Source organism: Aquincola tertiaricarbonis (assembly GCF_000969605.1).
Taxonomy (GTDB): domain Bacteria; phylum Pseudomonadota; class Gammaproteobacteria; order Burkholderiales; family Burkholderiaceae_C; genus Aquincola; species Aquincola tertiaricarbonis.
In genome coordinates this window covers 110,900-330,841 of the sequence record NZ_JZUE01000004.1, presented here as the reverse complement: position 1 = coordinate 330,841, position 219,942 = coordinate 110,900, and the positions used below count along the sequence as shown (strand labels likewise).

The following is a 219,942-nucleotide window of genomic DNA, read 5'->3' as shown; positions in this document are numbered from 1 at the left end:
GGCGCCATCACGCCGGCCGGCGCCCCGGCCGGCAGCCTGCGGAGGGCAGCTTGATGCAGGCGGTCGACCGGGCCGGCGCCCGGCCCGTGCAGGCGGAACCCAACGGCGGCCTTCCCGCGGCCGTGCGCCGCCAGGCTCGTGCCGCCGCGGCCCTGGCCCTGGCCGGCACGCCGCGGCGGGCGCAGCTGGGCTGGGACGACCTGGCCGCCTGGCCGGCCTGGGCCGGCTGGCCCGCCGACCGGCGCGACCGGCTGCTGTCGGCCGCGGGCGCCTGGTACCTGGCACCCGTGCTGCGCCAGTGCATCGACGGCCGCGTGCTGCAAGCCCTGGCCGGCATGCTCGGCCAGGCCGAGGCCGATCGGCTGCTGCAGTCCGACGGGGGCGGGGAGCCGGACGGCCCATGGCCGGACCTGTCGCCCGCCATGCTGGCCGACCGGCTGGCACACACCGGCCGCGAGGTGCTGCTGGCGGCCGTCGCATCGCCCGCCCTGCGGCTGGTGCTGCGCGAAGCGTTCTGGCCTGACACGCGGGCCCCGCTGCCGGCGCTGGACACGGCCGCCGCCGCCGCTGCGCTGCAGGCAGCGGCCCGCGCGGAGGCCCGCTTATGACACCCGCCTTCATCGCGGTGCACCGCAGCCAGCTCGGCAGCCTGGCGGTGGGTCGGCCCTGGCTGTCCGCCGACGAGCTCACCGCCTGCGGCAGCGCAGCGGCGCTGCTGGCGCGGCTGCAGGCACTGGTGCTGGCACGGGAGGCCGACCTGGCGCAGGCGCGCGAGGCCGCCCGCCAGGCCGGGCAGGCCGAAGGCCTGGCCGAGGCGCTGCACCGTGCCGGCCCGGCGCTGGCGCAGTCGTGGCGACAGGCCGCCGACGACGCGGCGCTGCAGGCAGAGGAATTGCGCGAAGCCGCCATCGCGCTGGCGTTGCAGATCGTCGAGCGCATCGCGGCCGAGCTGGCGCCGGCCGACGTGGTGGCGGCGCTGGTGCGCCGCGCCGCGGAATCCCTGGCGCCGGGTCAGCCGGCGGTGCTGCGGCTGCATCCGGAAGTGGCGGCCGCCCTGCAGCACCTGCCCGAGGTGGCCGCCGGCGGCCCGCTGCAGTTGCGCGCCGATCCTGCGCTGGCGCTGCTGGACTGCGTGTTCGACACGCCGGCCGGCCAGCTGATCGCCGGCCTGCCGGCGCAACTGCGCCGCGTGGGCGACCGGCTGCAGGCCGCCGCGGCGGCGGAGCAGGTGCGATGAACACGCTGCTCACGCCCGCCGTGCGCCAGGCGCTGCAGCACGGCCGCACGCTGGGCGAGCGCGGCCGGGTGGTTCAGGCCTTCGGCACCACGCTGCGCGTCAGTGGGTTGCAGGCGCGCATCGGGCAGCAGTGCCTGGTGTGGGACGCCCGCGGCGCCCGGCTGCCGGCCGAGGTGGTGGGGCTGTCGCGCGGCGAAGCCATCCTGGTGCCGCTGGGCGGGTTGGCCGACGTGGCCGCCGATGCCTGGGTGGAGGTGGTGTCGGAAGCCCCGGCAGTGCCCTGCGGCACCGGCCTGCTGGGCCGCGTGCTCGATGCCTTCGGCCAGCCGCTGGACGGCCGGCCGCTGCCGCCGGACGGCCTGGCCTGGCGGCCGGTGCAGCAGCCGGCGCCCAATCCGCTGTCGCGCCTGCCGGTGCAGCAGGTGTTCGCCACCGGCGTCAAGGCCATCGATGCCGCGCTGTCGATCGGCGAGGGCCAGCGCGTGGGCGTGTTCGCCACCGCGGGCGGCGGCAAGAGCACGCTGCTGGGCATGCTGGCGCGGCAGGCCGAGAGCGACGTCAACGTGGTGGGCCTGGTCGGCGAGCGTGGGCGCGAGGTGCGCGAGTTCCTCGACGACAGCCTGGGCGCGGCCGGGCTGGCGCGCTCGGTGGTGGTGGTGGCCACTTCGGAACGGCCGGCGATGGAGCGGCTGCGCGCGGCGCAGGCGGCCACCGCCATCGCCGAGGGCTTCCGCGCCCAGGGCGCGCGGGTGATGCTGCTGGTGGACTCGGTCACCCGCTATGCCCGCGCGCTGCGCGAGATCGGCCTGTCGGTGGGCGAGCCACCGGTGCGCCGCGGCTTCCCGCCTTCGGTGTTCGCCGAACTGCCGCGGCTGTTCGAGCGGGCGGGCAACGATGCCCACGGCTCGATGACCGCCTTCTACACCGTGCTGGCCGAGGACGAGGACGGCAGCGACCCGGTGGCCGAGGAAGTGCGGTCCATCCTCGACGGCCACATCGTGCTGTCGCGCGAGCTGGCGCAGGCCGGCCACTATCCCGCCATCGACGTGCCGGCCAGTGCCAGCCGGGTGTTCCACCGCGTGGTGCCGCCGGCGCACCGGGCGGCCGCATTGCGGCTGCGGGCGCTGATGGCCAAGCATGCCGAGATCCGCCTGCTGCTGCAGGTCGGCGAGTACCAGCGCGGTGCCGATGCGCTGGCCGACGAGGCCATCGCCCGCTGGCCCGCCATCCAGGCCCTGCTGCGCCAGCAGCCCGACGAGTCCAGCGGCTGGCACGACACCTGGCAGCAGCTGCAGGAGGCGGTGCAATGACACCCGCGGCCCGTCAACGGTCCGACCTGGCCCAGCTGCAGCGCGTGCGCGCGCTGCGCGAGGAGGCGGCGCGCCGGCTGTGCGAGGTGCAGCGGCTGGCCTGCGATGCGGCGCGCGTGGCCATCGGCCGGCGCCAGCAGGCCATCCACGCGCTGCGGCGCGACATCGCCGCGCTGGCGCGCCACCAGGCCGGCGAGGGCGCGGCCCAGGCGCCGCAGCTCGGCCGCATCGCCGCCGCGCACCGGGAGATGCTGGACGACCGGCTGGAGCGGGCCGAATACGGCCTGATCGACGACGAGGAGGCGCTGGAGGCCGCCGAGGCGCGCCTGGCCGAGGCCCAGGCCGCGCTGCGCCGCTGCCGCACGCAGACGCAGGCGCTGGACGACCTGCAGGACCAGCTCCGCCGCGACGACGCCCGGCTGCGCGCCCAGCGGCTGGAACGCGAGGCCGAACCGGTGCGCCGGCACCCGGTCAGCGGGAGCTGGGTATGAAGCCGGTGGCCGACCGCATCCTGCCGACGCAGCGCCCGTCGCAGGCCGACGAGGCGCCGCGCTCGCAGCCGCAGCAGCAGCAGCAGCGCTTCGACCGGGCGCTGCAGCGCGCCGCCCAGCGCGTGCTGGGCGAGGTGGAGGACGACGCCGCAGCGGGCGAGGGCGCCAGTGCCTTGCCGGGACCGGCCGCGCCGTGGCCAACGGCGGTGCCGGCGCCGCGGCCCTTGCCGCCATCGGACGTCCGCATCGACGAGCCCGCCGCGCCAGCGGTGGAGGCGGGTGCCTGGCAGGCGCCGGCCTGGCCCGCTGCGCCTGCGCTGCGCAACGTCGTGATCCTTGCCGCGCCGGTGGCATCGCCGCCGGCGCTGCCGCCCACGGCCACGGTGCAGGCGCTGCAGCGATCGGCCCTGGCGGCCGGCGCGCCCACCGGCCACTGGCAGCTGCTGCTGCCCGGGCAGGCCCTGCCGCTGCGCGCCGTCGCGCTGCAGCAGCAGCCGGGCGGCGCGCCCGTGCTGCAGCTGCATCCGGCGCCCGGTGCTGCCGCGCCCGGCGGCAGCGCCGCGCTCGACCGGCTGCGCAGCCGGCTCTCGCGCCACGCGCTGCGCATGGAGTTCGGCAGCGCAACCAACCCTGCACCACGAGACGACGACTTCCTGCCATGAGCCCCGACACCGCTTCCTCCCCCGACACCCCTGCCCGCGCCACGGCGCTGGCCGAGCGGCTGGCCGCCACCTTTGGCGAGCTGCTGATGGGCGGCCCCGCCGACGCTGCCGACGACGTGGCCCCGCTGACGGTGATGCCGGCCGCGCAGTCCACTGCGCCGCAGCAGCTGGCCGCCGCCCATCCCGGCGGCCCGGCCGCGCGCAAGGAGGCGCTGGCGCTCTACCGCCGCTGCCTGGCGCACTACCGGCAGCGCATGCAGGCCGGCCAGCCCGAGGACGACGTGGGCGCGGCGGCCGCCTATTTCGTGCTGGCCTGCGTCGCGGCGCTGCAGCAGATCGACGTCAGCCCGGCGCAGCTCGCGCTGGTCGAGCGCCAGATGCGGCGCCTGCTCGGCCAGCACCCGGCCTGGCTGCAGGCCGACGCGGCCGAGCGGCAGGCGCTGTTCGAGCAGTTCGCGGTGCTGGGCGTGCTGGTGGGTGAAAGCCAGCACGAGGCGCGGCGCCAGGGGCCGGCCGCCCGCGCCAATGTGCAGCGGGCCGCGCGCGGCTACCTGCGCCAGCTGCTCGGGCTGCAGCCCGACCATCTCCAGCTCGGCGACCACGGCCTGGTGCTGCGCCTGCCGGTGCAGCCGCTGGCCGACGCATTGAAGGACGCGGGCGCCGCATGAATCCGTTGACGCCGGTGTCGGGCGGGGAGGCGGGCGGTGCCGGCCTGGCCGCGCTGTGGCAGCAGGTGGCCGCGGCCACGGCGCAGCCGATGGCCGGCGGCGAGTCGGGGCAGGGCCTGTCGCTGCCCACGGGTGCCGCGGCTGCGGCAGGTCCGGCGGCGCCCGCCGTGCCGGCTGCCACCGCGTCGCCGGCGGCCGACGCCACCGCGACCGCGGCGGTGCTGGCCGCGCCGTCACCGGCCGTGTCGCTGCGCGACCGGCTGTCGCCCGCGCCCCATGCCAGTGCAGCCGCCCTGCCGCGCGCCGAGGCACACGACGGCCCGAACGTCGGCGCGCAGGCAATGGCGCCGGGGCTGGCTGCGCCGTCCAGCGCCGCCTCGGCACCGGTACCCGCCACGGCCGCGCCCTTGCAGGCGCCGGTGGTGGTGTCGACCCTGTTCACCCTGCCGCCGGACCTGCCGCGCCGCCAGCCGCTGCCGCAGGACGAAGCCGCGGCACCACGCCGCCGCGGCGGCCACCGACCGGCCAGCGACCCGGCCGACGACGGCCCGGCGGACGAGGGCGACAACCCCGGGGCCCCGAAGGCGTTGGTGCCACCGCCCGACCCGGACGATGGCTCCCCGGAGGGCGATGCGGTCGGCGACATGCCGGCGTCCGGCAGCGTGCCGACGCTGGCCGCCTGCCGCGCACTGCTCGCCCGCGCCGGCCGCGAGGAAGCGGTGCGGGAACTGGCGCTGCAGCGTCACGTCCTGCTCGTGTGCGCGCCGCCTGCCGCAGGCCCGGCGGAAGCGGTCGACCTGGCCGCCTGGCTGATCGGCGGCCCGCGCAACGGCGTCGCCACCTTCCCGGCCCGCTGGTGGCCGCCGGCCGGCCTGGGCCTGCCCGCGCAGTGGCGCCTGCACCGGCAGGACGGTGCCGCCGAGGGCCTGCGCAGCCGCAGCGCCGCGCCCGGCGGCGCCGCCACGCCCGCCGCCGGCTGTCGCCTGCTGCTGGGCACCTGGCCGCGCCTGGCCGACCCAGGCTGCGCGCTGCTGGGCCTGTCGCAGCCCCGGCGCTTCGGCCGCAGCCTGGGGGCGCAGTGGAGCTTGCTGCTGGTGGTGCTGCCCACGGACCTGGCCGCATGACCGAGGCCGACCGCAGCCCCGTCCGCGCCGCGCAGCGGCCTGCGCGCAGCCGCGCCGCCGCGCTGGAGCAGATCCGCCGCCGCGAGCATGACGCGATGCGGCTGGCCCTGGATGCCTTCGACTGCGGCCTGGCGCTGGTGGACCTGACCCACCGCCGCCTTCAGTGGTGCAGCCCGGCCTTCAGCACCCACTGCTGCGTGCAGGCCGACGATGCGCTGGCGGCGCTGGAGCCGCGGCTGCCGGGCGTCACCGCGGCGCTGGTGCGGCTGGTGCGCGGTGCGCAGGCGCGCCTGGCGTGGCCGGCCGCGCTGGCCGGCGGGCTGCAGGCACAGGCCACGCTGGTGCGGCCCGGCCTGGCCGCCCTGCGGCTGATGGCGCCGGAGGAGCCCGGCGCGCCGGCCGCCGGGGCGGGCGAAGCGGTCCAGGCGCCCGTCGCCGCGCCCACCCATCGCGCCACCCCGTCGGCCGAGGACGAGCAGGCCGAGGCCGCACGCCGCCATCTGGAGGACCGCGAAAGGCTGCTCTTCACCTCGCGCGCGCTGTCGGTGGGCGAGATGGCCTCCACGCTGGCGCATGAACTCAACCAGCCGATCGGCACCGTGGCCAATGTGCTGCGCGGGCTGCGCATGCGGCTGCAGCGGCCCGCCCCGGCCGATGGCGGCGACCTGCTGGCCGGCCTGCAGCTGGCGCTGGACCAGGCCTTGTTCGCCTCGCGCATCATCGCCCGCATCCGCGAATACACGCAGGCGCGTGGCCCGCGGCTGCAGCGGCTGGAGCTGGGCACGGTGCTGCGCGAATCGCTGTCGCTGCTGGACTGGGAAGTGCGGCGCGACGGCATCGACGTGCAGCTCGACCTGGTGCCGCAGCCCTGCCCGGTGCAGGGCGACGAGGTGATGCTGCAGCAACTCTTCGTCAACCTGATGCGCAATGCCATCGAGGCGATGCGCGACAACCCGCCCGATGCCGCCGGCCGCGTGCAGCGCCGGCTGCTGCTGCGCCTGCGCATCGAGCGCGGCGGCCGCGAAGCCGTGCTGCGCCTGCGCGACAACGGCTGCGGCCTGCCCAGCGACGACGCGGCGCAGCTCTTCGTGCCCTTCCAGTCCAGCAAGCCGAACGGCATGGGCATCGGGCTGAACATCTGCCGCTCCTTCGCGGAGCTGCACCAGGGCCGGCTGTGGTTCAGCCGCAATGAATCGCCCGACGGCGCGCCCGAGCGCGGCTGCAGCTTCCATGTGGCGCTGCCGCTGCTGGCGCCTGCCGCCGCGGGCGACCCTCCGAGTCTTCTTTCACCACGGAGCACGACATGACCGCCACCGCGACCGACGGCGCCGCCGCGCGCACCATCTTCATCGTCGACGACAACGCCGACTTCCGCAGCTCGGCCCACTGGTGGCTGGCCGGCGCCGGCTACGAGGTGCAGGACTACGCCGACCCGCAGGAGGCCCTGCAGGCCCTGTGCAGCGCGCGGCCGGCCGGCGCCGCCTGCGTGCTGCTGGACGTGCGCATGCCCGGCATGAGCGGCCTCGACCTGCACGACCGGCTGCGAGCCCAGGGCGTGCACTGGCCGGTGGTCTACATGACCGGCCACGGCGACGTGCCGCTGGCGGTGCAGGCGATGCAGCGCGGCGCGGTGAGCTTCCTCGAGAAGCCGTTCGCCGACCAGGCGCTGGAGGAGGCGCTGGACCGCGCCTTCGACGCCAGCGCCGTGCCGGCGGCCGCGCTGCGGCCCGTGGCCGCCGCGCCCGCAGCCGACGCCTCCTCATCCGCGCCCGTGGCCGCGCCCGTGGCCGACTCCCCGGCGCAGCAGGCCTGGCAGCAGCGCCTGGCCCGGCTCACGCCGCGTGAACGCGAGCTGCTGGGCTGGGTGGTGGAAGGCCGCCTGAACAAGGTCATCGCCGACCGCATGGGCATCAGCATCAAGACGGTGGAGCTGCACCGCAAGCGGGTGATGGAGAAGCTGCAGGCGCAGTCGGTCACGCACCTGATCACCATGGTGGTCAGCGGCCGCGTCGCATGACGGTCGAGGTGGCGTACTGGCGATATGGCTGTGCACTGGGCGCGGGCCGCCTGCTGATCGAACTGCCGGCCACCGCAGCCGCGCCGCAGCCACCCGATGCGGTGGCCCTGGCGCAGGCGCTGGCGTCCTGCGAGCCGCTGCTGGGGGCGCTGGAGGCCTGGTGCGGCACCGGGCTCGATCCACAGCCGCTGGCCCTGGACGAAGCTGCGCCGGCCGTCCCGCAGGCGCCGGCCGTCACCGTGCACGCCGGTGACCTGGTGGACACGCCGTCCGGCCTGCGGCTGCAGCTGCCGCTGGCCTGGCTGGCCGAGCAGGCGCCGCCACCGCCGGGGTTGCTGCGATGGCCGGTGCTGGCGCTGCAGGTGGAAGTGGCGGCCTATGCGCAGGATGCGCTGCCGCTGCCAGCCTGCGGCGGTGTCGACGGCGGCGGGGCGCTGCTGCTGCCGGGCGCCTTCGAACCGCGCTGGTCCTTGCGCCTGCTGTGGGCCGCGCAGGGCCTGGCCTGGTCCGGGAGCTGGGGCGGGCCGGGCAGTGCCATCAGCGTGTCGCCGGCCGCGCCGCAGCCGCTGCCGGGCGTGGACGAGGAGGGCGCCGCGGGCTGGCGCGTGCTGCTCGACGAGCCCTGGCGCCTGCCGCTGCCAGCGCTGCTGGGCTGGCCGGCGGAGGAGGGCCAGGCGTCCGTGCCGCCGCCGCAGCCCCGCGGGGCCGATGGCCAGGCCCGCCTGCTCGGGCCGGGCGTCGATCGCGTGGGCCGCATCGTGCCGGTGCTGCAGGGCGCGGCGCTGCTGCTGCCGCCGGACGGAAGCAGTGCATGGACCTGACCCAGTTCTCGCCCTCTTCGGCGCTGGTCACGGTCATCGTGCTGGCGCTGGCGCCCTTCGTCGCGGTGATGGTCACCTCGTTCACCAAGATCATCGTGGTGCTCAGCCTGCTGCGCAACGCGCTGGGCCTGCAGCAGGTGCCGCCCAACGTGGTGCTCAACGGCATCGCCATCGTGCTCAGCCTGTACGTGATGTACCCGGTCGGCCAGCAGATGGGCGAGCGGGTGGGCAGCGTGCAGGGCCTGGGCAGCAGCACCGAATCGCTGATGGCCGCGGCCGACCGCGCGAAGGAGCCGCTGCGCGAATTCCTCATCAAGCACTCGCATCCGCGCGAGCGGGCCTTCTTCCACCGCACCGCGCAGAAGTCGCTCAGCGCCGACCGCGCCGCCCAGGTCACCGAGCGCGACTTCATCGTGGTGCTGCCCGCCTTCACCGTGAGCGAGCTGTCCACCGCCTTCCAGATCGGCTTCCTGATCTTCCTGCCCTTCCTGGTGATCGACCTGGTGATCAGCAACATCCTGATGTCCATGGGCATGCAGATGCTCACGCCCACCACCGTGTCGCTGCCCTTCAAGCTGCTGCTGTTCGTGCTGGTGGACGGCTGGATCAAGCTGGTGCACGGGCTGGTGCTGTCCTACGCATGACCGAAAGGAACCGCGACCGATGATGCAGACCGAAGCCCTGCAGCTCACCTACCAGGCACTGTGGCTGGTGCTGCTGCTGTCCGCCCCGCCAGTGATCGTGGCTGCGCTGGTCGGGCTGCTGATCGCCTTCCTGCAGGCGGCCACGCAGATCCAGGAGCAGACCTTCCAGTACGCGGCCAAGTTCTTCGCCATCGTGGTGACGATCTTCCTCACCGCCTCGCTGCTGGGCGGCACGCTGCTGCAGTACACCGACACGGTGATGAGCGGCTTCGCCGGCATGGTCAGGCGCTGAGCGCATGGGCCCGTTCGATGCCATCGGCCCGCTGGGCGATGCGGCGCTGCTGGTGGGCCTGGCCAGCACCCGCATCGCGGTGGCCTTCCTGCTGCTGCCGGTGCTGGCGCCCGACACGGTGCCGGCGCTGGTGCGCAATGCCATCTTCCTGTCGCTGGGCACGCTGACGCTGGCGCTGCAGCCCACGGTGGCGCTGGGCAGCTTCGGCGCCTGGCAGTGGCTGCTGCTGTTCGGGCGCGAGGCCGTGCTGGGCCTGGCGCTGGGCTTCGGCCTGGCGGCCTTCCTGTGGGCCTTCGAGGCCGCGGGCCAGATCGTCGACACCAAGGTGGCGGTGGGCAATGGCCAGCTGATGGACCCGATGTCGGGCCAGCAGGTGTCGGTCACCGGCGCGCTGCTGGGCCGGCTGGCCGGCTTCCTGTTCATGTTCGGCGGCGGCTTCATGCTGTTCATCGGCGTGCTGCTGGAGAGCTTCCGCGCCTGGCCGCTGGCCCAGCCCGGGCTGGTGCCGCGGCTGCAGGGGCTGTCGGTGTTCGAGGGCTACCTGCATGAGCTGATGGCGCTGGCCTTCCTGCTAGCCGCGCCGGCGCTGGTGGTGATGTTCGCGGTGGACCTGGCGCTGGGGCTGGTCAACCGCTTCGCGCCGCAGCTCAACGTCATCGCGCTGTCGATGTCGCTGAAGGCGCTGGCCGCCACCGCCATCTGGCTGCTGCTGCTGGGCACGCTGGTGCAGGGCTTCGCCGATGAACTCGCCCGGCGCATCGCCGCCGTGCTGCCCACGCTGGCGCGGCTGTTCGTCGCGCCCTGACCGGCGCCGACCGGCCGTGCGGCCGACCCCAGCTCGGGTGCGCCCCGGCATGCGCCGCGGCCGGCCGCATGCTCAAGTGCGGGCTTCCAAGAACACCTTCAGGAGCCTCGCCATGAACCTGTCCTCCGCCGGCGCCCAAGCGGCCGCATCGGCCGCCTACCGTGCCGCCGATGCCGGCAATCCCACCCACGCCGCCACCACGATGGTGGGCGGCAAGGTGCAGTTCGAGAACGACCGCTACCGCATCACGATGGACGACAACAACCAGGTGCACATCGCCAACAAGGCCACCGGCGAGGACTACCGCATCTGGGGCGACCCGCATGTGGAGATCGACGGCCGGCATGCCTTCGACTTCTGGGGCACCACCACCTTCGCACTGGACGACGGCACCAAGGTGACGATCGAGACCACGCCCTGGCAGGGCAGTGCCGAGGCCACGGTGTCGTCCAAGGTCACCATCACCAACGACGACTACGCGGTGCATGTCAGCGGCATCGACAGCAACACCCGCGGCGACCTGAAGTTCGAGGAAGCCACCGGCTGGGGCCGCCTGGCCGACCTGGCGGTGGACGACGGCAACGTGCTGCACGAGAACCGCTTCGGCAGCGGCTTCCTGGCACTGGACGGGGCTGGGCAGGTCCGCCGCGTCGACCAGCAGTACATCCACGAGACCGACCTGAAGAAGGGCGGCGCGCTGCAGGCGCAGTACGCCGAAGCCTTCCGGCAGATGGGCGGCCTGATGTCCATCCTCTTCCTTGGCGCGCTGGCGGGCGGCATGGAAGGGCAGGCCGAGGCCCGCTCGCGCCAGGGCTTCGTGCTCACGCACCGGCCGGAGACCACCGGCTGGTTCCGCGCCCATGCCGATTGACCGTCGCCCACCGCGCCCCGGCCACGCTGGGGTCCACCCCAGCTGGGGCGCGCCCGGGCTGTGCGCCGCCGGGCCGGCTGCCTAAGCTGGTCCGCCAGTACCTGGTGACGACATGAGCCTGCACGCCCTTTCCACGCTTTCACCCGCCGCTCCGGCCGCGGCGGCCCGGCTGTCGGCCGGCCATGGGTCGGCGGCGGTGTCGGCCCCGACGATCGAGCAGTGGCTGCTGGCCGACGACGGCGTGGGCGGCCTGCTGCTGCAGGCCGGACCGCGGTCGGCGCGGCTGTCGATCGACGCGATGGAGCGGCAGTTTGCCGCGGCCCTGCTGCCCACCGGCACCGAGGCGGGCCGCTGATGCATGGCGCCGAGCCGCTGTCGCTGCGCCCCGCGCCCGACTGGGCCGGCGCGGCCCAGCTGCTGATCGACGGCTGCGCGCATGCCGAAGGCGCGTCGGACCGGGTGGAGCTGCTGGAACGCCTGTGCGATGCCCTGGGCCAGCAGCTCTATCCGGCCTTCCTCAAGGTGCTGTGCGTGGTGGCCGAACATGGCAGCGGCGCGGCGCAGGCCGCGGTGGCGCAGGCCCTGGTGGACGCCTTGGCGCAGGGCCGCCTGCCCAGCGGCCGCCGGCCGGCGTGGGGTGCAGTGCCGGGCGCTCCAGGCGCGTTGCGGGGCGGCGGCGAGCCGCTGGGCCCCATCGAATACCTGTGTGCCTGGCAGGTGCAGGCCGATGGCCCGCCCTCGGCGCGGCAGGCCGCCTTCACCGCCTCGCTGGGCCGGCTGCTGGGGCTGCTGGCGCATGCCCCGCTGGCGCGCGAGGCCTACCGCGCGCGGCTGCGGATGGTGGCGCAGGACCCCATCAGCGGCGTGTTGTCGCGTGACACCCGCGCGGGGCTGCAGGCCCTGGCCGATGGCTGGCACGACGGCAGCGGGCCGGGCGCGGCCCAGGCGGTGCAGGCCTTCATGCAGTCCGTCGACGGTCGGCGACCGCCGCCTGCGGGCGGCCTGCTGCTGCGCTCAGCGTGAGCGCAGGCTGCGGCCGGGCTCGTGGGTGTGCTCCAGCCGCAGCAGCGTCTGCGGGCGGCCGCGGAACAGGCCCTGGAAGGACGGGCCGACGCGCCGGAAACCCCGGCCGCGGTAGAACGCCAGGGCCGCCGGCCAGGCCTCCGGCAGCTCCACGAACGAAGCCTGCAGCCGCCCGACCGCACATTCGAGCAGCGCCGTGCCCAGGCCCTGGTTGCGGTAGTCCGGCAACACGTCGAGCAGCACCACCTGTGCCTCGGCCAGTGCCACGAAGGCCACCGGCCGGCCGCGCGCGGTGTAGTAGGCCTGCACGCTGGACACCTCCAGCAGCTGCCGCCGCACGGCATGGGCGCAGCCGTACAGCGCCGCCATGCCGTGGCCGCTCAGCAGTTCGAACTCGCTCTTCTCCCAGACGTGCACCAGCTCGGCATGCTCGCTGGCCGGCACCGGCCGGATCGGTGACGCCAGGGTGTGTGTGACGGCGAACAACAGCAACTCCCTCAGTGAGAATGGTTCTCACTCTAGGCAACACCGGTCGCGGCCTGTATCGCCCCCATGGGGGTGCGCCTGTGGACTACGAGCGGGCCTACGGCCGGCGCCGGCGCGCCAGGGCGCCCACCAGCGCACCGCCGGCCAGCATCAGCGCATAGGTGCCCGGTTCGGGCACCGGGGAGGCGAACTGGGTGCTGCCGGGGCTGCCGATGGTGCCGGCGGCGGAGCGCCAGGAGCCTTCGCTGTCGCCGACGGCGGACAACACCCAGCCGGAGACCTGGTTGGCTCCCAGCACCGCGCTGCTGCCGGGCCGGCCGCTCACGTCGCTGGTGACCACCGACCTGTCGTAGGTCAGGCGGTCGACCAGCGTGCCGGCCGCGTCGAAGAGGTTGATCTCGTCGCCATTGCCCAGGTTGTTGGTGTAGTTGCCGATCACCTTGACGGTGGACGACAGGTTCCAGTCGCTGCGGAACACCGCGGCGTCGGCCTCGGTGATCAGCACCGATTCGCCGGCCGCCAGCGTGCCGAAGGCCGACAGGTCCAGCACGCCGGGCAGGCGCGATTCGTCGTCGAAGCTCCAGCCGGCCAGGTCGATGGCCTGGTTGCCCACGTTGGTGAACTCGACGAACTCGCCGACGCCGCCGCGGTACATCCATTCGGTGATGGCCACGCTGGGGGCCGCCTGGGCCGCGCCGGCGGCCAGCGACAGCAGCAAGGGCAGGGAAGTCTTCATGATGGTCTCGGAGTTGGTTTGCAGGAACCGGGTCGTGCTCAGCCGAGGCGGCGGCGCGCCGCCCAGCCGATGGCCGCCACGCCGCACAGCATCAGCGCATAGGTGGCCGGCTCAGGCACCGGCGCGGCCGTCAGCATGTAGATGTTGGGGGTCTCGTCGGTGAGGAAGATGGTGCCGTCGGCGGTGATGGTCACGCCTTCGGTGGTGCTGCTGATGGCGCTGAAGTCGAGGCTGCTGAGCACCACCCCGCTGCGCGAGACTTCCAGCAGCCGGCCCGATTCCTGGCTGAACACCAGCAGGTTGCCGGAGGTGGGCAGCACCTGCACGTCCGACAGGTCGAGCACGCCCAGGTTGGGCGTGAACAGGGAGGTCATCGTGTGCGTGCCGGCATCGAAGTCGATCTGGCCGAACTGCACCGCCTGCGGGCTCTTCTCCTTCACGGTGAAGTACTGGCCCGTGCTGCGCTCGTACGAGATGCCTTCCAGTCCGATGTTGCCCACGGTGTCGCCCAGCGACACCGACTTGAGGGCGCCGCGGGTGGCGGTGCCGTTGGCCTGGTAGGTGAGCTGGTACACGTCCTGCAGCCGTTCCTCGCCGACCACGAAGCGGCCCTGGCCGGTGTAGGTCAGCGCCTCGGTGTCGCTGAAGCCGGAAAGCCGCATGCTGCCCACCACCGCGCCGGTGGTGGTGACCTCGGTGATGTACTCGCCTTCGTCGCCCAGGACGAACAGCGTCTGCGTGTCCCAGTTCCAGGTGATGGCCGACGACTCCGAAGCGGTCGACGTCGGCAGCGCGAAGGTGGACGTGAGGCTGTAGCGCCCCAGGTCGAGTGCGGCCGACGCGGCGCCGGCGGTGCCGAGCAACAACGTGGCGACCAGGCCGGTGAGCGCACGGGCGGCGGGGGAACGTGAATTCATGGAACCTCCTGACGTTTTCCGTCAGCATGTCCCCGGTTCATGTCATGCGCGTGTCACTCAGCCCGGTGCGGCGCGCCCGCAGGAGTCCGCATGGCGCTGAACCATGCGGCGCATGGCGGTACTTGGCGCACGCTGAGCAGCGTCGCAGGCGGCTTCTGCCGCGCGGATTCCTAGCTGGTCGGCGGCAGCTCGATGCCCTTGAGCAGGTGGCGCATCGAATCGCCCACCTCTTCGCTGGTCGGCGACCGCGGCCGGCCGCTTTCGGCCAGGCGCCGGACCAGCAGCAGCAGCGAATCGATGTCGAACGGCTTGACCAGGAAGGCGTCGTAGTCGCGGCAGGCCTGGCGCACGATGGACTCGCTGGTGGCGCTCATGAACACGAACGGCAGCTCGCACAGCGCCGGATCGCGCCGCACGGCCGCGCACAGCTCGGCGCCGTTCATCGTCGGCATCATGAAGTCCGACAGGATCACGGCCGGCACTTCGCCGGCCAGGAAATCGAGCGCGGCCCGGCCATTGGAAACCGCATGGGTGCGAAAGCCCTCGGCCTCGAGCAGCAGCTGCAGCACTTCGCGATTCCCGAATTCATCCTCGACGATCAGAACCAGCTTCATCGAGACATCCCGGCTCAGTGGCTTGACGGTCGTTCGGCATCGAGCAGCGCGAGCTGCACATCCACCGAGGCCTGGCTGGGCTGCGTGCCGCGCACCTTGGCCACGCTCAGGGTGCGGCTTGCTTCAGTGGCACGGGCGGCGGCGTGGTGGCGGAACACGAAGGCGTTGTCGAACCGGCCGACCACGCCCTCGGCCAGGCCGGTGCCGCCGGCCACGGCCAACGCCGCGGGATCGACGGTGAACAGCGAGGTGACGCCGCGCTGCTTCAGCTCGGTCAGCAGCCGGCCCAGGAAGCGGTAGCCGCGCTCGGGGAAGGCCAGCGTGTCGGCCAGACCCTCGAGCCCGTCGACCACCACCCGCCGGATGTGGCGCTCGTCGACCAGCCGCAGCAGCTTGTGCCCCATCTCGTCCATCGACTCGTCCTCATGCCCCAGGTGTTCTATCGTCAGTGCGCCGGCATCCAGTGCCTGCCCCAGCCCCAGCCCCAGCTGGTCGCCGGTGCGGCGAAGGTCGCCGGCGAACTCGGTGCCGGCCAGCAGCAACCCTGGCTGCGACAGCGAGGAGGCCGCGGCGAAGGCCAGCGCCAGGGTGGTTTTCCCGGCCCCACTATGGCCGATCACCACGGAAGCGCTGCCGGCCAGCAGCCCGCCCGCGCGTAGGATGGCATCCCACGCCGGCAGGCCGGTGGACACCGCACCGCCGCCGAGCGTCGCCGGTTCGTCTCGCATCGGCAGGCTTTCCAGCCGCGGGAAGAACTGCAGCCCGCGCCGCGAGATGCAGAAGGTGTGGCTGCCGCGGATGATCTGGCTGCCGCGGAACTTGCGCACCTGCATGCGCCGTTCCGCCCGCCAATGGAAGCCGTGGTCCTCGAAGGTGAAGATGCCGTCCACCATCGTCTGCTCCGCGCTCAGGGCATTGCCGGTGCCGCTGGTCAGGATGAGGCAGGTGCAGGACATCGCGCTGACCAGGCTCTGCAGCTCGTGCACGAACTGGCGCACGCTGTCCCCGCTGAGGCCGCGCTGTTCCACCACCAGGCCGTCGATCACCAGCAAGGCGGCGCGGCTGCGCAGCAGCTCGCCCTGCAGCAGGCCGATCACGGCACGCAGCCCGCCCTGTTCCAGTTCGCCGTAGGCGCTGACATAGAACACGCTGGCATTGACATGCTGCTGCTCGAAGAACACCTGGTGCTCCATGTGCTGGAGCATGCGGGCATGGGATTCGGTGAGCATGGTCACGTACAGCGTGCGCTGCCTGCGCTGCACCAGCCCGTAGGCGATCTGGTTGGCCAGCGTGGTCTTGCCGACGCCGGGCGGGCCTTCGAAGATGTAGACGCCGCCTTCGAACAAGCCACCTTGCAGGATGTCGTCGAGTCCATCGATGGCGGTGGGCAGTCTTTTCAGTGTCATGGGTACGGCAGGCGCATCGGGTGGCCCAAAGTGTGACATGTCGCCGCGGCCCTGACGGCGGCGCGCCGGGAGGCGGCGAATGCAAAAGTCCGATTGATGCTTCCGAAGGAAGTATTGATTGGACCGTCGGCGCGGGCGATCCAATACTGGGAGTCCACCGCCCCACTCGAAGACGTCGCCAGACGCTGCACCCCCCTCGAAAGGAGACTGACCCATGACCGCTTTCCGCATCGCCGCCGGTGCCTTCCTGCTCAGCCTGTCGGCGCTGGCAGGGGCCCAGACCTATCCCGCCAAGTCCGTGCGCATCGTCGTGCCCTATGCGCCCGGCGGGGCCGTGGATGCGGTCACCCGCAAGATCGCGCAGAAGCTCACCGAGCAGACCGGGCAGACCTTCTACGTGGAGAACAAGGCCGGGGCCACCGGCACCATCGGCGCTTCGGAGGTGGCACGTTCGGCGCCGGACGGCTATACGCTGATGGCCAACGACAGCACCTACTCGCTGCTGCCTCACATCTTCAAGAAGCTGCCCTTCGACCACCGCGCGGACCTGGTGCCGGTCAGCACCTTCATGACGGCGCCGATGGCGCTGGTGGTGTCGCAGGACTCCAAGTACAAGACGCTGCAGGACCTGCTGGCCGCGGCCCGTGCCAACAAGGGCGGCCTGACCTACGGCACCGGCGGTGCAGGCACCACGCCGCATTTCTCGAGCGAGGCGCTGGGCATCGCCGCCGACGTGAAGTTCCTGCATGTGCCGTTCAAGGGCGCGGGCGAGGCGACGCTGGCGCTGCTGTCGGGCACCATCGATTTCCAGATGGCGTCCACGCCCGGCGTGATCGGCCAGGTCAAGGGCGGCAAGGCGCGCCTGCTGGCCATCAGCGGCGACAAGCGGGTGCCGTCGCTGGCCGACACGCCCACCTTCGCCGAGGCCGGGCTGAAGAACTTCAGCGTCATCCAGTTCTCCGGCCTGTGGGCCCCCAAGGGCACGCCCGCGCCGGTGATGGAGCGGCTGCAGAAGGAAGTGGCGGCGGCCGTGGCATCGGCCGACTTCAAGGCCTATGCGGACGGCCTGGGCGCGCAGCCGAACAGCGCCGGCACCGAGGTGTTCGCCCGGATGTTGAACGACAGCACCACCTACTGGGGCAAGGTGGCGGCACATTCGTCGTTCGAGAAGGAATGAGGTCGGCATCATGTTCCTGCTGAAGACCCCGGAAGTCCGCGATGCGGAAGTGTTCACTCGGCTGCCGGACGAATTCCGGCGCACCGGCGTGCGCTCCGCCTGGGCCGACGCGAACCGCGGCGGCGAGCCGGTGGACAGCTTCCTCGAGGCGCCGGTGTTCGACGCCGACGGCATGCTCTACGTGGCCGACATCCCGTTCGGCCGCGTGTTCCGCATCGACCCGCAAGGCCGCTGGAGCCTGGTCGCCGAATACGACGGCGAGCCCAACGGCATGAAGTTCCTGGATGCCCACACGCTGGTGGTGGCCGACTACAGGAACGGCCTGATGCGGATCGACGTGCGCAGCGGGCAGGTGACGCCCTTGCTGGAGCGGCGCAACTCCGAGCGCTTCAAGGGCCCCAACGACCTGTGCTTCGACCGCGGCGGCAACCTCTACTTCACCGACCAGGGGCAGACCGGCCTGCACGACCCGACCGGCCGTGTCTTCCGGCTGCGGCGCAACGGGCAGCTCGACCTGCTGCTGGACAACGTGCCCAGCCCGAACGGCCTGGTGCTGTCGGCCGACGAGCGCGTGCTGTTCGTGGCGGTCACACGGGCCAACCAGGTGTGGCGGGTGCCGCTGCAGGCCGATGGCAGCGTGTCGAAGGTCAGCGCGTTCTTCACCTCGTACGGACCGAGCGGCCCCGATGGCCTGGCGATGGACGAGCAGGGCCGGCTGGTGGTGGCCAATCCCGGCCTGGGCCTTGCCTGGGTGCTGAACCCGCGTGCCGAGCCGGTGCTGGTGCTGCGCAGCCCGGCGGGCGCATCGCTCACCAACGTGGCCTTTGGCGGCCCCGGGCGCCGCAGCCTGTTCTGCACCGAGTCGACCACCGGCTGCGTGCTGCACGCCGAAATGGACGCGGCCGGCCTTCCGGTGGCCAGCGGGGCCTGACTAGGCCCGACGGGTCTGGCCGACACGTCGGCCATGGATGCTTCAGCGCGCGGCGCTGAGCGCGCCGCTCAGCGCGGGCTTGCGCTCATCCAGGCTGAAGCCGCCACCGCCGAAGGCGACGAACTGCAGCAGGCCGCCGGCCATGGCCAGGTTCTTCAGGAAGTGGAACATCTGGTTCTGGTCGGCCAGGGCGCTGTGGAACAGCAGGGCCGAGACCACCGAGAAGGCCGCCAGCGCGGCCGCCACCCAGCGGGTGCGGTAGCCCAGCACCAGCAGCAGGCCGCCGCCCAGTTCGGCGATCAGCGCGCCGGCATAGGCCAGCTCCGGCAGCGGCAGGCCCACCGAGGCGATGTAGCCGATGGTGCCGCCCGGGGCCATCAGCTTGCCGAAGCCGCTGACCAGGAAGATGGCTGCGACGAGCAGGCGGGCCACCAGCGGCAGCACCGACAGCTGCAGGGAGGTGGACGAGTTGCGCGAGTAGGTCGATTGCATGAGGAAACTCCTTGAGGGATGGTGGGTTGCAGGGGGATCGGCTTGCTTGAATCCGATGGACGAAGCGTAGGAACAGGCGGCCTTGCCGGGAAGCCAGAACGTTTCGATGGCATCCATCTGCGGCGCCGATGGGTGCGCGGGCCGGGCCCGGCATTTGCTGGACGAGGCCCCGCCTTGCGATGGAGACCTGCGATGGAGACGCCCGTGCCCAAGCCCCTCATCAACCTGGCCGACGTCGAGTTCGACGACATCGAGGACAACGGCTACTACAGCTCGCGCAGGGCGCTGTTCAGCGCATCCATCGGCGCCCGGCAGCTGGGCTACAACCTGACCGAGCTGCCGCCGGGCAAGGCGCAGTGCCCCTTCCATGCGCACCGTGCCGAGGAGGAGGTGTTCGTCATCCTGGAAGGCGAGGGCGAGCTGCGCTTCGGCGACCAGCGCTTTGCGCTGCGGCCGCATGACGTGGTGGCCTGCCCCACCGGCGGGCCCGAGGTGGCGCACCAGATCATCAACACCGGCCGCGTGACCATGCGCTACCTGGCTTTGTCGAACCAGGCGGAGCTGGACGTATGCGAGTACCCCGATTCCGACAAGGTCGGCGTGTCCGCCCGCACGCCCGGAGCACCGCGGCTGCGCGGCCTGTACCGCCGCGGCGCGGCGGTGGACTACTACGACGGCGAGCGCACCGAGCCGCCCGACCCTTCGGGGTCGTGAAGGCGGGTGGCACCGGCCCGCAGGGCCCGCCGGGCCACCGCCAGCACGCCTTCGTCGTCCAGCTGGTAGTGGCGGTACAGATGGGTAGGGGGCGCGATCAGGCTGTACTCGTCCTGGATGCCATGGCGCACCAGGCGGGCGCCGGTGGGTTCCTCGGCCAGCACCTCGGCCACCGCCGCGCCCAGGCCGCCCAGCACGTTGTGCTCCTCCACCGTCAGCAGCACCGGTGAGCGGCGCGCGGCCCGCAGCACCGCGGCCCGGTCGAGCGGCTTGACGGTGGCCATGTCGATCACGCCCACCGACCGGCCTTCGGCCCGCAGCGTGCGCGCGGCCGAGAGCGCGGCCGCCAGCGGCAGGCCGCAGGCCACGATGGTGAGCTCTTCGCCGGTGCCATGCTCGATGGCCTGGCCGAAGACGAAGGGCGTGTCCGCGGGATACACCTGCGGCTCGCGACCGCGGCCGATGCGGAAGTAGATCGGCTGGGGCCAGTCCACCGACGCACGCACGGCCGCGGCCAGCTGCGCGCCATCGGCCGGCGACACGATGGTGAGCCCCGCGATGGAGCGCAGGCAGCCGATGTCCTCGGTGGCATGGTGGGAGGTGCCATAGAAGCCCAGCGAGATGCCGGTGTGGTGGCCGATCAGCCGCACCGGCAGGCCGCAGTAGGCCACGTCCATGCGGATCTGCTCGCAGCACAGCAGCGCCATGAAGGATGCGAAGGTGGCCACGAAGGGCATGTGGCCTGTGGTGGCCAGGCCGGCCGCGGCCGACACCATGTTCTGCTCGGAGATGCCGAACTGGATGTAGCGCTCCGGGTGCCGTGCGGCGAAGCGGTCCAGGCCGTTGGAGTACTGCAGGTCGGCCGAGCCGGCCAGCACTGGATGGCCCTGGCGCACCAGGTCGTCCAGGGCGTCCGACAGGGCCGACAGGCCCGGGTTCAACGCGTTCAGCGCGCGGTATTGCCAGCTGTCGGGCGAGCGCAAGGGGGTGGTCATGTCAGATCTCGGTGGCGTTGATTTCGGCGATGGCCAGCGCGGCGTCCTCGGGGGCGAGGTAGCCGAGGTGCCAGCCGGGTTCGGTCTCCATGTGGCGCACGCCCTTGCCCTTGACGGTGTGGGCGATGACGCAGGCCGGCTGTTCGCGCGTGGTGTCAGCCTTCAGCGCGCGCAGCAGCGGCACCAGGGCGGCCAGGTCATGGCCGTCCACCTCGTGCACCTGCCAGCCGAAGGACCGCCACTTGTCGGCCAGCGACTCCACGCCGATGACCTCGTCCACCCGCCCGTCGAGCTGCCAGCCATTGCGGTCCACGACGGCCACCAGGCGTGACAGCCGGTAGTGGGCGGCGAACAGCGCCGCCTCCCACACCTGGCCCTCCTGCATTTCGCCGTCGCCCAGCATCACGAAGGTGTGGAAGCCGCGCCCGGCGCTGCGGCCGCCCAGCGCAATGCCCGCACCGTTGGACAGCGCATGGCCGATGGAGCCGGAGCTGAAGTCGATGCCCGGCACCTTGCGCATGTCCGGGTGGTCGCCCAGCGGGTTGCCCAGCCGGGTGTAGCCGTCCAGCGTCGTGCTGTCGATGAAGCCATGGTCGGCCAGGATGGGAAACAGGCCCACCGCCGCATGGCCCTTGCCCATCAGGAAGCGGTCGCGGTCCGGCCAGCCGGGCTCGCCGGGGTGCAGGGCCATCACGTCGTAGTACAGGGCCGCGAAGATCTCCGCAGCCGAGAAGACCGAGCTGTAGTGCCCCACCTTGGCGATCTCGATCAGCCGGATGGTCTCCAGCCGCACGAAGCGGGCCTTGTCGCGCAGCCGCTGGTGCTCGGCAGAGGTGAGGGAAGGTCGGGCGGCCGACGGCGGGGGCGGCGGCGCAAGAGGTGTGTGCATCGGCATGGGTTGGGTCCTGCTGGAAAAAAGCGCTTGTCGCAGCGCCTGGGCAACTATAGGATATATCCTGTAGCTTGCGAAGAACGAATCTGCCCGCTGCCGCCAATCCTTTCCGTGGAGCCGTCATGCCTCTTGCCTTGCGCCGCCGCCTGCCCAGGCTTCTTCCATTGCTGGTGTGCTGTTTCGCCACCGGTCTTCCCGCGGCCGCCGCACGGGCGGCCGACCTCACGGTGGTCGCCTTCGGCGGTGCCTTGCAGGAGGCCTTCCGCAAGGCCTACTTCGAGCCTTACCGGCGCCAGGCTGGCGCGGTGCTGGTGGAGGACAGCTACACCGGCGGCTTCGCGCGCCAGAAGGCGATGGTCGAGACCGGACAGGTCACCTGGGACCTGGTGCAGATGGACGAGAACGAGATGACCGCCGCCTGCGAGCAGGGCCTCCTGGAGCCCATCGACAGGCAGCGCCTGCCGCATGCGCGGGAGGTGATGGACAAGGCCTTCGCCCGCTGCGGCGTGGGCGCCTTCGTGTGGTCCAAGGTGGTGGCCTACGACAGCCGCCGGTTCGGGGAGCAGGGGCCGCGCAGCTGGGCCGACCTGTGGAACGTGGAGCGCTGGCCGGGCAAGCGCGGCCTGCGCAAGCAGCCGCGCATGACGCTGGAGATCGCGCTGCTGGCCGATGGCGTGCCGCCGACGTCGGTGTACACGGTGCTGGCCACGCGCGCTGGCCAGGACCGCGCCTTTGCCAAGCTGGAAGCGCTGCGGCCGCACATCGTCTGGTGGGAGTCGGGCGCCCAGCCGCTGGAATGGCTGGACAACGGCTCGGTGGCCGTCACGGCCGCATACAGCGGACGCATCGCCGCGGCCAACCAGCAGGGCAAGCGCTTTGCATCGAGCTGGCAGCAGCAGCTCTACAGCATGGACTACTGGACGCTGGTCAAGGGCAGCCCGCATGCAGCCCGCGCCTATGAGCTGCTGGACCTGATGCTCACCGCCGAACGGCAAGTGGCCTTTGCCGAGCAGGTGCCCTATGGCCTGACCAACCTGCGCGCCAGCGACCGGCTGCCGCCGCGCCTGAGGCCGCTGCTGCCCACCGAGCCGCGCAACCTGGAAGGCGCGGTGCAGCTCGACACGGCCTTCTGGGTGGACCATGAAGAGGAGCTGCTGCAGCGCTTCACGCGCTGGGTGGCCCGCAACTGAAGGAGGCAACGGCCATGTCCTCGCCTTCTCTTGCCCTGTCCGCCGCGGGCGCCGCGACTGCAGAAGCGGCTACTTCCCCGCTGCAGGGGCAGCGGCTGCAGCAGGCCGTGCGGCGCGCCGAGGCGCCCGGCCGGCTGGTTTCGCTGCTGCTGGTGCTGCCGCTGCTGCTGTACGGCGCCGTGTTCTTCCTCGTGCCGCTGGCCATGATGGTGCACCGCGCGGTGGCCAATCCCGAAGTGCAGGAGGCGCTGCCGCGCACCGCCGTGGCGCTGGCCGGCTGGGCGACCGAGGGCGGCGCCGCATCGGACGGGCCGCCGCCCGCGGCGGCCGCGGCCCTGGTGCAGGAGCTGCAGCAGGGCGCCGGCAGCCGGCAGCTGGGCGAGCTGGCGCGCCGCCTGAACTACGAGCAGGCGGGCTACCGCACGCTGGTCATCAAGACGGCCCGCCAGGCCGCGGCGCTGCCGGCGCCGCCGCCCGATGCCGCGTCCTGGCTGGCCGGCGTGGACGAGCGCTGGGCCGAACCCGCGCCGTGGCGCGCCCTGCAGCGGGCCGCCTCGCCCTGGACGGCCTACTACCTGCTGAGCGCGCTCGACCTTCGGCAGGACGATGCCGGCCGCATCGTGCAGGCGCCGGCCGACCAGCGCATCTACCTCGACGTGGTGCTGCGCACGCTGGGCATCGCCGGCGGTGTGACGCTGTGCTGCGTGCTGCTGGGCTATCCGCTGGCCGCGCTGCTGGTGCGCGCGCCGCGGAAGTTCGCACTGCTGCTTACGCTGGCCATCCTGCTGCCGTTCTGGACATCGCTGCTGGCGCGCACCACGGCCTGGATCGTGGTGCTGCAGGAAAACGGCCTGGTCAACGGCCTGCTGCAGGCGCTGGGCCTGGTGTCGCGTCCGTTGACGCTGGTGTTCAACGCGACCGGGCTGTACATCGTGATGGTGCACATCCTGCTGCCCTTCACCGTGCTGCCGATCTACAGCAGCCTCAAGGGCATTCCGCCGCACCTGATGCGCGCATCCGCCTCGCTGGGGGCGCATCCGGTGCGTGGCTTCCTGGCCGTGGTGCTGCCGCTGAGCATGCCCGGCGTGGCCGCCGGCGCGCTGCTGACCTTCATCGTGGCCGCGGGCTACTACATCACGCCATCGCTGGTGGGCAGCGCCCGCGAGCAGATGCTGGGCTACTTCGTGGCCTTCTACGCCAACAACACGGTGAACTGGGGCATGGCCTCGGCCTTGGGCCTGGTGCTGCTGGCCTGCGTGGGCGCCGTCTATGTGGTGGCCGCCTCCACGCTGGGCGTGCGCCAGCTGGCGGGGCTGAAGTGAGCAGGCCGCCCATGCTGCACCACCGTCTGGCCCGCGCGGCCACCGCGCTGCATGCCGCCTATGGCGTGCTGATGATCGTCTTCCTGCTGGCGCCGCTGCTGGCCATGGTGCCGCTGTCCTTCAGCGCCGGTTCGTTCCTGTCGTATCCGCTGCCGGGCTGGTCGCTGCAGTGGTATCGCAAGGTGTTCAGCGAAGGGCCCTGGGTGGCAGCCCTGGCCAACAGCCTGGTGGTGGGCCTGGCGTCCACCGTACTGGCCACCGCACTGGGCACCGCGGCGGCCTTCGCCATCGCGCGGCGCAACCTGCCGGTGCGCCGCTCGCTGCTGGGCCTGCTGCTGGCGCCAATGATCGTGCCGCCAGTCATCACCGGCCTGGGCATGTACTTCCTGTTCAGCCGGCTGGGGCTGACCGCATCGCTGCCCGGCCTGGTGCTGGCGCACACGGTGCTGGCCACGCCCTTCGTGGTGATCACCGTCACCGCCACGCTGCAGCAGTTCGACATGAACCTGCTGCGCGCGGCCTACAGCCTGGGCGCGCCGCCGTGGCGCGCCTTCGCCGGCGTGGCGGTGCCATGCATCCTGCCGGGCATCGTGTCGGGCGCGCTGTTTGCGTTCATCACCTCGTTCGACGAGGTGGTGGTGGCGATCTTCATCGCCGGGCCGGCCCAGCGCACGCTGCCGCGGCAGATGTTCGACGGCATCCGCGACACCATCGACCCGTCGATCATCGCCATGTCCACCTTCCTGATGGTGGTGGCCGCAATGGCGGTCGGGCTGTCGGCCTGGCTGTCCTCGCGTGCCGCCCCTTCCCAACGAGCCTCCGTGCCTGCCACCCCATGAACCACCCGCCCTCCGACGGCATCGCCTACACCGGCGGCCGCTACCTGCCGCTGGCCGAGGCCAGCATCCCGATGACCGACCGCGGCTTCGTACGCTCCGACGCCACCTACGACGTGGCCCATGTGCACCAGGGCCGCTTCTTCCGGCTGGACGACCACATCGAGCGCTTCTTCTGGTCGATGTCGCAGCTGCGCATGTCGCTGCCGCTGGATGCCGCAGCGGTACGCGAGATCCTGCTGCAATGCGTGGCCCGCAGCGGCCTGCGCGAGGCCTATGTGCAGATGACCTGCACCCGCGGCGTGCCGCCGCCGGGTTCCCGCGATCCTCGGGCCTGCACCAACCGCTTCCATGCCTTCTGCCAGCCCTTCGTGTGGATCGCCACGCCGCAGCAGCAGGAGGCCGGCATTGCCATGGTGGTGAGCCGGGTGCAGCGCATTCCGGCGGCCTCGGTGGACACGCGGGTGAAGAACTTCCACTGGCTGGACCTCACCATGGGCATCTTCGAGGCCTATGACCGGGGCGCGCTGGTGGCGGTGCTGGTGGACGGCCAGGGCCAGGTCACCGAAGGCGCGGGCTTCAACGTCTTCGCGGTGGCCGGCGGCCAGCTGCACACGCCGGGGCACAACGTGTTCGAGGGCATGACCCGCCGCACCGTGCTGGAGCTGGCGCCTCATCTGGGACTGCAGGCGCGGGTGGGACCGGTGTCGGTGGTCGCGCTGCAGGCGGCCGACGAGGTCTTCATCACCAGTACCGCGGGCGGCGTGATGCCGGTCACCCGCCTGGACGGCCATGCCGTGGGCAGCGGCCGGCCGGGGCCGGTCACCCGCGCGGTGCAGTCAGCCTACTGGCAGCGCGCCGCCAGCGATCCCCGCTGCACCGCGGTGGACTACACCGCCTTCGAAGCAGGAGCCTGCGCATGATCCTCGTCACCGGAGGCACCCATGGCATCGGGGCGGCCATCGTCCAGCAGCTGGCGGCCCAGGGCCGGCCGGTGCTGTTCACCGGCCGCGACGAAGCGGCCGGCGCCCAGGTACAAGCCGCCGCGGCCGGCAGCCGCTTCTTCATGGCCGACATGGCGCGGCCCGAGCAGGCCAGTGCCGCGCTGGCCGAGGCGCTGCAGCTGGGCGGCGGCCGCCTGGAAGGTTTGGTGAACAACGCCGGCGTGTCCTCGCGCCGCGCCTTCCTCGACACCGACCTGGATGAATGGGACCGGGTCATGGCGGTCAACACCCGCGCCGTGTTCCAGCTCACGCGGGAGGCCTTGCCCGCGCTGCTGGACTGCGGCGGCGCGGTGGTCAACGTGGCCTCCATCGCCGGCAAGGTGGGCGAGGAAGGCCTGGCCACCTACTGCGCCAGCAAGGGCGCGGTGATCGCGCTGACGCAGGCGCTGGCGCTGGAGTTCGGCGACCGCGTGCGCTTCAACGCGGTGTGCCCTGGCCAGATCGGCACGCGGATGATGTCCCGCGTGGTGGCGGATGCCCAGCGGCTGCAGCGCCTGGTGCGTCGCATCCCGGCCGGCCGCCTGGGCGAGCCGCAGGAGGTGGCGCGCACCGTGGCCTGGCTGCTGTCGGCCGAGGCCAGCTTCATCAATGGCGCCGTGCTGTCCATCGATGGCGGCGAGACCGCGGGCTACCGCACCCCGGCCTGAAGGAGCCCCAATCCATGCTTCCCGTCCTCTACACCGAAGCCCACCGCCAGCACGAGCCGGGCTTCTTCTTCGTGGCCGGTCGCTTCCAACCGGCGCAGGAGCGCATCGATCGTGCCGAGCAGCTGCGCGATGCCGCCGTTGCCGCCGGCTGCACCCTGGCGTCGGCCACCGACCATGGCCTGGCGCCGGTGGCTGCGGTGCACACGCCCGACTACCTGTGCTTCCTGGAGGAGGCGCACTCCCGCTGGTCCGACATCGCGAATGCGGCGCCCGAGGTGGTGCCCAACGTGTTCGCGGTGCCCGGCCTGCAGCACGGCTATCCGCAGCGGGTGGTGGGCCAGGCCGGCTACCACATGCAGGACCTGGCATCGCCCATCGGCCCCGGCACCTGGGCCGCGGCCCGAGCCTCCGCCAACCTGGCCGCCGATGCGGCGCACCGGGTAGTGCAGGGCGCGCCGGCGGCCTATGCCATCTGCCGGCCGCCCGGCCACCATGCCTACAAGGAGCGTGGCGGCGGCGTGTGCTACCTCAACAATGCCGCCATCGCAGCCGAGGTGCTGCGGGCCGATGCCCGGCGCGTGGCCATCATCGACATCGACGTGCACCACGGCAACGGCACCCAGGGCATCTTCTACGAGCGCAGCGACGTCTACTTCGTCTCCCTGCACCGCGACCCGCTGAATTACCACCCGTACTTCTGCGGCTATGCGCAGGAGCGCGGGGCCGGCGCGGGCCTGGGCTACAACCTCAACCTGCCGCTGCCCGCCGACACCGGCGACGACACCTACCTGCTGGCCCTGGAACAGGCCTGCCGCCGCATCCGCGCCTTCAGCCCCGATGCGCTGGTGATCTCGCTGGGCCTGGATGCGCACGAGAACGACCCGTTCCAGGGCCTGCGCATCACCACCGACGGCTTCGGCCGCATCGGCCGCCGCCTGGGGCAGCTCGGGCTGCCGACGGTGATGGTGCAGGAGGGCGGCTACGACTGCACGCACATCGGCGCCAACCTCGTGCGCTTCCTCCAGGGCTTCACCGCGCCACGCACCGGCTGAAGCCCGCCGCCGCGGCAGCTGCCGCGGCGCTCCACCGCTCCGTCTTCCTTCCCCTCAACGACCCCTTGGAGTCGCCATGCCTTCGCTCGCCCGTGTCCTTGCCTCCGGCCTCGTCTTCTCGGCGCTGGTGCCGCCCCTGGCCGCCTCCGCCCGCGATCTCACTGTCGTCAGCGTCGGCGGCGCCCTGCAGGAAGCCTTCCGCCAGGCCTACTGGCAGCCCTATGCCGCGGCCCGTGGCGAACGCCTGGTGGAGGACACCAACGTCGTCGGCCTGACCAAGGTGCGGGCGATGGTGGAGGCCGGCCAGCTGCAATGGGACCTGGTGCAGATGGACGAGGAGGACGTGGTGGTGGGCTGCGACACCGGCCTGCTCGAGCGCATCGACTGGCGCGCCGCGGTGCCCGCCTCGCGCGACCTGCCGCCCGAGATGCTCAATCCCTGCGGCCTGCCCACCATGATCTGGGCCAAGGTGCTGAGCTACGACGAGCGCCGCTTGTCCCAGGGCCCGCGCTCCTGGGCTGATTTCTGGGACACGCGCCGCTGGCCCGGCAAGCGCGGGCTGCGCAAGCAGGCCAAGCAGACGCTGGAGATCGCGCTGATGGCCGACGGCGTGCCGCCCTCGGAGGTGTACAAGCTCCTGGCCACCCGCGCCGGGCAGGACCGCGCATTCGCCAAGCTGGACCAGCTCAAGGCCGACATCCAGTGGTGGGAGGCCGGCGCCCAGCCCATCGAGTGGCTGGCTTCCGGGGCGGTGGTGATGAGCTCGGCCTACAACGGCCGCATCGCGGCGGCCAACCGCGAAGGCAAGTCGCTGGCCACGGTGTGGAAGCAGCAGATCAACGGGCCCACCTACTGGGTGGTGCTCAAGGGCTCGCCCAACAAGGCGCAGGCGCTGGCCCTGGTGGACTACATGACCGGCGCGGCCCGGCAGAAGGTGTTCGCCGAGACCATTCCCTATGGCCCGGTGAACCCCAAGGCGCAGGCGTTGCTGGGCAAGCCGGTGCTGGCCATGCTGCCCAATGCGCCGCAGAACCTGGACGCGCCACTGCTGCAGAACACGCAGTTCTGGGCCGACCACCTGGACGATCTGCAGCAGCGCTTCGCCCGCTGGGTGGGCCGCTAGGGCGGCCATGACGCTGCCCGTGCTGGCCACCGCGCGCCACCGGCTGCATGAGCCCGGCCCTTTGGGCCACCTGGGCGGCTGGCGCGCCTCGCGCGACGGCCCTGGGCGCATCGACGCCATCGAGCGCAGGCTGCGCGAGGCCGGCGTGGCAGTGCAGTCGGTGGAGCCGCCGCCCCTGCCGCCGCAGGCGCTGCTGGCCCGGGTGCATGACGCGCGCTACCTGGACTTCCTGGCCCAGGCGCATGCGCAGTGGCGGCTGCTACCGGATGCGGGGCCGCAGGTGCAGCCGCATGCCTTCGCCGCCCACCGGCTGCCGGGCAGCTATCCGCAGGCCATCGAGGGCCGCGCGGCGATGCACATGCAGGACCTGCTGGCGCCCATCGGCGCAGGCACCTTCGAGGCGGCGATGGCGGCCGCCGGCCTGGCCGTGGCTGCGGCCGACCGCGTGGTGCAGGGTGTTCCTTGCGCCTATGCGCTGTGCCGGCCGCCGGGCCACCACGCCAGTGCGGACATGGCTGCCGGCGGCACCTATCTGAACAATGCCGCGTTGGCGGCCGAGCGGCTGCGCCAGCGCTGGCCACGCGTGGCGCTGCTGGACATCGACGTGCACCACGGCCATGGCACGCAGCAGATCTTCCTGCAGCGCGACGACGTGTTCTTCGCCTCGCTGCATCGCGACCCGCGCGACTACTACCCTTATGCCAGCGGCCATGCCGGCGAGCGCGGGCTGGGTGCCGGCGAGGGCTTCACCCTGAACCTGCCATTGCCGGCGCATGCGGCCGGCACGGCCTACCTGCGCCAGCTGGAGCGGGCGGTGCAGGCCCTGGTGCGCTTCGGCGCGCAAGCTCTGGTGGTCTCGCTGGGGCTGGACGCCCACCAGGCCGACCCGGCCCGGGGCCTGGCCTTGCAGGATGCGGACTTCGCCGCCATCGGCCGCGAGCTGGCCGGCCTGCGCTGGCCAACGGTGCTGGTGCAGGAGGGCGGCTACCAGGCGGCGGTGGTGGGTGGCAGCGCGCTGTCCTTCGTTTCGGCCTGGCTGTAGCGGCGCCGGCGGCGCCCGGGCTCAGGCGGTGGCTTCGGCGGCCGCGGCCTCGTGCTGCACCAGGAAGCGCTCGATGCTGGGCGCGGCTGACAGCATGTCGGCCTTCAGGGCGGCCACCGCCGCCGCCGCGTCGCGCCGCTCCAGCGCCGCCAGCAGCTGCGCATGGTGGTTGGCACCTTCGTCGTAGCCGCTGTCGCCGGCTTCGTAGAAGGCCCGCAGGATGGGGCCCATCGAGGCCCACATGTTCTCGATCATCGACAGCAGGCGCGGCAGGCCGCAGTGCATGTAGATGCCGAAATGGAACTCGCGGTTGTACTTGAGCTGCTGGGCGGCCTGGTGGGCCGCCTCGGCCTGCTCGAAGCGGCGGTTGATCCGGACCAGCTCGGCCATCTCGCGGCTGCCGATGCGCGGCGCGGCGGCCTCGACCGCCGCCGTCTCCAGCGCCATGCGCACGGTGCGGATCTCCACGTAGCGCTCCAGCGAAAGCGGTGGCACCACGATCTGCTTGGCCGTCTCCATCTCCAGCGCGTGCTCGCTCACCAGCCGCAGCAGGGCCTCGCGCACCGGGGTGTCGCTGGTGCCGAAGGCCTGCGCCGCCTCGCTGATGCGGATGCGGTCGCTGGGCATGTAGCGCCCGGCGATCAGGGCCTCGCGCATCTCGCCGTACACCCGTGCGGCGAGGTTGGTCTTGTCGATCGGCTTGATCTTGTTCTTCAAGGGCTTCCCTTTGCGGTCGCGCGGGCCTCAGCTGCGGGCCGGGAACACCGTCATGTCGGCGGCCCGCCATCCCAGCGTGACGCCGGCCCCGATGCCTGCATCGGCCGGCAGCTGGCCGGGGCCCAATTTTGCGACAAGCGTGGCACCGCCCGGCAGCCGCGCCACCAGCCGTGTGTGGTCGCCCAGGTAGACCAGGTCGCTCACGGTGGCGGCCAGGCGGATGTCGCCGGCACCCACGTGCACCCGCTCGGGCCGCACCCGCACCCGCGCCCGGGCCGAGGCCACCGGCCGCGGCAGCGGAATGGGCGCGCTGCCCGGCAGCTGCAGCAAGGCCTGCTGCGGGCCGGCGCTGCGCACCTCGCCTTCGAGCGCATTGTTCTCGCCGATGAAGCCCGCGATGTAATCGGTGGCAGGCGTGTCGTACAGCATGGCGGGCGGCGCCAGCTGCTCCACCCGGCCCTCGTGGAACACGGCCACGCGGTCTGACATGGTCAGCGCCTCGCCCTGGTCGTGGGTGACGTAGACCACCGTCACGCCCAGCTGCTGGTGGATGCGCTTGATCTCGTACTGCATGTGCTCGCGCAGGTTCTTGTCCAGCGCGCCCAGGGGCTCGTCCATCAGCACCAGCTCGGGCTCGAACACCAGCGCACGCGCCAGGGCCACCCGCTGCTGCTGGCCGCCCGACAGCTGCGCCGGCCGGCGCTGGGCCATGCCCTCCAGCTGCACCAGCTCGATGGCCCGGTCCACCTTGGCCTGCAGCGCCGCGCCCTTCAGCCCGCGCATGCGCAGCGGATAGGCCAGGTTCTGCATCACCGTCATGTGCGGGAACAGCGCGTAGTTCTGGAACACCATGCCGATGCCGCGGCGGTGCGGCGGCACATCCTCGATCGGCCGGCCGTTCATGAGGATGTGGCCGGCGGTGGGTGTCTCGAAGCCGGCCAGCATCATCAGCGTGGTGGTCTTGCCGGAGCCGGAGGCGCCCAGCAGCGTGAGGAATTCGCCGCGCCGCACCGACAGGTCCAGCCCCGGGATCACAAGGTGCTGGCCGTCGTAGCTCTTCTGCACGCCCACCAGCTCGATCAGCGCGCCTTGTGCCTGCGGCGCGTTCATGCGGCACTCCGTTGCGCGGCCCAGGGGTCGCGCGCGGCCACGTCGTCCAGCGCCTCGCGCAGCGTGGCGCCGATCCACCGCAGCTGGCCCTCGTCGAGGATGTACGGCGGACTGAGCGCGATCACGTCGCCCATGTTGCGCACGATCAGCCCGCGCTGTCGCGCCGCCAGCTCCACCTGTGCGCCGATGCCGGCGGCGGGATCGAAGGGCCGGCGGGTGGCGCGATCGGCCACCAGTTCCACGCCGGCGAGGTAGCCGCGCCCGCGCACTTCGCCCACCAGCGGATGGGCCTGCAGCCCGGCCAGCGACTGGTGCAGCAACGCGGCCAGGCCGCGCGCGTGGGTGGGCAGTTCCATGTCGCGGTAGATGGCCAGCGCCTCGCGGGCCACGGCCGCGGCCAGCGGATGGCCGGAATAGGTGAATCCGTGGCCAAAGCCGCCGGTGCGCCCGCTCAGGCCCTCCAGCGGGGCATAGACCTGCGGCGCCACGATCACGCAGGAGATCGGCGCATATCCGGCCGACAGGCCCTTGGCGGCCGACAGCAGGTCAGGCTGGAAGCCGAAGGCCTTGCAGCCGAACCATTGCCCGGTACGGCCGAAGCCGCAGATGATCTCGTCGGACAGCACCAGGATGCCGTGGCGCCGCAGCACCGCCTGCATCGCCGGGAAGTAGCCTTCGGGCGGCACGATGACGCCGCCCGCGCCGATGATGGGCTCGGCGATGAAGGCGGCGATGGTGTGTGCGCCTTCGCGCTCGATGGTGTCCTCCAGCTCGGCCACCAGGCAGGCGACATGGGCGGCATCCGTTTGCCCGGGCTGGCCCATCCGGTAGGGATAGGGGCACTGCAGCCGCACGATGCCTTCGATGGGCAGCCCGAAGTGCGCATGCATGTTCGGCAGCCCGGACAGGCTGGCGCCCATCACCGTGGAGCCATGGAAGGCACGGTCGCGCGCCAGGATCTTGCGCCGCTGCGGCTCGCCGCGGGCGCGGTGGTACTGCCAGGCCAGCTTGACCATGCTGTCGTTGGCCTCGGAGCCGGAGGACGCGAAGAAGACCCGCGCATCGGCCATCGGCGACAGGGCCGCCACGTCCGCGGCCAGCAGCGAGGCGATGTCGCTCGTGCGGTGGTTGAACGTGTGGTAGTAGGGCAGCCGGGCCAGCTGCCGCTGTGCTGCCCCCACCAGCCGCGATTCGGAAAAGCCGAGCGAGGCGCACCACAGGCCCGACATCGCATCGAGGTAGCGCCGGCCCTGCTCGTCGATGACGTAGGGGCCATCGCCCCGCACCATCACCAGCGGGCCCCGCACGCGGTGGGCCAGCAGGTTGGTCTGGGAGTGAAGGTGGTGCTCCACGTCCGCACGGGCAACGGAAGTCCAGTCGGGGGAAGCGGCTTGTCGGTTCATGGAGTCGGTCCTGTCCTCGGAATAGGATATATCCTATAGGACAATTGAGGCGCTGCCAAGGCGCCGGGCCTCGGCTGCCGGCCCTCGGCGGGTGACCGGGTCCCGGCCGCCCTGCGCCGCCGCCTGGGTTAAGGTGCCGCACCATGCGCATACTGCTGGTGGAAGACGACAAGGTGCTGGCCGATGCCTTGTCGCGCACGTTGGTGCAGGCGGCCCATGCGGTGGATGTGGTGGCCACCGGTGAGCAGGCCGACCATGCCCTGAGCCTGGGCCTGTACGACCTCGCCATCCTGGACATCGGCCTGCCGGGCCTGAGCGGGCTGGAGGTGCTGCAGCGGCTGCGGGCGCGTAAGTCCACGGTGCCGGTGCTGATGCTCACCGCGCTGGACAGCGTGCACGACCGCGTGCGCGGACTGGACCTGGGCGCCGACGACTACCTGGCCAAGCCCTTCGACCTGCCCGAGCTGGAAGCGCGGGTGCGGGCCCTGCTGCGCCGCAGCCACAACACCACGCCCGACCTGGAGCTGGGCCTGCTGCGGCTGGACACCGTGGCCCGCCGCGTGTTCTTCGACAAGCGCCCGCTGGAGCTGTCGCCGCGCGAGCTGGCGGTGCTGGAGCTGCTGCTGATGCGCGCCGGCCGCGTGGTGAGCAAGGAGCAGATGGTCAACCACCTCTACGGCTGGGGCGACGAGGTGGGCGACAACGCGATCGAGGTGAACGTGTACCGGCTGCGCAAGAAGCTGGAACCGCTGGGCTGCGAGATCCGCACCGTGCGTGGCATGGGCTACCTGATGGACCGTGGCGATGGGCCGGCCTGACGCCCGGCGCGAGCCCTGGCTGCGCCGCCAGCTGCCGGCCTGGCTGCTGGGCCCGCTGCTGCTGCTGCTGGTGCTGGATTCGGCGGCGGCCTACTGGAATGCGCTGCGCTTCTCCGACCTGGCCTACGACCGCGCGCTGCACGAGGTGGGCCGCGAGATGGCGCTGCATGTCAAGCACGATGCCGCCGGCCAGGCGCGGCTGGAGCTGTCCGATGCCGCGGGCCGCCTGCTGCTGGGCGATGCCGACGACCGCGTGTACTACCGCGTGACCAGTGCCGACGGCACCGTGCTCGGCAGCCTGGGGGAGCTGCCCGCGGCCGCGCCGGCAGCGCCGCCCACCGACACCGCGCCGCGCTACAGCCGCCAGCAGCTGCAGGGCGAGCCGGTGCGCATGCTGGTGGCCTGGATGCCCACCGAGGCCACGCCGTCCGCGCCGCCGGCGCAGGTGCTGGTGCAGGTGGCCGAGACGCTGCACAAGCGCAACCGCTTTGCCTGGGAGATGGTGGCCAACGTGGTGCTGCCGCAGCTGCTGCTCATCGTGATGGCCACCGCGGTGGTGTGGTTCGGCGTGGCCCATGCGCTGCAGCCGCTGCAGCGCCTGCGCCGAGCGCTGGCCGGCCGCTCGCACCTGGACCTCAGCCCCATCGCCACCCATGGCGTGCCGGGCGAGGTGCGGCCGTTGGTGGATGAAGTCAACGACCTCATGGGCCGGCTGGGCAAGACCTTCGATTTCCAGAACCGCTTTGTGGCCGATGCGGCCCACCAGCTGAAGACGCCCGTCAGCGGCCTGAAGGCGCAGATCGAGCTGGCCCAGCGCGAGGCCGATCCACAGCGGGTGCGCCATTCGCTGCAGCAGCTGTCCATCAGCGTGGACCGGCTGGCGCGGCTGGTGCGGCAGCTGCTTTCGCTGGCGCGCAACGAGCCCGGCGCGCTGGATGCGGTGCAGCTGCGGCCCCTGGACCTCAATGCCCATGCGCTGGAGGTCAGCATGGAATGGGTGCCGCAGGCGCTCAAGCGCCAGATCGACCTGGGCTTCGAGGGCGCGCCGCAGCCGCTGGTGATCCATGCCGACGGCGACCGCGTGCGCGAGCTGATCAACAACCTGATCGACAACGCCATCCGCTACAGCGCCTGCGGCGGCCGGGTGACGGTGCGGGTGGCCGCGGCCGAGGGCGGCCAGTGCCGGCTGGCCATCAGCGACGACGGCCCCGGCATCCCGGTGGCGGAGCGGGCGCGCATTTTCGAGCGCTTCCACCGCCTGCTGGGCACGCAGCAGGACGGCAGCGGCCTGGGCCTGGCCATCGTCAGCGAGATCGCGCTGATGCACGGCGCGCGCATCACGCTGGAGGACGACCTCGACGGCGTGGGCAACACCTTCAGCGTGTTCTTCCCGCTGGCGGCTGTCAGCTCGCTGACAGCTTTCGGACAGGCTGCTGACAGCGCATCCACGTAGCCTGCGGGGCTACAACGTGGAGGCAACGTGGCGGTCCTGACCCATCCCGATTTCTGGCTTGCGCTGGCGCAGATCATCCTCATCAACATCGTGCTGAGCGGCGACAACGCCGTGGTCATCGCCATGGCCTCGCGCTCGCTGGCGCCGGCGCAGCAGAAGCAGGCCATCCTCTTCGGCAGCGTGGGCGCCATCGTGCTGCGCGTGGTGCTCACCTTCTTCGCGGTGTACCTGCTGACGCTGCCCTACCTGAAGCTGGTGGGCGCGGTGCTGCTGCTGTGGATCGGCGTGGGGCTGCTGAAGGGCGGCGATGCGGACGACGAGCTGCAGGGCCATGCGAGCCTGGGCGCGGCCATCAAGACCATCGTGGTGGCCGACCTGGTGATGAGCCTGGACAACGTGGTGGGCGTGGCGGCCGCGGCCAAGGGCAACGTGACGCTGCTGGTGCTGGGCCTGGTGATCAGCATCCCGCTGATCATCTTTGGCAGCACGCTGCTGCTCAAGCTGATGGAGCGCCTGCCGGTCATCGTGACGCTGGGCGCGGGCCTGCTGGGCTGGGTGGCCGGCGAGATGGCGGTGTCCGATCCCGCCATCGCCGACTGGGCGCAGCAGCGCCATGTGCTGCACACCCTGGTGCCGGCCCTGGGCGCCATCGGCGTGGTGCTGGTGGGCAAGTGGCTCACCAGCCGCCAGCCGGCGCCGGGCGCGGACCCCACGGCGGCCTGAGCCGCGCGGGGTCCAGGTCGTCAGTAGCGGCGCGGGGCGCCGCGGCCGGCAACCTTGCCGGCGCCGGTCACCTTCTTGAAGACCCAGCTCAGCACGCCCATCTTGATTCCGAATCGCAGCAAAGATCCCAGCATGTCGTTCTCCTGTAGACGTGCTGCATGGTGCGGCAGACCGGTGGCGGGCGCTGTCGTGCGGCGCCCGCATCGGCCGTAGGACGGCGCCTTGCGCTGCTAGCCCGTCCGCATCCACATCCTCACCTGGCCCGCGCAGCGCACGCCCGCTGCCAGCGCCAGCAACGCTGCCAGCACCAGCCCCAGCCACGATCCCACCGGCGCATCCTCCGCCCGCGCTGGCGGCTGGAAGCGCGGCAGCGCCGCGAAGTCCGCCGACCCGTAGCGGCCGTCCCGGAACAGGTAGGGGTAGTAGTGCTCGCGCAGCCGCTGGTGGAAGGTGGCGATGGCGTCCTGGTAGGCGAGCTGGGCCAGCAGGTCGGTGTGTGCCTGGCGGTGCAGCGCGACCTGCAGGCCCACGCCGGGCAGCAGGCCGCCGAGCCAGGCGGTCCAGCGTTGGCGGGCCTGCAGGCTCGCGCGGTAGTCGGCGAACTGCGCCGCCACCTGCTCATCGCCCAGCTGCTGGAAGGCGAAGTACCACTTCCAGTGGAAGCCGGTGGGCAGCGGCGCGGTGTCGCGCCATTGCGGGTGGCTGCGGAAGAAGCGTTCGAGCGTGGCCTCGCGCGGCTCGTCCCAGGCGCCGTGCACCGCCTGCCGCTGCGCCAGCATCAGCTGCACGCCCTGGTGTACCGGCACCATGCGCGCCAGCACCGACTGGGCCAGCGTGGGCAGCAGCAGCGTGAGCAGCACCCAGGCGCCCACCAGTCGGGTGGCGCTGGCCACCGAGCCGGCGGCACGGCAAGCCACTACCAGCGACAGGCCGGCCCAGAAGGCCATGTACGCCGCGGTGGCCAGCAGCACACCGGCCAGCGTGGCCGCGCCGCAGCCGTGGTACAGCCCGCCCGCCAGCACCGGCAAGGCCAGGCAGGCCACCGCCAGGGCGCTGCGCAAGCCGGCGCGGCGCAGCCACAGCCGTCGGCCGGTACCGCCGGGCAACGACAGCAGCAGGCCCAGCCGGCCGGCATGGCGCTCGGCCGAGACCAGGTCATGCAGCAGCGCGATCAGCAGCAGCGGCGCCAGGTACACCAGCACGAAGGCGTAGTCGAAGCGCCCGGCCAGGGCCAGCTCGGGATTGAAGGTCTCGCCCTCATGCAGCTGCGCCTGCAGCGCCAGCGCGCGCACCCGCAGCACATGGGGCGACGCATCGCGCAGCCCCAGCGCCAGGAAGGCGGCGCTGGAAGGCGGGTCCCAGGTGGCATGGAAGGTGTAGTAGGCCGCGCTGCCGACGTCGCCGCTGCGGGTCAGCCGCGGGGCCTGCGCCTGCAGCGACTGCTGCTGCAACTGCACCAGGTGCTGCTGCAGGTGGCGCTGCCGGGCCACCTCGCGGCTGCCGGCCAGCACCGCCAGGCTGGACAGCACCAGCAGCAGCACCAGCGCGGCTCCTGCGGTGCGGGCGCGCAGCAGCAGCCGCGCCTCGTGCATCAGGCCGCTCATCGCACGCTCCTGCCCAGGCGGCCGGCCAGCGCCCGCAGCAGCAGGCCCAGCCCGGCCAGCCAGGCCAGCAGCACCGCGGCCGCGGGCAGCGCCTGGCGCAGCACCTCAGCCGGCGGCGCGGGCTGGTAGCGGAAGTCCGCCAGGCCGTGCCAGTGCTCGCGGCCGATGCGCACGTCGCGGCTGGAGCGGTCCTGTGCATACGGCAGTTTGTCGGCCTGCAGCCGGTTGAGCGCCTGCACCATGCGGTAGCGGAACTGCTCGCCCTGCTCGACGAAGCGGCGGTAGCTGGCCAGGTCGGTGCCGGCCACGGCCATGGAGATGCGGCGCAGCGCGATCACCGGGCCGGCCCAGGCCAGCGCGTCCACCGTGCGCAGCTGCGCTGCCTGCAGCGCGAAGCCGGCGGCGGCATGGCGGTCGAACAGCGCGCTGGTCAGGCGTTCGCCTTCCATGCCCAGCAGGCCCTTGTAGTTCACCGGCAGATCCTCCACCCGGCTCACGCCGTACTGCGCCAGCACCTGCCTGCGGAAGTCGGCGAAATACGGGTCGTCGGGATCGTGGCTGTCGCCCAGCGCGGCCAGCTCGCGCGCCACAGTGATGTCCGTCTCGAAGCGGGTGGGCAGCGCCCGGGTGGAAGCGGCCACCTCCGCCGCCAGCCGGGGCAGCAGCACCACGACCACGGCCCAGGCAGCCAGCAGCAGCATCAGCGCGTCGCGGCCGCGGGCCAGGGCGGTGGAGGTGGCCACCACGGCCATCACCCACAGCAGCAGCCAGACCGCATACGCGGCCAGCCAGGCCAGCCCCAGGCTGGCCGGCGCCGCGCCGGACAGGGTTGCCGCGCCCAGCCCCAGCGCAGCGGGCAGCAGCATCACGCCGGCCGCGCCGGCCAGCGCCAGCATCTTGCCGGCCAGCAGCCGGCCCGGCCGCACGCCCTGGGCCAGCAGCAGCCGCAGGGTGCCCGATTCGCGCTCGCGCGCCAGGCTGGCATGCCCCACGATCACCAGCACCAGCGGCGCCAGCACCTGCAGCACGAAGGCCGGCGTGAGCTGGCCGAAGCGCAGCAGCAGCGACGACTGCCGCACGTCGCCAAAGTTGGCGCTGTTCTGCCGGTGGCCTTCCAGGTACAGCGTGTGGTCGGTGTAGCTGTCCACGCCGGCCTCGAAGGCCGCCAGCGGCGCCAGCGGCCGGAACACGAAGTGGCCGTAATGGACCATGCGGTGCGGGTGGCGGTCGGGCTGCGACTCGAACTCCTGGTGCACCTGGGCCTGGTAGCGGCTGCGCTCGGCATCCGCGCTGCGGCGGTGCTCCCAGGCGGTGAACAGCGCAGCCACCGCCAGCAGCAGCAGCAGCGCCAAAGCCGGCACGGCCACGCGGTCGCGCCGCAGCAGCCGCCATTCATGGCGGGCGATGCGCCACACGACGGCCGGGGATGCCTGCCGGCGGACGCCGCCCTCGGTCAGCGGGATGGCCTGGTTCATGGCCGTGCCTCCTGCGCCGCATGGCGGCGGTGCAGTTGGCGCACGTCGAAGCGCTCGCAGCCGGTGGCGGCCACTTCCTCGCGCAATCGTCCGTGCTCGATGAAGCCGATGCGGTCGGCGACGTCGGCGGCGCCCAGCAGGTCGTGCGTGACCATCAGCACTGCCACGCCCTGCGCACGCAGCCGCAGCAGCAGGCGGCTGAATTCGGCGCTGGACTGCGGATCCAGGCCCGAGGCGGGTTCGTCCAGCAGCAGCGCCGGCACCTGGCGCGCCAGTGCCAGCGCGATGGCCACCTTCTGCCGCATGCCCTTGGAGAAGCCGGCCACCGGCCGCGCATGGGCATCGGCCTGCAGGCCGGCATCGGCCAGCGCCTGGTCGATGCGCGCCGGCGCTGCCGGTTGCCCGGCCAGGTCCAGCAGGTAGGCAAGGTTCTCGCGGGCGCTGAGCTGCCCGTACAGCGCCACGTTCTCAGGGACGTAGGCCAGCTGGCGGCGTGCGGCCGATGGCTGGGCCACCGGGTCGATGCCCAGCACCTGCACGCGGCCCTGCACCGGCTGCACGAAGCCCAGGAACAGGCTCAGCGTGGTGGTCTTGCCGGCGCCGTTGGCGCCCAGCAGGGCATAGATCTCGCCGGCGCCGACCGACAGGTGCAGGCCCTGCAGGACCGGGCGGCCGCCATGGCCGGCGGTGACGCCGGTGGCGAGCAAGGCCGGCATCGGGGCGGAGGAGGGGGTGGATGTCATGAAGCTTCCTGCAAGTCAGAAGCGGGCCTGCAGGCCCAGGGTCACATGGCGGTCGCTGCCGGGCGTGACCCACACGCGGCTGTAGGAGCTGGTGTAGTGATCGCGGTCGAACAGGTTGTCCACGTCCAGCGTCAGCCGCAGCGCGGGCGTGGCGCGCCACCAGGCGGTGAGCTTGGCGGTGGTGTAGGCCGGCAGCTCGAAGGCGGGCGTGCCGGCGGTGGCCTCCGCGTGCGTGCGGGCCTGGCCCAGCCGGCGGCCCATGTAGGTCACCCCGCCGCCGATGCCGTAGCGCTGCCCGTGGGCCAGGCCATGCTCGTACACGGCCAGCAGGCTGCCGTTGACCCTGGGCACGTTGAGCAGGCGGCCGCCCACCTCCAGGAGCTGGTCGCGGGTGATCTCCACGTCGTTGAACACCAGGCTGGCATTCAGCCGCCAGTGCCGGCCCAGTTGGCCGGCCAGGTCGAATTCCGCCCCGCGGCTGCGCACCGCACCGGCGGCCACCGAGAAGCCGGCATTCGACGGGTCGGAGGTCAGCACATGACGCTTGCGGATGTCGAACAGCGCCGCGGTAGCGCCCAGGCGGCGGTCGGCGCTTTCCCACTTGCCGCCCAGCTCCAGCGAGCGGCCGGTCTCGGCATGGAAGGACTTGCCGGTGGCGTCCGATCCCACGTTGGGCCGGAAGGAGCGGCCGGCATTGGCATACAGCGTCCAGCCCGGGCCGGGCAGCCAGCTCAGGCCCAGCCGCGGGGAGGTGGCCGACGGGCTTTGCTGTTGCCGGGTGGCGGTGCGGCGGTTGTCCAGCGACTGACGGTAGTGGTCCGTGCGCAGGCCCGCCACCAGCCGCCACTGTGGCGACAGCGTGATGACGTCCTGCAGGTACAGCGCATGGTTGCGCTGCCGTTCCAGCGTGCTGGTGTGGGGCTGCGGCTCCGGCCGCGGCTGGCCGTACACCGGATCGAAGATGTCCATCGCATAGGGCGCGGCGGCGCTGGGATTGGCGCGCAGCATCAGCGTGTCCATCCGGAAGCGGAAGGTCTCGAAGCCGAGCAGCAGCTCATGCGCCAGGCCGCCGGTGCGCAGCCGGCCCTGCAGCTCGGCCTGCAGCGCCAGGTCGGACGAATCGAAGTCGCGGTAGCGGCGCTGCCGGGTCAGGCTGCCGTCGGGCCGCAGCGCGGTGGGCTCGGTGGAGTAGCCCTCGACGCCGGTGCGGCGCGCCGACAGGCCCAGCCGGCCCTGCCAGTGGTCGGACAGCTCATGCGACAGCATCAGCTGGTGGGTCTGGTTGTCCACCGTCACGTCGCCGTCGGCCGGCTCGCCGAGGAAGCGGCTGCGCGGGATGGCGCCCAGCCGGTTATCCACCGCCACCACGCCGCGGTCCAGCGGCGTGCGGTGGCGCAGCAGCTCGCCCACGTAGTCGATGGTGGTGCGGTCGTCCAGCTGCCAGCGAAAGGCCGGCGCCAGCACGCGGCGGCTGGCCTGCACATGGTCGCGGAAGCTGTCGCGGTCCTCGATCGCCAGGTTCAGCCGGTAGGCCAGGCGCTCGCCCAGCGGGCCGGTGCTGTCCAGCGCGGTGCGGCGCAGGCCGTGGCTGCCCAAATAGCCTTCCAGCGAATGCGCCGGCCGCCACAGCGGCCGCTTGGACACGATGTTCAGCGTGCCGCCGGGCTCGCTGCTGCCGTACAGCGCGGCGGCCGGGCCCTTGAGGAACTCGATGCGCTCCACGCCGGCCAGGTCGCGCGGCGCATTGAAGCCGCGGTTGGACGAGAAGCCGTTGAGCAGCGTGGCCATGCCGGTGTTCTCGTTGCCGGGCAGGCCGCGGATGGCGATGTTGTCCCACAGGCCGCCGAAATTGTTCTGCCGCGAGACACCGCCTACATAGTCCAGCACCTCGTCCAGCCGGGTCGCGCCCAGGTCGTCGATGGCCTGCCGGGTGACGATGCGCACCGACTGCGGCAGTTCGCGCAGCGGCAGTTCGGTCTTGGCGCCGGTGGCCTCGGCGCCGTGGTAGGCGCCCGACTGGCTGCGGCCGACGACCTCGATGGCCTGTGACGGTGTTTCCGCCGGCTGGGCCCGGGCGGCGTGGGCGCATGAAAGAAGGCTGGCCGCCAGGACCAGCGGCACGGGGGCCGGCCGCAGGCGGCAGGCGAAGGATGCGATGAGCATGATGGGCACGGACGAGGGCAAGCGCCACGCGGCATGAGGCCGCGGCACTGGCGTGAACAGGGCAGCGCCGCCGCGCGACCAGGGGCGGCCGGCGGGCTGGGGGCGATGAAGACGGGGCCGGGACGGCCGTGGCCGGCGAGAACGCTCGCGGGCAGCCGGCGGAGGGCCGGCGCGGCCTCAGGCCGTCAGCGGCGGATCACGCGAGGCAAAGCGCCAGCGCCCCGGGCTGGGCAGCAGCGGTTGCGGCGGCGGGCGCAAGGCTGGTGTCGTGGCGCCGGGCGGATGCAGCCGCGGTGCGGCCGGCCCGGGCCCGCCATCGGCCAGCTGCGCTTGGGCATGGCAGGCGGCGCACAGCGCATGGGCGCCCTCGGCATCTTCTTCCTGCGCCGGTGCTTCGTCGCCGGCGCCATGCAGGCCGGCGATGGCCGACTGCCAATGCGTGGCCTCATGCCGCGCCATGCCGAAGGCCATGTTCAGGAACATGGCCAGCAGCACAGTTTTCAACAGCAGGTTGCGCATCGCGGCCCATCATACTGTTGATAACGAAATCTCAATAGACAGTTTGCTCAGGGCCATCGGCGATGCGGCGCGTGACGGACTTGGCATGCGAATCGAACGGAAGCCAATAAAGCCTGGGCCGTGCATGCCGCGGGGCTGATGCCACTGGCCGCTGCCTGGCTGGCACCACCGCCGCCCGGCTGGTGGCCGCCGTGCTGGGCTCGCAGGCCTGGCGTGCGCTGCAGCGCCTGCAGGCGGAGGCCGACGGCGCCGCGCAGCGGCTGCAGCAGTTGCTGGCCGAAGCGCAGCGCATGGCCCGTGCACACGAGGCCGGGGACATCGACGCGGTGATGCCGCTGGACGCCTTCGAAGGCGCGGCTTCCGCCACGGCCGCCGCCGCTGCCGAGGCACCGGCCCGGCGCGTGATCGCCAGTGCCATGGGCCGCCGCACGCCGCGTCGGCCGCCGCCCGCGCAACGGCTGTCGATGCTGGATGTGGAAGAGACCGACTTCACCCGCTTCTGAGCGGCCGCGGTATCCCGATTGCCGCAGACATGCTGCCGGCAATCCCGCCGGCATCGTGGTCAGGTCAAGTGCTTCAGGGGCCCCGGCGGCCCCTGCTTTTTTACCGGCCCGGACGGCGGCGGGCCACCGCGGCCAGCACGCCGGCGCCACACAGCATCAGCGCATAGGTGCCGGGCTCGGGCACGGCGGGAATGTTGTAGGTGGTCACCACCGGGAAGTGGTCGGAGGCCACGGCCGCCAGGCCGCCGGTCACCACCCGGTTGCCGGTCACCTGCCAGGCATCGGCGCCCAGGCTGGTGTTGAAGTCGATGGCCTGCGTGCCGCCCTCCAGCGTGGGCACGTCGGTCGGGCTGTCGATGCGCCAGCCCAGCGACTGCCAGTGCGCCATCGAGGCCGAGGCCGGCCCGGCATTGAAGTCTCCGTTGACCACCGCCGGCAGCGTGCGGTCGATGGCCGCGTCGATCAGGTTCATGCTGTCGATCTGCACCGTGGAGCCGGGCACCGTCTGCGAGGCCTGGTTGCGGTGGGTCAGGTGGGTGGTGGCGAACTGGAAGCGCGTGCCGGCCAGCTCGAACACCGCGAGGCCGGCCGATCGGGCGCCGTCACCGGCGGGGTCGGGCAGGCCCAGCACCTTGAACGACTGCAGGCTGAGCGCGCCGGTGTCGAACAGAATGGCATTGCCGTACTGGCCGCCCTGGTAGTTGATGGCCGGTGCCGACAGCGCCTGCCACACCGAGCCGGTGCGCGCGGACATCATCGCGGCCAGCTCGTTGGGCTGGTGCACGAAGCCCGTGCGGCCGTTGGCCATGTCGTTTTCCTGCAGGCCGATGATCTGGGCATCCAGGCCCGACATCACGCCCGCGATGCGGTCCAGGTCGACGACGTTGTCGGCACCGGCGGCATGGTGGATGTTGTAGGTGGCGATGGACAGGCTGGCCGCCTGCGCGTTGCCGCCGGCGGCGGCCAGTGCAGCCAGGGCGGCCAGCAAGGCGATGTGGATGCCGCGCGGCCGTGGCAGGCGGGGGCTGAAGGAATGCGTCATCGGGTACTGCTCCTGCGTTGGTAGGGCTTGCAGCCTAGGAACGCGGGATGACCGGTGCGTGACGCGAGGAATTGCTTACAGCTGGAAAGGTGGCATCGTCGCGCCGGGTGACGGGTTCCCTGGCTTGCGCCTTCCGCCCATTGCTGCGGTCGATTTGCGCTCCGATGGGTGCATTAGGCCCGCGCCGCATGACAGCGGCGTGACCGCCACTGCAGCGTGCCGCCCAGCAGCGCGCCCCACATCAGGTGGTCGGCCAGCTGCGGCCCGAAGGGCAGGGCCGCCACCCGCGGGAAGGCCAGCGGCGCGATGACCAGCAGGTCCAGCAGGGCCACCGCCACCGAGCCCGCCAGCGCGCCCGCCAGCGGCCTGCGCACCGGCAGCCATCGTGCGAACACCAGCGTCCAGAAGGCCGAGATGGCCGGGTGCACCACCGCCGCTGCCATGAACAGCGTGGGCGTGTGCGTGGCCTGCGGCAGCAGCATCGCGCCGGCGGCGCGGGTGGCCTCCAGCACGTCGGCGCCGGTGATCAGCGCATGCAGCGTGGACGGCAGCCCGCTGAACGCCGTGGCGACGAACCAGGCGAGGACCAGGTCGGACTTTGCAAAGCGGGCCATCGTGCGTGCGTGGACTGCGTGGCGGTTTCGGGCGGCATGCCGAGGAACACATGGCGGTAGGCCACGTACAGCAGCGTGCCGATCAGCGGATAGAAGGGCACGGCGGCCACGCCGTTCCACATCGCACCGCCCAGGCACAGCAATCCGGCTGCCGCGCCCACGCGCCAGGCGAAGGGATTGAGCGCATGCGCCTGCCGCGCCAGGGCCAGCGCCTGCCGCACGGGCAGTTGCGCACACACCAGCAGCGGCAGCAGGAAGAACAGCAGCGGCACCAGCAGCCACAGGAACAGCACCAGCAGCGCGCTTTGCCCGGCGGCGAAGTCGCTGGTAGCCGTGCCGGCCGTCCAGGCCGCCTGGCCCGCGGCCGGCGCGCCTGCGCCGCCGAAGGCCAGCGCACCGGCAATCGCGGCCAGCACCGCATACAGCACGGCCAGCACCGTGGCCGCGCACAGCACCGCCCGGCCGACGCCCGGCAGGCTGCCGCGCAGCACCTGGTGCAGCCGCCGCGGGGTGTGCGCCCGCGAGGCCACGGCCGCGAACAGCGCGACCAGGCCCGGCGCCAGGCAGCCCAGCAGCAGCCGCCCGGGATCGGCCTGCAGCAGCTGCACGCCGCCCAGCAGGCCCAGCACCAGCATGGTGTTGGGCAGCCATTGCGCGGTGCAGAGGTCCAGGGCCTCGGTGACCCAGTGGCGCCAGCTGTCGGGCGGCACGGCCTTCGGCTCGAAGGCTTTCATCGCAGCGCCCCGTGGGACGGGGCGGCGGTCGGCAGGTACGTCATGCCTGCCTTATCGGCGCGGGCGCGCCGGGCTTCAGCGGTAGAAGGGCTCCACCTTGCCCTTGAGTTGCAGCAGCAGCGGCCGGCCCTTGCGGTCCAGCGTCTTGCCGGAGGGCACCTTCACCCAGCCGGCGCTGATGCAGTACTCCTCCACGTTGGTGAGCTCGCGGCCGTTCAGGCGGATGCCGATGGCGTGCTCGAAGATGGCGGGCACATGGTGCGGGCTGCGCGGATCGGTGGACAGGCGGTCGGGCAGCTCGGGGCGCTGCGGCGCGGCTGCAGCGGAGTCGGCCGGGTCGGCGGGGGTGTCGGAAGCAGCGGTCATCGGGCGTCTCGTGTCATGCGAAGCGCGCCATTCTGCCGGCTCATACACTGGCCCGATGCTCATCGCCCAGCCATTGCAAGCCCAAGCCTTCGCACCTTACGGCCTGGTGCTGCACGCGCCCGCCCAAGGGGGCAGGCCGATCAACGGCGGCAATGCGCAGCGCTTCGACCTGGCGGCCGACCTGCAGCTCACGGCCGAAGGCGGGCGGCCGATGCTGGCGCTGTTCCGCGCGCAGGCGCGGGCCTTTCCGCATGCGGTGCATGAGATGGAGCGCCATGCGCTGGGCAGCCAGAGCTTCGTGCCGCTGGGCGAGCGCCGCTTCGTGCTGGTGGTGGCACCGGCCGGCGCGGCGCCGCAGGCCGCGTCGCTGGCCGCCTTCGTCACCGATGGCCGCCAGGGCGTGACGCTGTGGCCCGGCACCTGGCACCACGCGCTGCTGGCCGTGGAGGACGGCGACTTCGTGGTGCTGGAGCGCGCCGCGGCGCAGGTGGACTGCGACGTGCATGCGCTGCCCCAACCGGTGCAGGTGCACCTCGGGTGAATCCGCGGCCGATGCCGGGCTGAGCCGGGCGCAGCGTCAGCCGGCGTGGGCGGACAGCTGCCGGGCCAGCGCCACCAGGCTGCGGTCGCTGCCTGCCGGCGCCAGCAGCGACAGGCCCAGCGGCGCGCCGTCACGCCGTGCCAGCGGCATCGACAGCTGCGGCAGGCCGGCCAGGCCGGCGATGCACAGCAGCCGGATGGCGCGGTTGCGGTAGTCCTCCAGGCTGGCCTCGCCGGCCGCGCGCAGCGGCGCGATGTCGGGCATGGTGGGCATCAACAGTACGCCGTCGTGGCCCAGCAGCCGCGCCAGGTGGCTGCTGAAACGCTGGCGGAAGGCACGCGCCTGCAGCACCTGCTCGTCGGTGACGGAGCGCGACCAGGCGAAGCGCTCCGCCACGCCCGGGCCCAGCACCAGCGCATGGCGCTCGATCAGCGGGCCATCGGTCTGCCAGGCCTCGCGGCCCTGGATGGCGCGGAAATGCCAGTACATCGCATCGAAGTCCTCCAGCGCCACTGACACCGGCGTGGCCGGCCCCAGCAGCGCCTGCACCCGGTCGGCGGCGGGCTGCAGCGCCTGCACCGCCGCCGGCTCGGCCAGCGCCCACACGTCCTGCGGCCACAGCAGGCGCGCCTGCGTCAGCGGGCGGGCATCGGCGCCCAGCAGCACCTCGGCCACGCGGTCGAAGGTGTCCGCATCGCGGCTGAACCAGCCGCAGGTGTCGCAGCTGGGCGCCAGGTCCAGCGCGCCCTGCAGGCTCACCCGGCCATGGGTTGGCCGCAGGCCGTACAGCCCGCAGTGGCTGGCCGGTGCCCGCACCGAGCCGCCGGTGTCGGTGCCCAGCGCCAGGTCGCACAGGCCGGCGGCCACCGCGGCGGCCGAGCCCGAGGACGAGCCGCCGGTGATGCGCTGCGGGGCCGCGCTGTTCAGCGGCGCGCCGAAGTGTGCGTTGTCGCCGTTCATCGAGAAGGCCAGCTCGTCGGTCACCGTCTTGCCGACGAAGCGCGCGCCGGCCTCCAGCAGCCGCTGCACCGTAGGTGCGGTGCGGGTCTTGATGCCCGACATCGCCAGCACGACGGGATGGCCGCCGCCGGTGGGATAGCCGGCCACGTCGAACAGGTCCTTCACGCCGAAGTCCAGCCCGGCCAGCGGGCCGGTGGCGGCCCGGGGCACCTCGGCCTCGGGATAGGGCACGAAGGCATGGACGGGATCGTGCAGCGGCATCGTCTTCCTCGGAAGGTTCCAGGTCAGGGCAGGGCGGGCGTGGCCAGCAGCGCGGCGGTGGCATCGGTGCGCAGGCAGCGCGCCTGGTGGCCGGGGCCGATGGCCACCGGTGGCGGCTGCACCGCCAGGCACTCCGGCCGCGCCAGGGCACAGCGCTCGGCGAAGGCGCAGCCCGGGGGCAGGGCAGCCAGGTCGGGCGGCGCGCCGCCGATGGTGGGCAGCCGCGTGCCGCGGGTCATGGCGCCGTGGGCGCGGCTGGTGAGCAGCGCGATGGTGTACGGATGGCGCGGCGTGCGGATCAGCTCGCGGGCGCTGCCTTCTTCCACGATGCGCCCGGCATACATCACCGCGATGCGGTCGGCCACCTCCACCGCCGCACCGATGTCGTGGGTGACGAAGATGACCGACAGCCCCAGGTCGCGCTGCAGCTCGCGCAGCAGCAGCAGGATCTGGATCTGCACCGTGGCGTCCAGCGCGGTGGTGGGCTCGTCGGCCAGCAGCAGCTGCGGCCGGCAGGCCAGGGCCAGGGCGATCATCGCGCGCTGGCGCATGCCGCCCGACATCTCGTGCGGATAGGCCGCCAGCCGGCGCTCCGGGCTGGGAATGCGCACCCGCTCGAACAGCGCCAGCGCACGCTGCCGGGCCTCGGCGGCGGTCACCCGCTCATGCCTGCGGATGGATTCGACGATCTGCGCGCCCACGCTGTACACCGGGTCCAGCGCCAGCAGCGGCTCCTGGAAGATCATGGCCGCCACCTTGCCGCGGTAGTCGGCCAGCTCACGGCCGCCCATCGCCAGCACGTCGCGGCCGGCCACCTGCACGCGGCCGCCCACGCGGGTGCGCCGCTCGGGGTGCAGCCGCAGCAGGGTGCGCAGCGTCACGCTCTTGCCGGAGCCCGATTCGCCGATCAGGGCCAGCACCTGGCCGCGCTGCAGTTCCAGGCTCACGCCGCTGACGGCCTGCACCGGCTTGCGGCCGCCGCTGAACTGCACGCTCAGGTCCTGCAGCGAGACCATCGGCCCGGCGTCGTCCGGCGGCGCGGTCATGCGGCCTCCCGCAGCGCCGGTGCGGCGGGATGGCCGCTGCCGGCTTCGTGCATCAGGCAGGCGGCCGTGTGCAGGCTGCGGTGCTCGGCCAGCCGCGGCATCTGCTGGCCGCACACCGGCGCCGCATGCGGGCAGCGCGGATGGAAGCGGCAGCCGGCAGGCGGGTCGATGGGGTTGGGCGGATCGCCCGCCAGCAGCGCCTGCTCGGTGCGGTGGTCGGGGTCCATCGACGGCATGGAGGACAGCAGCGCCCGGGTGTAGGGATGCAGCGGCGCGGTGTACAGCGCCTCCGACGGGCCCAGCTCGGCCACCCGGCCCAGGTACATCACCAGCACGCGGTCGCTCATGTAGCGCACCACCTGCAGGTCGTGGCTGATGAAGACGTAGGTCAGGCCGAACTCGGCCTTCAGGTCCAGCAGCAGGTTGATCACCTGCGCCTCCACCGACTTGTCCAGCGCCGACACCGCCTCGTCCAGGATCAGCAGCCGCGGCTGCAGCGCCAGCGCGCGGGCGATGTTCACCCGCTGCCGCTGCCCGCCCGAGAGCTCATGCGGATAACGCTCGGCAAAGCGCTGCGGCTCCAGGCCCACGCGGGACAGCAGCTCCCGCGCGCGCTGCACCGCGGCGCGCCGCGGCAGGCCGTGCACCTGCGGACCGAAGGCGACGGAGTCCTCGATGGTCAGCCGCGGGTTGAGCGAGGCATAGCTGTCCTGGAACACCATCTGCACTTGTCGATGGAACTCCTTGAGCGGCAGCGAGCGGCCGCCCACGGCCTGGCCGTCGAACACCACCTCGCCGGCGGTGGGGCGGATCAGCTGCATCAGCAGCCGTGCGGTGGTGCTCTTGCCGCAGCCCGATTCACCCACCACGCCCAGCGTCTCGCCCTTCTTCACGGTGAAGTCCACGCCGTCCACCGCCCGCACCGTGCCGCCGCCGCGGCCGAGCACGCCGCGGGCCAGCGGATAGTGCTTCTGCAGCCCGCGGATGGTCAGCAGCGGCTGCGCCGGCCCGCCCACGTCGGCCGGCTGCGCGGCTCCGGGGCCGGATCCCCCCAGCGGACGAGGGGCTCCATTCATGTCTTGTGGTCCATGGCGTTGCGCAGTCCGTCCGACAGCAGGTTGAAGGTGATGGAGGTGACGAAGATCATCACGCCCGGCAGCGCGGCCACCCACGGCTGCACGTAGATGGCGGTGCGCAGGGTGTTGAGCATCAGGCCCCACTCCGGCTCGGGCGGCTTGACGCCCAGGCCCAGGAAGGACAGGCCGGAGGCCAGGATCATCGACACCGCGATCAGGCTGGTGGCATAGACGAAGATGGGCCCCAGCACATTGCCCAGCACATGCACCCGCACGATGGTGAAGGCGCCGGCGCCCGAGGCCCGGGCGGCTTCCACATAGTCGCGCCCGCGCACCTGCGTGGTCACGCTCTCGGCCACGCGCGCGATCTGCGGGATGAACACCACCGTCAGCGACACCAGCGAATTGAAGATGCCCGCACCCAGCGTGCCCGACAGCGCGATGGCCAGCAGCACCGACGGAAAGGCATAGAACACGTCGATGGTGCGCATCACCAGCGTGTTGGTGGTGCCGCCCGCATAACCGGCCAGGATGCCGATGGCCGCGCCCACCACGAAGGCGCACAGCACCGGCACGATGCCCATGAACAGCGACAGCCGCGCGCCGACGATCAGCCGCGAGAGCATGTCGCGGCCCAGCTCGTCGCTGCCCAGCGGCAGCCCCGGCGTGCCGATGGGCTTGAGCCGCTTGAGCATCGACGACTGGTAGGGGTCGGCCGGCGCCAGCCAGGGCCCGAACAGGGCCAGCGACAACAGCAGCAGCGCCACCAGCGCCGCGCCCACGGCCACCGGGTCGCGCAGGAAGCGGTGGCCCACGGACGCCCAGTAGCCACGCGAGCGCTGCGCCGGCAGGGCGGCCACCGCGGCGGCGGCAGGGGGTGCAAGCGTGGTCATGGCGGTGGCCTCGTGGATGCCGTGGGGATGTCAGGCGCGGGCGATGCGCGGGTCCAGCAGCGTCTGCAGCACATCCACCAGCAGGTTGAGGACGACGAAGAACAGCGCCAGCACCAGGATGGTTCCCTGCAGCAGCGGCAGGTCGCGCTGGAAGATGGCCGAGTTGAGCAGGAAGCCGGTGCCCGGCCAGGAGAACACCGTCTCGATCAGGATGGAGCCGCCCAGCAGGTAGCCCAGCTGCAGGCCCATCACCGCCAGCGCGGTGGGCGCCGCGTTCTTCACCACGTGCAGGAAGATGCCCAGGTGCGTCAGCCCCTTGGCCCGCAGGCCGACGATGAACTCCTGGTCCAGCAGCTCGGACACCAGCGCCCGCACCGTGCGCGCGATGATGCCCATCGGGATGACCGACATGGTGAGGGCCGGCAGCAGCATGTACTGCACATGCGCCCAGTCCCAGGCCCATTCGTCGGAGCCGCCGGGCCCGGCGCCGGTGGCCGGCAGCCACATCAGCTGCGACGAGAACACGATGACCATCACCATGCCCAGCCAGTAGTGCGGCACGCTCACGCCCAGCACCGACAGCATGGAGGCCGCGCGGTCCACCCAGGAGCGGCGGAAGTAGCCGGCCACGAAGCCGAACAGGCAACCCAGCACGAAGCCGATCAGCGTGGCCACCACCGCCAGGCGCAGCGTGTTCACCACCGCCTTCAGCACCTCCCCGACGACCGGCCGGCTGGTGGCGATGGACATGCCCAGGTCGCCGTGCAGCGCCCGCCACACCCAGGCCAGGAACTGCTCGGGGTAGCTGCGGTTGAAGCCGTACAGCTCGCGCAGCTGCGCCTGCAGCTCGGCCGATGCATCGGGCGGCAGGATGGACACCAGCGGATCGCCCGGCGCCAGGTGCACCAGCGCGAAGCACACCAGCGCCACGCCCAGCATGATGGGCAGCGCCACCAGCACGCGCCGCACGAGGTAGGCCAGCATCGCGGCCTCAGTCCATCGTCATGGTGGCGATGTCGATGAACCAGCTCCGCGGCTGCACCACGTTCTTCACCTTGGCCGACATGGCGCGCGGGCCCACGTCGTGCGCGATCCAGACGAAGGGCGCGTCCTCCACGATGTGGGCATGCAGCCGCGCCAGCGCCGCATCGCGCGCCTTGTCGTCGAAGGCGGTGCGGGCATCGGCCACCAGCTTGTCCACCTCGGCATTGCCGTAGTAGCCCCAGTTGTTGGACACCGGCGGGAAGGTCTTGGTGCTGACGAAGCGCACCATCGCGAAGAACGGGTCCATCGCCGCGAAGCTCACGTTGACCGCATTGGCGCCGTTGGCCGACGGGTCCTTGGCGCCCTTGCGCCAGTTGGTGAACAGGGTGTTCCACTCGATGACGTCGAACTGCACGTCGAAGTGGCATTCCTTGAGCGACTGCTGCACGTATTCGTTCATCGGCAGCGGCTGCATCTGGCCCGAGCCCGAGGCCGAGATCTGCACCTTGACCTTCAGCGGCTTGGCGGCCGAATGGCCGGCCGCCGTCATCAGCGCCTGCGCGGCCTTGACGTCGGTCTTGATGTCGAACTTGGGATTGCCCCACCACGGATGGCCCGGCGGCACGGTGCCCTTGGGCTCGGCCATCATGCCGCCCAGCAGCTGCTTCAGGCCGCCGCGGTCCACGCACAGGTTGGCAGCCTGGCGCACCCGCTTGTCCAGCCAGGGCGAGCCTTCGGCAAAGGAGAGCTGCCACGGCCACACATGCGGCTGCGCATTGGAATAGATCTTGAAGCCGCGCTGCTGGATCTGCGGCATTGCGTCCGGCGAAGGCGCCTCGATCCAGTCGACCTGACCACCGAGCAGCGCCGCGGTGCGGGCATTGGCCTCGGGCATCGGGATCAGCACCACCTTGTCGATGCGCGGCGTGCGCTTGGCATCCCAGTAGGCCTTGTTGGCGGCCAGCTCCAGCCGCTCGCGGGCGACGAAGCGGGTGACCTTGAAGGGGCCCGAGCCCGAGGGATCGGCGGCGAAGGCCGTCCAGGCGGCCTTCGCCCGCTCGGCCGGATCGGTGGTGGCCGCGGGCACCGCCTTCAGCTTGGCCTCCCAGTGCGCAGGCGAGGCCATGAACAGGTTGGTCAGGTTGATGGGCAGGAAGGAGTCCGGCTCGCTGGTCAGCAGTTCCACCGTCAGGTCGTCGATCTTGCGGGCGCTCTTGAGCGTGGGCATGCGCGAGGCGGTGACGCCCACCTGGCTGGCATCGAAGTGCGGCGCCGCCTTGTCCAGCACCTTGTTCACGTTCCACACCACCGCGTCGGCATTCAGCGGCGAGCCGTCGTGGAACTTCACGCCCGGGCGCAGCTTGAACAGCCATTTGGTCTTGTCGGCGGCATCCACCGCCCAGCTGGCGGCCAGGCCCGGCACCAGCACGCTGGGCGCGTCGGCCTTGGACAGGTCCCAGTGCGTCAGCGCGTCGTAGATGGGAATGCCGGTGAAGCGGTTGCCCTCGAAGCCCTGGTCGGGCTGGCCCAGCGTGCGCGGGATGTCGGCGGCCGTCATCGCGATGCGCAGCACCTTCTCCTGCGCCAGGGCGGCGCTGCTGCCAAGCAGCGACAGCGCGGCGGCAAGGGCGAGGTGGCGCAGGCGGCAGGGCTGCAACGGGTTCAGGCTCATCGGGTCACCATCCGGGTATTGAAGAAGGTTGCACATCAAGAGGCCGGCACCGTCATGCAAGCGCTGTGCCAAAAACCGGCGCAAACAGCCGCAAACGTATCGATTAACGATATGGTGCTATGTTTTGTCGATAGTGGTCTACTGGTTATCCATACTCCCATCCATTGCAAGACGCCAAGCCGATGCGCACCGCCCCACAGCAGCCCACCCCCCTTCCCGACAGCCCGCGCATCGACGGCGCACGCCTGTGGCAATCGCTGATGGCGCTGGCCGCCATCGGCGCCACGCCCAAGGGCGGCGTGCGGCGCATCGCGCTCACCGACGAAGACCGCGCCGGCCGCGACCAGGTGGTGCGGTGGTTCCGCGAAGCCGGCCTCGAGGTGCGCGTCGACGAGGTGGGCAACGTGTTCGGCCGCCGCGCCGGCACCGATCCCGCTGCCCGCGCGGTGGCCACCGGCAGCCACATCGACACCCAGCCTTCCGGCGGCAAGTTCGATGGCAACTTCGGCGTGCTGGCAGGCCTCGAAGTGGTGCGCACCCTGAACGATCACGGCATGGCCACCCGTGCACCGATCGAGGTCGTGTTCTGGACCAACGAGGAAGGCACCCGCTTCACGCCGGTGATGATGGGCTCCGGCGCCTTCGCCGGCGTGTTCGAGGTGCCGCGCATCCATGCGGAGTGCGACGGCGCCGGGCTGTCGGTGGGCGACGAGCTGCGGCGCATCGGCTACCTGGGCCCGCAGCCCTGCGGCCAGGTGCCCGGCGGCATGTATGCCGCCTACCTGGAAGCCCACATCGAGCAGGGCCCGGTGCTGGAAGACCAGGGCCTGCCCATCGGCGTGGTGCGCGGCGCGCTGGGCCAGCAGTGGTACGACGTGACGGTGACCGGCATGGATGCCCATGCCGGCCCCACGCCGATGGCGCTGCGCCGCGATGCGCTGCTGGCCGCGGCGCGCATGGTGGAACTGGTCAACCGCATCGCGCTGCAGGAGGCGCCCGACGGCCGCGGCACCGTGGGCCACCTGCAGGTGCTGCCCAACTCACGCAATGTGGTGCCCGGCGAGGTGCGCTTCTCGGTGGACTTCCGCCACCTGGCGCAGGCCGGGCTGGACCGCATGGACCAGGCGATGCGTACCGGCTTCGCCGCGCTGGCCGAGGCCGCGGGCGTGCAGGTGGCGGTGCAGCAGGTGGTGAGCTTCGATCCCTGCGTGTTCGACGCGGCCTGCGTGGACGGCGTGCGGGCGGCGGCGCAGTCGCTCGGGCTGCCGCACATGGACATCGTCAGCGGCGCCGGCCACGACGCCGTCTACCTGGCCCGGGTGGCGCCCACGGCGATGATCTTCGTGCCCTGCAAGGACGGCATCAGCCACAACGAGATCGAGGATGCGCTGCCCGCGCACATCTCCGCCGGCGGCGATGTGCTGCTGCGCACGATGCTGGCACTGGCGATGTGAGCGGGCCGCGGCGCCGCGCCCTCAGTGCGCCACCGCCAGCGAGATGGCGCGCGCGCATTCGATGACCATGGGCGCCAGCTTCTTCTGCGCCTCCTCCATCGTCCAGCGGCTGGTGGGCGGCGACACATGCACCGCGGCCACCGGCCGGCCGGTGCTGTCCACCACCGCGGCGCCCAGGCCCATGTCGCCCAGGAACAGCTCCTCGCAGTTGGTGGCGTAGCCCACCTTCCGGCACTGGGCGACGCGCTTCATGATGGCGTCCACGTCCACCAGGGTGGCCGGCGTGCGGCGCTCCCGGTGGCTGGCCTGCAGCAGCGCCCGGGCCTGCTCGGCCGGCAGCGCGCTGAGCCATGCGCGGCCCGAGCTGGTGCAGTACATCGGGATGCGCATGCCCACCGGCGTGAGCACCGGGATGAACTTGGGCGTGAGCAGCTGCGCCACGTACACCATCTCGGTATCCACCGCCTCGGTCAGGCTGGCCGTCTCGCCGCTGGCATTCGCCAGCTGCGTCAGGTAGGGATGGGCGGCACGGATCAGCGGATGCGCGGACAGGTAGTTGAAGCCGATCTCGATGACCCTGGGCAGCAGCTGGAAGCGCCGCGTCTGCGGATGCTTGCCCACGTAGCCCAGCACCTGCAGCGTGTGCACCGTGCGCTGCACCGAACCCTTGCTCATGCCGGTGAGCTCGGCCAGTTCCACCAGCGTCATGGTGCGGTGGGCGGCGTCGAAGGCCCGCAGCACCTGCAGGCCTTTTTCCAGGGAGACGTTGTAGAGCGCGTCGGCCACCGCCGGGGGCGGTTCGGGCGCGGCGGCGCGGGCGGTCTTGCGGGAGGGTGTCTTGCGGCTGGTGGCCATCGTGCCCGGCGGCGGAGGGGTATCGAAAGCCGAGTCTAGCGAATCGGCTATCGAACCCTGACCTGCCGCCGGTGCGCGCCGGCCCTAGCGCAGCACGCTGGAATCGGCCGCCTGCTGGATGCGCAGCTGCGCATCCCGCGGCAGCAGCAGCCGCTGGGCCACCAGCGCATCGGCCGCGCTGCGCACCGCCGCCACATAGCCGTCATGGCTGCCGTACAGCGATTCCAGCGAGGGCCGGCTGTCGCCGGCCGCCAGGCGGGCCGCCTCGGTGGCATGGAAGGGGATGAAGGCGCCGGTGAGGTTGGACAGGTCGACGATGCCCGGCGTGGCCACGTAGTTGAACTCGATGCTGGTGCCCAGCGGTGCCTGCGCCTCCACGCTCTTGATGCCGGCGCGCGTCAGGCCGGTGCCCGGGTCCACCTGCGGCACCAGGATCGCGTAGTCGCGGCCGGTGTAATAGGGCGGCAGCTGGTCGGCGATGCCCGATTCGTCCTGCGGGATGTACTGCGGGCCGAAGTCGTACAGCGCAAAGCCGTTGTAGCGGGCCAGGTAGTTGAAGTCGGGGATGGCCGTCTGCGTGCCGCCCACGGACCAGGTCAGGCCCTTCATCACCGGGAACACCAGCTGGTCCGGCCGCACCAGGGTGCCGTCGGTCACCTTCGGCACCTGGCTGGCCGGCGGCTCGGTGCCGCGCACCACCCAGTCTTCCAGCGCCACGAAGAGGGCTCGGAAGGTGTCGGTGAAGTGCACCACCGTGCCGGCCGGGTACACGTTGCGGCTGGGTGCGTAGCTGATGCTGGCCACGCCGCCGTTGCCGCCGTGCTGGGTGCTGGCGTAGTAGTAGATGCGGGCGTTGGCCGGCTGCACCAGGTCGCGGAAGCCGTAGGCATCGGTGAGCACCGGCGAGCCCTGCAGCTGCCAGAACTCCGTGCCCGACAGGCCGAGGAAGAACTTGGGGCAGGTGCTGGTGGCCTCGCAGCGCTTCATCACGCCGCCCTGGCGGCCGCTGACGTCGTCCTGGTAGTCCGCGGCCAGGCCGCGCGGGGCCGTCTGGCCGAAGGCGGTGTGGTCGGTGCGCAGGCCGCCGCCGCCGCCGGGCACGGCAAAGCGGGTGTTGATGTTGGTCTGGCGCGCCGCCACATGGGCGAACAGGCCGTCGAAGACCTTGCCGCCGTCCAGCGCTTGGTTGAAGCCCAGGTGCAGGAAGGTCTTCATCGCATTGCCCGACTGCGAGGTGCCCTGGCCCAGCGTGTGGGTGATGCGGCCGGCCAGCGGATTGGGCGTGCCGGCCGAATCCGCCGCCTGCTTGCGGAAGAAGCTCACCGTGTCGCGCAGCGCGGCCAGGCCGACGCCCATCACCTTCGGGTCCTTGGCGACGTAGACCAGCTCGTACAGGTACTGCGGATCGAAGCCGCCCTTCAGGCAGATGCTGCTGAGGCTGGCGGTGCCGGGGAAGGGATTGGCCGCGGTGTCGCAGGTAGCGAACTTCCAGTCGGCCGGCGCCACCGGGATGCGCGGGTCGGTCTCGTTGCGCCGGCGGGTGAGCGAATAGCCGGGCAGGGTGTTGTCCAGGCTGGCCGGCTCGTAGGGAATCATGGTGCCGTTGAACACGCCGCCGGGCAGGGCCATCGCAGGCACCGCGGCCGTGGGCACCAGCTCGCTGCGGTAAGGGCCGGTGATGCTGCTGCCGTCGGCATTCTTGGCCACCGGCACCGTGACCGTGAGGCGGGCCGGGTTGCTCTTGGGCACGTCGCCCTGCCAGGCCGAATACAGCATCACGTAGCCGCGCTCGAGGTACACCGCATCGCTGGGCGTGGCCACGGGGTTGAGCATCGTCAGGATGTTGCCGCGGTTGGGCGCGTCGTAGCGCAGCACGCCGCTGGCCTTGCTCATGTCCTTGGGCTTGAGCATCACGAAGTCGGCGCTGTACTCCACCATGCCGTTGGCATTGCGCGGGGCCAGCTGCAGGTCCTGGATCACCGCGTTCTTCGGGTCGGCGGGGTCCACCTCGCCGGCGATGGTGCCGGTGAGTTTTTCATAGGCGCCCACGCTGCCCCAGCTGCCGGCAAAGTCCTCGGTGGCGCTGACCGTCATGCGCAGCTGCGGCGCCTTGGCGGGCGTGGGCGGCGGGTTGGCGCTGCCGTCGTCGTTGTCGTTGTCGCTGCCGCAGGCGGCCAGCAGCGCGGCGGCCAGTACCAGGGCGAGCTTGTGATTGACTTGTCTAGACATGTCGTGTCTCCTCAACGGCAGGTGAAGTTGGCGGCGTCGTCGGTGCTGCCGCTGCCGCTGTACACGGCGTGGGCAGGCCAGGCGCACAACGGCCGGGTGCGGGTGACGGCGCCATTGGCCACGCGGGAGGCGATCAGGCGCTGCGGTGCGGTGCCCTGTTCCACCCAGCGGTCGAGTGCGGACAGCAGGTCGTGCTCGGCATCCACCACCGGCGGCGTGCCGCCGTTGCCGAACGAGGTGGCGCCCGGGCCGCCCGAGCAGTGGCCCATGCCCGGCACCATGAACAGCTTGAAGAAGCGGTCCACCTCTGCCTGCGAGCCCTGCGCGGCGCGCACCGCCTCGTAGTAGGCGATGGTGTCGGTGGCCACCACCACCGGGTCGATCCAGCCCTGGTAGGTGATGAGCTTGGCGCCCGCGGCCTTGAAGGCCGACAGGTCGGTGGAGGTCTGGTCCACCCGGCTGCCCACCTTGGCCAGCGCGAAGGCGTAGTCGCGGTCGAAGTCGAACTGCCACCAGTTCCACGACGGATCCTCGAAGGCCCACAACCGCCAGTAGTCGGTGCGCACCGGCTCGGCGCCGCCCCAGTAGCCGGGCCAGCCGCTTTCGCTGCTGACCACCTGGCCGGGATAGATCTGCGCGCCGGTGCGCGGGTTCTTCGGGCCTGCGTAGATCTTGCGGGCGGCTTCCACCTGCGGCGCGGTCAGGCAGGTGGCGGCATCGGCGCCGGTGCATTGCAGCGAGCCGACGTCGAAGCGGGCGCTGGTGCATTGCCGAGGATCGGTGATCACGCCGTCGGCCACGCCGTCGAGGGTGTCGCAGGCGGCCACCGCGGCGCTGGTGATCAGCGCGGCCTTGGCCGGCGTCAGCAGCAGCGCCGGATCGGCTTCGCTGGTGCGGTTGGACAGGTAGCGCCACAGGAACTCGGCATTCAGCGCGGTGCGGTTGTTGCCGGGCGCGCCGGCGATCACGCCGTCGAAGTCGGTGGGGTAGCGCTGCACCTGGGCATAGGCCTGGTGGCCGCCGGTGGAGCAGCCGTAGTAGTAGGCACGCTTGGCCGGCTGGCCCTGCAGCGTGGCCACCAGCTGCTTGGCCGGCACGGTGATGGCGTGGATGGAGCGGCTGCCCCAGTCGGTGATCTTCTCCGGGTGGCCCAGGCCCCAGTCCATCGCATTGGGGTCGCCCTGGTGGCCGGTGTCGCCACCGATCACGGCATAACCCTGGGCCATCGCATAGGCCATGTCGCGGTGGCTGAGTGCAGGGCTGTAGCCGCCGTTGCCGGTGGTCACCAGCTTGCCGTTCCAGGCCGCGCCGGTGGGTACCCAGGCTTCGAAGTTGATGAGGGAGTCGCTGGTGGGCGTGGCCTGGCCCTTGACCAGGCAGAAGGCCGGCAGGCCCTCCAGCACGGTGCGGGTGCCGGGGGGCGTGTAGCTGCCGGCGGGCACCGGCGTGGCCGAGGTGATGGTGGCGTTGTCGAGCTTCAGCGCGGCAAAGGAAGCGGCCTCGCAGGCCAGCGGCGTGGGCGCCGGCGGCGGTGCGGTCGCGCCGTCGTCGTCACCGTCGCCGCCGCAGGCGGTGAGCGCGACGGCGCCGAGCGTGCACAGCGCGAACAGCGCGCCGAGCTTGGGGTGGGGGCGGGTCATGTCTTGTCTCCTGGCTGTGTTCGGGCATGGCGCGGCCCGGCCCGCCGTTCTGCGCGGCGGTGCGGGGTCGGGCTGTCGGGGGATGGAAGCGGTGCGGCCGGTTACTCGGCTTCGATGCCGGCGGCCTTGATGACCTTTCCCCATTTCTGGGTCTCGGCCGCCTGGAACCTGGCCAGCTCGTCGGGCGTGGTGGTCCAGGGTTCGGAGCCGGCGGTGTCGAAGAAGGTCTTGGCGGCGGGGCCCTTGACGGCGGTCTGCAGCAGCTCGTTCAGCCGCGCCACCACCGGCGCCGGCGTGCCGGCCGGCACATAGGCCGCGAACCAGTAGCCCATGTCGTAGCCCTTGACGCCGGCCTCGTCGATGGTGGGCACGTCGGGCAGCTGCACGCTGCGCTTCTGCGTGGAATAGCCCAGCGCCCGCAGCTTGCCGGCCTTGACCTGCGGCACGCCGGTGGAGGTGTCGGTGATCATCAGGTCGATCTGGCCGCCCAGCAGGTCGGTGATGCCCAGCGGGTTGCTCTTGTAGGGCACGTGCAGGATGTCCACGCCGGCCAGCTGCTTGAGCATCTCGCCGGCCATGCGGCTGGAGGAGCTGCCGCTGCCGAAGGTGAGCTTGCCCGGCGACTGCTTGGCCGCCGCCACCACATCGCCCACGCTCTTGTACGGCGAGTTCACGTTGACCACCATCACCTGCCCGCCCTTGCCCAGGCCGGTGACGGGCATGAAGTCCTTCACCGGGTCGTAGGGCATCTTCTTGTACAGGTGCTCGTTGGCCGCATGCGTGGTGTTGGTGGTGATCAGCACCGTGTAGCCGTCGGCCGCGCTGCGCGCCACCTGCTGCGCCGCCGGCATGCCGCTGGCGCCGGCCTTGTTCTCCACCACCACCGTCTGCTTCGTCTGCTCGGTGACCGAGTTGCCCAGTGCCCGGGCCAGCTGGTCGGTGGCGCTGCCGGCGGCGAACGGCACCACGAAGGTGATGGGCTTCTCGGGGTACTTGCCCTGGGCCCAGGCGGCGGGCGCCAGGCTGGCGGCCAGCAGCAGGGCCATTGTGTGGCGGCGGGTGGCGGGGTACTTCATGTCGTCTCCTGTGGGATGTGATGTCGGTCTGGTTCGGAAGGGCCCTGGCCGTGGCCGCGCAACAGCGGCGCCAGGTGGGCGGGCAGCTGCAGCGGCAGCTCCAGCAGCAGGAAGGACAGGGCCTTGCCATGGCTGTCCAGGTTCAGTGCATCGTTGACGCCGCCGTCCAGCACGTCGTCCAGCACGAAGTTCATCGCCTGCAGCGCGGGCAGCAGGTGGCGCTGCACCCGGCTGGGCCGGCGGTGCGCGAAGCGCTGGGCCACCACCGCCTCGGTGATCTGCTCGACGATGGGTGCGAACAGGTCTTCATGCCAGGCGATCACGCTGATGTTGGAGCGGTTGCCCTTGTCGCCGGTGCGGCCGTGCGCGGCACGCCAGAGCGGCACGGTGATGAGGGTCTCGTTCATGCCGCGCCCTCCGCCGCCAGCATCTCGAAGCGCGCAGGCACCAGCGCGCGCGGCATCAGGCACGACACCGTGCCCAGCGTGGGCCGCAGCGTGGTGCGCACGCCGCCGCCGCCGGCGGGGCCGCAGGTGTACAGCGCCAGCACCTCGCGCGCCAGCCGCTCGGCGCCGGCCTTGCTGGCGTGGCGCAGTGCCACGCGCAGCCGCACGTCGGTGGCGCCGCGGTCGGGCGTGTCGGCCAGCCAGCGGCCTGCGTCATCGGCGAACACGCTGGCCACGCCGATCAGGTCGGCCCGCAGCGGGCCCAGGCCGGCCAGCCGCTCGCGCAGCACCTGCGCGGCCAGCCGGGCGCGGGCCTCGGCCCGCGGGCCGGCATAGGAGATTTCGCCTTCGGCCAGCCAGCCCGACTCGAAGCACACGTTGACCTTCAGCGTGTCCGTGCGCGCATGGCCGCGCACACCTTCCAGCCGCACGAGGTCGGGCGCCAGCTGCCGCACGCGGGCCTGGCTGAGGTCGGCCACCACGTCGGGCGTGAGGTAGGCGGCGGGATCGTGCACCTCGTACAGCAGCTGTTCCTTCACCGTGTGCTCGTTCACCAGGCCGCCGGTGCCGGCGGGCTTGCCGATGCTGCAGTGGCCGTCGGCATCGATCTCGGCGATGGGATAGCCCAGCGTGGCCAGGCCGGGCACGTCCTTCACGCCGGGGTCGGCGAAGTAGCCGCCGGTGACCTGCGCGCCGCATTCCAGCAGGTGGCCGGCCATGGTGGCGCGGGCCAGGCGGTCCCAGTCGTCCGGCGCCCAGCCGAAATGGGCCAGCGCCGGGCCCACCACCAGGGAAGGATCGGCCACGCGGCCGCACACCACGACCTGCGCGCCGGCCTTCAGCGCCTGGGCGATGGCCTCGGCGCCCAGGTAGGCATTGGCACTGACCAGCGGGCGCTCGGCCAGCAGCTGGCGGTCGGCTTCGGACAGGCATTCCAGCAGCGCCGGCCGCTGCGCGGGCCCGGAGACGTCGTCGCCGCTGACCACCGCGATGCGCGGCGCAGGCAGGCCCAGCTCGGCGGCCAGCGCCTGGATGCGGCGCGCCGCGCCCATCGGATGGGCTGCGCCAAAGTTGCTGACGATGCGGATGCCGTGGGCCAGGCAGTCGGCCAGCACCGGGCGCAGCAGGTCGTCCAGCAGCGGCTCGTAGCCGGCCTCGGGGTTCTGCCGGCGCGCGAGCTGGGCCAGCGCCAGGGTGCGCTCGGCCAGCGTCTCGAAGATCAGCACGGCCGGCCCGCCGGCAGCGATCAGCGCCTGCACCACGGGTGCGGCGGCGTCGGTGCGGTCACCCGAGAAGCCTGCGGCACCACCGATGCGCAAGGGTTGCGGAACCATGTGTCTCCTCTTGTTGCCGGCGAATGTAGGGCGGCGCGATTGATAAGAGAATTCGAGAATTCGGATCACTTGATCGGAAACGCAGATGAATGTCTCCACCCGCCAGCTGCGCGCCTTCCTGGCGCTGGCCGCGCAGCGCAACTTCACCCGCGCGGCTGCGCAAAGCCACCTGTCGCAGCCGGCGTTCAGCGCGCTGATCCGGCAGCTGGAGGAGTCGCTGGGCCTGCGGCTGTTCGACCGCAGCACCCGCTCGGTGGAGCTGACGGCCGAGGGCCGCGAGTTCGAGGCCTCGGCCCGGCGGGTGCTGGAAGAGTTCGAGCATGCGGTGGCCGGCATGCAGGACCATGCGGCGCGACGGCGCGGCCGCGTGTCCATCGCGCTGCTGCCTTCGCTGGCGGCGGGCTGGCTGCCGCAGGTGCTGGCGCAGTTCCAGGCGCAGCATCCCGGCATCGAGCTGCGGGTGGCCGACGTGCTGTCCGAGCCCTGCATCGAGCGCGTGCGCCGCGGCGAGGCCGACTTCGCCCTGGCCGCCACGCGGGCCGAGACGCCCGAGCTGCAGGCCGAGCCCTTCTGCAGCGACGACTTCCACCTGGTGTGCCCCGAGGACCATGCGCTGGCCCGTGCCCGCGAGGTGCGGCCGCGCGACGTGGCGGCCTGGCCCTTCATCCACCTGTCGCGCACCTCCAGCGTGCGGCAGTACCTGGATGCCGCCACCCATCCGCAGGCCATGCAGTCGGTGATGGAGGTGGACCAGCTGGCCACGGTGATGGGCATGGTGCGCGCCGGCATCGGCATCAGCGTGGTGCCGCGGCTCACGCTGTTCCATTTCCAGGCGCCGGGCATCGTCACCCGTCGGCTGGCCTGGCCCGGGCTGCAGCGCCACATCTACCTGGTGCGACCGCGCGACCGCAGCCTGTCGGTGGCGGCGCAGGCGCTGTGCAGCGCGATGCTGGCGCAGCGGCCGCAGGGCATCCAGCGCGCAGCGCGCGGCCGGCGCAGCGCGGCGGCCTGAGGCGTGCGGCGGCCTGAGGCGTGCGGCCGCCGCCGTCAGCGGATGCGCAGCTCGAACTCGGCGGCCAGCCCGCGGTAGCGGGCCATGCTCTGCGCGATGAACTCGTCCAGCTCCGGCCCGCTGCGCCAGAACGGATAGAGGCCGACGGCCTGCAGCTGCCGCGCGTGCTCGGGCGAGTGCTGCGCGCGCTCCAGCAGCTGCTGCCATTGGCGGAAGGCCTCGGGCGGCACGTCGCGGCCCATGTACAGGCCGCGGGCGGTGGCCCATTGCAGGTCGAAACCCTGCTCCAGCGCGGTGGGCACCCGCGCCAGCGGGCCGGGCAGGCGCTGCGGCGCCAGCACCGCCAGCACCCGCACGCCAGCGCTGCGCTTCAGGTGCTGGGCCACCTCGGCGGCATCGCCGGTGAACACCTGCACATGGCCGCCTTCCAGCGCGGACAGCGCATCGCCGCCGCCCTCGAAGGCCACGAAGCGGATGATGCGGTGGCTGACGCCCGCGGCCCGCGCCAGCATCGCGGCCTTCACCCAGTCCTGGCTGCCGATGGTGCCGCCGGCGCCGATCACCACGCCCGAAGGCCTGGCCTTCAACGCGGCCACCAGCTCGCCCAGGTTCCGGTAGGGCGAGTCGCGCGCCACCGCGATCACGCCGTAGTCGGTGGCCACCGCGGCCAGCCAGCGTACGTCGCGCTCGGTGTGCGCGCCGAACTTGCCCTGGGCCAGGTTGAGCAGCGAGCCCGCCGAGAAGGCGACCACCGCGTTGCCGTCGGCCGGCCGGCGGTTGACCGCCGCCTCGAAGGCCACCGCGCCGATGCCGCCGGGCAGGTAGCTCAGCCGCATCGGCGGCGCGCCGGCGGGCCGCGGCGTGCTCTGCAGCATGGCCTGCACCAGCTGGCAGGTGAGGTCGAAGCCGCCGCCCGCCTTGGCCGGCACCACGCATTCGGGCCGGTCGTCGGGGCCGGCTGCCGCGGCGGGGCCGGCAAGGGCGAGGGCGATGCACAGCCCGCGAGAGAGGGCGCCCCTGGCGCCGGTGGCCCACGCGCGCCGCCTCATGCCGATGCCCCGTCCGCCGGCAACCCGGCGCTTGGCCACCACAGCCGCGCCAGCAGGCCGGGACCGTCCCCGGCCGGCTCCAGCACCAGCGTGCCGCCATGGCGCTCGGCGATGTTGCGGGCGATGGCCAGGCCCAGGCCGGCGCCGTTGCTGCCGCGGCCCTTGACGAAGCGCTGGCCGATGCGCGGCTGCACCGCCGCATCCAGGCCCGGGCCTTCGTCGCGCACCCACAGGCTGCAGCCGAAGCCGTCGGCGGCGGCGCCCAGGGTCACCTTGCCCTGCGCCGGGCTGTGCACGATGGCGTTGTGTACCAGGTTGCCGAAGGCCTCGCCCAGCAGCGTGGCGTCGCCGCGGGCCTGCGCCGGCGTGCCGGCGGCCGGCGGCTCCACGCCGAAGTCCAGCGAGCGGGCGCGGGCCTGGGGCAGCAGCTTCAGCGCCACCGTGCGCAGGAAGTCGCCCAGGTCGAAGGCGGCGGGCTGCAGCGCCACCGTGTCCGACCGCGCCATGGCCAGCAGCTGGTGGGTGCTGCGCACCGCGTCGTCCAGCTGCTGCGACAGCGCCTGCAGCGTGTGCCGCCACTGCTGCGGATCGGTCTCGCGCAGGCCGTAGTCGATCTGCGCGCGCAGCGTGGCCAGCGGCGTGCGCAGCTGGTGCGAGGCATCGTCGAGGAAGGCGCGCTCGCGCTGCAGCACCGCCTGCGTGCGGGCCATCTGCCGGTTCACCGCCTCGACCAGCGGCTGCACGTCGGCCGGCAGGCCGCGGCTTTCCAGCGGCCGCAGGTCGGCATCGCTGCGGCCGGCCACCTGCGCCGCCAGCACCGACAGCGGCCGCATCGCCCAGGCCATCAGCCCGGCCAGGCCCAGGCCCACCAGCGCGATCAGCGAGCCGTCGCGCAGCGTGGCCCGCCACATGAAGCTGCGGATGAACTCGCGCCGGTTGGCCAGGTTCTCGGCCACCTGGATCACCAGCTCGCGCACGCCGGAGCTGCTCAGCGGCTGCTCCAGCAGCCGCACGTAGGTGCCCACGCGCACCGCGTCGCCCAGGTAGGTGGCGTCGTAGAACACCGGCGTGCCGATGGCCGGCAGGGCCGGCGGCTTGGGCAGGTCGGGGCTGCCGATCTCCACCAGGCCGTCGGCGGTGGCCACGCGGAAGTACACGTCGCCGCGGGCGGTGAGCTGGAAGAACTCGAACAGCCGGTAGGGCAGTTCCACCGACAGCCCGCCCGAGGCGGTGGACACGTTGAGGTCCAGCGAGCGGATGGCGCCCAGCAGCGAACGGTCGTAGGCCGCATTGGCCGCCTCCAGCGCATCGGCGCGGGTGAGCGACAGCTCCACCGCGATGATGCCCGCCAGCCCCGGCAGCAGCAGCGCCAGCACCGTGGCCTTAAGCGTCAGGCGCCGGGTCTTCTTCCAGTACATAGCCCAGGCCCCGGTAGGTGGCGATGCGCACGCCGCTGTGCTCCAGCCGCTTGCGCAGCCGGTGCACCAGCACCTCCACCGCGGAGGGCAGCACGCTGTCGTCGTCGGTGAACACGCGGTCGAGGAGCTGCTGGCGCGTCAGCGGCTCGCCGCTGCGCTGCAGCAGGCTGCGCAGCAGCGCCTGCTCGCGCGGCGACAGCAGCAGCGGCTGGCCGGCCAGCGACAGCTGCCGGGTGACGGTGTCGAACACCAGCGGCCCGCAGGCCAGCCGCGGATGCTCCACGCCGCGGGCGCGGCGGATCAGCGCGGTCAGCCGCGCTTCCAGCTCGGCCAGGGCGAAGGGCTTGGCCAGGAAGTCGTCGGCGCCCTCGTTGAGCAGGCTCACCCGCTCGGCCAGCGAATCGCGGGCGGTGAGGATCAGCACCGGCAGCCGCTGGTCGCTGGCGCGCAGCTGCTGCAGCACCTGGTGGCCGCTGCGCCCGGGCAGGCCCAGGTCCAGCACCAGCGCGTCGTAGTCCTGCGATTGCAGCGCCCGCAGCGCCAGGCCGCCGTGGTCCACCCAGTCGACACGGAAGCCCGACTGGCCCAGGGCCTTGGCCAGCCACTGGGCCAGCGTGTGTTCGTCTTCGGCAAGCAGGATGCGCATGGCGGCGCCGATTCTCTGCCAAGCGCCCGGCGATGAAAGTGGTTTGAAAGGTGGCCGCAGGCACCATGGGCGCTTCAACCCCAAGAACCTGGAGACAAGCCCATGCACAACCCTCACATCACCCGCCGCAGCGCGCTGCTGGGCGCCGCCGGCCTGGGCCTGGGCGCGGCCTGGCCGCTGCGTAGCCAAGCGCAGGCCTGGCCGGCCAAGTCCATCCGCTTCGTGGTGCCGTTTGCGCCCGGCGGCAGCTCCGAGATCGTGGCGCGCGCCGCGGCGGCCGAGATGACCAAGCTGCTGGGCCAGAGCGTGTACGTGGACAACAAGCCCGGCGGCGCCGGCAACGTGGCGATGCAGGAAGTGGCGCGCGCCGAGGACCAGCACACCATCATCCTCGGCCACATCGGCACGCTGGCGGTCAACCCATTCATCTTCGACAAGCTGCCCTACGACGCCAACAAGGACTTCCGCCCGGTGAGCCTGCTGGCCAAGGTGCCCAGCCTGTACCTGGTGAACAACGACGTGCCGGCACGCAACCTGAAGGAGTTCGTGGCGCTGGCCAAGGCCAAGCCCGGCCAGCTGAACTACGGCTCGGCGGGCAACGGCAGCGCCGGCCACCTGGCCTTCGAGTACCTGAAGATGGCCACCGGCACCTTCATCACCCACGTGCCCTACCGCGGCACCGGTCCGCAGCTCACCGACCTGCTGGCCGGCCGGCTGGACGCCGCCTCGGTGGGCGCACCGGCGGTGATGCAGTTCATCAAGACCGGCAAGCTGCGCTGCATCGCCACCGGCACGCCGCAGCGCATCCCGCAGTTGCCCGACGTGCCCACGGTGGCGGAGCAGGGCTTCCCCGGCTTCGAGATGACGCAGTGGTACGGCCTGCTGGCCCCGGCCAGCCTGTCGCAGGGCGCGCTGGACACCCTGGCCGCGGCCGCCGCCAAGGCCATCACCTCGGCCACCGCGGTGGATCACCTCACCAAGGAAGCCGCCATCGCCGTGGGCAGCACGCCGGCCGAGTTCGCACGCTTCATCGGCGTGGAGCAGCAGCGCTGGAAGCCGGTGCTGGCGCGGGCGAAGGTGAAGCCGGACAACTGACCCGCCTGCGCCTCGAACGCGCCGTCGGCGTTCAGAGGTACTCGGCCTTCCAGCGAGCGGCGTCCGCCACCGCTTGCGCCAGCCGTCGCGCCTGCTCGGTCACGAAGCGGGCGATGCCGCGCACGAAGGCTTGTTCGGCTTCGCCTTGGTAGTCGGTGGCCTGGGCCTGGGCCGCTGCCTCGGCAACAGCCACTTTTGCAAGGCGCTGACCTTCGCGGCGCATCAGCTGGCGGTCGATGCCGCAGCGCGCAGCGAAGTCCGCCAACGCAAACGGCGAAACATGGGCATGGCTGAACTCGTCGCCCCAGGCCATGGCCAGCTCGGTGTCGAAGCCGCCGTACTGCAGGACGCTCACCAGGTCGTACCAGGGGGCGGGTTCCAGCAGGCCGCCCGGGCGGACGAAGAACGAGAAGTTCTTGCCGTGCGCATCGCTGTTGCCGATGAGGAACTGGAAAAGTGCCCAGCGCAGCATGGCCAGCCGCGCGGTGGCCTTGGAGGCCGTGAGTTCGACGCAGCCGAACAATCGCTCGAAGCTCACGCCATCGCGGATGTGCCGCACGGCAGATGCGTTGCCCAGGTTGCGTTCGTACTTGTAGGCGACCGACAGGTCACAGGCCTGGCAGGCGTCGATGATGTGCCTCCGGAGAACCGCCGTCTGGCCGTCGGCTTGCTCCACTGCACGGTCGAAGCGCCGCACGACCAGCACGGGCCGGGGCGTGCGCAGCAGGCCCACTTCGGCGGCCGGCAGGCCCATGCGGCGGGCCAGTGACATGCAGAAGTGCTCATTGACCACCAGGTGGGGCGTCTGGGGATTGGTGGCGTCGGGCTTGAGGATGTGCGTAGATGCCAGCCGCTGCCCATCCACCAGAAACAGCCGCCCGCCGTCCGCCAGGGGCCGGTCGAGGTAGACCAGCAGCTTGTCCTGCAGCCCGGCCACCGACATGCGCACCTGGCCGTCCCAGACGTTCAGCGGCACATGGTTGCGCTCGGCAATGCGCTGTTCGAGTTCCTGCAGGGGAATTTCGCGCAGCCGCGGCTCGCCGGCGGCGGGCGACGCCGCGGAATCGCCGGTAAAGCGCAAGGCGCCCGCCGTCTCCGCACCCAGTGCCCAGATGAGGCCGAAGACGTTGGTTCTCGTGAGGCCGTTGTAGGCGACCGCCACGTCCAGCGCCCTGCCTTCGGGCAACAGATGCTCGATGAAGCGCTTGATGGATGCTGAGGCGTAGCCGTCCGTCGGGCGCTTCAAGGGCAGCGTTGGTGACAGTGGGTAGGCATACGCTTCGGCGACCCAAGGCTCGGCATAGCTCAGACTCCAGCGGTCGTCGCGCCCCTCGTGTTCGATCCTGGCGATGGGGGTGTCCCCTGCCCAGACGCGCAGTGCATGGCTCACGGGTGCCGCCTCAGTCCTGGCTGTCGGCCTGACGGGTCCACGGGTGCTCCTTGGGAAGCACCATCAGAGCGAGGCCCAGCCCATCCAGCACGGCCAGCGCCTTGTCCAGGCGCACCGACCCTCGGCCGTTCTCCAGCCGGGACATCAGATCCACCGACACGCCGAGCAGCGCGGCGGCATCGTCGATGCGCAAGGCCTGCGATTTGCGTCGCTCTCGCACGAGCGGGCCGAGCACAGGCGCTGACGTCAGCAGGACAGGTCGGCGGCTGGATGCATCGCTCATTTCGGAATTTCAGTCGTGAGCTGGGAAAGCTCGTTCCCTGCAAGTCTATTGCTGATATTCCGAAACTGACGCCGTATCAACTCGGATGTACTCCAAATTTCGGCGAATCCGAAACTAATTGAAGTCCAGCACCGAATGCCTGCGCCGCCCCACGCTCACCTCGCCGTGGCGGCGCACCAGCTCCACCGGCGTGTCGTGGCCCAGGAACAGCAGCGGGCTGGCGGTCAGGCCGTAGGCGCCTGACTGGCCTACGCCGATCAGGTCGCCCGGCTGCGGCGTGGGCAGGGTGGCATCCACGCCCAGCAGGTCGGTGGGATTGCAGGACGGGCCGGCCACCTGGCAGGCCGTCGGCTCGGCCTCGGGCCGGCTGAGGTTGAACAGCGGGAAGTTGCCCCGCAGCGCCGCACCGAAGGTGCCGGCCGCGGCCAGCTGGTGGTTCAGGCCGCCGTCGCACACCACGTAGGCCTTGCCGCGCGAGGCCTTGGTGTCCACCACGCGGGTGACGTACACGCCGGCCTCGGCCGTGAGGTAGCGGCCCAGCTCGAACAGCAGCGTGCCCATGGGAAAGCGCTGCCGCCAGGCCTGGAAGTCGGGCTGCAGCATCCCGCCGGCCGCGGCCAGGTCCAGCAGCTTGCGCTCGGCGGACTGCCCCAGGCCGAAGCCACCGCCCAGGTTGAGCAACCGGCTTACCAGGCCGTGGCGGTCAGCCAGCTGCCCGGCGATGCGCAAGGTGTCGCGCGTGGTCTCGGCCACGACCGCGGCGTCGAAGCACTGGCTGCCCACATAGGCATGCAGGCCCTGGAACTGCAGGGCCGGGCCGTGGGCCTGCAGGCGGGCCACGGCCTCGTCCAGCGCGGCCTCGTCGATGCCGAACTGCACCGGCCGGCCGCCCATCTTCACGCCGTAGCCGCGGTTGGGCGCGATGGGGTTCACCCGCAGCAGCACCCGGGCCGGCCGGTCGAGCCGGCGCGCCAGCGCGGCGCAGCGGTCCAGCTCCCGCAGCGATTCGCAGCTGATGCCGCCCACGCCGGCGGCGATGGCGTCCTGCAGTTCCTCGTCCGTCTTGCCCGGGCCGGCGAAGCTCATCGCCGCCGGATCATGGCCGGCCAGCCGGGCCTGCGCCAACTCGCCGCCGGAGGAGATGTCCAGCCCGTCCACCACGCCGGCCAGCGCCCGCAGCAGGCCCAGGTTCGGGTTGGCCTTGACCGCGTAATACACCTGAGCCAGGCCGCCGAAGGCCTCGCGCACCGCCTGCACCCGCTGGGCCACCACGTCGGCATCCAGCAGGTACAGCGGCGTGCCGTGCGCTTCGGCCAGCGCCTGCCATTGCGCGGGCGGCGTGGCCGTCCAGTCCACCGCGGGCAGCAGGGCGGCGGTCATGGGTGCACCTCTTCGGTGGCGGTGATGCCGGCCACCCAGATCTCGTAGCGGCTGTCCACCTGCACCCGCGGCGCGGGCGTGCCGGGGCGTTGCAGCAGCGCCAGCAGCCGGGCCACCACCGGCGGCTCCATCAGCTGGCCGGCGCCGCCGGTCAGCAGCACCTGGGCCACCGCGTCCAGCTGGCCGGTGGGCAGTCCCGGGCCGTGGCCGCGGGCGAAGCGGTCCAGCGCCAGGAACAGGCAGCCATGCGCCAGCAGCGCCGGCGTGGGTTCGGCCTCGCCTTCGCGCAGCGCCGCATACAGGCCGCGCACGTCGCTGCCGTGGCAGGCCACCAGGAATTCATACAGCTGCGGATGGCTGCGCAGCTGCTGCAGCAAGGTGTCGCGCGAGGCCACGATGCCCAGGTCGGCGAACACATAGCGCGCCACCGACACGCCGCTGGCCGGCCGGGCCGGGCTGTCCTCGGCCACCAGCTCCACGGTGTAGTGCAGGTCGGTGGTGGCGCCGCCCACGTCCAGCGCCAGGCAGTTGCCCACCACCGGCAGGCCGGTCTGGCCCAGCACTGCGCGCAGGAAGCCGCGGCTGGCCACCTCCGGCGTGGGCCGGATGCGGTGGGCGATGGAAGGTGGCAGCTCGCTCACGCCTTCCTTGAACACCAGGTCGGCCAGGTAGGCGCGGCGCACGCACTCGAACACGCTGCCCACGCGGTTGCTCAGGCTGTCGCCCTGCGGGTTGGCTATCACCAGCGCCTGCGGATGGCGCTGTCGGAAGGCTTCGGCAAGGTGGCGGTTGCCCGCATACACCAGCGCGCCGTGCGGATAGCGGCCGATGTCGAAGCCGGCCAGCCGCTGGGCCATCGGCCCGGCGTCCTCGCAGTCGATGCCGCCGCCCACCAGCAGCAGGTCGACCCGGCGCAGGTCGCCGCGGGCCTCGTCGAAGGCATGCACGTATTCGGGGTTGGCGCCGGCCAGCAGCACCTGGTTGCGCAGCGCTGCACCGCTGAACAGCGGGCTCAGGCACACGATGCCCACGCGCAGGCCGCCGTTGGCGGACGAGCAGGCCAGCACCGGCTGCTGGTCGGGGTCGATGCCGTGCTCGGCCAGCAGCGCCATCACCTGGCGGCGGATGCCGGCCTGGAAGTCGCGCGGATAGAAGCGCTGCTCGGCCAGGCCGCCGGCGTCGTCCAGCCAGGCCAGCTTGACGACGGTGGAGCCGATGTCCAGCGCGATGCGCGCGGGTGGCAGGCGGGCGTGGTCGTTGAACATGGAGCTGCTCACACCATCATCGAGATGTCGGCCAGCATGCGCCGGTAGGTCTTCTCGCCGTTGTCGGGCCGGGCATCGATGGCGCGCCGCTCGGCGGCGATGGCCTGCGGGGGCAGCGGCAGCGCACCGGGGTCGGCGATGCGGATGGACTGCTGCGCATCGCGCATCGTCACCAGCTTGTTGGCATTGTCGGCATGCGGCGAGAAGGGCAGGTCGATCCAGCCCATCTGGAAGGCGCGGTACACGCTCTCCCAGAACATGTCGCCGGACAGGCCGTAGATGGCCTGCAGCAGGCTGCGCACCTCGCTCTCGATCAGCGCGGCCTCGGCATCGATCTGCGGCGAGGCGGTGCCGCCCGGCAGCGCGAAGGTGCGCAGCACGTAGCGCACCGCATCCACCGCCTGCGCATTCACCTCGGGCCGGGGCACGCCGAAGGCCTCGTCCACCGTCTTGACCACGATCTTGTCGGCATCGATGGCGCCGGCCACCACGGCCGAGCCGGCGATCAGCGCGGCCGCCCGCTCGCGCTGCATCGGGAACTGGCCCATCCACTGGTGGTAGACCAGACGCAGCTGCACGTCGGCGAAGCCGTGCTCGTCCAGCGCCTCGCGGGCCAGCGCCCGCAGCACGCGCGCGGTGGCCACGTCCTGCACGAAGGAGCCGGTCTGGCCGAAGCTCACGGCGAAGGACATCACGCCCTGCTCGGCCGCCAGCAGCGCTTCGGCGATCTGCACCGTGATGGCGATGACCGGCGGCACCAGCGTGGCGCTCAGCGGGCCGAAGCTCTCGCGATGCACCGGCCGGCCGGGCGTGGAGTACAGCGCGCACACCCGGTCCACGTACTGCCAGTGCAGCAGCGCCCGGTCCAGCGGAAAGCCTTCGGAGTAGGGCAGGCAGTAGCACAGCCCGCCGCCTTCGATCTCCACGATGCCCGAGGCGATGGCCAGCTCCACCAGCAGCCGCGCATCGGGCGTGCCGTGGCGCAGGCTCACCGGCTTGTCCAGCCCTTCGTACAGCTGCCGCGTGAGCTCATGGCCATGGCACACCAGCGGGTAGCCGTTGAGCAGGCTGCGGCCTTCCTCCTCGCTGCGGCGCAGCAGCTGCATCGCGGTGTCGTACTGGTTGTGGCGGGTGCAGCTGTCGATGGTCAGCGGGATGAAGTCGGCACCGGCGTCGCTGAGCGCGCGGGTGAGCATCAGCTGCTCGTCGAAGGTGGGCACGCCGCCGCGCGGCTGGATCAGCGGCAGCGGGCCGCGGCTGCCGTACATCGTGCTGGGAAAGCGCTGCGCCGGCAGGCCGGCCAGGTGGCGCGCCACCTCGGCCGGGTCCAGCCCGCGGGCCAGCGGATGGGCCAGCACCTGCGCACGCTGGCTGTCGATATGGGGCAGGCGGGCATCAATGCTGGGTCGGGCCATGCTGCAGGTCCTCGAACAGGTCGTTGATGGCCGCGCCGATGTCGGGCCGCTGGTGGTACACGCGGTCGAAGCCGTAGCCCTTGAACAGGGCCACCACCTCGGCCTCCGGCCGGTTGCCCACCACCACGTTGCCGCCCACGTACAGCAGCACCCGGCCCAGGCCCAGGCGCTGCAGCTGCTCGCGCAGGCCGGCGCACCAGTACTCGCCCTCGCCGTTGAGCGAGCTGACGAAGATGGCGTCGGCATTGACCTCCAGCGCGGCCTGGCAGAAGTGCTCCGGCCGGTTGCGGGTGCGCAGGTTGAACACCTGGCAGCCCGATTCTTCCAGCGCCAGCTGCATGATGCGGTTGCCCACGATGTGGATGTCGTCGCCGATGACGCCGATGACGATGCGGGGTGGCTGCTGCGGCATGGCTCGCGTGCCCGTCAGGCCGCCGGCGGCGTGGCGGCCAGCCGCTCCAGCGCGGCCTGCTTGATGGCCTTGCGGTCCAGCTTGCCGGCATTGCCCAGGATGGGGAAGCCGTCGAAGTGCAGCAGCAGCGCCGGCACCATGTGGCTGGGCAGGCCGCCCTTGAGGAACTGGCGGAACACCGCCTCCGGCAGCGGCTTGCCGCTGACGGTGGTGTAGGCGCAGGCCACGTCCTCGCCCACGCTGATGTTGGGCACCGCGAAGGCCACCGCCTCCACCACCTCGGGATGGCGCACCACCTCGATCTCCACCTCGGTGGGGCTGACGCGGAAGCCCTTGGTCTTGATCATGTCGTCGGCGCGGGCGACGAAGTAGATGAAGTCGTTCTCGTCCCGGTACACCCGGTCGCCGGAGAACACCAGCGTCTCGCCGGGAAAACGCGGATGTGTCCTGAAGGTCTTGGCGGTGTTCTCCGGGTCGTTCCAGTAGCCCTTGGTGACGGTGGCGCCGCGCTGCACCAGCTCGCCCACCACATGCGGCGGGCATTCGTCGCCGTTCTCGTCCAGCACCATCACCTGGCAGTCGGGGATGCTGCGGCCCACCGACTGCGGATGGCTGGCCAGCTTGTCCGGCGGCAGGTAGGTGGCGCGGAAGGCCTCGGTGAGGCCGAACATCGAATAGACCTGCGCCTGCGGGAAGGCGCCGCGCAGGTCGGAGATCATGTCGTCGGACAGCCGCCCGCCGGTGGAGCACACGTAGCGCAGGGCGGAGAAGTCGAAGGCCGCGGTGTTCACCTTGAGCCGGCGGTCGAACATCTTGGTGATGAAGACCGGCATCACCGGCAGCGCGGTGATGCGCTCCTTGGCCATCATCGCGAACAGGTCGTTGGGCAGGGCCAGCTCATGCAGCACCAGGGTGCAGCCCTGGCGGATGGTCTGCCAGATCTGGTTCATGCCGTAGTCGAAGTTGAACGACAGCATGCAGCCGATGCGGTCGTCCTCCCGCGTGCCCAGGTACTCGGCCACGATGTCCGCGCCCTCGGCCAGGTTGCGGTGCGAGATGAGGATGCCCTTGGGCCGGCCGGTGGAGCCCGACGAATAGATGATGGCCGCGTTGTCGTTGCCGATGCGGTCGAAGATGTTGCGCGGCTGGGTGAAGCGGCGCAGGTAGGGCAGGTTGGGCCAGTCGTTGCTCACCTCGCCGTGGCCGGTGATCAGCCGCGTGATGCCGGCGAAGTCGCTCACCTCGCCCAGCCGGTCGGCGTCGGTCACCATCGCGGCCATGCCCGAGTTCTCGATGATGTGGCGGATGTTGGGCGCCTTCAGCCGCGGCAGGATGGGCACCACCACCGCATTCGCATGCAGCACGCCCAGGATGGCCAGCACCTGGTCGATGGTCTTTTCCATGCAGATGCCCACGCGGTCGCCGGGCTGCAGGCCCATCTCGCGCAGGCACAGCGCGGTGGCCTGGGCCTGCGCCTGCAGCTCGCCGAAGGTGATGGAACGCTCGCGCGAGACGATGGCCACCTTGTCGGGCAGGCGCTGCGCGGTCTGGGCCAGGTAGCGGGGAATGGAAGCGGGCATGGCGAATTCAGGCGGTGGCGGTACGGCGCTTGATCAGCGCCACCAGGCTGGACAGGCGGGCCAGGTTGTCGCGCACCAGGTCCTCGCCCTCGAACTCGACGCCGAACTGTTCCTGCGCATGCATGGCCAGCGAGACGATGTTGAAGCTGTCCAGCACGCCGGCCTGCAGCAGGTCCTCGTCGGGGTCGATGGGGCCGGTGTAGCCGGTTTCCTCGCGGATCCAGGCGATCAGGGTGTCGATGTCAGTCATGGGGCGGCTCGCGTTTCAGGGAAGGCGGGGCGGGCACGGCGCTGCTGGCGGGCGCGGCCTGCTGCAGCACCTGCGGCTGGAGGTGCAGCGGCACGCGGCCGGTGGTGGTCACGGCCAGCCACGGGCGCACGGTGGCCACCATCAGCTCCACCGGTCCGGCATGCAGGAACACGGCACGGCCCACGCGCTTCCAGCCCAGGTGCGCATGCGCCTTGCGGGAGGCCAGGTTGAAGCGGGTGAGGCGGCTGAAGGTGTAGCGGATGCCCTGCGCATGCAGGTACTGGTTGGCGCCGTGCCACACCGCCATGAAGCCGATGCCCATGCGGTGGGCCGGCATCACGTAGAGGTCGAAGTCGAAGATGGAGGCGGCTGCCGGCTGCAGGTGGTAGGTGCAGCGCACCTCGTCCTCCTCGTAGCGGGCGGCGCAGAACCACAGGTAGCCGATCAGCTCGCCACGGCGCCACACGCCCAGGCAGCGGGCACCCTGGGCGAAGCGTGCGGCCTTGATGTCCTCGCGCGCCGGCATCAGCGCCAGCGCCGGGTGGCCGGGGCCGATCTCGTCGAACTGCAGGTCGCGCACGAGCTTGGGGCCCAGCAGCGCCCGGCCGGTGATGGGCTGCACCATCAGCTCGTACACATACAGCCCCAGCCGGGGCGACAGGCTGCGCAGCAGGCGGTCGATGAGGTAGAGGCTGCCGGCCAGCCCGCCGAATTCACGGAAGGGGGATGCCAGCCGCCCCCACAACGACGAGGGCGGTGCGCCTGCGCCGCTCACGCCGGTGCGCGTGCAGATGGGGTGGCGGTGCGGACGGCGCGGGGCCGGTGGAATGGGTGCGGTACTTCGACTGCCACTTGCGTACTCCCTGCCTGGCTGCCCATGTCTTTGTGCAGGCAAGAATAGCGCAACGCAAGCTGCGAACTTAGGGGTGAAGACCCGGTACCCGCCGCATCAGGTGCCCAGGGCGTCGAGCAGGCTGTCGCTGATCTGGGCCGCCTCGTCGAAGCGCACCACGCGGTTGCGGCCGCTGCGCTTGGCCGAGTACAGCGCCACGTCGGCGGCATGGGTGGCGGCGGCCGCGTCGCGGAAGGCCTCGGCCCGGGTCGCCAGGCCCACGCTCACCGTCACCGTGCCCACCGCGGCGATGGGATGGGCCTGCACCGCGGCGCGCAGCTTCTCCGCGGCCAGCAGGCCGCCGGCGGCATCGGTATCGGGCAGCAGCACGATGAATTCCTCGCCGCCGGTGCGGGCCACGAAGTCGGTGGTGCGCAGGGTGCGCTGCAGCACCTGCGCCACCTCGGCCAGCACGGTGTCGCCCACCGCATGGCCGTGCTGGTCGTTCACCCGCTTGAAGTGGTCGATGTCCAGCACCAGCAGCGCCAGCGGCAGCTGGCTGCGGCGGTGGCGCGCCACCTCGGACTGCAGCCGCTCGTCGGCGGCGCGGCGGTTGGGCAGGCCGGTGAGGGCGTCGCGCCGGGCCAGCAGCGTCAGCTCGGCATTGGCGTCGGCCAGCGCCTGGGTGCGCTCGGCCACGCGGGCTTCCAGCGTCTCGTTGGCCGTGCGCAGCGAGCGTTCGCGCGTGGCCAGCGTGGCCATCATGGTGGTGAGCGCGGCATTCAGGCTGCGCACCTCGCTGGCGCCGCTGGGCGCCGGCAGCTGCACGTCGGTCTCGCCCGCGCCGATGCGGCGCGCGGCCGCATGCAGCGCGGTGAGCGGCCGGCTCAGGTTGCCGGCCATCCACCAGGCCAGCACCGCGGCCAGCAGCGACAGGCCCAGCCCCGACCACCACACCACCCGCTGCGCCGCATAGGCCGGGCGCAGCGCCTCGCTGGCGGGCTGGCGCACCACCACCTTCCAGCCCAGCCGGTTGGGCCCGGCATTGGCTTCCACCGGGGTGACGGCGGTCAGGTAGTCGGTGCCGTCAGGCCATTCCAGCAGCGCCGGCGCATGGGCCGCCCGGTCCAGCTGCGGCACGGTGTCGTCGGACGGCGCATCCAGCGGCAGCAGGATGGCATTGCCGGTGGCGTCGACGATGTACACCCGCACGCCGTGCTGGCGTGCGTCGTTGCTGCGCAGCAGGGCGATGATCTCGCGGCCCCAGTCCCAGTTCACATGGGCGCCGATGACCGCCACCACGCGGCCGTTGCCGTCGGTCAGCGGCGCGGCGAAGTCGATGAAGCGCGGCGGCGCGCCATCGGCCGCCGGCGGCAGCATGGCGGCCAGCAGCTTGGCCTTGTGCACGTCACCGGTGTAGGGCGCCTGCAGGCCGTGGCGGAACCACGGCCGCTCGGCCACGCTCTGGCCCACCAGCATGTGGCGGGTGGCGGCCAGCACCTGGCCGTCGGTGCGGGCCATGCCGATCCAGCTGTAGTGGGCGCGGTTGGCGGCGATGCGGTCCAGGCTGCGGTCGTCGATCGTGCGCGGGCCGGCGGCATACGGATACAGGTCGCCTTCGGCCAGGCGGGCGATCTCGTCCAGCCGCTCGTCCAGGCCCTGGCCCATCAGGCTGGCGATGCCGCGCCCCAGGTTGTGCAGCGCCCGGCCCTGCTCGGCAGCCAGCTGCCGCGACATGCTGGCACCCACCATCCAGGACAGGCTGCCCATGCTGCCGAGCAGCAGCAGGGCCATCAGCACGGCAAGGCGGAGACGAAAACTTCTGAACATGGGCTGGCGGCCGGCTGACCCGGCCGCGCGAGGAGGACGACCGCAGGCTTATCGACCGGCCGCCGCCCCGCATGAGCCCTTGTTACCTTTTGAGGGCGGCGCTGCGGTTCAGCCGCACCGTCAGCAGCCACAGCAGCACGCCCACGCCCAGCAGGATGCCGGCGATCTCGTACTGCACCGTGGCGCGGCCGGTCCACGGCCCCACCAGGAAGGCGCAGGACAGCGCCCCCAGCACCGGCAGCAGCGTCGGTGTCTTGAAATGCTTGTGGTTGACCTTGTCCTTGCGCAGCACCAGCACCGACACGTTGACCACGGTGAACACGCACAGCAGCAGCAGCGCGGTGGTGCCGCCCAGGGCCGGCACCTCGCCCACGAAGAGGATGAGCCCGAAGGCCAGCAGCGTGGTGAAGCCGATGGCCACGTAGGGCGTGCGGCGCGTGGCATGCACCTGGCCCAGGGCGGCGGGCAGCACCTGCTCGCGCGCCATGCCGTACACCAGGCGGCTGGCCATCAGCATGTTGATCAGGGCGCTGTTGGCCACCGCGAACATGGTGATCACGCCGAAGATGCCCAGCGGGAAGGAGGGTGCGCCGGCCTGCACCACCTGCAGCAGCGGCGTCTCGCCCTCGCCCAGCTTTTCCGGCGACACCAGCGTGATGGCCGAGACCGACACCAGCACGTAGATGATGCCGGTGATGACCAGCCCGCCCAGCAGCACCTTCGGGAAGTGGCGCACCGGGTCCTTGCATTCCTCGGCCATGTTCACCGAGTCCTCGAACCCCACCATGGCGAAGAAGGCCAGCGTCGTGGCCGCGATGACGGACCAGAACATGCCGCCGTCCACCGCCGGCTTGAACTGGGTGATGCGCGACACGTCGCCATTGCCCTGGGTGATGGCCCACAGGCCGATGCCGATGATGAGCAGCAGGCCGGACAGCTCCACGCAGGTGAGCAGCACGTTCACCTTCACGCTTTCGCCCACGCCGCGGAAGTTGACCGCCGCCACCAGCGCCATGAAGCCCAGGCCCACCGCGGTGATGGCAAAGCCGCCTTCGAATCCCAGCCCGAAGGCCTGCGACAGGTTGGCCGCGAAGGCGCGCGAGGCGGTGGAGGCCGAGGTGATGCCCGAGCACATCACCGCGAAGGCCACGATGAAGGTGATGAAGTGGATGCCAAAGGCCTTGTGCGCATACAGCGCCGCGCCGGCGGCCTTGGGGTACTTGGTCACCAGCTCCAGGTAGCTGAAGGCGGTGATCACCGCCACGACGAAGGCCACCAGGAACGGCAGCCACACCACGCCGCCCACCTGCTTGGCCACCTGGCCGGTGAGCGCATAGATGCCGGTGCCCAGGATGTCGCCGACGATGAACAGCAGCAGCAGCCAGGGGCCCATCACCCGGTGCAGGCTGGGCTCGGCGGTGGGGTTGGCCTGCGGGCCTGCCAGGGAATCGGCCGTCTGCTGCGTCATCGTCGCTCCTCTCGTTGTGCGCGCCTGCGGCACTTGGCGTGCCTGCGGCGCGCACACGGCGCCCGGACCGCGGTCACACGGCGCTGCGGTGGCGTTCGATGCAGGTGTCCAGCACCCGTTCGCCGGGCTGCTGCCACCAGTGCTCGGAGAAGATCTCCACCTCGGCAAAGCCGCGGTAGCCGGCGGCCTCCACGGCCGCGCGCAGGGCCTTCAGCTCGATCACGCCGTCGCCCATCATGCCGCGGTCGTTCAGCAGGTCGCGCGTGGGCACCAGCCAGTCGCACACGTGGTAGGCCAGCAGGCGCTGCGCGCCGGCGCGCTCGATCTGCTGCTGCAGCTTCGGGTCCCACCACACGTGGTAGGCGTCCAGGGCCACGCCCAGGGCGCCGCTGCGATCGGGGTCGAGCTCGTCGCACAGGTCCAGCGCCTGCTCCAGCGTGTTGATGCAGGCACGTTCGGCGGCCTGCATCGGGTGCAGCGGCTCGATGGCCAGCGGCATGCCGACCTGCCTGGCGTAATCCAGGCTGGCGGCGATGCCGTCGCGCACCTCTGCGCGGGCGCGTGCCAGGCTTGTATAGACAGGCTGGCCGGCCAGCGCGCCGGGGGTTGTGCCGGGAAGGGAGCCCACCACCAGCACCAGGCAGGGCGCGCCCAGCGTCCTGGCCTCGTCGATCGCGCGGCGGTTGTCGTCCAGCGCCGCCTGCAGGCCGGCGGCATCGGCGGCCGGGTAGAAGCCGCCGCGGCAGTAGCCCGACAGCTGCATGCCGTGCGCGCGCAGCTGCCGCGCGGTGGCCTCCAGGCCCACCGCGGCCACCTGGTCGCGCCAGGGGCTGATGGCGCGGATCTCGCGCCGCGCGCATTCGTCGATGATGCGGTCCAGCGGCCATTGCTTGCGCACCGTGGCGGTGTTGATCGACAGCCACTGGTGGCTGTCGCTGAAGTCGCGGCTCATGTTCAAGCGTCCACCCCATGCAGCGCCAGCAGCGTGCGCATCCGTTGCGCGGCCAGCGCCGGGTCGTCCAGCAGCCGCGCCGCATCGGCCAGGCGGAACAGCTCGGCCAGGTGCACCATTGACCGGGTGCTCTGCTGCCCGCCCACCATCGTGAAGTGCTGCTGGTGGCCGTTGAGCCAGGCCATGAACACCACGCCGGTCTTGTAGAAGCGCGTGGGCGCCGCGAAGATGTGGCGCGACAGCGGCACCGTGGGCGTCAGGATCTCGTGGAAGCGCGCTTCGTCGCCCGCGGCCAGCGCACTCAGCGCCGCGCTGGCCGCCGGCGCGATGGCGTCGAAGATGCCCAGCAGCGCATCGCTCTGCCCATGCACCTTGGCCGGCCCGTGGCCGTCGCCGGCGATCAGCTCCGCATAGTTGAAGTCGTCGCCGGTGTACATGCGCACGCCTTGCCCATCGGCCCCGCCGGTGGCGGGCAGGCGGCGGCGCATCGCGATTTCCTTGTCCTTGTCCAGCAGGCTGATCTTGATGCCGTCCACCTTGTCGGCATGCGCCTCGATGATGCCCAGCGCCGTGTCCATCGCGGCCTGCACGTCGCTGCCGCCGCCCCAGTAGCCGGCCAGCGCGGGGTCGAACATCTCGCCCAGCCAGTGCAGGATGACCGGCTGCCGCGCCTGGCGCAGGATGCGGCCGTACACCCGCTCATAGTCGGCCGGGCCGCTGGCCACCCGGGCCAGCGCGCGGCTGGCCATCACGATCAGCCGGCCGCCCAGGGCCTCGATGGCCTCCATCTGTTCCTCGTAGGCGCGGATCACGTCGTCCACGCTGCGCACCGCGTCCAGCGCCAGGTGGTCGGTGCCGCAGCCGCTGGCCACCAGCGCCCCCGGATGGTCGCGTGCCGCATCCAGGCTGCGGCGGATCAGCTCCAGCGAGGTGGGCCAGTCCAGGCCCATGCCACGCTGGGCGGTGTCCATCGCCTCGGCCACGCCCAGGCCCAGGCTCCACAGCCGCTGGCGGTAGGCGATGGTGGTGTCCCAGTCGATGGCGCATTGCAGCCACGGGTCGACGGCGGCCAGCGGATCGGCCACCACATGCGCGGCCGAGTAGGCGATGCGGTTGAAGGGCAGGCGGCCTGCGCCGCGCGCGGCGGCGAGCGGGGCCGCGGCCTGCAGCGTGTAGGGCCGCAGCAGGCCGTCGGCGGTGGGCAGGGAGAGCGTGATGGCCATGCCGCCCACCTACACCTGCAGCGCCGGCACGTCGATCCAGCGGCGTTCCTTCCAGCTCCTGGTGGCGGCCTCCACCAGCTGCACGCCCTTGGCGCCTTCGGGCAGCGTCCACTGGTAGGGCGCGTCCTCCACCACGTGGCGGATGAAGTGCTCCCACTGGATCTTGAAGCCGTTGTCGTAGGCCTGGGTGTCGGGCACCTCCTGCCACTGGTCGAAGAAGGGCATGGTCTGCTTGACGTCGGGGTTCCACACCGGCCGCGGCGTGGTCACGCGGGATTGCGCGCGGCAGTCGCTCAGGCCGGCCACGGCCGAGCCGTCGGTGCCATCGACATGGAAGGTCACCAGGTCATCGCGCCGCACCCGGGTGGCCCAGCTCATGTTGAGCTGCGCGATCACCGGCTCGCCGTTGTGGCCCACCAGCTCTGCGGTGGCATAGGCGGCGTCGTCGGCGGTGGCCTTGTACGGCTGGCCGGCTTCGTCCCAGCGGGTGGGGATGTGGGTGGCGCCGATGCAGGAGATGCTCTTGACCTGGCCGAACAGGTTGTCCAGCACGTAGCGCCAGTGGCACATCATGTCGAGGATCATGCCGCCGCCGTCTTCCTTGCGGTAATTCCAGCTCGGGCGCTGGATCGGCTGCAGGTCGCCCTCGAAGACCCAGTAGCCGAACTCCAGCCGCACGCTGAGCATGCGGCCGAAGAAGCCGGCGCGGCGCAGCATGTCCAGCTTGCGCAGGCCGGGCAGGAACAGCTTGTCCTGCACCGCGCCGTGCTTCAGGCCCGAGGCCTGCGCCACCTGGGCGATCTCCAGCGCCTCGGCCAGCGTGGTGGCGATGGGCTTCTCGCAGTACACATGCTTGCCGGCGCGCAGCGCCTGCGCCAGCAGCTGCGGCCGCATCTGCGTGGTGCCGGCGTCGAAGAACACGCTGTCGGCCTTGTCGGCCAGCGCCGCCTCCAGGTTGGTGCCGAAGCGGTTGATGCCATGGGCCCGTGCCAGCGCCTCGATCTTCTCGGCATTGCGGCCGATCAGGATGGGGTCGGGCATCACCTTGTCGCCGTTGGCCAGGGTGACGCCGCCTTGCGCGCGGATCGCCACGATGGAGCGGATCAGGTGCTGGTTCATGCCCATGCGGCCGGTGACGCCATGCATCACGATGCCGAGCCGTTGAGTGGCCATCTTCGAGTACTCCGGGTTGCGTTATTGCGGGGACAGGCCGGCGGCCTTGACGAGCTTGGCATTGGCCGCGATCTCGTCCTTGATGTACTGGTCGAACTGCTCGGGCTGCATCGTCCACGGGTCGGCGCCCAGCTTGGCAAAGCGCTCCTTCACCTCGGGCGAGGCCAGGGCCTTGGCCACTTCGTCATGCAGCTTCTTCACGATGTCGCGCGGGGTCTTGGCCGGGGCCATCATCCCGATCCAGAAGTTGAATTCCGAGCCCGGCACGCCGGCCTCGGCGGTGGTGGGCACGTCGGGCAGCGCGGCCGAGCGCTTGGGCGAACCCACCGCCAGCGCCAGCAGCTGCCCGTCCTTGATCTGGCCGATCACCGGCGCGATGGGCGAGAAGTAGTAGTCCACCCGGCCGCCCAGCACCTCGCTCACCGCCTCGGCCGAGCCCTTGAACGGGATGTTGGTGGCCTCGATGTGGGCGGCCAGCTTGAACTTCTCGGCATTCAGGTGCGTGGCGCTGCCCTGGCCGGCCGAGGCGTAGTTGAAGCTGCCCGGCTTGGCACGCGCCGCGGCCAGCAGGTCGGGCAGCGACTTCACGCCCTTGGCCGGCGAGATCACCATCACGTTGGCCAGCGAGGCGATCGGCGTGATGCCGGCGAAGTCGGCCTGGGTGTCGAACGGCAGCTTGGCGAAGGTCCAGGGGCTGACGGTGTGCGACGACGAATGGATCATCAGCGTGTAGCCGTCGGGGGCCGCGGTGGCCACCATCTGCTGGCCGATGGTGCCGCTGGCGCCGCCGCGGTTGTCCACGATCACCTGCTGGCCCAGGCTGGCGCTGAGCTTGTCGCTGATCGCGCGGGCCATGATGTCGGTGGTGCTGCCGGCCGCGAACGGCACGATCACGCGGATGGGCTTGGTGGGGTAGCCGTTCTGCGCGGCGGCGGGGCCAGCAGCGGCCAGCAACCCCCAGAACATCGCGGCGGAGGACAGCACCAGGGCGGTGCGGCGTACAGGCTTCATCGCGGTCTCCTCGAACTTCTAATTCACTGGATGGTGAATTGATTCTAGGAGGACCGTCCGCACCGCGTACAGGCGGCGCGGCTTGGGAATTACCCGAAGGGCTAGATCAGCACATAGCCCAGGATCACGTCGCTCATGTGCGAGAGCCGCTGCTGCAGCGCCTTGGCCGCCATCAGGTCGCGCCCGAAGATGGCGGAGAGCGTGTGGTTGTTCGACAGGTAGAAGTACGCCATCCCGGCGATGGACACGTACAGCTGCAGCGGGTCCACCCCGCCGCGGAAGCTGCCTTCGCGCCGGCCGCGCTCCAGGATCTCGCCCAGCGTCTCGATCAGCGGCGTGTTCAGCTCCCGCGCGCGCTGCGAATCCGTCAGGTGCCGCGCGCGGTGCAGGTTGGCGCTGTTGAGCAGCGTCAGGAACTCGGGGTGCGCCAGGTAGTAGTTCCAGGTGAATTCCACCAGCCGCCGCACCGCGTCGGCCGGCGGCAGGTCGAGCAGGTGCAGGTCTTGTTCGGCGGCGCGGATGTCGCGGTAGGCCTGCTCCAGCACCGCCTGGAACAGCCGCTCCTTGTCGGCGAAGTAGTAGTAGATGAGCCGCTTGTTCAGGCCCGCCCGCTCGGCGATGCGGTCCACCCGCGCGCCGCCCAGGCCGTGTTCGGCGAACTCGTCGCGGGCGGCAGCCAGGATGGTGGCCTGCGATCGGTCGGCGTCGCGCAGGCGCTCGTCGGTGGGGGTAGATGGCTCGGTGCTCATTCGGATGCAGTTAACCAGTCAGTGAATTATGCGGCGCGCAGGCAGGGCGCGGCGCGGCCGATTGTGGTGGCAGCGTCGGCGCTGTCCGACGAGCGCCAGCGTGGCGCGCCGATACACGCGGCCACAACCGTCCCCGACCATGAGGCTTGCCGTTTCCCGGCGGCGGGGCGTTTTGCTGCCCCGGCCGCCGCCTTCCCACGTCACCCAGCCTGGACGACCCGCATGCCCACTTCCTACGACGCCCGCCTGAGTGAAGGCACGCCGCATCCCCGTGGTGCGACCTGCATCGGCGATGGCGTCAACTTCGCGCTGTTCTCCGCCCATGCCACCAAGGTGGAGGTGTGCCTGTTCGACGACAGCGGCCGCGAGGAGATCGCGCGCATCACGCTGCCCGAATACACCGACGAGGTGTGGCACGGCCACATCGCCGGCCTGAAGCCCGGCCAGCGCTACGGCTATCGCGTGCACGGCCCGTACGAGCCCGAGAAGGGTCACCGCTTCAATCCCAACAAACTGCTGCTCGACCCCTATGCCCGCGCCCACGTCGGCCAGGTGGAATGGCGCGACGAGCTGTTCGGCTACACCGTCGGTCATCCGGACGCCGACCTCAGCTTCGACGAGCGCGACAGCGCGCCCTTCGTGCCCAAGTGCGTGGTGGTGGACAGCCGCTTCGACTGGACGCTGCGCGAGCGCAGCCGCGTGGCCTGGGACCGGACCGTGTTCTACGAGGCCCACGTCAAGGGCATGACCAAGCGCCACCCCGAGGTGCCCGAGAACGAGCGCGGCACCTTCAAGGGACTGGCCCACGACGCGGTGATCGGCCACCTGAAGAACCTGGGCGTCACCAGCATCGAGCTGCTGCCCTCGCAGACCTTCCTCACCCAGCCCTTCCTGCTGGACAAGGGCCTGAGCAACTACTGGGGCTACGACACCATCGGCTTCTTCGCGGTGCACCCCGACTACCTGAGCCGGCCCGACGTGGACGAGTTCAAGGAGATGGTGGCGCGCTACCACCAGGCCGGGCTGGAGGTGATCCTCGACGTGGTCTACAACCACACGCCCGAAGGCAACGAGCTGGGCCCGACGCTGAGCTTCAAGGGCATCGACAACGCCAGCTACTACCGGCTGATGCCCGACCAGCCGCGCTACTACATCAACGACACCGGCACCGGCAACACGGTGAACCTGAGCCACCCGCGGGTGCTGCAGATGGTGACCGACAGTCTGCGCTACTGGGTGACGGAGATGCAGGTGGACGGCTTCCGCTTCGACCTGGCCACCATCCTGGCGCGCGAGCCCTACGGCTTCGACGAAGGCGGCGGCTTCCTGGATGCCTGCCGGCAGGACCCGATCCTGTCCAGCGTCAAGCTGATCGCAGAGCCCTGGGACTGCGGCCCCGGCGGCTACCAGGTGGGCGGCTTCCCGCCCGGCTGGGCGGAATGGAACGACCGCTTCCGCGACACCGTGCGCAGCTACTGGAAGGGCGAGACCGGCACCGCCGCCGCGCTGGCCGGCTGCGTGACCGCCAGCGGCGACACCTTCAACCGCCGCGGACGCCGGCCCTGGGCCAGCGTCAACTTCATCACCGCGCACGACGGCTTCGTGCTGGCCGATCTGGTGAGCTACAACGAGCGCCACAACGACGCCAACGGTGAGGACAACCGCGACGGCCACAGCGACAACCGCTCGTGGAACTGCGGCGCCGAGGGCCTGACCGACGACGAGGCGATCAACGCCCTGCGGGCCCAGCAGCAGCGCAACCTGCTGGCCACGCTGCTGCTGTCCCAGGGCACGCCGATGATCGTGGCGGGCGACGAGTTCGGCCGCAGCCAGAACGGCAACAACAACGCCTACTGCCAGGACAACGACATCTCCTGGCTGCACTGGGACCGCATCGACGAACGCGGCCAGGCGCTGCAGGCCTTCGTGCGCAAGCTGCTGGCGCTGCGCCGCGACCTGCCGGTGCTGCGCCGAGGCCGCTTCCTCACCGGCCAGCCGCACGAGGAACTGGGCCTGCGCGATGCCATCTGGTGGGCACCCGACGGCCAGGAGATGCAGCCTGGCCACTGGGAAGACGGCAACACCTTGTGCTTCGGCCTCTCGCTCGACGGGCGGGCGCCGCGCTCGCACCTGGAGCGGCCGGCCGAGGACGCCTCGGTGCTGATGCTGTTCAACGCCTGGCATGAGCCGATCGACTTCACGCTGCCGGCGCCGCCGGCCGAGGGCACGCACTGGGCGCTGGAGGTTGATACGGCTCAGCCCGATGCCAGCGGCGAGACCGCCGAAGGCGGCTCGGTGCGCCAGCTGGCCGGCCGCTCGCTGCTGCTGTTCGTGGCCCGCTGACCCCGCCCCCGCCGTCGGACGCGGGGGCCGCCTGGCCGCGGGAATGGCATTTGCCCCCGTCGGTCAGGCGCATGCAAGGGCAGCGGAGGTCGATATGGAGTGGCAGTACGAGCTCGTCCAGGACGTGGATCTTCTGTGGCGTTGGGCGATGGTCTCGGACCAGCAGAAGTCGCTGACGACGATGGAGGTCTCGCTGGTCGCGTTCCCGACGCGCGCCGAGGCGCACGAGGACCTGCAGGTGCAGCTGGCCGGCCGCTGGGACAGCCGCGGCCACCTGCAGATACCGGCCAGCCACGTGCAGAAGCTGGTGCGCGGTGTGGCCTGGCACCGGCCCGAATGCGGCGGCCTGGCCAACGTGGCCATCATCAAGCACCCGCGCGATGCCACCGGCTGCAACTGGAACATCGGGCCGATGAGCGGCATCTGCTGCGACAAGTGCAAGGCGGCGTTGATCGAGGAGATCAACGTGCTGCGGCAGTGGTATTCCGTGCCCGACGGCATCTGAATTGCCGAAGCGGGATGTCGCCCCGACGGGGCATCTTGAGCAAGGAGCAGCCATGCCCAGCACCGATTGGTCCGCCAAGCGGGAGCGCCAGTACGACCACATCAAGACCGGCCTGAAGCAGCGCGGCAAGCCGGAGAAGGTCGCCGAGGAGATCGCGGCGCGCACCGTCAACAAGGAGCGCGCGCAGCACGGCGAGTCGAAGACCGCCAGCCGCTCGTCAGTGAAGGACGCGTCGCCCGGCCACCGCGGCGGCAAGCGCTCGCACAGCGGCGAGGGCGGCCGCACCTATGCGCAGCTCTACAACGAGGCGCAGAAGAAGGGCGTGAAGGGGCGGTCGAGGATGAACAAGCAGCAGCTGCTCGACGCCGTCGGCAGGTAGGTTCACCCCCAAGCTCCGCGGCTCCCCGAGGGGGCCGGCGGCCGCGTCGGAGGCCCGGCGGCCGCCTTGGGCGGCGCCTGCGTGCCGGGTCAGCGCTGCGCCGCTGCTGCCTGAGCGGCGCTGGCGGGCGGTCGGGCGGTGTTGCGCTGCAGGCTGGCGCGTGAGCCGTTGGCGGCGCGGCGCTCGGGTACCAGGCGGATGGGCTGGGTGGCGGGGGCCATGTGCAGTGGCGCCAAGCCCCAGCCGTCGGTGGCCTGGGCGAAGCTGCTGCTGCGCCAGCCGGCGTCGGCGATGCCGGCCTTCACCGCGCCGGCCACCACCGCATCGGCCTCGGCCGGGCTGAGGTCCAGCGACAGCCGCTGCCAGCGGCGCTGCACCAGCGGGTCGCTCCAGGCGCCGATCAGCGCAGCCTTCATCGCCGCGGCATCCCAGGCATGGCCGCCGGCCACCCGGCGGGCCAGCAGCGTGGTCATGAAGACATGGAACGCCGGGCGGGCCCGGGCCGGCACCAGCGCGGCGATCGGCGCCAGCCGCGGCAGGTCGGCCGTGCCGGCGAACGGCAGCGACAGCACCACCTGCAGCGCCTGAACCGGATTGATCACCCGCACCCGGTTGGGCGGCAGCAGCACCAGCGGCATTGCGGCGGCCTGGTCGTGCTGCAGCGGCGTGGCGAAGCTGATCAGCACCGCCAGGCGCAGCCACTGCGCGGCGGTCAGGCCCTCCAGCGCCTCGTCGGCCGGCAGGGCCTCGGCCTCGCGCGCCGCCTGCAGGGCGGCCTGCGCATCGCGGCCGGCACGGGCGACCTGGGCCCGGCGGCTCATCATCGCCAGGTTGCCTGCCGCATAGGCGGCCTGGGCGTTCAGGCGCTCGACGACCGCATCGCTGGGGTGGCCGGTGGACTGCGTCAGGCGCTCGCCGGTCACCGGGCACTGGGTGGTGGCGATCTGCTTCATCAGGTGCGGCGTCACCTGCAGATCCTCGAAGGCCGCGCCGCGCAGCCAGGCCTGCAGTCGCAGCGCGAGCCACTGGCGCACGGCCGGCGTGGCCGGCCGGGTGCGGCGGCGGAAGGCGGGCTGGCCGGCGTCCCAGCCCTGGCGCAGCGGATGGCCGAACAGCATCTGGTCGGCCGGCGGCGTCAGGCCGTAGCGGGCATGGTCGCGGCCGATCTCCCAGCCGGTGCGCTCGAAGGCGGTGGTGGGGGCGCCGGACGGAGCGTGGGCATGGCCGGCAGCATGGTGCTCGGCACCGAAGTCGAGGGCGAGGGCAAGGGCGGCTTGGGCCATGGAAGACAGCTCCGGAAGGAGACACCGGGACGACCCCGGCAACACCAGTTTGGGTGGTCACAGGCTCATGGCGTGAGCCTGCGATACCCTGCGTGTGTTTTTTCCTTGGCGCCCCGGCCGGGCGCTGCTACCGCCGTGGACCGTACCGAACGCTTCTACAAGATCGAGCTGCTGATCCGCAGCCGCCGCCCCGAGCAGGGCCTGGTGAGCTTCAACGAGCTGATGGACGAGCTGGGCGTGTCCCGCGCCACGCTCAAGCGCGACCTGGAATACCTGCGCAGCCGCATGGACGCGCCGATCGAGTACGACCGCTTCCACAACGGCTACCGCTTCGCGGCGGGCGCGGGCGCCGCGGCTTCCGGCGGCGAAGCCGGGCCCGACGGCGCGGCCGGCAAGACCCACGAGCTGCCCGGCGTGTGGTTCAGCGAGCGCGAGATCCATGCGCTGCTGACGATGCACCAGCTGATCCAGGGCCTGGACGAAGGGGGCGTGCTGGCGCGCCACCTGCAGCCGCTGCTGGACAAGCTGCACCGCATGCTGGGCACCAGCGAGGCCGATGCGATGGCGCTGATGAAGCGCATCCGCATCGCCAGCCCGGCGCGCCGCGCGGTGTCGCCGCGGCACTTCGAGCTGCTGGGCAGCGCCATCACCCAGCGCTGCCAGGCCGAGCTGGACTACTACGTGCGCAGCCGGCAGCAGGCCTCGCTGCGCACGGTGTCGCCGCAGCGGCTGGTCTACCACCGCAACACCTGGTACCTGGACGCCTGGTGCCACGCCAGCGACGGGCTGCGCCGCTTCGCGGTGGACGCGGTGCGCAGCGCGCGCCTGCTGGACACCCCGGCGCGCGAGGTGCCGATCGCCACGGTGGAAGCCGCGCTCGATGCCGGCTACGGCGTGTTCGGCGGCACCACGCTGCGCGAGGCGACGCTGCTGTTCACGCCCGAGGCGGCCGAGTGGGTGGCCAACGAGCAATGGCATCCGCAGCAGCGGGGCGAGCGCCAGCCCGACGGCAGCTACCGCCTGACCCTGCCCTACACCGACCCCACCGAACTGGCCATGGACGTGCTGCGCCACGGCGGCGACGTGCGCGTGCTGGGCGATGACCTGCTGCTGCAGCAGGTGCAGGCCGCGCTGGCGGCGGCGGTGGCGGGGTATGGGGGGAGGGTGGTGGCGGTGGCGTAGGCGGGCGCCGAGTCGGGCTTGGCGCCCTGTCATCTGTGGCCATTCGGCCCGTTGGAGGGCAGCAGGGCGGCCGCCAGCGCGGTGCGCAGGACCAGCACCACCCCGGGCAAGGGCTGTGGCGGCAGGTCGTTCTTGTTGAGAAACGCCCGCCACAGCGCCTGCCGTGACGCGTCCTGCGCGAATTCGTCTGTCAAGCCGATAGGCAGTGCTGCGGGCAGCGATGTGCCTCGCCGCTCGAAGGTGGCGCGGATGGCTTGGGTCAGGATCTGCGCGTCCAGCGATTCACGTTCCACCAGCACCGCCAGGTCGAAGTAGTCCTTCAACCGGCTATTGGCCATCCCCAGCAGGGTGATGGCGTCCAGCTTTTCTGCGACCACGGTATAGGTCGGGTAAGCCTGCAGCCTGGGTGCCGGCAAGTCGTCCAGCAGAACCGGGTACACCGATGCCACCGTGGCCGGGGTGACCGCATCACCGAAACCGACGTCGATTTGCGTCCTGCAGCGAGCCCGAGCCAGTTCGCCCCCCACCACCACGCGGACGCCGCCGTAACCCGCCTCCTTGCGGATCTCCTCGACGGCGACGGAAGCCGGATCGAACACGATGCCGTCATCCACTTCCACCGCGGCAATGTCGCGAAAGACAGATGCGATCGACACCAGGTCGCTGGCGCCGAACCCCAGCAGATCCACATCGCGTGTGGCGCGGTGCGGCATGTCATACCAGAGCGTGAACAGCAGCGCGCCCTTGAGCACGAAGCGGTCGGCGTGTGCGGAAAGCGTCAGTCGATACAGCATGCGCTCCAGTGCAAAGCGCACGAGTACCTGGTTGAAATCGGCGCCCTGCGCCTTGGCCACGTTCAGCAGCCGGGCGCGGATCGACGCCGCGGCGTTGGCATCGCAACGGCTCATCCGATGCTCTCCATGTAAGGCCGCATGACGTTGGACACCCTGCAGACCTTGGCGTAGTGCCACAGCTCGTCGGCGGTGGCGCGCCGGCGGGCGCGTGCTTCCTTCAGCGCCTCCAGGGCCACGTCCAGGCCGATCTTGTTGCGCTGCTTGAAGCAGTCCGCCACCGTCTTGGCGATGCCGTACACGCGGAGCGTGGCGCCGTCGCGGATCACTTCCTCGACACCGGCGGCATAGGCTTCACCGCCGTACTGCACCATCTTGAGCGGCGGATGGTCGATCTTCGGCGCATGGCTGCCGCGCGGCATGGCGATCCACACCTTGCGCGGCAGTTGGGTGGTCAGCTCATGAATCTGCAGGGCGGTAAGTAGGCAGAACACTGCCTGCGGCGCCAGGACAGCGACTTTCACCAAGCCGTCGTGCTCGGAGCCGGCGGTGTTCGGCAGCCGATATAGCCCGCGGCCAACACGCTCCAGGAGCCCGGCGGCGGTCATCCTCGTGAGCAGCACGCGAGGTGCTCCGATGGCTTGCAGGTCGCAGGCACGCAGCAGCCCGTTGCGCTCTGCCAGCGCCTGCACCCGCTGCATGTGGCTGTTGTCGGTCATGAGGGCAAGTATGTTCCATTTGTTCGTTGGTTTCCGACAAATGGAGGCCGAACGGAACACCAGCAGCCCTACTGCACCGTGGCCGGAGCGGCTTGCGGCGGCTCAGCGCAGCGCTTGCATGAATGCCAGCGTGTCAGCCACCGCCGCCTCGCGCGAAGCCGGATGGCTCTCGACCGTAATCCACTTCTCCCGGCGGCAGGCATCTTGCGCTGCAAGCCAGGCAGCGTCGTCGGTGAACCGCTCGCCCGTCTTGTAGTTGCCCCACAGAAAGCGCGAAGGCTTTGTACGGCGGTCGGTGACGGTGTGCTCGAGCGAGCAGTCGGCAGATGTGCCTTCCCTGAAGCGGGCCCAGGGCTGGTTCAGGCGGTCGAACACATGGTGAGCGTCGGGATACAGCCTGTAGCGAACATCATGGCCTTCGGCAGCCAGGTACTGCACATACTCGATGCACGGCTGCGCCGGTGTCATGTCGTCCTTACCGGCCAGCAGCAGCAGCACCGGCGCAGTGTTGGTGGCAGTCAACTCCTCGTGGAAGCGGACGTTGCAACCCGGGTATACGGCGATGTGTCCGGCATAGCGCACGCCCGCCGGCAGCACCACCTGCTGGTAGATGGGCCACGCACTGGCATAGGAAGCCGAAGCGCCGCGAGAGAAGCCGATGTGGAAAATGCGGCCGGCATCGATCTCCGGATGCGTCGCCAGCACCCGCAGCGCGTTCAGCCCGTCGGCAATGTTGGCCGTCGTGTTCCAGCTCAACTGCAGACTGCCCAGGTTGCGCGCGACGCCGCGTGGCTTCTGGCTGTCGACGATGAAGACGGCATAGCCCTCGGCCAGAAAGGCCTTGGCCCACACGTCGTAGTACAGCGAGCCGGCACCTTCGCTGCCATGGCTGACCACCACGGCAGGCAGTTTCCGCCCGGGCGCGTGTGTTGGCGGAAAGAGCAGGTCGCCCCAGATCACGAGGGGCGCCTCGGGCGCGGCGTTGCCCAGTGCGCTTCGAGCCATCACCCAGCGGTTCTTGGGCGAACTGGACATGAACTCGATCCGGCCGCGCTGTCCGGCCTCGAGCTTCTCGACCGGTTCACTCCGCACTGTCGCCGTGCTGGCGAGCCACACCGGCAGCAGACATGCCAGCAGACGCAGCCACCGTGGCGCGGCAGCCGCTCGAGAGGTGCGGAAGCGGGTCTTCATTCGGCTCTCCTGTCCGGGGTTGTAGCCAACGCCTCCCTCAACCGCGCCAGCAGCCCCGAATCCCGCTGCGTGGGCGACTGGATGGCGGCGGTGAGGGTGGCTTCGGGGCCGCTGAGGGCCACGCGGCGGCGGGCGCGGGTGACGGCGGTGTAGAGGAGTTCGCGGCTCGTCAGGCGGCCGGGGCGGGCGGGCAGCACCACCAGCACCTCGTCGAACTCCGAGCCCTGGGACTTGTGCACCGTCATCGCATAGGCCGTCTCGTGCGGCGGCAGCCGCACCGGCGCCACCGGGCGGAAGCCGCCTTCGGCGGCCGCGTCGGCGAACCACACCAGCAAGGTGCCGTCGGCCGCGGGCAGCGCCAGGCCGACGTCGCCATTGAACAGGCGCAGCAGCGGATCGTTGCGCAGCACCATCACCGGGCGGCCGGCGTACCAGGGGCCGGGCTGCGCGGGGCCACCGGCCGCCGCGCGGGCGTGGGCGGTGAGCTGCCGGTTCAGTTCCACCAGCCCGCGCGGGCCTTCGCGCTGGGCGCACAGCACGCGGAAGCGCTCGTAGGCCGCGGTGGCCGCCGCCACGTCGTCCGGCGCGACGGCCACCGCCTGCAGCAGCGGCGCGAAGCCGGCCTGCGCCGCCGCCAGGGTGGACGGGGAGGGCAGGGCGCCTTCGTCCTCCAGCCAGGTGACGCCGTCATCCGGCTCGCCCGCCGCGCCGCGGCCCTGCGCCGCGCGCAGGCGCCGGACCACCGCGGCCGACTGGCCGGTGTTGATCTCGCGCGCCAGCAGGCCGATGCCGCTGTCGGCCGCGAAGCGGAAGTTCTGGGTGAACCACACCGCGCTGTCATGCAGCGCACTCGGCCGCGCCGGCGCGGGCGGGGCGATCAGCATCGGCGGCGTGCCGCTGAGGGCGGCCAGGTCGGCCAGCGCGCCGTCGCTCAAGGTCGGGTCGGCGCTCAGCTCGGCGAACACGGCGCCCGATTCCACCGCGGCCAGCTGGTCCTTGTCGCCCAGCAGCACGATGCGCGCCTGCGGCGGCACCGCTTCCAGCAGCCGGGTGGCCAGCGCCAGGTCGAGCATCGAGGCTTCGTCCACCACCAGCGCGTCGATGGGCAGCGGATGCCGTGCATCGTGCGCGAAGCCGTCGCGGGTGACGCCCAGCAGCCGGTGGATGGTGGCGGCCGAGGTGGGCAGCTGCTCGCGCAGCGCCGCGGGCAGGTGGGCGGCGCGCTGGCGCAGCGCGTCGGTCATGCGGGCCGCGGCCTTGCCGGTGGGCGCGGCCAGCGCGATGCGGCAGCCCGGCTGCATCGTCAGCAGGCAGGCCAGCAGGTTGACCACCATCGTCGTCTTGCCGGTGCCGGGGCCGCCGCTCACCACCGCCAGCTTGCCGCGCAGCGCCAGCGCGGCGGCCAGCTGCTGCCAGTCGGCCTCGCCGTGCAGCACCGCCGCATTGGCCTTGAACAGGCCCTGCAGCCGCTTGGCCACCTCGGGCCCGGGCAGCGTGGGCGTGGCCTGCGCGCTGGTGGCCAGGCGCTTGGCCAGCCGGCGTTCATGGTCGAAGTAGCGGTGCAGGTAGAGCCGGCCGTCGTCGTCCAGCACCAGCGGCATGGCGCCCGGCGCGGCCGGGGTGCCCACGACGCCCGATCGCAGCAGCGCGGCCCGCAGCGCCTGCGGCGAGATGACCGGCTCGGCCGCGGCGGCGATGTCGGCCAGCGACAGGCATACATGGCCCTCGCGCGTGGCCAGGCTCAGCGCCTGGCCGGCGTGGCGGGCGATCTCGGCGTCGTCCGCGCTGCCGCCCTGCTCGGTGCACCAGCGCGCCAGCCAGTCGCCCAGGCCCTCGGCCAGCCAGGCGGTGGCGGTTGGCACCTCGCCGGAAAGGGACACCGTGTCGGTCATGCCGCCGCCTCCGTTTCGCCCAGCAGGGCCGACAGCCGCTGCAACGTCGCCTCGGCCGGGCGATGGAAATACACGCCGGCCGGCAGGCCGTCGGGCTGCTGCCAGCCGGGCCGCACGCCGCGCACGAACAGGTAGAACACGCCGCCGAAATGGCGTTCATGCCGGTAATCCGGCAGCCTGCGCTGCAGGTGCCGCTGCAGCGCCACCGCATACAGCAGGTACTGCAGGTGGTAGCCGTGCCCGGCCATCGCATCGGCCAGCGCCTCGCGGCCGTAGTGCTCGGCGGCGTCGCCCAGGTGGTTGGACTTCCAGTCCAGCAGGTAGTAGCGCCCGCCATGCTCGAACACCAGGTCGATGAAGCCGCGCAGGTAGCCCTCCAGCCCGCCGAACACCAGCGACGGCGTGGGATAGCCCAGGTCGCGCAGGGCCTCGGTCAGGTCGCCGGCGGTCAGCCCGCGCGAAGGCAGCGTGAATTCCAGCTCCACCAGCTGCTGCCGCGGCATGAGCGACGACAGCCGCACCGGCCCGGCCTGCGCGTCGCCGGTGGGCAGCGGGGTGTTGAGCACGTCGTCCAGCATGCGCAGCAGCATCGGCTCCAGCGGCGGCTGCTCGCCGGTGAGGTGGGCGGTGGACAGCGGCTGCGGATGCAGTGCCAGCGCGCGGCGGATGCCCTCGGGCCACTGCGTGGCGTCGTCGAAGCGCACCTGTTCGAACACCGCATGCAGTGCATCGCCGGCCGCCGGGCCGCGCGGAAAGCGCAGGATGTCGTCCTCGGCCAGCCGGCCGCGTGGGGCGGGCACTGGCAGGTCCGCAGGCTGCGCACGCAGGTCATGGTCGATGGCCGCCGCCTCGTGCCGCGCGCCGGAGGCCAGGCTGCTGTAGCTGCCGATCCACCAGGCCTGCGGCAGCACCGCGGGCGGAGGCAGGGCCACCAGCGCATCGGCCGCGGTCTCGGCCGGCGGCACCGGCAGGCCGGGCTCGGTGGGCAGGGGCTCGTGCACGATGTCGGGCGTGCACTCGGCCGCCAGCGAAGCCCATTCGGCGGTGACCCATTCGGCCGCATTCTTGTGCGTGCCCCAGGCCTCGGGATCCAGGCCCGCGCCGGCGGCCAGCCAGTTGAGCAGGCTGCGGTTGGCCTCGGTGCAGCTGTTGCGCACCGCATAGGCGCCCGTCACCAGGTAGCAGCGGTGCACCGCGCGGGTGAGCGCGACGTACACCAGCCGCAGGAATTCGGCCGCAGCGTCGCGCTTGCGCTGGGCCTTGATCTCGTCCAGCGCCGCCTTGTCGTGCAGGCGGAAGTCCAGCACCGGGCGGCCGTCGGCATCGTGGTACTCCACCGCATCGCCGCCGGGCTCGGGCATGGCCCGGCCGTCCCACAGGAAGGGGCAGAACACCACCGGGTACTCCAGCCCCTTGCTCTTGTGCACGGTGACGATCTGCACCAGGTTGCGGTCGCTTTCCAGCCGCAGCTGCGCCGCCTCGTCGGCCTGGCCTGCCTGGCGCTGGCGCTGCAGCCACTGCAGCAGCGCGGCCGGTGCGCTGTGCTGCTCGGCCGCGGCATGCAGCAGCTCGGCCAGGTGCAGCAGGTTGGTCAGGCGGCGCTCGCCGTCGCTGCGGGCCAGCAGCCGTTCGGCCACCGCCTCGCCCTGCATCCAGTGGCGCAGCATCACGCCCACGCCGCGGTCCAGCCACACATGGCGGTACTGCGCGAAGCGCTGCACCAGGGCCAGCAGCCGGCTCTCGTCGGCCGACACCGCATCGATCTCGCCGGCGTCCAGCCCCATCCATTCGGTGGCCAGGGCCGCACGCAGGAGGCGTTCGCGCGTGGGCTCGAGGATGGCTGCCAGCAGCCATTCCATCGCCTCCGCATCCGGCCCCTGGAACACGCTGGCCTGCGACAGCTCCACGCTGCCGATGTTCAGCGCCGCCAGCGCCAGCCGCATGCGGGCGCCCTGCGAATGGCTGCGCACCAGCACCGCGATGTCGCCGGCCGCCAGCGGCCGCTCGCCCAGCGTCAGCTCGCCGGCCCGGGCGGCCCGCAGCAGCCGCGAGACCTCCGCCGCGCAGGCATGGGCGGTGCGGCCCAGCGCCTGCGACTTGGCCAGCGGCTGGCCCTCGGCATCCGGCGGCAGCGACCAGCAGTGCAGCGGCGCCCGCGCCGGCTGGCTGCGGTCTTCGAACCGGGTGCGCGGCTTGGCGCCCACGCCCACCGGCCGGTACTCCAGGTCGTTGAGCAGGAAGGCCCGCGGATTGCGGCCGAAGAAGGCATTCAGCGCGCCGATCAGCGCCGCGCTGGACCGCTGGTTGTCGCCCAGCGTGTACTCGGCCGTGGCCTGGGCGCGCGCATGCAGGTAGGTGTGCAGGTCCGCATTGCGGAAGCTGTAGATCGCCTGCTTGGGGTCGCCGACGAAGAACAGCGGCCGCAGGCCATCCGCATACAGCCGCCGGAAGATGGCGAACTGCAGCGGGTCGGTGTCCTGGAACTCGTCGATCAGCGCCGCCGGAAAGCGCGCCCGCAGCGAGTCGGCCAGCGCCGGGCCGTGCGGGCCGGCCAGCCGCTCGTGCAGGTTGTAGAGCATGTCGCCGAAGGCGATGACGCGCTGCTCGCGCTTGTGGTCGCGCACCGCCTGCGCGCCCTGTTCCAGCACGCGGCGCAGCAGCGCCAGCCGCTGCAGGGCCACGGCCTGGGACGCGGCCGCACGCGCATCCAGCAGCGCCTGGGCCGCGCCGAAGAAGGCATGGGCCGGCGGCACCAGGCCCTTCTTCGTGCGCGCCTCGATGCGGTCGCGGCCCAGCAGGTCAAGGCCCTTGGGCGTGAGCGCCAGGGCCGCGGCGGCATCGGCGCCGGCCAGCACCTGGTCCCAGCCCTCGGCCGCAGCCAGCACCGCCTCGGGCTTGTAGGTGTTGGCATTCAGGCGGGGCAGCCCGTCCATCAGGGCCTGCACCGTCGCGGCGCGGCCGGCCTGCCACAGCTGGCGTGCGGCATCGTGCGCTGCCTGCAGCGGTGCCGCCAGCGTGGCGGGATCGGCGGCGGTGTCCAGCCCGTCGGGCCACAGCACCGCCGACAGCGGCTTGGCCAGCCGGCGCTTGAGCAGTGCGGCCCAGGTGTCGGGCGTGTCCTTGCAGCGGGCCAGCTCGGCGGCCAGCAGCGGCGGCAGGCCGGGCGCGGCCACCTCGCGGCGCCAGAGGTCGGCGGCCACCTGGTGCAGCAGGTCGCTGTCGTCGGCCACCAGCTCCAGCGACAGCGGCATCTGCGCGGTGAAGGGCGTGTCGGCCAGCGCCCGCTGGCAGAAGCCGTGGATGGTGAAGATGGCGGCTTCGTCGAAGGTCTGCAGCGCGCTGTCCAGCCGCTGGCGCAGCGTGTCGTCGTCCAGCGCCGGGTCGTCGCGCAGGGCCTGCAGCAGGCCGGTGATGAACGGGTCGGCGCCTTCGGCCACCTGCGGGCCGCGCAGCCAGGCCAGCACCTCGGCGATGCGGGTGCGGATGCGGTCGCGCAGCTCGGCGGTGGCGGCATTGGTGAAGGTCACCACCAGGATGTGCTGCACCGGCAGCGCACGCTCCAGCAGCAGCCGCAGGTACAGGCCGCAGATGTTCCAGGTCTTGCCGGTGCCGGCGGAGGCTTCGATCAGGTTGATGCCGCCGAGCGGGCAGCGAAAGACGTCGAGCGGGCTCATGCCGCTTCCTTGGCGTCGGCGGTCACGCGCGGGTCGTCCAGCGCGGCCAGCAGCGGGCGGTACACCGCGTCGGCGACCTGCACGAAGGCCTCGTCCAGCGGGTCGGGCAGGCCGCGCAGCACCAGGCGGTGGGCGGCGTCGGCTTCCTCCGCGAAGGGGCGCTGCGGGCCGCGTCGCCAGGTGGCCTCCACCTGGCTGCGCGAGGCGCCGGTGGCCTGCGCCCACGAGGTCCTGGGAAAGAAGTGCAGCGGTGCCTGCAGGCCTTGCCTATACAAGTCCACCAGCGTGCGCAGCGTGGCGGCGGCCCCGGGCACCGGCCGCAGCACGAAGCTGCCGTCGCGGGACCACACCCGGGTGACGGTGCCGGGCTGCTGCACGTTGAGTAGCAGGTGCGGCAGCCAGGCCTGCAGGTAGTCCACCGGGCGGGTGTTGTCGTAGTGCCAGCGGTAGTGGCGCCAGCCGTCGCCTTCGGCCCGCAGTTCGGCAAAGCTGCCCTGCAGCTGCCAGGGCTCGCCGGCCACGTCCAGCGCCAGGTGCACATGCTGCGCCGGCAGCGGCGCCTGCTGCGTGGCTTCGCGCACCTGCGCGGCGAACTGCATCAGCTGCGCCAGCTCGGCCGCCCGTTGCTGGGCCCCCAGGGCGCCGGGCGGATATTCGGTGCCGGCCTCGGCCAGCGCCTGCACCGTGGCGGCATCGGCGCCCTGCAGCAGCAGCGGCAGCAGCCGCGCGGCCATCGCCTGGCGGCCGGCGCGGTCGGCCACGAAGGGTTCGTCGTCCTGCAGCTCGTCCGCGGCCTGCGGCAGGTCGATGCCGAGCCGGCGGCGCAGCAGCGCGCGGCTCGGGTGGCGGAAGAACTCGGCCAGCTGGGCGATGTCCACCTGCCGCCAGGCGGCCTCGGGCGGCGGCAGCGGCCGGGCGAACAGCGGCCGCGCGGGCAGGCCGGGCGTGGCGTCGTCGCCTTCGGTGTCGTCCTCCGGCAGGTCGAAGGCGGCGGCCGGCAGGGTGTCGGCGGCCGGCGGCTGGCGGCGCTGCACGGCCAGGGCCTGCGCATATTCGCGGTGGAAGCTGCGGCGCGGCAGCGGCGTGTCCACATGAAAGTTGTCGGCCGAGAAGGGCTGCAGCGCATGCTCCACCACCAGCGCGCCGCGGCCTTGCCGCACCGCCGGCGCCAGCGTGTCCAGCAGCTCGGAGACCAGCACCGAAGGCGGCAGCTCGGCGTTGTCGCGCACGCTGCGGCCGGTGTAGGCCAGCAGCAGCCGGTCGCGCGCGGCCAGCAGCAGGTCGAGGAACAGGTTGCGCTCGTCGAAGCGTCGCTGGCGGTCGCCGCGCTGCGGGCGCAGCGCCATCAGGTCGAACTCGGCCTCGCGCGTGGCGGTGGGGAAGGCGCCGTCGTCCAGCCCGATGGCGCACACCACGCGGTACGGCAGCCCGCGCAGGCTGGACATCGACGAGAAGGTGATGCTGCCGGTGGGCACGCCGCCGCGGGCGGGATCGTCCAGCGCCCGCTCCAGCGCGCTGCGCAGCACGGCCAGCGGCAGCGGCTGCGCGCCTTCGTCGGCCAGGCCGCCGCGCGCCATCGCCTCCACCAGCGACTGCACCGCCTGGCGCAGCTCGCGCAGGTCTTCCAGCTCGTCGTCGTCGGGGTGGATGAACTGGTCCATCGCCTGCTGCAGCAACGCCTGCCAGCCGGCCGGCGTGTGCGGCACCGCGCAGCGCCGCTGCAGCTGCGCCAGCGCACGGGCATAGCGCCAGAAGGCACCCAGCGTGTCGGCCTCGCCGCCTTCGGCATCGCCGGCGGGCAGGCGGCCGGCGAAGGGCGCGGTGGCCTGCGCCGGCAGCGCATAGCCCAGGAACAGCCGGGCCAGGCCGTCGTCCAGCGTGTGATGGGCCTCGGCCGGCACGCCGAAGCTGCCGCGGTGCTGCGCATCGAAGGCCCAGCGCACGCCGGCCTCGGCCAGCCAGCCCTGCACCTGCTCCAGCGCATCGGCATCCAGGCCGAAGCGCCGGGCCACCACCGGCTGCTGCAGCAGGCCGTGCAGGCCGCTGGCCGGCAGGCGCGAGCCCAGCAGCGACAGCAGCTCCAGCAGCGCCCGCGCGCAGCGGTTGATGCGGCTGCGCGGCCGGCCGGTGACGGCAAACGGCAGCTGGCGGTCGGCCGGCGCGGTGCCGAACACCGCATCGATCAGCGGTGCCGCGGCATCCAGGTCGGGCGTGACCACCAGCACGTCGGAAGGCTGCAGGCCCGGCAGCGCCGGGTCGCTGAACATCGCCAGCAGCTGGTCCTGCAGTACCTCCAGCTGCCGCGTGAGCGAATGGCAGCGGTGCACCTCGATGCTGCGGTCGGCGTGCAGGCTGGCGGGCGGCAGCTCCACCAGGTCGAGCACCGCGTTCTGTACCGCGGCCAGCAGCGTGGGCGCCTCATGCGCCACGAACAGCGCGTCGTCCACCAGGGCTTCGCCGCCGGCTTCCACCAGCAGGTCGATCTGCGCCTGCGTCTGCCGGCCCCAGGCGGCCAGCAGGTGGTTGCCTTCCTCGTGCAGCGCATCGCGGCCCTCGCGCGCCAGGTGGGCCAGGCGGCGGCGGTCGATCACCTCGAACCAGTATTCCCGGCAGGGATTGAGCACGTACACCTGCAGCGCCATGCAGCGGCCCAGCGCCTGCAGCAGCCGGATGTACATCGGCGGCATGGCCGGCAGCGCGAACACATGGGCGCTGGCGGGCAGGCCGGCCTCGCGCGCCCGCTCCACGCCGCCGGGCTGCTCCAGCACGTCGATCAGCCGCCGTGCGGGGTCGTCCTTCAGCTGCAGCTCGGCGGCGATGCGGCGCCACAGCGCGGCCTGCCAGGCCTCGTCGGCCCGGGCCGCGGGCTCGGCCGTGCCCAGCGGCGCCGGCTCATGTGCCAGCCAGGCCTGCAGCCACTGCGGCCGGTAGGTGATGTACTGCTCCAGCAGGCCGGCGCTGCGGCGGGCCAGGTCCAGCCGCATCACGTCGTCGGCCTCGGCCAGGTAGGCGGCCAGCCGCGGATGGGCGGCCACGAAGGCCGCATCGCCGAAGGCCGCATACACCCGCCAGGCCATCACGTCGGGCGCGAAGGGCGACTCCGCCTGCACCTCGGGCAGCACCCGGCCGATCTGCTGCCACAGCCACTGCGCCAGGAAGGTGAACGCCACGTTGGCGCAGATGCCGTGCGCGTCGGCGGCGGCCAGCGTCAGGTGCCGCTGCATCGCCGCGCTGGCCACGATGACCTGGGCCGCCGCCAGCGGATCGCCGCGCCCGTCTTCGCCCAGCCGCGCCAGCAGCAGCGTGGTGAGCGATTCCAGGCGGTTGGCGAAATGGATCTGCAGCATCGGCGGGCGGTGGGGTGCGACTCGGGGCGGGGCTGCAGAGCCTACCCCGGAACCCGTGGTGCGCCGGCCGGCTAAGCTGTTGCCGCCGCAGTCCACCCTCCGCATGGCCAACATGACCGATACCGTCGAAACCCGCCTGGCCGCCGCCGGCCTCGTGCTGCCCGCGCTGGTCGCACCGCGCGGCAACTTCCAGCCCTGCACCCTGGCCGGCGACCTGCTCTACCTGTCCGGCAAGGGCTTGCCCTTGCGCGATGCCGGCACGGTGCCGGTGCCCAAGGTGGGCGGCCAGGTGTCGGTGGCCCAGGCGCGCGCCCATGCGCACGACATCGCCCTCTACCAGCTCGCCGTGGTGAAGCAGGCGCTGGGCGACCTGGAGCGCATCGTGCAGGTGGTCAAGGTGTTCGGCATGGTCAATGCCGTGCCCGACTTCACTGAGCACACCGAGGTGGTCAACGGCTTCTCCGACCTGTGGGTGCAGCTGCTGGGCGAGCGCGGCCGGCATGCGCGCTCGGCCATCGGCGTGGGCTCGCTGCCGATGGGCTTCGCGGTGGAGATCGAGGCCGTGGTCCGCTTCCGCTGAAGGCGGCTCCGGCGCGCGGCACCCAGCGGACCGGCCGGCCCGACCGGGTCTTGAGCAGGGTGGGCTCTCAGTCCTGCCCGAGGGCCGAGCGCAGCTCGCGCGCGGCCTCGGCGCAGCGCCCGGCCAGCACCTCCACCTCGGCGGCCACGCGGCTGAAGCCCCGGCCGTGGCGGCCGGCCCGCGCTGCCTCCACCGAGGCGCTGAGCGCCAGCACATGGCTCTGGAAGGCCAGCGAGTCGACCAGCCCGGCCACCTCCGCCATGCGCTGCGGCGCGGGTGGCGGGGGCGCCAGCGTCGTCACGGGCGCCGTGGGCGCCGTCGGCTCCACCGGCAGGTCATGCGGCGCCTGCAACCCGCCTTGCGGGCCCAGGGCCGCCAGCCGTCGGCGCAGCCGGCGCGCCTGCCAGGCCGCACTGGCGGCGGCCCAGGCCAGCGCCAGCAGCCAGCCGAGCACCGCCGCGGCCAGCAGTGCCAGCAGCAGCGCACCGGCCACCGCGGGCGGCAGCAGGGCGGCGTGCGGACCCAGGCTGGGCAGCAGCCGGGCCGTGCCCAGGCCCAGCACCCCGCCGGTGGCCGCGGCCACCAGGCCCGCCAGCAGGCCGGTGGCCCGCAGGCCCGGCGCCGGCCGGCCCAGGGCCTGCATGCGTTGCCACAGCCGGCCCTGCGGCATCCGCAGCCGGGCATACAGCCGCTCGGCCTGCGCCACCTGGGCCCGCGTGGCCGGCAGCTCGGCCACCATGTAGCCGATGGTGCGGCCCTGCTGCACCAGCGGGGCGATGTCGGCCACCATCCAGAAGTGGTCCCCGTTCTTGCGGCGGTGCTTCAGCGTGCCGGTCCAGCGCCGTCCGGCCAGCACCGCGCGCCACAGCTGCCGGAACAGCTCGGAAGGCACGTCGGGATGGCACAGCACTTCGCAGCGCATGCCGATCAGCTCCTGCGGGCCGTAGCCGCTGGCTTCCACCAGCGCGGCATTGCAGTAGGTGATGCGGGTGTCCAGATCGCCGGTGGACAGCAGCAGCAGGCCGTCGGCGAGCGGATGCTCCCGCTGCGTGATGGGCAGGGCTGTGCGCATGGGAGGCGGCTGGTGGTCGTACCAGCAGATTCGGACGCACCCGCCGCCGCTTGATGCCGCGCCGGCCGGTCCACCCAACGGAGGGAGGCCGGCCACCGGCTTCGTCCTACAGCCGCGCTTGGCCGGCGACGACAGACGGCCCTTGCCACGCCCGACAGACTGCGGTGTTTTGCCCGCGGCGCCGATGCGCGCCCCATGTACCGATGGCCCATGCCTGGCAATTCCAGCGCGCCGGCGGTGTCGACCAGGTCGTCATCGCCAGCGGCGCCGACATCGCCCACCTGCACGAGCTCGACCAGAAGCTGTGGGTGGCCCTGGCCTGCCCCACCCGCGGCATCGACTTCGACCCGCGCACGCTGGACCTCATCGACACCGACCACGATGGCCGCATCCGCGCGCCCGAGCTGCTGGCCGCCTGCCGCTGGGCCTGCGAGCGGCTGGCCGATCCGCAGCAGCTGATCCGCGGTGGCGACCGCCTGGCGCTGGCCTCGCTGGCCGACACCGAGGAAGGCCGCGGCCTGGCCGACGAGGCCCGCCGCACGCTGCAGCGCCATGGCGTGGCCGATGCGCCCGACATCGGCCTGCCGGAGATCACGGAGCGGCAGAAGCACCTGGCCGGCGAGCGCTTCAATGGCGACGGCATCGTCATTCCCGCCAGCGCGGGCGACGATGCGGCGCTGCAGGCGGTCATCGAGCTGGCGTTGGCCACCCAGGGCGGCGTGCCCGATGCCGGCGGCACGCCGGGGCTGGACGAAGCGCGCGCCCATGCCTTCTTCGATGCGGCGCAGGCCCTGCTGGACTGGCATGCCCGCGGCGAGGCCGACTGCGGCCCGCTGCGCGCCGCCGCCCAGGCAGTGGATGCGGTGCACGACAAGGTGGAGGACTACTTCGCCCGCTGCCGCCTGGCCAGCTACGACCCCCGCGCCGCGGAGGCCCTGAACGCCCCCACGGTGGAGGAACTGCGCAAGCTGGCCACGGTGCGCCTGTCGCTGGCCACCGACCCGCTGCTGCAGATGCCGCTGGCGCCGGTGGCGGCGGGCCAGCCGCTGCCGCTGGGCGAAGGCGCCAACCCCGCCTGGCAGGCCGCGCTGGCCACGCTGCACGAGGTGGCAGTGCAGCCGCTGCTGCAGCAGCGCCAAGCCCTGCTGGACGAAGCGGGCTGGCAGCGGCTGAAGGCGCGCGTGGCGCCGTGCCGTGCCTGGCTGGCCGCGCGGCCGGGCGGCGCGCTGGCTGCATCGGGCGTGGACAAGCTGCAGGCCGTGCTGGGCGACGACCTGCCCGCGCGCCGCCAGCAGGTGCTGGCCCTGATCGCCGAGGACCAGGCCGCCGCGCCGCTGCACGGCCATGTGAACGACCTCGAGAAGCTGCTGCGGCTGCAGCGCGACCTGCGGGTGCTGCTGCGCAACTTCGTCTCCTTCGCCGCTTTCTACAAGCGCGAAGGCGCCATCTTCCAGGCCGGCCGGCTGTACCTGGACGGCCGCAGCTGCGACCTCACCGTGAACGTGGCCGATGCCGCCAAGCATGCGGTCATCGCCGGCCTGGCCAAGGCCTACCTGGCCTACTGCGAATGCACCCGCGGCACGGAGAAGATGACGGTGGCGGCGGCCTTCACCGCGGGCGACGTGGACTTCCTCTTCGTCGGCCGCAATGGCCTGTTCTACGACCGCCAGGGCCGCGACTGGGATGCCCGCATCGTCAAGGTGATCGAGAACCCCATCAGCATCGGCCAGGCCTTCCTGTCGCCGTACAAGAAGTTCCTGCGCATGATCGAGGAGCAGGTGGCCAAGCGCGCCGCCGCCAGCGACGCCACCGCCGAAGGCCGGCTGGGCGGCTGGGCCGGGCGCATCGCCACCGCGGACAAGTCGCCGCCGGTGGGTGCGGTGGCCAGTGCCGCGCCGGCCACGCCGGCCGATGCCGCCGCCGCACGCGCGCGCATCGACGTGGGCACCGTGGCGGCGCTGGGCGTGGCCCTGGGCAGCATCAGCGCGGTGCTGGTGGGCGTGTTCACCAAGTTCGTGGACCTGGGCTGGTGGATCCCGGTGGCGGTGGCCGGCATCGTGCTGTCGATCTCCGGTCCCAGCATGCTCATCGCCTGGCTGAAGCTGCGCCAGCGCAGCCTGGGGCCGATCCTGGACGCCAGCGGCTGGGCCATCAATGGCCGCATGCGGCTGAACGTGCGGCTGGGCGCCTCGCTGTCGCAGACGGCGCAGCTGCCGCGCGGCACGCTGCGCCGGCCCGACCCTTTCGCCGAACGGCACGGCTGGGGCTGGGCCCTGGGCGCGCTGGCGCTGGTGGCGGTGCTGGCCGCCGCCGCTTGGGGAGCGTGGCGCCTGGGGTGGGCGCCACGCTGGCCGCTCTTCTAGCGGCTCAGGGCTTCATCGCTCCGGCTTCAGGGCTTGAAGCTGTCGCCCAGCACCAGGCCTTCACGCCGCGGATCGGCGCCGCCGGCCAGCACGCTGCGGCCGTTGACGCTGGACCGCATGATGGTGCCGATGCCGCTGCTCTGCGCATTCAGGTTCACCGTGTGGCCCAGTGCGCGCAGGCCGGTCACCAGCGGGTCGTTGTTGCCGCCGTTGCTGGTGTCGATGGCCGGATGCTCGCCGCCCACGTTGGTGGTGGCCGAGTTGGCGGCGCCGAAGTCCACCAGCGAGGTGGCCTGCTGCGCATCCAGCCCCCAGTCCAGCGCCCCGACCACCGTCTTGGCCACGTACTGGATGATGGTGGCGCCGCCCGGCGAGCCGGTGGCCAGCGCGAAGTCGCCCGCGCTGCCGTCGGCATTGAGCTTGAACACCAGCGTGGGCGCCATCGAGCTGCGCGGCCGCTTGCCCGGGCCCGGCCGGTTGGCGATGGGCAGGCCGGCCGCATCCACCGGCGCATCGAAGTCGGTGAGCTGGTTGTTCAGGATGAAGCCGTTGGTCATGTGGTAGGAGCCGAAGCCCGCTTCCACCGTGGTGGTCATCGACACCACGTTGCCTTCGCGGTCCACGATGGTCATGTGGGTGGTGCCGGCTTCCTGCGCGGTGCTGGTGCCGCTGGGCGTGGCGGTGCCGAAGGTGCCCGGCTGCGCGGTGCCCATGCTGCGCGTCATGCTGATGAGCGCGGCGCGGCTCTTCAGGTAGTTCTTGTCCACCATCGCCGCCGGTGAGCCGCCGGGCAGCGGCACGAAGTCGGTGTCGGCCACGTACTTGTTGCGGTCGGCATAGGCCAGGCGGCCGGCTTCCGACAGCAGGTGCACGCCCATCACCGTGGGCTTGCCGCCTTCGCCGTCGATGTTGGTGGGCTTGAGCGAGGCCAGGTCGAAGTTCTCGACGATGCCCAGCATCTGGGCCACGGCCAGGCCACCGGACGACGGCGGCGGCATGCCGCAGACCATGTAGGTGGCGCGGTAGGTGGTGCAGATGGCTTCGCGCTTCTTGGCCTGGTAGCTGGACAGGTCGGACAGCGTGAGCTTGCTGGGCGTGATGGGCGCGCCATTGGCACCCACCGACACGCCTGCCTTGTCCACGATGGCCTGGGCCAGCGGGCCGTTGTACAGCGCATCGGCGCCGCCGTTGGCCAGCGTGGTGAGCGTGGCCGCATAGGCGGGCAGCTTGAAGGTGGTGCCCAGCGCCTTGGGCGTGCCGTCGGCATTCAGGTAGGCGGCGGTGGCATCGGCATCGCGCAGGAAGTTGGTGGCCGCGCCGGCGATGGCGTCGGACATGCGCCCGCTGATCAGGAAGCCGTTGGTCGCCAGGTCGATGCCGGGCTGGAACAGGTCCTTCCACGGCTTCTTGCCATGCTCGCTGTGGGCCAGGCCCAGCATCTTCACCGCGCCAGGCACGCCGATGGAGCGGCCGCTGGCGCGCGCGCTGGGCACCGGCGCGGTGCGGTTGCTGGTGTCGTCGATCCAGCGGATGTAGTTCTCGGTGGCGGCCGCGGGCGCGGTCTCGCGGCCGTCGTAGGCGGTCACGGCCTTGGTGCGGGCGTTGTAGTGCAGCATGAAGGCGCCGCCGCCGATGCCGCTGGACTGCGGCTCCACCAGGCCCAGCACGGCCTGCACGGCCACGGCCGCGTCCACTGCGCTGCCGCCGCTCTTGAGCACCTCGCAGCCGGCCTTGCTGGCCAGCGGGTTGGCCGTGGCCACCATGTACTTGCTTGAATAGACAACTTTCTTGCCGGTGCGGTAGCCGCTGGCGGGCTCGGGCGCGGCGGGGTCGCCCGGCAGGCCGGAGCCCACGACGACGCTGCCGCCGCTGTCGCTGAGGATCTCGCAGCCCATCTCGGGGCCGTCGGAATCACTGAAGAAGCAGCCCGACAGGGCCAGGGCCGAAGCAGCGGCGAGCGGGGTCAGGACCAGTAGCCGGCGGTTCATTGGGATCAAGGTTTGCTCCAAAGACGAGTGGTGCGCAGGCGGCCGACTATCCGCCGCCAGCGCAGCCCCGCCAATCAGCAAGAACCATGCACGCGCCGCATTCAGGCCGCCCGGCGGAAACAGCCCTGCATGAAGGCCCAGGCCAGGCGCGACGCATCCGGCCCGGCGGGGTCGCTGTAGCTCTGGGCGGCATCGCCGCCGCTCCAGGCGTGGCCCAGGCCCTGGATCTCCACCAGCCGCACGGCCACCTGGCGGGCGCGGCGGTAGTCGGTGACGGTCATCGCATGGCGGGTGCCGCGCTGCAGGTTGCGCGGCTTGCCCGCCCGGGCGCCGGCGGCCTGGGCCCAGGCCTCGGCGGCGGCGCGGCCGTTGGCCGGGTCCACCACGCGGTCGGCACTGCCTTGCAGCACCATCAGGGGCGGCAGCACCACGCCCGGCGGCAGGGCCACGCTGCCGCCGCCGCGCATGGCCTGCAGTCCGGTGGCGGTGGAGCGGCCGCTGCCGGGTGCCACGCCCGAATGCATCACCACCGCGGCATAACGCAGCGGCTCGCGGGTGGCCATCAGCGCGGCCATGCCGGCGCCGGCCGACAGGCCCGCCACCGCCACGCGCGTGCGGTCGATGGCATGGCGCAGGCCCACCTGGTCCAGCATCAGCTGCAGCGTCTGTGCCTCAGCCTGTGCATGGCCCGAGCGCAGCTCGTACCAGCGCCAGCAGCCTTGCGGATGGGCCAGCGTGTCCTGCTCGGGGTACAGCACGAAGAAGCCATGCCGGTCGGCCAGCCGGTGCATGCGGCTGCTGATCGCCAGGCCGCGGCCGTTCTGCGCGCAGCCGTGCAGCATCACCACCAGCGGCGCCGGGGCCAGCGGCTGCCCCAGCGCCATGCCCTGCGGCGGACCGCGCAGCGCGGCGGGGCGGTAGAGCGTGAAGCGCCGCGTGCCGGCCGGCCCGATGGCCAGGCCGGGCAGCCAGTCGCCGCGCGCCTTCGGGAAGCGGTGCTGGGCGGCGATGGCATCCAGTGCCGGCTTGGCGATGCGGCCGGCACGGGTCAGCGGCGCAGGGCGTTTCTTCACGGCCGGCCGGGCAAGCCGGGGCGTGGCCGGTACCAGCGGCTTGGGCTGGGCGGCAGCGGCCTTCCGGGCCGGTTTCACCGGCTTGAGCAGCGCCTTCTGCTGCCGCACCGCGGCCTTGGCCAGCACCTTGCTGCCGCGGTTGAACAGCCGGGCCCAGGAGGCGACGAGGCTGCGCTTGGCCACGGCCGCGCTGCCGTGGCTAGAACAGCTGCTGGGCCAGGAACTGCAGCGAGCGTCCGTGCGCCAATGCAGCCGATGCGGGATGGTAGGAGCCACGCGCCCAGCAGTTGAAGCCGTGCGTGGCGCCCGGGTACACATGCAGCTCGGCCGGCTTGCCGGCAAAGGCGGTGCGCACCTGTTCCACCTTGTCCAGCGGGATGGCGTGGTCCTGTTCCGCGTAGTGGAACTGGATCGGGCAGCTGATGCTGCCGCTGCGCTGCAGCTGGTCGTGGATGCCGCCGCCGTAGTAGCACACCGCCGCGTCCACGCCAGGATCGGCGGCGGCGATATAGGCCAGCCGGCCGCCCATGCAGTAGCCGATGGCGCCCACCTTGCCGCCGGCCGCGTCCACCTCGGTGCGGGCGCGCAGCGTGGCCACGGTGGTCTTGATGTCGGCGGCCAGCTGCTCGGGCCTGGCGGCCTTCATCAGCTCGATCGCGCGGTCATAGTCGGGCCCGCTGTAGCCCAGCTCCACGCGGGGTGCGTCGCGCCAGAACACGTCGGGCGCCAGCACCACGAAGCCGTCCTGCGCATATTGGTCGGCCACCGCGCGGATGTGCGCATTGACGCCGAAGATCTCCTGGAACAGCACCAGCCCCGGGCCGGTGCCGGCCGGCGGCAAGGCCAGGTAGGCGCCGTACTGCCCGCCGTCCTGGGCGTTGATGGTGATCCATTGACTGCTCATTGGTACTCCTGTGCTGGCTGGTGGTCGCGAGCCATTGTGGTTCAGTCCTCCGGGCCGTGCGCCCTGGGTCCACTTCCACCCGTAACGGTTTGAAGTTTGTGGTTGATAGGCGGAAGTGGCGCGCCTAGCATGCGCCAGCGCCGCCGGCCCAGGCCACAAGAGCGGTCATGCAGTACAGGAGACATGCAGGATGGACGGGTCGTGCTGAACCCTTGGGCCGAGTTGTCGGGTGGCGAACGGGCCGTGCTCGACGCGGTGATGTGGTCCACCGGGCTGCCGCGCGAGGCCCTGGCCACGCGGGCCGAGCTGTCCCGCACCCGCGCCAATGCCGCCGTGGCCGCGCTGGTGGAGCAGGGCCTGCTGGAAGAAGCCGGCCCGCAGGCCAGCACCGGCGGCCGCCGGGCCGAGACCCTGCGCCTGGCGCGCAGCCTGGGCGTGGTGCTGGCGGTGGACCTGGGCGCCACCGGGCTGGACGTGGCGGTGCTCACGCCCGACCTGCGCATCCTCGAGCGCCACACCGAGGCGATGGACGTGCGCCGCGGCCCCGGCCTGGTGCTGAGCCGCGTGCGCGCCCTGCTGCGCGAGCTGCTGGCCCGCTGCGGCGCCACGCCGCGCCAGGTGCTGGCCATCGGCCTGGGCGTGCCGGGCCCGGTGGACTTCGAGCATGCGCAACTGGTGGCGCCGCCCCTGATGCCCGAATGGGACGGCTTCTCCATCCGCGACGACCTGCGCGCCGACTATGCGGCCCCGGTGTTCGTCGACAACGACGTGAACCTGATGGCGCTGGGCGAGCTGTGGCGGCTGCAGCGCGGGCTGAAGAACTTCGTCGTCATCAAGGTGGGCACCGGCATCGGCTGCGGCATCGTGTGCCAGGGCCAGGTGTACCGCGGCGTCAACGGCTCGGCCGGCGACGTGGGCCATATCTGCGTCGACCCCCACGGCCCGCGCTGCCACTGCGGCAACCTGGGCTGCGTGGAAGCCATGGCCGCCGGCCCGGCCATCGCCCGCATCGCCACCGAAGCCGCGCTGGAAGGCAAGAGCCCGATGCTGGCCCAGGTGCTGGCCGAGCGCGGCAGCATCACCCCGGCCGACGTGGCCCAGGCCAGCCGTGCCGGCGATGCAGCCAGCAACGACATCGTGCAGAAGGCCGGCGCGCTGATCGGCCAGATGCTGGCCTCGGTGGTCAACTTCTTCAATCCCAGCCATGTGTTCATCGGCGGCGGCGTCACCCGCACCGGCCCGCTGTTCCTGGCCAGCGTGCGGCAAAGCATCTACCACCGCAGCCTGGCGCTGAGCACGCGGCACCTGGAGATCCAGTACACGCCGCTGGGCGACGAGGCCGGCGTGGTGGGCGCGGGCGCGCTGGCGCTGCAGCAGGCGATGCTGGCGGGGGCGCGCGCATGAGCCTTCAAATCACGTTCGACGACATCACCAAGGCCTTCGGCCCGGTGCAGGTGCTGCATGGCGTGAGCTTCGAGGTGCAGCCCGGCACCGTGGTGGGCCTGCTCGGCGAAAACGGCGCCGGCAAGAGCACGCTGATGAAGATCCTGTCGGGCTACGAGCAGCCCAGCGGCGGCACCCTGCGCATCGGCGGCCAGCCGGTGGCCTTTGCCGGATCGCGCGAGGCCGAGGCCGCGGGCATCGTGCTCATCCACCAGGAGTTCAACCTGGCGGAAGACCTGAGCATCGCGCAGAACATCTTCCTGGGCCACGAGAAGAAGCGCGGATGGCTGCTGGACGACGCCACCATGCGCGCCGAGGCCGCGCAGGCGCTGAAGCTGGTGGGCCTGGACGTGAGCCCCGACACGCCGGTGCGCCGCCTGATCGTGGCCGAGAAGCAGCTGGTGGAAATCGCCAAGGCCCTGGCCCGCAAGGCCCGGCTGCTGGTGATGGACGAGCCCACCGCCACCCTCACGCCCGGCGAGACCGAAGCGCTGTTCCAGCTGATGGCGCGGCTGAAGAGCGAGGGCGTGACCATCCTCTACATCAGCCACAAGCTCGATGAAGTGGAGCGTGTGACCGACGAGATCGTGGTGATGCGCGACGGCCGCTTCGTCACCCGCGCGCCCACCGCCAGCGTCACCCGCCGCGAGATGGCCAACCTGATGGTGGGCCGCGAGCTGAGCGACCTCTACCCGGCCAAGGACGCGCCGCCGCCCGAGACCACCGCGCCGTTGCTGAAGGTGCAGGGCCTGACCGTGCCCGGCTGGGCGCAGGACATCGGCTTCGAGGTGCGGCCCGGCGAGATCCTGGGCTTTGCCGGCCTGGTGGGCGCCGGCCGCACCGAGCTGTTCGAAGGCCTGCTGGGCCTGCGCCCGCACAGCGTGCAGCGGCTGGAGCTGGCCGGCCGCGCCGTGCCCGGCCTGCGCAGCCCGCGCGATGCCGCCCGCCATGGGCTGACGTACCTCAGCGAAGACCGCAAGGGCAAGGGCCTGCACGTGGCCTTCGGCCTGAAGGAAAACCTGACGCTGATGGCGCTGGAGCGTTATGCCCGGCCCTGGCTCAACCCCGCGGCCGAGCGCGCGGCCCTGCAGCAGGCGGTGCAGGACTTCGGCATCCGCACCGGCTCGCTGGACATCGCGGCCTCGTCGCTGTCGGGCGGCAACCAGCAGAAGCTGGCGCTGGCCAAGGTGCTGCACCCCGACCCCAAGGTGATCGTGCTGGACGAGCCCACCCGCGGCGTGGACGTGGGCGCCAAGCGCGACATCTATTTCCAGGTGCAGGCGCTGGCGCGCGAAGGCCGCGGCGTCATCGTGGTGTCGTCGGAGTTGATGGAGCTGGTGGGCTTGTGCCACCGCGTGGCCGTGATGCGTGCCGGCCGCCTGATGGCGGTGGTGCAGGGCGCGCAATTGACCGAAGAGGAGTTGATCGCGCATGCGACCGGAACCCGTGAGCACTGAGAAACGATCCGCGGCCGGCCGGCTTCATGGCCTGGGCCCGGTGGTGGGCCTGGTGGTGCTGCTGATCGGCGGCACGCTGCTCAACAGCGACTTCGCCAGCTTCGACAACCTGATGAACGTGCTCACCCGCACCGCCTTCATCGGCATCATCGCGGTGGGCATGTGCTTCGTCATCATCTCCGGCGGCATCGACCTGTCGGTGGGCTCGATGGCGGCACTGATCGCCGGCTGCGTCATCCTGCTGATGAATGCGCTGGGCGAACGCGGGCTGCAGCCGGTGGCGGTGGTGGCGCTGGGCATGGGCTTCGCGGTACTGCTGGGCGCGCTGTTCGGGCTGGCGCATGGGCTGCTGATCACCCGCGGCCGCATCGAGCCCTTCATCGTCACGCTGGGCACGCTGGGCATCTTTCGCGCGTACCTCACCTACTTCTCCAACGGCGGCGCCATCACGCTGGACAACACGCTGAGCGACGTCTACAGCCCGGTGTACTACGCCGCGCTGTTCGGCGTGCCGGTGCCGGTGTGGGTGTTCATCGCGGTGGCCGCGCTGGGCGGGCTGGTGCTCAACCGCACCGCCTATGGCCGCTATGTGCAGGCCATTGGCTCCAACGAGCAGGTGGCCCGGTATGCCGCGGTGGACGTGGACCGCATCAAGGTCGTCACCTACATGCTGCTGGGCGTGTGCGTGGGTATCGCCACGCTGCTGTACGTGCCGCGGCTGGGCAGCGCATCGCCCACCACCGGCCTGCTGTGGGAGCTGGAAGCCATTGCCGCGGTGATCGTGGGCGGCACCGCGCTCAAGGGCGGCGCGGGCAGCATCACCGGCACGGTGGTGGGCGCCATCCTGCTCTCGGTCATCAGCAACATCCTCAACCTCACCAGCATCATCAGCGTGTACCTGAACGCGGCGGTGCAGGGCTTCGTGATCATCGTGGTCGCCTTCCTGCAAAGGCGGCGGCGTTAGCAGTCCGGGCACATCGGGCCCTTGTTCCAACCCCCCAAGAGGAGACGAGACATGACACAGCACTTCACCCGCCGCACGGCCCTGCTGGCCGCCACCGCCGCCGCGGCCGCGATGGCTTTTTCCACCGGCGCCAGGGCGCAGGCACCGGCCAACGTGAACCTGGGCGTGGCCATTCCGGCGGCCACGCACGGCTTCACCGGCGGCATCGTCTGGTGGGCCAACGAGGCCAAGAAGGAACTGGAGAAGACCCACAAGAACCTGAAGGTGACGATCAAGACCGCGGCCAACGCCGGCGAGCAGGCCAACCAGCTGCAGGACCTGGTCACCGCCAACAAGATCAATGCGCTGGTGATCTTCCCGTTCGAATCGGCGGCGCTGACCAAGCCGGTGCAGCAGGTCAAGGGCAAGGGCGTGTACGTCACCGTGGTGGACCGCGGCCTGACCGACCCCAGCGCGCAGGACGCCTACGTGGCCGGCGACAACACCGCCTTCGGCAAGGTGCCGGCCGAATACATCGCCAAGGCGCTGGGCGGCAAGGGCAACGTGGTGGCGCTGCGCGGCATCGCCACCACGCTGGACAACGAGCGCATGGACGCCTTCAACAGCGTGCTGAAGCAGCACCCCGACATCAAGCTGCTGGACGCCAAGTACGCCAACTGGAACCGCGACGACGCCTTCAAGGTGATGCAGGACTACCTGACGCGCTTCAAGCAGATCGACGCGGTGTGGGCGGCCGACGACGACATGGCGGTGGGCGTGCTCAAGGCCATCGACCAGGCCAAGCGCACCGACATCAAGCTGGTGTTCGGCGGCGCCGGTGCCAAGGGCATGGTCAAGACGCTGATGGACGCGAAGGACCCGCGCATCCAGGCCAATGTGTCGTACTCGCCCAAGTTCATCTACGACGCCATCAAGCTCACCGCCGAGGCGCGGCTGAAGGGCGACAAGCTGCCGCCCACCACCATCATCCCCTCGGTGTTGATCACGAAGGACAACGCCAAGGAGTTCTACTTCCCCAACTCGCCGTTCTGACGCCATGGCCCGCCCCGTCACGCTTTTCACCGGCCAGTGGGTTGACCTGCCGCTGGCCGAGCTGGCGCCGCTGGCCAGGCGCATGGGCTACGACGGCCTGGAGCTGGCCTGCGGCGGCGACCACTTCAACGTGCAGCGCGCGTTGAAGGAGCCGGGCTACGTGCAGCAGCAGCGCGAGCTGCTGCAGCAGCATGGCCTGCAGTGCTGGGCCATCGGCAACCACCTGGTGGGCCAGGCGGTGTGCGACCTCATCGACCAGCGCCACCAGAAGATCCTGCCCGCCCATGTGTGGGGCGACGGCGAGCCCGAAGGCGTGCGCCAGCGCGCCGCGCTGGAGATGGCCGACACCGCGCGGGCGGCCAAGGCCTTCGGCGTGAAGACGGTGACGGGCTTCACCGGCTCGTCGATCTGGCATGCCATCTATGCCTTTCCGCCCACCACCCAGGCCTTCTGGGATGCGGGTTATGAGGACTTCGGCCGCCGCTTCGCGCCCATCCTGCAGGCCTTCGACGAGTGCGACGTCAACTTTGCGCTGGAGGTGCACCCTACCGAGATCGCGTTCGACATCGCCACCGCCGAGCGGGCCTTGCAGGCGGTGAACCAGCACCGCCGCTTCGGCTTCAACTTCGACCCCAGCCACTTCGGCTACCAGGGCGTGGACTATGTGCGCTTCCTGCGCACCTTCCCCGATCGCATCCACAACGTGCACATGAAGGACGTGTGGTGGGGCAAGGGCGACGGCACGGTGGGCACCTTCGGCGGGCACACCAGCTTCGGCGATGCACGCCGCACCTGGGACTTCCGCAGCGTGGGCCGCGGCATGATCGACTTCGAATCCATCTTCGTCGCGCTCAACGACATCGGCTACCGCGGCCCGCTGTCCATCGAATGGGAAGACAGCCGCATGGACCGCGTGCACGGCGCCACCGAGAGCGCAGCGTTCACCCGCCGCATGGACTTTCCGCCCGCGGGCGGCGCGTTCGACGACGTGTTCGGCCGACCCGACCAAGGGCAGGGCACACGATGACGACCCCCCACAAGCTGCGCGTGGCCATGGTGGGCGGCGGCCGCGACGCTTTCATCGGCGCGGTGCACCGGCATGCGATGGCGCTGGACGGCCAATGGGAACTGGTGGCCGGCGCCCTGAGCAGCACGCCGGAAAAAGCCAAGGCCTCGGGCCGCGACCTGGGCCTGGCCGACGACCGCAACCACGGCAGCTGGCCGGAACTGCTGGCCGACGAGCTGCGGCGCCCGCCCGAGCAGCGCATCCATGCGGTGAGCATCGTCACGCCCAACCACCTGCACTTTCCGGTGGCGATGGCCTTCGTGCAAGCCGGTTTCCATGTGGTGTGCGACAAGCCGCTGGTGCACACCAGCGAGCAGGCGGCCCAGCTGGTGCAGGCCGTGCACCAGGCCGGCACTGTGTTCGGCGTGACCTACAACTACAGCGGCTACCCCATGGTGCGCGAGGCCCGCGAGCTGGTGCGCCAGGGCGCCATCGGCACCATCCGCAAGGTGGTGATGGAGTACCACCAGGGCTGGTTGTCTAGCCAAGTGCAGAGCAAGCAGGCCGACTGGCGCACCGACCCCACCCGAAGCGGCGCGGCGGGTGCGGTGGGCGACATCGGCACCCATGCCGAACACCTGATCGCCACGGTGACCGGCCTGGAGATCGAAAGCCTGTGCGCCGACCTGAGCACCTTCGTGCCCGGACGGCAGCTGGACGACGACGCCAGCATCCTGCTGCGCTTCAAGGGTGGGGCGAAGGGCGTGTTGCTGTGCTCGCAGATCGAAGCGGGCTGCGAGAACGACATCCGGCTGCGGGTGTTCGGTAGCGCGGGTTATCTCGATTGGCGGCAGGAGGAGCCAAACCTCCTGATCCACGCGCCGGCCGATGGGCCAAAGCGGGTGCTGACGAGGAATGCGCCGTGGCTGAGCGAGGCGGCGAAGGCCGCGTGCCGACTACCGGCCGGGCATCCTGAGGCGTTCATCGAGGCCTTTGCCAACGTGTACCGCGGGGTGGCGGCAGATATTCGGGCAAGGCTGGACGGTGTGCGCGCTGATCTGCTGGTGGCGGATTACCCGCGCGTGGAGGACGGGGCGCGGGGGGTGGGGTTTGTGGAGGTGGTGGTGGGGTCGGGGGGTGAGTGGACCGCTAAGGCCGAGACTTCGAGCTGCTTCCCCCTTAATGGCGACCTCGCGGTTTTGCCTTGACCTTCTTCATTAAGTCGGCGTGCAATGGTATTGTCGCCAGCTCCACTTGGAAATTCATTGCGCGTAAGCTTTTTAGCGCGTTTTTGAGAGTTAGTTTGGAGAAGAATGGAAGCTGCTCGGGAAGCTTCTTGACGGTAGCAATCGCGTAAACAATAGTATATGAGCTTGCGTCAATGCGTTTGCGCGGGTCCGTTAGCTTGCAGGTGTGCGGGAGTTTGTCGTTCAGTCGCGTGCGGAATTCTTCATCTTTGACGAATGCTTCTGTGGCAATCAATCCTTGAGCGAACAGATGGCTCAAAGTACTTGAACTGCGATACTGTTTGACGTGAACGAGACTCCTTGAGTCCCAGATGAGATCGCAAAACTCAATCTTGTCATAGGATCCGCCAAGTCCTATATTCCGCTTGTCCATGAGCTTCACCGAGCTATTCGCCCGAGCGACATCTTCGTTATATAAGCCCTCGCCTTCATGATTGAACGCTGGGAAACTTAATTTCGACAGTGGTAGCGTCTTCAGGTATTTCTCAGTTGCCTCGACCAAGTCGGGATTTACCTTATACCAGACACCGTTGCGGAGAATATAGTTTCCGCTGTGCTTGTCTGCTATTTCTATATATAAGCAACGAAAGGCGCTCCAGGATGCAAGTTGCTTGTAATTGACGTCGATAACGTGGATCCATCGTCTGCGAAGATTATCGAAGCTAAGCTCCTCGCCTTTTGCGGCCAACTCATCGAGTAGTTTTTTTAGGTCGAGTGTGCAATGGATTGGGCTACTAGGCCTGAGGTCAAAAGCATAGCCAGCTTGCGACTCCCAGTCGACGATTTCCGGTTCTCCTAGCCAGATTGTTCCACTAGCGGGATTAAGAAGTAAATCTGTGGCCAAGAGTTCAACTAAAGCCAACTCGTCGTTGTCTCTTACACGCTGCACGTTGTGGATGTGGTTGAAGTGAGGTGGCAGCGGTTTCCGGTACTGCTGAAGTGCTACGTTGAGTACCGAAGAAAGACTTTCTGCTGTCACTGGTAGATTTAACTGCAGCGCATCCCGCCCGCTTAGGACTTCGCCCAATTCCGGGACGTCGGAAATTCCGGTAAGTGCATAAACAATCTCACACTCACCGTCAACATTGAGGTCGTGGATGTCAACCCCCTTGGTGCTTTGCGTTCGTGAGTTCAGAGGATTCTGGATGTAGTTTGCTTTGTCTAAGCTTCTAAGTTCGTTTGCACCGACGGAGTTTAGGGTGACCCTTAATCCGAAGTATCGCTCGACTGCATCGTCCTTGATCAAGAAGTGTCCTGTTCCAAAGGATATCAAGAATGTCGCTTCTTCCGTCCTATGAACAAGCACTGCTCCGACTGAGTTCGGCTTTCCGAACTCGTCCGCTGATACTTCAGGTAAGACAGTGAAGAGCGCGGTCCAAGGCGGCAGTCGTTTTGGAAGCTCAGTTTTTATGTACAGCCTAGCGGTGACATCGTTTAACACCAGATCAATGGGTGGTTTTGCGTTCTCGATCTTGAGGAAGCTGTCATCATCCATGGATTTATCGCGCACCAAGTAGATGGAAAGCTTGTATTTACGGGGCGGTGTAGTGGTTGGCATCGCGACAGTAAACTGTAGGCAAGCGTGTAACTCGTTAGAAGTGTCGCTTCCAGCATGACGCTGCTAAAAGCGATTCATAGGCAAATATTGAAGGGTTTGATGGGTCCAAACCCCAGTTGCCATGCGTGAAACGCTTGCCTACTCATACGTCATTCAACGTATTTCATGATCCCCGCTCCCGCCGCCCAATGCGCCCATCCCAGCCACCAAGCAGCAGGAGCCCCCATGAACCACGGCGACATCTCCAGCAGCAGCGACACCGTCGGTGTCGCCGTCGTCAACTACGAGATGCCCCGCCTGCATACCAAGGCGGAAGTGCTGGCCAACGCGCGGGCGATCGCGGAGATGGTCGTCGGCATGAAGCGCGGACTGCCGGGGCTGGATCTGGTGATCTTTCCGGAGTACAGCACCCACGGGATCATGTACGACCCGCAGGAGATGTTCGATACCGCGGCCACCATCCCGGGCGAGGAGACGGCCGTGTTTGCCGACGCCTGCCGGCGGGCCAAGGTGTGGGGCGTGTTCTCGCTCACCGGTGAGCGCCACGAGCAGCACCCGCGCAAGGCGCCGTACAACACGCTGATCTTGGTGAACGACCAGGGCGAGATCGTCCAGAAGTACCGCAAGATCATGCCGTGGGTGCCTATCGAGGGCTGGTACCCGGGCAACCAGACCTATGTGAGCGATGGGCCCAAGGGCCTGAAGGTCAGCCTCATCATCTGCGACGACGGCAACTACCCCGAGATCTGGCGCGACTGCGCGATGAAGGGCGCCGAACTCATCGTGCGCTGCCAGGGCTACATGTATCCGGCCAAGGAGCAGCAGGTGATGATGGCCAAGAGCATGGCCTGGGCCAACAACTGCTATGTGGCGGTGGCCAATGCGGCGGGCTTTGACGGCGTGTACAGCTACTTCGGCCACAGCGCGGTGATCGGCTTCGACGGCCGCACGCTGGGTGAATGCGGCGAGGAGGACAACGGCATCCAGTACGCCGCGCTCAGCAAGCACCTGATCCGCGACTTCCGCAAGAACGCGCAGTCGGAAAACCACCTCTTCAAGCTGCTGCACCGCGGCTATACCGGCCTCATCAACTCCGACGACGGCGACCGCGGCCTGGCCGACTGCCCCTACGACTTCTACCGCCAGTGGGTGGCCGACCCCGCCGCCGCGCGCGCTGCGGTGGAAGCGATCACGCGGCCGATGGTGGGCACCGAGGAATGTCCGATCGAGGGCATTCCGAACCCGCGCAGCGTCGGCTAGAACCCCGGCCTGTTCCCGCGCGCGAGCCCGCCCGGCTTGGTGGCCGGCCCCTTGCCCCAGCCTGGCTTGGGCGGCGCCTTGTTGAACACCGCGCCGCCCAGCGAAGGGTACTTGTCTTCGGTCTTTTCCAGCAGCGCGGCCATCTCCGCCTTCTTGCGCTCTTCTTCCAGCCGTTCCGCTTCGGCCTTGTCGGCCAGCTCCTTGTTCTTGCGCTGCACATGCACCTCGATCTGTCCTTCGGTGATGCTGTAGCCACGTGCACGGCCGACGGTGCGTGGCACGGTGCCTGGCGGGTGTGAGGCGTACACCTTGCCGCCTTTGGCGTGGGTGGCCACGAACAGCGACACCTTCACCGCCTTCCACACGAACATGCGCGATTTCGTGCCGTCGGCATAGCTGCGGTCGATCATCTCGGCCGACAGGTGCAGGTGGAACTCGTACTCGTCGTTGAACTCGTCGCCCGGGATGGTGAGCGTGATGTGCGGGTCTTCCACGCGCTGATGGATACCCTTGTCGACGCTGATCACCTCGTCGGGCGAGGCCAGTGCGTCCAGCAGGCGCTTGAAAGGCCGCTGCGCCGGCTCGGAGTCGTCGAAGGCGCCGCCGGTCAGCAGGCCGATGGTGTCCAGCACCAGCCGCTGCACCTCGCTCCACTCCATGTTGCTGTCGTGATCGGGGAACCAGAGGCCGTCGCGGTTCTGGCTGCTGCCGTGGTCGCTGTACAGCTTCTTCAAGGTGGGCATGGTGCCTCCGGCAATGTGGGGGTTCACGATGCTAGGCACCGCGGCACCGGCACCAAGCAGTGAATGTGCGGATGGCCGCGTGCCGCTTGACCGACTACGTGCCCTGCAGCCTGCGCCGCGCCGCGTTGTGCGGATGCGCCGCCGCTTCGACCATGCCCAGCACCGGCGCAAAGCACACGTCGGTGCCTTCCAGCAGCGCGCACCACTCGTCCCGGCTGCGGCTGGCAAACAGCGCGGTGAAGCGCGCCTTCAGCGCCGGCCAGTCGGCCGTCTCGTACTGGCGGGCCGGGTCTACGTCGGTCAGGCCCAGCTTGTCCAGCAGCAGCGCATAGAAGGGCGGCTCCAGCGCCGCCACCGTCACCTGGCCGCCGCAGGCGCAGGCATACACGTCGTAGAACGGTGAATCGTGGAACGGGCTGGGCGGCGCGCCCGGGCCGTTGCCCAGCTGGCCATTGGCATGGATCCAGTGGGCGATGCCGCCCAGGCTCTGCACGATGTCGACGATGGCCGCATCCACCACCCGGCCCCGGCCGGTGTGCCGCGCTTCCAGCAGCGCGCACACGATGCCGAAGGCCAGGCCCAGCGCGCCTGCGCCATCGCCCAGCACCGTGGGCGGCACCATGGGCAGCTGGCCCGGCCGGGCCGAGAGGCTGAGCAGTCCGGTCAGCGCCACGTAGTTCAGGTCATGGCCGGCCACGCGGGCCAGCGGGCCGGTCTGGCCCCAGCCGGTCATGCGGCCGTACACCAGCCGCGGGTGCCGCTGCGCGAACACCTCGGGCCCCAGGCCCAGCCGTTCCATCACGCCGGGGCGCTGGCCTTCGATCAGCGCATCCGCGCCCATCACCAGCTCGATGGCGCGGTCCCGGTCGGCGGGCTGCTTCAGGTCCAGCACCACCACCTGCTTGCCGCGGCGCAGCGGGTTGTGCGCCTCGTCGCCGCCGAGCTGCGCGCTCACTGCGCCCTGGCCGGGCCGGGCGATCAGCGTCACCTGCGCACCCAGGTCGGCCAACATGCGGCCGGCCAGCGGGCCGGGGCCGAGGCCCTCGAACTCGATGAGGCGGATGGTGGAGAGGGTGGGGGAAGAGGACATGGGCGCTGCTATTAGGGATGTGGTCGCCCAGCATGTCCACACGTGTGAGGACGCCCGCGCGGCGGCGGCTGTCTAGGCTGCCGGCATTACAACCTGGAGGGGCGCGCGATGGAGGGCAACGGCAGGTACAACCCCGGCGGCGACCAGCGCCGCACCGGCGTGTGGGTGGCCATCGGGCTGCTGCTGCTGGTGTTCGGCTTCACCTTGGTGCTCACGCTGCCCACCTACGCCAGCATCCGCGGCAACCCGTTCTGGTTCGTCGGCATGCTGGTGATCTTCGGCGCGGCGCTGGCGCTGATGGCGGTGGTGTTCACCTGGCTGGGCCTGGCCGCCAAGGACGAAGCCTTCGGGCTGCCGGCGGGCTCGGTGCGGTCGATGCTGGCCATCGGCGTGATGGTGCTGTTCGCGGTCTTCGGTCTGCAGGCCTTGTCGGGCGAGGGGCCCACGATCAAGCCGGCCACGCAGCCGCTGGCCACGGTGGTGCTGACCGACCCGGCGCAGGCCCGGGCCGAGATCGAGCGTTATGAAAAGGCCGGCCTGCTGGCGGTGGCCGGTGCCGCTTCCGGCGTGCAGGGCACCTCGCTGAGCATCTATGTCCTGACGCGCGAAACACCGGCTGCGGCGCAGGAATCGCAGAAGCAGATCATCACCGCGCTGATCACGCTGGTGACGTCGGTGGTGAGCTTCTACTTCGGCAGCCGCAGCGTGGAGGCGATGGCCAAGGGCATGTCGGGCGGCGGCGGGCCGGGCGGCGTGATGCCGCGTGTGACCGAGCAGGAGCTCAAGCGACTGGACGACGCGATCGGCAAGGCGGAAGCCGGCATCGCTGGCCTGGCCGGGCAGGAGCCCACCAGCGGCACCGCGGAGGAGCTGGCCCGCGTGGTGAGCGCCTTGCAGGCCGCCTTGAAGAAGCTGAAGGATGAGCGCGCCAGTCTGGATGCGTTGTCCAAGGACGCGGTGAGCGGCAGTGCCACCTTTGAGCAGGTGGACCAGCGCAGCAGGCAGCTGGCCGCCCAGCTGCAGTCGCTGCAGCAGGACCTGGCCGCGGCGCAGAGCCGCGTGGCCAAGGGCTGAGCATGCTGTCCACCTGGCAGGTGACGGCCACCGCACTCAATCTGCGGGTGGCGCCACAGGTGGGCTCGCCCATCGTCGCGGTGATGAAGCAGGGCGACTTGTGCACCGACACCGGCGCGCCGGCCACCCAGGCCGGCTGGCTGGCGGTGGCCTACCAGGGCCGGCTTGGCCACGCGAATGCGCAATACCTGCGTAGCGTACCGGATGCCGGTGCAATGGCAGCGGGTGATCGGCCGGTGCCCACCTCGCCGCCTGCGCCGGCGCCGGTGCCCATCACCCAGCCATCGGCGCGGCAGAGCGACCTGGCGCTGCTCCACCCCCGCTTCCGGCAGGCTGTGGCGGGCCTGCTGGCGTCGCTGGCCCAGGCCGGCGCGCCATTCCGCGTGTTCGAGTCCTACCGCACGCCGGAGCGCCAGAAGTGGCTGTACGACCAGGGCCGCACCCGCCCCGGCAGCATCGTGACCAAGGCGCCGCCCTGGCGATCGATGCACCAGTACGGCCTGGCTGCGGACCTGGTGCTGTTCATCGACGGTCAATGGAGCTGGCGCGACAGCGGGCCACTTGCGGCGCACTGGGCGCTGCTGCGCCAGCACGCTGCCGCGGCGGGGCTGCGCACCCTGTCTTGGGAAGCACCGCATGTGGAGTGGCCGGTGAGCCTGGAGGACGCCGCCGGCCCCACGCTGATGGCCAGCGGCGATGCCGCCTGGCTGGACAACGTGGAAGCCTCGGCCGACCGCTGGCAGCAGGCCGGCCACGACGGCGCGCCGGTGCTGGCCGCGCTGCAGCGGCCGGGCCTGGCGCCCGCGTGACGCGGCCGCTCAGGCCGCGTTCGGCGCGAGCAGGCCCGCCGTCTCTCCCGCCCCCATCTTCTCCGCCAGCTCCCCCGCCGTCATGCCGGCGGCGTCGCGTCGGCCGGGGTCGGCGCCGGCCTGCAGCAGCCGCTGCACCATGGCCGTGCGGTTGAACATCGCGGCGAACATGAGCGCGGTGCGGCCGTCGGCGCCGGTGGCGTCCACCTGGGCGCCGTGGGACAGCAGCAGTTCCACCACGTCCTGCGCGCCCTTGAAGGCGGCGGCGCCCAGGGGCGACTGGCCCTTGTCGTTGCGCAGCTCGGCGTCCGCGCCGTGGTCCAGCAGCAGCTGCACCACCGGCGCATGGCAGTGGTAGGCGGCCAGCATCAGCAGGGTGTCGCCCTTGTCGTTGCGCAGGTTGGGCGGCAGCCCGGCCTTGAGCAGCGGCGCGATGTGGGCCGCGTCGCCCTGGCGCGCGGCATGGAACACCTCGCGCAGCGCGTCCAGCACCGCTTCGTCGAGAGGGGGAGGGGAGGTGGCCGTCGTCGTGCTCATGCCCACCTCCGGCACCCGCCGTGCCCGCGCCGGCCCGGCTCAGCGGGTGAGGGTGACGCCCGATCCGTCGATGCGCAGGGAGCCGTCGCGCTCCGGCTTGACCAGCCGGCCGTCCTCCAGCCGGTATTCGGTCAGCCCGGTGGGCTCCCATTGCTCGTTGCCCAGGTTCAGCGACGGGTCGCGTACCAGGTGCTCGTAGCCCATCACCTTGTAGTGGCTGCCGTCGGAGCCGCGGGCCTGGAACGATTCCAGCAGGTGCAGTTGCTTGTCCATGGCGCTTGTTCCTTCATGAGATGGAAGAACGGCCGCGCGCCGCTGCCGGTGCGCGGGGTGCCGTTGCGGCAAGCGATGTACCTGCCCACGCGCGCCGCCCGCCGGTTCTACGCCTGCACGGCCCGGCCGCAAAGCCCGGATTTACCGCAACCAGCTCTGCACCGCATGGCCGATGGCGCCCGGCGACACCACCGCCATGAACAGCACGCCGGCCACCGCGCCGGCCACATGGGCATCGTGGTTCACCCGGCCTATGCGGTTGCGCCCCGCATACAGGCTGAAGCCGAGGTAGCCGAGCGCGAACAGCGGCGCCGGAATGGGCACCGGGATCGGCAGGATGAACAGCGACGCGTCGGGAAACACCACGATGGACGCGAACAGCACCGCCAGGATGGCGCCCGAGGCGCCCAGGCTGGCATAGCCCGGCTGGTGGCGGTGGATGAGCCAGGTGGCCAGACTGCTGGCCAGCAGGCCGAAGGCATACAGCGCCACGAACAGCGGCGTGCCCAGGTGCCGCTCCAGCCCGAAGCCGAAGGCCCAGAAGGTGAAGCCGTTGAACACCAGGTGCGGCAGGTCGGCATGGATGAAGCCGCTGGTGACCAGCGTGTGCCAGTCGCCGCGCCGGGCCAGGCCGTGCGGGCGCAGCAGGTGGCGCTCGACCAGCCGCGGCATCTTGTACAGGCCCAGCAGGCTGACCACCGCGATGGTGGCCAGCAGCAGGGCGGCGGCCGGGGCGCCGGCGGTGAGTTGTTGCAGGAAGGGATTCATGGCGCCCACTGTAAGCAGGCGCCATGAAGCCTCATCGGCAGCTGTAGCTGGCCGCGGCGTTCACGTCGCCGCCCAGGTAGCTCACCTGCCTGGGATACACGCACAGCGGGCGGCTGCGCGCCGGGCTCACGCTGGCGGCCGTGGTGGCGGGCAGGGCGTCGGCCGGGGCGGTGCCGTTCTCCACCCAGTTCACCATCATCGAGAAGAACTCCAGCTGCGGATTGGCCACGTTGCCGTTGGGTGCGCGCGGCGTGGCGCCGGGCGTGCCGGCACCGCTGCAGTGGCCCAGGCCCGGCATCATGTACAGCCGCGCAAAGGCCTGCACCGCCGCATAGCCGCCCTGCTCGTTGGCCAGCCGCTCGTAGTAGTTGAGCGTGCCCTGCGGGAAGATCAGCGGATCCGACAGGCCATGGAACATCACCAGCTTGCCGCCCCGGGCCTTGAAGGCCGAGAGGTCGGGGTCGTCGGTGCCCAGCACCTCATGCGTCAGCGCCACCGAGCGGCTGTACATGCCGTACCAGGAGTTGCTGCCGCCGTAGGTCAGCTCCCGCACGCGGTTCTGGCCGGTGCCGGTGGCATTGACGAAGCCGGTGCTGCCGTAGCTGGGATCCTGCATCACGATGGCCACATGGTCGGCCCCGGTGCCGAAGGGCATTGCGCCAGCCAGGGAGGCCAGGTTGGTGCCGCGGGTCAGGCCGTACCAGAGCTGGCCCGGCTGCAGCACCGGGTTGAAGCCGTTGTCGCGTGCCGGCGCGGGCACCTCGCCGCTGGCGGTGGGGCCATGCCAGATCTTGTTGAGCGCGCCCGCCTCGGCCCGCGTCAGGCAGGTGGCGGTGTTGTTGCTGCCGCCATCGGTGGTGCACAGCAGGGCCGTGTCCTGCGCGGGGTCGTAGGTGCAGCGGCCGGGCTGCTCGATGAAGCCGTCGGCCTGGCCGGTGAGGCTGCTGCCGCAGGCGGCCACCGCGGCGCTGGTGGCGGCCGTGAGCTTGGCCGTGGCGATGGGCCCGCCCAGGTCCTGCTGCATCACCACCTGCGGCCACATCTGCGCGGGGTGGAAGCGGTCCCAGTTGAAGGCGGGCGCGCCGGCCACGATGCCGTCGAACACCTCGGGATGGCGCTGCGCCATCATCATGCCCTGCCGGCCGCCCGTGGAGCACCCCAGCCAGTAGTTGCGCGCGGGCTGGCCGCCGAAGTAGGCCGCGGCCAGCGCCTTGCTCTTGGCCGCCATCTCCACCAGGGAGCGCTCGGCGTTGTCCTTCAGCAGCACCTGGTTGATGCTGCCGTCGGGCAGCATGCCGAAGCTGCCGCTGCTGCCGCCCTTGTCATGCCCGGTGTCGGTGAAGGAGCTGACGTAGCCGCCGCCGGCCATCTGCGCGGCCAGCGTGCTGGCCACGGCGGCGGGGTCCTTGGTGGCGGTGCCGCCCTGCCAGCCGCCGCCGCCCACGGCCACGTACTTCTGGTTCCAGGCGGTCTTGGCCGGCAACCAGATTTCCACGCCGATGCCGCTGGAGGTGGAGGGCGCATCGGCCGGGCCGGCGTTGCCGGGGCCCACCACCAGCTTGACGCGGCAGAGGTCGGCCGCGGCCGTGGGTGCGTTGTTGGCGGCGGTCAGCGGCGTGCCGGCGGCAAAGGCCTTCACGTCCAGGATGGTGGTGTCGGCCGCCAGCGCATGCGCCTTGAGCGTGTCGTCGCAGGCCAGCGCCACCGGGGCCGGCGCGGGGGCGGGCGTGTCGTCGTCGTCATCGTCGCCGCCGCAGGCCGCCAGCAGCGCGGCCAGCAGGGTGATGGAAGCGGCACGGCTGCGCGAGCGGCGGTGGCGGGGCGCGCATGACGGCGCCGGAGGGCGCGGCGCGACGGGTACTGCATGCATGGTGTGTCTCCTGTGGCTGGGGTGCCGCTGCCGTGGCGCTGCGTGGCGCCCAGGTCGGCGGACCCACCCATGCTGGAACCGCCGGCAGGCGCCCGCGCCCGGGTAATCCAGCAGACGGGGCGGCTTGCGCACAAACGTGGCGGCCGCCCGGGGGCGTGCCGGGGCCTCCGATGGCGGGCACGCGGGCCACTTGTCTAGACAAGCGAAGCAGGCCGGCGCCGTGTCGGCTAGCATCGCTACCGCCGGAGCACGGCCGCGGGCAGCGGCAGGCTCGCACCGCCGCATCACCACCATGCCCACTGCGCCACCCACGCCATCGCCGCATGCCGCACCCGACGCCCAGGCCCTGCGCCGCTGGGGCGCCGGCCTGTCCACCCAGGACATGGCGGCGCTGCTGGCGCTGGGCGGCTACGGCAAGCTGGGCACCGCCGCGCAGGCGCTGGACATGGCGCCGGCCTCCCTGAGCCAGCGACTCAAGGGCATCGAGCAGCGGCTGGGTGCGCCGCTGTTCAAGCGCTCGGCCGCCGGCATGCAGGCCAACCAGCTGGGCGAGCTGGTGCTGGCCCAGGTGCGCGAGCTGGCCGCGCCGCTGGATGCGCTGGCCGCGCTCACCGAAGGCCTGCGCGCCGGGCAGGCAGCGCCGCGCATCACCATCAGCTGCCCCGGGCAGGTGGGCGAGCAGTGGCTGCAGCCGCTGCTGCTGGAGTTCATGGCCCGCCATCCCGGCCTGCGCACCCACCTGGAATACGACAACCGCTGGCACGACCTGAACCGCACGCCGGTGGACCTGGTGTTCCGCCAGCACCGGCTGTTCGCCGACGAGGCCCTGCCGCCCTATGCCCATGTGGCGCGGCGGGTGCTGCAGCGCCCGCAGGTGCTGTGCGCCGCTGCCGGCTACCTGGCCGCGCTGCCGGCGCCACCCGCCACGCCCGCCGACCTGGCGGGCCTGCATTGCCTGGACATCAAGGTCGACCTGGCGCGCGACTGGGCGCTGCCGGCTTCCGACTGGCGCTTTCGTGCGGCAGCGGCGCGTGGCAAGGCCGCGGCCCGCACGCTGGTGCAGCAGGTGCCCGTGCGCCACAGCGTGAACACCGCCGGCGCGCTGCTGCAGGCGGTGCGTGCCGGCCTGGGCGTGGCGGTGCTGCCGCTGGACATGGTGCAGCCCGACCTTGCCGCCGGGCGGCTGCAGCCGCTGCTGCCGGGCTACAGGCTGCCTTCGCTGGACCTGTACCTGATCGAGCCCTATGTGCGCGCCGGCCCGCTGCAGAAGCAGCTGGTGGCCTTCCTGCTGCGGCGGCTGCGCGCCATCACGCCAGCATGACGAGGCCGATGGCGGCGAACACCACCGCCAGCAGCCGCGGCAGCCAGCGCTCGCGGCCGCGGCGGCGCAGGGCGGACATCAAGGCGCTGCCGGCCACGCCGTAGCTGGCATTGCTGACGAACTGGATGGCCAGGTAGGTGGCGCCCAGCAGCAGGAACTGCCCGGTGTAGGGCCGCTGCACGTCGATGAAGCGCGGGAACAGCGCCGCGAAGAACAGGATGGCCTTCGGATTGGTGGCCGCGATGAGGAAGCCGCGCAGCCAGATGCGGCCCAGGCCGCCCGCCGGTGTCGCCGCCGCCGCGGCGGTGGGCGAAGGCGCCGCCAGACCCGGCGCCCGCCACTGCCGCCAGGCCATCCACAGGAAGTAGCAGCCGCCGGCCACCCGCACTGCGCGCAGCGTCCCGGCGCTCCAGCCGGCGATGGTGGCCAGCGAGGCATAGACGATCGCCAGGTGCCCCAGGTAGGCGGTGCTGCCGCCCAGGATGCCCACCAGTGCCGCGCGCCGGCCGTGCGACATGGCATTGGCCATGGCAAACAGCGTCATTGGCCCGGGCGAGAACACCACCGCGGTGACCACCGCCGCATACATCCACCATGCCTGCATCGCCGCCTTTCATTGCCTGGCGGCCATGCTAGGCGGCGCCCGCCGGCGCGGGAAGCCGCCGCGGCCGAACAGGCCCTTAGGCAGCGCCGAAGGCCGCGCACAAAGCAGTTGCCAGCGCGGGCTCAAACTCACTATAGTTGTCTATACAACTTGCCGCCCCGCCCCGGAGATGCCCGTGACCCACGCCGACGAAGCCCTGCGCAACGACCCCCGCTATGACGCCACCCGCGTGATCCGCGCGCCCCGCGGCAGCACGCTGAGCTGCAAGAACTGGCTGGCCGAGGCGGCCTACCGCATGATCCAGAACAACCTGGACGCCGAGGTGGCCGAGAACCCCAAGCACCTGGTGGTGTATGGCGGCATCGGCCGCGCCGCGCGCGACTGGGCCTGCTTCGACCAGATCCTGGAATCGCTGCGCAACCTGGAGGAGGACGAGTCGCTGCTCATCCAGTCCGGCAAGCCGGTGGGTGTGTTCAAGACGCATGCCAACGCGCCGCGGGTGCTCATCGCCAACTCCAACCTGGTGCCCAAGTGGGGCAACTGGGAGCACTTCAACGAGCTGGACCGCAAGGGCCTGTTCATGTATGGCCAGATGACGGCCGGCAGCTGGATCTACATCGGCAGCCAGGGCATCGTGCAGGGCACCTTCGAGACCTTCGTGGAAGCCGGCCGCCAGCACTATGGCAACGACTGGTCGGGCCGCTGGATCCTCACCGCCGGCCTGGGCGGCATGGGCGGCGCGCAGCCGCTGGCCGCCACGCTGGCCGGCGCGGTGTCGCTCACGGTGGAATGCCAGCAGAGCAGCATCGACTTCCGGCTGCGCACCAGGTACCTGGACAAGCAGGCGCGCGACATCGACGAGGCGCTGGCGCTGGTGAAGCACCACTGCGAGCGCAAGGAAGCCGTGTCCATCGGCCTGCTGGGCAATGCGGCCGAGGTGCTGCCCGAACTGGTGCGCCGCGCCCGTGCCGGTGGCCCGAAGCCCGACCTGGTGACCGACCAGACCTCGGCGCACGACCTGGTCAACGGCTACCTGCCGCCGGGCTGGACGGTGGCCCGCTGGAAGGCCGCCCAGCACGACCCCGCGCAGCATGCCGAGCTGCAGGCCGCCGCGGCGCAGGGTTGCGCGCAGCATGTGCAGGCCATGCTCGATTTCCAGGCGATGGGCATTCCCACGGTGGACTACGGCAACAACATCCGCCAGGTGGCCTTCGACCAGGGCGTGGCCAACGCCTTCGACTTCCCCGGCTTCGTGCCCGCCTACATCCGGCCGCTGTTCTGCGAAGGCAAGGGCCCCTTCCGCTGGGTGGCGCTGTCGGGCGATCCGGAAGACATCTACAAGACCGACGCCAAGATCAAGGAGCTGTTCCCGAACGAGCGGCTGACCCACCGCTGGCTGGACATGGCACGCGAGCGCATCAGCTTCCAGGGCCTGCCGGCGCGCATCTGCTGGCTGGGCCTGGGTGAGCGGCACATCGCCGGCCTGGCCTTCAACGAGATGGTCAAGCGCGGCGAACTCAAGGCGCCCATCGTCATCGGCCGCGACCACCTGGACACCGGCTCGGTGGCCAGCCCCAACCGCGAGACCGAGCGCATGAAGGACGGCACCGATGCGGTGAGCGACTGGCCGCTGCTGAACGCGCTGCTGAACACCGCGGGCGGCGCCACCTGGGTGAGCCTGCACCACGGCGGCGGCGTGGGCATGGGCTACTCGCAGCATGCCGGCATGGTGATCGTGGCCGACGGCACCGATGCCGCGGCCGAGCGCCTGGCGCGCGTGCTGGTCAATGATTGCGGCTCGGGCGTGATGCGCCATGCCGATGCCGGCTACGAGGCGGCGGTGGCCTGTGCCAAGCGCTTCGGCCTCAAGCTGCCGATGGTGCGCTGAAGGACCGCACGCCATGCAATGCGACGACCTGTGGCGCAGTGTGCACCTGGCCACCATGGCCGGTGGTGGCGCCGACTATGGCGCCATCCCCGACGGCGCCATCGCGGTGCACCAGGGCCGCATCGCGTGGCTCGGCCGCGAGGCCGAGCTGCCGGCCGACCTGCAGCCGGCGGCCGAGCACGATGGCGGCGGCCGCTGGCTCACGCCCGGCCTCATCGATTGCCATACCCACATCGTGCATGCGGGCAACCGCAGCGACGAGTTCGAGGCACGGCTGAACGGCGTGCCCTATGAGGAGATCGCGCGCCGGGGCGGCGGCATCGTCTCCACCATGCGGGCCACGCGTGCGGCCAGCGAGGCCGAACTGCTGGCGGCCAGCCTGCCGCGGGTGCGCACGCTGCTGGCCGAGGGCGTGACCACGCTGGAAGTGAAGTCGGGCTACGGCCTGGACACGCCCAACGAAGCCAAGATGCTGCGGGTGGCCCGCGAGCTGGCGCGGGTGCTGCCGCTGCGGGTGCGCACCACCTTCCTGGGCGCGCATGCCCTGCCGCCGGAATACGCCGGCCGCCCCGACGACTTCATCCACCTGATGTGCGAGGAGACGCTGCCCGCCCTGGTGGCCGAAGGCCTGGTGGATGCGGTGGATGCCTTCTGCGAGCACATCGGCTTCACGCCCGCGCAAACCCGCCGCATGTTCGAAGCGGCAGCCGCCCACGGCCTGCAGGTGAAGCTGCATGCCGAGCAGCTCAGCGACCAGGGCGGCGCCGCGCTGGTGGCCGGCTTCAAGGGCCTGTCGGCCGATCACCTGGAATGCCTGAGTGCCGAAGGCATCGACGCGATGGCCCGGGCCGGCACGGTGGCGGTGCTGCTGCCCGGCGCCTTCTACTTCCTGCGCGAGACGCGGTTGCCGCCGGTGCAGGCGCTGCGCGAGGCCGGCGTGCCGATGGCCGTGTCCACCGACTGCAACCCCGGCACCTCGCCCATGCCCTCCCTGCTGGCGGCGATGAACATGGCCTGCACCCTGTTCCGGCTGACGCCGCAGGAAGCCCTGGCCGGCGCCACCCGCCATGCTGCCGCCGCGCTCGGCCTGCAGGCCGAGCTGGGCACGCTGCAGACCGGCAAGCGGGCCGACTTCGCCCTGTGGTCCATCGACCGGCCGGCCGACCTGTGCCACGGGCTGGGGCTCAACCCGTGCTGGCAGGTGGTGAACGCGGGCGTGCCGCGCACGCCTACCGGCAGCTGAAGCTCTCCGCCTTCTCCACATCCCCCGCGCCGTCGTAGCGCGCCTGCTGGGGATAGGGGCACAGCGGCCGCGTACGGCCGGGCCAGGGCGTGGCGGCTCCGGCGCGGGCCACGATGCGGTCGGGCGCGGTGCCTTGCTCCACCCATTGCACCAGCGCGGCCAGCGCGTCGTACTGGTCGGTGGCCGGGCCGCCGGAGTTGGCGCAGTGGTTCATGCCCGGCACCAGGTACAGCCGCGCAAAGCCGCGGGTGGCCTCGGCACCGCCCTGGGCGGCCTGCAGCCGCTGGTAGTAGTCGATGGTGTCGTTGGCCGAGAAGATCGGGTCGCCCAGCCCATGCACCAGCAGCATCTTGCCGCCGCGGTTGCGGAAGGCGCCCACGTCGGTGGAGGTGGTGTGGTAGATGGCCGCATAGGCGTCCATGCGCGCCGGGTCGGTGTCGAAGTTGAAGGCCATGTAGTCGAACGTGGGGTCCGGCGGCGTGAAGAACTCGTAGCGCATGGCATCGGCCGCGATCAGCGTGGCATTGCGCGCATTGGGCACGGCGGTGGTGGAGGTGCCCAGCCGCCAGTTGCGCCAGTCGGGGCCGGCGATGCCCGCGTCCCACGGCCAGCTGGCATACAGCGGCTGGCCGGCGCTGTTGCGCGGGCCGCCGAAGTCCTTCTTCAGCGCGCCCACCTGCTCGGCCGACAGGCAATCGGCCGCCTTGGCGCCAGTGCATTGCAGCACCGCCGGATCGAAGCCGCAGGCCGACGGATTGGCATGCACCATGCCGTCGACCGCGCCGTCCAGTGCGTCGCAGCGCTGCACCACCGCATCGGCCACGAGCTTCAGGTCGGCGTTGCTGTAGGCCTGGCTGAGGATGCGCGCGCCGCCGGCATCCACCGGCGCGATGGCGGTGTGGGTGATGACGTTCCACACCGAGGCTACGCTGGCCTCGCGCGCCACCTTCATCGCCGGTGCGGTGGCGGCGATGCCATCGAAGTGCTGCGGAAAGCGCTGCGGGAACAGCATGGCCTGGCGGCCGCCGCCCGAGCAGCCGACGAAATAGGAGCGATCGGGTCCGCGGCCGTAGGCGCGCTGGATCAGGTCCTTGGCGGTGGTGGTGACCACGTCGTAGCTGTTGTAGGCATGGTCGATGCGCGCCTGCGGATCGAGGCCGAAGCGGGCATTGCCGCCCTGGTGGCCGGCGTCGGTGCTCACCACCGCGAAGCCCTGGCCCAGCGCGCTGGTGTTCAGGCCCGCCACCGCGCCCAGCGCATTGGCCACGAAGCCGTCGTTGCCGCCGCCGCCCTGGAACATGAAGCGACCGTTCCAGCTGCGAGGCAGCCGCAGCTCGAAGCCGATGGCGTAGGGCTGGCCATCGGCCCCGGTGCGCTCGTTCATGCGGCCGCGCAGCACGCAGTGGGCGGGCAGGGTGTTGCCGGCCACCACGGTGCCGGCTTCCACCGTGGCGGCGGTCAGCGTCATGCCGGCCGTGGCCAGGCCGGTGAGGGTGGCGCAGTCGCCTGCCAGCGCCGTCTCGGCGGGCGGCGCCGGGGCGGGGGCAGGGGTGGTCGGCGCGGAGGAGTCGTCGTCGCTGCCGCAGGCGGCCAGCGTGATGAGCGCGCAGGCGGCCGCCAGCGCGCCCAGGCCCTGCAGGCCGGTGCGTGTCGTCATGTCTTGTCTCCTGGGTTCTTGTGGGTGTGCCGTCAGTCGGCCTTGAAGCCGGTGGCCTTGACCACCGCGGCCCAGCGGGCGGCCTCGGCGCGGGTCATGCGCTCGGCGTCGGCGCGCGAAGTGCCCAGCACGCTGAAGCCGGCGTCCTGCAGCTTCTGGCGCACCTCGGGCGTCTGCACCGCGGCCACGATCTGGCGGTTCAGTGCATCCAGCGCGGCGGGCGGCGTGCCGGCCGGCGCAAACACCGCGAACCAGGCCGAGAAGTCCACCTTGGGCCAGCCGGCCTCGGCGAAGGTGGGCACCTCGGGCAGCTGCGGCAAGCGGGTACCGGCGGTGGTGGCCAGCGCCCGCAGCTTGCCGCCCTTGACCTGCGGCACTGCCAGCGCGGTGGTGACGAAGGCGGCCTGCACGTCACCGGCCACCAGGGCGGTGATGGCATCGCCGGTGGCGCGGTAGTGCACCGGCTCGATGCGGAAGCCGGCCTGCTCGGCCAGCACCTCGGCACCGAAGTGGCCCGGCGTGCCGGCGCCGAAGGTGGCGAAGTTCACCCGGTCGCCGCCGGCGCGCGCGGCCTCGATGAAGGCCTTCACGTCGGCCGACTTGGCGCTGGCCGGCACCACCAGCACGAAGTCCGAGCGCACCACCTCGCTCACCGCCACCAGCTCCCTGGCCGGGTCGTACGGCAGCTTGCTGTAGGCCGCCGGGGCGATGGCGATGGAGCCCACCTCGCCGAGCAGCAGCCCGTAGCCGTCGGGCGGGCTCTTGGCGGTCATCTGCGCCGCGATCTGGCCGCCGGCGCCGGGGCGGTTGTCCACCACCACCGGCTGCTTGAGCAGCGCTTCCAGCCGCTGGCCCAGCGTGCGGGCCACCACGTCGGGGCCGGTGCCGGGCGGGAAGCCCACGGCCAGCTTGAGCGGCCGGTCGGGAAAGGTCTGCGCTGTGGCGGGCAGGGCGGCGGCCAGCATCAGCGCGGCGGCAAGCAGGGTTCGGCGGTGCATCGGCTGTCTCCGGGTTTCGGTGTTTCGCCGCAGTGTGCGAGCCGGGTCCCGGGCCGGCTGTCAGCCGAAAGGTCTACAGCAGCGGCGCCCCGGTGGCCGGTGCCGCATCGGGCACGAAGAGGGCGAACAGCTCGTTCTTGAAGTGGATGTCCAGCCGCTCGAAGGCCCGGGCGCGATAGGTCTTCACGGTGGCCAGGCTCAGGCCGATGTCGGCGGCGATGCCGTCGTAGGTCATGCCCTGCAGCAGGCGTTCCAGCACGTCCAGCTCGCGCGGGGTGAGGGCGGGGCAGCGCTGCAGCAGCGCCTGCCGGCTGCCCAGCGGCGCGGGGGGGGCCTGCTGCGCCCAGTCCACATGCCGGGCCACCGCGGCCAGCAGCGGCTCGGCCAGCAGCGCGAAGCGCTCCACCTCGGCATCGCTGAAGCGGCCCTGCGGCTGGTGGCGGTACAGGTTGACGGCCAGCAGCGAGCCGTCGGCTTCGGTGCGCGCCACCGACAGCCGCTCCAGCATGCCGTGGCGCAGGTAGATCGCATCGCGGTGGTCGGCGCTGGGTGCCTCGTCGGCATGCATGCGCAGCATCACCGAAGACCCGCGCGCCTGGCGGCCGCGGGCGGCCTCGAAGCTGCAGTCGCGCCGGTACAGGCCGCTGTCGCGGTAGATGGCGAAGCAGCTGGCGGTGGTGTCGGCCACGCCCTGGCTGGCCGACAGGTGCATGGCGGGCGGCCGGTCGGGCCACACCCGGTACACCGCCCAGGAACCGGCCTGCAGCGCGCCGTTGACGGCCCGCAGCGCCTGCTGCGCGAAGCCCGCGCGGCCCACCGCCTCGATCACCGCCGCCAGCGCGGCCAGTGCCGCCTGCGCGCAGGGTGCGCCCGCGGGCGCCAGGGTCCAGGCCTGCATCGTCGGTCTCCTACGCCACTGCCGGTCGAGCAGCGTAGGCGCCGGTGTGCCGCCGCGCCTGGTGGTTTACCCGCCGGGCGTGCGCTATGCGCCCGTCTGAAGGCCCAGCGGTTCGACACCTGGGCCCGGCGATCGTTGTGCGTCGGCCACTTGCAATCGGCAAATAGGGTCCGCGCGTGCACAAGGCAGGCGCGGCTATCGACACTGGCGGCCTTGCCCGATTGCCCCTGCTCATGTTCCGTCCGCGCCGCCCCCGCCGTCGTACCGCCACCATCCTTTCGTTGCTGCTGTTGCTGGGCCTGCTGCTTGCGGCCGAAACCGCCGTCCGGTGGGCGGGCTTGGTGGACTTTCCCGTCTATCAGGCGGATGCGCGCATCGGCTACATCCCGGCGCCCGGTCAGCAAGGCAGCTTCATGAACCGCAACCACTGGCGCTTCAATGCGCTGAGCATGGCCGGGCCGGAATTCGCGCCTTCGGCGGCCATCGACGTGCTGCTGGTCGGCGACAGCGTGGTGCTGGGTGGCAATGCCTACCGTGAGGAAGACCGCCTGGGTCCGCGCTTGGCACAGGCCAGCGGCCAAGTGGTGTGGCCGATCGCAGCGGGCAGCTGGGCGCTGCGCAACCAGTTGGTGTACCTGCAGTCCCATCCGGAGGTGGTGCGGCAGGTGGACCGCATTGTCTTCGTGCTCAACAGTGGCGACTTCGCGCAGGCCAGCTCATGGGCCTGCAGCACCTCCCATCCGCTGGCGCGGCCGACCGTCGCCTGGCTGTTCCTGGCGCGCAAGGCCGTGATGCGCGGGGAGACCTGTGGCAAGACGCCGCCGGCCTTGCAGGTGCCGCCCGGCGACTGGAAAAGCGAGCTGCAAGCCTGGGCGGCTGCACGACCTGCGGATGCGGCGCCCGTCAGCGTGTTCCTGTATCCCAACCGCCGGCAGACCGCTCAGCCGGCGCTGGCGTCCAGCGAGCTGGAGACGCAGGCCTCGGCCTTGCGCCAGGCGCTGGGGCCGGGGGTGGTACTCCACAGCATCGTGCGGGACCCACGCTGGCATGGCGGGTTCTACAAGGACGCCATCCATCCCACCGAAGCGGGTACGGCCACGCTGGCGGCCATCGTCGCCGCGCCGCACGAGGTCTCGCGGCTGCCGCATTGATGCAGGCGCACCGGGGCGCCCTGGCGGTCAACCCGCCAGGCGCCCCGGCGCCTGCACGGGCGCGGCCGGATCCGCCACGTAGTGCGGCGACACCATTGCCACGCCGGCTTCGCTGAACACGTCCTGGATGTTGGCCAGCAGCTGGTTCATCGCCTCGGCGCGGCGACGCGGCGCGCTGCGGTCGGCTTGCGCGCACAGGCGGTATTCGACGTAGAAGTCCGACAGCGCGGTCTGCACCACGTAGGGCGCCGGCTCGGCGGCCACGCCGGGTGTGCGGCGGGCGGCCTCCAGCAGCATCTGGTGCACCTGCCGCCAGGGCGTGCCGTAGCCCACGGTGATGGCGGTGTGCAGCACGAAGCGGCCGTCGGCCACCAGGCGCGAGAAGTTGCGCACCGGCTGGCTGGCGATGGCGGTGTTGGGCAGGCTCACCTCCTCGCCCAGGCCGGTGTGCAGCCGGGTGCTGAACAGGCCGATGTGGGCCACCGTGCCTTCCACGCCGCCGATGGTCACGTACTCGCCCAGCCGCAGCGCGCGCGAGTACATCAGGCTCAGCCCCGACATCGCCTGGCCCACCGCGCCCGAGGCGCCCAGCGACAGCATCAGCCCGGCCAGCACCGTCACGCCCTTGAACGATTCGCTCTCGGCGCCGGGCAGGTAGGGGTAGGCGATGGCCAGCGCGAACAGCCACACCACGAAGTTGCCCAGCCGCCGCGTGGGGCCGGCGGTGTCCCTGTCCAGCCAGGCCAGCTGCAGCTCGCCGTCTTCCACCCGCCGCAGCAGCTGGCCCAGCAGGCGGGTGAGGCCCCAGGCCAGCGCGAAGATCAGCGCGGCGGTCAGCAGCCCCGGCACTGCGCGGGCGATGCCCAGCGCGAACTGCTGCAGCAGCTCCAGCAACCACAGCGTGGCGCGTTCGCCCCAAGGCCGGGTGTAGGCGAACTGGCGCAGCACAAAGCCCGCCCACAGCTCCGCCAGCAGCGCCAGGCCGGTCCAGGTGAGCAACTGCGCCGCCAGCCGCACGCCGGCATGGGCATGGCGGCCATAGGTGCCCACCAGGCTGGCGCCAGGGTGGCGGCGCTGCCAGCGCGCCAGCGCCGCGTCCAGCCGGCGCACCAGCCGCCGCCGCAGCCGCAGCACGCCCCAGGCCAGCAGCCAGGCCGCCACCGTGGCTGCCACGGCCGTGGCCGCGCCGATGGCCAGGCGGCGCGGGTCCGACCGTTCGCGGGCCTCCAGCACCGCCTGCTGCAGCCGGTGCTCGGCCTGCCGCGCCGCCGCCTCCAGCAGCAGGCCGCCCCGCGGGCCGCCCACGTCGGCAGGCAGCAGGTAGAACACCGTCTGCCCGTCCACCTGGAAGCGCACTGCGTCGCCGGCCATGCTGCGGCTCACCTGGCCGGGGCCCGGCTGCGCCAGCACCAGCTCCAGGGCCTGGTGCGCCAGGTCCGCACGTTGCTGCGGCGTGTCGTCCAGCAGCCGGGCGCGCAGGTCGGCGATGCGGCGGTGGTTGAGCAGCACGCTCGCCGGCGGGTCGGCGGCCGCCGTCGTCGCTGCCGCCTCCGCCGGCACGGGTGTTCCACCGGCCTGCGCCCTCACCGGTCCGCCGGCCAGCAGCATGCAGCTCAGCAGGACGCAGCCACCCAGCAGGCGGGCCCGCCGACCCCGCCATGCCCTGATCCACTGCCTTGCCCCTGCCCGGGCCGTACTGCAACGGGCGGGCGTTGTCGGTGTGCGCATCGGCCTCGCTCCTCATCGAATTTGTAACCATGTTGCCCAGCGCGCGCGCAACGGCCGCCGTCTCCCTAGCCCTTGGGAGGCGGCTTGTCGCCCTGCGGAACACACTGGCTCCACACCGCTTGCCGGAGGAACACCATGCCGTCGCCTCTGCTTCGCCGGGCCGGGCCGGCCTGCGCCGTGCTGTCCTGCATCCTGCTGTTGACCGCCTGCGCCGCCAGCGGCCCGGGCCAGCCGCAAGCCTCCGCGCCCCGGCCCGCGGGCGGTGCGCCCGGCGCGCTGCAGGCCACCGCGGATTTCTACTGGCCCTATGCGGCGCTGGCCGCCGAGGTGTACGGCGCCGGCGACCGGCCCGACAACTACACGATGCTGGCCTTCGACTCGCCGTCCCTGCGGCAGGAGGTGCGTGAGCTGGGCCATGCGCCGGCCATCGAGCGCGTGCGCCAGCTGGACCAGCCCGCGGTGCAGAACGACTATGCCGCGCGCTATGCCAGCCTGTGTGGCGCCGAAGCCGAGGCCCGCGCGCGCGATGCCGGCCGGCTGGTGCAGTGGCAGCAGCACTGCATGCTGCTGGACGACCGTGCCGCCGAAAGCCTGCGCAAGGCCGCACTGCGGCAGGTGGAGGCCAACGTGTACCAGGACGCGACGCCCGCCGACGCCAGCGACTGCCGCTACCTGGACCATGAGCCCAAGGTGCCGGTGGCCGAGGCCATCGCCGAGTTCCGCTGGACCCGGCTGCCCGAGTTCCATGCCGAGGCGCCGGCCCGCGGCTGGTCGCTCTTCGTGCCCGACCTGGCCATCGACGTGTGGCGCCGCCCGCGCGCCGCGCCCGATGGCGGCCGCACGCTGGAATATGCGCTGGTGTTCCGCGGCACCGTGGGCGGTGGCGGCTGGGTGTCCAACGTGCGCGGCGTCACCTCGTTCACGCCCTTCGTGTGGGACCAGTACCGCCAGGCCGACCGGGCCGGTCGCACCATCATCCGGCGCGTGCAGCGCCTGCATGCGCTGAGCGACCTGGTGCATGAACGGGCCACGCCCACGCGGCTGCTGTTCACCACGGTGGGCCACTCGCTGGGCGCCGGCCTGGCCAGCTACGTGCATGTGCTCAATCCCGAGGTCACGCGCACCGTGGGCTTCAATCCCTCGCCGGTGGACGGCGGCTCCATGGTGCAGGTGGGCGATGCCTACAACCCCAGGCGGCCTTCGCGCGCGGTGGTGAACCAGCAGATCGCCGACGGCGTGCGCGTGGCGGATGCCGAGGGCGCGCCGGCCCCGGCCGCGATCTTCCACCTGTACGAGGAGGGCGAGGTGCTCAGCCGCTTCAGTGCCTGCAGCTCGGGCCCAATGTGGGGCAGCGAGGGCGGCCCGATGACCCATTGCGACAGCGTGAACCTCAGCCGCGGCAGCTGGATCCGCCAGCACAACATGGCGCAGATGGCCTGCAAGCTGGCCCTGGCCCGCCGCGGTGCCACCGCGCTGGTGGACTGAAGCCATGTCACGCCACCCCATCCTGACGCTGCTGGCGCTGAGGCTGCCGATGGCCCTGCTGGTGCTGCTGGCCACGGCCTGCCAGCAGCCGCCCGAAGCTGCGCCGCAGGCGCCCGACCTGCCCATGGCCAACCCCTACGGCCTGTTCACCGAGGCCGAGCTGCCCGGTGCGCTGCAGGCCACCATCGAGCCCTTCTGGCAGGCCCGGGTGCGCACCGGCCAGGTGGCCGGCAAGGGCGGCCTGATGCTGGCCTATGCGGCCGCGGAGCCGGCGGCGCCGCGGGCCAGCGTGGTCATCGTCAATGGCCGCACCGAGTCGCTGCTGAAGTACAAGGAGGTGTTCCACGACCTGTGGCGCCAGGGCTATGCGGTGTATGCGCTGGACCACCGCGGGCAGGGCCTGTCGCCCCGGCTGCTGCCGCAGCAGCCGCACAAGGGCCATGTGGCCAGCTTCGACGACTATGTCGACGACCTGGCCGCCTTCGTCGATGGCGTGGTGCGCCCGCGCTCGGCGGGCCGGCCGCTGCTGATGCTGGCGCATTCGATGGGCGGCGGCATCGGCACGCTGTACCTGGAGCGGCACTCCGGCGTGTTCAAGGCGGCGGCGCTGTCGTCGCCGATGCATGCGCCCAATGCCAAGGTGGTGGCCAGCGCCACCGCGGGCTGCCTGTGGTTCAAGGCCACCGGCGGCCTGTGCCCCACCTGCTATGCGGGGCTGCTGGACAAGGGCTTCGAGCCCACGCCGTTCGATGCGCAGCGCAACGAGCTCACGCATTCGGCCGTGCGCCATGCCATCGTGCAGCAGGCCATTGCCGATGCACCGCAGACCGCGCTGGGCGGGCCCACGCGCGGCTGGGCCGCGGCGGCCTGCCGCGCGTCGGACGAGCTGATCGCCCAGGCCGGCCGCATCGATGCCCGGCTGCTGGTGCTGCAGGCCGGGGCCGACACCGCGGTGACGCCGGAAGGCCAGGCCGCCTTCTGCGCCGCGCTGGCCCCGCAGGTGCGGCCCAGCCCCTGCCCGCTGCGGCTGGAAGGCGCGCGGCACGAGCTGCTGGTGGAGAGCGACCGCCACCGCCTGCCGGCAATGACGGCCATCCTCGACTTCTTCGCGCGGCCGTAGCCGCGGCGGCTCAGGCCTTCTTCAGCGCCTGCCCGGCGATGGGCAGCTTGCGCACCCGCTGGCCGGTGGCGGCGAACACCGCGTTGGCCAATGCCGGGGCCAGCGCGGAAGTGCCCGGCTCGCCGATGCCGCCCGGGTCTTCCGAGCTGTTGACGATGTGCACCTCGATGGAGGGCGACTCGTTCATGCGCAGCATGCGGTAGTCGTGGAAGTTGCTCTGCTGCGCGCGGCCCTTGGCGAAGGTGATCTCGTTCCAAAGCGCCGCGGTGATGCCGAAGTTCACGCCGCTCTCGATCTGCGCATGCACCGTGTCGGGGTTCACCACCTGGCCGCAGTCCAGCGCGCACACCACCCGCAGCACCTGCACCTGGCCCTCGGCATCCACCGCCACCTCGGCCACCTGGGCCATGTAGCTGCCGAAGGCGAACTGCACCGAGATGCCGCGGCCCACGCGCTTGCCCTCGATCGGCTTCATCGGCGTGCCCCAGCCCGCCTTCTGCGCGGCCAGCTCCAGCACCCGCCGCTCCCGCGGCGCATCGGCCAGCAGGCCGCGGCGGTATTCGAAGGGGTCGGCACCGGCGGCGGCGGCCAGCTCGTCGATGAAGCTCTCCACCACGAAGATGTTGTGCGTGGGGCCCACGCCGCGCCAGAAGGCGGTGGGCACCGGCGGTTCATGCCGCACGTAGTCCACCATCACGTTCGGGATCTTGTAGGGCATGTCCTTGGCGCCCTCCACCGCGTCCGGATCCACGCCGTCCTTCACCGCCGGCGGCGCGAAGCGCGCCATGATGGACGAGCCGGTGACGCGGTGGGTCCAGGCCACCGGCCGGCCCTGCGCATCCAGCGCGGCGGCCAGGCGGTCGTAGTAGTAGGGCCGGTACATGTCGTGCTGGATGTCCTCCTCGCGCGTCCACACGAACTTGATCGGCGTGCCCGGCCTGGCTTTCCTGGCGAAGGCCACCGCCTGCACCACCGAGTCCACTTCCAGCCGGCGCCCGAAGCCGCCGCCCAGCAGGTGGTTGTGGATGCGCACCTTGTCCAGCGGCAGTCCGGTGAGCTTGGCCACCGCGCCCTGGGCGATGGTGGGCACCTGGGTGCCCACGTAGATGTCGCAGCCGTCGGCCTTGAGCACCACGGTGCAGTTCATCGGCTCCATCGTGGCATGGGCCAGGAAGGGCATCTCGTACACCGCCTCCACCTTGCGCACGCCGGCTGCGGACAGGGCCTGGGCGGCATTGCCGTCATTGCGGGCCATCGCACCGGGCTTGGCGGCGGTGGCCTGCATGCTGGCCACCAGGGCGGCGTTGTCGAAGCTGGCGTTGGGGCCGTCGTTCCAGGTGGGCTCCAGCGCGGCCAGGCCCTGGCGGACGGCCCACATATGGTCGCCCACCACGGCCACCGCGTTGTCGATCTTCAGCACCTGGCGCACGCCCTTGACGGCCAGCGCCTTCTTGTCGCTGCTGCCCTTGAGCTTGCCGCCCACCACCGGCGATGCGGCCACCGTGGCCACCAGCATGCCGGGCAGGCGCACGTCGATGCCGAACACCGCCTTGCCGTTGACCTTGTCGGCCGAATCCAGTCGCTTGACCGGGGTGCCGATCAGCTTGAAGTCCTTGGGTGCCTTCAGCACCACCTGGGCCGGCGCCGGCCGGCGGGCGGCCTCGTCCACCAGCTGGCCGTAGTGCAGGCTGCGGCCGCTGGCCGCATGGCTGACCACGCCGCCGGCCACGCTGCAGTCGGCCGCGGGCACGCCCCAGCGCTGGGCGGCGGTGTCCACCAGCACCATGCGCGCCATGGCGCCGGCCTGGCGCAGCGGCGTCCAGGCGCCGCGCACCGAGGTGGAGCCGCCGGTCACCTGGCCGCCCAGCAGCGGGTCGCCGTAGCGTTCGTTGTCGGGCGGGGCGTGTTCCAGCTTCACCTTCGCCAGGTCCACCTCCAGTTCCTCGGCCAGCAGCATCGGCATCGAGGTGTAGGTGCCCTGGCCCATCTCCACCTTGTGCATCACCAGGGTGACGATGCCTTCGCGGTCGATGCGGATGAAGGCATTGCGGGCCAGCGCGCCGGCCTCGCCGGTGGCCTTCTCGGCGGCCTGGCCGACGGCGGTCTCCGACGGCTTTTCCTTGCGGTCGGGCTGTGCGCGCAGCGGCAGCGCGAAGCTCACCACCAGGCCGCCACCGGCCGCGGCGCCCAGCTTGAGGAAGCTGCGGCGGGGCAGGGTGGCGTCATGCGCTTGCGTGGGCATCTGCATCTCAGGCTCCCTTGCGCGAAGCGGCCAGCTTGATCGCGGCGCGAATGCGGTTGTAGGTGCCGCAGCGGCACACATTGCCGCTCATCGCGGCATCGATGTCGGCATCGCTGGGGTTGGGATTGCTGCGCAGCAGGGCGGTGGCCTGCATCACCTGGCCCGACTGGCAGTAGCCGCACTGCACCACGTCCAGCTCGCGCCAGGCGGCCTGCACCCGGCGGCCCACCGGGTCCTGCTCCATCGCCTCGATGGTGACCACGCGCTTGCCGTTGGCCGCGGCCACCGGCGTGACGCAGGAGCGCACGGCCTCGCTGTCGATGTGCACGGTGCAGGCACCGCACATGGCGATGCCGCAGCCAAACTTGGTGCCGGTGAGGCCGGCGACGTCGCGCACGGCCCAGAGCAGGGGCATGTCGTCGGTGACGTCCAGTGCGCGCTGCTGGCCGTTGATGTCGAGTGTGGGCATGGAGGTTCTCGGATCGTCGATGGGTTGCGAAGGGGCTGGCGGGTCCGCAGCGGGCATGGCGCGTGCCAAAGGCGCTGCGTCCGCCACCTTGTCAGCATCATGCCTCGTCGATTACCCACGCTTGCGCTGCGCACCGCATCCCCCGAAGGACATACGGATTTCAGTGGCCAGGAGTGGCTGGTGACCAACGGCCTGGGCGGATATGCCTCGGGCCCGGTGGCGGGCGCCGCCACCCTGCGCTACCACGGCTGGTTCGTGCCCAACCTGAGCGAGCCGCGCGGCCGCCATGTGCTGCTGCCCCGGCTGGACGACAGCGTGGTGAGCGACGAGGGCGCCTGGCAGCTGGGCGCGCACCTGGCGCAGTTCCGGCTGGAAGGCACGCTGCCGGTGTGGCGCTTCGAGCTGCCCGGCCGCGTGATCGAGCGCCGCGTGGTGATGCCGCATGGCCGCCATGCGGTGGTGGTGCGCTGGCAGCTGGTGGAAGGCGCGCCCTGCCGGCTGCTGCTGCGCCCCTTCATCGCCGCACGCCGCCAGGACGCGGCGCTGCAGCCCGATGAAGTGCCGGCCTGGCAGGCCCGCACCGTGGCCGGCGGCGGCCTGCAGGTGGCGCTGGGCTGCGGCGGTGCCGACCTGCAGCTGCAGCCGCTGGCGCCCGGCGCCGCCTTCACCGCCGATCCGCTGATCGACCGCCATTGCCACTTCAGCATGGAGGCCGAGCGCGGCTACGACCACACCGAGCACCAGCACAGCCCCGGCCACTGGACGCTGCAGCTGGCCGCGGGCCAGGCGGTGGCGCTGCAGGCCACGATGGCGGGCGATGCACCGCTGGCCGAGCCGCAGGCGCTGCTGCAGGCCGAGCGCGACCGCCAGCTGCTGCTGCTGGCCACCGCCGGCCTGGCCGAGCAGGAGGAGGACATCGAGGCTCGCCTGGTACTGGCCGCCGATGCCTTCATCGTGCAGCCCGGCAGCCGCGCCGAGGAGGCCGACGGCAGCTTCCGCTCGGTGATGGCCGGCTACCACTGGTTCAACGACTGGGGCCGCGACACCATGATCTCGCTGGAGGGCCTGACGCTGTGCACCGGCCGCCATGCCGAGGCGCGGGCCATCCTGCATACCTTCGCCGGCTACATCCGCGACGGGCTGCTGCCCAACCTCTTCCCTGAAGGCGGGCGGCAGGCGCTTTACCACACGGTGGATGCCACGCTGTGGTTCTTTCATGCGCTGGACCGCTACACCCTGCGCAGCGGCGACGACACCCTGGTGCCCGAGCTGTTCCCGGCACTGCGCGAGGTGATCCGCCACCATGTCCGGGGCACCCACTACGGCATCGGCATGGACCCGCAGGACGGCCTGCTGCGCGCCGCGGCCGACGGCTACCAGCTCACCTGGATGGACGCCAAGATGGACGGCTGGGTGGTGACGCCGCGGCGCGGCAAGCCGGTGGAGATCCAGGCGCTGTGGTTCAACGCGCTGCGCCTGATGGCCGCCTGGGCGCAGCGCTTCGAGCAGCCCGACGACGGCTTCGACGACCTGGCCGACCGCACCGGCACCAGCTTCAACCGCCGCTTCTGGTCGGCCCCGCATGGCCACCTGCTGGACGTGGTGGACGGCCCCGATCCTGCGGCGCCCGACGATGCCAGCCTGCGGCCCAACCAGGTGTTCAGCCTGTCGCTCACCTACCCGGTGCTGGAACGGCGCCACTGGCCGGCAGTGCTGCAGGCGGTGCGCGCCGAGCTGCTGACGCCCATGGGCCTGCGCACCCTGGGCCCGCGCGAGCCGGCCTACCGGCCGCACTACCAGGGCGACCTGCGATCGCGCGACGGCGCCTACCACCAGGGCACCGTGTGGCCCTGGCTGCTGGGGCATTTCGTCGATGGCTGGCTGCGCGCGCATGGCGACGTGCCGGCGGCCCGCGGCTTCCTCGATGCGCTCCCGGCCCACCTGCGACAGGCCGGCATCGGCCAGGTGAGCGAGGTGTTCGATGCCCAGGCGCCGCACCACCCGGGCGGCTGCATCGCCCAGGCCTGGAGCGTGGCCGAGCTGCTGCGCGCCTGGCAGGCCACCCGGCCGACAGCCTGTCTAGACAACCTGCCCGAGGAGGAAGCCGACCATGGCTGAGCACTGGTACAAGAACGCGCTGCTGTACTGCCTGGACGTGAAGACCTTTGCCGACGGCAATGGCGATGGCATCGGCGACTTCCAGGGCCTGACGGCCAAGCTGCAGTACCTGGCCGGCCTGAACGTGGACTGCGTGTGGCTGCAGCCCTTCCATCCCTCGCCGATGCGCGACAACGGCTATGACATCACCGACTACTACGCCGTGGACCCTCGGCTGGGCACGCTGGGCGACTTCGTCGAGTTCACCCGCTGCGCCCGCAACAAGGGCATCCGCGTGATGATCGACCTGGTGGTCAACCACACCTCCATCGACCACCCGTGGTTCCAGGCCGCGCGCAGCGATGCCAACTCGCCCTACCGGGACTTCTACGTGTGGTCGGACACCAAGCCCGAGGACGCGGCCGAGGGCACGGTGTTTCCCGGCGAGCAGGTGACCACCTGGACCTGGGACCCTGAGGCCAAGGCCTTCTATTTCCACCGCTTCTACGGCCACCAGGCCGAGCTGAACATCAGCAACCCCGCGGTGCGGCGCGAGATCGAGAAGATCACCGGCTTCTGGCTGCAGATGGGCGTCACGGGTTTCCGCATCGATGCGCTGCCCTTCCTGCTGGAGCTGAAGAACCTGCCCACCGAAGGCCGCATCGATCCGCACGACTACCTGCGCGAGCTGCGCCAGCATGTGCAGACGCTGGCCGGCGACGTCTGCCTGATGGCCGAGGCCAACCTGCCGCCGGAGGAGGTGCCCGACTACTTCGGCGATGGCGACAAGATCCACATGTCGTTCAACTTCTGGCTCAACCAGCACATGTTCCTGGCCTTTGCGCGCGAGCAGGCCACGCCGGTGCGTGAAGCCTGGGAGCAGCTGCCGCCGCTGCCGGCCTGGTGCCAGTGGAACAACTTCCTGCGCAGCCATGACGAGCTGGACCTGGGCCGGCTGACCGATGCGCAGCGCGCCGAGGTGTTCAAGGCCTTCGGGCCCGATGCCGACATGCAGCTCTACGGCCGCGGCCTGCGCCGCCGGCTGGCGCCGATGCTGGGCAACGACCGCCGGCGGCTGGAAATGGCGCACAGCCTGATGCTCACGCTGCCCGGCACGCCGGTGCTGCGCTATGGCGACGAGATCGGCATGGGCGACGACCTGGGCCTGCCCGACCGCTGGAGCGTGCGCACGCCGATGCAGTGGAACGACCTGCCCAACGGCGGCTTCTCGTCGGCGCCGGCGGACCAGCTCTCGCTGCCCGTCATCGCCGACGGTGAATTCGGCTACCCCACCCTCAACGTGGAGCGCCAGCGACAGGACCCCAACTCCTTGCTGAACTGGCTGGAGCGCATGACCCGCCGGCGCAAGGAGTGCGCCACCTTTGGCATGGGCGACTGCAGCTTCATCGACACCGGCCGCGACGAGCTGCTGGCCCACCGCTGCGACGACGGCCGCACCACCGTGTTCGCGGTGCACAACTTCAGCCGCAAGCGCATCCGCTACAGCCTGCCCGTGGCCGCGCCGGAAGAAGGCCGACCGCCCGCGCAGCTGGAAGACGTGCTGGCCGGCCGTCGCTTCGCAGTGCAGGCCGATGGCCACTACACCATCGACCTGGAGCCCTTCGGCTATCGCTGGCTGCTGCGCACGCAGCAGGACTGAGGCCGCTGCCTCAGATGTCCACCGGCTTCTGCAGCGCGCTCAGCGGCAGCATGCCCTGGTCGCCGTCCTCGTACACCAGCACCACCGCCATGGGCAGCGCGCCCCAGCAGGCGCGGTAGGACTTGCCGTCCACCGTGGCGCGGGCCTGGCGGAAATAGGGCCGGGCCTCGGGCTCGATGCGCTCGAGCACGGCGGCATCGGTGCAGGCTGTGTCGGTGAGCCGGATGGCATTGGTGCCCTGGTAGGCCACCAGGTCGTTGGTCTGTGCCGCAGCACCCGCGCTGGCCAGGCATGCCGCAGCCAGCAAGACAGTGATTCGAACCATCATCGACCTCCGACCGCGGCGCCCTGCCACGTTGGCTCCATTGCAAACGCTGGCGGGTTCGCGTGGTGTAGGACAGCCGGCAGCCCGCGGGCCGACGGCGCCGCCTGCGCACGTGCGTGCGGATGAAGCGGCTGCCCATGCGCTGCCTACACTCGCGCACCCCCGTTCCCCACGCCGCATGCAAGCCCTGCTCGACACCATCGCCATCCTGCCGCGCCCCAGCGAAGCCGGCCGCCTGTTCCATGGCCGCGGCGGCCTGCATCCCGGCTGCGAGCAGTGGACGCTGGACGCCTATCCGCCGGTCTGGCTGCTCACCAGCTTCGCCCCGGCCACGGATGGGCAACTGCAGGCCGTGGGCGATGCGCTGGCCGCACGCTGGCAGCAGGTGGCCCCGGGCGAGCCGCTGAACTGGGTGTTCCAGCAGCGCGACGAGACCTGCGCCAGCAACCGGCTGATGGCCGGCAGCGTGCCCGACGAGCATGTGGTGCAGGAGGACGGCGCCCGCTTCCTGGTGCACCTGCTGCGCGGCCAGAACCACGGCTTGTTCCTCGACATGGCCGAGGGCCGTCGCTGGGTGCGGCGGTGGGCGGCGGGGCGGCCCGGCGGCCGGGTGCTGAACCTGTTCGCCTACACCTGCGCCTTCTCGGTGGCGGCCTTGCAGGCTGGCGCCGGCTCGGTGAGCAACATCGACATGGCCGGCGGCGCCCTGGCCATCGGCCAGCGCAACCACCGGCTCAACGGGCTGGACTCGGGCGCGGGCTTCCTGCCGCACGACGTCTTCGCCTCCTGGGGCCGGCTGCGCCGGGGCGGGCCCTATGACCTGATCGTGGCCGATCCGCCCAGCCACCAGAAGGGCAGCTTCATGGCCCCCAAGGACTACCCGCGGCTGGTGCGCCGCCTGCCCGAGCTGCTGGCGCCGGGCGGCCTGGCGCTGCTGTGCCTGAACACGCCCAAGCTGGGCAGCCAGTTCCTGCACGAGGTGGTGCAGGCCGAGGCACCGGAACTGCGTTTCGTCGAGCGGGTGGCCCATCCGGCGGCGTTCGGCGACATGTCGGCCGAACGGGCATTGAAGGTCATGGCCTGGCAGGCGGCATGACGGCGGCCACCGGCGGCGGATGGCGTTCGGCGAACTGGCCATTCCAGTAGGGATAGGCGGGGTAGGGCGGCGTGGTGGCGCTGGCCGCATCCAGCAGCGCCATGTGCCCGGCGTCCAGCTGCCAGCCCAGTGCACCCAGGTTCTGCCGCAGCTGCGCCTCGTCGCGCGCGCCGATCAGCACGCAGGCCACGCTGGGCCGCTGCAGCAGCCAGTTGATCGCGATCTGCGGCAGCGTGCGGCCGGTGTCGGCGGCCACCTGGTCCATTGCGTCGATCACGCGGTACAGCCGCTCGTCGTCCACCGGCGGGGCGAAGGCGGCCGTCTGGTGCAGCCGGCTGCCGGCAGGCCAGGGCTGGCCGCGGCGCAGCCGGCCGGTGAGGCGGCCCCAGCCCAGCGGGCTCCACACGATGGCGCCCACGCCCTGGTCCAGCGCCAGCGGCATCAGCTCATGCTCGTAGTCGCGGCCGACCAGGGAGTAATAGGCCTGGTGGGCCACGTGGCGCTCCAGCCCCAGGCGGTCTGCCGCGGCCAGCGACTTCATCAGCTGCCAGGCCGGGAAGTTGGAGGCGCCGATGTAGCGCACCTTGCCGGCGCGCACCAGGTCGTCCAGCGTGCGCAGCACCTGTTCCACCGGCGTCATCGCGTCCACCGCATGCAGCTGCAGCAGGTCGATGTGGTCGGTGCCCAGGCGGGCCAGCGCCGCATGCACGCCTTCGATCAGGTGGTGGCGCGAGCTGCCCACGTCGTTGGGCCCCGGCCCGCTGCGCAGCGCCAGCTTGGTGGAGACGATGGCCTGGTGCCGCCGGCCCTTGAGCGCCTGGCCCAGGATGGTTTCGGAGGCGCCATCGGAGTACACGTCGGCGGTGTCGAACAGGTGGACGCCGGCCTCCAGGCAGATGTCGACGATGCGGCGCGCGGCCGCTGCGTCGGTGCGGCCCCAGGCGCTGAACAGCGGGCCCTGGCCACCGAAGGTGCCGGCGCCAAAGCCCAGGGCCGGCACGTGAAAGCCGGAGCGGCCGAGAGGGCGGTGTTCCATGCGATGCCTTTGCGTTGGATGCGATGCAGCCACTGTGCCGGCGATGGATATCGTTGACTAGAATGCCGCCCTTACACGCAGCTGTGCGTTGAAGTCACAAGCCCACGCACCACCGCCATGCCCCGCATCGAGGTCAACCGCTCCGGCGAGATGGAAGTGTTCGTGCAGGTGTTCGAGCGCGGCGGCTTCTCCGCCGCCGCCCGCGGGATGGGCATGACGCCTTCGGCCGTGAGCAAGCTCGTCAGCCGGCTGGAGGCGCGGCTGGGCGTGCAGCTGGTGCACCGGTCCACGCGCAAGCTGCAGCTGACGCCCGAGGGCCAGCAGTTCTACGAGCGCAGCGTGCGGGTGCTGGCCGACATCGACGAGGCCGAGCGCAGCGCCACCGCCGATGCCGCGCCGCGCGGGCGGGTGAGCATCAACACCAGCGTGGCGGTGGGCATGCAGGTGCTGGTGCCGCTGGTGCCCGATTTCATGCGGGAGCATCCGCAGGTGCAGCTGGACATCGTGCTCACCGACCGCGTGGTGGACCTGATGGACGAGCGGGCCGACATCGCCATCCGCTGGGGGCCGCTGCCCTCGTCCGACCTGGTGGCCCGCAAGCTGGGCGAGACGCGGCTGGTCATCGTGGGCTCGCCCGACTACCTGGCGCGCCAGGGCATGCCGCGCAAGCCGCAGGACCTGTTGAAGCACCAGCGGCTGGACTTCAGCTACCGCCGCCGCGTGCCCGACTGGCCGCTGCGCGTGGGTGGCCAGGTGGTGGAGGTGCCGGTGCAGGGCAACGTGCGCGCCGGCGACGGCGAGACGCTGCGCCAGCTGGCGGTGGCCGGCGCCGGCCTGGTCAGGCTGTCGCGCTACCAGGTGCAGGCCGACATCGACGCCGGTCGGCTGCTGCCGGTGCTGGAGAAGCACAACCCCGGCGACAGCGCCCCGCTGCATGCGGTCTACCTCGGCAAGGCCGGCCGCCTGCCATCGCGGGTGCGGGTGGTGCTGGATTTCCTGCAGGCGCGGATGGCGGCCGATCCGCGTTTCGGCCCGGCCGCCTGAGTTCACCCGCTGCGCGGCGGGCCTGCCGTGCCCTCAGGCATCCGTCCCCGGCTGCCCCTCCCGCGCAAAGTACTTCCCGGCGCCGGCCATCTTCAGGTACTTGGCCATGGCCTTGCGGTCCGACAGCGGCAGCACCGCCTCGTCGCTGCCGATGCCCGCGGCCTGGGCCAGTCGCTGGCCGGCGGCGTCCAGGCCGATGGCCTTCAGGTGGCGCCAGGCGTCGCGCAGGAAGTCCAGCGCGGCGGGGTGGCCCAGCAGCGGCTCGATGCCTTGCTGGCCGCCCACCACGATCACCGCGCCGAACAGGCAGGACGGCGATGCGGCCAGCGCGCCATCAGGCTTCAGCAGCGTGCCGTCGGCCAGGCTCACGCCTTCGATCTTCTCGGCAATGATGGACACGCGGGCCCGTGCCTTTTCCAGCGCCTGCCTGGCGGTGCTCACCAGCTCGGGGTCGGCGCCCTCGGCCACCAGCATCGCCAGGTGGCGGCCCTTCAAGGTACCGGCGCGGCTGGCCACCTGGCTCAGCGCGGGGGAGGGCGGCAGGTCCTGCGGCGGGCGGGCCGGGGTGGCGCGCGAGATGGCCGCGGGCTGCACCCCCAGCTTGTCGGCCACGCCCTGGGCCAGCGTCTCGTCCACCAGCACCAGGTGCGACAGCACGCGGTCGCGGATGGCACCCGTCTCCACCTTGCCCAGCTCGAAGCCCAGCGCATTGATCATGTGGTTCTGCTCGGTGGCCGTCATCGAGCGGAAGAACAGCCGCGCCTGCGAATAGTGGTCGGCGAAGCTCTCCGGGCGCAGCCGCTGCTTCGGTCCGGTCTCGGCCAGGGCCAGGCTGTTGAAGCCCCGTTCCGGCGATTCACGCGGGCCGCCGGCGCCCAGCGAATTGGGCTCGTAGGCCACGCGGCCGGTGGGCACCCGCATCTGCATCTGGCCGTCGCGCTGGAAGTTGGCGAAGGCATTGCGCGGCTGGTTGATCGGCAGCTGGTGGAAGTTGGGCGTGCCCAGGCGCGAGAGCTGGGTGTCCAGGTACGAATGGAGCCGGCCCTGCAGCAGCGGGTCGTTGCTGAAGTCCAGGCCCGGCACTAAATGGCTGGGGCAGAAGGCCACCTGCTCGGTCTCGGCGAAGAAGTTGGCCGGGTTGCGGTCCAGCACCATGCGGCCCACCACCTCGATCGGCACGATCTCCTCCGGAATCACCTTGGTGGAGTCCAGCACGTCGAAGGGCAGGCTGTCGGCGGTGGCCTGGTCGAACACCTGCAGGCCCAGCTCCCAGGTCGGGAAGTCGCCACGCTCGATGGCTTCCCAGAGGTCGCGGCGGTGGTAGTCGGTGTCCGCACCGGCGATCTTCACCGCCTCGTCCCAGGTGGTGGATTCCACGCCCAGGCCGGCGCGCCAGTGGAACTTGACGAAGCGCCATTCGCCCGCCGCGTTCACCAGCCGGAAGGTGTGCACGCCGAAGCCGTCGATCATGCGCAGCGAGCGCGGGATGGTGCGGTCGCTCATCGCCCACATGATCATGTGCATGCTCTCGGGCATCAGCGAGACGAAGTCCCAGAAGGTGTCGTGCGCCGAAGCCGCCTGCGGGAAGCCGCGGTCCGGCTCCATCTTCACCGCATGGATCAGGTCGGGGAACTTGATCGCGTCCTGGATGAAGAAGACCGGGATGTTGTTGCCCACCAGGTCGAAGTTGCCTTCGTCGGTGTAGAACTTGACCGCGAAGCCACGCACGTCGCGCGGCGTGTCCACCGAGCCGGCACCGCCGGCCACGGTGGAAAAGCGGGTGAACACCGGCGTGCGCTTCTTCGGCTTGGCGAGGAAGCTGGCCCGGGTCCATTCGCTGCAGTCGCGCAGGCATTCGAAATAGCCATGCGCTGCCGAGCCGCGCGCATGCACGATGCGCTCGGGAATGCGCTCATGGTCGAAGTGGGTGATCTTCTCGCGCAGCAGGAAGTCTTCCAGCAGCGTGGGGCCACGCTGGCCACCGTGCAGCGAGTTCTGGTTGTCCGCAATCGCCAGGCCCTGGTTGCTGGTGAGCACCGCCTGCCCGGCCGCGGCCGTCTGGTGGGTCTCACCCCCCTGGCCCACCTCGGGTCGGGTGGGCGAGGCGCCGGGGCCGCTGCGGCGGCGGGCAGGCGTGGGGGTGGCGGGCATCGCGGGCTTGCGGGTGGCCATGGGCTGTCCTTCTGGAATGCGTGAAAAACCGCGCCGCCGGCGCGTGCGCACCGGCGGCGGGGGGCTGTCTGGGCATTCCGCAGGCTAGACGCCAGGCGGCGCTCACCCTGTGGGTGAGCCGCTTCGTGCGCTGTAGGACAACGCGACGAAACGTAAGCGGATCAGGCGGTACGGAACCTCGTCAGCAGCTCGACCAGCCTCTGCGCCTGCTGCCGCAGCGACTCGGTGGCCGCGGTGGCTTCTTCCACCATCGCGGCGTTCTGCTGGGTGGAGCGGTCCATCTCGGCCACGGTCTGGTTCACCTGCGCGATGCCGCTGGCCTGTTCGGCCGTGGCGCGCGAGATGTCGTCCACCGTGCCGGCCACGCGCTCGATGGCGCCGACGATGCGGCCCATGGTCTGGCCCGCCGCCTGCACTTTCACTGCGCCCGCTTCGATCTGCTCGACCGACGAGCCGATCAGCGTGCGGATCTCGCGCGCCGCCTCGGCGCTGCGCTGGGCCAGCGTGCGCACCTCGCTGGCCACCACGCTGAAGCCGCGGCCCTGCTCGCCGGCGCGTGCCGCCTCCACCGCCGCGTTCAACGCGAGGATGTTGGTCTGGAACGCGATGCCGTCGATGGTGCCGATGATCTCGCCGATCTTCTTGGCCTGGGCGTTGATGGCGTCCATGGTGGTGATCACGTCGGCCACCATCTGGCCGCCTTCGCGGGCCACGGTGGAGGCGTCGTGCGCCATGGTGTTGGCCTCGCGGGCGTTGTCCGCACTGCTGCGGATGGTGGCGGCCAGCTGCTCGATGGAAGCCGCCGTCTGCTGCAGCGCCGCCGCGGTGTTCTCGGTGCGGCCCGAGAGGTCGCTGTTGCCGGTGGCGATCTCGCCCGAGGCGGTGCTGATCTCGTCGGCCGTGCGGCGGATGTCCACCACGATGCCGCTGAGGCCGCGTGACACCTCGCCCAGTGCCGACAGCACGCGGCCGGTGGCATCGGTCGAGGCGGCCTGCTCGGTGCGCGTCAGGTCGCCCTGCGCCAGCAGGCCGGCCAGCTGCGCCGCCTGGCCCAGCGGCTGGCTGATGGCCCGCACGAACATGGCGGACATGCCCGCGGCCAGCACGATGGCTACCAGGGTGGTGGCCACGATCACCATGCTGTTGCGCGCGGCGCTGGCCGAGGCGGCGGCCACGCTCTGCGCGGTGGCTTCCTGCTCGCGGGCGATGTACTGCTTGAGCTGCTGCTGGCTGGCCTTGAACTGGTTGTCCAGGGTCACCACGAAACTGGCCGCGGTGGCCACGCCGGCGGTCTTGATGTCCAGCGTGTCGCGCGCGCTCTTCGCATAGGCCACGTAGCCCTGGGCGATGGGGCCCAGCAGCGCGCGGTCTTCCTCCGACAGCGCGGCATCCGCCGCCGAGGCCTGCACCGCCGTCTCGAAGTCCTTCAGCTGCACCACGATGGCATCGTCCAGCTGCTTGATCAGCTCGGCCCGCTGGCCGATGGCCTCCCAGGTCAGGCTCTGGTAGATCTGCTGGTGCAGGAAGGTGAGCTGCTGCGCGAAGTCCTCGGCCTTGACGATGCGGGCCACGCCCTCGCCACCGATGTCCTGCAGCTCCTGGGTCAGCGAGCGGTTGGCCAGCCAGCCCACCGCGGCCACCACCACCAGGCACAGGATGGCGAAAGCGGGTGCCAGCGACACCTTCACGCCGATCGAGGCGTTGCGAAAGAACTGCGTCATGGAGTCAACCCCGGGTTGAGGAAGGAGGGCAGGTCTTCAGCGGTAGATGCCGACGCCGACGAATCCTTCGCCATTGGGTTGCTTGCGGGCGTAGGTGGACTTGCCCATCATCTTCTTGGAGATGGGGTCCGGCCAGTCGTAGTCGTACCAGCCGCCGCCCTTGGCGGCCATGTCGATCAGGCCGGTGACCACGGGCTTGCCGTTGCCGTCCTTCACCGCGGACATGTCCTTGCCCAGCAGCTTCTCGTTGCCGCCATGGGCCAGCACCACGGCCTTGCTGTCGTAGACCATGACGTACAGGTCCTTCTTCGTCCACGCGGCCTTGTCGGTGGTGAAGTCGGCGTAGGCCTTCTGCGCGCCCACCTTCTTGATGTGCTCGAAAGCAGCGTCGGCCATCGCCTTGGCCTCATCCTTGGTGCCGCGGTCCTCGGCGGCGGTGGCGGGCAGGGCAAGGCAGGCGGCCATCAGCATGGCGGCGGCAATACGAGAGGTGTTCTGCATGTCGACGGTACTTCCACAAGGGGCTGAAGAAAGCGGCCGAAGCCGCAGGAGCCCCTGCTATCGGGTGGCTGCTGCCGATACTTGAGGGCGGAGCAACCCGAAAGGGTGATTCAGCGCTCGATCGACTGGCCGATGAAGCGCGACACCTTGGGCGGCCCCTCGCCCCGGTGGAAGGCCAGGCGGCGGTCGCGCAGCGCCACCTCCACGGCGGTGATGCGGTCGAAGCGGCGCAGGTGCTCCACCCAGCTCTCGTCCACGTAGTACTCCATCCAGTGGCGCGGGTTGGCATGGTCGCGCAGCAGGCCCCAGGAGAGCGCGCCCTGCTGCAGCCGGCTGCGCCGGCTCTCGCGCATCAGGTCGGCGAAGGCTTCGGCATCGGCGGGGTCGATGTCGTAGTCCACCGTCACCATCACCGGGCCGGCATGGGGGTCGATGTCCAGCACGGTGGTGGGGCTGGGCAGCACGTCGCGCTGCGGCGTGAGGTCGTGGTCGCCGCCCAGGCGCTCCACCTGCTGGCGGCGCATCAGCACCAGCATCACCAGGCCGCTGGCGGCCGATGCCAGCAGGCTGGCCTGCAGGCTGCTCAGGCTGGCCACCTGGCCCCACAGCGCCGCGCCGCCGGCGCTGCCGGCCATCAGCGCGGTCTGGTAGATGGCCATGCCGCGGGCGCGCACCCAGTCGGGCAGGGCCAGCTGGGCCGACAGGGTCAGCGAGTTGGCCACCGAGATCCAGCCCGCGCCGGCCAGCGCCATGGCCGGCGCGCTGAGCCACAGGCTGGGCGACAGCGCCACCACCAGCGTGCCGGCCGCATGCATCAGCGTGCCGTACAGCACCAGGTCGTCCCGGGTGAAGCGCTCGCGGATGCGCGGCAGCATCAGCGCCGTGGCCACCGCGCCGGCGCCCATGCACGACAGCAGCAGCGTGAAGATGGCGGCCCCGCCGTGCGAGAGCTGCTGTGCCACCAGCGGCATCAGTGCCAGCAGCGCGGTGCTGTGCAGGAAGAACACGAAGATGCGCAGCAGGATCACCCGCATGCCCGGCGACTGCCGCACGTACTGCACGCCCACCCGCATCGCGCCGACGAAGCGTTCCCCCGGCAGCGCGCTGGCCCGCGGCGTGTTGCGCCAGCGCCAGATGATGCCGGCCGCGCCCAGCGACAGCAGCGCGTTCAGCCCGAAGACCCAGGCCGGCCCCAGCCCGGTGAGGATGGCCCCGGCCAGGATGGGCCCGGCAATGCGCGAGGCATTCATCGCGATGGCATTCAGCGCCATCGCCGAGGTGAGCTCATGCCGCGGCACCAGTTCCGGCACTATGGCCGCGAACACCGGCCAGCGCATCGCCAGGCCGACGCCGTTGGCGAACACCAGCAGCAGCAGCAGCGGCGCGTTCAGCGCCCCGCTGAAGGCCAGCACGCTCAGCAGCACCGCGGTGGCGGCCACCCACAGCTGCGTGAACATGAACCAGTGCCGGCGGTCCACGATGTCGGCCATGGCGCCGCTGGGCAGGCCCAGCAGGAACACCGGCAGCGTGGCCGCCGTCTGCACCAGGGCCACCCACACCGGGTTGGGCGCCAGCTCGGTCATCATCCAGGCGGCAGCCACGTCGTTCATCCACATGCACACATTGGCCGTGACCGAGGCCAGCCAGAGCATGCGGAACACCGGGCGGGCCAGCGGGGCCAGCGTGCCCGCACGCGGCGGCATGGCGGGCGCCGCAGGAGGCTCGGGCGGCGGGGGCGAGGGGGGCGGCAGGGCGTCTGAAGTCATCGTGTGGCGGGCCCACTGTAGCCCCATGCCGGCCGGCCGCCGATGTGGGAACTGCGGTGTGCCCACCGGCCAGTTCCGGTTTCAGCGGCCGCGCCGGGCGGCCGATATCGGGCCCATGAAGAAGTACATGCGCCTGGTTCCTTCCGCGTTGGCCGCGCTGGTGCTGGTGGCCTGCGGCGGCGGTGGCGGCTCCGGCGGCGGCGAGGCCGAAGCCGCGCCCGCCTTGCCGGCGGCCGCTTCGGCCACCGGCGACGCGGCCGGCCCCACCGATGCGGCCGCCCTCGCCTTGGCCACGCTGAACACCGAACGCGAGCGTTGCGGCTTCGGCAGCGTGCGCCGGCATGCGGCGCTGGACACCGCCGCCGGCTGGCATGCCGCCTACCTGAAACAAGGTTTTGCCGAGGGCCGGCCCGCCAGCCACCAGCAGGAGCCGTCGCGTACCGGCTTCGTGGCGGCCACGCCGGCCGAGCGGGTGCTGCAGGCCGGCTACGACTATGCGGCCACCGGTGAGTACCTGAGCTTCGTGCCGCTGGCGGGCACCGCGGCGCCCGGCGATGCGCTGGTGCGCGCGATGCTGGCCACGGTCTACCACCTGGCCGGCATGCTGGACGGCAACCGCGACGTCGGCATCGCCGTGGCCCGGGCCGACAGCGCGCCGCCGGCCTACCGCCAGGCCATCCTGGCCTGGGAAACCGGCACCCCCCGCGGCAGCCGCCCCACCGAGCCCGCGGGCCTGGTGACCTATCCCTGCGCCGGCAGCAGCGGCCTGCAGCCCTTCATGTATGGCGAAAGCCCCGATCCCTTCACCGCACTGGGCTTCGCGGCCGGCCCGGGCACGGGCCACCCGCTGTACCTGCGCGCGCCCGCCGGCACCCAGCTGCGCCTGGCCGTGGCGCAGCTCACCCACGTGGCCAGCGGCCGCCCGGTGGCCGTGCAGCTCTACCACGCCAGCGACGATCCCCAACGCCTGCTGGGCGCCCACCAGGCCTTCGCCATCCCGCGCGAGCCGCTGGAACCAGGCGCCAGCTACCGCGCGCAACTGCAGGGCAGCGTCGACGGGGTGCCGTTCACGCGGGAGTTCACTTTCGGGACGATGAGGTTCTGAGCGGTTCGAGCGGTTCTCCGACAGGCTGACCCGGCCCCCGGCCGCATCCGGGCCATCGACGCCTGCGTATGCTGGCGCGATGACTTCGATCTCTCGTGCGTGGATGGCGCCGTTGCTGGCGCTGGGCCTGGCGGCCTGCCTGGCCGGCTGCTCGCCGGTCACGGCGCTCAATGTGCTGGCCCGCGCGGGCGACCACACGGTGACCGCCGGCGTGGCCTATGGCCCGGGGCCGCGGCAGCAGCTGGACGTGTACCGCCCGGCCGGGCCGGCGCCCAGCGACGGCTGGCCGATGGTGGTGTTCTTCTACGGCGGCTCCTGGAACAGCGGCGCGCGTGCCGACTATGCCTTCGTCGGCCAGGCCCTCGCCTCGCGCGGCATCGTGGCGCTGGTGGCCGACTACCGGCTGTATCCGCAGGTGCGCTATCCGGGGTTCCTGCAGGACTGCGCGGCCGCGCTTGCCTGGGCGCTGGAGCGGTCGCGTGCGCTGGGCGCCGATCCACGCCGGGTGCATGTGATGGGCCACAGCGCTGGGGCCTACAACGCCGCCATGCTGGCGATGGATGCCCGCTGGCTGGCGGCCACCGGCCATGCGCCCGCGGAGCTGGCCGGCTTCATCGGCCTGGCCGGGCCCTATGACTTCCTGCCCAGCGGCAATCCCGACGTGCAGCCGGTGTTCTTCCATCCCGCGGTGCCGCCCGGCGCACAGCCGGTGGAGTGGGCCGGCCCGGCCACGCCGCGCAGCTTCCTGGGTGCGGCGCGCAGCGACGCGCTGGTCGATCCCCAGCGCAACACCGTGGCCCTCGCCACGCGGCTGCAGGCCGCGGGTGTGCCGGTCATGCTGCGGCTGTACGACGGCGTGAACCACGTGACCTTGGCCGGCGCGCTGGCTCGGCCGCTGCGCTGGCTGGCACCTGTGCTGGACGACGTGGCCAGCTTCGTGCAGGCACCGGCCACCGCCCCGCACGCATCCGCCATGCAGGCGACGGCTGCGGCCGGTGGGCCGGCCCGCGCGCAGGTGCAGCCATGAGCGGCCTGTGGCAGCGCATCGGCGCCGCACGCAGCGATGCGTCGCAGGTGGCCGCCTTCGGGCTCATCCTCTATTCACGCGCGGACGTGCACCTGCGCAAGCTGCTGGACGATCCCGACTACGTGGCAGCGCTGGATGCCGTCTCCGGCTTTCGCTGGACGGTGTTCTATGCCCGCGTGGGCAGCCATGCCGGCCCGGTGGCGGGTGGGCCGGTGCAGCCGCGGCGCCTGCAGGAAAGCCCCGACCGGCCGGAGCAGGAACCCAGCGATGCGTTGCTGGAGGCCTTCGGCCTGCAGCCGCGGGACGTGCCCTGCCTGCTGGTGTTCGTGCCGCTGGACGACGACCAGGCCGTGGTGCGCCATCTGCGCCTGCAGGCCGATTCCCTGGAACAGGCCTTCACCTCGCTGCGCGAAGCCATCGGCACCATCACCGAGGTGTTCGACGACATTGCGCCGGCCCATCTGCAGGATGCCGAGGGCCTGGTGGCGGCACTGGACCTGCGGCTGGTCAATGACCGTCACCGCCGGCTGGCCGGGCGCATGCTGTCGCTGGTGCGGTGGCTGCGCAGCTTCATGCCGCGCCTGCCCGGTTAGCTAGCCGAAGTTCTGGATCCACTCCACGCCCTGGGCGTAGGCGGACTGGATGGCCACGTCCTCGCTGGGCAGCGGGTCGCGCCGGACGGCGATGGTGCGCGGGCGGCTGGGCCACACCAGCTTGGAGATCACCAGCGCCGGCTCGAAAAGGCCGTTGTCGCGCGCCTGGGCGCTGCACACCAGCTCATAGTCGGCGACGCGGAAGGTTTGGGTAGCAGCCATGGAGGTCCTACGACGTGATGGGCGAGTATGCGTCACGCTGCGCCGGCCCATGTGGCGACGCCGGCGCGAGGCCGGCATCGGTGTGACAAGCCCGCCCGGCGCAGCCCCTGCGGGCCGGCCCGGCGTGGCGGCCGAACTTACTTCTTGACCGCGCCCGTGCCGCCGGTGGTGGCCTGGTTGCTGTTGTTCTCCACCGTGCCGGTGCCGCGCGGGTTGGTGTTGCTGTTCATCGTGCCGGCATCGCTGCGGCCGGTGGTGCCCGACGACGAGCTCGACGAGCCCGAGGTGCCGCCCGACGACATGCTGCCGGCAGCGCCCGTGCCGCCCGGGGTGGCCTGGGTGCCGTTGTTCTCCACGGTGCCGGTGCCGCGCGGGTTGGTGTTGCTGTTCATCGTGGTGCCCGACTTGCCGGCGGACTTCATCTTGTCCTTCTTGCCGTCCATCGACTGCGTGCTGCCATGGGCGCCGGAGGCGTCATGGTTGGCACCGCTGCTCAGCTGGTTGTTGGTGGTGCCCGGCACCGCGGTGGCAGAGCCTTGCGCCTGGGCCAGGCCGAAGGTACCGGCCAGAGCTGCGGCGGCGATGAGGGAGGTGATCGATTGCTTGTTCATGCTGTCTCCTGCAAGAGGGTTTGGAAAGTGCGGCCTGCGTGGGTCGTCAGCCGTGGCTGCCGGCCTTCAGGGCCTGGAGTGCACTCTAGGGGGGTGGCTCATCGCCCCGCGTCGGCCGCTTGCGCCGATGGATGTAGGACATACCCACGTGGCGTTGAAGTACTGCCGGGTCGAGACGGCTGCTTAGGTTGGGGGGCTGCTGAGCCTGTGGGCATCGGCCGACACGCGGGCAGGGCGCCGCCCCGCGCGCCGATGCGCCATGTGTCCCTGGCCCGCGTCGCGGCAACGCCTTAACTTTGCTGTACCGAAACCAAGGAGACCTCTCATGACCGATCACATCGACGACAAGACCAAGCATCCCGTGGCAACCGGCACCGGTGCCGTGGTGGGTGGCGTGGCAGGTGGCGTGGCCGGCGGCGCAGCCGCAGGCGCCGCGGTGGGTGGCATGACCGGCCCGGTGGGCGCGGTGGTGGGCGCGGCCGTGGGTGCCGTGGCCGGCGCACTGGCCGGCAAGGGCATCGGCAAGGCGGTGGATCCGGCGGCCGAGGAAACCTACTGGCGCGACAACTACGCCAGCCGCCCCTACGTCACCCCAGGCTCCACCTATGACGACTACGGCCCGGCCTACCGGCATGGCGTGGATGCGTACTCGCGTTATCCGGACCGCAACTACGACGACATCGAGTCCGACCTCAGCCGCGACTGGGGCACCTCGCGCGGCAATTCGTCGCTCGAATGGGAACACGCCAAGCATGCCTCGCGCGACGCCTGGCACCGCCTGAGCAACCGCGTGGAACGCGCAGTGCCGGGTGACTCGGACGGCGACGGCCGTTGATGGCGCACTGACTCGGCCGGTCTTGCTTGACCGGCCGGGGCAAAGCTCCGGCAAAAGGGTGCTTTTGGCACCCTTTTGCCTTTGTGCGTTGGGTGACTTGCCTCGTGTGGGCGGCGCAATCAGCCAGGCATCAGCCACGCGCCCGCGCTCAACCCGTCGAAGGCAACGGCAGGTCGAAGTGCAACACCTCTTCCCGCAAGCCCAGCTTCTCGTACAGCGCGATGGCCGGCGGGTCGCTGTGGTCGGCCTGCACGAACACCACCCAGGCGCCGCGCTCGCGGGCCATTGCCTGCAGGCTGCGGATGAGCCCCGTGGCCACGCCCTGGCGTCGAGCGTGCGCCGCCACCGCCAGGTCGTACAGGTAGACCTCGCTGCGCGCCTGCTCCAACTTGGGCAGCTCGTACGCCACCAGCCCGCCCACCACCGCGCCGGCCTGCAGCGCCACCAGCGCGAACACATGCGGTTGCGCCAACACCTGCTGCACATAGGCGTCGTCGGGTGGCGAGTGCGCATAACTCGCCAGGTCCTCGAAGGCGCTGGCGAACAGCGCGTTCAACGCGCGCAGCAGCGCCAGGTCCGCCGACCCCAGGCGCCGGATGTCCAAGGCGGGCGTCGGCGCGGGCATGGGCTCAGAACCAGACATCGCGGATGCACTTGCCGTCGCTCGGCAGGTCCTCCCAGCGGTCCAGCCCGTCGAAGTGGTCGATGCGCAGGTGGGCGATGGGCCCGGGCTCGCACAGCCGCAGGTTTACCGCCATTCGGCGTCGGCCCTCCGCGTCGGGCTGCTGGGCAAGCCAGTGGGTGAGGCAACCGCAGCGCGGGCAGAAATTGAAGCTGAGAGACCGGCCGCGCACATAGGCCGTGGTGGTGCCGTGCACGCGGATGTCCTCGCCCTCGTGACCGTAGGCCCACAGCACGCCGTAGCGGCGGCAGGCGGTGCAGTTGCAGGCAGTGGCAGATTCGGGCACGTCGTCGAGCTGCCAGCCCGCGCCGCCGCAATGGCAGGTTCCTTCAAGCATCGGCGTCCTCCGCAGGGGGCGGTCCCACGACCACCTCGTCACCCACCATGATGCAGCCACCGGCCAGCACCCGGGCGGTGAGCCCGCCGTGGCCCCGCATCGCGTTGTAGGCGCCGGGCCCCAGCTCGGCTTCCATCTTCGAGCAGGGATCGCACGGGCCGGTGAGCTGCAGCAGCACCTGCGCGCCGATGCGCAGCACCAGCGGCTGGTCGGCGAACAGGCTGCGCGCGGCCAGCAGGTTCAGGCCCGAGACCACCAGGTTGCGCCGCAGCGTGGTGGCCTCGATCTGCGCATGGCCGGTCCAGGCGGCGATGAGCGGCAGGTGCTCGGCCTGCACCAGCGTGACCTGGCGCTTGCCGCCGGCCGCGCCGGGCCGCGGCGCTCGATCGGCCGCACGGTCGCCCTGCAGGCCACGCTGCACCAGCGCCTGCGCCTGCGCCACGGCCACCGCCGGCAGGCCCCGCGCGGGACGCAGCACGATGGCCTGCAGCCGGCCCGGGCGCGGAAAGCGCGCGGTCAGGCGGCGCAGGCCGGCCGCCTCGTCGTCGTCGCCGGGCCGGGCCATCTAGTTCTTCAGCCGGTAGCCGGTGCGGAACATCCAGCCCACCACCGCGATGCACAGCGCCAGGAAGCCGCAGGTGGCCGCCAGGCTCCAGCCCACGCCCACGTCGGCGGTGCCGAAGAAGCTCCAGCGGAAGCCGTCGATCAGGTACACCACCGGGTTGAACAGCGTCACCTGGCGCCACAGCGGCGGCAGCATGTCGATGGAATAGAAGGCCCCGCCGAGGAAGGTGAGCGGCGTGATGATCAGCATCGGGATCAGCTGCAGCTGCTCGAAGCCCTTGGCCCACAGCCCGATGATGAAGCCGAACAGGCTGAAGGTGACCGAGGTGAGCAGCAGGAAGGCCACCATCCACACCGGATGCTCGATGCGCAGCGGCACGAAGAACGATGCCGTGGCCAGGATCACCAGCCCCAGGATGACCGACTTGGTGGCCGCCGCGCCCACGTAGGCGATGAGCATCTCCAGGTACGAGATGGGTGCCGACAGCAACTCGTAGATGGTGCCGGTGAAACGCGGGAAGTAGATGCCGAAGGACGCGTTGGACAGGCTCTGCGTCAGCAGCGACAACATGATGAGCCCTGGCACGATGAAGGCACCGTAGGCCACGCCGTTGACCGATTCCATGCGCGCGCCGATGGCCGCGCCGAAGACGATGAAGTACAGCGAGGTGGTGATCACCGGCGTGACCAGGCTCTGCCCCACGGTGCGGGCGAAGCGTGCCATCTCGAAGCGGTAGATGGCCCACACGCCGTGGCCGTTGAATCCGCGGGCGCTGCTCATCGGGCCGCTCCTGGTTGATGCACCAGGCTCACGAAGATGTCCTCCAGCGAGCTCTGGCGCGTGTTCACGTCGGTGTAGCCGATGCCCAGCTCGGCCAGCCGGCGCAGCACCGGGGCCACGCCGCCGCCGGCGTCATGGGCATCGAACTCGCGCTGCAGCGTGTGGCCGCCGGGCTTGAGCACCAGGTCCATCGCCGCCAGCTCGGCCGGCAGCGCATGCAACGGCTGCTCCAGCTCCACCGTCAGCTGCTTCTTGCCCAGCTGCTTCATCAGCGCCTTCTTCTCCTGCACCACGATCAGCTCGCCCTGGCGGATGACGCCGATGCGGTCGGCCATGTCCTCGGCTTCCTCGATGTAGTGGGTGGTCAGGATGATGGTGACGCCGCCGTCGCGCAGCCGCCGCACCATCTCCCACATGTCGCGCCGCAGCTCCACGTCCACGCCGGCGGTGGGCTCGTCCAGGAACAGGATCTGCGGCTCATGCGACAGCGCCTTGGCGATCATCACCCGCCGCTTCATGCCGCCCGACAGGGCCATGATCTTTTCGTCGCGCTTGTCCCACAGCGAGAGATCGCGCAGCACCTGTTCCACCTTGGCCGCATCGCGCGGCTTGCCGAACAGGCCGCGGCTGAAGCTCACCGTGGCCCACACCGTCTCGAAGGCGTCGGTGGACAACTCCTGCGGCACCAGCCCGATCAGCGAGCGGGTGATGCGGTAGTCGCGCTGGATGTCATGGCCGGCCACCGCCACGCTGCCGCTGCTGGCGGTGACGATGCCGCAGATGATGGAGATCAGCGTGGTCTTGCCGGCACCGTTGGGTCCCAGCAGCGCGAAGATCTCGCCGCGCTGGATGTCGAGGTCGACGCGCTTGAGCGCCTGGAAGCCGCTGGCGTAGGTCTTGGTGAGGCCGCGCAGCGCGACGGCGGGTGTGGGGGAGGATGGCTCGGATGGGCTGTCGGGCATGGGATGGGCGGCGGGTGTCGGCGGGCCATGTTAGGCGCCCCCGCTGGCAGCTTCAGGGCCGCCGCAGGCTGCCCCCACCGGCGAAGTTGATGGCCTGCGTGGTGGTGGGCGCCGCGCCGGTGCTGGTCAGCGTGGCGTCCAGGGTCACGTTGCCGCCGGCGCGCTGGATCACCAGGCGCAGGCTGTCCACCGCGGCATGGCCCTGCAGCGGCACCGGGGCGGCGCTGCCGCGCTGCTCGGTGCCCACCAGCAGCACCGCGGGTTTGGCGTCGTTGCCGGCCGGGTCGGTGGCCAGGGACAGCCGCCAGGGCTGGCCGCTGGCGTCCTGGCCCACCCAGTCGCCGCTGAGCGCGGGCAGGAAGCGGTCGTTCTCGTTGCGGTGCACGGTGAAGGCACTGCCCGGGCCTTCGGGCGTGAACTCCACCGTGTCGCCGTCGAGGAAGCGGCCCGTGTAGCGCGCCACCAGCGGCGATTGCGGCGCCGTCACCGTGATGCGCAGGTTGCGGTTGCTGAAGTCGCCGGACAGCAGGTGGCGGTGGTCATCCGCGCCCAGGGGATCGTCGATGTTGATCGAGGCCTGCGTCTCGTCGAAGCGGCCGCTGGCACCGTCGGCCGACACGCCGGTGGTCTGGAAGTTGACGCTGACGATGCGCCGCTCCACCACGCCCACGTAGGAGAACACGAAGATCGGCGCGAACAGCAGCTCCGAGCCGCCGCCGCAACCGTGCAGCGGCAGCAGCAGCGCGCCGGCACCGGCGCCGGAGGCGGCCAGCAGCAGCCGGCGGCGCAGTGCATCGGGCCGCTCGAGCGGACAGGCCTTGGGACGAGGCAGGAAGGGGATCATGGCGGCTCCTTGCGGGCAAGCTGCTGCAGAAAGCCCTCGATGTCGGACTGCAGCCGCTGCAGCGCCGGCTCCAGCTCTTGCATGCGGGCCCGCACCTCGGGCGGCGAGGCCTGGGCATCGAAGATGGCCTGCGAGTCGGCCGCATTCATGCGCCAGATCACCTGGTGCACCGACCACAGGCTGTCGCGCAGGGCCTGCCAGCGGGCCAGCACCGGCGCCGGCCAGTGGCGGGCCAGGGCGCCGTCGTGCCGTTCGCGCGCGTCGCGGAAGCGGTTCACCGCGGCGTTGTATTCATTGGCAAAGGCAACGAAGCGGGTGCGCGGCACGCTGGGCCGCAGCAGCAGCTGCTGCAGGTTGCGCACGCCGAACAGGTACTGGTTCAGGGTCTCGGCCAGGTCCACCTCGGCCGCGCGCGGATCGGTGGGCGGGATGTTGCGCGCCTCCTGCAGCCGCCACACGCCCAGCGACCGCAGGCTGCGCTCGACGGCCGCGGCCGGCAGCACGCTGAAGGCCAGGTCGTCCGCATCGGTCACCAGGCCCAGCACGCCGTGCCCACTCATCACCGGGCCGCCCGAGCTGCCGCCGCGCGCACCGGGAAACTCGATGCGCAGCAGCCCGGCGGGGGCTCCGGCAGCGCCGGCACCGGCCGAGCTGGCCGGCGATGCGGCCGGCACCACGGCCACCGCGCCGCTGCGTGCCACCAGGCCGCAGCGGCCTTCCTGGCCCAGCAGCCAGGCTTCCTGCCGCGGGGCGATGCCGGCCGCCGGCGCCAGCACCCGCTCCAGCGGCACATAACCCGCCGGCAGCGCGGTGCGCAGCACGGCCAGGTCCTGGTCCGGGGCCTCGAAGCCGGCCAGGCGCTGCGCCGGCTGCGGCGCAGCGGCCGGCGTGCCGTCGCAGAACACCACCTCCACCGCCGCGCCGGCCGGCTGCAGCACATGCGCCGCGGTGGCGATGTACGCATGCCGGCCGTCGCTGCCCACCACCAGGCCGAAGCCGTGTTCGCCACCGGCTTCCGCGGTGCGCACCTGCACCACGTTGCGCAGCAGCTGCCCGCCCAGCTGCGGGCCGTCGAGGAAGCTGGTGTCGGCCGCCGGCGCGGGCAGTCCGGTGGCCGCCGCCAGGACACAGGCCAGCAGGCGCAGCACGGGGCTGGCTGTTGCATGTTCCCGCCGAGCGGGAAGCCCCCAACAGGCAGGAGCGCCGCCTTCGGGCGGCCGGGCGGCGGCGGGGGATGGGGCACCCTCCCGCTGCGCGGGATCCCGCCGAGCGGGAAGCGCGCCGCCTTCGGGCGGCCGGGCGGCGGCGCTCATGCGGCCGCTCCGGTCAGCTGCCGGCGGGTCCAGGCCAGGGCGCCCCACAGCATGGCGGCCGCGCTCCACAGCAGGCCCACCAGGTGGTGGCGGGCCACCATCTCCAGCAGGCTGGGCTTGAGGGACTGCTCGAAGTCGCCCACGCGGGTGCGCAGGCCGGTGGCGCTGCCGCTCGCGGTCATCGCCAGGCCGCTGCCGGTGGCCTGCAGCGCCAGCCGTTCCACCGCCAGGCCGTCCAGCTCCAGCCAGTCGCCTGCGGCCAGGCGGTGCTGGCCGCCGGTGGCCGGCAGCTGCACCAGGCCTTCGTTCAGGCTGGAGCCCACGGCGGCGCCCGCCGCGCCGCCGTCCACCCGCTCGGCGAAGCGCAGCGACTCCGGCCGCAGCCCGCGCAGCCACTGGCCGGCCGCCGGCAAGGCCAGCAGCAGCGGCGGCGGCGCGGGAGAGGGGCGGGCCGCATCACCGGCCTGCAGGCGCAGCCATTCGGTGTCGGCCTGCGGGCGCGCCTGCACCAGGTCGCCCAGCTGCAGCCGGGTCTGGCCGCGCCATTGCAGTTCGGCCACCACCGGCGGCACCGGCGCTTCCACCTGCAGCAGCAGCTGGCCGCCCGCGGCCTGCAGCGTGAGCCGGCTGCCGGCCGGCAGCTGCAGGCTGCGCAGGCGCAACTCGGTGGCCTCGATGCGCAGCCGGTCGGCACCGGCCTGGCGGGCCAGGTCTTCCAGTGCCGCGTCGCCGGACTGCAGCTGGGTGAAGCCTTCGGCGCGCACCGGCCCCGCCTGCGCCGGCAGCTCCAGCTGCACCGCCTGCGGCAGTTGCAGCGTGACGCTGCCGGCCTGCAGGCTCAGCGACAGCGGCACGCTGCGCACCGGCACCGTGGCCGCCAGCAGCAGCACCGTGGCCACCAGCAGCACCGGCCAGCCGGCGGCACCCCAGCGCCTGGCACGCGGCCGCTGCCGTGCCGCCAGCGCGGCCAGCGCGGCGTCCAGCATCTGCAGCCGCTGCTGCAGGCCCAGCAGCTCGGCCGGCGGCGCATCGGGGTCGGCCAGGCGGCTGGTCCAGCGGGCCAGCGCCTCGTCGCGCAGCCGCGCCAGCGGTTCAGGGCCGGCCATGGCGTATGCCGGCCACCACGAATCGCAGCAGCGGCAGCGCGCGCCCGTCGGCCGCGGCCACTGCCTGCACCTCGATGCGCTGGCTGCCGCCATCGGCCGGCATCGGAAGCGGCAGCGTGCTGCGCTGCCAGGCGAAGAGCCGCGAGCCCGGCAGCTCGCTCCACGCCGACGCGGCGGCACCCGGGCTATCGGGCGCGGCCCGCCAGCGGATGGCGGCCACGTCCACCGACACCCGCAGCACCGCATGCGCCTGCAGTGGTGGCGCCGCCTGCCCGGCAGGCGACAGCGGCACGAAGACCGGATCGGCATGGCCCGACGTGCTGCCGGCTGCGCTGGTGGCCAGCGGCACCGCCAGGAAGCCGAGATCGGCCAGCCGCAGGCCGGTGGCAGCCAGCATCGGCGCCGGGTCCCAGGCCACCGGGCGACCGGGCGGCAGCTCGGCATCGGCACGGTAGAAGGGCGTGGAGCGCTGCGGCAGCACCGTCAGCCGCAGGGCCGGGCCGGTGGCCTCGGCCTGCCACAGCAGCGGGCCGGTGGTGGTCGGCGGCAGCGGCGCGCGGGTGAGCGAGACCAGTTCCACGAAGGGCTGGGAGACGGTGCGTTCGTAGAAGCCTTCGCAGCGGGCCGCATCGGGCACCGGCCGATAGGCCGGCATGCGGCTGCTGCTGGGCTGCACCCGCGCGCATTCGAAGGCCCCGGCCGGCCCCGCCACCAGCCCGGCCAGGGCCAGCAGGCTGGCGGCCCGGCACCTCGATCTCCGCATCGGCATCCCCTCGCATCGGCCGATGACGGTTATCGGGCCGGGTGCCGCGGCCGTCGATCCCTACCTTCTAGAGATGGGCGCGGCGGCCGTCAGTGCGCATGCATGGTGCTGCCGTGGCAGGCCTCGTCCTGCACGCCGAAGCCGCGGAACAGGCACATGCGCCGCCAGGCCTTGAGCGATTCCGAGCGTGCCGCCAGCGCCTGCGGCGTGCGGAAGGGCGCCAGGATCTCGGGCACCGTGCGGGCCACGCCGTTCTTCATCACCATCTCCACGTTGGCGGCGTTCTTCAGGTCCTCCAGCGGATTGCCGCGCACCATCACCAGGTCGGCCAGCTTGCCGGGCTCCACCGTGCCCAGGTCCTTGTCCAGGTAGCTCATGCGCGCGGCATTGATGGTCACGTTCTGCAGCGCGCGGTGGTTGCTGGTGACCAGCCCCGAGCCGCGCAGGTTCATGTGCAGCCCGATGCCCGGCGCCACCAGGGGCGAGTCGGTGCCGATGGCCAGCAGCCCGCCGGCATCCGCCACCTTCTGCGATTGCGCCGCATCGCGCCGGATGGTGGCCAGCGTCTCCGCCGTGGGCACCGGCGTGGCCAGCAGCCCGGCCACGAAGTTGGGCGGCACCAGCAGCGCGAAGCGCTCGCCCAGCAGCACGCTGGGGTCCTGGCCCACCAGCGCCATCGACGAGAACAGCGTGTCCACCACATGGAAGTCGGCCTTGGCATGCAGGTCGAAGGCGTCCTGGTAGGTGATGCCGTTCAGCGACTTCGCCCAGCCATAGCCCATGCGCTGCGTGGCCGACAGGTGCGTGGTGCCGCCGATGCCGGTGGCCGCGCCCGGCGACAGCATGTGGGTGCCGGTGGGAATGCCTTCGTCCAGCCCCGCCTGCGCGATGCGGGTCATGACGGGAATGGGCGCCCGCACGTACGACTTCATGTAGTCCACGCCCATCGCGCGCGCCTTGGCGATCTCCATCTCGGCCACCTCGGTGGTGCGCAGGGTGCGGGCGAAGCTGTAGAAGAGCCGGTTGCCCTCCCACAGCGGCGGCGAGACGAACACCCGCGGCCCCACCAGCCGCCCGGCCTCCAGCGATTCGCGCATCTCGATGCTCTGGTGCAGCGGCCCGGCCACCGACTGCGTGCTGGTGATGCCGTAGGCCAGCATCAGCGCCGAGATCTGCCCGAACTGCCCGCCCTGGTACAGCGTCAGCGGATGCACGTGCGGGTCCCACAGGCCGGGCATCACCGTCAGCGCGCTGGCGTCGATGTAGCGGTCGGCCGAGGTCTCGGCGCCGGCCTGGTGCGGCCGGATGGCGGTGATGCGGTGGCCACTGATGACGATGTCCACGTCGGTGGCCACCGTCTCGCTGCGGCCGTCCCACAGGCGGCCGGCGCGCACGATGGTGGTGGCCGGGCCCACGGCGGGCTGCCAGTCCAGCGACAGCGGCACGTCAGCCGCGCCGCTGCCGTCGGCCTGCACCGTGCGCAGCCGGGTGCCGGCCTTGTACAGCAGCGTGCGCGAATCACCGGCCCAGGAGGGCAGGTCGGCCGCCTCGGTGGTGATGGCGCGCGGCGGGCCCGATGGCACGCCGCCGGCGCCCAGCGGCATCACATGCAGCACCGAGTCCATCACGAAGGCCACCTGCGTGCCGTCGGGCGACACCACCGCCGCGCCTTCCTCGCGGTCGGAGATCTGCCGCGGCCGCTCGGCCACGCGGTGGAAGACCGCGGTCTTGGTGGCCAGGTCGATCACCCGCAGCGCGTTGTAACCCTCGCGGAAGCGGTTGTTCATGCGCTCGTTGTCGACCAGCACGATCTTGTCGCCGCCCGGCAGCCACTGCGGCGTGCTCACCTGCGAACTCACCTGCGGGATGACCACCTCGGCCGACTGCGCCGCGACGTTCCACAGCTCCAGCTGGCCCGAGCCGGTGGTGTAGGCGATGCGGCTGCCGTCGGGCGACATCATCGGCGTGACCATCGACTTGGCCGCGATGGCGCCCAGCCGCGTGCGCACGCCGGTGGCCACCACCACCTGGTCGATGGCCAGCGCGCCGGCGTTGCCGCGCTCGGTGGAGAAGTACACCGCGCTGCCGTCGCGGGTCCATTGCGGGCTGCCGTCGCGGTCCAGGTCGTCGGTCAGGCGCACCGGTGCCTCGCCGATCTTCATCACCCAGACGTCGTTCAGCGCCACGAAGGCCACGCTGCGGCCATCGGGCGACAGCGCCGGCGCGCTGACGCCGGTGACCGGCCGCGGCGCCAGGCGGTCGAAGCCGCGGTCCTTGGTGGCGGTGATCACCGGCCGCCGCACGCTGAGCTGCGCGGTGAAGCCGATGTCCGTGGGATTGCCGCCGCTGGCGTCGCGTGTGCGCAGCTTGCCGTCGGCGGTGTAGAGCATGCGGCCGTCGGGCATCCAGCGCACCGGGAAGCCGAACAGGTCCTCGCTGCCCGACACCGGCGTGCCGCCCACCGTCAGCACCCGCGCCGGGGTCTGGTACACCAGGGCGGAGCCATCGCGGTTGTAGGCCGGGGCGATGCCGGGGCCCACCAGCGTGCGCTCGCCGCCGGCGGCCGGCACGGTGTAGAGGTTGTTGGTGTCGACGAAGACCACCTTCGTGCCGTCGGGCGACACGATCGGGTTGCTCTCCGCCCCGGCGCCCTGGGTGACCTGCTGGTAGGCGCCGCTGGCCAGGGTGTAGCGCCAGATCTTGTAGTTGCCGTCGTTGCCCCGGTCGGAGGCGAACACCAGCGCGGTGCCGTCGGGCGTCCAGGCGGGCTCGCGGTCGTCGTAGGGGCCGGTGGTCAGCTCGGTGGCATTGGCGCCGTCGGGGTCGATGCGCCAGAGGTGGTAGTTGCCGTCCAGCGTGTAGTTCTGGAAGACGATGCTGCGACCGTCGGGCGACCACACCGGCGCGGTGGGCTCCAGCGTCCACGGCGTGATGCGCCGGGCCTCGCCGCCCTGGGCGTCGATGACCCACAGCGCGCCCTGGGCCGAGAACACGATGCGCCGGCCATCCGGCGAGGGGGAGGCGGCCATGTTGGTGCCTTCGCGCAGCTCCACCGTCACGTCGCGCACCGAGCCGCTGAGTCCGCTCAGCTCCTCGGGCCGGCCGGGGCCGTCGTCATCGTCGTCGTCGTCGAAGGGGCAGCCGCCGAGCAGGACGGCCACGGCCACGCCTGCGATCCATGCATGTCGCTTCATGTGCTCTGTCTCCTGGCAGGGGCCTTGTGGAAGGTGCCGGTCTGTGCGGCGGGCGGCCCGGTGCAACCCATTCTGGGGACTGCCCCGCGCCCGGCGCACCGGCCGATCCCCTACGCGGAACTACGCGGTCGGGCCTGCAGGCCCGGACGCAAACGGACACAAGCCCTGTTCACCACGCTGGTGCATGCGGGCCTAGACTGGCCCGGCCCCCACCGGGGCAGGAGGTGTTGGCGGATGCAGGCAAGCGGCTCAGGCAGGCCCACCCCGCTGCCCGTGCAGGCGGCGGACTGCGGCTGCAGCCAGGCCGAGGCGCGGCGCCAGGAACGCCGGCGCCTGGCAGCGGAACTGCACGACGGCGTGGCGCAGCAGCTGGTGGTCACCCGGTTGGCGCTGCAGGGCCTGCTGGTCGAGACCGCATCGAACCTGCCCGCCTCGCAGCGGCGGCTGCAGCAGGGCGTGCAGCGCTCGGTGCAGCGGCTGGAGGAAGCGCTGCAGGCCCTGCACCGGCTGGCGGTGGACCTGCATGGCCCGCCGCCGGTGGCCCTGCATGCGGCGCCGGTCCGGCTAACGCCGCGCGAGCGCACGCTGCTGCAGTGGCTGGCGCAGGGCGCCGGCAACCGCCGCATCGCCCAGGCGCTGGGCCTGTCGGTGCGCACGGTGGAGGCGCACCGGCTGCACCTGCGGCGCAAGCTGCACCTGGGCAGCCCGGGCGAGCTGGTGAAGTTCGCGGTGGAACACCTGCGGCCGGCCGACGACGTGCCCGCGGCTTCCGCCGAACAGGCAGGCAAGCACCCGCTACCTCTGATTCAAGCCGGGGGCCGCTTGCACCGATAGTGCAAGGATGCCCCCCGAGTCGCCCCCTGCAGTTCCCAGCGCTCTGCCTCCCATCGACGCCCGAGCGAACTCGGCCGACACCACCGATCCCGCCTTCGTCAGCTGGTGCGCCCGCATGCGCATTCCGGCCACGCCGCAGGCGCTGGAGGTCTGGCGGGCCGTGGCCGCCTCGCCCACGCCGCGGCAGTACGGAAAGATCGAGTTGTAGGTGTTTTTCGCCGGGCTTGCGGGTCCGGCAGCCGGCGGCCCTGCGCGCCGGAGCATGTCGTTGAGCAGTCCATGCCGAATTCCAACCCCCAGTCCCTGGTCGATCGAGTCGTCGCCAAGCGCGGCCGCTTGATGCGCTGGCTGCTGCTGGCCAACTTGCTGGTGGGCCTGCTGCTGGCAAGCCTGGTGTGGTCGGTGCTGCAGTCGACCAAGCGCGGCTACGAGACCCGTGCGCTCAACCTGGCCGAGGGCCTGGCGGCGGTGGCGCAGCTCAACATCGGCAGCGAACTGGCGCAGGTGGACTCGGTGATGCAGGCCACGCTGGACGACATGCAGCGCACTGGCCTGCGCAGCGCCAACGACGGCCCTGCCATCGATGCGCTGCTGCGCAGCCGCTACCGCCTGCTCAAGGGCGTGGAATCGCTGCGCATGTCCGACGAGAGCGGCCGCGTGGCCTGGGGCTGGCCGTCCACCACCTTCACCTCGGTGGCCGACCGCGAATACTTCCAGCAGGCGCTGAACCACCGCGGCGACCGGCCCATCCTGGCCGGGCCCTTCCGCTCGCGCGCCTCGGGCCACTGGGTCATCGCGGTGGTGCGGCCGGTGCTGGTGTCCGGCCGCTTCGCCGGCGCGATGTATGCCACCCTCACGGTGGAGCACTTCGCCCAGGTGTTCGACCGCTACGACCTGGGCCTGGGCGATGCGATGGCCCTGCGCACGCCCGACCTGCGGCTGGTGGCCCGCCGCTCGCCCGGCGGCGGCTCGCAGGGCGATGCGGGCACGGTCTCGGTCTCCCAGCAGCTGGCCGACGCCGTCGCGGCCAAGCCGGGCGGCGGCGCCTTCGTCTCCCGCGTGGCGGTGGACGGCATGTACCGCACCACCGCCTACCGCGCGGTGGAGGGCTGGCCGCTGACGGTGTTCGCCGGCGTCAGCAACGACCGCTTCTTCGCGCCCTGGTACCACCAGGCCTGGCAGGTGGGGCTGATGGCCGCGCTGGCCTGGGCGCTGGTGGGCCTGGCCACCGCGGCGGTGTACCGCTTCGGCGCCCGCGAGGCCGGCGCCATGCAGGCCATCACCGCCCATGCGCTGGCGCAGCGCCAGGCGCAGCAGCGCATCGGCAGCCTGCTGGCCGAGCAGACGGCCATGCTCAACAACGACCTGGTGGGCATGATCAAGCTGGAGCAGCGCATGATCACCTGGCGCAACCGGGCCTTCGAGACGCTGCTGGGCTACGGCGACGGCGAGCTGGAAGGCCAGCCGATGCGCCTGCTGTATGCCGACGAGGAAACCTTCCACCGCGTGGGCCGCGAGGCCTATCCGCTGCTGCTGAGCGGCGCCAACTACCGCGCGCAGGTGCGCATGCGGCGCAAGTCGGGCGACGAGCTGTGGGTGGACCTCAACGGCATGCGCCTGTCCGAGCACGAGACCTTCTGGATGGCGGTGGATGCCACTGCCACCCGCGAGGCGCACGACCACCTGAGCCATGCCGCCCGCCATGACGCGCTGACCCAGCTGCCCAACCGCGTGCTGCTGCTGGAGCGGCTGCAGCAGGGCCTGGCCGCGCGCCGCCGCCCGGGCGACGAGGTGGCCGTGTGCTACAGGGACCTGGACGGCTTCAAGGCGGTCAACGATGCCCATGGCCACGACGCCGGCGACCTGCTGCTGGTGGAGGTGGCCCGCCGCATGGCGGCGCAGGTGCGCACCACCGACACCGTGGCCCGCATCGGCGGCGACGAGTTCGTGCTGGTGCTGCAGCCGCTGGCCGGCGACGGCTGGCGCAAGGTGCTGGAGCGGGTGGTGGCCGCGGTGAATGCGCCCATCGTGCTGCCCGACGGGCGGGAGGTGCAGGTGGGCGCCAGCGCCGGCGTGGCCACCTCCAGCGCCGCCATCACCGATCCGGCCGAGCTGCTGAGCGCGGCCGACCGGGCGATGCTGGCCGCCAAGCGCGGCGGCAAGGGCCGGCTGGCGGTGGCCCCGGACGAGTGCGCCGGGCCTCACAGCCCCACGCGCGGCGCCACGCTGGACAGCAGCGCGCTGGCCTCCTCCGACAGCTGAAACGCCGCCAGCAGGTCCGCCAGCCGGTAGCCCGGCGACCGCGGCTGCAGGCTGTCCACCACCGCGCGGGCCTGCGGCCAGCGCCCGGCCAGGGCCAGGCACAGCGCCGCGATGGCCAGGATGTGCACATGCGCATGCGGCCGCGCCGCCGCCTTCAGCGCCGAATCGGCGGCTTCCTCGTGGCGGCCCAGGCGCACCAGCGCCAGGGCCCGCGCCGCCAGCATCGCGAACACCAGCGGGTCGTAGGGGCTCAGCGCCCGCGCATGGTCGCTGGCGGCAATGGCCTGCAGCGCATCGCCGGACTGCGCCAGGATGAAGGCGCGGGTGTAGTGGCCCTGCGCAAAGCTGGGGCTGAGCTGCAGCGCCGTCTCCAGCTCGCACAGCGCCTGCGGCACCTGGCCGCGCAGCCAGTGCGCGCGGCCCAGCGCCCAGCGGGCGGCGGGGTCCTGCTCGTCGGCTTCCACGGCCTGCATCGCGGCGCGCCAGGCCTGCTGCACCGCCAGCGCACGCGGCTGCCAGCCGAGGAAGGCGTCCTGGAAATGGGTGAAGGACAGGCCGGCATGGGCCCGTGCGAAGTGCGGATCGCGCCGCAGCGCGGCCTGGAAGAAGCCCTGCGCCTGCCGGTTGTCCGCCGCGTCGAAGCGGTACATCAGGCCCAGGCCGCGGTGGTGCGACTGCCAGGCGTCCAGTTCGCTGGGCGGCAGCAGCACCGCGCGGGCCCGCTCGGCGATCTCCACCTGGCTGGCCAGCGCGTTCACCAGCCGGTCGCCCAGCTGTTCCAGCACGTCCAGCAGGTCGCCCAGCGGCGCGCTGAAGACGTCGGCCCACACGATGCGGGCGCCGGCGGCTTCGGCCAGTTGCACGTCGAGGCGCAGCGCCTGCCGGTCGCGGTGCGGGCTGCCGCTGGCCACGTAGCCCACGTTCAAGGCCTGGGCAGCGGCGCCGGCGGCCAGGCCCTGGCCCGCCAGCGCCGCCGCACTGGCCTGCGCGATGACGAACACCGTGCGCAGCTTGGCCAGCCGGGTGGTGACGTCATGGGCGAGCCAGGCGCCCAGCGGGCTGCGGCCGTCGCCGCCGGCCTGCAGCTCCGTGAAGGGCATCACCGCGATGGAGGCGCGTCCGGCCGGCGCGCCCTGGGCCACGGCTGCCGGCCGGGGCGAAGGCGCCGCACCCAGCCGTGCCTGCTGCCAGGCCTGGCTGAGCGCCATCGCGTCCACCCGCTGCGCCGCGAACTGCTGCATCGCCGCCTGCAGGTGCTGCTGCGCTTCCGGCCAGCGGCCTTGCGCGGCCAGCGCCTGCAGCAGCCGCTCGTGCGCGGCCAGGTCCAGCGGCGCCAGCTGCAGCCAGCGGCCCAGCAGCTCGATGCGTTCGTCCGCCTGCCGCGGCAGCAGGTCCACCAGCGCCTGCAGCAGGCCGGCCTGCAGCGCCCGCAGCCGCCGGCGCTGGCCCTGCAGCCAGGCGTCGAACGGCGGGCTGTTCTGCAGTGCCAGGCCTTCGAGGAATTCGCCCTGGAAAGCGCCCAGCAGCCCGCGCAGCAGGTCGGCGTCCGGCGGCGGGCGAGGGGCTGGAGAAGCATCTGCCGGCCGCAGGGCCCGCTCGATGCGCAGCACGTCCACCTCGTGCGCATGCAGCGCCAGCCGCACGCCGCCGTCGGTGGCCAGCAGCCGCGGATGCCCCGGCTGGTCCACCACGCCACGCAGCTTGCTCAGGCACCAGCGCAGCTCGCCGCGCGGGTCGGTGGGCAGCTGCCACAGCAGCCCGCACAGCGCATCCCGGGCCACCGGCCGGGGCGACATCGCCAGGTAGGCCAGCAGCGCCCGGGCCTTGCGCGAGGCTGGCAGCGGCATCGGCCTTGGCCCGCGGCGCAACGTCAGCGGGCCCAGCAGGCACAGCGACAGCGCATCGGCCGGCGATCCGGCTTCCACCTCCGCCGCTCCATCCCGCCCCACCGCATCGCCGAGCGACTGCACGCCACCACCTCGCGTTCAGTTTCCACGGGCGCTCCCACGCGGCTTTCCACCGGCGCCGCGCACAGTGGCCGCTTCACCCGGCAGGAGACCCGACATGGACCCATTGTCTTCCTCTACCACCCCGGCGGCGCCGGATCTTTCGGCCCTCAAGGCGCGGCAGCGCGATGCCTGGGCATCCGGCGACTACGCGGTGATCGGCACCACGCTGCAGCTGGTGGGCGAGCAGCTGGCCGAGGCCTGCGACCTACACTGGGGCGAACAGGTGCTGGACGTGGCCGCCGGCAACGGCAATGCCACGCTGGCCGCAGCACGCCGCGGCGGCCGCGTCACCTCCACCGACTACGTGCCCGCGCTGCTCGAGCGCGGCGCCGAGCGAGCGCGTGCCGAGGGGCTCGAAGTGAGCTTCCAGGCCGCCGATGCGGAGCAGCTGCCCTTTGCCGATGCCTCGTTCGACGTGGTGCTGTCCACCTTCGGCGTGATGTTCACGCCGCGGCATGCGGTGGCCGCGCAGGAGCTGTTGCGCGTGTGCCGGCCGGGCGGCCGCATCGGCCTGGCCAACTGGACGCCAGGCGGCTTCATCGGCCAGCTGTTCAAGACGCTGGGCCGCCACCTGCCGCCGCCGGCCGGCGTGCAGCCGCCCTCGCTCTGGGGCACCGAGGCGCATCTGCAGGCGCTGTTCGGCGGGCAGGCGGCCCGCCTGCAGGCCGTGCCGCGGCTCTTCCAGTTCCGCTACCGCTCGGCCGAGCACTTCCTGGACGTGTTCCGCACCTGGTACGGGCCCACCCACAAGGCCTTTGCCTCGCTGCCGCCCGAGCGTGCGCAGGCGCTGGCGCAGGACATCCTGGCGCTGCTGGAGTCGCTGAACCGCGGCGGTCCCGGCACGCTGGTGGTGCCCAGCGAATACCTGGAGGTGGTGATCACCCGGCGGTGAGGCCGCCGCGGCGGCTGCTATAACCGGCCGCCCCGGTGGTCCGGGGGCAGGAGTTGGCCGATGCGGATGAAGTGCGATGGGCGGCGGGCGAGGCGGGTGGCAGGAGCGCTGGTGGCGCTCGGCATGCTGGGCGGCTGCGCCGTACCGGCACCGGCACCGGCGCCGCCGGCCCTGGTGGTGGACGGCCTGTGGCGGGTGGACCAGGCGCAGCAGGAACCCCTGCTCGACCGCAGCCAGGCCCGGCTGGACTTCGGCCAAGGCGGTGCGCTCACCGGCCACACCAGCTGCAACACGCTGAGCGGCAGCTACGTGCTGGAAGGCGACCGCCTGCGCGTGGGCCCGGTGGTGACCACCCGCCGCGCCTGCGGGCCGCTGGCCATGGAGCAGGAGGACCGCATCCTCACCGCGCTGGAGAACGCCCGCACCGCCCGCGTGCGGCCCGATGGCCTGCTGGAGCTGCGCGACGGCGCCGGCCGCGGCGTGCTGCGCGGCACCCGCTTTCCCTAGCCTGCTGCTGCGCCCGTGGGCGGCAGCTTCTTCAGCGCGGCGCCCAGCGTCTGCCGGCAGGTCCAGTAGCCGGCCCAGGGGTCCTGCTGCTGGAACGACAGGTACTCCCGCGCGGTGGCGATGGTCCACTGCGCGCCGCCCTTCAGCGCGGGCAGCTGCGCCCAGTCCACCGGCATCGACACGCCCATGCCCGGCCGCGCGCGGGCGGAGAAGGCCACCGCCGTGGTCTGGCCATGGCCGTTGCGCAGGTAGTCGATGAAGATCTTGCCCACCCGGTTGCCCCCTCCCGACTTGGCCACGAAGCGCTGCGGGATGGTGCGGGCCATGTGCTGCACCGCCGCCTGCGAGAAGGCCTTCACCTTGTCGTAGGCCAGCCGCGGCGCCAGCGGCACCACCACGTGCAGTCCCTTGCCGCCCGAGGTCTTCAGCCAGGCCTGCAGGCCCAGCTCGGTGAGCAGCGTGTGCATCAGCAGCGCGGCTTCCTGCAGCTGCGGCCAGGCCACGCCTTCGCCGGGGTCCAGGTCGAAGATCACCCGGTCGGGCTTGTCGATGTGGCGGGTGGTGGAGTTCCAGGTGTGGAACTCCACCACGTTGATCTGCGCGGCGGCCACCAGGGCCTCGGGCGTGTCCACCGCCAGCAGCGCGGCATGGCCGGGCCACAGCGCCGGGTCCAGCTCGCGCAGGCCGGGCATGCGGGTCTCCGGATGCTTCTGGAAGAACAGCTCGGCGGTGATGCCCTGCGGCGCCCGCACCAGCGACACCGGCCGGTCCTTCAGGTGCGGCAGCATCCACGGCGCGATGCTCTCGTAGTAGCGCACCAGCGCCAGCTTGGTGATGCCGGTGCTGGGGTCGATCACCCGCTGCGGATTGGTCACCTTCCGCCCGGGCGCGGCGGGCGGCGGTGCGGCAGCGGTGGCCATTGCCGTTGCCGGGCTGGCGGTGGCCTGCTCGCGGCGGATCTCCCGCGCGGGCTTGTCGCTGCGCACGCCGCGGAAGGTGGCATGCCGCACATGGCCTTCGGGCGTCCATTCGGCGAAGGCCACCTCCACCACCAGCTCCGGCCGCACCCAGCGTTCGCTGCCCGCGGTGCGGCGCGACCAGCGGCCGGGCTTCACCGTGGCCGGGTCGATGGCCGGCTGCGACGTCTCCAGCGCCAGCAGCATCTGGTGCAGCTCGCGCGCGGTGGCGGTGCTCCAGCCGGTGCCCACCGAGCCGGCCGAACGCAGCGCCCCGGCCGCGCGGCCGCCGTCGGGCGCCTCGTGGTAGGCCAGCAGCAGGCTGCCCACCTCGGCGCGCGCCCCGGCGCGGTCGGTGAAGCCCACCACCACGAATTCCTGCCGGTGCTGGCACTTGAGCTTGAGCCAGGTCTCGGTGCGGCCGGACACGTAGGGCGCATCGGCCTGCTTGAGGATCACGCCTTCCAGCCCGATCCGGCAGGCCGCGGCCAGCAGCTGCGCCGGCGGCGCATCGAAGGCCTGGCTGAACTGCACCTGCGTGCCGGCCCCGTCGGCCCGCTCGGCCATCAACGCCTGCAGCACCGCGCGGCGGTGGCGCAGCGGCACGGCGCGCAGGTCCTGGTCGCCCAGGTAGGGCAGGTCGAACACGAAGTACACGATGTGCTGCGCGCCGCGGCCGTCGTCGATGGCGTTCTGCAGCCGGTTGAAGTCGGGCACGCCGGCATCGTTCATCACCACGATCTCGCCGTCCAGCCAGGCGGCATCGATGCCCAGCGCCTGCACCGCGGCGACCAGGCCCGGCAGGCGGTCGCTCCAGTCGTGGCCGTTGCGGGTGATGAGCCGCACCGCGCCGCGCTGGATGCGCGCCAGCATGCGGTAGCCGTCGAACTTGCTCTCGGCCACCCACTGCAGCGCGTCCGGCCCGGTGGCCGGCGGGGCGGCGGCCAGCGTGGCCAGTTGCGGCGCCAGCCGGGCGGGCAGGGTCGCGCGGCGGGCGGCGGACAGGTCGGGGCCGTCGTCGTGCTGCTCCAGCAGGCCCAGCGGATGCGTCACCACGCTGTCGGGCAGCGCACTGATGACGTCGTACTCGGCGGTCGGCCGGGCCCAGGCGTCGCCGCGCTTCTTGAACAGCATCCACTGCGGCTGCTTGTCGTCGCTGCCGGGCCTGGAGATGCGCACCAGCTCCCACAGCCCGGCCAGCTTCTGCCCATGCAGCTTGAACAGCAGCTTGCCGCGCTGCAGGCCGGCCCGCGCATCGCCCACCGGCTCCCAGCTGCCCTGGTCCCACACGATGACGGTGCCGGCGCCGTACTGGCCCTTCGGGATGGTGCCTTCGAAGCTGCCGTAGGCCAGCGGATGGTCCTCCACCTGGATGGCCATCTGCTTGACCGCCGGGTCGAACGACGGGCCCTTGGGCACCGCCCAGCTCAGCAGCACGCCGTCCAGCTCCAGCCGGAAGTCGTAGTGCAGGCGCGAGGCCCAGTGCTTCTGGATCACGTAGGCCAGCGGCCGGGGTGCTTCCTGCTGCGGCGCGGGCAGCCCGGCCGGCTCGGCGGTGCGCTGGAAGTTGCGCTTGGCGTTGTAGCGTGCCAGCGGTGCTTCGGCGGTGGAAGGCTTGGCGGCGGCCATGGCGTCACTCGTCGCGCAGCGTGAGCCACACCGGCGCATGGTCGCTGCTGTCCTCGATGCCGCGCACCTCGCGGTCCACGCCGGCCTGCTGCAGCCGCGGCGCCAGCGCGGCGCTGAGCAGCAGGTGGTCGATGCGCAGGCCGGCATTGCGCTGCCAGTGGTTGCGCCGGTAGTCCCAGAAGGTGTAGTGCCGCTGCGTGGGATGGCAATGGCGCAGCGCATCGGTCCAGCCCTGCTGCAGCAGCCGCTGCCAGGCCTGGCGCGGCTCGGGCTGCAGCAGCGCGTTGTCGCGCCAGCGCTCGGGCGCATGGGCATCGGCATCGGTGGGCACCACGTTGAAGTCGCCGGCCAGCAGCACCGGATGGCCGGACTGCCACAGCCCCTGCGCATGGGCCAGCAGCCGCTCGAACCAGGCCATCTTGTAGTCGAACTTGGGGCCCGGCCACGGGTTGCCGTTGGGCAGGTACAGGCAGGCCACCACCATGCCGTGGATGGCGGCCTCGATGTAGCGGGCCTGGCGGTCAGTCTCGTCGCCGGGCAGGCTGCTGCGGATGGGCAGCGGCTCGGCCCCGCGGCACAGCAGGGCCACGCCGTTCCAGCTGGACTGGCCGGCCACCAGGGCCTGGTAGCCGGCGGCTTCCAGTGCCGCGCGCGGGAACTGCGCGCCGGTGCACTTCAGCTCCTGCAGGGCCACCACGTCGGGCTTGACCGCCTCCAGCCAGGCCAGCAGCAGCGGCAGCCGCTTGTTGACGTTGTTGACATTCCAGCTGGCCACCCGCATGCCCGGCGCTTGGCAACCGGTGTGCCGGGGCGGGCGATGGCCCTGCATTCAAGTCGGCCGCCGCGGGGCCGAAGACAAGCCGAGTCTGCTGACTGACATGGAGTTGTTCCGATGGCCATCCTGAGTGAAGTCGATCTGCTGCGGCGCGTGCCGCTGTTCTCCGGCCTGAGCGACGAGGCCGCACGGGTCATCGCGCAATCGGTCGTCAAGCGGCGCGTGTCGCGCAACGAGCTGATCCTGAAGCAGGGCGCCCGCTCGGCCGCGCTGGTGATCTTCCTCAACGGCCGCGCCCGCGTGATCCGCAGCGACGATGCCGGCCGCGAGGTGACGCTGGCCCTGCTGGGCGCCGGCGACCACGTGGGCGAGATGAGCCTGCTGGACGACGGCATCCATTCCGCCTCGGTGCGGGCCGACACCAAGGCCGACGTGCTGGTGATCCGCCGCAGCGACCTGGCCGGCCTGCTGCCGGCGCAGGACACGCTGGCGCATGCGGTGATGCGGGGCCTGGTGAGCCGGCTGCGCGCAGCCGACAACGGCATCCAGTCGCTGGCGCTGCTGGACGTGCGCGGCCGCGTGATCGAGAAGCTGAAGGCGCTGGCGGTGACGGTGGACGGCGCGCAGCTGATCCGCGCCCGCGTGTGCCGCCAGGACCTGGCCAAGCTGGTGGGGGCTTCCCGCGAGATGGTCAGCCGCGTGATGTGCCAGCTGGAGGCCGACGGCTTCATCCGCACCCGCGAGGACGGCGCCACCCAGCTGTTCGAGCAGCCCGAGCCCGCCGCCGCGCGCTGACCCGCCGCCCGGCCCCCGGCCGACCGGCGCCTACCGTGGCGGCCGCAGGCCCGCCAGGTGCATGCCGCTGTCGAGCATCAGCAGCTCGCCGGTGACGGTGCGTGCACCGTCCACCAGCCACACGATGGCCTCCGCCACGTCCTCCGGCGTGCAGGCCCGCGCCAGCGGCACGCCCGCCTGGTAGCTGGCCAGGCCGGCCTCGAAGCCCTGCTGCCCCACGCCCTGCACGAACCAGCGCGAGGTGACCATGCCTGGGCACACCGCATTCACCCGCACCGCCGGGGCCATCTCGCGTGCCAGGTGCAGCGTCATCGCATTGATCGCACCCTTGGAGGCGATGTAGGGCACCGACGAGCCCACGCCGAGTGCGCCCGCCACCGACGACACGTTGACGATGCAGCCCTGCGCCTGGCGCAGCGCCTCGGCGCAGGCCCGCACCATCTGGAAGCTGCCGATGGTGTTGACCGCCAGGATCTGCTGGAACACCGCTGCATCCAGCGCTTCCCATTGCGCCGCGGCACCGAAGACCGACATGCCGGCGTTGTTCACCAGCGCGTCGATGCGGCCCCAGCGCTGCAGCGCGGCCTGCGCCAGCGCGCGGCAGTCGGCATCCTCGGCCACGTCGCCCTGCATCGCCAGCGCATCGGCGCCGGCGGCGCGGCAGTCGGCGGCGGTGCGCTCGGCCTCCTCGGCACTGCGCGAATAGTTGACCAGCAGCTGGTAACCCTTGCCGGCCAGCAGCATGGCCGTGGCCGCGCCGATGCCGGTGCCGCCGCCGGTGATCACGGCCACCTTGCGTTCGCCCATGGCTTGCCTCCTGTGCCTGTCCTTCGGCGGGCCAGTCTAAGCGGGGCGAGGCGGCACGGGGATTGCTGCAGCGCACTGGTGCAGCAGGAGGGCCGCATGACGACGAAACGGGCAACGCCACGGGTGCTGGTGGTGGACGACGACGTGGACTGCGCGGACAGCCTGGCGCAGCTGCTGCAGGAGCTGGGCTGCACCGCCACCGCGCGGCATGACGCCCGCTCGGCCATCCAGGCGGCGATGGACGTGCTGCCCGAGCTGGTGATCGTGGACCTGGCGCTGGGCGCCGAGGACGGTTGCGCGGTGATGAACGGCATCCGCGACGTGCTGGCGCTGCGCCACCGGCCGGTGATGGTGTGCCTGACCGGCCGCGCCGACGGCCGCACCGAAGGCCTGTGCCTGCAGCGCGGCTTCGACCTCTTCCTCACCAAGCCGATGTGCCCCGATGCACTGCAGGAGGTGCTGCAGGTGGTGCACAGCCGGCGCCCGCGGGCACCGGTGGTGAAGATGCGAGGCGGCTGAAGCCGCGCCGTCAGGCGAAGGTGCCGACGGCCTTCACCAGGTTCCTGGTTTCCTGGCTGAGCGACATCGCGGCCGCCGAGGCCTGCTCCACCAGCGCGGCGTTCTGCTGGGTCGTCTGGTCCATCTGGGCGATGGCCTGGTTGATCTGCTCGATGCCGGCGGTCTGCTCCCGGGTGGCGGTGGTGATCTCGGCCACCACCGAGGTCACGCGCTGAACGCTGCCCACCACCTCCTGCATCGTGGCGCCGGCCTCGTCCACCAGCCTGGTGCCGGCTTCCACCATGTCCACCGAGCTGCCGATCAGGCCCTTGATCTCGCGCGCGGCCTGGGCCGAGCGCTGGGCCAGGCCGCGCACCTCGGAGGCCACCACCGCGAAGCCGCGGCCCTGCTCGCCGGCGCGGGCGGCTTCGACAGCGGCATTCAGCGCCAGGATGTTGGTCTGGAAGGCGATGCCGTCGATGACGCCGATGATGTCGGCGATCTTGCGCGAGGAGGCGCTGATCGACGACATCGTCTGCACCACCTGGCCCACCACCGCGCCGCCGCGGCTGGCGACCTGCGAGGCCGACAGCGCCAGCTCGTTGGCCTGGCGGGCGTTGTCGGCGTTGTGCTTGACGGTGGCGGTCAGCTGCTCCATGGAGGCGGCCGTCTGCTCCAGCGCGCTGGCCTGGGCTTCCGTGCGGGCCGACAGGTCCAGGTTGCCGGCGGCGATCTCGCCCGAGGCGGTGGCGATGGTGTCGGTGCTGCTGCGGATGCTGCCCACCGTGCTGGCCAGGCCCCGCTGCATCTGCTGCATGGCCGCCAGCAGGCTGTGGGCGTCGCCGGGCTTCAGGTCCACGTGGACGGACAGGTCGCCCGCGCCGATGCGGCGCACGATCTGCAGCGCATAGTCGGGCTCGCCGCCCAGCTCGCGGTAGATGCGGCGGGAGATCGCCCAGCCCAGGCCACCCACCACCGCCATCAGCGCACCGCCCACGCCCACCAGCAGCGCGGCTTCGCGCCAGAAGGCGGTCTCCACGTCGTCGATGTAGTCGCCGAAGCCCACTGTCCAGTCCCAGGGCTGGAAGTGCAGCACGGCATACATCTTGTCGACCTTGCCTTCCACGCCCGGGCGGGTGCCGGGGGCCACCAGCAGTCCCACTTCCTTGCCCTGCATCGCGGCGCGGTAGCGCTCGCCGGCCTCGCGGCCGCCCTTGGGGTCGACGATGCCCACGCGCTTGGGGTTGGGATGCACCAGGGTCACGTCGTCGTGGTAGCCGCGCACGAAGTAGTAGCGCTCGTCCTTGCGCAGGCTGCCCAGTACGCGCTTGGCCTGCTGCTGCGCCGATTCGCGGGTGAGCTTGCCGGCCTTCTCCTGCTCATGCAGTTCCTCCAGCGTGGAACGGGCCAGCACCACCAGCGTGGTGAGCTGGTTGCCCCGTTCGCTGAGCATCGTGTGCCTCAGGCTGGCCAGCGACAGCCCGCCGAGGACGAGCATGCCGCACAAGGCGGCGCTGCAGAGGACGAGGATGCGGGTACGGAGTGACATGCGTGCCGAAGGTGATTGGTGTCGCCTTCATATCGGCCGCACTGCGCCGAACTTCACGGAAGCCGCCCCCGGTGGCGGGAACTCCGCCGGCTGCAGCCTGCACGGCCACCGGCTCAGGCGCGCGCTGTGGCCTGCTGGCTGAACGACTGCGCCATGAAGTCCACGAAGGCCCGCACCCGCGCGGCCAGCTGGTGGCGCTGGGGGTAGACGGCGTAGATGTCGGCATCGGGCGTGGCATGGTGGGGCAGCACCTGCACCAGGCGGCCGCTGCGCAGGTGGCGGCCGATGTCCCATTCGGCGCGCATCACGATGCCCAGGCCTTCGAGCGCCCAGTTGACCGCGATCTCGCCATCGTTGGTGGCCAGGTTGCCGCGGGTCTTCACCGCTTCGGTCACCGCATGGCGGCCGCGGCCGCTGGTCAGCCGCCACACGCCATAGGCTTCCTCGCCCTGGCGGATGCCGATGCAGTTGTGCCTGACCAGGTCGTGCGGCACCTTGGGCGTGCCGTGCAGGGCCAGGTAGGCCGGCGAGGCGCACAGCACGCGCCGGTTGGGCGCGATGCGGCGCGACACCACGCGCGAATCGGGCGGCTCGCCGAAGCGGATGCAGACGTCGTAGGCATCGTCGGTGAGCGGCGGCGGGTTGACCGACAGCTGCAGCTGCACTTCCACGCCGGGATGGCGGCGCACGAACTTGCTGATCAGCGGCGACACATGCGTGCGGCCGAAGCCCAGCGTGGCATTGATGCGCAGCAGCCCCTTGGGCGTGGAGCTGGCCACGCCCAGCAGCTCCTGCAGGCCGTCGATCTCGCCGAGGATGCGCCGCGCATGTTCCAGGTAGAGCTCGCCCTCGGGCGTCAGGCTCATGCGGCGCGTGGTGCGGTTGACCAGCGCCACGCCGATGCGGCTTTCCATCAGCGCCAGGTGCTTGCTGACCGCCGGCGTGCTGATGCCCAGCTCCCGCGCGGCGGCACTCAGGCTGCCGGCCATCGCCAGCGTGGAGAAGAAGCCGAGGTCGGCCGGAAGAATGACGGAGGCCATGGCGGGGTCCCTGGTTGAACGCTGCAGGCACGGTAGCGCGCCGACGGCGGCCTGCATGCAATCGCGGGAATTCCCGGGGGATCGTTAACTTCAGGTGAACGACGGATTAACCGGCGCAGCGCGCGGGCACCGCAGGCCGAACCTACAGTGAATCCAGCATTCCTGGAGACACATGATGAAGACATACCGCATCGCCACCATCCCCGGTGACGGCATCGGCAAGGAAGTGGTGCCCGCCGGCCAGCAGGTGCTGGAAGCGCTGGCGCGGTCGGGCAGCGCGTTCCGCTTCGAGTTCGAGAACTTCGGCTGGGGCGGCGACTGGTACCGCGCGCACGGCGAGATGATGCCGGCCGACGGACTGGACGCGCTGCGCGACAAGGACGCCATCCTGTTCGGCTCCGCCGGCGATCCGCACATCCCCGACCACGTCACGCTGTGGGGCCTGCGGCTGAAGATCTGCCAGGGCTTCGACCAGTACGCCAACGTGCGGCCCACCCGCATCCTGCCGGGCATCGACGGCCCGCTCAAGCGCTGCGGCCCCGAGGACCTGAACTGGGTCATCGTGCGCGAGAACTCCGAAGGCGAGTACGCCGGCGTGGGCGGCCGGGTGCACCAGGGCCACCCGATCGAGGCGGCCACCGACGTATCGATGATGACCCGCGCCGGGGTCGAGCGCATCATGCGCTTCGCCTTCCAGCTGGCGCGGTCGCGGCCGCGCAAGCTGCTCACCGTCATCACCAAGAGCAACGCGCAGCGCCATGCGATGGTGATGTGGGACGAGATCGCGCTGCAGGTGTCGAAGGAGTTCCCGGACGTCACCTGGGACAAGGAACTGGTGGACGCCTCCACCGCCCGCATGATCAACCGGCCGGCGTCGCTGGACACCATCGTCGCCACCAACCTGCATGCCGACATCCTGAGCGACCTGGCCGCCGCACTGGCCGGCAGCCTGGGCATCGCGCCCACCGGCAACATCGACCCCGAGCGGCGCTTCCCGTCGATGTTCGAGCCCATCCACGGCTCGGCCTTCGACATCATGGGCCAGGGCCTGGCCAATCCGGTGGGCACCTTCTGGTCGGTGGTGATGCTGCTGGAGCACCTGGGCGAGCAGGAGGCTGCCCGCCGCGTGATGGCCGCCATCGAGCAGGTGACCGCGGACAAGCGCCTGCACACCCGGGACCTGGGCGGCAGCGCCACCACCGCGCAGGTGACCGAGGCCGTGTGCCAGGCGGTGCTGGCATGAAGCGCGCCGCGTTCCTGGTCGCCGCCGCCGCCCTGGCTGCGGCGCCCGCGGCCATGGCCCAGGCCTGGCCCAGCAAGCCGGTGACCCTCGTCGTGCCGTTCCCGGCCGGCGGCACCACCGACGTGCTGGCCCGCGCGCTGGCCGACAAGCTGCAGCAGTCGCTGGGCCAGACGGTCATCGTCGAGAGCAAGCCCGGCGCCGGTGCCACGCTGGGCGCCGACTACGTGGCCAAGGCCAGGCCCGACGGCTACACGCTGCTGATGGGCGCGGTGCACCACACCATCGCCACCAGCGTCTACAAGAAGCTGCCCTACGACTTCCAGAAGGACCTGGCACCCATCACCACCGTGGCCCTGGTGCCCAATGTGCTGGTGATCGGCGCCACCACGCCGGCCACCGACGTGAAGTCGCTGGTGGCGCTGGCCAAGGCCGCGCCCAACCCGTTCACCTATGGCTCCAACGGCAACGGCACCGCGCAGCACCTGATCGGCACGCAGTTCGCGGAGCTGAACGGCATCCCGCTGCTGCACATCCCCTACAAGGGCAGCGGCCCGCTGACCACCGACCTCATCGGGGGCCAGGTGCAGATGTCGTTCGACACGGTGACGCCGGTGCTGCCGCACATCAAGGCCGGCAAGCTGAAGGCGCTGGCGGTGACCACGGCCAAGCGCAGCTCCGCGCTGCCCGACGTGCCCACCATGGACGAGGCCGGCATGAAGGGCTTCGACCTCGGCACCTGGTTCGGCGTGCTGGCGCCCGCGGCCACGCCCAAGGACGTGGTGGCGCGGCTGAGCACGGAGATGGTGAAGGTGATCCAGTCGCCGGAGTTCCGCCAGCGCATGCAGGAGATCGGCGCCGAGCCCATCGGCAACACGCCCGAGCAGATGGCCCGCCAGATCAAGGACGACACCGACAAGTACGCCCGGCTGGTGAAGAACGCCAAGGTGTCCATCGACTGAGGGCCGCGGCTCGCCGCCGCCGGCCACGCCGGCCAGCGGGCTGCACCTGGCGGGCTACTTCAGCGTCGGCATGCCGGCACCGGTGCCGGCCGAGCCTTCGTCGGCGCCGATGCCGCGGTTTGCAGAGGCGCTGTGGCCGCGCAGCAGCAGCGCGCCGAAGTCGGCCGCCTCCAGCGGGCGTGAGAGCCAGTAGCCCTGCGCCTCGTCGCAGCCGGCATCCGCCAGCAGGCGCTGCTGCAGCGCGGTTTCCACGCCCTCGGCGGTGACGCCCAGCTGCAGCTTGTGCGCCAGCGCGATGATGGCCTCGCACAGCGTCATGTCCTCGGACTGCGGCGCCAGGTTGCGCACGAAGGACTGGTCGATCTTCAGCCCGTCGATCGGGAACTTCTTCAGGTACGACAGCGACGAGTAGCCGGTGCCGAAGTCGTCGATGGCCACCCGCACGCCGGCCTCGCGGAAGGCGGCCAGCTGCGCGGCCACGCCGGCATGGCCTTCCAGCAGCAGGCTCTCGGTGATCTCCAGCGTGATCGCCGCGCCGGGCAGGCCGATCTCCTGCAGGTAGCGGGTCCATTGCAGGTGCAGCTGGTCGCAGGCGCGGAACTGCACCGGCGACACGTTCACGCTCACCGACAGCGGCAGGCCGGTGGCCTCCCGCCAGGCCAGCACCTGCCGTGCCGCCTCGCGGAACACCCAGTCGCCCAGGGCCACGATGAGGCCGGTGTCCTCTGCCACCGGGATGAAATCGGCCGGGCTCATCGGCCCGTGCTGCGGATGCTGCCAGCGCAGCAGCGCCTCGGCCTTGAGCAGCCGGCCGCTGGCCAGGTCCACGATGGGCTGGTACACCAGCCGGAACTGCGGGCTGCCGATGGCCGCGCGCAGCTCGCTGGTCAGGCGCAGCTTGGAGTGCGACGCGCTCACCATGGCCGGCACGAAGCGCACCGCGCGGTTGCGGCCGGCGGCCTTGGCGGCATACATCGCCTGGTCGGCATGCTTGAGCAGGGTGTCGGCATCGGCCGCATCCGCCGGGTGCACCGCGATGCCCACGCTGCCGGATGTATAGACAAGCTCGCCTTCCAGGCGGAAGGGTTCGTTCAGCGCGGCCAGGATGTCCTGCACCACGCGGTCGGCGTCGGCCGCCTGGGGCAGGTCGGGCAGCACCACGGTGAACTCGTCGCCGCCAAAGCGCGCCACCACGTCGCACTGGCGCACGCAGCGGCCGATGCGCCGCGCCGCTTCCAGCAGCAGCACGTCGCCGATGTGGTGGCCCAGCGTGTCGTTGATCTCCTTGAAGCGGTCCAGGTCCAGGAACAGCACCGCCAGCGGCAGCCCGCTGCGGCGCGAGCGGTGGATCTCCGACTCCAGCCGCGCATGGAACATGCGGCGGTTGGGCAGCCCGGTCAGGCCGTCGAAGTTCGCCTGGCGCCAGATGGTCTCCTCCGACTGCTTGCGGTCGGAGATGTCGCGCACCAGCACCAGCAGCCGGTCCTCGCATTCGCCCAGCTGCGCCCGGCGCATGCTCATGTCCACCCAGAACTCGCGGCCGTTGGCGGCGCGGGCCCGCCATTCGAACACCTGCGGCAGGCCCTCGGCGGCCTGCGCGCTGCGCCGCGCCAGGGCCAGGGCGTCGTGCGGCGGCGTGCCGGCGCTCAGGCCGGACAGCGGCAGGCAGCGCAGCGCGGGCAGGTCGTGGCCGAACATCTCCACCGTGCGCTGGTTGCCGTCGATGACCTGCAGGCTGTTGATGTCGACGATGAACAGCGCCTCGCCGATGCCGTCGTAGATGGTGCGGAAGCGCTGCTCGCTGGCCTGCAGGCTGGCCTCGATGCGCTTGCGGGCATCGATGTCGCTGCTGCTGCCGATCATCGCCAGCGCCTGGCCGCGCGAATCGCGCCGGGCCACCATGCCGCTGTCGCGCACCCAGCGCCAGTGGCCGGCACCGTCCAGCACCCGGTGCTCGGAATCGTAGGTGGGCAGCTGGCCGTCCAGGTGGTCGTGCAGCGCCTTCAGCGCGGCCGCGCGGTCCTCGGGATGCAGTCGCTGCTCCCAGGCCTGGGTGGTGGTGCCGGCCTGGCCGGCGCCCATGCCCAGCATCTTCAGCCAGCGCTCCGAATAGCCCCAGCGGCCGCGCTGTACATCCCATTCCCACACGCATTCGCCGCCGCCTTCCAGCGCGATCTGCAGCCGCTCGGTGCGGTTGCGCATGCGCACGTACAGCAGTGCGCCCAGCAGCAGCGCCACCGGCACCACCCCGGCCGCATACAGCAGCGTGCGGGAGGTGAGGTCGTGGTAGACCTCCTCGGCCGCCACCAGCGAGACCACGCACAGCCCGGCTTCCGGCAGCGGGCTGCGGATGGCCAGCAGGCGTGCATCCAGCGCGGTGAGCTGGCCGGCCGGCAGGCGCGCCAGCCGGGCCAGCAGCGCGGGCTCCAGGCCGTCGGCGGTGCCCAGCAGCGGCTGCGCATCGTCGCCGTGCAGCAGCAGCTCCCGGTAGGCGGGGGAGGACACCAGCTTGCGCGCCAGCGTGGACAGCTCCACCACCGTCACCAGCATGCCGGCATGGCCCTCCTTGTAGGGCACCGGCACCGTGGTCACCAGCCGGCCGGCCGCGTGGTCGATGCGGATCTGCGGCGCCTGCGCTGTGGCTGGCGGCAGGCGGTGCACCTCGTCCTGCAGCGCGGGCACGGCCGAGCGGGCCACCAGGTCGCCCTGCTCGTCATGCAGGGCGATGGCCAGCGTGGCCGGTGCGCCGGGCGTGGCGTGGCGGGCACGGTCGGCGTCGAAGGCCGCCTCGATGGCGCCGATGTTGGCATTCAGGCCATAGCGGCCCGACATGCCCAGCGCCTTGTTGGCCAGGTAGCTGCGTATCTCGGGCAGGGCGGCCAGGTCCTCGGCGGCGCGGCGGCGCTCGGCCAGCAGGTCGGCCAGCACCAGGGCCACGCGGCGGTTGTCCGCGGCCACGCGGGCATCGGCGGCCAGCCGCAGCTGGGCCTGGGCGTGGAAGGCGTTGTGCAGCAGCGCGGCCGCATAGGCGCACAACAGCAGCGCGACCAGCACCGGCCAGTGCCTGACGAGGCGGGACAACATCGGCGGGTGCGGCGGTCAGCGCGGGGTGGCGAAGAAGGCGGGGAAGTAGCGGCGGATGCCGCGGTAGTACTTGTCCACCAGGCGGTCGTAGCTGCCGTCGGCGCGCAGGCCGCGCAGGTAGTCGTCGAAGGCCTGCCGCAGCGCCGGCGCGTCCTTGGGGAAGGCGGCGGCCAGCACCTGTTCCTCCGAGATGGGGCCCAGCACCTTGATCTGGCCGGCCCACTTCTGCAGGTCGAGGATGGCGTCGGGCACGTCCAGCAGCGTGAGCTCGGCCTCGCCGTTGAGCAGCGCCGGCACCATCTCGTTCAGGTTGGTGCTCTTGGTGTAGGCCCGCAGGTCCAGGCCCACGTCCTTCAGGCCGTAGTTGGCGGGATCGACGCAGGTGCGTTCCATCACCAGCAGGCTGCGGCGGCCGATCAGGGCCTTGGTCTGGCGGATGTCATCGGCCAGCGACGGGCTGCCGGCGATCGGCCGCAGCGGCGAATCGGCGCGCGCCACCAGCAGCACCTGCGAAGGGAAGGTGGGCGCCGAATAGGCCACCACCTGCTCCCGCCAGGGCAGCACGGTGAAGCCGGCGGCAATCATGTCGCCGCGCACCGGATGGCGGCCGCTGAGCACCACGCGCTGGCCCTGGCGGGCCACGTCCTGGCCCAGCAGGTCGCGCAGCACGCTGTAGAAATCGGTGTAGACCAGCCGGTACTGCACGCCGATGTGGCGGGCGAAGCCGCGCACCAGCTCCACGTCGAAGCCGTCGCCGTCGCCGGTGACGAAGTTGGCGTAGCGGATGCCGAGGTGGCGCAGCTCTCCCCGCGCCTGGATCTCGGCCAGGTCGGCCGCGCGCGAGGGCAGGGCGGTGCCGCTCAGCGCGGCCGCCAGCAGCGGGACCAGCGCCGGGGCCAACCACTTCCACAGGTACTTCATGGGGGTTCCGTCCGACTGCAACTTGCAACAAGGTGCCTATCGGCCGGAGCGCGCCGTTCTGGAGTGGCGAACGCAGCGGGCTGCGGCGTGCACCGCGGCGCCGCGCAATGGTGCACGCGGGCGCGGTGCCCCGGCGGCGGCGGGTGGCGGCCGCCGGCCGGCGTCTTCAGCCGCCGCGCCGCAGCATGCGGCCGGCGCGGGCCAGCACCCGGGGCTGCGCGCCTTCGGCGGGCTCGGCATAGGCCAGCACGCCGTTGACGTAGACCCGGCCGATGCCCTGGCTGACGCTGATTGGCTGGTCGTAGGTGGCGGTGTCGGCCACGCGCTGCGGATCGAACACCACCACGTCGGCCTGCAGGCCGGGGCGCAGCAGGCCGCGGTCCTCGATGCGGAAGTTGCGCGCGGTCAGGCCGGTCATCTTGTGCACCGCCTGTTCCAGCGTGAACAGCTGGCGTTCGCGCCAGTAGCGCGCCAGCACCCGCGGGAAGGCGCCCCACAGCCGCGGATGCGGATGGCGGTCGTGCGGCAGGCCGTCGCTGCCGATCATGCTGCGCGGGTGGGCGATCACCCGTTCCACGTCGGCCTCGTCCATCTGGAAGTAGCAGGCGCCGCCGGGCTGCAGCCGGCGGCAGGCGGCCTGCTGGCTCACGCCCCATTCGGCCGCGATGTCCGACAGCAGCCGGCCGCCCAGCTCGGGGTGCGGGTCGCTCCAGGTGAGCATCACGTCGATCACGCCGTCCACCAGGTCTTCGCGCAGCACGGTGGAGCCGGCCACGTAGGGGTAGACGTCCATTGCCACCGACTGGCGCAAGGCAAGGGTATCGACCAGCGGCAGCGTCTCGCGGGTGCGGCCCCAGTTCTGCGGCCCGGCGCACTTGTGGTGCGACAGCACCAGCGGCACGCCGGCCTCGAAGGCGCTGTCGGCGGCTTCCATCATCGCCTCGAGGATGGTGGCCATCTCGCTGCGCAGGTGGGTAGCGTACACGCCGCCGTGGCGGGCCACCACCCGGGCCAGCGCGGTCACCTCGTCGGCCGGCGCGGCGAAGGCTTCCTCGTAGAACAGGCCGGAGGACAGGCCGTGCGCGCCCTGGGCCATCGCCTCGTCCAGCAGCGCGGCCATGCGGGCCTGCTCGTCGGGCGTGGCGGCGCGGGCCAGATCCTGCATGGCGGCAAAGCGCAGCGTGGTGTGGCCCACCAGCGCGGCCACGTTCAGCGCCGGCTCGGCGGCCGCCACCGCGGCCTGGTACTCGGCCATGGTGGCGTGGCGGAAGGAATCCGCACCCAGCAGCGTGAGCGGCGGCAGCGCCTGGCCGGTGCGGTACGGCGCCAAGGAGATGCCGCAGTTGCCCGTCACCACCGTGGTGATGCCTTGCGACAGCTTGGGCAGGTATTCCGGCTGGCGCAGCACGATGGCGTCGTCGTGGGTGTGCGCATCGATGAAGCCGGGTGCGATGACCTGCCCACGGCAGTCGACCACCGTCACGTCCTGCGGCGCCAGGCCGTCGGGCAGGCGCTGCAGCAGGCCTTCCCCGATGCGTTCGATGCGGTCGCCGTGCAGCAGCACGTCGCCGGTCCAGGCGGGGTGGCCGCTGCCGTCCACGACCAGGCCGGCCTGCAGCAGCGTGGCGGGCGTGTCAGCGTGCATCGGCGGCTCCACCATCCCAGCTCTGCAGCGGATGCGTGCGCAGGTCCACGCCGTGGCGCTGCAGTGCTTCGCGCACGCCGCGCAGCCGCTGCACCGCGGGCTCGCCCACGCGCTGGGCCACCAGCACCGTCAGGATCTCGATCAGGGTCAGGTGCGTCAGGTAGGCATCGATGCCCACATGCATCACCGCATCGTCGGGCACCGACAGCGCCAGCAGCCAGTCGGCCCGCTCGGCCAGCGGCGTGCCGGGCCGGGTGATGCACACCGCCTTGGCGCCCTGGGCGCGGGCGATGTCCACCGTGTCCAGCAGCGACGGCATGCCGCCCACGTGCGAGATGGCGATGATCACGCCGCCCGGCCGGTGCGCGGCGGCGGCCACCTGCTGCAGGTGGTAGTCGGACCAGGCGTTGGCCGACAGGCCCAGGCGGAACAGCCGGGCCTGCAGGTCGGTGGCCATGAACCACGAGGTGTTGCCCGCGCCGTAGACGTCGATGTGCGGCGCGGTGGCGATGGCGTCCACCGCGGCCATCAGCACCTGCATGTCGAGCTGCGCCCGCACGCCGGCCACCGAGGCGGCGGCACTGCGCGCCACCTTGGCCACCACCTCGTCGGCGGTGTCCTCGATGTTGACGCGGCGGTGCAGCGGCGAGCCGCCCACCGCCAGCTCCTGGGCCAGGGCCAGCTTGAATTCGCGCAGGCCGGCGAAGCCCAGGTCGCGGCAGGTGCGCATGATGGTGGGCACCGAGCTGGCCGATCGTTCGGCCAGCATCTCGAAGCTTTCCTGCAGCACCCGGTCGGGGTCCTCCAGGATCATGTCGAGGATGGCCCGGCGCGTGGCCGGCGCCTTGTCGCGGATCTCCGCCACCTTGTGGAGCAGGCCGGTGTTCATCGTGGGAAGGGCATGGTCAGAAGTGCATCGAGACGGCGCCCGACACGGTGTAGTCGCGCTCCACCACCGGCATCCAGTGCCACTTGTCGAAGGTGGTGCAGGGATGGGAGATGCCCAGGCCGATGCGCTCGCCCACCTGGGGCGCTCCGGCTTCGTCGGCGGCGTCCCAGCGCAGGTAGGCATGCTGGTCGTTCAGGCCGGTGATCTTCCAGCCCGCCGGCACCGGCTGCGGCTGCAGGCTGCCGCGCGGCGCGCGGGCGAAGGGGACGGGCAGGTCGAGGTCGAAGGAGATGTCGCGCTTGCCCACCGCCACGATGGCCAGGCCGGGCTCGGGCCGCGACTGCACCGCGGCCCAGACCTCCATCGCGGGGCGCAGGCCTTCGCCGTCGGCGCAGCCGCAGCGCTGGTTCACCACGCTCACCATGCGCTTGTAGAAGCCGTGGTCGTGCGTAACGTAGCAGCCCGAGCGCAGCAGCCCACGCACCGGCTTGGCCAGCGCGGGGCGCAGCATCGGCGCCACCAGGTCGAAGATGGCGGAGCCGCCGGCGGTCAGCAGCACCTCGTCGGCTTCGAACCAGCCGGCCGCGTCGCAGTGCAGCGCGATGGCCTGCACCCGCGCCATCAGCGCCTGGGCATAGGGCACGTCGGCCTCGCTGCGGCCCTGCGCGCCCAGGCCTTCGTAGCACTCGATGCCCACCAGCTTCACCGCGGCGCTGGCATGCAGCCGCGCGGCCAGCGCCACTGCTTCCGCGTGCGTGCGGCAGCCGCTGCGGCCGCCCGCCACGCCGATCTCGATCAGCACCTCGAAGGGCTGGCAGCCCGCATGCGCGTCAGACCATTGCTCGATCAAGTCCAGCTGCGCCACGGAATCGACGAGGAAGGCGACCCGCAGCCCGCGCTGCGCCTGCAGCAGCGCCTGGATGCCGGCCAGGTCGTCGTCGCCGAACACCTGGTTGGCGATCAGCGCCCGCTGCACGCCGGCGGCCACGCCGAGGGCCAGCTGCTTGACGGTGGCGAAGGTGATGCCCCAGGCGCCGGCCTCGATCTGCCGCTGGAACAGCTGCGGCGACATCGTCGTCTTGCCGTGCGGCGCCAGGTCGATGCCCCAGCCGCGCACCTGCCGCTGCATCCAGCCGACGTTGTGTTCCAGCGCCTCGCGCTGGATCAGGGCGATGGGCAGTGGCAGGTCGCCGGCCAGCACGTTCCAGCCGGCCTGGGCCACTTCGCTGGCGCGGCGGGGCGCGGCGGTGTGCGGATAGCCCTTGAAGCCCGCGTCCAGCATCGGGTCGAGCAGGGAGGAGAAGAGAGGCGTCGTCATGCGTCGGCAGGTTCCATGAGTTCGGTGCGGATGCAGGCACGCCAGCGTCCGGGCGACACCTCGGCCAGCGGCGGCACCTGCTGGGCGCAGGCGTCGATGGCATGCGGGCAGCGGGTGCGGAACACGCAGCCCGAAGGCGGCGCGATGGGGCTGGGGATGTCACCCTGGAGCGCGACGTGCGTCGTCGGCAGCAGGGGGTCGGGCTTCGGGCTGGCGGCCAGCAGCGCCTGGGTATACGGATGCAGCGGCCTCTCGAACAAGGCTTCGGTGGTGGCCACCTCCATCACCTTGCCCAGGTACAGCACCACCACCCGGTCGCAGAGGTATTCGACCACGTCGAGGTCGTGAGAGATGAACAGCATGGTGAGCTGGAAGCGCTCGCGCAGGTCGGCCAGCAGGTTGATCACCTGCGACTGGATCGACACGTCCAGCGCCGACAGCGGCTCGTCGGCCACGATGAATTCCGGCTCCACCGCCAGCGCACGGGCCACGCCGATGCGCTGCCGCTGGCCGCCGGAGAACTCGTGCGGAAAGCGGTCGGCATGCTCGGGCCGCAGGCCCACGGTGGTGAGCAGCTCGGCGATGCGTGCATCCCGCTCGGCGCGGGTGCGGGCCAGGCCGTGGGTGCTCAGCGCCTCGGCCAGGATGGCGCTGATGCGCATCTTCGGGTTGAGGCTGGCATAGGGGTCCTGGAAGATGATCTGCAGCTTGGCCCGCAGCCGGCGCATGCGCTCGGCCGACAGGCTGCCCAGGTCCTCTCCGCGGTACTCCACCGTACCGGCGGTGCGCTCCAGCAGCCGCAGCACCGTGCGGCCGATGGTGCTCTTGCCGGAGCCGGATTCACCCACCAGGCCCAGCGTCTCGCCGGGGTAGATGGCGAAGGAGACGTCGTCCACCGCGCGCACCGGCCGGTCGCCGCTGCCGAAGTACTTCTTCAGGCCGCGCACTTCGATGAGCGGTTGCTGCACAAGAGTCATGCCGCCTCCTGCAAGGCAGTGCCTTCCACGCGGATGCAGCGCGCCTGGCGCGGTGCCCCGGGGGTGTCGGTCACGTCGATCAACGGCGGCATCGCCTCGCGGCAGGCCGGCAGGGCCAGGTCGCAGCGCGGCTCGAAGGCGCAGCCCGGCGGCGGCGCCAGCGGGCTGGACACCTGGCCGCGGATGGCGAAGAGGCGCTTGGGCCGCGGCTGGCCGGGCGCCCGCGCCTTGCCCGGCAGGCAGGCCAGCAGGCCCTGGGTGTAGGGATGCCGCGGCTGCGCGAACAGCGGCCGCACCGGCGCCTGCTCCACCACGCGGCCGGCATACAGCACCACCACGTCGTCGGCATGGTGCGCCACCACGCCCAGGTTGTGGGTGATGAACAGGATGCTCATGCCGGTCTCGGCCTGCAGCCGGCGCATCAGCATCAGGATCTGCGCCTGGATGGTCACGTCGAGCGCGGTGGTGGGCTCGTCGGCGATCAGCAGCGTGGGGTCGCAGGCCATGGCCAGCGCGATCATCACCCGCTGGCGCATGCCGCCGGACAGCTGGTGCGGGTACTCGTGCAGGCGCTGCGCCGCAGCCGGGATCTCCACCAGGTCGAGCATGCGCAGCGCATGCGCCAGCGCCGCGCGGCGGTCCAGGCCCTTGTGCAGCCGCACGCTTTCTGCAATCTGGTCGCCGATGGTGAACACCGGGTTCAGGCTGGTCATCGGCTCCTGGAAGATCATCGACAGCTGGTTGCCGCGCAGCCGGCGCATCGCGGGCTCGTCGATGCGAAGCAGATCCACCGACTGGCCTTCGCGGGTGATGAAGGTGGCCTCGCCGGTGACCTGTGCATTGGCGGTGCGTGGCAGCAGGCGCATCAGCGTCAGGCTGGTGACCGACTTGCCGGAGCCCGATTCGCCCACCAGCGCGGTGGTCTTGCCGGGCTGGATGGCGAAGCTGACGTCGGCCACCGAGCGCACCAGGCCTTCCTCGGTGGGAAAGGCGGTGCTCAGGTGGCGGACGCTCAGCCGCGGCGCGGCGGAGGAGGGTGCGGTGGGCGGGCTCATCAGGCGGCCTTCTTCAGCTTGGGGTCGAGCAGGTCGCGGATGCCGTCGCCCAGCAGTTGCAGCGACAGCGCGGTGAAGATGATGGCCAGGCCCGGGAACAGCACCACCCAGAAGGCCTGGTGCGCGTACTGCTGGCTGCCCGCCACCATCGTGCCCCAGGTGGGGATGTCGGGCGGCACGCCCACGCCCAGGAAGCTGAGCCCCGCCTCGGCCAGGATGGCGTACGCGAAGATGAACGACACCTGCACCAGGATCGGCGACATCAGGTTGGGCAGGATGTGGCGCCACAGGATGCGCGAGGTGCGCACGCCCAGCGCCCGCACCGCTTCCACGAACAGCAGCTCGCGCAGCACCAGGGTGGAAGCGCGCACCACCCGCGCCACCCGCGGCGTGTACACCAGCACCAGCGCCAGCACCACGTTGGCCAGCGAGGGCCCGAGGATGGCCACCAGCGCGATGGCCAGCAGGATGTCGGGAAAGGCCATCATCGCGTCCACCACGCGCATCAGCGGCGCGTCCAGCCGGCGGAAGAAGCCGGCCACCAGGCCCAGCGCGGTGCCTGCGATCACCGAGCCCAGCGCGGTGAGCGCGGCAATGGTCAGCGAGTAGCGCGCGCCATGCACGATGCGCGCATACAGGTCGCGGCCCAGCTCGTCGGTGCCCATCAGGTGCTGGGCGCTGGGCGCCTTCAGCCGGTCGAGGATGGCGGTGTCGTTGGGGTCGGCCGAGGCGAACAGCGGCGCGCCCGCGGCCATCACCGCGATGACCAGCAGCACCAGCGCCGACACCATCACGATGCGGCGGTGCATCAGCTGTCGCAGCAGACGAGGCATCTTCATCAGCCTACTTTCACGCGCGGATCGACCACCGCATACAGCATGTCGATCGCGAAGTTGATGAGCACGTAGATGGCCGCAATGACCAGCAGCGCGCCCTGGATGACGGGATAGTCGCGGCGCAGCACCGCATTGACCACCAGGTTGCCCACGCCGGGCAGGCCGAACACCGTCTCGGTGACCACGGCGCCGCCGATCATCAGCGCGGTGGTCAGGCCCACCACGGTGACGATGGGCACCAGCGCATTGCGCAGCGCATGCTTGAGCACCACCGTGCCCTCGCCCAGGCCCTTGGAGCGCGCGGTGCGCACATAGTCCTCGCCCAGCACGTCCAGCATGGAGGCGCGGGTGAAGCGGATGATGAGCGCCGAGTTCAGCAGCCCCAGCACCGTGGCCGGCAGCACCAGCGCATGCAGCCGCTCGGCCAGCGGCGCATCGGGCGCGCCGTAGCCGGACACAGGAAACCAGCCCAGCGACACCGCGAACAGCTGGATCAGCACCAGCCCCAGCCAGAAGCTGGGCACGCTGGCGCCCAGCATGGCCACGCCGGTGAACAGCTGGTCCACCGCGCGGCCGCGGTACACCGCCGAGACGATGCCGCAGGGCACGCCGATCAGCGTGGCGATGGCCACCGCCATCAGCGACAGCAGCGTGGTGGGCTCGGCCCGTTCCCACAGCGCCTGCGTCACCGGCCGTTGCAGGAAGATGGACTCGCCCAGGTTGCCCTGCAGCACCTCGCGCAGCCAGTACACGAACTGCACCGGCAGCGGCCGGTCCAGCCCGTATTCCGCCTGCACGCGGGCGATGTCGGCCGCGGTGGCCTGGTCGCCCAGCAGCACCGAGATCGGGTCGCCCGAGGCGGCGCGCGTGAGCACGAACACCATCACCGCGACGATGGCCAGCACCGACAGCATGCCGAGTGCCTTGTGGAGGATGAAGCGATGCATCGCCGTGGGACCGCGTGGGCTTACTTGATGGAGGTGTTCCAGAAGAACGGCCAGGTGGCCGGCTGGTAGTTCTGCAGCGCCGGGCTCTTGGCCGACAGGCCGTTGAACTTGCCCACGTTGATGTAAGGCACCTCGTCGTACACCACCTGCTGCACCTTGGCCCACAGCGCGCCGCGCTTGGCGGGATCGGTCTCGGTGTTGAAGGCGGCCAGCGCGGCCTGCTTGGCCGGGCTGCTCCACCAGCCGGGCGCGCCATCCCCCAGCTGCGGCGGCGACAGCATCGGCTCCGGGAACTGGCCGCTGTGGGTCACGTACACGTCCCACAGCTTGGCGTCGTTGCGGCGCTGCACCAGCGTGGCCCAGTCCACCACGTTCATGTCCACCTTGAAGCCGGCGCGCTTGAGCTGCTCGGCCATCAGCAGCGCCATGTTGTAGTGGAAGTCGTACTGGCGGCTGGTGAGCACGCGCACCGGCTCGCCCTTGTAGCCGGCCTTCTCGGCCATTTCCTTGGCCTTCTTGGCGTTGCGCTGGTTGTACTGGTCGGTGCCGGCGGTGGCGTAGAACGGCGAGCCCTTGGGGAAATGGTTGCCTTCGGCAATGAAGAAGCGGGTGTCGCCAAAGCCGGCGGCCAGCATCTCGCCCTGGCCGATGGCCACCTGCAGCGCCTGGCGCACCGCCTGGTTGGCGGCCACGCCTTCCTTGGTGTTGAGCACCAGGTACGGGAAGCCGAACGACGGCGTGAGGATGGGCACCGTCTTGCCGCCGCTCTTCTCCAGCCGCGTCAGCGCTTCCACCGGCAGCAGGTCGGCGAAGTCGTACTGGCCGGCCAGCGCGCCTTCCACGCGGGTGTTGGCATTGGGCACCGGCGTGAAGCGCAGCTCCTCGATCAGGGCCTCGCGCTTGCCGCCATAGCCGCTGGCGGCCTCCTTGCGCGGGCTGTACTTGTCGAAGCGGGTGAGCAGCACGAACTGGTCGGGCCGGCGCTCCTTGAAGCGGTACGGGCCGGTGCCGACGAAGTCCTTCAGCGGGGTGGCAATGCTTTCCTTGGCCATGATGGCGGCCATGCCGCTGGGCAGCGCCAGCTGGGCCAGCAGCGGGGCATAGGGCTGCTTGAGCACGATCTCGATGCCCAGCGCGCCCTTGGCCTGGATGCTCTCCACTTCCTTGGCCAGCGCCTTGCCGCGCGGCGCCTGTTCCATCCAGCGCTGCAGGCTGGCCACCACGTCCTCCGCATTCAGCTCGCGGCCGCTGTGCAGCATCACGCCCTTGCGCAGGGTGATGCTGTAGCGCTTGCCGTCGGGCGTGATCTTTGGCGCCGCCTCGGCCAGCATCGGCACCACCTTCCACTGCGCGTCGAAGGTGTAGAGCGGCTCATACACGTGCTGCATGATGGTGCCCACCAGGTCGGCGGTGGAGGCCATCGGGTCCAGCGTCTGCGGCTCCGCCACCATCGCCAGGGTGGCATGGTTGCGCGGCGCCTGGGCCTGCGCGGCGGTGCCGAAGGTGGTCAGCACCAGGCCGGCGGCCAGGGCCAGCGGGGTCAGCACCAGGCTGCGCCGGCGAGTGCTCGACGACGGTACGAAACAGGCTTCTTCTGTGTGCATGCGGGTACTCCGGAACAGGGCGATGCACCCCGTTGGTGAAAGAAGTTTTCAGTTCAATCGAACTATCGCCGACGCATGCAGCTTTTGTACCCGGGAAATCCCGTGCTTTGCGGCGTGATGCTGAAATACACTTTCATCATCAATCCACCGGAGCCTGTGATGCCGCTCGATTACCTCGGCCTGCCGCCCGTCGCTTCCGACCGCCAGGCGCGGCCCTTCTCCCCCGCGGTGCGTGCGGGCGACTTCATCTACGTGTCGGGCCAGGTGCCCGCCAATGCCGAGGGCGAGATCGTGGCCGGCGGCATCGAGGCACAGACGCGGCAGGTGATGGAAAACCTGAAGGCCGTGCTGGCGCTGGCCGGTGCCACCTTCGACGATGTCTGCAAGTGCACCTGCTGGCTGCAGGACGCTCGCGACTTCGGTGCCTTCAACCGCATCTACATGAGCTACTTCCCCAACGGCAAGCCGGCCCGTTCCACCACCGAGGCGCGGCTGATGGTCGATGCGAAGGTGGAGATCGACGTCATCGCCTACCGACCCGTCGCGGCCTAGGGGCGCGGGCTGCAACGCTGCTCAGCGTGCGCCACGCACCGCCCTGCGTTGCAGGTCCGGTGCCATGCACACGAGCTTCCTAGGCCTTAGCACCCACTCGCCGGCCGCGCCAGCAGCGGCCATGCGGTTCCCTTTGTAACCAGGGCGGCCTCAAGCCGCGCCGGCCGCGTCCGTTCTTCCCGGTCACATCCAACGACCGGGAGACCACGTGCCTGCCTGCAAGATCCCCTTCGCCGCTTCCCTGGCCGCGCTGGCCGCCATGGCCGCGCTGGCGCCGTCCGCCCATGCGGCCGATGCCGCCGACGCCGGCCATGCCACCGGCCGCATCCTGGCCGTGGCCCGTGCCGGCCTGGGCGATGTCCATGTGGCCGCGCAGCTGCGCGCCGACCATGCCCGCGCCCGGCGGGTGGGTCGTTCCAACCTGCTGGTGATCGAGGTGCCCGCGGGCAGCGAGCAGGCGATGGTGGACAAGCTGCGCCGCCATCCGCACTACAAGTCGGCCGAGCTGGACCGCCGCCTGCCGCCCAGCCTGGTGGCCAACGACCCCTACCTGGGTGCGGCCTGGCACCTGCCGGTCATCCAGGCGCCCGCGGCCTGGGACCTGTCGCAGGGCGCGGGCGTGACCATCGCCATCCTGGACACCGGCGTGGACGCCAGCCACCCCGACCTGGCGCCGCGCCTGGTGCCCGGCTGGAACTTCCACGACAACACCGCCGACACCACCGATGTGCACGGCCACGGCACCAGCGTGGCCGGCAGCGCCGCGGCCGCCACCGACAACGGACTGGGCGTGGCCGGGGTGGCCGGTCTGGCCCGCATCATGCCGATCCGCATCTCGGACGCCAGCGGCAACGGCTACTGGAGCCTGGTGGCGCAAGGCCTGGTGCATGCCGCCGACCGCAACGTGCGGGTGGCCAACGTGAGCTACATGGTGTCCGGCAGCAGCACGGTGCAGAACGCCAGCCAGTACATGAAGAGCAAGGGTGGCCTCGTGTTCGCTGCCGCGGGCAACGGCGGCGTCGAGCTGGCCACCGCGCCCACCACCACCCTGGTGACCGTCGGCGCCACGGACGGCGCGGACCTGCGGGCCGCGTGGTCGTCCTTCGGGCCGGTGGTGTCGCTGGCCGCGCCGGGCGCCGGCATCTACACCACGCGGCGTGGCGGCGGCTATGGCGCCGTCTCCGGTACCTCCTTCGCCAGCCCGGTGGCCGCGGGCGTGGCGGCGCTGCTGTTCAGCGCCCGGCCGGGGCTGAGCGCGGCGCAGGCCGAGGGCCTGCTGTTCAGCACCGCCGCCGACCTGGGCGCCAGCGGCCGCGATGCCGAATACGGCCACGGGCGGGTGGACGCGGCCGCGGCCGTGCGTGCCGCGCTGGCGCTGGCCGTGCCGGCTGCGGACACCACGCCGCCGCAGGTGGCCATCGGCTTGCCGGCCGGTGGCGGCACGGTGTCGGGCCTGGTGAACGTGGATGTCTCGGCCAGCGACAACGTGGGCGTGGTGCGCGTGGACCTGCGCGCCAACGGCGTGCTGGTGGCCTCCGACACCGCCCAGCCCTTCGGCTTCACCTGGGACAGCACCGGCGTGGCCGACGGCAGCGCCACGCTGGTGGCGCAGGCCTTCGATGCCGCCGGCAACCAGGCCGCCGCCGCGCCGGTGATGGTGAACGTGGCCAATGCCGCCGCGGTGTCCTCGCCCGACGTCACGCCGCCTGCGGTGCGCTTCGTGGCGCCCACGTCGGCCACCGTCAAGGGCAACGTCACCGTGTCCACCAGCGCCACCGACGATGCCGGCGCCGCGGCGCTGACGCAGACGCTCTTCATCGACGGCCGACGGGTGGCTGCCGTGCGCGGCGGCAGCCTGAGCTATGCCTGGAACACCAACAAGGTGGCCGCCGGCGCGCATGTGCTGCGGGTGGATGCGGTGGATGCCGCCGGCAATGCCGCCAGCACCAGCCTGACGGTGCGCCGCTGACGGATGTAAGCGGGCGCCTAGGTGTCGGCCCTTGTTACACGCTGCACCGCCGCATGCAGGCCGGAACGCCGGAAAAGCCAACCACGACAACCACTTGCGTCCGGTGGCACGCCCATTGCGTTGTAAGCAGCACATACACGCAGGGAGTTCCACATGCGGACCACACGGGGACAAGGGGTAGCAGGGCAGGCCGGCCAACGGTCGATGGGCCAGGCCAGGCAGGCGGCGGTGATGCTGGCCTTGCTGGCCGCCGGCAGCGCGATGGCGGCACCGCTGTACTGCAGCGACGGCACGCCACATCCGCAGGGCCTGGCCGTCAGCGACATGACCTATGGCGTCAACGGCCCGGCCGGTGGCGCCAGCAATGCCAACGATTGTTATGGCGTGGTGTCGGGCAACGACAGCGCCGCCGCGATCAACGGCCTGGGCCTGAAGTGGCAGAGCGGCTGGGGCCTGGCCGCGAAGGACAACACCGACAACAGCCCCGACACCAGCAACAACCTGCTGGGCATCCAGTTCGCGCTGACGTCCACCACCGGCAAGTCCGGCAACTGGACGCTCACCGGCACCGGCGGCAGCCTGCCCACCACGCTGGACCTGATCGGCGTGCTGAAGGGCAGCGACGCCTATGCGCTGTACTTCTTCGACGACGTGCTGTTCGATGGCAGCGGTGGCGGCGCCTGGTCGATGAGCTTCGTCAACGGCGGCGGCCGCATCCCCGACCTGTCGCACTTCTCGGTGTATGCGCGCCTTGGCGACGATGGCGGCGGCCCGCCGCAGGAGATCCCTGAACCGGCCTCGGCCCTGCTCGCCGGCCTGGCGCTGGCCGGCGTGGCCGCGCTGCGCCGGGGGCGGCGCGGCTAGCTGGCTAGCGCGCCAGCCAGCCGCCGTCCACCGCCAGGGTGAAGCCGTTGACGTAGTCCGACGCGGCCGAGGCCAGGAACACCACCGGCCCGGCCAGGTCGGCCGGCGTGCCCCAACGGCCGGCCGGGATGCGCGCCAGGATGGCGCTGCTGCGGTCGGCATCCGCGCGCAGCGCCTCGGTGTTGTCGGTGGCCATGTAGCCCGGCGCGATGGCATTGACCTGGATGCCGTGCGGCGCCCATTCGTTGGCCAGTTGCCGCGTGAGGCCCAGCACCGCGCTCTTGGCCGCGGTGTAGGCCGGCACGCGCAGCCCGCCCTGGTACGACAGCATCGATGCGATGTTGATGATCTTGCCGCCACCGCCCTGGGCCACGCACTGCCGGGCCACCGCCTGCGACAGGAAGAACACGCTCTTGAGGTTGAGGTCGACCACCGCGTCCCAGTCGGCCTCGGTGACGTCGAGCGCATCGGCGCGGCGGATGGTGCCGGCGTTGTTCACCAGGATGTCCACGCGGCCGAAGGCCTGCACCGCCTGCGCCACCAGCGCGCCGTAGCCGGCCACGTCGGTGAAATCGGCCCGCAGGTCCAGCGCCGGCGCGCCCATCGCCTGCAGCCGGGCCATGGTGTCGTCGGGCGCGCTGCGGTTGACGGCCACGATGCGGGCGCCGGCCGCGGCCAGCGCCAGCGCCATGCCCTGGCCCAGCCCCTTGTTGCAGCCGGTGACCAGGGCCACCCGGCCCTGCAGCGTGAAGGCGGAGGTGTCCGTCATGCCGCTTCGCCGCTCAGCGGCTGATGCCCAGTTCGGCCATCAGCTGCTTGAAGAAGGCGTTGTCGCGCTCGATCACCTTCTGGAAGTGCGGTGCGTCGGCATAGACATGGGTCAGGTCCAGCCGGGCCAGCGCATCGCGGAAACCGGCTTCCTGCGCGGCCAGGCGGCTGGCATTGCGCAGCACCTCCACCACCTGCGGCGGCGTGCGCCGCGGCACCACGATGCCGCGCCAGGTGCTGATGCTCACGTCGATGCCCCGCTCCTTCAGCGTGGGCACGTCGGCAAAGCGGGCCGCACGCTGGTCGGCCATCACGCCCAGCAGCCGGAGCTTGCCGCCGGCCACATGCTGCGCCACCTCCGACGGGCTGACCGTCACCGCCTCGATGTGGCCGCCCAGCAAATCGTTGATGGCGGGGTTGGCGCCGGCATAGGGCACGTGCATGAAGCGGGTGCCGGTCTTGCGGCCCATCTGCTCGGCCGCCAGGTGCCAGATGGCGCCGGTGCCCGAGTTGCCGATGCGCACTTCGCCCGGCTTGGCGCGTGCATGGGCCAGGAAATCTTCCAGCGTGCGCCAGGGCGCGCCGGACTGCACCGTGACGGCGCTGGGCTCCGCATTCAGCTGGGCGATGGGCGTGAAGTCGTCGGCCGAGAAGCGGGCCACGCCCAGGTGCGGCAGCATCGTGATCTCCACCGTGCCCACGCCGATCTTGTAGCCGTCGGGGCGGGAGGACATCACCTCGGTGAAGCCGATGGCGCCACCCGCACCGGCCTTGTTGACCACCAGCACCGACTGCGGCAGGTGCTTCTTCAGCGCCTCGGCGAAGGCCCGGGCCACCGCGTCGGTGCCGCCGCCGGCGGCATAAGGCACCACCAGCTCGATGGGGCGCTGGGGATAGTCCTGCGCGCGGGCGGGGGCGGCCTGCAGCAGGCCCAGGGCGGCCAGGCCGGCGGCCTGCAGCGTGGTGCGTCGTGTGATGGTCATGGCGTGCTTGTCTCCTCGTTAGAAATCTCAGCCGCCCGGCGCCTGCCAGGCGGCGACGAACTCCCGCGCGCGGCGGCCCACCTCGTCGGCGCCCAGGCCGGGTGCATACAGAGCGCTGCCCAGGCCGAAGCCGCCGGCACCGGCCTGGCGGTAGGCGGCCATGCCCCCGGGCGTGATGCCGCCCACCGGCAGCAGCAGCAGCCCCGGTGGCAGCACGGCGCGCATCGCCTTCACCGCCGCGGGGCTCACCAGCTCGGCCGGGAACAGCTTGAGCCCGTCCGCGCCGGCAGCCAGCGCGGCGAAGGCTTCGGTGGGCGTGGCCACGCCGGGCAGGCACAGCAGTCCCTGGGCCTTGGCCTCGCGGATCAGGGCCACGTCGGCATGCGGCATCACCACCAGGTCGGCGCCCAGCGCGGCCAGCTGCGCCACCTCGGCCAGCTGCATCACGGTGCCGGCGCCCACCAGCACTTCGGAAGGCAGGTGGCCGCGCAGGCGGCGGATGCTCTCGAAGGCATCGGGCGAATTGAGCGGCACCTCGACGAAATGGAAACCGGCCTCGGCCAGCGCCTGGCCCACGCCGATGGCTTCTTCGGGCTGCAGGCCGCGCAGGATGGCCACCAGCGGCAGCAGTCGGCGGGCCTGCTGGAAGCGGTGGGCGCGCAAGGCGGCATCGGGATGGAGAACGTCGGTCATGGAACGGCTTTCAAGGTCGGCGCATGCCCGGCCAGCAGGCCGGCCGCGCATGCGAACTGCAACAAGCCCTGCGGAGCGCTGTTGCCCAGCAAGGCGGCGGGTGCCTGCCCCAGGGCATGCAGCGCGCCCGCATAGCGCTGCAGCAGCGCCGGCTCGCCCACCAGCACCAGCGGCGGGCGGCCCTGCAGCCGCGCCAGGCCGGACACCAGTTCATGCCCGATGAGCAGGCCCGAGAGGTAGTCGGCCTGGGCCTGCGGCCCCAGCCGCCCGGTGAGGCCCAGCGTGCGGGTGGCGAACAGCTGGTGCGGCAGGTCGCCCGGGCCGGCCTGCCGGGCTTGCGCGACGCCTGCGGCAAAGGCGGCTTCGTCGCTGGCCACGGGCCCGTCCGTCTCCGCCGGCATGGTGCGCCCCAGCAGGGAATGCTTGCGCAGCACCGCATACAGCTCACCGGTCATGTAGGTGGCAAAGCCGAGCACCCGGCCGTGCCGCACCTGCGCCCACTTGGCGTGCGTGCCGGGCAGCAGCAGCCAGGCCTCGTCGGCATCGAGGCCGGCCGCAGGCAGGGCGGCCAGCGCGCCGGCGATCTGGATCTCCTCGCCGCGCATCACGTCGGGCGGCGCATCGGCCGGCGCATGCAGCAGGCCGGGCGCAATCAGCAGCGGGCCGTGCGCGGTGGCCACCCGGCAGGCCTGGTCGGCCAGCCGCTGCACGTCGGCGGGACAGGGCACGTAGGCGGCCTCGCGCCAGCCCTGGGCACTGCCCACCATGCCGCAGGCCACCATCGGCAGGCCGGGGCGGGCGCGCAGCCAGTCGCCGGCGATCTCGTCCAGCGCCTGCTCGAAGCCGGCGTCGCCGGGCTGCGCCAGCTGCGCGATGCCGCGGGCGCTGCTGCGCTCGGCCAGCACCCGGCCGTCGGCGGCCAGGGCATAGGCGCGCAGGTTGGAAGTGCCCCAGTCGAGGGCCAGCAGGTCGACCGTCGGCTGCGTGTGGGTCATGCGCCGCTCCAGCCCAGCTCGCGGGACAGGGCCTGCGCCCGCGTGCGCACCACCGGCGCCATCCGGGCCATGCGTTCATCGGGCATGTAGGGCAGGGCGCTGGCCACGCTGATGGCGGCCACCACCTCGCCGCTGATGTCTCGCACCGGCGCGCCCACGCAGCGAATGCCGTATTCGTTCTCCTCCAGGTCCATCACCACGCCCTGCTCGCGGTAGCGGCGCATCTCGGCCAGCCACTGCCGCCAGGGCCGCAGTGCGGGCTTGCCGGGGGCGCGCGCCTGCTGCGCCTGCTTGTGCAGCGGCTTCCAGCGGTCCTCGTCCATCCCCAGCATCAGCGCCTTGCCCACGCCGGTGGAGGCCAGCGGCATGCGCTGGCCGATGCGCGAGCGCATCTCCAGCCCCTTGGTGCCGGACACCTTGTCCAGGTAGAGCACCTCGTCGGCCTCCACCGTGCCCAGGTGCACCGTGTCGCCGGTCTGCTGCGCCAGCAGCGCCAGGTGCGGATGCGCCAGCGCGGCCAGCGGCCGCTGCTCGCTGGCCTGCTGGCCCAGCCACAGCAGCTTGGGCCCCAGCAGGTAGCCGCGGTAAGGGATGTGATGCAGCCAGCCGGCCTGCACCAGGCTGCCCAGCATGCGGTGGGTGGTGCTGCGCGGCGTGCCCAGGCGCTGGGCGATGCCGCGCACGTCGCCGATGCCTTCGGCCACGCATTCGATGAGCTGCAGGCCGCGCATCAGCGTCTGCGTGCCGCTGGCGGTGATGGGTGCGGTGTCGGTTTCCATGGGTTCGGGCGCATCGTAGGAAGGTGCCAATGGTGTGTCAAAAATCGGCACGCGGTCCCAACTATCGGGACATTTGCACTTGCTGCCGCCGTTGCGCCAACATCGCCGCGCAGCCGGGCCGGGGGCCCCGCGTACACAGCAGGAGCACACACAGCATGTTCAGCGACTTGAAGGGCCGGCGGGTGCTGGTCACCGGTTCCACCCAGGGCATCGGCTGGGCCGCGGTGCAGGCCTTCGCGCGCTGCGGCGCGCAGGTGGGCTTCAACGGCCGCAGTGCGCCGGCGGACCTGGGGCAGCGGCTGCAGGCGCTGCAGGCCGATGGCGGACAGGCGATGTTCCTGCCCGGCGACCTGTCGCGCACCGAGGATTGCCAGCGCATGGTGCAGGCCTTCGTCGAGCGCTTCGGCGGCATCGACGTGCTGGTGAACAACGCCGGCGGCCTGGTGGCGCGGGTGCCGCTGGCCGAGATCGACGACGGCTTCTTCGATGCGGTGCATCACCTCAATGCACGGTCGGCGCTGATGACCACGCGCTTTGCGCTGCCGCACCTGAAGGCCTCGGCGCAGACCAGCGGGCAGACCGCCTCCGTGATCCTGGTGGGCTCGGTGGCGGCCTACACCGGCGGCGGGCCGGGCGCCGGCCTGTACGGCGCGGCCAAGGCCTGGCTGCACAACATCCAGAAGAACTGGGTGGGTTTCCACACCGCCGACGGCATCCGCTTTAACACGGTGTCGCCCGGCACCTTCGACACCGCCTTCCATGCCGACAAGTCGGCCGAAGTGAAGGCGGCCATCTCGCGCGGCATCCCCATGGGCCGCTTCGGCCAGCCGGAGGACGCCGCGCCGGCCTTCCTGTTCTTCGCCTCGCATGCGGCCAGCGGCTACATCACCGGCCAGGTGCTGGACATCAACGGCGGGCAGTACATGCCTTGAGCCATCGGCCGCCCGCCTGAGCTGCGGCGGATACTGGCGCCTCCCCCTTCGGAGGCCCCGTCTTGGAACTGCGTCAGTTGCGCTACTTCGTCAGCGTGGTGGAGTCGGGCAGCATGGGCCGCGCGGCCCAGCAGCTGGGCATGGTCACTTCGGCGCTGAGCCAGCAGATCACGCGGCTGGAAGGCGAGCTGGCCACGCGGCTGCTGCAGCGCAGTGCCAGCGGCACCCGCCCCACCGATGCCGGCCTGGCCTTCTACCGGCAGGCGCAACTGGCCCTGCGGCATGCCGACGATGCGGTGCGGGCGGCGCAGCAGGCGCGGTTGTCCGGCCATGTCAGCGTCGGGCTGGCGCCTTCCACGTCGGCGGTGCTGGCGCTGCCCTTCATGCGGGCCATGCACCAGCGCTACCCGGACGTGCGGCTGCGCATGGTGGAAAGCCTGTCCGGCCACCTGGCGGGCATGCTCACCGCCCGCCAGCTGGACCTGGCGGTGTTGTTCGACACCGGCACCGCGGCCGGCCATTCCACCGTGCCGCTGCTGGACGAGCGGCTGTTCGTGCTGGGCCTGCGCGGCCTGCCGGGCCTGCCGGCAGCCACGCGGGTGCGGCTGGCCCAGCTGGGCAGCCTGCCGCTGGTGCTGCCCAGCAACCACCACGGCCTGCGCGCCACGGTGGACGCCGCCTTTCGCCGCGCCCGCGGCAGCGCCAACCTGCTGTACGAGGTGGACGGCCTGGCGGTGCTGATGGATGCGGTGTGCGCCGGCCTGGCCGCCACCATCCAGCCCGGCGCGGCCACGGCCCGGCTGGCGGGCGACGACATCGTGCGCATCGAGATCGCCGACCGCAGCGCCCGCCGCGTGAACCTGCTGGCCATGCTGCCGGATGACGAGCTGTCGCCCGCTGCGCTGGCCGCCCGGGTGGTGCTGCGCGATGTGGCCCGCGGCCTGGTGCAGGGCGGCCATTGGCCGGGTGCCACCCTTCACGAAGCCTGAACACCTGTTGCCCGGCGGCCGTCTAGCGGCTGCAGCGCACGCCACCTAGAGTCGCCTGCATTCAAAGCAGGAGACGGCGACTTGACGGACGTGCTGGTCATCGGTGGAGGCAATGCCGCGCTGTGCGCCGCGCTGATGGCGCGCGAGGCGGGCGCGACGGTGCAGCTGCTGGAAGCCTCGCCGCGTGAGTGGCGCGGCGGCAATTCGCAGCACGTGCGCAACCTGCGCTGCATGCACGACGCTCCGCAGGACGTGCTGGTGGAGGCCTACACCGAGGAGGAGTTCTGGCAGGACCTGCTCAAGGTCACCGGCGGCCGCACCAACGAGGCGCTGGCCCGGCTGGTGATCCGTGCCAGCGCCACCTGCCGGCCCTGGATGCGCCGCCATGGCGTGCACTTCCAGCCCTCGCTGTCAGGCGCGCTGCACACCGCGCGCACCAATGCCTTCTTCATGGGCGGCGGCAAGGCGCTGGTCAATGCCTACTACCGCAGCGCCGAGCGGCTGGGCGTGCAGCTGCGCTACGACACGCCGGTGGACCGGCTGGAGTTGCAGGACGGCCGCTTCGTCGCCGCCTGGTCGGGCGGCCAGCGCTTCGCGGCCAAGGCCTGCGTGCTGGCCTCGGGCGGCTTCGAGTCCAACCGCGAATGGCTGCGCGAAGCCTGGGGCGTGAACGAGCGCGGCGAGCACCCGGCCGACAACTTCCTGATCCGCGGCACCCGCTTCAACACCGGCGTGCTGCTGCGCTTCATGATCGACGCCGGCGCCGACACCATCGGCGACCCGACGCAGGCGCACATGGTGGCCATCGACGCCCGCGCGCCGCTGTACGACGGCGGCATCTGCACCCGCATCGACTGCGTGTCGCTGGGCGTGGTGGTCAACCGCGAGGCCCGCCGCTTCTACGACGAAGGCGAGGACTTCTGGCCCAAGCGCTATGCCATCTGGGGCCGCCTGGTGGCGCAGCAGCCGGGGCAGGTGGCCTATTCGGTGATCGATGCCAAGGCGGTGGGCCGCTTCATGCCGCCGGTGTTCCCGGGCGTCAAGGCGGGCAGCCTGCCCGAGCTGGCGCGCGGCCTGGGCCTGGACGAAGCCGCCTTCGTGCAGACGCTGCAGGCCTACAACGCGGCCTGCCGGCCCGGCAGCTTCGACCACACCCGGCTGGACGACTGCCGCACCGAAAGCCTGGCCCCGGCCAAGACCCACTGGGCGCGGCCGATCGACACGCCCCCGTTCTATGGCTATGCGCTCAAGCCCGGCGTCACCTTCACCTACCTGGGCCTGAAGGTGGACGAGACCGCCGCGGTGCGCTTCGCCGGCCGGCCCAGCCCCAACCTCTTCGTGGCCGGCGAGATGATGGCCGGCAACGTGCTGGGCCAGGGCTACACCGCAGGCGTGGGCATGAGCATCGGCACGGCCTTCGGCCGCATCGCCGGCACCCAGGCGGCGGCAGCCGCCGCCGCACCCACCTTGAAGAAGGCCGAGCATGTCCCCGCTTGACACCCTGGTGCGCGAAGCCGCTTCGCTGGGCGGTGCCGCGCCTGCGCGCGTGATCCCCATCCAGCCGATGACCGGCAGCGAGGCCGAGGTGGCGCGCGTGCTGCAGATCTGCAATGCCTGCCGGTACTGCGAAGGCTTCTGCGCCGTGTTCCCGGCGATGACGCGGCGGCTGGACTTCGCCAAGAACGACGTCAACTTCCTGGCCAACCTGTGCCACAACTGCGGCGCCTGCCTGCATGCCTGCCAGTACGCGCCGCCGCACGAGTTCGCGGTCAATGTGCCGCGGGCGATGGCCGAGGTGCGGCTGGGCACCTACAGCGAATACGCCTGGCCGCCCGCGCTGGGCCGGCTGTACCAGCGCAACGGCCTGACGCTGGCGCTGGCCCTGGCGGGCGGGCTGGCGCTGTTCATGATGCTGGCGGCCGCGCTGCACGGCGGCTTGTGGGGCGGGGTGGAGGGCGGCAACTTCTATGCAGTGTTTCCGCACAACCTGATGGTGGCGCTGTTTGCGCCGGTGTTCCTGTTCGCGGTGCTGGCGCTGGGCATCGGCGTGCGGCGCTTCTGGCGCAGCGAGGTGCCGGGGACGGCCAGCGCCGCCGCGGTGGCCGAGGCCACGCACGACGTGCTGCGGCTGAAGTACCTGGACGGCGGCCACGGAGAAGGCTGCAACAACGCCGACGACCGCTTCACCCAGGCCCGCCGCCGCTTCCACCACCTCACGTTCTACGGCTTCCTGCTGTGCTTCGCGGCCACCAGCGTGGCCACGCTGTACCACTACCTGCTGGACTGGCCGGCGCCCTATGGCTACACCACGCTACCCAAGCTGCTGGGCATCAGCGGTGGCGTGATGCTGGTGGTGGGCACCGTGGGCCTGTTCTGGCTGAACCTGCGGCGGCATGCATTGCAGCAGGACCTGCGCCAGCGGCCGATGGACCGCGCCTTCATCGGCCTGCTGCTGCTCACCGCGGCCAGCGGCCTGGCGTTGATGGTGGGCAAGGGCAGCGCGGCGCTGGCACTGCTGCTGTCGGTGCACCTGGGCGCGGTGATGGCGCTGTTCGCCACCATGCCCTACGGCAAGTTCGCGCATGGCATCTACCGCAGCGCCGCGCTGCTGAAGTGGGCCATCGAGAAGCGCCAGCCCAGCCGGCTTCAGCTCGGTGACGACTGAACACTCAAAACGCCAACGGAGACGACCCGATGCACACCCGCCTGCTTGCCGCCGCCGCGCTCTGCGCGCTCGCCTTCAGCCGGCCCGCCGCCGCGCAGGACCTGCCGAAGAAGCCGATCACGATGGTGGTCGGCTTTGCTGCCGGCGGGGCGGCCGATGCAGCCGCCCGCATGATCGCGAAGAAGCTGCAAGCCAACATCGGCCAGAGCGTGGTGGTCGACAACCGCGCCGGCGCCGGCGGCAACATCGCCCACCAGTTCGTGGCCAAGGCCGAGCCCGACGGCTCGGTGATCCTGCTCGGCTCCATCGGCCCGCTGACCATCGCGCCGCACCTGATGAAGGTGGGCTACGACCCGCAGAAGGACCTGGCGCCGCTGACCATGGGCGTGAGCTTTCCGAACGTGCTGGTGGTGCACCAGGGCGTGGGCGTGAAGACGCTGGCCGAGTTCATCGCCAAGGCCAAGGCCGAGCCCGGCAAGCTGGACTTCGCCTCCACCGGCGCCGGGTCGGCCTCCCACCTGGCGGGCGAGCTGCTGAACCAGCGCGCCGGCATCGACACCGTGCACATCCCCTACAAGGGCGGCGCCCCGGCGCTGCAGGACCTGCTGGGCAGCCGCGTCGCCGCCTACTACAGCACCCCGGCCACCGCCGCGCCGCACATCGAGACCGGCAAGCTGGTGCCCCTTGCGACTACCGGCCTGCAGCGCTCGGAGTTCATGCCCAACGTGCCTACCGTGGCCGAGTCCGGCTTCCCGGGCTTCAGCGCCACCAACTGGTATGCCTTCGTGGCGCCGGGCAAGACACCCGCGGCGGTGCTGGACCGCTGGAACACCGAGCTGGTCAAGGCCCTGCGCGACCCGGAGGTCAAGGCCGAACTCGACCGCCACGGCCTCACCCCCGCGCCGGGCAGCCGCAAGCAGCTGGCCGACTACATCGCCAGCGAGTCGAGGACCTGGGGCGAGCTGGTGAGGCAGCGGGGCATCAAGGCGGATTGAGGATGGCGTCGCGGGCGCGGCCTGCGCCGCGCCAGGGTGCGCTACTCTGCGGCCACGTTCCCCACTCCGACCTTCCGCATGCGCCCTCGGTTGTCGTTGTTCGCCAGCGTCGTTGCCATCGTGCTGGTCGCTGCCTGCTCGGAGGCCACCAACGGCGTGGGCATGATCAGCCAGCGGCTGGGCCAGGCCGTGCGCAACGCGGGCAACCAGGAGGTGGCACTCGCCTCGCTCACGTCCTTTGGCTGGGACAGGTTCTATGCCTTCAAGCCTGGCGTCACGCGGGAGGAAGTCTGTCGGTTCATCCACGCGGGCAGGAATGCGTGCGGCCGGGTGATCCGCATTGAGCGCGCCGGGCAGGACCAGACCTTCCTGGTGTTTGCCCTGGAGGACCGCGTCACGCACGTGGAGCTGCATGCCCTGTCCAACGGCGAATTCGACTTCCCGTTTCCCGAGACGGGCCAGCCGCGCGATCACGCCGTGTTCAAGGTGCGCCGCACCGCTTCCGGCGCCGGCGAAACGTTTCTGCTCGAGCCTCGCTGACGGGGCACACAACGGACGGACGGAAACCCAACCGCTGCAAGCCCCGCGGCGTCGGTTTTCCGACCCCTTTGGGCCCCACTGCACCCACTCCTGCATGTCAAGCCGATTGGCATGGATCGTGCGAAATGTTTCACGGCATTTCTTAAAAGATCACTGGAGGTCAGGATGTATCGATCAATGTGTACCGGTGGCGTGGCGACCTTGCCGCTGCACGGCAGGGGGGCGCAGCTGGTGGCGGTCAATGCCTCCACCGCCTATGCGCTGGGCTACTACGGCCAGGGCATCACGCTGGGCATGATGGACTCGGGCTACCGCACCACCCATGAAGGCTTCCAGACGACGCTGATCGCGCCGGCGCGTGGCGAGGGTGTGTACGGCACCTCGGGCTTCGGCTACCGCAACACCGTCACGCCGGCGAACCCGTTCACCGCCGGCGAGCGCTTCACCATCGACGGCGACCAGGCGCGCACCACCGACTGGTCGCACGGCACCGGCATGCTGGGCGTCACCTCCGGCATCCGCGACGGCGTGGCCCAGCACGGCATCGCCTTCGCTTCCAAGATGATGGTGGCACGCACCGGCGGCTCGGACACCCAGTCGCACGGTCCGTTCCACGACTACGTGTACTGGTACACCGCCAACAAGGCATTGGTGGATGCCGGCGCCAAGGTCATCAACAGCAGCTGGGGCTCCTTCGTCCAGACGCTGAACCGCACCCGCTTCGATGCCTTTGGCAACGATCTGGGCGCCGACGGCAACCTGGTCAACGGCTACCAGCTTTCCGGCAAGGACAGCGCCAACCCGGTGGCGATGGCCAGCACCATCCCCAACGAGTTCCTGAAGGACCTGGAGTACCAGTACTTCTTCACCAAGAAGAGCTACCTGCCGGGTGGCATCCAGTACAACCCGGCCTACCCGGGCCGCTCCTTCATGGATGCGATCTGGGACGTCATCAAGGTGACCGGCACGGTCAACGTGCGCTCGGCCGGCAACAACGACTGGAGCAACCCGTACTTCCGCCCGGCCTACCCGCTGTTCAACCCGGCGGCCGAGGCGCAGTTCGTCGCGGTCGGCGGCGTGCAGCCGCCCACCGAGGCGAACCCGGAGTACACCAAGCAGTCGGGCTTCAACGAGGCCGGCCTGGCCAAGTGGTGGACGGTGTCCACGCCGTCCAATGCGGTGCGCACCACCAGCAGCGCCGGCGACACCAACTACTCCAATTCCAGCGGCACCTCGCCGGCCACGCCGGTGGCCACCGCGGTGATGGGCGTGATGCTGTCGCGCTATCCGAACATGGATGCCAAGCAGGTGCGCGACGTGATGCTCACCACCGCCAACAACAAGATGACGGACGGCGTGCGCTTCCTGGGCACCGGCCAGACCTCGGCGACCGGCGCTTCCATCGCCTGGACGGCGCCGGACGGCCTGCCGGACGAGCGCTGGGGCTGGGGCATCCCCGACCTGGCCAAGGGCATGTACGGCCCGGGCCAATTCCTGGCGCCGATGGTCTACGACATGAGCAAGGCGCCGCTGGACATCTGGTCCAACGACATCGGCCAGCTGGCCATCAAGCAGCGGCAGAAGGAAGACCTGGCCTGGCTGGCGGCCTACAAGCAGCAGGGCATCGCGTTGGCCGGTGAGTTCAGTCCCAACGTGCTCAACCCGAATGGCACGCTGAGCCGCCAGGCCTTCATGCTGCAGGGCCTGCTGAACGACCCCGCGGTGCAGGCCATCACCAACGGCCGGCCGGAGACCTACGACAAGATCCCCCACGCCGACGCACTGCGCTGGCGCAAGGAATGGATGGACGCCCGCGCGGCGCACATCCAGGGCAAGATCGACCGCGGCCAGTACAACGCCTCGCTGACCAAGGCCGGCAGCGGCACGCTGATCCTCACCGGCAACAACACCTATGCCGGCGGCTCCACCGTGACGGGCGGCAAGCTGTCCATCGTCGGCAGCAACAGCTCGGGCGTGACGGTGAACAGCGGCGGCACGCTGGGCGGCACCGGCAGCGTGGCCGGCACTGTCGTCGTGCTCAAGGGCGGTGTGCTGTGGCCGGGCGTCACCGCGGCGGAAGCGGCGGGTGTGCCGGCCGTGGTGGCCAACCTCTCGGTGGCCACCGGCGACGTGCTGCGCACCAGCATGGTCAAGGTGGGCCTGGGCGCCGGCTTCAAGGCCACGCTAAAGGCGGGCGGCGAATCGTCGCGGCTGCTGTCCAGCGGCACGGTGGCGCTCGGCGGCACGCTGATGCTGGACCTGTCGGCCGCGCTCAACCGCGGCGACGTGTTCACGCTGATCGAGGCCCGCGCCATCGCCGGCACCTTCGCCGGCCTGCCGGAAGGTGCGCTGCTGACGGCCGGCGGCCGGCAGTTCCGCATCTCCTACCTGGGCAGCAAGGTGACGCTCACCGCAAGCTGAGCAGTCGCCCGCCATCGACAAGACAACCCGTGCACACGGTGCACGCAACATTGAGGGAAACGATCGTGGCAAAACGCGATGCAATGATTTTGGGCGTGGTGCTGGCCGGCCTGGCGGCCTTCGGCACGCCGGCGCAGGCGGCTTCAGAGCTGGTGGTCAACGGCGGCTTCGAGCAGCAGGACTTCGCCGGCTGGATCAGCGGCGGCGACACGGACTTCAACCTCGTCAACTGCACCGGCGGCGGCCAGACGGCCTTCGCCGGCAGCTGCAGCGCCGCCATCGGCTCACTGTCCGACAGCAGCCTGGTGCAGTCGGTCAACGTCGGCGCCGCCGGCCTGACCTACAACCTGTCCTTCGCCTTCCAGTCGGACGGCGCGGCGGGCAGCAGCTTCAGCGTCAGCTTCGGCGGCCAGACGCTGGTGTCGATGCCCTCGCCGGGCGAGTCGCCCTACACGCTGTACCAGTTCAGCGGCCAGACCACCGGCGCGGACATGCTGCTGGCCTTCAGCTTCGCCAGCCCCGGCGGCACGCTGTACCTGGATGCGGTGTCGGTCACCGCGGTGCCCGAGCCGGCCACCATGGGCTTGATGGGCGCGGGCCTGCTGGTGCTGGGCGCTGCGGCGCGCCGGCGCGTTAAGCAGGCGTAAGAAGGCTGGGGGCGCTGACGGCGGGCAAGCGACCGGCGCGGGCACCTGCCCATCAGGTGACCAGTGCCGTCGCCCCCGCCCAGCTGCCATCCTGCGCCAGCCGCCGCGCCAGCGCGGTCATCACCACCCGCGCGGCCAGGCCGGCGGGCGACAGCTCGTCGTCCGACAGGCTGGCCAGCAGGCTGGTGCGGCGCACGCTGGCGTCGGCCAGCCGTATCGCGCGCAAGCTGTTGGGGTCCAGCCTCGACAGCACCGCGCCCGGCTGGATGGAAGCGCCCAGCCCGGCGCGCACCGCGTCCATCAGGCTGGCCACGCCGTCGATCTCCACCACCACGTCGGGCGTGGCGCCGGCCTGGCGCCAGGCATCGAACACCAGCGTGCGCAGCGTGTGCGATCCGCTGGGCAGGATGAGCGGCAGGCCCGCCAGCGCCTGCACCGGTGCTTCGTCCTGCGCCGGCAGGCCGGGCAGGTCGGGGCGGGCGATGAGGAAGAGCCGCTCGTCCAGCAGCGGGATCAGGCTCCAGCGGCGTGCCGCATCGGCATCGAACAGGATGGCCAGGTCCAGCTGCCGTGAGTTGAGCAGCCCTTCCAGGTGGCCCGACAGGCCTTCGACGATCCGCACCCGCACGCCGGGATAGCGCTCGCGCATCGCCCGCACGAAAGGCACCGCCAGCATCGCCGCAGTGGTGCCGGCCAGGCCCACGCTCACATGGCCCGAGAGCCGGCCCTTCTGCGCGATGCTGGCCGCGGCCTCGCACTGGCGCAGGATCAGCTGGGCCTGGTGGAAGAAGTCGAGCCCGGCATCGGTGGGCTCCACGCCGGTGGACTTGCGCTGCAGCAGCCGCGTGCTCAGCTCGCCTTCAAGCTGGCTGATCTGCTGGCTCAGGGTGGAGGTGGCCAGGTCCAGCTCCAGCGCGGCCCGGCCCATGCTGCGCAGCTCCACCACCCGCACGAAGTACTTCAACTGCCGCAGTTCCATGGTGTTCAAGGATACCGAACACCCGTTGGCCGGCGGCGCATGCGGCGCACGGGCCCGCTGCCTAGAGTGCCGTGCATGCAAGAGCACACCCCACCCACCGCCATCGGCTCGATGAAGCCGCACTGCAGCCCGGC

Annotated in this window: 199 protein-coding genes and 1 pseudogene (1 of these 200 running past the window's edge); 84 read left to right on the top strand and 116 right to left on the bottom strand. The window is 71.6% G+C overall.

The window, feature by feature from the left end; all coding sequences use genetic code 11:
• The 16 genes from VO99_RS07305 to VO99_RS07230 form a co-directional block, all read left to right on the top strand.
• A partial coding sequence (locus VO99_RS07305; RefSeq protein WP_232315287.1) for a hypothetical protein occupies nt 1-608 on the top strand: 608 nt, incomplete at its 5' end.
• Entirely contained in the window at nt 605-1,237 is a 633-nt protein-coding gene (locus tag VO99_RS31805) for a FliH/SctL family protein (RefSeq protein WP_046112119.1), read from the top strand. The genes VO99_RS07305 and VO99_RS31805, both read left to right, overlap by 4 nt.
• Complete coding sequence (locus VO99_RS07295; RefSeq protein WP_046112118.1) at nt 1,234-2,547, top strand: FliI/YscN family ATPase; 1,314 nt, start codon at nt 1,234-1,236, stop codon at nt 2,545-2,547. The genes VO99_RS31805 and VO99_RS07295 overlap by 4 nt, the downstream gene beginning before the upstream one ends.
• Entirely contained in the window at nt 2,544-3,038 is a 495-nt protein-coding gene (locus tag VO99_RS07290; RefSeq protein WP_046112117.1) for a hypothetical protein, read from the top strand. The genes VO99_RS07295 and VO99_RS07290 overlap by 4 nt, the downstream gene beginning before the upstream one ends.
• Nucleotides 3,035-3,700: a hypothetical protein gene (locus VO99_RS07285; RefSeq protein WP_046112116.1), complete on the top strand. Its 666-nt coding sequence runs from the start codon at nt 3,035-3,037 to the stop codon at nt 3,698-3,700. The genes VO99_RS07290 and VO99_RS07285 overlap by 4 nt, the downstream gene beginning before the upstream one ends.
• On the top strand, nt 3,697-4,368 hold the full coding sequence (locus VO99_RS07280) for a DUF6683 family protein (protein ID WP_046112115.1): 672 nt from the start codon (nt 3,697-3,699) through the stop codon (nt 4,366-4,368). The genes VO99_RS07285 and VO99_RS07280 overlap by 4 nt, the downstream gene beginning before the upstream one ends.
• Complete coding sequence (locus VO99_RS07275; protein WP_157039476.1) at nt 4,365-5,492, top strand: hypothetical protein; 1,128 nt, start codon at nt 4,365-4,367, stop codon at nt 5,490-5,492. Before VO99_RS07280 ends, VO99_RS07275 begins: the two co-directional genes overlap by 4 nt.
• The gene (locus tag VO99_RS28675) at nt 5,489-6,799 is read left to right on the top strand and encodes a sensor histidine kinase (protein WP_052736160.1); all 1,311 of its coding nucleotides are present in this window, start codon (nt 5,489-5,491) and stop codon (nt 6,797-6,799) included. The genes VO99_RS07275 and VO99_RS28675 overlap by 4 nt, the downstream gene beginning before the upstream one ends.
• Nucleotides 6,796-7,509, top strand: a complete 714-nt coding sequence (locus VO99_RS07265) for a response regulator transcription factor (RefSeq protein ID WP_046112113.1) — start codon at nt 6,796-6,798, stop codon at nt 7,507-7,509. The genes VO99_RS28675 and VO99_RS07265 overlap by 4 nt, the downstream gene beginning before the upstream one ends.
• Nucleotides 7,506-8,330, top strand: coding sequence for a hypothetical protein (locus tag VO99_RS07260; protein ID WP_046112112.1), 825 nt, complete (start codon nt 7,506-7,508; stop codon nt 8,328-8,330). The genes VO99_RS07265 and VO99_RS07260 overlap by 4 nt, the downstream gene beginning before the upstream one ends.
• The gene (sctR, locus tag VO99_RS07255; RefSeq protein ID WP_310733650.1) at nt 8,327-8,974 is read left to right on the top strand and encodes a type III secretion system export apparatus subunit SctR; all 648 of its coding nucleotides are present in this window, start codon (nt 8,327-8,329) and stop codon (nt 8,972-8,974) included. The genes VO99_RS07260 and sctR overlap by 4 nt, the downstream gene beginning before the upstream one ends.
• A gap of 19 nt (nt 8,975-8,993) precedes the next feature.
• Nucleotides 8,994-9,266 carry a type III secretion system export apparatus subunit SctS gene (sctS, locus tag VO99_RS07250; protein ID WP_046112110.1) on the top strand — a complete coding sequence of 91 codons (273 nt, stop codon included), beginning with the start codon at nt 8,994-8,996 and terminating at the stop codon, nt 9,264-9,266.
• A gap of 4 nt (nt 9,267-9,270) precedes the next feature.
• A complete protein-coding gene (gene sctT, locus VO99_RS07245; RefSeq protein ID WP_046112109.1) occupies nt 9,271-10,071 on the top strand; it encodes a type III secretion system export apparatus subunit SctT in 801 nt (266 codons plus the stop codon).
• Nucleotides 10,072-10,183: 112 nt separating this feature from the next.
• Nucleotides 10,184-10,942 carry a DUF1521 domain-containing protein gene (locus VO99_RS07240; protein WP_052736159.1) on the top strand — a complete coding sequence of 253 codons (759 nt, stop codon included), beginning with the start codon at nt 10,184-10,186 and terminating at the stop codon, nt 10,940-10,942.
• A 112-nt stretch (nt 10,943-11,054) separates the two neighbouring features.
• Nucleotides 11,055-11,297, top strand: coding sequence for a hypothetical protein (locus VO99_RS07235; RefSeq protein ID WP_046112108.1), 243 nt, complete (start codon nt 11,055-11,057; stop codon nt 11,295-11,297).
• Nucleotides 11,297-11,965, top strand: a complete 669-nt coding sequence (locus VO99_RS07230) for a hypothetical protein (protein WP_046112107.1) — start codon at nt 11,297-11,299, stop codon at nt 11,963-11,965. Before VO99_RS07235 ends, VO99_RS07230 begins: the two co-directional genes overlap by 1 nt.
• Here the strand turns inward: VO99_RS07230 and VO99_RS28670 are convergent.
• The 5 genes from VO99_RS28670 to VO99_RS07205 form a co-directional block, all read right to left on the bottom strand.
• Nucleotides 11,957-12,451 (bottom strand): GNAT family N-acetyltransferase, encoded by a 495-nt coding sequence (locus VO99_RS28670; protein WP_157039474.1) that lies wholly within the window; start codon nt 12,449-12,451, stop codon nt 11,957-11,959. The two genes, VO99_RS07230 and VO99_RS28670, sit on opposite strands and share 9 nt — an antisense overlap.
• 97 nt (nt 12,452-12,548) lie before the next feature.
• The gene (locus VO99_RS07220; RefSeq protein WP_046112189.1) at nt 12,549-13,187 is read right to left on the bottom strand and encodes a lamin tail domain-containing protein; all 639 of its coding nucleotides are present in this window, start codon (nt 13,185-13,187) and stop codon (nt 12,549-12,551) included.
• Nucleotides 13,188-13,225: 38 nt separating this feature from the next.
• Nucleotides 13,226-14,104 (bottom strand): SdiA-regulated domain-containing protein, encoded by an 879-nt coding sequence (locus VO99_RS07215; RefSeq protein WP_052736157.1) that lies wholly within the window; start codon nt 14,102-14,104, stop codon nt 13,226-13,228.
• A 170-nt stretch (nt 14,105-14,274) separates the two neighbouring features.
• Nucleotides 14,275-14,718, bottom strand: coding sequence for a response regulator (locus VO99_RS07210; protein WP_052736156.1), 444 nt, complete (start codon nt 14,716-14,718; stop codon nt 14,275-14,277).
• Nucleotides 14,719-14,732: 14 nt separating this feature from the next.
• Nucleotides 14,733-16,124: an RAD55 family ATPase gene (locus VO99_RS07205; protein ID WP_052736155.1), complete on the bottom strand. Its 1,392-nt coding sequence runs from the start codon at nt 16,122-16,124 to the stop codon at nt 14,733-14,735.
• A gap of 214 nt (nt 16,125-16,338) precedes the next feature.
• On the opposite strand from VO99_RS07205, the gene VO99_RS07200 reads away from it, so the two are divergent.
• Nucleotides 16,339-17,301: a Bug family tripartite tricarboxylate transporter substrate binding protein gene (locus tag VO99_RS07200; protein ID WP_046112106.1), complete on the top strand. Its 963-nt coding sequence runs from the start codon at nt 16,339-16,341 to the stop codon at nt 17,299-17,301.
• Nucleotides 17,302-17,311: 10 nt separating this feature from the next.
• Entirely contained in the window at nt 17,312-18,232 is a 921-nt protein-coding gene (locus tag VO99_RS07195) for an SMP-30/gluconolactonase/LRE family protein (protein ID WP_046112105.1), read from the top strand.
• Nucleotides 18,233-18,274: 42 nt separating this feature from the next.
• On the opposite strand, the gene VO99_RS07190 is transcribed toward VO99_RS07195, so the two are convergent.
• Nucleotides 18,275-18,724 carry a DoxX family protein gene (locus VO99_RS07190; protein WP_046112104.1) on the bottom strand — a complete coding sequence of 150 codons (450 nt, stop codon included), beginning with the start codon at nt 18,722-18,724 and terminating at the stop codon, nt 18,275-18,277.
• A 204-nt stretch (nt 18,725-18,928) separates the two neighbouring features.
• On the opposite strand from VO99_RS07190, the gene VO99_RS07185 reads away from it, so the two are divergent.
• The gene (locus VO99_RS07185; RefSeq protein ID WP_198156888.1) at nt 18,929-19,438 is read left to right on the top strand and encodes a cupin domain-containing protein; all 510 of its coding nucleotides are present in this window, start codon (nt 18,929-18,931) and stop codon (nt 19,436-19,438) included.
• Here VO99_RS07185 and VO99_RS07180 read toward each other — a convergent pair.
• Nucleotides 19,393-20,433 (bottom strand): transketolase family protein, encoded by a 1,041-nt coding sequence (locus tag VO99_RS07180; protein ID WP_046112102.1) that lies wholly within the window; start codon nt 20,431-20,433, stop codon nt 19,393-19,395. The two genes, VO99_RS07185 and VO99_RS07180, sit on opposite strands and share 46 nt — an antisense overlap.
• 1 nt (nt 20,434) lies before the next feature.
• Nucleotides 20,435-21,328 (bottom strand): transketolase, encoded by an 894-nt coding sequence (locus tag VO99_RS07175; protein ID WP_375136382.1) that lies wholly within the window; start codon nt 21,326-21,328, stop codon nt 20,435-20,437.
• A gap of 119 nt (nt 21,329-21,447) precedes the next feature.
• Here VO99_RS07175 and VO99_RS07170 point away from each other — a divergent pair, with 119 nt between their 5' ends.
• The 8 genes from VO99_RS07170 (at nt 21,448) to VO99_RS07135 (ending at nt 29,541) form a co-directional block, all read left to right on the top strand.
• Nucleotides 21,448-22,515, top strand: a complete 1,068-nt coding sequence (locus VO99_RS07170; protein ID WP_046112101.1) for an ABC transporter substrate-binding protein — start codon at nt 21,448-21,450, stop codon at nt 22,513-22,515.
• A 14-nt stretch (nt 22,516-22,529) separates the two neighbouring features.
• Nucleotides 22,530-23,837 carry an ABC transporter permease gene (locus VO99_RS07165; RefSeq protein ID WP_083440419.1) on the top strand — a complete coding sequence of 436 codons (1,308 nt, stop codon included), beginning with the start codon at nt 22,530-22,532 and terminating at the stop codon, nt 23,835-23,837.
• Nucleotides 23,838-23,848: 11 nt separating this feature from the next.
• Nucleotides 23,849-24,676, top strand: coding sequence for an ABC transporter permease (locus tag VO99_RS07160; RefSeq protein ID WP_046112100.1), 828 nt, complete (start codon nt 23,849-23,851; stop codon nt 24,674-24,676).
• A complete protein-coding gene (locus tag VO99_RS07155) occupies nt 24,673-25,596 on the top strand; it encodes an aminotransferase class IV (protein ID WP_046112099.1) in 924 nt (307 codons plus the stop codon). The genes VO99_RS07160 and VO99_RS07155 overlap by 4 nt, the downstream gene beginning before the upstream one ends.
• A complete protein-coding gene (locus VO99_RS07150; protein WP_052736153.1) occupies nt 25,593-26,324 on the top strand; it encodes an SDR family NAD(P)-dependent oxidoreductase in 732 nt (243 codons plus the stop codon). Before VO99_RS07155 ends, VO99_RS07150 begins: the two co-directional genes overlap by 4 nt.
• Before the next feature lie 14 nt (nt 26,325-26,338).
• Nucleotides 26,339-27,376, top strand: a complete 1,038-nt coding sequence (locus VO99_RS07145; protein ID WP_046112098.1) for a histone deacetylase family protein — start codon at nt 26,339-26,341, stop codon at nt 27,374-27,376.
• 76 nt (nt 27,377-27,452) lie between these two features.
• Nucleotides 27,453-28,499: an ABC transporter substrate-binding protein gene (locus VO99_RS07140; protein WP_046112097.1), complete on the top strand. Its 1,047-nt coding sequence runs from the start codon at nt 27,453-27,455 to the stop codon at nt 28,497-28,499.
• 7 nt (nt 28,500-28,506) lie between these two features.
• The gene (locus tag VO99_RS07135; protein WP_052736152.1) at nt 28,507-29,541 is read left to right on the top strand and encodes a histone deacetylase family protein; all 1,035 of its coding nucleotides are present in this window, start codon (nt 28,507-28,509) and stop codon (nt 29,539-29,541) included.
• Nucleotides 29,542-29,562: 21 nt separating this feature from the next.
• Here VO99_RS07135 and VO99_RS07130 read toward each other — a convergent pair whose 3' ends face one another.
• The 3 genes from VO99_RS07130 to VO99_RS07120 are packed head-to-tail and all read right to left on the bottom strand — an operon-like array spanning nt 29,563 to nt 32,771.
• Nucleotides 29,563-30,258 (bottom strand): GntR family transcriptional regulator, encoded by a 696-nt coding sequence (locus tag VO99_RS07130; protein ID WP_052736151.1) that lies wholly within the window; start codon nt 30,256-30,258, stop codon nt 29,563-29,565.
• Nucleotides 30,259-30,285: 27 nt separating this feature from the next.
• Nucleotides 30,286-31,368, bottom strand: a complete 1,083-nt coding sequence (locus tag VO99_RS07125) for an ABC transporter ATP-binding protein (RefSeq protein ID WP_046112096.1) — start codon at nt 31,366-31,368, stop codon at nt 30,286-30,288.
• Complete coding sequence (locus VO99_RS07120) at nt 31,365-32,771, bottom strand: aminotransferase (RefSeq protein WP_046112095.1); 1,407 nt, start codon at nt 32,769-32,771, stop codon at nt 31,365-31,367. Before VO99_RS07120 ends, VO99_RS07125 begins: the two co-directional genes overlap by 4 nt.
• A gap of 143 nt (nt 32,772-32,914) precedes the next feature.
• Here VO99_RS07120 and VO99_RS07115 point away from each other — a divergent pair, with 143 nt between their 5' ends.
• The 3 genes from VO99_RS07115 to VO99_RS07105 are packed head-to-tail and all read left to right on the top strand — an operon-like array spanning nt 32,915 to nt 35,765.
• Nucleotides 32,915-33,589 (top strand): response regulator transcription factor, encoded by a 675-nt coding sequence (locus tag VO99_RS07115; RefSeq protein WP_046112094.1) that lies wholly within the window; start codon nt 32,915-32,917, stop codon nt 33,587-33,589.
• A complete protein-coding gene (locus VO99_RS07110; RefSeq protein ID WP_046112093.1) occupies nt 33,576-35,042 on the top strand; it encodes a sensor histidine kinase in 1,467 nt (488 codons plus the stop codon). Before VO99_RS07115 ends, VO99_RS07110 begins: the two co-directional genes overlap by 14 nt.
• A 27-nt stretch (nt 35,043-35,069) precedes the next feature.
• Nucleotides 35,070-35,765, top strand: coding sequence for a TerC family protein (locus VO99_RS07105; RefSeq protein WP_046112092.1), 696 nt, complete (start codon nt 35,070-35,072; stop codon nt 35,763-35,765).
• A 230-nt stretch (nt 35,766-35,995) separates the two neighbouring features.
• Here the strand turns inward: VO99_RS07105 and VO99_RS07100 are convergent, their stop codons facing one another.
• The 5 genes from VO99_RS07100 to VO99_RS07080 all read right to left on the bottom strand — a co-directional run bounded on the left by VO99_RS07100 (nt 35,996) and on the right by VO99_RS07080 (nt 42,269).
• Nucleotides 35,996-37,369 (bottom strand): DUF3526 domain-containing protein, encoded by a 1,374-nt coding sequence (locus VO99_RS07100; RefSeq protein WP_046112091.1) that lies wholly within the window; start codon nt 37,367-37,369, stop codon nt 35,996-35,998.
• Nucleotides 37,366-38,844, bottom strand: a complete 1,479-nt coding sequence (locus VO99_RS07095; RefSeq protein WP_083440418.1) for an ABC transporter permease — start codon at nt 38,842-38,844, stop codon at nt 37,366-37,368. The genes VO99_RS07100 and VO99_RS07095 overlap by 4 nt, the downstream gene beginning before the upstream one ends.
• Nucleotides 38,841-39,587 carry an ABC transporter ATP-binding protein gene (locus VO99_RS07090; RefSeq protein WP_046112090.1) on the bottom strand — a complete coding sequence of 249 codons (747 nt, stop codon included), beginning with the start codon at nt 39,585-39,587 and terminating at the stop codon, nt 38,841-38,843. The genes VO99_RS07095 and VO99_RS07090 overlap by 4 nt, the downstream gene beginning before the upstream one ends.
• 15 nt (nt 39,588-39,602) lie before the next feature.
• Entirely contained in the window at nt 39,603-41,750 is a 2,148-nt protein-coding gene (locus tag VO99_RS07085; protein WP_046112179.1) for a TonB-dependent siderophore receptor, read from the bottom strand.
• Between the two features lie 177 nt (nt 41,751-41,927).
• Entirely contained in the window at nt 41,928-42,269 is a 342-nt protein-coding gene (locus VO99_RS07080; RefSeq protein WP_046112089.1) for a hypothetical protein, read from the bottom strand.
• A gap of 182 nt (nt 42,270-42,451) precedes the next feature.
• On the opposite strand from VO99_RS07080, the gene VO99_RS07075 reads away from it, so the two are divergent.
• Entirely contained in the window at nt 42,452-42,772 is a 321-nt protein-coding gene (locus VO99_RS07075; protein ID WP_046112088.1) for a hypothetical protein, read from the top strand.
• Between the two features lie 100 nt (nt 42,773-42,872).
• Here VO99_RS07075 and VO99_RS07070 read toward each other — a convergent pair whose 3' ends face one another.
• The 4 genes from VO99_RS07070 to VO99_RS07055 form a co-directional block, all read right to left on the bottom strand.
• Nucleotides 42,873-43,814: an endonuclease/exonuclease/phosphatase family protein gene (locus tag VO99_RS07070; RefSeq protein WP_046112087.1), complete on the bottom strand. Its 942-nt coding sequence runs from the start codon at nt 43,812-43,814 to the stop codon at nt 42,873-42,875.
• 173 nt (nt 43,815-43,987) lie between these two features.
• Nucleotides 43,988-44,428 carry a hypothetical protein gene (locus VO99_RS30150; RefSeq protein WP_046112086.1) on the bottom strand — a complete coding sequence of 147 codons (441 nt, stop codon included), beginning with the start codon at nt 44,426-44,428 and terminating at the stop codon, nt 43,988-43,990.
• Entirely contained in the window at nt 44,341-45,162 is an 822-nt protein-coding gene (locus tag VO99_RS07060) for a hypothetical protein (RefSeq protein ID WP_046112085.1), read from the bottom strand. Before VO99_RS07060 ends, VO99_RS30150 begins: the two co-directional genes overlap by 88 nt.
• A gap of 75 nt (nt 45,163-45,237) precedes the next feature.
• Nucleotides 45,238-45,528 (bottom strand): DUF3297 family protein, encoded by a 291-nt coding sequence (locus VO99_RS07055; protein WP_046112084.1) that lies wholly within the window; start codon nt 45,526-45,528, stop codon nt 45,238-45,240.
• A gap of 55 nt (nt 45,529-45,583) precedes the next feature.
• Here VO99_RS07055 and VO99_RS07050 point away from each other — a divergent pair, with 55 nt between their 5' ends.
• Nucleotides 45,584-46,069 (top strand): ureidoglycolate lyase, encoded by a 486-nt coding sequence (locus VO99_RS07050; RefSeq protein ID WP_046112083.1) that lies wholly within the window; start codon nt 45,584-45,586, stop codon nt 46,067-46,069.
• A 36-nt stretch (nt 46,070-46,105) separates the two neighbouring features.
• Here the strand turns inward: VO99_RS07050 and VO99_RS07045 are convergent, their stop codons facing one another.
• Genes VO99_RS07045 through VO99_RS07020 form a run of 6 tightly spaced genes read right to left on the bottom strand, consistent with a single transcriptional unit; the run spans nt 46,106 to nt 52,961 of the window.
• Nucleotides 46,106-47,290: an amidase gene (locus VO99_RS07045; RefSeq protein WP_046112082.1), complete on the bottom strand. Its 1,185-nt coding sequence runs from the start codon at nt 47,288-47,290 to the stop codon at nt 46,106-46,108.
• Nucleotides 47,291-47,313: 23 nt separating this feature from the next.
• A complete protein-coding gene (locus tag VO99_RS07040; protein WP_232315286.1) occupies nt 47,314-48,336 on the bottom strand; it encodes an ABC transporter ATP-binding protein in 1,023 nt (340 codons plus the stop codon).
• On the bottom strand, nt 48,333-49,412 hold the full coding sequence (locus VO99_RS07035; RefSeq protein ID WP_046112081.1) for an ABC transporter ATP-binding protein: 1,080 nt from the start codon (nt 49,410-49,412) through the stop codon (nt 48,333-48,335). Before VO99_RS07035 ends, VO99_RS07040 begins: the two co-directional genes overlap by 4 nt.
• Nucleotides 49,409-50,305 (bottom strand): ABC transporter permease, encoded by an 897-nt coding sequence (locus tag VO99_RS07030; protein WP_046112080.1) that lies wholly within the window; start codon nt 50,303-50,305, stop codon nt 49,409-49,411. Before VO99_RS07030 ends, VO99_RS07035 begins: the two co-directional genes overlap by 4 nt.
• 30 nt (nt 50,306-50,335) lie before the next feature.
• Nucleotides 50,336-51,289: an ABC transporter permease gene (locus VO99_RS07025; protein ID WP_046112079.1), complete on the bottom strand. Its 954-nt coding sequence runs from the start codon at nt 51,287-51,289 to the stop codon at nt 50,336-50,338.
• A 7-nt stretch (nt 51,290-51,296) separates the two neighbouring features.
• Nucleotides 51,297-52,961, bottom strand: coding sequence for an ABC transporter substrate-binding protein (locus VO99_RS07020; RefSeq protein WP_046112078.1), 1,665 nt, complete (start codon nt 52,959-52,961; stop codon nt 51,297-51,299).
• 182 nt (nt 52,962-53,143) lie between these two features.
• Here VO99_RS07020 and VO99_RS07015 point away from each other — a divergent pair, with 182 nt between their 5' ends.
• Nucleotides 53,144-54,415, top strand: a complete 1,272-nt coding sequence (locus VO99_RS07015) for a Zn-dependent hydrolase (protein WP_046112077.1) — start codon at nt 53,144-53,146, stop codon at nt 54,413-54,415.
• Nucleotides 54,416-54,436: 21 nt separating this feature from the next.
• Here the strand turns inward: VO99_RS07015 and VO99_RS07010 are convergent, their stop codons facing one another.
• The 6 genes from VO99_RS07010 to VO99_RS06985 form a co-directional block, all read right to left on the bottom strand.
• On the bottom strand, nt 54,437-55,270 hold the full coding sequence (locus VO99_RS07010) for an IclR family transcriptional regulator (RefSeq protein ID WP_083440416.1): 834 nt from the start codon (nt 55,268-55,270) through the stop codon (nt 54,437-54,439).
• 84 nt (nt 55,271-55,354) lie between these two features.
• A complete protein-coding gene (locus VO99_RS07005) occupies nt 55,355-57,499 on the bottom strand; it encodes an alpha/beta hydrolase domain-containing protein (RefSeq protein ID WP_046112076.1) in 2,145 nt (714 codons plus the stop codon).
• Nucleotides 57,500-57,510: 11 nt separating this feature from the next.
• A complete protein-coding gene (locus tag VO99_RS07000) occupies nt 57,511-59,139 on the bottom strand; it encodes a tannase/feruloyl esterase family alpha/beta hydrolase (RefSeq protein ID WP_052736150.1) in 1,629 nt (542 codons plus the stop codon).
• Between the two features lie 101 nt (nt 59,140-59,240).
• Nucleotides 59,241-60,215 (bottom strand): Bug family tripartite tricarboxylate transporter substrate binding protein, encoded by a 975-nt coding sequence (locus VO99_RS06995; protein WP_046112075.1) that lies wholly within the window; start codon nt 60,213-60,215, stop codon nt 59,241-59,243.
• Nucleotides 60,212-60,622, bottom strand: a complete 411-nt coding sequence (locus tag VO99_RS06990; protein WP_046112074.1) for an AtuA-related protein — start codon at nt 60,620-60,622, stop codon at nt 60,212-60,214. Before VO99_RS06990 ends, VO99_RS06995 begins: the two co-directional genes overlap by 4 nt.
• Nucleotides 60,619-61,995 carry an acyclic terpene utilization AtuA family protein gene (locus VO99_RS06985; protein WP_046112073.1) on the bottom strand — a complete coding sequence of 459 codons (1,377 nt, stop codon included), beginning with the start codon at nt 61,993-61,995 and terminating at the stop codon, nt 60,619-60,621. Before VO99_RS06985 ends, VO99_RS06990 begins: the two co-directional genes overlap by 4 nt.
• Before the next feature lie 85 nt (nt 61,996-62,080).
• Here VO99_RS06985 and VO99_RS06980 point away from each other — a divergent pair, with 85 nt between their 5' ends.
• Complete coding sequence (locus VO99_RS06980; RefSeq protein WP_046112072.1) at nt 62,081-63,007, top strand: LysR family transcriptional regulator; 927 nt, start codon at nt 62,081-62,083, stop codon at nt 63,005-63,007.
• 35 nt (nt 63,008-63,042) lie between these two features.
• Here VO99_RS06980 and VO99_RS06975 read toward each other — a convergent pair whose 3' ends face one another.
• Genes VO99_RS06975 through VO99_RS06965 form a run of 3 tightly spaced genes read right to left on the bottom strand, consistent with a single transcriptional unit; the run spans nt 63,043 to nt 66,120 of the window.
• On the bottom strand, nt 63,043-64,056 hold the full coding sequence (locus tag VO99_RS06975; protein WP_046112175.1) for a tripartite tricarboxylate transporter substrate binding protein: 1,014 nt from the start codon (nt 64,054-64,056) through the stop codon (nt 63,043-63,045).
• A complete protein-coding gene (locus tag VO99_RS06970; protein ID WP_046112071.1) occupies nt 64,053-65,474 on the bottom strand; it encodes a sensor histidine kinase in 1,422 nt (473 codons plus the stop codon). The genes VO99_RS06975 and VO99_RS06970 overlap by 4 nt, the downstream gene beginning before the upstream one ends.
• Nucleotides 65,440-66,120 (bottom strand): response regulator, encoded by a 681-nt coding sequence (locus tag VO99_RS06965; protein ID WP_046112174.1) that lies wholly within the window; start codon nt 66,118-66,120, stop codon nt 65,440-65,442. The genes VO99_RS06970 and VO99_RS06965 overlap by 35 nt, the downstream gene beginning before the upstream one ends.
• Nucleotides 66,121-66,222: 102 nt before the next feature.
• Between VO99_RS06965 and VO99_RS06960 the strand changes: the two genes are divergently transcribed.
• The gene (locus VO99_RS06960) at nt 66,223-67,215 is read left to right on the top strand and encodes a Bug family tripartite tricarboxylate transporter substrate binding protein (protein WP_046112070.1); all 993 of its coding nucleotides are present in this window, start codon (nt 66,223-66,225) and stop codon (nt 67,213-67,215) included.
• Nucleotides 67,216-67,246: 31 nt separating this feature from the next.
• On the opposite strand, the gene VO99_RS06955 is transcribed toward VO99_RS06960, so the two are convergent.
• The 16 genes from VO99_RS06955 to VO99_RS06880 all read right to left on the bottom strand — a co-directional run bounded on the left by VO99_RS06955 (nt 67,247) and on the right by VO99_RS06880 (nt 84,428).
• Nucleotides 67,247-68,605 (bottom strand): HipA domain-containing protein, encoded by a 1,359-nt coding sequence (locus VO99_RS06955; protein WP_046112069.1) that lies wholly within the window; start codon nt 68,603-68,605, stop codon nt 67,247-67,249.
• Nucleotides 68,606-68,615: 10 nt separating this feature from the next.
• Complete coding sequence (locus VO99_RS06950; RefSeq protein WP_046112068.1) at nt 68,616-68,888, bottom strand: helix-turn-helix domain-containing protein; 273 nt, start codon at nt 68,886-68,888, stop codon at nt 68,616-68,618.
• Between the two features lie 114 nt (nt 68,889-69,002).
• A complete protein-coding gene (locus VO99_RS06945; RefSeq protein ID WP_046112067.1) occupies nt 69,003-70,268 on the bottom strand; it encodes an alanine racemase in 1,266 nt (421 codons plus the stop codon).
• On the bottom strand, nt 70,265-71,533 hold the full coding sequence (locus VO99_RS06940; RefSeq protein ID WP_046112066.1) for a glutamate mutase L: 1,269 nt from the start codon (nt 71,531-71,533) through the stop codon (nt 70,265-70,267). Before VO99_RS06940 ends, VO99_RS06945 begins: the two co-directional genes overlap by 4 nt.
• An 8-nt stretch (nt 71,534-71,541) precedes the next feature.
• On the bottom strand, nt 71,542-72,948 hold the full coding sequence (locus tag VO99_RS06935; protein WP_046112065.1) for a methylaspartate mutase subunit E: 1,407 nt from the start codon (nt 72,946-72,948) through the stop codon (nt 71,542-71,544).
• Nucleotides 72,929-73,360 carry a methylaspartate mutase subunit S gene (glmS, locus tag VO99_RS06930; RefSeq protein ID WP_046112064.1) on the bottom strand — a complete coding sequence of 144 codons (432 nt, stop codon included), beginning with the start codon at nt 73,358-73,360 and terminating at the stop codon, nt 72,929-72,931. The genes VO99_RS06935 and glmS overlap by 20 nt, the downstream gene beginning before the upstream one ends.
• 14 nt (nt 73,361-73,374) lie before the next feature.
• Nucleotides 73,375-74,940, bottom strand: a complete 1,566-nt coding sequence (locus VO99_RS06925; RefSeq protein WP_046112063.1) for an AMP-binding protein — start codon at nt 74,938-74,940, stop codon at nt 73,375-73,377.
• Nucleotides 74,941-74,947: 7 nt separating this feature from the next.
• A complete protein-coding gene (locus tag VO99_RS06920; protein WP_046112062.1) occupies nt 74,948-75,190 on the bottom strand; it encodes an acyl carrier protein in 243 nt (80 codons plus the stop codon).
• Nucleotides 75,183-75,965: a GNAT family N-acetyltransferase gene (locus VO99_RS28665; protein WP_157039473.1), complete on the bottom strand. Its 783-nt coding sequence runs from the start codon at nt 75,963-75,965 to the stop codon at nt 75,183-75,185. Before VO99_RS28665 ends, VO99_RS06920 begins: the two co-directional genes overlap by 8 nt.
• 174 nt (nt 75,966-76,139) lie before the next feature.
• Nucleotides 76,140-77,816 carry a sensor domain-containing diguanylate cyclase gene (locus VO99_RS06910; RefSeq protein ID WP_232315285.1) on the bottom strand — a complete coding sequence of 559 codons (1,677 nt, stop codon included), beginning with the start codon at nt 77,814-77,816 and terminating at the stop codon, nt 76,140-76,142.
• Between the two features lie 118 nt (nt 77,817-77,934).
• Nucleotides 77,935-79,320, bottom strand: a complete 1,386-nt coding sequence (locus tag VO99_RS06905; RefSeq protein WP_046112060.1) for an APC family permease — start codon at nt 79,318-79,320, stop codon at nt 77,935-77,937.
• A 73-nt stretch (nt 79,321-79,393) separates the two neighbouring features.
• Nucleotides 79,394-80,272, bottom strand: coding sequence for a sugar phosphate isomerase/epimerase family protein (locus VO99_RS06900; RefSeq protein ID WP_046112059.1), 879 nt, complete (start codon nt 80,270-80,272; stop codon nt 79,394-79,396).
• Nucleotides 80,273-80,274: 2 nt separating this feature from the next.
• A complete protein-coding gene (locus tag VO99_RS06895; RefSeq protein WP_046112172.1) occupies nt 80,275-81,495 on the bottom strand; it encodes a dihydrodipicolinate synthase family protein in 1,221 nt (406 codons plus the stop codon).
• 9 nt (nt 81,496-81,504) lie between these two features.
• A complete protein-coding gene (locus VO99_RS06890; RefSeq protein WP_046112058.1) occupies nt 81,505-82,668 on the bottom strand; it encodes a Gfo/Idh/MocA family protein in 1,164 nt (387 codons plus the stop codon).
• Nucleotides 82,669-82,689: 21 nt separating this feature from the next.
• Nucleotides 82,690-83,679, bottom strand: a complete 990-nt coding sequence (locus tag VO99_RS06885; protein WP_046112057.1) for a tripartite tricarboxylate transporter substrate binding protein — start codon at nt 83,677-83,679, stop codon at nt 82,690-82,692.
• Nucleotides 83,680-83,780: 101 nt separating this feature from the next.
• Nucleotides 83,781-84,428: a TetR/AcrR family transcriptional regulator gene (locus VO99_RS06880; protein WP_046112056.1), complete on the bottom strand. Its 648-nt coding sequence runs from the start codon at nt 84,426-84,428 to the stop codon at nt 83,781-83,783.
• A gap of 222 nt (nt 84,429-84,650) precedes the next feature.
• Between VO99_RS06880 and glgX the strand changes: the two genes are divergently transcribed.
• The 3 genes from glgX (at nt 84,651) to VO99_RS06865 (ending at nt 87,655) form a co-directional block, all read left to right on the top strand.
• The gene (gene glgX, locus VO99_RS06875; RefSeq protein ID WP_046112055.1) at nt 84,651-86,771 is read left to right on the top strand and encodes a glycogen debranching protein GlgX; all 2,121 of its coding nucleotides are present in this window, start codon (nt 84,651-84,653) and stop codon (nt 86,769-86,771) included.
• Between the two features lie 148 nt (nt 86,772-86,919).
• Nucleotides 86,920-87,276 carry a hypothetical protein gene (locus VO99_RS06870; RefSeq protein ID WP_198156887.1) on the top strand — a complete coding sequence of 119 codons (357 nt, stop codon included), beginning with the start codon at nt 86,920-86,922 and terminating at the stop codon, nt 87,274-87,276.
• Nucleotides 87,277-87,328: 52 nt separating this feature from the next.
• On the top strand, nt 87,329-87,655 hold the full coding sequence (locus tag VO99_RS06865; protein ID WP_046112053.1) for a hypothetical protein: 327 nt from the start codon (nt 87,329-87,331) through the stop codon (nt 87,653-87,655).
• An 89-nt stretch (nt 87,656-87,744) separates the two neighbouring features.
• On the opposite strand, the gene VO99_RS06860 is transcribed toward VO99_RS06865, so the two are convergent.
• Complete coding sequence (locus tag VO99_RS06860; protein ID WP_046112052.1) at nt 87,745-88,938, bottom strand: hypothetical protein; 1,194 nt, start codon at nt 88,936-88,938, stop codon at nt 87,745-87,747.
• A gap of 135 nt (nt 88,939-89,073) precedes the next feature.
• Here VO99_RS06860 and VO99_RS06855 point away from each other — a divergent pair, with 135 nt between their 5' ends.
• On the top strand, nt 89,074-90,120 hold the full coding sequence (locus VO99_RS06855; RefSeq protein WP_046112051.1) for a helix-turn-helix transcriptional regulator: 1,047 nt from the start codon (nt 89,074-89,076) through the stop codon (nt 90,118-90,120).
• A gap of 29 nt (nt 90,121-90,149) precedes the next feature.
• Here the strand turns inward: VO99_RS06855 and VO99_RS06850 are convergent, their stop codons facing one another.
• From VO99_RS06850 to recC, 6 genes are all read right to left on the bottom strand, one after another.
• Nucleotides 90,150-91,028, bottom strand: a complete 879-nt coding sequence (locus VO99_RS06850) for a nucleotidyl transferase AbiEii/AbiGii toxin family protein (RefSeq protein ID WP_046112050.1) — start codon at nt 91,026-91,028, stop codon at nt 90,150-90,152.
• Nucleotides 91,025-91,630 (bottom strand): type IV toxin-antitoxin system AbiEi family antitoxin domain-containing protein, encoded by a 606-nt coding sequence (locus VO99_RS06845; protein ID WP_046112049.1) that lies wholly within the window; start codon nt 91,628-91,630, stop codon nt 91,025-91,027. Before VO99_RS06845 ends, VO99_RS06850 begins: the two co-directional genes overlap by 4 nt.
• A 102-nt stretch (nt 91,631-91,732) precedes the next feature.
• Nucleotides 91,733-92,821, bottom strand: coding sequence for a dienelactone hydrolase family protein (locus VO99_RS06840; protein ID WP_083440413.1), 1,089 nt, complete (start codon nt 92,819-92,821; stop codon nt 91,733-91,735).
• The gene (gene recD / locus VO99_RS06835; protein ID WP_198156886.1) at nt 92,818-94,713 is read right to left on the bottom strand and encodes an exodeoxyribonuclease V subunit alpha; all 1,896 of its coding nucleotides are present in this window, start codon (nt 94,711-94,713) and stop codon (nt 92,818-92,820) included. Before recD ends, VO99_RS06840 begins: the two co-directional genes overlap by 4 nt.
• Nucleotides 94,710-98,387, bottom strand: coding sequence for an exodeoxyribonuclease V subunit beta (recB, locus tag VO99_RS06830; RefSeq protein WP_046112048.1), 3,678 nt, complete (start codon nt 98,385-98,387; stop codon nt 94,710-94,712). Before recB ends, recD begins: the two co-directional genes overlap by 4 nt.
• Nucleotides 98,384-101,734 (bottom strand): exodeoxyribonuclease V subunit gamma, encoded by a 3,351-nt coding sequence (recC, locus tag VO99_RS06825; RefSeq protein WP_046112047.1) that lies wholly within the window; start codon nt 101,732-101,734, stop codon nt 98,384-98,386. Before recC ends, recB begins: the two co-directional genes overlap by 4 nt.
• 112 nt (nt 101,735-101,846) lie before the next feature.
• Between recC and VO99_RS06820 the strand changes: the two genes are divergently transcribed.
• The gene (locus tag VO99_RS06820) at nt 101,847-102,314 is read left to right on the top strand and encodes a RidA family protein (protein WP_046112169.1); all 468 of its coding nucleotides are present in this window, start codon (nt 101,847-101,849) and stop codon (nt 102,312-102,314) included.
• 67 nt (nt 102,315-102,381) lie between these two features.
• Here VO99_RS06820 and VO99_RS06815 read toward each other — a convergent pair whose 3' ends face one another.
• Nucleotides 102,382-103,386: a PAS domain-containing protein gene (locus tag VO99_RS06815; RefSeq protein WP_046112046.1), complete on the bottom strand. Its 1,005-nt coding sequence runs from the start codon at nt 103,384-103,386 to the stop codon at nt 102,382-102,384.
• Between the two features lie 203 nt (nt 103,387-103,589).
• On the opposite strand from VO99_RS06815, the gene VO99_RS06810 reads away from it, so the two are divergent.
• A complete protein-coding gene (locus VO99_RS06810) occupies nt 103,590-105,749 on the top strand; it encodes a hypothetical protein (RefSeq protein WP_046112045.1) in 2,160 nt (719 codons plus the stop codon).
• 26 nt (nt 105,750-105,775) lie between these two features.
• Here the strand turns inward: VO99_RS06810 and ggt are convergent, their stop codons facing one another.
• From ggt to VO99_RS06795, 3 genes are all read right to left on the bottom strand, one after another.
• Nucleotides 105,776-107,737, bottom strand: coding sequence for a gamma-glutamyltransferase (gene ggt / locus VO99_RS06805; RefSeq protein WP_046112044.1), 1,962 nt, complete (start codon nt 107,735-107,737; stop codon nt 105,776-105,778).
• A 101-nt stretch (nt 107,738-107,838) separates the two neighbouring features.
• Entirely contained in the window at nt 107,839-108,993 is a 1,155-nt protein-coding gene (locus VO99_RS06800) for an extracellular catalytic domain type 1 short-chain-length polyhydroxyalkanoate depolymerase (protein WP_083440412.1), read from the bottom strand.
• A 16-nt stretch (nt 108,994-109,009) separates the two neighbouring features.
• Nucleotides 109,010-109,714 (bottom strand): dienelactone hydrolase family protein, encoded by a 705-nt coding sequence (locus tag VO99_RS06795; protein WP_046112043.1) that lies wholly within the window; start codon nt 109,712-109,714, stop codon nt 109,010-109,012.
• Nucleotides 109,715-109,972: 258 nt separating this feature from the next.
• Here VO99_RS06795 and VO99_RS06790 point away from each other — a divergent pair, with 258 nt between their 5' ends.
• The 6 genes from VO99_RS06790 (at nt 109,973) to VO99_RS06765 (ending at nt 116,824) form a co-directional block, all read left to right on the top strand.
• Nucleotides 109,973-111,118: an ROK family protein gene (locus tag VO99_RS06790; protein ID WP_232315291.1), complete on the top strand. Its 1,146-nt coding sequence runs from the start codon at nt 109,973-109,975 to the stop codon at nt 111,116-111,118.
• Entirely contained in the window at nt 111,115-112,614 is a 1,500-nt protein-coding gene (locus tag VO99_RS06785; RefSeq protein ID WP_046112041.1) for a sugar ABC transporter ATP-binding protein, read from the top strand. Before VO99_RS06790 ends, VO99_RS06785 begins: the two co-directional genes overlap by 4 nt.
• Nucleotides 112,589-113,578, top strand: a complete 990-nt coding sequence (locus VO99_RS06780; RefSeq protein ID WP_046112040.1) for an ABC transporter permease — start codon at nt 112,589-112,591, stop codon at nt 113,576-113,578. The genes VO99_RS06785 and VO99_RS06780 overlap by 26 nt, the downstream gene beginning before the upstream one ends.
• A 111-nt stretch (nt 113,579-113,689) precedes the next feature.
• Nucleotides 113,690-114,610 (top strand): substrate-binding domain-containing protein, encoded by a 921-nt coding sequence (locus VO99_RS06775; protein ID WP_232315290.1) that lies wholly within the window; start codon nt 113,690-113,692, stop codon nt 114,608-114,610.
• Nucleotides 114,611-114,614: 4 nt separating this feature from the next.
• Entirely contained in the window at nt 114,615-115,637 is a 1,023-nt protein-coding gene (locus VO99_RS06770; RefSeq protein WP_046112038.1) for a sugar phosphate isomerase/epimerase family protein, read from the top strand.
• Nucleotides 115,634-116,824 (top strand): Gfo/Idh/MocA family protein, encoded by a 1,191-nt coding sequence (locus VO99_RS06765; RefSeq protein ID WP_046112037.1) that lies wholly within the window; start codon nt 115,634-115,636, stop codon nt 116,822-116,824. The genes VO99_RS06770 and VO99_RS06765 overlap by 4 nt, the downstream gene beginning before the upstream one ends.
• On the opposite strand, the gene VO99_RS29390 is transcribed toward VO99_RS06765, so the two are convergent.
• Nucleotides 116,796-118,421, bottom strand: a complete 1,626-nt coding sequence (locus VO99_RS29390; protein WP_083440411.1) for a TIGR04141 family sporadically distributed protein — start codon at nt 118,419-118,421, stop codon at nt 116,796-116,798. The two genes, VO99_RS06765 and VO99_RS29390, sit on opposite strands and share 29 nt — an antisense overlap.
• A 225-nt stretch (nt 118,422-118,646) precedes the next feature.
• Between VO99_RS29390 and VO99_RS06760 the strand changes: the two genes are divergently transcribed.
• The gene (locus VO99_RS06760) at nt 118,647-119,681 is read left to right on the top strand and encodes an aliphatic amidase (RefSeq protein ID WP_046112036.1); all 1,035 of its coding nucleotides are present in this window, start codon (nt 118,647-118,649) and stop codon (nt 119,679-119,681) included.
• Here the strand turns inward: VO99_RS06760 and VO99_RS06755 are convergent.
• Both VO99_RS06755 and VO99_RS06750 read right to left on the bottom strand, forming a co-directional pair.
• The gene (locus VO99_RS06755; protein ID WP_046112035.1) at nt 119,678-120,424 is read right to left on the bottom strand and encodes a hypothetical protein; all 747 of its coding nucleotides are present in this window, start codon (nt 120,422-120,424) and stop codon (nt 119,678-119,680) included. The two genes, VO99_RS06760 and VO99_RS06755, sit on opposite strands and share 4 nt — an antisense overlap.
• Nucleotides 120,425-120,518: 94 nt before the next feature.
• The gene (locus VO99_RS06750) at nt 120,519-121,514 is read right to left on the bottom strand and encodes a CaiB/BaiF CoA transferase family protein (RefSeq protein WP_046112034.1); all 996 of its coding nucleotides are present in this window, start codon (nt 121,512-121,514) and stop codon (nt 120,519-120,521) included.
• 108 nt (nt 121,515-121,622) lie between these two features.
• On the opposite strand from VO99_RS06750, the gene VO99_RS06745 reads away from it, so the two are divergent.
• Together VO99_RS06745 and VO99_RS28660 are read left to right on the top strand one after the other, a co-directional pair.
• A complete protein-coding gene (locus VO99_RS06745) occupies nt 121,623-122,588 on the top strand; it encodes a hypothetical protein (RefSeq protein WP_046112033.1) in 966 nt (321 codons plus the stop codon).
• 2 nt (nt 122,589-122,590) lie between these two features.
• Complete coding sequence (locus VO99_RS28660) at nt 122,591-123,397, top strand: M15 family metallopeptidase (protein WP_052736146.1); 807 nt, start codon at nt 122,591-122,593, stop codon at nt 123,395-123,397.
• A gap of 9 nt (nt 123,398-123,406) precedes the next feature.
• On the opposite strand, the gene VO99_RS06735 is transcribed toward VO99_RS28660, so the two are convergent.
• The 4 genes from VO99_RS06735 to VO99_RS06720 all read right to left on the bottom strand — a co-directional run bounded on the left by VO99_RS06735 (nt 123,407) and on the right by VO99_RS06720 (nt 126,845).
• Complete coding sequence (locus VO99_RS06735) at nt 123,407-123,934, bottom strand: ankyrin repeat domain-containing protein (protein ID WP_046112032.1); 528 nt, start codon at nt 123,932-123,934, stop codon at nt 123,407-123,409.
• A gap of 39 nt (nt 123,935-123,973) precedes the next feature.
• On the bottom strand, nt 123,974-124,207 hold the full coding sequence (locus tag VO99_RS06730) for a hypothetical protein (RefSeq protein WP_046112031.1): 234 nt from the start codon (nt 124,205-124,207) through the stop codon (nt 123,974-123,976).
• Between the two features lie 141 nt (nt 124,208-124,348).
• Nucleotides 124,349-124,975, bottom strand: a complete 627-nt coding sequence (locus tag VO99_RS06725) for a rhomboid family intramembrane serine protease (protein WP_046112030.1) — start codon at nt 124,973-124,975, stop codon at nt 124,349-124,351.
• A gap of 31 nt (nt 124,976-125,006) precedes the next feature.
• Complete coding sequence (locus tag VO99_RS06720) at nt 125,007-126,845, bottom strand: tannase/feruloyl esterase family alpha/beta hydrolase (RefSeq protein ID WP_052736145.1); 1,839 nt, start codon at nt 126,843-126,845, stop codon at nt 125,007-125,009.
• Between the two features lie 292 nt (nt 126,846-127,137).
• Here VO99_RS06720 and VO99_RS06715 point away from each other — a divergent pair, with 292 nt between their 5' ends.
• Nucleotides 127,138-128,166: a LysR family transcriptional regulator gene (locus tag VO99_RS06715; RefSeq protein WP_046112029.1), complete on the top strand. Its 1,029-nt coding sequence runs from the start codon at nt 127,138-127,140 to the stop codon at nt 128,164-128,166.
• Here VO99_RS06715 and VO99_RS28655 read toward each other — a convergent pair.
• On the bottom strand, nt 128,153-128,770 hold the full coding sequence (locus VO99_RS28655; protein ID WP_052736144.1) for a LysE family translocator: 618 nt from the start codon (nt 128,768-128,770) through the stop codon (nt 128,153-128,155). The two genes, VO99_RS06715 and VO99_RS28655, sit on opposite strands and share 14 nt — an antisense overlap.
• Nucleotides 128,771-128,945: 175 nt before the next feature.
• On the opposite strand from VO99_RS28655, the gene hutU reads away from it, so the two are divergent.
• Nucleotides 128,946-130,658: a urocanate hydratase gene (gene hutU, locus VO99_RS06705; protein ID WP_232315284.1), complete on the top strand. Its 1,713-nt coding sequence runs from the start codon at nt 128,946-128,948 to the stop codon at nt 130,656-130,658.
• A gap of 13 nt (nt 130,659-130,671) precedes the next feature.
• Nucleotides 130,672-131,901, top strand: coding sequence for an imidazolonepropionase (gene hutI, locus VO99_RS06700; RefSeq protein ID WP_046112027.1), 1,230 nt, complete (start codon nt 130,672-130,674; stop codon nt 131,899-131,901).
• Here the strand turns inward: hutI and VO99_RS06695 are convergent.
• The 3 genes from VO99_RS06695 to VO99_RS06685 form a co-directional block, all read right to left on the bottom strand.
• Nucleotides 131,888-133,558 carry a tannase/feruloyl esterase family alpha/beta hydrolase gene (locus VO99_RS06695; protein WP_052736143.1) on the bottom strand — a complete coding sequence of 557 codons (1,671 nt, stop codon included), beginning with the start codon at nt 133,556-133,558 and terminating at the stop codon, nt 131,888-131,890. The two genes, hutI and VO99_RS06695, sit on opposite strands and share 14 nt — an antisense overlap.
• Before the next feature lie 32 nt (nt 133,559-133,590).
• Entirely contained in the window at nt 133,591-134,556 is a 966-nt protein-coding gene (locus VO99_RS06690; protein WP_046112026.1) for a Bug family tripartite tricarboxylate transporter substrate binding protein, read from the bottom strand.
• 73 nt (nt 134,557-134,629) lie between these two features.
• On the bottom strand, nt 134,630-135,454 hold the full coding sequence (locus VO99_RS06685; RefSeq protein WP_052736142.1) for a helix-turn-helix transcriptional regulator: 825 nt from the start codon (nt 135,452-135,454) through the stop codon (nt 134,630-134,632).
• 233 nt (nt 135,455-135,687) lie between these two features.
• Between VO99_RS06685 and VO99_RS06680 the strand changes: the two genes are divergently transcribed.
• On the top strand, nt 135,688-136,605 hold the full coding sequence (locus tag VO99_RS06680) for a hypothetical protein (RefSeq protein WP_198156884.1): 918 nt from the start codon (nt 135,688-135,690) through the stop codon (nt 136,603-136,605).
• Nucleotides 136,606-136,632: 27 nt separating this feature from the next.
• Here VO99_RS06680 and VO99_RS06675 read toward each other — a convergent pair whose 3' ends face one another.
• Nucleotides 136,633-138,165, bottom strand: coding sequence for a mechanosensitive ion channel family protein (locus VO99_RS06675; protein WP_052736141.1), 1,533 nt, complete (start codon nt 138,163-138,165; stop codon nt 136,633-136,635).
• Nucleotides 138,166-138,468: 303 nt separating this feature from the next.
• On the opposite strand from VO99_RS06675, the gene VO99_RS06670 reads away from it, so the two are divergent.
• Together VO99_RS06670 and VO99_RS06665 are read left to right on the top strand one after the other, a co-directional pair.
• Entirely contained in the window at nt 138,469-139,818 is a 1,350-nt protein-coding gene (locus VO99_RS06670; RefSeq protein ID WP_046112023.1) for an alpha/beta hydrolase family protein, read from the top strand.
• A gap of 4 nt (nt 139,819-139,822) precedes the next feature.
• Entirely contained in the window at nt 139,823-140,938 is a 1,116-nt protein-coding gene (locus VO99_RS06665) for an alpha/beta fold hydrolase (RefSeq protein ID WP_052736140.1), read from the top strand.
• Between the two features lie 10 nt (nt 140,939-140,948).
• Here VO99_RS06665 and VO99_RS06660 read toward each other — a convergent pair whose 3' ends face one another.
• Together VO99_RS06660 and VO99_RS06655 are read right to left on the bottom strand one after the other, a co-directional pair.
• Nucleotides 140,949-143,186, bottom strand: coding sequence for a xanthine dehydrogenase family protein molybdopterin-binding subunit (locus tag VO99_RS06660; protein WP_157039471.1), 2,238 nt, complete (start codon nt 143,184-143,186; stop codon nt 140,949-140,951).
• A gap of 1 nt (nt 143,187) precedes the next feature.
• Nucleotides 143,188-143,649 (bottom strand): (2Fe-2S)-binding protein, encoded by a 462-nt coding sequence (locus VO99_RS06655; protein WP_046112022.1) that lies wholly within the window; start codon nt 143,647-143,649, stop codon nt 143,188-143,190.
• Between the two features lie 180 nt (nt 143,650-143,829).
• Between VO99_RS06655 and VO99_RS06650 the strand changes: the two genes are divergently transcribed.
• Nucleotides 143,830-145,767 carry an amylo-alpha-1,6-glucosidase gene (locus VO99_RS06650; protein ID WP_052736139.1) on the top strand — a complete coding sequence of 646 codons (1,938 nt, stop codon included), beginning with the start codon at nt 143,830-143,832 and terminating at the stop codon, nt 145,765-145,767.
• Nucleotides 145,760-147,406: an alpha-amylase family protein gene (locus VO99_RS06645; RefSeq protein WP_046112020.1), complete on the top strand. Its 1,647-nt coding sequence runs from the start codon at nt 145,760-145,762 to the stop codon at nt 147,404-147,406. Before VO99_RS06650 ends, VO99_RS06645 begins: the two co-directional genes overlap by 8 nt.
• A gap of 10 nt (nt 147,407-147,416) precedes the next feature.
• Here the strand turns inward: VO99_RS06645 and VO99_RS06640 are convergent, their stop codons facing one another.
• Nucleotides 147,417-147,731, bottom strand: coding sequence for a hypothetical protein (locus VO99_RS06640; protein WP_157039470.1), 315 nt, complete (start codon nt 147,729-147,731; stop codon nt 147,417-147,419).
• A 178-nt stretch (nt 147,732-147,909) separates the two neighbouring features.
• Between VO99_RS06640 and VO99_RS06635 the strand changes: the two genes are divergently transcribed.
• Nucleotides 147,910-148,827 carry a class I SAM-dependent methyltransferase gene (locus VO99_RS06635; RefSeq protein ID WP_046112018.1) on the top strand — a complete coding sequence of 306 codons (918 nt, stop codon included), beginning with the start codon at nt 147,910-147,912 and terminating at the stop codon, nt 148,825-148,827.
• Here VO99_RS06635 and VO99_RS06630 read toward each other — a convergent pair.
• Nucleotides 148,805-149,863 carry an aldo/keto reductase gene (locus tag VO99_RS06630; protein ID WP_046112017.1) on the bottom strand — a complete coding sequence of 353 codons (1,059 nt, stop codon included), beginning with the start codon at nt 149,861-149,863 and terminating at the stop codon, nt 148,805-148,807. The two genes, VO99_RS06635 and VO99_RS06630, sit on opposite strands and share 23 nt — an antisense overlap.
• 117 nt (nt 149,864-149,980) lie before the next feature.
• On the opposite strand from VO99_RS06630, the gene VO99_RS06625 reads away from it, so the two are divergent.
• Nucleotides 149,981-150,907, top strand: coding sequence for a LysR family transcriptional regulator (locus VO99_RS06625; protein WP_046112016.1), 927 nt, complete (start codon nt 149,981-149,983; stop codon nt 150,905-150,907).
• Nucleotides 150,908-150,940: 33 nt separating this feature from the next.
• Here VO99_RS06625 and VO99_RS06620 read toward each other — a convergent pair whose 3' ends face one another.
• From VO99_RS06620 to VO99_RS06605, 4 genes are all read right to left on the bottom strand, one after another.
• Nucleotides 150,941-153,079 (bottom strand): catalase, encoded by a 2,139-nt coding sequence (locus tag VO99_RS06620; protein ID WP_375136381.1) that lies wholly within the window; start codon nt 153,077-153,079, stop codon nt 150,941-150,943.
• Between the two features lie 161 nt (nt 153,080-153,240).
• Complete coding sequence (locus VO99_RS06615; RefSeq protein ID WP_046112015.1) at nt 153,241-154,800, bottom strand: methyl-accepting chemotaxis protein; 1,560 nt, start codon at nt 154,798-154,800, stop codon at nt 153,241-153,243.
• 36 nt (nt 154,801-154,836) lie between these two features.
• On the bottom strand, nt 154,837-155,301 hold the full coding sequence (locus VO99_RS06610; RefSeq protein ID WP_046112014.1) for a cache domain-containing protein: 465 nt from the start codon (nt 155,299-155,301) through the stop codon (nt 154,837-154,839).
• Between the two features lie 110 nt (nt 155,302-155,411).
• Nucleotides 155,412-157,067, bottom strand: coding sequence for an MFS transporter (locus VO99_RS06605; RefSeq protein WP_083440409.1), 1,656 nt, complete (start codon nt 157,065-157,067; stop codon nt 155,412-155,414).
• Between the two features lie 115 nt (nt 157,068-157,182).
• On the opposite strand from VO99_RS06605, the gene VO99_RS06600 reads away from it, so the two are divergent.
• The 3 genes from VO99_RS06600 (at nt 157,183) to VO99_RS06590 (ending at nt 159,792) form a co-directional block, all read left to right on the top strand.
• The gene (locus tag VO99_RS06600; protein WP_046112012.1) at nt 157,183-158,172 is read left to right on the top strand and encodes a CAP domain-containing protein; all 990 of its coding nucleotides are present in this window, start codon (nt 157,183-157,185) and stop codon (nt 158,170-158,172) included.
• Between the two features lie 79 nt (nt 158,173-158,251).
• Nucleotides 158,252-159,199: an alpha/beta hydrolase gene (locus VO99_RS06595; RefSeq protein ID WP_052736137.1), complete on the top strand. Its 948-nt coding sequence runs from the start codon at nt 158,252-158,254 to the stop codon at nt 159,197-159,199.
• Nucleotides 159,196-159,792 carry a hypothetical protein gene (locus VO99_RS06590; RefSeq protein ID WP_046112010.1) on the top strand — a complete coding sequence of 199 codons (597 nt, stop codon included), beginning with the start codon at nt 159,196-159,198 and terminating at the stop codon, nt 159,790-159,792. The genes VO99_RS06595 and VO99_RS06590 overlap by 4 nt, the downstream gene beginning before the upstream one ends.
• Here the strand turns inward: VO99_RS06590 and VO99_RS06585 are convergent, their stop codons facing one another.
• Together VO99_RS06585 and VO99_RS06580 are read right to left on the bottom strand one after the other, a co-directional pair.
• Nucleotides 159,793-160,014 (bottom strand): hypothetical protein, encoded by a 222-nt coding sequence (locus VO99_RS06585; protein WP_046112009.1) that lies wholly within the window; start codon nt 160,012-160,014, stop codon nt 159,793-159,795.
• Between the two features lie 137 nt (nt 160,015-160,151).
• Nucleotides 160,152-160,625: a hypothetical protein gene (locus tag VO99_RS06580; protein WP_046112008.1), complete on the bottom strand. Its 474-nt coding sequence runs from the start codon at nt 160,623-160,625 to the stop codon at nt 160,152-160,154.
• A gap of 325 nt (nt 160,626-160,950) precedes the next feature.
• Between VO99_RS06580 and VO99_RS06575 the strand changes: the two genes are divergently transcribed.
• Complete coding sequence (locus VO99_RS06575) at nt 160,951-161,460, top strand: glycine zipper domain-containing protein (protein WP_046112007.1); 510 nt, start codon at nt 160,951-160,953, stop codon at nt 161,458-161,460.
• Between the two features lie 148 nt (nt 161,461-161,608).
• Here the strand turns inward: VO99_RS06575 and VO99_RS06570 are convergent, their stop codons facing one another.
• From VO99_RS06570 to VO99_RS06525, 10 genes are all read right to left on the bottom strand, one after another.
• Complete coding sequence (locus VO99_RS06570; protein WP_046112006.1) at nt 161,609-162,085, bottom strand: AAC(3)-I family aminoglycoside N-acetyltransferase; 477 nt, start codon at nt 162,083-162,085, stop codon at nt 161,609-161,611.
• A gap of 4 nt (nt 162,086-162,089) precedes the next feature.
• Nucleotides 162,090-162,479, bottom strand: a complete 390-nt coding sequence (locus tag VO99_RS06565) for a GFA family protein (protein WP_046112005.1) — start codon at nt 162,477-162,479, stop codon at nt 162,090-162,092.
• The gene (locus tag VO99_RS06560; protein WP_046112004.1) at nt 162,472-163,044 is read right to left on the bottom strand and encodes an MOSC domain-containing protein; all 573 of its coding nucleotides are present in this window, start codon (nt 163,042-163,044) and stop codon (nt 162,472-162,474) included. Before VO99_RS06560 ends, VO99_RS06565 begins: the two co-directional genes overlap by 8 nt.
• A complete protein-coding gene (locus VO99_RS06555; protein ID WP_046112003.1) occupies nt 163,045-163,824 on the bottom strand; it encodes an ABC transporter permease in 780 nt (259 codons plus the stop codon).
• Entirely contained in the window at nt 163,821-164,786 is a 966-nt protein-coding gene (locus VO99_RS06550) for an ABC transporter ATP-binding protein (RefSeq protein ID WP_046112002.1), read from the bottom strand. Before VO99_RS06550 ends, VO99_RS06555 begins: the two co-directional genes overlap by 4 nt.
• Before the next feature lie 52 nt (nt 164,787-164,838).
• Nucleotides 164,839-165,630 carry a hypothetical protein gene (locus tag VO99_RS06545; RefSeq protein ID WP_046112001.1) on the bottom strand — a complete coding sequence of 264 codons (792 nt, stop codon included), beginning with the start codon at nt 165,628-165,630 and terminating at the stop codon, nt 164,839-164,841.
• Nucleotides 165,627-166,778 (bottom strand): S1 family peptidase, encoded by a 1,152-nt coding sequence (locus VO99_RS06540; RefSeq protein ID WP_046112000.1) that lies wholly within the window; start codon nt 166,776-166,778, stop codon nt 165,627-165,629. Before VO99_RS06540 ends, VO99_RS06545 begins: the two co-directional genes overlap by 4 nt.
• Nucleotides 166,779-166,939: 161 nt before the next feature.
• Complete coding sequence (locus VO99_RS06535) at nt 166,940-168,049, bottom strand: hypothetical protein (RefSeq protein WP_046111999.1); 1,110 nt, start codon at nt 168,047-168,049, stop codon at nt 166,940-166,942.
• Nucleotides 168,036-168,812, bottom strand: a complete 777-nt coding sequence (locus tag VO99_RS06530) for a hypothetical protein (protein ID WP_157039468.1) — start codon at nt 168,810-168,812, stop codon at nt 168,036-168,038. Before VO99_RS06530 ends, VO99_RS06535 begins: the two co-directional genes overlap by 14 nt.
• 89 nt (nt 168,813-168,901) lie before the next feature.
• Nucleotides 168,902-172,006 carry an amidohydrolase family protein gene (locus VO99_RS06525; protein WP_046111997.1) on the bottom strand — a complete coding sequence of 1,035 codons (3,105 nt, stop codon included), beginning with the start codon at nt 172,004-172,006 and terminating at the stop codon, nt 168,902-168,904.
• A 333-nt stretch (nt 172,007-172,339) separates the two neighbouring features.
• On the opposite strand from VO99_RS06525, the pseudogene VO99_RS28650 reads away from it, so the two are divergent.
• A pseudogene (locus tag VO99_RS28650) lies at nt 172,340-172,750 on the top strand (response regulator transcription factor); the annotation flags it as partial.
• Between the two features lie 369 nt (nt 172,751-173,119).
• Nucleotides 173,120-175,102, top strand: coding sequence for a sensor domain-containing diguanylate cyclase (locus VO99_RS06510; protein WP_046111995.1), 1,983 nt, complete (start codon nt 173,120-173,122; stop codon nt 175,100-175,102).
• On the opposite strand, the gene VO99_RS06505 is transcribed toward VO99_RS06510, so the two are convergent.
• A complete protein-coding gene (locus tag VO99_RS06505; protein ID WP_232315283.1) occupies nt 175,042-177,072 on the bottom strand; it encodes a BTAD domain-containing putative transcriptional regulator in 2,031 nt (676 codons plus the stop codon). The two genes, VO99_RS06510 and VO99_RS06505, sit on opposite strands and share 61 nt — an antisense overlap.
• 94 nt (nt 177,073-177,166) lie before the next feature.
• Between VO99_RS06505 and VO99_RS06500 the strand changes: the two genes are divergently transcribed.
• Together VO99_RS06500 and VO99_RS06495 are read left to right on the top strand one after the other, a co-directional pair.
• Nucleotides 177,167-178,003: a class I SAM-dependent methyltransferase gene (locus VO99_RS06500; protein WP_046111994.1), complete on the top strand. Its 837-nt coding sequence runs from the start codon at nt 177,167-177,169 to the stop codon at nt 178,001-178,003.
• 111 nt (nt 178,004-178,114) lie between these two features.
• Nucleotides 178,115-178,510 (top strand): META domain-containing protein, encoded by a 396-nt coding sequence (locus VO99_RS06495; RefSeq protein WP_052736133.1) that lies wholly within the window; start codon nt 178,115-178,117, stop codon nt 178,508-178,510.
• Here VO99_RS06495 and ligD read toward each other — a convergent pair.
• Together ligD and xth are read right to left on the bottom strand one after the other, a co-directional pair.
• Nucleotides 178,507-181,095, bottom strand: a complete 2,589-nt coding sequence (ligD, locus tag VO99_RS06490; protein ID WP_046111993.1) for a DNA ligase D — start codon at nt 181,093-181,095, stop codon at nt 178,507-178,509. The genes VO99_RS06495 and ligD overlap by 4 nt on opposite strands.
• A 4-nt stretch (nt 181,096-181,099) precedes the next feature.
• The gene (xth, locus tag VO99_RS06485) at nt 181,100-181,876 is read right to left on the bottom strand and encodes an exodeoxyribonuclease III (RefSeq protein ID WP_046111992.1); all 777 of its coding nucleotides are present in this window, start codon (nt 181,874-181,876) and stop codon (nt 181,100-181,102) included.
• A 111-nt stretch (nt 181,877-181,987) separates the two neighbouring features.
• Here xth and VO99_RS06480 point away from each other — a divergent pair, with 111 nt between their 5' ends.
• Nucleotides 181,988-182,665 (top strand): Crp/Fnr family transcriptional regulator, encoded by a 678-nt coding sequence (locus VO99_RS06480; RefSeq protein ID WP_046111991.1) that lies wholly within the window; start codon nt 181,988-181,990, stop codon nt 182,663-182,665.
• Nucleotides 182,666-182,695: 30 nt separating this feature from the next.
• On the opposite strand, the gene VO99_RS06475 is transcribed toward VO99_RS06480, so the two are convergent.
• On the bottom strand, nt 182,696-183,472 hold the full coding sequence (locus VO99_RS06475; RefSeq protein ID WP_046111990.1) for an SDR family NAD(P)-dependent oxidoreductase: 777 nt from the start codon (nt 183,470-183,472) through the stop codon (nt 182,696-182,698).
• Nucleotides 183,473-183,568: 96 nt separating this feature from the next.
• Between VO99_RS06475 and VO99_RS06470 the strand changes: the two genes are divergently transcribed.
• Nucleotides 183,569-183,991, top strand: coding sequence for a response regulator (locus tag VO99_RS06470; protein ID WP_157039467.1), 423 nt, complete (start codon nt 183,569-183,571; stop codon nt 183,989-183,991).
• A gap of 10 nt (nt 183,992-184,001) precedes the next feature.
• Here the strand turns inward: VO99_RS06470 and VO99_RS06465 are convergent, their stop codons facing one another.
• Both VO99_RS06465 and VO99_RS06460 read right to left on the bottom strand, forming a co-directional pair.
• The gene (locus VO99_RS06465) at nt 184,002-185,519 is read right to left on the bottom strand and encodes a methyl-accepting chemotaxis protein (RefSeq protein ID WP_046111989.1); all 1,518 of its coding nucleotides are present in this window, start codon (nt 185,517-185,519) and stop codon (nt 184,002-184,004) included.
• A gap of 113 nt (nt 185,520-185,632) precedes the next feature.
• Entirely contained in the window at nt 185,633-186,559 is a 927-nt protein-coding gene (locus tag VO99_RS06460; RefSeq protein WP_046111988.1) for a LysR family transcriptional regulator, read from the bottom strand.
• A gap of 175 nt (nt 186,560-186,734) precedes the next feature.
• On the opposite strand from VO99_RS06460, the gene VO99_RS06455 reads away from it, so the two are divergent.
• A complete protein-coding gene (locus VO99_RS06455) occupies nt 186,735-187,802 on the top strand; it encodes a tartrate dehydrogenase (RefSeq protein ID WP_046112155.1) in 1,068 nt (355 codons plus the stop codon).
• Nucleotides 187,799-188,761: a tripartite tricarboxylate transporter substrate binding protein gene (locus VO99_RS06450; RefSeq protein WP_046111987.1), complete on the top strand. Its 963-nt coding sequence runs from the start codon at nt 187,799-187,801 to the stop codon at nt 188,759-188,761. The genes VO99_RS06455 and VO99_RS06450 overlap by 4 nt, the downstream gene beginning before the upstream one ends.
• A gap of 54 nt (nt 188,762-188,815) precedes the next feature.
• Here VO99_RS06450 and VO99_RS06445 read toward each other — a convergent pair whose 3' ends face one another.
• The 10 genes from VO99_RS06445 to VO99_RS06400 form a co-directional block, all read right to left on the bottom strand.
• Complete coding sequence (locus VO99_RS06445; RefSeq protein ID WP_157039466.1) at nt 188,816-191,845, bottom strand: putative bifunctional diguanylate cyclase/phosphodiesterase; 3,030 nt, start codon at nt 191,843-191,845, stop codon at nt 188,816-188,818.
• Nucleotides 191,846-191,860: 15 nt separating this feature from the next.
• Nucleotides 191,861-192,766 (bottom strand): transporter substrate-binding domain-containing protein, encoded by a 906-nt coding sequence (locus tag VO99_RS06440; RefSeq protein ID WP_052736130.1) that lies wholly within the window; start codon nt 192,764-192,766, stop codon nt 191,861-191,863.
• A gap of 166 nt (nt 192,767-192,932) precedes the next feature.
• Complete coding sequence (locus tag VO99_RS06435; RefSeq protein WP_046112152.1) at nt 192,933-194,411, bottom strand: N-acyl-D-amino-acid deacylase family protein; 1,479 nt, start codon at nt 194,409-194,411, stop codon at nt 192,933-192,935.
• Nucleotides 194,401-195,300: a MurR/RpiR family transcriptional regulator gene (locus VO99_RS06430; protein ID WP_046111986.1), complete on the bottom strand. Its 900-nt coding sequence runs from the start codon at nt 195,298-195,300 to the stop codon at nt 194,401-194,403. Before VO99_RS06430 ends, VO99_RS06435 begins: the two co-directional genes overlap by 11 nt.
• Before the next feature lie 16 nt (nt 195,301-195,316).
• On the bottom strand, nt 195,317-196,618 hold the full coding sequence (locus tag VO99_RS06425) for a type III PLP-dependent enzyme domain-containing protein (protein WP_046111985.1): 1,302 nt from the start codon (nt 196,616-196,618) through the stop codon (nt 195,317-195,319).
• The gene (locus VO99_RS06420; protein ID WP_046111984.1) at nt 196,615-197,595 is read right to left on the bottom strand and encodes an ABC transporter ATP-binding protein; all 981 of its coding nucleotides are present in this window, start codon (nt 197,593-197,595) and stop codon (nt 196,615-196,617) included. Before VO99_RS06420 ends, VO99_RS06425 begins: the two co-directional genes overlap by 4 nt.
• Entirely contained in the window at nt 197,592-198,650 is a 1,059-nt protein-coding gene (locus VO99_RS06415; RefSeq protein WP_046111983.1) for an ABC transporter ATP-binding protein, read from the bottom strand. Before VO99_RS06415 ends, VO99_RS06420 begins: the two co-directional genes overlap by 4 nt.
• Nucleotides 198,650-199,489: an ABC transporter permease gene (locus VO99_RS06410; protein WP_046111982.1), complete on the bottom strand. Its 840-nt coding sequence runs from the start codon at nt 199,487-199,489 to the stop codon at nt 198,650-198,652. Before VO99_RS06410 ends, VO99_RS06415 begins: the two co-directional genes overlap by 1 nt.
• Entirely contained in the window at nt 199,489-200,433 is a 945-nt protein-coding gene (locus VO99_RS06405) for an ABC transporter permease (RefSeq protein WP_046111981.1), read from the bottom strand. Before VO99_RS06405 ends, VO99_RS06410 begins: the two co-directional genes overlap by 1 nt.
• Nucleotides 200,434-200,453: 20 nt before the next feature.
• Nucleotides 200,454-202,037 (bottom strand): ABC transporter substrate-binding protein, encoded by a 1,584-nt coding sequence (locus tag VO99_RS06400; protein ID WP_083440405.1) that lies wholly within the window; start codon nt 202,035-202,037, stop codon nt 200,454-200,456.
• Nucleotides 202,038-202,196: 159 nt separating this feature from the next.
• Here VO99_RS06400 and VO99_RS06395 point away from each other — a divergent pair, with 159 nt between their 5' ends.
• The 3 genes from VO99_RS06395 to VO99_RS06385 all read left to right on the top strand — a co-directional run bounded on the left by VO99_RS06395 (nt 202,197) and on the right by VO99_RS06385 (nt 205,422).
• The gene (locus tag VO99_RS06395) at nt 202,197-202,589 is read left to right on the top strand and encodes a RidA family protein (RefSeq protein ID WP_046112150.1); all 393 of its coding nucleotides are present in this window, start codon (nt 202,197-202,199) and stop codon (nt 202,587-202,589) included.
• Nucleotides 202,590-202,797: 208 nt separating this feature from the next.
• The gene (locus VO99_RS06390) at nt 202,798-204,558 is read left to right on the top strand and encodes a S8 family serine peptidase (protein WP_232315282.1); all 1,761 of its coding nucleotides are present in this window, start codon (nt 202,798-202,800) and stop codon (nt 204,556-204,558) included.
• Nucleotides 204,559-204,789: 231 nt separating this feature from the next.
• Nucleotides 204,790-205,422: a PEP-CTERM sorting domain-containing protein gene (locus VO99_RS06385; protein ID WP_157039465.1), complete on the top strand. Its 633-nt coding sequence runs from the start codon at nt 204,790-204,792 to the stop codon at nt 205,420-205,422.
• Between the two features lie 4 nt (nt 205,423-205,426).
• On the opposite strand, the gene kduD is transcribed toward VO99_RS06385, so the two are convergent.
• From kduD to VO99_RS06360, 5 genes are read right to left on the bottom strand one after another with little or no spacing between them, the layout of a single operon-like run.
• Nucleotides 205,427-206,191, bottom strand: a complete 765-nt coding sequence (kduD, locus tag VO99_RS06380) for a 2-dehydro-3-deoxy-D-gluconate 5-dehydrogenase KduD (RefSeq protein WP_046111979.1) — start codon at nt 206,189-206,191, stop codon at nt 205,427-205,429.
• Nucleotides 206,192-206,204: 13 nt separating this feature from the next.
• The gene (locus tag VO99_RS06375; RefSeq protein ID WP_046111978.1) at nt 206,205-207,173 is read right to left on the bottom strand and encodes a tripartite tricarboxylate transporter substrate binding protein; all 969 of its coding nucleotides are present in this window, start codon (nt 207,171-207,173) and stop codon (nt 206,205-206,207) included.
• A 27-nt stretch (nt 207,174-207,200) separates the two neighbouring features.
• The gene (locus VO99_RS06370; RefSeq protein WP_083440404.1) at nt 207,201-207,866 is read right to left on the bottom strand and encodes a 2-dehydro-3-deoxy-6-phosphogalactonate aldolase; all 666 of its coding nucleotides are present in this window, start codon (nt 207,864-207,866) and stop codon (nt 207,201-207,203) included.
• The gene (locus VO99_RS06365) at nt 207,863-208,861 is read right to left on the bottom strand and encodes a 2-dehydro-3-deoxygalactonokinase (RefSeq protein WP_046111977.1); all 999 of its coding nucleotides are present in this window, start codon (nt 208,859-208,861) and stop codon (nt 207,863-207,865) included. The genes VO99_RS06370 and VO99_RS06365 overlap by 4 nt, the downstream gene beginning before the upstream one ends.
• Nucleotides 208,858-209,640: an IclR family transcriptional regulator gene (locus tag VO99_RS06360; RefSeq protein WP_052736167.1), complete on the bottom strand. Its 783-nt coding sequence runs from the start codon at nt 209,638-209,640 to the stop codon at nt 208,858-208,860. The genes VO99_RS06365 and VO99_RS06360 overlap by 4 nt, the downstream gene beginning before the upstream one ends.
• Nucleotides 209,641-209,795: 155 nt before the next feature.
• Between VO99_RS06360 and VO99_RS06355 the strand changes: the two genes are divergently transcribed.
• The 8 genes from VO99_RS06355 (at nt 209,796) to VO99_RS06320 (ending at nt 218,829) form a co-directional block, all read left to right on the top strand.
• Entirely contained in the window at nt 209,796-210,572 is a 777-nt protein-coding gene (locus VO99_RS06355; protein ID WP_046111975.1) for an SDR family NAD(P)-dependent oxidoreductase, read from the top strand.
• A 62-nt stretch (nt 210,573-210,634) separates the two neighbouring features.
• Complete coding sequence (locus tag VO99_RS06350) at nt 210,635-211,561, top strand: LysR family transcriptional regulator (protein WP_046111974.1); 927 nt, start codon at nt 210,635-210,637, stop codon at nt 211,559-211,561.
• A gap of 81 nt (nt 211,562-211,642) precedes the next feature.
• Nucleotides 211,643-213,058: an FAD-dependent tricarballylate dehydrogenase TcuA gene (gene tcuA / locus VO99_RS06345; protein WP_046111973.1), complete on the top strand. Its 1,416-nt coding sequence runs from the start codon at nt 211,643-211,645 to the stop codon at nt 213,056-213,058.
• Nucleotides 213,045-214,226 (top strand): tricarballylate utilization 4Fe-4S protein TcuB, encoded by a 1,182-nt coding sequence (gene tcuB / locus VO99_RS06340; RefSeq protein WP_046111972.1) that lies wholly within the window; start codon nt 213,045-213,047, stop codon nt 214,224-214,226. Before tcuA ends, tcuB begins: the two co-directional genes overlap by 14 nt.
• Before the next feature lie 29 nt (nt 214,227-214,255).
• Complete coding sequence (locus VO99_RS06335) at nt 214,256-215,221, top strand: Bug family tripartite tricarboxylate transporter substrate binding protein (protein ID WP_046111971.1); 966 nt, start codon at nt 214,256-214,258, stop codon at nt 215,219-215,221.
• 90 nt (nt 215,222-215,311) lie between these two features.
• Nucleotides 215,312-215,761: a hypothetical protein gene (locus VO99_RS06330; RefSeq protein ID WP_198156882.1), complete on the top strand. Its 450-nt coding sequence runs from the start codon at nt 215,312-215,314 to the stop codon at nt 215,759-215,761.
• Nucleotides 215,762-215,953: 192 nt separating this feature from the next.
• Nucleotides 215,954-218,182 carry a S8 family serine peptidase gene (locus tag VO99_RS06325; RefSeq protein ID WP_052736129.1) on the top strand — a complete coding sequence of 743 codons (2,229 nt, stop codon included), beginning with the start codon at nt 215,954-215,956 and terminating at the stop codon, nt 218,180-218,182.
• A 65-nt stretch (nt 218,183-218,247) separates the two neighbouring features.
• Nucleotides 218,248-218,829 (top strand): PEP-CTERM sorting domain-containing protein, encoded by a 582-nt coding sequence (locus VO99_RS06320; RefSeq protein ID WP_157039464.1) that lies wholly within the window; start codon nt 218,248-218,250, stop codon nt 218,827-218,829.
• 52 nt (nt 218,830-218,881) lie between these two features.
• On the opposite strand, the gene VO99_RS06315 is transcribed toward VO99_RS06320, so the two are convergent.
• Nucleotides 218,882-219,808, bottom strand: coding sequence for a LysR family transcriptional regulator (locus VO99_RS06315; protein ID WP_046111968.1), 927 nt, complete (start codon nt 219,806-219,808; stop codon nt 218,882-218,884).
• A gap of 75 nt (nt 219,809-219,883) precedes the next feature.
• Between VO99_RS06315 and VO99_RS06310 the strand changes: the two genes are divergently transcribed.
• Nucleotides 219,884-219,942 carry the 5' portion of a class II aldolase/adducin family protein gene (locus VO99_RS06310; RefSeq protein WP_046111967.1) on the top strand. Its footprint extends 733 nt past the window's final position, so only the first 59 of its 792 coding nucleotides appear in the window; its start codon is at nt 219,884-219,886; its stop codon lies beyond the right edge, outside the window.

What these genes read in the sequence shown, in the direction of transcription:
- VO99_RS06375 (WP_046111978.1), bottom strand. Translation starts at nt 207,173, where the DNA reads ATGACCATCACACGACGCACCACGCTGCAGGCCGCCGGCCTGGCCGCC.
- VO99_RS07050 (WP_046112083.1), top strand. Translation starts at nt 45,584, where the DNA reads ATGCTCATCGCCCAGCCATTGCAAGCCCAAGCCTTCGCACCTTACGGC.
- VO99_RS28675 (WP_052736160.1), top strand. Translation starts at nt 5,489, where the DNA reads ATGACCGAGGCCGACCGCAGCCCCGTCCGCGCCGCGCAGCGGCCTGCG.
- VO99_RS07085 (WP_046112179.1), bottom strand. Translation starts at nt 41,750, where the DNA reads ATGCTCATCGCATCCTTCGCCTGCCGCCTGCGGCCGGCCCCCGTGCCG.
- VO99_RS06535 (WP_046111999.1), bottom strand. Translation starts at nt 168,049, where the DNA reads ATGGCCGGCCCTGAACCGCTGGCGCGGCTGCGCGACGAGGCGCTGGCC.
- VO99_RS06525 (WP_046111997.1), bottom strand. Translation starts at nt 172,006, where the DNA reads ATGAAGCGACATGCATGGATCGCAGGCGTGGCCGTGGCCGTCCTGCTC.
- VO99_RS06685 (WP_052736142.1), bottom strand. Translation starts at nt 135,454, where the DNA reads ATGCAGGCCTGGACCCTGGCGCCCGCGGGCGCACCCTGCGCGCAGGCG.
- VO99_RS06395 (WP_046112150.1), top strand. Translation starts at nt 202,197, where the DNA reads ATGCCGCTCGATTACCTCGGCCTGCCGCCCGTCGCTTCCGACCGCCAG.
- VO99_RS07115 (WP_046112094.1), top strand. Translation starts at nt 32,915, where the DNA reads ATGCGCATACTGCTGGTGGAAGACGACAAGGTGCTGGCCGATGCCTTG.
- VO99_RS07040 (WP_232315286.1), bottom strand. Translation starts at nt 48,336, where the DNA reads ATGACCGCGCCGCCGGACGACGCCGGGCCGATGGTCTCGCTGCAGGAC.
- VO99_RS06315 (WP_046111968.1), bottom strand. Translation starts at nt 219,808, where the DNA reads ATGGAACTGCGGCAGTTGAAGTACTTCGTGCGGGTGGTGGAGCTGCGC.
- VO99_RS07135 (WP_052736152.1), top strand. Translation starts at nt 28,507, where the DNA reads ATGACGCTGCCCGTGCTGGCCACCGCGCGCCACCGGCTGCATGAGCCC.
- VO99_RS06870 (WP_198156887.1), top strand. Translation starts at nt 86,920, where the DNA reads ATGGTCTCGGACCAGCAGAAGTCGCTGACGACGATGGAGGTCTCGCTG.
- VO99_RS06770 (WP_046112038.1), top strand. Translation starts at nt 114,615, where the DNA reads ATGGCCCGCCCCGTCACGCTTTTCACCGGCCAGTGGGTTGACCTGCCG.
- VO99_RS06750 (WP_046112034.1), bottom strand. Translation starts at nt 121,514, where the DNA reads ATGTCCTCTTCCCCCACCCTCTCCACCATCCGCCTCATCGAGTTCGAG.
- VO99_RS06555 (WP_046112003.1), bottom strand. Translation starts at nt 163,824, where the DNA reads ATGAGCAGCGCCCGCGGATTCAACGGCCACGGCGTGTGGGCCATCTAC.
- VO99_RS07090 (WP_046112090.1), bottom strand. Translation starts at nt 39,587, where the DNA reads ATGACATCCACCCCCTCCTCCGCCCCGATGCCGGCCTTGCTCGCCACC.
- VO99_RS07220 (WP_046112189.1), bottom strand. Translation starts at nt 13,187, where the DNA reads ATGAAGACTTCCCTGCCCTTGCTGCTGTCGCTGGCCGCCGGCGCGGCC.
- VO99_RS07235 (WP_046112108.1), top strand. Translation starts at nt 11,055, where the DNA reads ATGAGCCTGCACGCCCTTTCCACGCTTTCACCCGCCGCTCCGGCCGCG.
- VO99_RS06880 (WP_046112056.1), bottom strand. Translation starts at nt 84,428, where the DNA reads ATGAGCACCGAGCCATCTACCCCCACCGACGAGCGCCTGCGCGACGCC.
- VO99_RS07175 (WP_375136382.1), bottom strand. Translation starts at nt 21,328, where the DNA reads ATGCCGATGCACACACCTCTTGCGCCGCCGCCCCCGCCGTCGGCCGCC.
- VO99_RS07060 (WP_046112085.1), bottom strand. Translation starts at nt 45,162, where the DNA reads ATGAAAGCCTTCGAGCCGAAGGCCGTGCCGCCCGACAGCTGGCGCCAC.
- VO99_RS07265 (WP_046112113.1), top strand. Translation starts at nt 6,796, where the DNA reads ATGACCGCCACCGCGACCGACGGCGCCGCCGCGCGCACCATCTTCATC.
- VO99_RS06720 (WP_052736145.1), bottom strand. Translation starts at nt 126,845, where the DNA reads ATGCATGCAGTACCCGTCGCGCCGCGCCCTCCGGCGCCGTCATGCGCG.
- VO99_RS06420 (WP_046111984.1), bottom strand. Translation starts at nt 197,595, where the DNA reads ATGACTCTTGTGCAGCAACCGCTCATCGAAGTGCGCGGCCTGAAGAAG.
- VO99_RS06970 (WP_046112071.1), bottom strand. Translation starts at nt 65,474, where the DNA reads ATGTACTGGAAGAAGACCCGGCGCCTGACGCTTAAGGCCACGGTGCTG.
- VO99_RS06765 (WP_046112037.1), top strand. Translation starts at nt 115,634, where the DNA reads ATGACGACCCCCCACAAGCTGCGCGTGGCCATGGTGGGCGGCGGCCGC.
- VO99_RS06660 (WP_157039471.1), bottom strand. Translation starts at nt 143,186, where the DNA reads ATGCAGATGCCCACGCAAGCGCATGACGCCACCCTGCCCCGCCGCAGC.
- VO99_RS06335 (WP_046111971.1), top strand. Translation starts at nt 214,256, where the DNA reads ATGCACACCCGCCTGCTTGCCGCCGCCGCGCTCTGCGCGCTCGCCTTC.
- VO99_RS07170 (WP_046112101.1), top strand. Translation starts at nt 21,448, where the DNA reads ATGCCTCTTGCCTTGCGCCGCCGCCTGCCCAGGCTTCTTCCATTGCTG.
- VO99_RS07070 (WP_046112087.1), bottom strand. Translation starts at nt 43,814, where the DNA reads ATGACGCATTCCTTCAGCCCCCGCCTGCCACGGCCGCGCGGCATCCAC.
- VO99_RS06410 (WP_046111982.1), bottom strand. Translation starts at nt 199,489, where the DNA reads ATGAAGATGCCTCGTCTGCTGCGACAGCTGATGCACCGCCGCATCGTG.
- VO99_RS06995 (WP_046112075.1), bottom strand. Translation starts at nt 60,215, where the DNA reads ATGAAGTACCCCGCCACCCGCCGCCACACAATGGCCCTGCTGCTGGCC.
- VO99_RS06980 (WP_046112072.1), top strand. Translation starts at nt 62,081, where the DNA reads ATGAATGTCTCCACCCGCCAGCTGCGCGCCTTCCTGGCGCTGGCCGCG.
- VO99_RS06645 (WP_046112020.1), top strand. Translation starts at nt 145,760, where the DNA reads ATGGCTGAGCACTGGTACAAGAACGCGCTGCTGTACTGCCTGGACGTG.
- VO99_RS07190 (WP_046112104.1), bottom strand. Translation starts at nt 18,724, where the DNA reads ATGCAATCGACCTACTCGCGCAACTCGTCCACCTCCCTGCAGCTGTCG.
- VO99_RS07140 (WP_046112097.1), top strand. Translation starts at nt 27,453, where the DNA reads ATGCCTTCGCTCGCCCGTGTCCTTGCCTCCGGCCTCGTCTTCTCGGCG.
- VO99_RS06920 (WP_046112062.1), bottom strand. Translation starts at nt 75,190, where the DNA reads ATGACTGACATCGACACCCTGATCGCCTGGATCCGCGAGGAAACCGGC.
- VO99_RS07230 (WP_046112107.1), top strand. Translation starts at nt 11,297, where the DNA reads ATGCATGGCGCCGAGCCGCTGTCGCTGCGCCCCGCGCCCGACTGGGCC.
- VO99_RS30150 (WP_046112086.1), bottom strand. Translation starts at nt 44,428, where the DNA reads ATGGCCCGCTTTGCAAAGTCCGACCTGGTCCTCGCCTGGTTCGTCGCC.
- VO99_RS06845 (WP_046112049.1), bottom strand. Translation starts at nt 91,630, where the DNA reads ATGACCGACAACAGCCACATGCAGCGGGTGCAGGCGCTGGCAGAGCGC.
- VO99_RS06975 (WP_046112175.1), bottom strand. Translation starts at nt 64,056, where the DNA reads ATGAGGCGGCGCGCGTGGGCCACCGGCGCCAGGGGCGCCCTCTCTCGC.
- VO99_RS07145 (WP_046112098.1), top strand. Translation starts at nt 26,339, where the DNA reads ATGCTTCCCGTCCTCTACACCGAAGCCCACCGCCAGCACGAGCCGGGC.
- VO99_RS06435 (WP_046112152.1), bottom strand. Translation starts at nt 194,411, where the DNA reads ATGCACGCTGACACGCCCGCCACGCTGCTGCAGGCCGGCCTGGTCGTG.
- VO99_RS06860 (WP_046112052.1), bottom strand. Translation starts at nt 88,938, where the DNA reads ATGGCCCAAGCCGCCCTTGCCCTCGCCCTCGACTTCGGTGCCGAGCAC.
- VO99_RS07120 (WP_046112095.1), bottom strand. Translation starts at nt 32,771, where the DNA reads ATGAACCGACAAGCCGCTTCCCCCGACTGGACTTCCGTTGCCCGTGCG.
- VO99_RS06760 (WP_046112036.1), top strand. Translation starts at nt 118,647, where the DNA reads ATGAACCACGGCGACATCTCCAGCAGCAGCGACACCGTCGGTGTCGCC.
- VO99_RS07165 (WP_083440419.1), top strand. Translation starts at nt 22,530, where the DNA reads ATGTCCTCGCCTTCTCTTGCCCTGTCCGCCGCGGGCGCCGCGACTGCA.
- recD (WP_198156886.1), bottom strand. Translation starts at nt 94,713, where the DNA reads ATGACCGACACGGTGTCCCTTTCCGGCGAGGTGCCAACCGCCACCGCC.
- VO99_RS06355 (WP_046111975.1), top strand. Translation starts at nt 209,796, where the DNA reads ATGTTCAGCGACTTGAAGGGCCGGCGGGTGCTGGTCACCGGTTCCACC.
- VO99_RS06785 (WP_046112041.1), top strand. Translation starts at nt 111,115, where the DNA reads ATGAGCCTTCAAATCACGTTCGACGACATCACCAAGGCCTTCGGCCCG.
- VO99_RS07080 (WP_046112089.1), bottom strand. Translation starts at nt 42,269, where the DNA reads ATGCGCAACCTGCTGTTGAAAACTGTGCTGCTGGCCATGTTCCTGAAC.
- VO99_RS06570 (WP_046112006.1), bottom strand. Translation starts at nt 162,085, where the DNA reads ATGCCCGCGCCGACGCCCGCCTTGGACATCCGGCGCCTGGGGTCGGCG.
- VO99_RS06465 (WP_046111989.1), bottom strand. Translation starts at nt 185,519, where the DNA reads ATGTCACTCCGTACCCGCATCCTCGTCCTCTGCAGCGCCGCCTTGTGC.
- VO99_RS07095 (WP_083440418.1), bottom strand. Translation starts at nt 38,844, where the DNA reads ATGAACCAGGCCATCCCGCTGACCGAGGGCGGCGTCCGCCGGCAGGCA.
- VO99_RS07030 (WP_046112080.1), bottom strand. Translation starts at nt 50,305, where the DNA reads ATGACCACGCTTGCACCCCCTGCCGCCGCCGCGGTGGCCGCCCTGCCG.
- VO99_RS06580 (WP_046112008.1), bottom strand. Translation starts at nt 160,625, where the DNA reads ATGAACAAGCAATCGATCACCTCCCTCATCGCCGCCGCAGCTCTGGCC.
- VO99_RS06690 (WP_046112026.1), bottom strand. Translation starts at nt 134,556, where the DNA reads ATGCACCGCCGAACCCTGCTTGCCGCCGCGCTGATGCTGGCCGCCGCC.
- VO99_RS06430 (WP_046111986.1), bottom strand. Translation starts at nt 195,300, where the DNA reads ATGAACACCGGCCTGCTCCACAAGGTGGCGGAGATCCGCGACAAGGCG.
- VO99_RS06545 (WP_046112001.1), bottom strand. Translation starts at nt 165,630, where the DNA reads ATGATCCCCTTCCTGCCTCGTCCCAAGGCCTGTCCGCTCGAGCGGCCC.
- VO99_RS07150 (WP_052736153.1), top strand. Translation starts at nt 25,593, where the DNA reads ATGATCCTCGTCACCGGAGGCACCCATGGCATCGGGGCGGCCATCGTC.
- VO99_RS06950 (WP_046112068.1), bottom strand. Translation starts at nt 68,888, where the DNA reads ATGAGCGATGCATCCAGCCGCCGACCTGTCCTGCTGACGTCAGCGCCT.
- VO99_RS29390 (WP_083440411.1), bottom strand. Translation starts at nt 118,421, where the DNA reads ATGCCAACCACTACACCGCCCCGTAAATACAAGCTTTCCATCTACTTG.
- VO99_RS07195 (WP_046112105.1), top strand. Translation starts at nt 17,312, where the DNA reads ATGTTCCTGCTGAAGACCCCGGAAGTCCGCGATGCGGAAGTGTTCACT.
- hutI (WP_046112027.1), top strand. Translation starts at nt 130,672, where the DNA reads ATGCAATGCGACGACCTGTGGCGCAGTGTGCACCTGGCCACCATGGCC.
- VO99_RS06810 (WP_046112045.1), top strand. Translation starts at nt 103,590, where the DNA reads ATGGCCCATGCCTGGCAATTCCAGCGCGCCGGCGGTGTCGACCAGGTC.
- VO99_RS06905 (WP_046112060.1), bottom strand. Translation starts at nt 79,320, where the DNA reads ATGACGCAGCAGACGGCCGATTCCCTGGCAGGCCCGCAGGCCAACCCC.
- recB (WP_046112048.1), bottom strand. Translation starts at nt 98,387, where the DNA reads ATGAGCCCGCTCGACGTCTTTCGCTGCCCGCTCGGCGGCATCAACCTG.
- VO99_RS06965 (WP_046112174.1), bottom strand. Translation starts at nt 66,120, where the DNA reads ATGCGCATCCTGCTTGCCGAAGACGAACACACGCTGGCCCAGTGGCTG.
- VO99_RS07055 (WP_046112084.1), bottom strand. Translation starts at nt 45,528, where the DNA reads ATGACCGCTGCTTCCGACACCCCCGCCGACCCGGCCGACTCCGCTGCA.
- VO99_RS07045 (WP_046112082.1), bottom strand. Translation starts at nt 47,290, where the DNA reads ATGCCGCTGCACGATCCCGTCCATGCCTTCGTGCCCTATCCCGAGGCC.
- VO99_RS06960 (WP_046112070.1), top strand. Translation starts at nt 66,223, where the DNA reads ATGCACAACCCTCACATCACCCGCCGCAGCGCGCTGCTGGGCGCCGCC.
- VO99_RS06935 (WP_046112065.1), bottom strand. Translation starts at nt 72,948, where the DNA reads ATGGCCCGACCCAGCATTGATGCCCGCCTGCCCCATATCGACAGCCAG.
- VO99_RS31805 (WP_046112119.1), top strand. Translation starts at nt 605, where the DNA reads ATGACACCCGCCTTCATCGCGGTGCACCGCAGCCAGCTCGGCAGCCTG.
- VO99_RS06480 (WP_046111991.1), top strand. Translation starts at nt 181,988, where the DNA reads ATGGCCATCCTGAGTGAAGTCGATCTGCTGCGGCGCGTGCCGCTGTTC.
- VO99_RS07100 (WP_046112091.1), bottom strand. Translation starts at nt 37,369, where the DNA reads ATGAGCGGCCTGATGCACGAGGCGCGGCTGCTGCTGCGCGCCCGCACC.
- VO99_RS06695 (WP_052736143.1), bottom strand. Translation starts at nt 133,558, where the DNA reads ATGACGACACGCACCGGCCTGCAGGGCCTGGGCGCGCTGGCGGCCGCC.
- VO99_RS07160 (WP_046112100.1), top strand. Translation starts at nt 23,849, where the DNA reads ATGCTGCACCACCGTCTGGCCCGCGCGGCCACCGCGCTGCATGCCGCC.
- VO99_RS06885 (WP_046112057.1), bottom strand. Translation starts at nt 83,679, where the DNA reads ATGAAGCCTGTACGCCGCACCGCCCTGGTGCTGTCCTCCGCCGCGATG.
- VO99_RS07005 (WP_046112076.1), bottom strand. Translation starts at nt 57,499, where the DNA reads ATGTCTAGACAAGTCAATCACAAGCTCGCCCTGGTACTGGCCGCCGCG.
- VO99_RS06575 (WP_046112007.1), top strand. Translation starts at nt 160,951, where the DNA reads ATGACCGATCACATCGACGACAAGACCAAGCATCCCGTGGCAACCGGC.
- VO99_RS06510 (WP_046111995.1), top strand. Translation starts at nt 173,120, where the DNA reads ATGCCGAATTCCAACCCCCAGTCCCTGGTCGATCGAGTCGTCGCCAAG.
- glgX (WP_046112055.1), top strand. Translation starts at nt 84,651, where the DNA reads ATGCCCACTTCCTACGACGCCCGCCTGAGTGAAGGCACGCCGCATCCC.
- xth (WP_046111992.1), bottom strand. Translation starts at nt 181,876, where the DNA reads ATGCGGGTGGCCAGCTGGAATGTCAACAACGTCAACAAGCGGCTGCCG.
- VO99_RS06775 (WP_232315290.1), top strand. Translation starts at nt 113,690, where the DNA reads ATGGCTTTTTCCACCGGCGCCAGGGCGCAGGCACCGGCCAACGTGAAC.
- VO99_RS06940 (WP_046112066.1), bottom strand. Translation starts at nt 71,533, where the DNA reads ATGTTCAACGACCACGCCCGCCTGCCACCCGCGCGCATCGCGCTGGAC.
- VO99_RS06665 (WP_052736140.1), top strand. Translation starts at nt 139,823, where the DNA reads ATGTCACGCCACCCCATCCTGACGCTGCTGGCGCTGAGGCTGCCGATG.
- VO99_RS06715 (WP_046112029.1), top strand. Translation starts at nt 127,138, where the DNA reads ATGCCCACTGCGCCACCCACGCCATCGCCGCATGCCGCACCCGACGCC.
- VO99_RS06385 (WP_157039465.1), top strand. Translation starts at nt 204,790, where the DNA reads ATGCTGGCCTTGCTGGCCGCCGGCAGCGCGATGGCGGCACCGCTGTAC.
- VO99_RS06790 (WP_232315291.1), top strand. Translation starts at nt 109,973, where the DNA reads ATGTGGTCCACCGGGCTGCCGCGCGAGGCCCTGGCCACGCGGGCCGAG.
- VO99_RS06900 (WP_046112059.1), bottom strand. Translation starts at nt 80,272, where the DNA reads ATGAGCCGCGACTTCAGCGACAGCCACCAGTGGCTGTCGATCAACACC.
- VO99_RS06840 (WP_083440413.1), bottom strand. Translation starts at nt 92,821, where the DNA reads ATGAAGACCCGCTTCCGCACCTCTCGAGCGGCTGCCGCGCCACGGTGG.
- VO99_RS06655 (WP_046112022.1), bottom strand. Translation starts at nt 143,649, where the DNA reads ATGCCCACACTCGACATCAACGGCCAGCAGCGCGCACTGGACGTCACC.
- VO99_RS07210 (WP_052736156.1), bottom strand. Translation starts at nt 14,718, where the DNA reads ATGAAGCTGGTTCTGATCGTCGAGGATGAATTCGGGAATCGCGAAGTG.
- VO99_RS06670 (WP_046112023.1), top strand. Translation starts at nt 138,469, where the DNA reads ATGCCGTCGCCTCTGCTTCGCCGGGCCGGGCCGGCCTGCGCCGTGCTG.
- VO99_RS06725 (WP_046112030.1), bottom strand. Translation starts at nt 124,975, where the DNA reads ATGAATCCCTTCCTGCAACAACTCACCGCCGGCGCCCCGGCCGCCGCC.
- kduD (WP_046111979.1), bottom strand. Translation starts at nt 206,191, where the DNA reads ATGACGGACACCTCCGCCTTCACGCTGCAGGGCCGGGTGGCCCTGGTC.
- VO99_RS06635 (WP_046112018.1), top strand. Translation starts at nt 147,910, where the DNA reads ATGCAAGCCCTGCTCGACACCATCGCCATCCTGCCGCGCCCCAGCGAA.
- VO99_RS07280 (WP_046112115.1), top strand. Translation starts at nt 3,697, where the DNA reads ATGAGCCCCGACACCGCTTCCTCCCCCGACACCCCTGCCCGCGCCACG.
- VO99_RS06680 (WP_198156884.1), top strand. Translation starts at nt 135,688, where the DNA reads ATGTTCCGTCCGCGCCGCCCCCGCCGTCGTACCGCCACCATCCTTTCG.
- VO99_RS06560 (WP_046112004.1), bottom strand. Translation starts at nt 163,044, where the DNA reads ATGGCCCGGCCCGGCGACGACGACGAGGCGGCCGGCCTGCGCCGCCTG.
- VO99_RS06605 (WP_083440409.1), bottom strand. Translation starts at nt 157,067, where the DNA reads ATGACTTCAGACGCCCTGCCGCCCCCCTCGCCCCCGCCGCCCGAGCCT.
- VO99_RS06500 (WP_046111994.1), top strand. Translation starts at nt 177,167, where the DNA reads ATGGACCCATTGTCTTCCTCTACCACCCCGGCGGCGCCGGATCTTTCG.
- VO99_RS06600 (WP_046112012.1), top strand. Translation starts at nt 157,183, where the DNA reads ATGAAGAAGTACATGCGCCTGGTTCCTTCCGCGTTGGCCGCGCTGGTG.
- VO99_RS06455 (WP_046112155.1), top strand. Translation starts at nt 186,735, where the DNA reads ATGAAGACATACCGCATCGCCACCATCCCCGGTGACGGCATCGGCAAG.
- VO99_RS06415 (WP_046111983.1), bottom strand. Translation starts at nt 198,650, where the DNA reads ATGAGCCCGCCCACCGCACCCTCCTCCGCCGCGCCGCGGCTGAGCGTC.
- VO99_RS07180 (WP_046112102.1), bottom strand. Translation starts at nt 20,433, where the DNA reads ATGACCACCCCCTTGCGCTCGCCCGACAGCTGGCAATACCGCGCGCTG.
- VO99_RS06780 (WP_046112040.1), top strand. Translation starts at nt 112,589, where the DNA reads ATGCGACCGGAACCCGTGAGCACTGAGAAACGATCCGCGGCCGGCCGG.
- VO99_RS06640 (WP_157039470.1), bottom strand. Translation starts at nt 147,731, where the DNA reads ATGGTTCGAATCACTGTCTTGCTGGCTGCGGCATGCCTGGCCAGCGCG.
- VO99_RS06590 (WP_046112010.1), top strand. Translation starts at nt 159,196, where the DNA reads ATGAGCGGCCTGTGGCAGCGCATCGGCGCCGCACGCAGCGATGCGTCG.
- VO99_RS07010 (WP_083440416.1), bottom strand. Translation starts at nt 55,270, where the DNA reads ATGGCCACCAGCCGCAAGACACCCTCCCGCAAGACCGCCCGCGCCGCC.
- VO99_RS06360 (WP_052736167.1), bottom strand. Translation starts at nt 209,640, where the DNA reads ATGGAAACCGACACCGCACCCATCACCGCCAGCGGCACGCAGACGCTG.
- VO99_RS07110 (WP_046112093.1), top strand. Translation starts at nt 33,576, where the DNA reads ATGGGCCGGCCTGACGCCCGGCGCGAGCCCTGGCTGCGCCGCCAGCTG.
- VO99_RS07155 (WP_046112099.1), top strand. Translation starts at nt 24,673, where the DNA reads ATGAACCACCCGCCCTCCGACGGCATCGCCTACACCGGCGGCCGCTAC.
- VO99_RS06565 (WP_046112005.1), bottom strand. Translation starts at nt 162,479, where the DNA reads ATGCTTGAAGGAACCTGCCATTGCGGCGGCGCGGGCTGGCAGCTCGAC.
- VO99_RS28660 (WP_052736146.1), top strand. Translation starts at nt 122,591, where the DNA reads ATGCTGTCCACCTGGCAGGTGACGGCCACCGCACTCAATCTGCGGGTG.
- VO99_RS06925 (WP_046112063.1), bottom strand. Translation starts at nt 74,940, where the DNA reads ATGCCCGCTTCCATTCCCCGCTACCTGGCCCAGACCGCGCAGCGCCTG.
- VO99_RS06625 (WP_046112016.1), top strand. Translation starts at nt 149,981, where the DNA reads ATGCCCCGCATCGAGGTCAACCGCTCCGGCGAGATGGAAGTGTTCGTG.
- VO99_RS06755 (WP_046112035.1), bottom strand. Translation starts at nt 120,424, where the DNA reads ATGCCCACCTTGAAGAAGCTGTACAGCGACCACGGCAGCAGCCAGAAC.
- VO99_RS07290 (WP_046112117.1), top strand. Translation starts at nt 2,544, where the DNA reads ATGACACCCGCGGCCCGTCAACGGTCCGACCTGGCCCAGCTGCAGCGC.
- recC (WP_046112047.1), bottom strand. Translation starts at nt 101,734, where the DNA reads ATGCTGCAGATCCATTTCGCCAACCGCCTGGAATCGCTCACCACGCTG.
- VO99_RS06595 (WP_052736137.1), top strand. Translation starts at nt 158,252, where the DNA reads ATGACTTCGATCTCTCGTGCGTGGATGGCGCCGTTGCTGGCGCTGGGC.
- VO99_RS06370 (WP_083440404.1), bottom strand. Translation starts at nt 207,866, where the DNA reads ATGACCGACGTTCTCCATCCCGATGCCGCCTTGCGCGCCCACCGCTTC.
- VO99_RS06945 (WP_046112067.1), bottom strand. Translation starts at nt 70,268, where the DNA reads ATGACCGCCGCCCTGCTGCCCGCGGTGGACTGGACGGCCACGCCGCCC.
- VO99_RS07295 (WP_046112118.1), top strand. Translation starts at nt 1,234, where the DNA reads ATGAACACGCTGCTCACGCCCGCCGTGCGCCAGGCGCTGCAGCACGGC.
- VO99_RS07215 (WP_052736157.1), bottom strand. Translation starts at nt 14,104, where the DNA reads ATGAATTCACGTTCCCCCGCCGCCCGTGCGCTCACCGGCCTGGTCGCC.
- VO99_RS07020 (WP_046112078.1), bottom strand. Translation starts at nt 52,961, where the DNA reads ATGAGCCTGAACCCGTTGCAGCCCTGCCGCCTGCGCCACCTCGCCCTT.
- VO99_RS07205 (WP_052736155.1), bottom strand. Translation starts at nt 16,124, where the DNA reads ATGACACTGAAAAGACTGCCCACCGCCATCGATGGACTCGACGACATC.
- VO99_RS06460 (WP_046111988.1), bottom strand. Translation starts at nt 186,559, where the DNA reads ATGGCCTCCGTCATTCTTCCGGCCGACCTCGGCTTCTTCTCCACGCTG.
- VO99_RS07025 (WP_046112079.1), bottom strand. Translation starts at nt 51,289, where the DNA reads ATGCTGGCCTACCTCGTGCGGCGCGTGCTGGTGGCGCTGCCCATCATG.
- VO99_RS06985 (WP_046112073.1), bottom strand. Translation starts at nt 61,995, where the DNA reads ATGGTTCCGCAACCCTTGCGCATCGGTGGTGCCGCAGGCTTCTCGGGT.
- VO99_RS06890 (WP_046112058.1), bottom strand. Translation starts at nt 82,668, where the DNA reads ATGGCCACTCAACGGCTCGGCATCGTGATGCATGGCGTCACCGGCCGC.
- glmS (WP_046112064.1), bottom strand. Translation starts at nt 73,360, where the DNA reads ATGCCGCAGCAGCCACCCCGCATCGTCATCGGCGTCATCGGCGACGAC.
- VO99_RS06405 (WP_046111981.1), bottom strand. Translation starts at nt 200,433, where the DNA reads ATGCATCGCTTCATCCTCCACAAGGCACTCGGCATGCTGTCGGTGCTG.
- VO99_RS06815 (WP_046112046.1), bottom strand. Translation starts at nt 103,386, where the DNA reads ATGCGCACAGCCCTGCCCATCACGCAGCGGGAGCATCCGCTCGCCGAC.
- VO99_RS07275 (WP_157039476.1), top strand. Translation starts at nt 4,365, where the DNA reads ATGAATCCGTTGACGCCGGTGTCGGGCGGGGAGGCGGGCGGTGCCGGC.
- VO99_RS06365 (WP_046111977.1), bottom strand. Translation starts at nt 208,861, where the DNA reads ATGACCCACACGCAGCCGACGGTCGACCTGCTGGCCCTCGACTGGGGC.
- sctS (WP_046112110.1), top strand. Translation starts at nt 8,994, where the DNA reads ATGATGCAGACCGAAGCCCTGCAGCTCACCTACCAGGCACTGTGGCTG.
- sctT (WP_046112109.1), top strand. Translation starts at nt 9,271, where the DNA reads ATGGGCCCGTTCGATGCCATCGGCCCGCTGGGCGATGCGGCGCTGCTG.
- VO99_RS07260 (WP_046112112.1), top strand. Translation starts at nt 7,506, where the DNA reads ATGACGGTCGAGGTGGCGTACTGGCGATATGGCTGTGCACTGGGCGCG.
- VO99_RS07125 (WP_046112096.1), bottom strand. Translation starts at nt 31,368, where the DNA reads ATGAACGCGCCGCAGGCACAAGGCGCGCTGATCGAGCTGGTGGGCGTG.
- VO99_RS06530 (WP_157039468.1), bottom strand. Translation starts at nt 168,812, where the DNA reads ATGCGGAGATCGAGGTGCCGGGCCGCCAGCCTGCTGGCCCTGGCCGGG.
- VO99_RS07035 (WP_046112081.1), bottom strand. Translation starts at nt 49,412, where the DNA reads ATGAATGGAGCCCCTCGTCCGCTGGGGGGATCCGGCCCCGGAGCCGCG.
- VO99_RS06745 (WP_046112033.1), top strand. Translation starts at nt 121,623, where the DNA reads ATGGAGGGCAACGGCAGGTACAACCCCGGCGGCGACCAGCGCCGCACC.
- VO99_RS06620 (WP_375136381.1), bottom strand. Translation starts at nt 153,079, where the DNA reads ATGGCCACCCGCAAGCCCGCGATGCCCGCCACCCCCACGCCTGCCCGC.
- ligD (WP_046111993.1), bottom strand. Translation starts at nt 181,095, where the DNA reads ATGGCCGCCGCCAAGCCTTCCACCGCCGAAGCACCGCTGGCACGCTAC.
- VO99_RS06795 (WP_046112043.1), bottom strand. Translation starts at nt 109,714, where the DNA reads ATGAGCAGTCAATGGATCACCATCAACGCCCAGGACGGCGGGCAGTAC.
- VO99_RS06990 (WP_046112074.1), bottom strand. Translation starts at nt 60,622, where the DNA reads ATGAACGAGACCCTCATCACCGTGCCGCTCTGGCGTGCCGCGCACGGC.
- VO99_RS06475 (WP_046111990.1), bottom strand. Translation starts at nt 183,472, where the DNA reads ATGGGCGAACGCAAGGTGGCCGTGATCACCGGCGGCGGCACCGGCATC.
- VO99_RS06630 (WP_046112017.1), bottom strand. Translation starts at nt 149,863, where the DNA reads ATGGAACACCGCCCTCTCGGCCGCTCCGGCTTTCACGTGCCGGCCCTG.
- VO99_RS06615 (WP_046112015.1), bottom strand. Translation starts at nt 154,800, where the DNA reads ATGACGCAGTTCTTTCGCAACGCCTCGATCGGCGTGAAGGTGTCGCTG.
- tcuB (WP_046111972.1), top strand. Translation starts at nt 213,045, where the DNA reads ATGTCCCCGCTTGACACCCTGGTGCGCGAAGCCGCTTCGCTGGGCGGT.
- VO99_RS06910 (WP_232315285.1), bottom strand. Translation starts at nt 77,816, where the DNA reads ATGGCCCTGCTGCTGCTCGGCAGCATGGGCAGCCTGTCCTGGATGGTG.
- ggt (WP_046112044.1), bottom strand. Translation starts at nt 107,737, where the DNA reads ATGAACCGCCGGCTACTGGTCCTGACCCCGCTCGCCGCTGCTTCGGCC.
- VO99_RS06820 (WP_046112169.1), top strand. Translation starts at nt 101,847, where the DNA reads ATGACCGATACCGTCGAAACCCGCCTGGCCGCCGCCGGCCTCGTGCTG.
- VO99_RS07015 (WP_046112077.1), top strand. Translation starts at nt 53,144, where the DNA reads ATGCGCACCGCCCCACAGCAGCCCACCCCCCTTCCCGACAGCCCGCGC.
- VO99_RS06895 (WP_046112172.1), bottom strand. Translation starts at nt 81,495, where the DNA reads ATGGCCATCACGCTCTCCCTGCCCACCGCCGACGGCCTGCTGCGGCCC.
- VO99_RS06470 (WP_157039467.1), top strand. Translation starts at nt 183,569, where the DNA reads ATGACGACGAAACGGGCAACGCCACGGGTGCTGGTGGTGGACGACGAC.
- VO99_RS07285 (WP_046112116.1), top strand. Translation starts at nt 3,035, where the DNA reads ATGAAGCCGGTGGCCGACCGCATCCTGCCGACGCAGCGCCCGTCGCAG.
- VO99_RS07240 (WP_052736159.1), top strand. Translation starts at nt 10,184, where the DNA reads ATGAACCTGTCCTCCGCCGGCGCCCAAGCGGCCGCATCGGCCGCCTAC.
- VO99_RS06445 (WP_157039466.1), bottom strand. Translation starts at nt 191,845, where the DNA reads ATGTTGTCCCGCCTCGTCAGGCACTGGCCGGTGCTGGTCGCGCTGCTG.
- VO99_RS06425 (WP_046111985.1), bottom strand. Translation starts at nt 196,618, where the DNA reads ATGACGACGCCTCTCTTCTCCTCCCTGCTCGACCCGATGCTGGACGCG.
- VO99_RS06610 (WP_046112014.1), bottom strand. Translation starts at nt 155,301, where the DNA reads ATGCAGAACACCTCTCGTATTGCCGCCGCCATGCTGATGGCCGCCTGC.
- VO99_RS06850 (WP_046112050.1), bottom strand. Translation starts at nt 91,028, where the DNA reads ATGAGCCGTTGCGATGCCAACGCCGCGGCGTCGATCCGCGCCCGGCTG.
- VO99_RS07000 (WP_052736150.1), bottom strand. Translation starts at nt 59,139, where the DNA reads ATGACCCGCCCCCACCCCAAGCTCGGCGCGCTGTTCGCGCTGTGCACG.
- VO99_RS06735 (WP_046112032.1), bottom strand. Translation starts at nt 123,934, where the DNA reads ATGAGCACGACGACGGCCACCTCCCCTCCCCCTCTCGACGAAGCGGTG.
- VO99_RS06550 (WP_046112002.1), bottom strand. Translation starts at nt 164,786, where the DNA reads ATGCCCGACAGCCCATCCGAGCCATCCTCCCCCACACCCGCCGTCGCG.
- VO99_RS06730 (WP_046112031.1), bottom strand. Translation starts at nt 124,207, where the DNA reads ATGGACAAGCAACTGCACCTGCTGGAATCGTTCCAGGCCCGCGGCTCC.
- VO99_RS07200 (WP_046112106.1), top strand. Translation starts at nt 16,339, where the DNA reads ATGACCGCTTTCCGCATCGCCGCCGGTGCCTTCCTGCTCAGCCTGTCG.
- VO99_RS06440 (WP_052736130.1), bottom strand. Translation starts at nt 192,766, where the DNA reads ATGAAGTACCTGTGGAAGTGGTTGGCCCCGGCGCTGGTCCCGCTGCTG.
- VO99_RS06865 (WP_046112053.1), top strand. Translation starts at nt 87,329, where the DNA reads ATGCCCAGCACCGATTGGTCCGCCAAGCGGGAGCGCCAGTACGACCAC.
- VO99_RS06450 (WP_046111987.1), top strand. Translation starts at nt 187,799, where the DNA reads ATGAAGCGCGCCGCGTTCCTGGTCGCCGCCGCCGCCCTGGCTGCGGCG.
- VO99_RS06400 (WP_083440405.1), bottom strand. Translation starts at nt 202,037, where the DNA reads ATGCACACAGAAGAAGCCTGTTTCGTACCGTCGTCGAGCACTCGCCGG.
- VO99_RS06585 (WP_046112009.1), bottom strand. Translation starts at nt 160,014, where the DNA reads ATGGCTGCTACCCAAACCTTCCGCGTCGCCGACTATGAGCTGGTGTGC.
- VO99_RS28655 (WP_052736144.1), bottom strand. Translation starts at nt 128,770, where the DNA reads ATGCAGGCATGGTGGATGTATGCGGCGGTGGTCACCGCGGTGGTGTTC.